The sequence below is a fragment of the Arthrobacter arabinosi genome, from assembly GCF_054511115.1.
Genome location: NZ_JBTNDF010000003.1, coordinates 165,468 through 388,741 on the forward strand (window position 1 = coordinate 165,468; position 223,274 = coordinate 388,741).

Genomic DNA, 223,274 nt, shown 5'->3' on the forward strand with positions numbered 1-223,274 from the left:
GACGTGATCGACTACCAGCACCACCCCACGATCAAGGCGCCGGTGGCCGTATGAGCGCAGCACCTCCACACCGTTCCCTGAGCGTGCCCGACGCCGTCGGATCCCGTCCCGTCATCGGCGTGATCTGGGCGCAGACGGAGGACGGCGTGATCGGGAAGGACGGCGGCATCCCCTGGCACGTGCCGGAGGACATGGCGCACTTCAGGGCCACGACCACGGGCCACCCCGTGATCATGGGGCGGCGCACCTGGGAGTCCTTCCCCTCGACGTTCCGTCCCCTGCCGGACCGCACGAACATCGTCGTGTCCGGGTCCCGTGCGGACCTGCCCGGCGCCGTCGTCGTCGGTTCCCTCGACGCCGCCTTCGAGGTTGCACGCGCCAGTCCCGGTGCGGAGGAGATCTGGGTCATCGGGGGTGGTCGCGTGTACGCCGACGCCCTGCCGCGCGCCAACGCGGCCCTCGTCACCGTCGTGGAATCCGCGGCGGAGGGCGACACCCTGGCGCCGATCCTTGGCACGGACTGGTCGCTGGCGGCCCTGACGCCCGAAGCGGGATGGCTGGAGTCCACGAACGGCACCCGTTACCGCATCAGCCTGTGGACCAAGCAGGACTGACACGGCACCGAAGGATACGGACATGACTGACGCAGGCACCTCCCCGTCGGGCCCGGCGCGGGGCACCGCCTCTCCCATGGCCGTGGGACTCGGCTACGCCGAACTCGCGGCCCTGCTCGCGATGAGGCCCGGCGAACCGTCGACGGCGAGCGCGGCCGCGCTGCGCATCGCGACGGAGGCAGCCGACGGGCAGATCATTCGTGCAGGCGCTTCGTCCCTCGTGGCGCACGGCCTCGCGACCGTGGGCCCCAAGCACGAGTTGAGGGTCCGCGGGGCCGTGGCGGCCATCCTCACCGCGCTGTCCGGCGCCCGGTGTCGCGTCGACATCGGGCTGCTGGCGCCCGACCGGACCACGGAGACCCTGCTCCAGGTGGAGTCGGCCGAGTTCTCCATCCTGCTGCAGCCCCGCTCCTACCTCTCCTGGTTCGCCATGGCGCAGGACCCGGCACTGTCGGGGGCGCAGGCCCTCCTCACCCTGGTCACCTCGCACCTCGCGTCCCATCCCGACGGCGGAGCCACCGTGTACCGCCGTGAGACCCCGGGGAAGGGCCGGCTCCTCATCAGGGGCGACGCAGCGGGCTGGACGGTGGGCCACCAATACGAGGGCCGGGAGGATGTCCCGCAGCGGACCGGGCTCGACGACGACGCCCTGCTGGCCGAACTCCGGAACGTGAGGGGAGACTGACAGGTGCCTCCCCGCCCGCTGGCGGCGCTCGTCGCCGACGGCGGTCCGCGCTCGTCGGTGACGGCGGTCCGCATTCGTCGGCGGCGGCGGTCCGCAGGAGGCATCGGTCACAAATCAGCGTGTGCGGGAAGCCTCCGCCTAAACTGGAGGGCATGACTTCAGCACCCGAGAGCTCCGCCCTGCCCTCCGTCGGATTCGTGGGCTGGCGCGGCATGGTGGGGTCGGTCCTCATGCAGCGCCTCCAGGACGAGGGCGACTTCGCCAGGATCAACCCCGTGTTCTTCTCGACCTCGGCGGCCGGGGGTGCCGCACCCGGCTTCGCGGAGGGCACCGGGACCCTGCAGGACGCCTACGACGTCGAGACGCTCGCCAAGCTGCCGATCATCGTCACCGCGCAGGGTGGCGGTTACACCGCCGAGGTCCACCCCAAGCTGCGCGACGCCGGGTGGCAGGGCCTCTGGCTCGACGCCGCCTCCACGCTGCGGATGGAGCAGGACAGCATCATCGTCCTCGACCCGATCAACCGCGACGCCATCGACGCCGGACTCGTGCGTGGCGTCCGCGACTTCATCGGCGGCAACTGCACGGTCTCGTGCATGCTCATGGGCCTGGGTGGGCTGTTCCGGAACGGCCTCGTCGAGTGGGGCACGTCGATGACCTACCAGGCCGCCTCGGGTGGCGGCGCACGTCACATGCGGGAGCTGCTCAACCAGTTCGGTGCCCTCCATGGCACCGTGGCCGCCAACCTCGACGACCCCGCCGCGGCGATCCTCGACATCGACCGTGCGATCCTCGCGAAGCAGCGGCACCCGAGCCTGGAAGCGAGCCAGTTCGGTGTACCACTGGCCGGGTCCGTCATCCCCTGGATCGACAGCGATCTCGGCAACGGCGTGTCCCGGGAGGAGTGGAAGGCCGGGGAGGAGACCAACAAGATCCTCGGCACCGACACGCGTATCCCCTTCGACGGACTCTGTGTCCGTGTGGGCGCCATGCGCTCGCATTCGCAGGCGCTGACCCTGAAGCTGACGCAGGACCTGCCGGTCAGCGAGATCGAGTCGCTCATCGCGGCCGACAACGAGTGGGTGCGCGTCATCCCGAACACGAAGGTGGACACGGTCGCCGGTCTGACGCCGGTAGCCGCCACCGGCTCGCTGGAGGTCCCCGTCGGCCGGATCCGGAAGCTCGAGATGGGCCCGGAGTACATCAGCGCGTTCACGGTGGGCGACCAACTGCTCTGGGGTGCGGCCGAGCCGCTCCGCCGGATGCTGATGATCGCCACCGGCAACCTCTAGGGCACACCGTCCGGTCCGTCGTCGCGGGTACGACGACGGGTGGCTGCGCCCGGTGGAGTCACCGCCACGAGGGACCTCGCCCACCGCGGTGGACGGGACGCTACTGGCGCCATGGGCATCGACCGGGTCCTCGAGCAGACCAGGGCCTTCGACGGGGTGCTGGAGCCGGCGCCCCGCGAGGGCGATGGAGCACCGGAGATCGCCCGGGGTGATCACTTCCGGGCGAGGCGGGTTCGACGGGTGAACGGGGCTGGGCGTGCCAGTATCTGTTGCGCCGGGCTGCGGCTCCGTGCCGAGCGAGATGCGGGGGCGGGGTGAACCAGGGGATGCCGTCGTGGGATTCCACTCCCCACTGACCGAGGTGGATGACGTGGTGGTGATGCGAACACAGCAGGACCCCGTTGTCGATGCTCGTCACCCCTCCATGCGACCACGGCGTCATGTGGTGGGCCTCGCACCAACTCGCCGGGATGGTGCAGTCGGGGAACGCGCATCCCCTGTCGCGGGCGACCAGGGCCCGGCGCAGGGGTGGTGGGAACAGCCGACCGGCACGGCCGATGTCGAGTACCTGTCCCTCGCCGCCGAGCACGAGCGGGATGATGTCCGCCTCGCAGGCGATCCGACGGATACTGCGAGCGCTCAGCAGTTCGGCGAGCAGGCTCTGCGCCCTGGTCGGGGCGTCCAGTGAGTGCACCACCGACGAGACCCCGTCTCCGCCGTCATGCCTCGATCCGGGATGTGAGAAGAGGTGGGGATCCGCGCAGTCGTTCGGCACTGCGGAAGTCTTTGAAGGTCCTGTGACACCAGGAGCGCCGGCGGTTCCGGCGATTCCGGCGGTGCGCGGATTGGTGGCTGTGTTCATGACCATGGCCGGCTGCTCGAACTGCTCGTCGGTGGCCCCGATCTCGAGCATGTGCACTCCATTGCGCCGACCGCGGAAGAACACTCCCTGCCGCGCCCGCAGGAGCTTCTCCGTGGGCTCCTGGCCATCCTGATCGAGCACCGTCTCCCAGCGCCGGGCGAGAACGCGCAGGACGTCCTCGTCGGCCTCCAGCGCCTGCCGGGTGAGCTGATGCTCCATCGACACGAGCTGCTCGGGAACGGCCAGGCAACGCACCCGGTCCACCGCGGAGCAGATGGCGGTCGCCGCCTGCCCGCTCAGGGTGCCCGCGGCGGAGGCGGCGCCGACGGCACCCGCCCTGGGCTCGACGACCGCACCCGGAGGAGAGACACCGGGCAGTACCCGGTGCGCGAGATCCAGCCTGCGCTTCGCCTCGGCCCGGCTGATCCCCAACCTGGCACGCAGGTAGTCCGCACGGTTCCGGAACCGGTCCCCGCACGGAGAACCGGCATCCTCACCGGCGCGACCACCGGCAGCTCCCCCGGCGGCACTGCCGGCGACGTCGGCTCCGTCCGACTCAGCGAGGAGATGTTCCGCTCGCACCTGGAGGGAGATGAAGCCCGGAGACGTCTCGCCCGACGCGAGGTCCATGTCCTCCGCCGAACCTGCGGCGAGTGCCTGGAGGTGATCGACGATCCGGGAGATATCCTCGATGTCGACGAGAGTCCGGACCACCTCGCTGTCGGGGAGGTTCTGCCCGGAAGCGACAGTCGCTCAGCGGCCTCTGCGAGATCGCCACGGATGGACTCCAGGTGTGGCTCGGTGTCCCTCCGGTGCTCTGTGGGTGCGATGGCCGTACCTGATTTCACAGAACACGTACTATCCTCGAGCGCGGTCATCCACTGTGGAGGACAAGTGCCCGAGCACTTTTCCACCTACCGCTGATCCGCCGGCGCAGTGACGCAGCATGGATGCAACAGCACACCCGCGGGCCCAAAAGGTCGGAGGCCGCGGGCAGGATGAGCGCATGGACCCCGTGAACGCAGACACCATCCTCAGGCGCTTCTTCGCAGCGAGCGGTCACGTGCGCCATCCCGAGAGCCTCCTGCGGTACGAGCGCGTCCAGGACCACCTCCGCGACTACCTCGAGCACGTCGCCACGGCCGGGCTGACGGACGCCGAACAGGAGTTGCTCGCCCTCGAACGGCAGTTCGGGACGGAGGACCCCTACGTCCGGATCCTGGGCGCCCGGGAGCTGCTGCACGCCCTGCCCGACTTCCTCGCCGTGCCCCAGCTCCTCCCGGACTTCCATGACCGGCTCGCGCAGATCAGTGTGGCCTCGCGCCTCGCCCAGTGGCTCTGCTCTCGGCAGCTGGTGCAGCGCGAGGACAGCTGGAACGACGTCGTCCTCACCCGCGCCGCCGCGGAACAGGCCCGCCGCTCCCCTGCCCTGTAACGTCGCCTGAGCGGGCCGGGCTACAGGGCGCAGTTGATGAGCAGCGGCTCGGGCTCCAGTCGGATACCGAAGGCTCGTTCCACCCCGTCCCGTACCAGCCGGGCGACGGACAGCAGGTCCGACGCCGACGCGCCGCCCCTGTTGGTCAGCGCGAGCGTGTGCTTCGTGGACAGCGACGCCCGGCCGCCGGCCGCGGCGTGCCCGGCGTCGTCGGCGAGGCCGAACCCCTTCGAGAACCCCGCGCGCTCGATGAGCCAGGCCGCACTCAGCTTCACCCGGCCGTCCTCCCCCGACGGGTAGCGGGGCGCGTCGGCCGGCAGCCGCTCGGCGACCTCGGCAGGGACGATGGGGTTGGTGAAGAACGATCCCGTGCTCCAGGTGTCCGGATCCGGTGCGTCCAGCACCATGCCCTTGCCCGCACGCAGCCTGAGCACCTCGCGGCGCACGTCGTTGGCGTAGGCGCGCGCCCCCACGTCGACGCCGAGAGCGCGGGCGAGCTCCGCGTACCGGATCGGGGTGCTCATGCGGCCGAGTCCGAGCTGGAACTCGACGGTGAGCACCACGTAGCGCGGAGACCCGTTGACAGTACTGCGCTTGAGCAGGGAGTCGCGGTAGCCGAACGTCAGCTCGAAATTGGTGAAGCTCTTGATGCTGTCGGTCTCGCGATCGAAGGTCCGCACGGTGGCGATGGTGTGGGACACGTCCGAGCCGTAGGCCCCGACGTTCTGGACCGGGGTCGCGCCCGTGGATCCCGGGATCCCCGAGAGGGCCTCCAGGCCCGTGAACGCGTGCAGCACCGTGTACTTCACGAGGTCGTCCCAGTCGTGGCCGGCCTGCACCCTCACCATGACGCCGCCGCAGGTGGCGTCGTCGTCGTCGACGGTGAAACCGCTCGAGGTGATGCGCAGGACCGTGCCCGCGAAACCGTCGTCACCGATCAGCAGGTTCGAACCGCCGCTGACAATGAGCAGCGGATCACCGGCGGCGTCGGCGGTCCGGACCGCCTCCACGATCTCCTGCTCGGTGGAGGCCTCGACCAGTGTGCGTGCCGGCCCTCCGACACGCGTCGTCGTGAGGTCGGCCAGGAGCGTGCCGGTCAGGGGTGCCGTCACGGGAGCTTCACCACGGCCTGCGCCTTCACGAGCACCTTCTGCCCCGCGAACGTCACGGTGAGATCGATGCGAGCGGTCGACCGCTCGACGTCGATCGCACCCACGACCCCCGTCACCTCCACCACGGCTCCGGGCTCCCCCGGCCGCGCGGTGGTGTCCTCGACGAGGACCGGCTTGGTGAAGCGCGTCTGGTAGTCGATGACGGCTGCAGGGTCGCCGGCCCAGTCGGTGACGAGCTGGACGGCCGCGCCCATGGTGAACATGCCGTGGGCGATCACGCCGGGGAGCCCGACGCCCTCCGCGAACGCCTGATTCCAGTGGATCGGGTTGAAGTCTCCCGAGGCGCCCGCGTACCGCACGAGGTCCAGGCGGGTGATGTCGATGGTGGTGGAGCCGATCTGCCGGCCCACCTCGAGCGTGCTGATGGTTGCTGCCATGGCTACTGGTCCTCTCCGCGGACGAGGATGGACGACGTCGAGGTGGCCGTCGGCTCGCCGTCGACGGTCGAGATCTCCGCACGCGTGGTGATCATCGCGCCCCCGCCCATGGCTCGCACCTGGTCCACGTGGAGCTCGGCGACGAGCTGGTCGCCCGCGACGATCGGGCGGTGGTGGATGAACCGCTGGTCCGCGTGGACCACGCGCGTGAAGTCGATCCCCGCGGTGGGATCGTCGATGAGCTGCGCGTCGGCGCGCTGGGCGACGATGATCGCGAAGGTGGGCGGGGCCACCAGGTCGCGGTGACCGAGTGCTGCCGCGGCGTCGACGTCGTAGTGCGCCGGGTGCGTCGCCTTGACGGCCCGGGCGAAGTCGCGGATCGCCTCACGGCCCACGGAGTAGGTCTCTCCTGCGGGGTAGCTGCGCCCCTGCAGGGCTGGGTCGATGGTCATGGTTCCTCCGATGGAAGCGGCGTGGGGCAGGCAGGGATTCCCGGCTGAAGGCGCGGGAGGGCGACGGCGTGCGCCGTCGGGCCGGACGGGCTCAGCGCGTCTCCCGGAGACGGCGCCGGGTATCGCGCGAGCGGACCGCCAGGCCCGCGAGGTGGCACACCATCCCGGCCACGATGACCGGTATGCCCGTGAACACGAGAGCCGTCTGGTTCGTGATGGCTCCGATCACGGCGATGAGGACGCCGAGCCCCGTGGTCACGAGTGCGGAGACCACCAGCCGGCGGTACAGGTCCGAGCCGGTCTCCCAGGGCGTATTCAGCATGCACCGATTCTACTGCCGTCCGTCCGACGGTGATCAGAAGAGCGTCTCCTGGACGGCGGGCACCGGCGTCGTGAAGTCCCCGGGCCGCAGCCGTCGGCCCTTGAGCTGGGAGAGGTCCGCGACGAACACGAGGTCCGAGCCGTCGATCGAGACCAGGGCGGACGGGCCGAGGACCTCACGGACGGTGACCCCGTGCCTGCCGCGGCCCAGCGGCTCCGGGTAGGGCTGCAGTCCGCTCCGCCCGAGCACGGCGGACCACGACGACGGCGGCTGGAACTCCTCGTGCACCACCTCGAACCCCTCGATCCCCATGCCGCCGCCCAGCAGTCCCCGGGCCGCCAGGGCGAAGCCGTCGTTGACGTGCTCGAGGCGTGTCGGGGGCAGCGGCGCGCAGAGGGACGCGGCCTTCGTGGCGGACCGCACGGCCTGCGGCAGGCCGACCGCGCGGGTTACCTCGTCCTCGAGGATCCGGACGACCCGCCCGTCCCGGGCGTGCGCGACGAACTGCGCGACGACGGCTCCCTGCTCCACGAGGCGCGCCCGCTTCCGCAGGTCCGACGCCGTCCCGACCTTCGTCGAACCGTCCGCGAAGGTCGCGACGTACAGCCAGTGTGGCTGGTCGAGGTAGCGCTTCAGGCCGGCCGGCGCGATGCCCGAGCGATGGATGTCGTGCATGAACCGGAGGTCGTCCTGCGTGAAGCACCGCCCGCACTGGTAGCCTCGCTCCGCCGGGGACTGCTCGGCGCACCGCATCCACGTGCGATCGTCGCGGCCGTGGACGCGGTAGAAGCCCAGACAGTATCTCTCCTCCGCGGTGACCTCGAAGGCCAGCCTCCTGCCGGGCGTGAGCGGGAGGTCGAGCTCGCCGCCGTCCTGCTCACCGGAGTCCCGGGCGGGCGGGGACACCTCGCACAGCGCCAGGGCGGGCACGGCAGCGCGCCACGTCACACCGCTGCACAGATACGTCGGTTCCATGGACCCAGCGTAGGGGCGGGCACCGACAACGGGGGCGGCCGTGTGCCGCGCCGACCGGCCCCCGTCGTCCCCGGGCAGAGGGGCCTCCCGACTCTGGTGCACGTAGCGGAGGTCGGGGACACTGGTGCCGCACCACGCGCGTCCGCCAGGCCGGACGACCCTATGCCCAGGAGGAGAACACCATGGAAAGTGACGAACGACCCGGAACGGTCCTGTCCGAGGCCGAAGCATGGGACATGCTGAAACGCTCCGAGTACGGCCGCCTCGCCGTGAGTGTGATGGGCGAGCCGGACATCTACCCGCTCAACTTCGTCGCGCACAACGGCACGCTGTTCATGCGGACGAATCCGGGCACGAAGCTGGCCGAACTCACGGTGAACGAGCGCGTCGCCTTCGAGGTGGACGAGGTCGACGGCGACGAGGCCTGGAGCGTGGTGCTCAAGGGCACCGCCCGGGTGATCGTGTCGCAGTCCGAGGTGGACGAGGCGGACACGCTACCGCTGAAGCCCTGGATCCCGACGCGGAAGTACACCTATGTCGAGATCACGCCCACCCACATCCACGGCCGCCACTTCGAACTGGGCGAGGAACCCGAGCGGTACTGAGACTCCGGGATCGCGACACCGGGATCACTCCCGCGTCGCGGCCCGGCCCGCGAGCACGCGGCTGAGGTCGTAGGCCGCCGGGAGGTCGAGCTGGTCGAACGTGCACGAGCGGGCCTCCCGGTCCGGCCGCCACCGTTCGAACTGGGCGGTGTGGCGGAAGCGGTCGCCCTCCATCTGGTCGTACCGCACCTCGACCACGCGGCGCGGGTGGAGCCGGATGTAGGACACATCCTTCGCGGAGGCGAAGCGGCTCCGCTCGGTCGCGCCCAGCTCCGCCACGCCGCCGTCGTCGCGCACGACATCCCGCTCCAGCTCGTCGACCAGCTCCAGCCGGCGCCTGTCAGGGAACGCGGAGATGCCGCCGACGTTCCGCAGGTCGCCGTGGTCGTCGTACAGGCCGAGCAGCAGCGATCCCACGCCCTGCCCCGACTTGTGGATGCGGTAGCCGAGCACCACGGCGTCGGCGCTCCGGTGGTGCTTGACCTTGAGCATGCGCCGCCGGTTGGGTTCGTACCCGGCCGCCAACGGCTTGGCGACGACGCCGTCGAGCCCGGCACCCTCGAATTCCACGAGCCAGCGGCGCGCGAGCCCGACGTCGCCGGTGACCTGGGACAGATGGACCGGCGCCGCGAAGGACTCCCCCACACCCTCGAGGGCTTTCCGGCGCTCGCCGAAGGGGATGCCGGTGAGGTCGTCGCCGTCCAGCGCGAGGAGGTCGAAGGCGACGAACGACGACGGCGTCTCCGCGGCCAGGAGCCGCACCCTGCTGTCCGCGGGGTGGATCCGCTGCGACAGGGCGTCCCAGTCGAGCCGCTCGGCACCGGGCGCTCCCCGGCGCACCACGATCTCCCCGTCGACGACGCAGCGCGCGGGAAGGTTCTCGAGCAGCGCGTCGACGAGTTCGGGGAAGTACCGGGTGAGCATCTTCGAGCCCCGGCTGCCGATCTCGCAGGTGCCGTCCGCGATCCGCACGATCGCCCGGAAGCCGTCCCACTTGGGCTCGTACACGAGGCCGCCGGGCACGCTGTCCGGCTCCGGGACGGCGGAGACGGCCTTGGCGAGCATGGGCTGGATGGGAAACGGGAGGTCGGTCATCCACTGATCCTGTCGTATGAGCCCGGGCTGCGCCATGCTGCCGCCGTGGTGTCAGGGCCGCTTCGGCCGGGCGCGGACGTGCATCCGCTCGCCCTGCTGCCCGAAGAGGCTGATGAGCTCGACCGGCTTCCCGTCGGCACTGGCGAACCAGTGGGGGGTGCGCGTGTCGAACTCGGCGGCCTCGCCGGGCCCGAGCACGAAGTCGTTGTCGCCGAGCACGAGGCGGAGGGAGCCGCTGAGGATGTAGAGCCACTCGTACCCCTCGTGGACCTGCGGATCCGGTTCGGTGCGGCGCGCATCGCCGGCGAGCACCAGCTTGAACGCCTGCATGCCGCCTGGGCGGCGCGTGAGGGGGATGGCGGTGGTCCCGTGGTACGTGACGGGGCGGAGGTGGATGCGGGGGTCCCCGGTGGGCGGGGCTCCGACGAGATCGTCGAGCGGTACCCCGTACACCTGGGCGATGGGCAGCAGGATCTCGAGGTTCGGGCGCCGCCTGCCGGATTCCAGCCGCGACAGGGTGCTCACGGAGATGCCCGACGCCGAGGACACGTCTCCGAGCGTGAGGTTGCGCTGTGTCCTCAGGCCGCGGAGGCGGGGGCCGACGGCGTCGAGCACGGCGTCGAGGTCTGCAGTCATGGACCGAGTTTGCCATACCGGCAAGAATGTTTGCATCTTCTGGCTGCCCCGCTCGATGCTGGAGGTATTCCGGACCAGAAGGAGAGCCACCATGTCACCCATCGATCGGATCCCGCAGGAGCGGTACGACGTCGTCGTCATCGGCGGCGGACCAGCGGGCCTGAGCGCGGCCGTCACCCTGGGCCGCGCCCTCCGCTCGGTCCTCGTGCTCGACGCCGGGCAACCGCGCAACGCCCCCGCCCGGGGAGTGCACGGCTTCCTGACCCGCGACGGGGTGAGCCCCGGGGCACTGCTCGACGCCGCCCGCGACGAGGCCTCGTCCTACGGAGCGACGCTCGTCCGCGCCGATGCCGTCCGCCTCCAGCGCGGGGCGGACGGATTCGCCGTCGTGCTGGCCGACGGACGCAGCGTCCTCGGGCGGCGCGTGCTCCTCGCCACGGGCCTCACCGACGGGCTGCCCGACATCCCCGGCCTGCGGGACCAGTGGGGTGCCGGCGTGGTGCACTGCCCGTACTGCCACGGGTACGAGATCCGCGGGCAGCGCATCGGGGTCCTCGGGACAGGCCCGATGTCGATCCACCAGGCGCTCCTGTTCCGGCAATGGTCGGCGCACATCACGCTGTTCCTCAACGACACCGTGACACCGACGGACGAGGAGTGGGACACGCTGGCCGCCCGGTCGGTCCGCGTGGTGGACGGCGCCGTCGCCTCCGTCGACCAGGCGGACGGTGTCCTGGCCGGGGTGACCCTGCGCAGCGGGACGGGCTTCGCCCTGCAGGCCCTCGCGGTGGGGACCCGGATGGAAGCCCGCGGGAGCCTGCTCGGACCGCTGGGACTCGCCCCGGAGGAGCACCCGTCCGGCATGGGCCACGCCATCGTGCCCGGCCCGACGGGCTCCACCCCGGTGCCCGGGGTCTTCGTCGCCGGCAACGTCTCGAATCTCTCGGCGCAGGTGGTGGTCGCGGCGGCGGAGGGCACCATGGCGGGCGCGGCGATCAACGCCGACCTGATCCAGGAGGAGACGGCCTGGGCCCTCGACGGGTACCGCGGACCCTTCTCTGCGCCGTCCGAGGCCCAGGTCTCGGCGCGTGTCCTCGGCCTGCGCCGCCATGGGCTGGATGACGGGCCGGCGACGGGTGCCTCCGCACCGGCCGGTGCGAACCGTCGGGCAGAGGTGCGCCATGCCGGCTGAGTACACGCAGGAGTTCTGGGACGACCGCTACCGGCAGCATGCCTCGAGGATCTGGAGCGGCAACCCGAACCGGCAGCTTGTCACCGCGGCGGAGGACCTGCCGCCCGGCCGGGCGCTCGACGTCGGCTGCGGGGAGGGAGCCGACGCCGTCTGGCTCGCCTCCCAGGGGTGGACCGTCCTCGGCATCGACGTCTCCGAGGTGGCCCTCTCGCGTGCCCGGGCCCACGCCGGGGAGCGTGAGGATGCGATCGCCGCCCGCATCGAATGGCGGCACGTCGACCTGCTGGCCTCACCGGAACTCCCGGGCGAACAGGACCTCGTGTCCGTCCAGTTCATGCAGCTCCCCGACCCGGACCGTTCGCGGATCTTCCGGCAGCTTGCCGGGCTCGTCGGTATCGGCGGCACCCTCCTGATCGTAGGCCACGACCCCTCGGACCTGCATGCGGGGGTGGGACGGCCGCCGCACGCCGAGGTGTTCTACACCCCGCAGCAGATCGCCGCGCTGCTCGACGGCTCCTGGGATATCCGGGCCTGCGACTCCCGGCCGAGGACGCAGCGCACACCGGACGGCCGTGACGTGCCCATCCGGGACGCCGTCCTGCAGGCGGTACGGCTCGGCTGAGGCGGGCGCAAGGACCGGCCCGGACGGCTCGGGGCGCACCCTGTCGCCGGACTCCTCGGTAGCCTCGGGGAATGGAGTGGATCAGCGACTCTTACGTCAATTTCGCCAGCATCATCGACGACGGAACCCTGGCACAGACCAGGATGACCAGTTCCATGCCGTTCGTGTATCCGCATGTCGCCTCGATGCCCGACGCCCACCTGGGGAAGGGCTGCGCCGTCGGTTCGGTCCTGCCCACGCTCGGGGCGATCATCCCGGCCGCTGTCGGCGTGGACATCGGCTGCGGGATGGTGGCGGTGCGGGCCGACCTCACCGCCGGGGATGTCGCGCACCTGGACCGCCGTCGCCTGCGTGAGGCCATCGAACGGGCCGTCCCCCTCTCGGCGGGCAACAACAACAGGCGGGTGGCCGCCTCGGCCCAGCCCCGCATCGACGCCCTCGAGAGCGAGGCCCGGTCCGCCGGGTTCGACCCGGGGAGCTACGTGAGGGACTGGCGGCTGCAGCTCGGCACGCTCGGTTCGGGCAACCACTTCATCGAGGTGTCCCTCGACGAGCGGGACGACGTCTGGCTCTTCCTGCACTCCGGGTCCCGCGGTATCGGAAACCGCATCGCCCAGCGCCACATCCGCGCCGCGCAGGACTACTGTGCGCGGCGGTCCGTCGGGCTACCGCACCAGGACCTGGCGTACCTCGAGGAAGGCACGCGGGAGTTCGACCGCTACATCGGTGAACTGCTGTGGGCGCAGAGGTTCGCCCTGCTGAACCGCGAGGAGATGATGGACCGCGTGGTGGACAGGTTCACGGCCTGGGTCGGCAGGCCGGTGCAGGAGCGGGAGCGCATCAACTGTCACCACAACTACACGCAGCGGGAGACGCACTACGGCAAGGAGGTGTGGCTCTCACGCAAGGGGGCGATCGCCGCGGACCCCGGGCGGCCAGGACTCATTCCGGGCTCGATGGGCACGCGCTCCTACGTGGTGGCTGGCAGGGGCCACCGGGAGGCGATGGACTCGGCGCCGCACGGCGCCGGCCGCGCCTACTCCCGCAACGCAGCCCGCCGGACGTTCAGCCAGGACCAGCTCCGGGCGGCGATGCGCGGCATCGAGTACCGCGACACCCCGGCGTTCCTGGACGAGATCCCGGCCGCGTACAAGGACATCGACGTGGTCATGGAGGACGCCCGCGAGCTGGTGGACATCCGCCACACGCTCCGGCAGATCATCAACGTGAAGGGCGACTGATAGTCGGCTTCAGCCACCATCCGGTCGCCAGTACCGCAGCCCGCCGCTGGTGGTGCCGTCGCGGGCGACGTCGACCACCGCGTGGGGGAACACCCGACGATCGTACTGGTCCGGTCCGCGACCACGGACGTCCGAGCACCACGTGCCGGTGTTGACGTACCGGGTGGGGCCTGCCTCGATGGCTGATTCGAGGGCCCGGTGGGTGTGGCCCGAGACGTACCAGGCCACTGCAGCACCGTGCGCCTCGAGGGTACGTACGAACCGGCCCGCCGCGGCTGGAGCAGCGTCGCTGACGACGTCGTGTCCGGCGGCCGCGAGCACCATGCGCGTGGCGGTGACGGGGAGCACCGACACCGTCCGGAACCGGGACAGCCGCGCCAGGTCCCGGACGGCCACCCCGTCGAGCGAGAGCCGCAGCGACTCGTTCTGCAACAGCTCGTCGTACGCGTGCTCCCTGACGCGGAGTTCCGCCCGCTCGGACGCCAGGCACGCTCGCGCGACCGCCCCGGCACGGCTGAGGCGGGACCTCGACGGCTGCGCGTTCCATGCGGCGAGCGGTGGCAGATCCAGGTCGTCCGTGCCGTTCACCCCCGCACGGAGCACCTCGGGTATCCGGTGCAGTGCGTGGTGCTGGTGCCCGTGCTCGGCCACGAGCACGTGCGGCACATGGAGGAACCACGGGTGCACCCGTACCAGCGAGGGCTGGACCGGTGACAGCAGAGTCGCCAAACGGGCGGCGACCGCGGGCCGGGCGAGCTCCACGTCGTGGTTGCCGCACACGAAGTGCAGCTGTACGCCGCGTGCGGCGCACGCCTTCAACGCGCGGAACGTGTCGAGGTGGCCGGACAGGATGGACCGGAGCCGCGTCAGGCTCTCGTCCTCGCTCAGCCCGGCCAGCTCGAAGGTGTCACCGACGAAGACGACGTGCTGCTGCTGACCGGAGGCTGCGAGCACTTCGCGGCGCAGGAACCCGGACAGCACCCTGCCGGGGTGCCGGGAATCGTCGTCCGACACGCCCAGGTGGAGGTCGCTGAGGAGCCACCACCGGGCTGCGCCGCTCATAGGAGCAGCCCCATCACGCGGGGAAGAACGAGGAGCAGGAACATGGTCCACATGACGGCGACGCCCCTGCGACTCACGGTCCCGGCCAGGTCGACCAGCACACCGCCCGTCGTGCGCGTACGCACGACGGGGCGCTGGTGACGACCGTCCTGGCGACGCATACCCGCAGCTGCGGCGACGCGGGGAAGGACATCGGCGGGGGCGAGGCGTGACAGGACACCGGGACGCGCGACGTGCCGGGCGGGTCGCCTGTCACCTGCGGAACGCGGAACGCTGTCCGGTCCGACGCGCCGGAACTCCAGCCCGACGAGGGTGAAGAGCAGGATCGCGGTCGCGAGCAGTCCCACCACATCGATGATCATGCTGCCGCCTCCTGCCGTGCACGTGCCACGCACGCGAGGATGGTGATGACGCCCATCATGACGACGCACCCCTGCCACGACCAGAGCGCGAGGTAGAACATCGCCGTGGACACCGCCGTGAGCGTCGCCAGGCCCAGCGCCAGGACGAGCAGCGCGCCGAGGGCGACGTCCTTCACCTGCATGAGCCGTACCAGTGCCTGGCCCGGGAGCAGGATCAGCACGGCGATCGCGGCGACCGCCTGCAGCAAGGCCGGCAGCCCGATGAGCGTCGCCAGTGAGAGCACGACGGCCGAGAGACCGAGCACCACGGTGTCCCGGCTGACGCCGCTCATGGGGCCACCTCGTACGCGCGAGCATCGGCGTTGCTGAACACGAGCGTGACGCCGTCCTGCACGCTCAACCACTCCTCCAGCTCCTCGAACTGGCCCGGGGTGGTATGGCCCTGGACCTCGAGGCTCGCTTCCGCCGAGCGCATGAGCAGCACGACGCCGCCGGCGGGATTGTGCCGTATGTAGTCGTAGACGGCCGGGCCGCAGGTCACCGCTGACAGGTCGTTCAGGCACAGGTCGTCGATCGTGCGGTACCGGTGGTCGAGGTAGCCCTCACTGCGCCATGGCGTGGGATTGGCAGCCGCGACGACCGCCGAGCCGGGTCGCGCGATGCGTTGCGCGGCGTTGACGGCGCTCATCTCGTCGTCGGTGAAGACGTCATAGCGGGCGTTCCCGAACCGGCCGGTCACGGTCAGAACGGCGAGCAGGAAGCAGGTGAGCACAAGGACCGCCGCGGACCGGGAGGAGGGACGTGTGCCGTCTCGGGTGGGCAGCAGGGCCGAACACGCCTGCAGGGCGACGAAGGGCAGGGCGAACAGCGAGACACGGATCAGCATCTCCCCGCCGTACGCCTGCGCGGGGAAGAGCATCAGTGGGGTGACGGCGAGGAGGACCACCCGGATGTCGAGACGCCCCCTGCGCCAGTCCCGTAGCGCACCCACCACGGCGAGCCCCCACAGCACGACGGTGAGAACGACCCGCAACTGCACCACGAGCATATGCCCGGGTGTCCCTGCGACACGGTCGATGACGTTCGCCTCGGTCGCGGTCTGCAGTCCCGCGTCCTCCAGAGGCGGGTGGCCGACGAGATAGGCGCTCGCGGGGTAGAGAAGCCACAGCATCAGGATGATCGCCGTGATCAGCGGCAGCCGGCTGGGCCAGACGTGTCCGGTGAGGGTGAGGGCGGTGAGGGCGATCAGGAGCATGAACGGTGTCAGCTGATGGCTCGCGCAGATCACCGTGACGAGCAGGAGGGTCACCGCGAGGGCGCTCACCCGGCGTCCCGGCCGGAGCTCGGCGGGTGACCGCCCGTGCCACCACGCCCTCAGGTCGGCGAACCCGAGACCGCGGATCCTGGGGGGACGCGCGGCCAGTGGACCGACGACCAGCGCGATGACGACGAGATGCAGGAAGAAGCCGAAGGCCTGGGGTGACAGGTAGTCCTGGTCCTGCCAGTTGCCGAGGCAGAAGAGCCAGAGCGCGAGCCAGCGCCGGCGCCGATCGCGTGTCAGGTGGCCCGTCAGCACACCCATCGCGACGAGCCACAGGCCCACGTTGAGCACCGGCGCCCACAGGGCGAGGGTCACGGGGTCGAGTCCTGTCGCTCCGAGCACCGTCGCCAGGAGAGCGAAGAACCCCGGCCAGTTGAAGTACGCGTCGATGGCGGGGTCGATCCCCTCCGTGCGCGAGAGGGCGTCGGCTATGCCGAGATGGCGGAACGCGACCTCACCGCGCGGCACGTCCGTCACGAACGCTGCGGTCCCGAAGAGCACGAGCACGAGGACCACGATGAGCCAGATCATGACCGGGCGGCGCGCCGGGCCCGAGGCATCCCCCCGCAGGGCCACGACGAACGCGACGTTCAGGAGCAGGACCCCCACCCAGAACGGATAGGGCAGCAGGGCTGCGAGCCCTATGTCGCTGTTGACGGGGACGGACACCGTGGAAGCGGCCCCCGCGGCGAGCGCCAGCGCCGCGACGCCTGCCAGGGCGCACAACGCGTCACGGGACTTCCAGCGTCTCTCAGTGCGGCTACGTGTCACATCGAGCGTGCTGGTCATCGCACCTCCCGCGGCAGGCGCCGGAGGATGACGACCAGTCGGATGCCGACCGCCACCGCCCCGATGACCAGCGCCACCAGGAACGCCAGGGCCATGGCACCGGCACCCCCATCGGCGGCCAACAGGGCTGCGGCGCAGACGGCGATGCCGACGGCCACGCCGACGGTGATCGCCTCCACGTAACGGCCTCGCACCCGGCATACGGCGTTGTAGGTCTGGAGCACCGCGTACGGGATCACTCCGACCGCCAGCAACCGCAGGGCGACGGTCGACGAGTCGGCGTAGTTCTCCCCGAGCAGACGGAGCAGCGGGTGGGCGAACACGATGAGGACAGCGGCAGCCAGACTTCCTACGGCGAGAGACCAGCGGAAACTCGCCAGGAGGGTCGACACGAGGCGGTCCGGATCGCGGACGCCTTCGGAGAACTGGACGATGCCCATCAGCATGGGCGCGGTGTAGGCGGCCCACGCCATCATCCACGCGGGGTACCAGTACGCAGCAGCCTCCGGCGAGACCAGGTGGGCGAGCAGGAGCGGCAGCACCAGCCCGGGGGTGCGCTCGGTGAGCGTGATCAGCTGGTTGGGGATCCCGACCACCAGCAGCGACCGGCCGCGCGCCAGATGCAGGGACGGCCGCGGCCGGTAACCGATCAGGCGTCGCAGTTGGACCGTGCCGATGAGGAACGCCACCACCGCCCCGAGGGTCCAGCAGGCCATCAGCACGTCGGCGCCGGCGCCGCTCCTCCACCAGGCGACGAGCGCTGCAGCCCCGAAGGAGACCACGCCGCTCACCGTGTACCGCAGGGTGGCGCTGGCACCGCGGCCCAGGGCCACGAGTGCCTGATCCACGACGATGCACAGGGTCCCCGCGACGACGGCTACGAGGAACATGAGCCAGAACAGGATCGACGTCGAGGCCGTCTCCGGCGAGGCGGTCATCAGCTGCAGCACGAGGAAGCCCAGGGCGAGCACCGTGCCGGTCACTCCCACGAGCCCGTACGCCGCGTTCAGCACCCGCGCGGGTGACTCCCCCCGTCCCACCGAGACGATCACGGCCGACCCGGTGCCCAGTGCCGCGAACTGCGTGCAGATCATCACCGCCGAGACAGCGGCCGTGGTGAGCCCGACCTCGTAGTCGGTCGTCGCACGTGCGGCCACGATCCAGAAGGCGAACCCCGTACCCGTCGCGGCCACCTTGGCCACGACGAGGCCGATCGAGCTGTGCAGGGGGGACCGTCGGACGACGGTCGAGGAGTCCCGCACGGCGGAGGGCCTCTCACCCCGCACGACCGAGACCTTTCGCCATGCCCGCGTAGTTGTACCAGCAGAAGGCGGCGTAGTAGCGCAGCCACCGGGGCTGGCCTCCGGCCAGGCTCAGGGCGCTGCCGCGGACCGCCGCGGCGGCGGGCAGCAGAGCCAGCCGCGCACCCCGCCAGCCGTGCTTGCGGATCATCCGTCCCAGCCCCGTTCCGTCCATCAGGAACTGGTCGAGCGCGAAGCCGAAATCGTCCGCGGCGAACCGATGTTCGACGACCACGCGGCGTGATACTCCCGTCCGCATCCCTGACTGCCGCATGCGCCAGCGCAGCTCGATGTCCTCCCCCGACTTGAACGAGTCGTCGAAGCCCACGCCCAGCATCAGCTCCCGGTCGATGACCGTCGCCACGAGCCCGAACCAGTTGCGGCTCCGGCCGGTGCGATGGTGCTGCGCCAGCGCCTGCCCCCAGTAGCCCGGTCCGGCGACACTCTCCAGACCGGCCTGAAGTGCGTCGTAGCCGTCCTCCACCAGCTCCGTGAGCAGGTCGGCGACGCCCGTGGGCCCGAAGACGACGTCGGAGTCGACGAGCAGGACCCAGCGGGTTCCACTGCTCCTCACACCGAGCGTTCGCGCCCACGGCAGACCGCGGCCCTCGTCGCTCAGGACCCGGGCACCGGCCGCGAGGGCGATGTCGACGGTGCGGTCCGTGGAGCATCCGTCCACCACGATGATCTCGGCGACCCCGGACCGGCTCAGTGCCTCGAGGCAGCGCGGGAGCATCAGCTCCGCGTTGCGGGCCGGAACGACCGCGGTGACCTCGGCAGTGCTGTGAGCCACGGTGTCCTCCCTCAGACCCGCTCGTCGAGGACGGAAGGGAGCAGTTCCTCGAGATACCGGACGATGTCGTCCGACGCCTCATCGGCCGTGTACGCCGCGGGAACCTGCAGCAGGTGGCAGGGTTGTCCCTCGAGCGCCTTGCTCAGCACGTCTCCCTTGGCCGTGAAGTGCTCACGCCATGGAACGACGGAGGTGGCCGCCAGGCCGGTGACGACCTGCTGGGAGAAGCCCGCCATCTCGATGTGGAAGTTGCCGATCATGCGGTCGACCATCCACTCCTTCGACCGCTCGACGATCCGGGACTGGCTGCCCTCGAAGCGCTCGATGTAGATGACGGCGGCGAGAGGGGCCGAGGTGGTCACCTGCCGGCCAGGGAACGCTGCCGCCGGCTCGACCATGCGGTGCTCGGGCGACCATCTCCGGGAGAAGTCCGCGACGCGCGGGTATCGGATGACGTACGGATGCACCACTGTGGTGAGACGGCCGACGCTCTGCGAGAGCCGCGACGGGACGAGGGGCTTGCGGGCACCTTCGAACAGATGCGGGTAGATGGCCCGGTGATGCGGCTTGATGAACATCGGCTTCGCGTAGCCGAGCAGCATCGAGTCCTCGGCGAGGAAGGCCCAGTCATCGCCTATGAACGACCATCCCTCCCGCCGCATCAGCTTGGCGGCGGTGCTCGTCTTGCCGGTCCCTCCGGCGGCGGGAAGCGCGATCGCGTGGCCCCGGTACGCCATGGTGGCCGCGTGGATCATCCCCGCTCCCCGGCTGACCATCGCGGCATCGAGAACGGGGACCACGGAGGTCAGCAGCTCACCCGGCCCGTGGATGCGCCACTGCTCTGTGTCCTTCACGACCTGGACCCGATCATCCTGGAAACGCACGCTGTTCTCCGTATACGCGAGCTCGTGCTCGAGCAGACCCGCGTCCGGCATCGGCTCCGGCCGGTCGTCGACGACGATGTCGGCCGGCCGTTCGGTGTCGGTGTCGGTGGCGAAACATGCCAGCATGCTCCGGAGCTGCAGCGCTGCCGGCGCCTCTGCGTCGACGCGGATCCTCACACGGCCGTGGATGTCGAAGTTCAGTGCCTTTGTCTGCTGCGTACGCATGGTCGTCGCCTGTCTGGGGGATGTCGGTCGGATGGTGTTGCTGGTGCTGACACTCGGGGAGGGAACGTCTGTCACGTCACGCCACGCTCACTGCGGGCACGCCCGGAACGGGGAGGATGCTTTCCGGGTCGGTGGGCGTTCGGGGGAAGCTCACGCTGGCGTAGGCGTACTTCACGCGGCGCAGCGACTCGGGGCGTGCGCCGGCGGTGGGGGCCTCCCACAGGAGGCACTCATGGGCCATCGTCCGCAGCACCCGCCAGCCGTCCCGGAATGTCTGGAGATTCGAGGCCCCGGAGATGCGGTCCAGTTCCAGGCTGGGGACCTCGGCGATCCGGAGGCCCGCTGTCGCAGCCCGGACGATCAGCTCCGTCTCGATCTCGAATCCGTCGGATTCCAACTGCAGGACCTCCAGGCACTCACGCCGGAAAGCGATGTAGCCGTAGCAGAGGTCCGAGTAGTTGCTGTGCAGAACCGCGTTGGCCAGCCCGGTCAGTGCACGGTTTCCGCTGCGGCGCAGCCACGTCAGGTCTTCCGAGCCCCCGCCCGTGACGTATCGGGATCCTTTGACGAAGTCGAAGTCGTGCTGGAGCGGGGAGACGAACCAGCCGATCTCCCGGGGATCCATGCTCCCGTCAGCGTCCAGCATGACGATGATGTCGCCCGTTGCTGCAGCGAATCCTGACCGTAGCGCGACACCCTTGCCCTTACGCCGCTCGTCCACCACGACGATGTCGTCGCGGAGCGCCCGCGCCACCCCGACGGTATCGTCCGTGGAACGACCATCGACGAGCACGACCTCGTCGACGTAGGCCGGCATTCGCCGGAGGACCCACGGGATGTTCCTCGCCTCGTTCAAGGTCGGGATCACGACGCTGATGGATGCTCTTCCCTGCGCTGCCGCGGGCTCGGAGGATGACATCGGAAGCTGAACCGAATCGGACAATTGCCTCACCACTTCCTGGCGTGTCGGGACGTCCTGCTGCAGAGCGCACCCCACCTGCGCTCGCCAGACGGGGATCCGTTCCCAGCCCCGGCGACCAACCCAGTCAGCGCCCAGAGCGGAACTCCGCCCCTCCGAGGGGTGCTACGCGTGGATGGAGCCTATGACGGCCCGCTCGGGTGGGCACCAGTAATGGATACTCGCTTTGATGTCGCGCCATACCTAGGTGGTCGTGGCCGACGGCCCGCGAGGTCCCTCCTGCTGTCGACCGCACGACGACCCTGCCACCCTGGAGCGTCGACTCCAGGACACCCAGAGCCTCCGGCTGGGGGTCGCTCGGGTCCCTGCCCTGATCTGTCGGCATCAACGCGCGATCGAGCGTGGTGAACGGACTCCCTTGCTGATTCGTCCGTCCGGAGTGGCCCGGACAGGAGGTCCGTCGCTGTCCGGGGCCCAAGGTACCCGGTGCACCGGCAGCCTGCGGGCATCGTCGCCGGGCAGGCGCTGGGCACGGAAAAGGCCCCGGAACCTGGGTTCCGGGGCCTTGATCCTGTAGCGGTGGTGGGACTCGATCCCACGACCTCACGATTATGAGTCGTGCGCTCTAACCAGCTGAGCTACACCGCCCTAAATGAGGCTGCCCGCACCGATCCTAGGATCGTCACGGGCCCCTCATTCATGAGCCCCCCACCGGAATCGATCCGGTGACCTCGTTCTTACCAAGAACGCGCTCTACCACTGAGCTAGGGGGGCAACAGCAAGAAACTTTACCAGTTCCCGGCCGCTGGTGCGAAATCGACGGCCGCCCTGCTGGGCGGCCCCCGGATTCCGCGCCGGACCCGCGCAGGGCATGGATCCGGCGGGGTGGCTCAGTCGGGTGCTACCACTGCTCGGACTGTGCGCTGGGGCGTCCTGCACCGGCGCCGGCGCCCTTGGCCTGCCGCGGCTTGCGGGTGGTGTCGCCCGAGAAGCGGGTGTCGCCGTCGCGCTTGGGGAAGTCCTTCTTGAAGGGCTTCTTGAACTCGCCCGCACCACGGTTGCCCGCGGGCTTGCGGCCCTTGTCGAGCTCCAGGTGGATCAGCTCGCCGCCGATGCGCGTCTTGGAGAGCGCCCGCAGCTGGTCCTTGGAGAGGTCGGCCGGCAGCTCCACGAGGCTGTGGTCCGCGCGGATGTCGATGCCGCCGATCTGCGAGGAGGACAGGCCGCCCTCGTTCGCGATGGCCCCGACGATCGAGCCGGGCATCACGCGCTGGCGACGGCCCACCGCGATGCGGTAGGTGGCGTTGCCCTCGGTGAGCGTGCGCGTCGGGCCGCGGGACCCGAAGGCATCCTTGCGGCCGTCGGCGCGCTCACGCTGTCCGGCAGGAGCCACGGGGATGTCCTTGACCAGGACGGGCTGGCCGCCCTGCGCCATCACGGCCAGGGCAGCAGCGATCTCGGCCGCCGGCACGTCGTGCTCGCGCTCGTAGTTCGCGATCAGGTCGCGGAACAGCGAGACGTCCTCGGTGGCCAGCGTGGTGGTGATCTTGTCCGCGAACTTGCCGAGGCGCAGCTCGTTGATCTTCTCCGTGGAGGGCAGCTGCATCTGCTCGACCGGCTGGCGCGTGGCCTTCTCGATCGACCGGAGCAGGTACTTCTCGCGGGGGGTGATGAAGAGGATGGCGTCACCCGACCGGCCCGCGCGGCCGGTACGGCCGATGCGGTGCACGTAGGACTCGGTGTCGTGCGGGATGTCGTAGTTGACGACGAGCGAGATGCGCTCCACGTCGAGGCCGCGGGCGGCGACGTCCGTGGCGACGAGGATGTCGATCTTGCCCTCTCGCAGCGCCTCGACGGTGCGCTCACGCTGCTGCTGGGGGATGTCTCCGTTGATGGCTGCAGCCGAGAAGCCCCGTGAACGCAACTTGTCCGCCAGGTCTTCGGTCGCCATCTTGGTGCGGACGAAGGCGATGATGCCGTCGTAGTCCTCCACCTCGAGGATGCGGGTCATCGCGTCCAGCTTGTGCGGGCCCATGACCTGCAGGTAGCGCTGACGCGTGTTGGTGCCCGTCGTCGTCTTGCCCTTGACCGAGATCTCGGCGGGATCGTTCAGGTACTTCTTGGCGATGCGGCGGATGGCCGGGGGCATCGTCGCGGAGAACAGGGCAACCTGCTTCTCCGCCGGCGTCGAGGCGAGGATCTGCTCGACGTCCTCGGCGAAGCCCATGCGCAGCATCTCGTCGGCCTCGTCGAGCACCACGTACTCGAGGTTGGACAGATCGAGGGAACCCTTGGAGATGTGGTCGATCACGCGGCCCGGGGTTCCGACGACGACCTGCGCGCCGCGGCGGAGCCCGGCGAGCTGGGGGCCATAGGGCGATCCGCCGTAGACGGGGAGGACGGTGAAGCCCTCCATGTGCTTGGCGTAGGAGGTGAAGGCCTCCGCCACCTGCAGCGCGAGCTCGCGGGTCGGTGCGAGGACCAGGACCTGCGTGTTCTTGCTGGGTCCGCCGTTGACGTCGGCGAGCTCGGCCATCTTCGACAGCGCGGGGATGGCGAACGCGGCGGTCTTGCCGGTGCCGGTCTGGGCGAGGCCGACGACGTCGCGGCCCTCGAGCAGCGCGGGGATGGTCGCTGCCTGGATGGGTGAGGGCTTCTCGTACCCGACATCGGTCAGGGCGGCCAGCACGCGGCCGTCGAGGTTCAGGTCGGTGAAGCGGATCTCCACGGCGTCGTCGTCCGCCGGTGCGGCGGTGACCGTCGAGGTCCCGTCGGTGATGGTCGTGGAGTCGGTGATCTGCTCGGACAGGTTTTCAGGCACGGGGAATAGTCCTCCAGGTAGGTGCCGGACGGCCCTGGCAGGATGGAGCCCGCAGTGCCGAATGAACGTAGGAATCCGGCACTGTTTCAATCCCGGCGCCGAACTCCAGGCCACACGATGGTCTCTGCTCTCTCAGCAGTGGCGTGTGACGTTTCTTCTAGCCGGCGCTCCCTGATGAATCTGCTCGCGAGTCTGTGCTCCGAGCCCCAACACAACCAATCCGGCCCGTAAAGGCGGAAATAAAGGGAATACCGGTGTGGGGGATGTTCCCAGTCTACGGCACGCGCGCACCGGCCCGCTCCAGGAGGGCGACGGCGCCCGGGTGACGTTGGGCACGTCAGGCCGGGGCGGCGGCCCTCAGGGCCTTCAGCGCAGCCTTGCGCACCTGCGGGGTGAGTGCCGGCGTGCCCTCCGACGCGGCGTCGAGGAGTGCCAGGGCCCGTACCTCGTCGAGGCCCGCATAGACCTGGGCGGCCGTGACCCCGTGCTCCGGCACGCTGCCGACCCTGATCGGATCCCCGGCCTGGATGCTGCCCTTCACGACCACGCTCAGGTAGGTTCCCACGCGGTTGGCCTCGCTGAAGCGCCTCACCCAGGCCTTCTCCCCCAGATAGCGTGCGAAGTTCACGCACGGCGTCCTCGGCATGGTGACCTCCAGGACCACCTGCCCCCCCACGTGCCAGCGCTCCCCGATGACCGCGTTGGACGCATCGATCCCGGCGACACGGAGGTTCTCGCCGAAGAGACCCGGAGGGACGTCGCGCCCCAGCTGCGCCGCCCAGAAGTCGGCGTCCTCCTGCGAGTAGGCGTAGACGGCCTTCGCGGGCCCGCCGTGGTGCTTGCGGCTGGCCTGGAGGTCGCCCGTGAGCCCCAAGGGGTGGACGTCCACGGGCCCGGTGACGGCCCGCTTGTCGATCGCGGTGACGCCGGTGGAGTCCCGCGTGGGCAGCAGCTGGTGCACGCGGCATGCCGCGAGGAGGGTGCCGGAGGTCATGGGCCCCATCCTAGGGGGCGCCCCGGGTGCCTCGGCGGATCCCGGGCTCAGGGCTCGAATCTGTAGCCCATGCCGCTCTCCGTGACGAAGTAGCGGGGCGCGCCCGGGTCCGGCTCGAGCTTCTTGCGGAGCTGCGCCATGTACACGCGGAGATACTGCACGTCCTTCGCGTAGGCCGGCCCCCAGACGTCCAGCAGCAGCTGCTGCTGCGAGACGAGCCGTCCGGGGTGGGCGATCAGCCGGTCGATGATCTTCCACTCGGTGGGTGTCATCCGGATGTCCTGTCCGCCCCTGACCACGCGCCGCGCCCCGGCGTCCAGGACGAAGTCGGGGGTCTCGATGACGGGTGCGTCCGCCGCGATCGCCGACCGGCGCGCCGCCACGCGCAGCCGGGCCAGCAGTTCGTCCAGGCCGAAGGGCTTCGTCACGTAGTCGTCCGCCCCGGCGTCGAGCGCTTCCACCTTCACCTCCGACCCGTGGCGTGCGGACAGCACGATGATGTGGACCTGCGACCACCCGCGGATCCGCCGGATCACGTCCACGCCGTCGATGTCCGGCAGGCCCAGGTCCAGCACGATGACGTCCGGGTGGTGCTCGGCGGCAGCGGCGAGCGCGGTCTCGCCGTCGACCGCCGTCACGCACTGGTAGCCGTAGGCACGCAGGTTGATCTCGAGGGCACGGAGGAGCTGCGGTTCGTCGTCGACCACCAGCACGCGCGTCACAGCTCCGTCGCCCCCGTCGAGATGGGCAGGCGGATCACGAGCGTCAGTCCGCCGCCCGGTGTCTGTTCGGCGTCGAGCACGCCGCCCATCACCTCGGTGAAGCCCTTCGCCACGGCGAGCCCGAGACCGACGCCGGCGCCCGACGGGGCGTCGTCGAGGCGCTGGAAGGGGCGGAACATGGCGGCGACGTCCTCCCGCGACACGCCACGCCCGTGGTCGATGACGCGCAGCTCGCTGGCGGGGAAGCCGTCGATGAGCGCCCTGCCCGTCCCGCCGACGGACGCCACGACCTCGATGGGCGATCCGGGGGCGTACTTCACGGCGTTCTCCACGATGTTCGCCAGGACGCGCTCCAGCAGGCCGGGATCCGCCTCGACCGCGGGGAGGTTCGGTGGCATCGTGACGTGCACGCGGTCCGCGGGGATGTTCGCGAGGGCGGGCCCGACGACGTCGGGCCAGCGGAGCGGGCGCAGCAGCGCGTTCACGGCGTCACCGGTGATGCGTGACATGTCGAGGAGGTTGTTCACGAGCGCCTCGAGCCGGTCGGAACAGTCCTCGATCGTCTCGAGCAGCTCGTCCTCCTCCTCCCGGGAGAAGGTCACCTCGGAGTGGCGGAGGCTGCTGACGGCCAGTTTGATGCCGGCCAGGGGGGTGCGGAGGTCGTGCGACACCGAGCGCAGGATCGCCGTGCGCATGACGTTTCCCTCCACCAGCCGCCTGTTGGCCCGCGTGCTGCGGATGAGTTCCTGCCGTTGGAGCATGGACCGCAACTGGCCGGCGAACGCGGTCAGGAGGCCCCGCTCCCGCGCCGACAGCTGGTGGCCGTAGAGGGCCAGTGAGACGTCGCCGTCCACGGGCTCGACGGCGGTCGCGGCGTCCGGCGTCCAGTCACCGACGTCACCGACGTCACCGACGCGCCCGTCCCGCCCGTCCCGGGCTGCGCCGCGCTGGTCCGGCTCGCGGTCGGGGGCGTCGCGCACCGCCAGTGCCGTCCGTTCCATGCCGTCACCCCCCGCCCGGGCCCCGTCGTGCTGGGCATCCGTCCGGGACGTCCGGCTGAAGAGGGCGACGGCGTCGACGTCGAACTGGGCCTGGACGTGCCGGAGGAAGCCCTGCAGCGTGTCCTCCTCCGCGAGCGCGCCGCGCGCCAGTTCCCCGAGCAACGCCGCCTCCTGCTGGGCGAGCACCGCCTCCCGGGACCGCCGCGCCGACAACCCGACCACGAGGGACACGGTCACCGCGACCGCGATGAAGATCAGCACCGTGGCGAGGTTCTCGGCATCCGAGATCTCGAGGGACCCGAACGGCTCGGTGGACGTGTAGTTCAGGATGATGCTGCTCCACAGTGCGCCCAGGAGGGCCGGCCACAGGCCGCCGATCAGGGCGACGGCGATGACGCAGGAGAGCTGGAAGAGGACGTCCACCGCGAGCAGCGAACCGCCTGCCCTGTACACGGCCACCTCGAGCAGCGGGGGCAGGACCAGCGCGACGGCGCAGGCGGCGGCCACACGCGGGCGCCCGACGGGAGCCGCGAGGGTGCGCCGCGCCGCTGATGCCATCAGCGGGGCGGCGTGCCGGGGAGGGCGGCGGCGGGCGCTGCTCCCGGACCGGCGCCGGGCGCGGGGCGTTCCGGCCCGGCGTACTCGGCCCCGGCGTCGTGGGTGCGCGGTTGGTGGTCGGATGCCTGCAGCGTCCCGCGTGTCCGGCACAGCAGGACCCAGAAGACGGTGATCGCGAGGGCGCAGAACACGCCGGCGCTGGAGGCCATCAGCCACCCCGTGGTGAGCTGGGAATCGAGGTCCTCGGCTCCGAAGAGCAGGCCGATCGTCTTCGGCGAGTAGATGAAGACCACCAGGGTCGCGACGAAGAGGACTGCCGCCGCAGTCCGGTAGGACGCGAGGCCGGGGGGCAGCCCGGCGGCCTGACCGGCGAGGACCGCGAGGACCACGACGATCCAGACCCAGTGGTGCGACCACGAGATGGGCGAGATGAGGAGCATGAGCAGCGAGGTCGCCGCGATGGGCAGGAAACGGTCGCCGTCGCGCTTCGAGGCGCGGAGGACGTACGCGGTCGCGGCGACGAGCAGGAGGGAGATGACCAGCCACGGGACGGTGGAGGGGAAGTCCGGCCCCAGGAAGTGGAGGATGGCCCCGCGGATCGAGAGGTTGTCCACGTACCCCTCGCCGCCGATGCGCCCGGTGTCCCGCAGCATCTGCAGCCAGTAGGTCGTGGACTCACCGGGCAGGAGGAGGAACCCGAGGGCGATGGTGCCGAAGAAGCCGCCCGCCATGGTGAACAGCTGCTTCCATTCGCCGCGGACGAGGAAGTACAGGCCGAAGACCAGGGGCGTCAGCTTGATGCCGGCCGCGATGCCGGTGAGCAGGCCGGTCGGCATGCGGCGGTGCGGCCCGGAGAGGAGGTCGACGGCGATCATGGCGAAGAGCACGATGTTGACCTGCGAGAACGCCATGGTCTCCCGCCACGGCCCGAGCAGGCACACCAGGCCGGTCCCGGCGATCGCAAGCGGCAGGGCGGTCGGGTGCCGGAGGACGGCGCGGGCGGAGCGGAAGCCCCCGAGATACCGGGTGGCGAGCAGCGACGTCGCGGCCGCGATGGCGACGGACAGCGCGACGAAGAGGGCCGCGCCCGTCTCGGCGCTCACCAGCGTCAGCACGGTGAAGGCGAGCGCGGCGAACGGCGGGTAGGTGAAGAGCAGGGAACCCTCGCCCTCGCCGAAGGAGCGCGAGTACAGGGAGCCGTCGCCGTCGACCACGGACTGCCCACCCATGCGGTACACCCGGAAGTCCAGGCCGATGACGTCCGCCCACGCGAACGCCCAGGCGGCCAGGGCTGCGGCGACCCCCACCGCGGCCACCAGGCCGAGCACCCGGGTGCTCACCGACACTGGAGCACTGCGCTGGCTCATGCTGTCCTTCCGAGGGATCGGGTGCTGGAACCGGTCCGGGAGGCCCGACGAACGGCTCATCCAGTGTAGGCACGCCCCGGAGGGCCGCCCGCGTGCCGATAGGGTGGAAATCACCCGGTCCCTGTGAAAGGTCTCCCCCCGATGTCGCACTCCAGCGGAAACACCGCCTCCCTCACCGCCATCACCAACGCGCACGTCGTCCCGATCGACGGCGAGCCCTTCGACGGCACGGTCGTCGTCGAGGGCGGCCGCATCACGGCTCTCGGTGCGTCCGTCCCCGTGCCCGACGGCGCGACCGTCCTCGACGCGGGCGGCAAGTGGCTGCTGCCCGGCTTCGTCGACGCCCACGTGCACCTGGGGACGCATGAGGAGGGCGAGGGCTCCGCGGGCGACGACACCAACGAGATGACCAACCCGAACACCGCGGGCGTCCGTGCGATCGACGCGATCAACCCCTTCGACCCGGGGTTCGACGACGCCCTCGCCGGCGGCGTGACGACCGTGAACGTGAACCCGGGGTCCGGCAACCCGATCGGCGGGCTCGCCGTGGCCCTCCACACGCACGGCCGGTACCTCGAGGAGATGGTGCTGCGCTCCCCCAGCGGCCTGAAGTCGGCGCTCGGCGAGAACCCCAAGCGCGTGTACGGGGGCAAGGACAAGACACCGTCGACGCGGCTCGGGACCGCGCTCGTCATCCGCGAGGCGTTCATGAAGGCCCAGAACTACATGGGCAAGGCCGACGAGAACGCACGCGACCCGCACATGGAGGCGCTCGCCATGGTGCTGCGCCGCGAGATCCCGTGGCGCCAGCACGCCCACCGGGCCGACGACATCGCCACCGCGCTCCGGATCGCCGACGAGTTCGGGTACGACCTCGTCCTGGACCACGGGACCGAGGCGCACCTGCTCGGCGACGTCCTGGCCGAGCGCGGCACCCCCGTGCTGATCGGCCCGCTGTTCACCACGAAGTCCAAGGTGGAGCTGCGCGGCCGGTCGATCGCCAACCCCGGCAAGCTCGCGAGGGCCGGCGTCGAGATCTCGATCATCACCGACCACCCGGTCATCCCGATCAACTTCCTCGTGCACCAGGCGACGCTGGCCGTCAAGGAGGGCCTCGACCGCGAGACGGCCCTGCGCTCCATCACCATCAACCCGGCGAAGGTCCTGGGGCTGGCCGACCGCCTCGGCTCGCTCGCCGTGGGCAAGGACGCCGACCTCGTGCTGTGGAGCGGCGACCCGCTCGACGTCATGCAGCGCGCGCTGCAGGTCTGGATCGGCGGCACCGAGGTCTACTCCTACGACACCGGGACCTTCACCGGCACCGTCGCCCCGCGGGGCTAGGACCCCCGTGGGGAAGCCGCTGCCGCCCCGGCCGTTGACCCTGCGCGCCGCCGTCGTGCTGTGGCTCGTGATCGCGGTCCTGCTCCTCGTCGCCGCCGGCACCTTCATCACGTCGGCGGCGGTACAGGGTCTCGACCGGGCCGGGTTCATCGGGCTCGGCGCGCTCTTCGGGGCGATCGCCGTCCTGCAGCTGCTCCTCCTGCTCCCGCTGCTCCGGGGCAGGAGGAGCGCACGCGAACTGCTGAGCACCCTCGGGATCATCGCGGGCCTGCCGATCGTGGTCCGCGGGACACCGGGACTGTCGCTCGTCGCCGGGGCGATGCTCGTCGCGGTGCTGCTCATGTGGCTGCCGCAGAGCAGCGACTACTTCCAGCTGACGCAGCCGAAGAAGCGCCGGTTCCCGGGCGCCCGGTAGGTCGGGGGATGCGAGGCGGCCGCGCGCCCGTGCACGGGTCTCCGTGCCGAAGTGCGCGGCCTTGTGCGACACGCCGCAGTCCGGCCTCGGCCGGAGGGGAACGCGTGCGCGAAGCCACCCCGCCGGACGGCAGCCCGCGGTCGGAGCACAGGAATCCCCTGAACGGTCCCTCAACCCCGCGTGAACAGATGTTGAACGCGCAGCGTGAGGGTACTAGGATTCTCTGGACCCGAGAACGGGTGCGATGTCAAGGGTGTGCGGCGAAGACGCGGGCATCTGGAACGCGAGGTAGTGCATGTCCGACCCGATCCTTCACGTGGCCCGACGGGTCGGCGTCGTCATGGGCCGCGTCCTGTCCTACGCGCTGCTCTGGGCCGGGCTGGCACTGCTCATCGCCGGCGTCGGCATCCGCTTCCAGTGGGGCGAGATCTCCGTCAACCAGATGCTCCTCAACCTCGTCTCGGTGGAGACCGACGGCGGGGGCGGCTCACTGGTCTGGACGGGCATCGTCACCGTCGGCGTCCTGCCCCTGCTCATCACTGTCGGGATCGCCCTGTGGCGGCACTCCCGGCGCCGCACGCGCCTCCGTGCGGGGGGCGCAGCTCATGCCCGGCTCTCCCCGTGGGTCGGCCGTACCGTCTCCGCGGTCCTGGTGGCCGCAGTGGCTGTCGGCGGCGCCACCGCGTTCAGCAGCGCCGTGGGCATGGGCGACTACATCAAGGCCGCGAACTCCGAGTACGACCTCGGTGACTACCACGTGGACCCGGTCGTCACCGGCGACGGGCAGAAGCGCAACCTGGTGCTGATCTACCTGGAGTCGGGCGAGGCCACCCTCGAGGACGACCGGCTCTTCGAGAAGGACGCCTTCAGCGACTTGAAGGAAGCGACGAAGGCCGCCGACGGCTGGCGGAGTATCGACGACCTCCAGCAGTACCGGGGCGGGGGCTGGACCATGGCCGGTCTGGTCTCGACCCAGTGCGGCATCCCCCTGAAGGGCGGCAGCCCTGCCTCGGACAGCAGCTCCCCCAACGAGCTCGGCGACGGCGCCGACACCTACCTGGGCGGGACCCCCTGCCTCGGCGACGTCCTGGAGGATCACGGCTACACCAGCGTGTTCCTGGGCGGCGCCAATGCGGCCTTCGCGGCGAAGGAGACGTTCCTCCGCGACCACGGCTACTCCGAGGTGAAGGACCTCGCCGACTGGCGCGCCGCCGGCGAAGCAGCCACGAGCTTCCGCAGCGACTGGGGCCTGGGAGACCAGCGCCTTCTGGCCCATGCCAGGGAGGAGGTCGACGCCCTGCACGCGGACGCGGAGCGGACCGGTGAGCCGTTCAACCTGACCGTCCTGACGCTGGACACCCACGAGCCCGTGCACGTCTTCGACTACTGCCCCGTGGACACCCAGAACGAGCTCACCTCGGTGTTCTCCTGCTCCATGACCGAGGTGGCCGGATTCGTGGACCACATGGCGGAGAAGGGCTACCTCGACGACACCGCGGTGGTGATCATGGGCGACCACCTCAAGCACATGAACGCCAACGACGACTTCCACGCGCAGCTGGACGACCACCCGGACCGGACCATCTTCAACCGGATCCGGGTGCCGGGCGACGACGGCGACAACGCACTCCGTCCCCGGGTGGACCAGCTGAACCTCTTCCCGACGATCCTCGAGGCTGCGGGCCTGACCCTGGCGGACCGGCAGGCCGGGCTCGGTGTGTCCGCCTTCGCCCCGACGGTGCCGGACGGTTCGGCGCAGGCCATCGAGCCGGGTTCCTACGTCGAACTGCTGGACTCGCGCTCCGCGGCGTTCTACGAGAAGGCGTGGTGGGCGGACGACGCCGCCCCGTAGCAGGACCGCCTGGACCGCGCACCGGACACACGAAAGGCCCCTCCCGAGGGAGGGGCCTTTCGCGTCAGGTCCTAGCGCAGGACCGAGATGGCCTGCCCGAGGTCGCCGATGAGGTCCTCGAGATCCTCGATGCCGACCGACAGCCGGATGAGGTTCTCGGGCACGGCGAGTTCGGTTCCCTTGACGGAGGCGTGCGTCATGTCGCTCGGGTAGTTCATGAGCGACTCGATGCCGCCGAGGGACTCCGCGAGCGTGAACACGTGCGTGGACTCGGCCACCTTCTTCGCGGCGTCCGCCCCGCCCCTGAAGGTCACGGAGATCATGCCGCCGAAGTCCTTCATCTGGGCCGCGGCGAGGTCGTGACCGGCGTGCTCCGGCAGCCCGGGATAGAACACGCGCTCCACCTCGTCCTGCTCCTGCAGCCAGCGCGCGATCGCCATGGCGTTCGAGGAGTGGCGGTCCATCCGGACGCCGAGGGTCTTGAGGCCGCGCGTGGTCAGCCAGGCCTCCATCGGCGCGGAGACCGCGCCGACGGCGAACTGCACGAAGCCGACCTTCTCGGCGAGTGCGTCGTCGTTGACGACGACGGCCCCGCCGCTGGCATCGGAGTGCCCGCCGATGTACTTGGTGGTCGAATGCACGACGACGTCGGCGCCGAACGTGAGCGGCTGCTGCAGGTAGGGCGAGGCGAACGTGTTGTCGACGACGAGCAGGGCACCGGCCCCGTGCGCGAGCTGCGCCGTCGCGGCGATGTCGGTGATCTTCATCATCGGGTTCGACGGCGTCTCGACCCACACCATCTTCGTGTTGTTCGCGGCGATCGCTGCCTGGACCGCAGCACCGTCAGCCATGTCCACGGCCGTGTTGGTGATGCCCCACTGGGACAGGACGCGGTCGATCAAACGGTAGGTGCCGCCGTAGGCGTCGTTGCCGAGCACGATGTGGTCGCCCGGGCGCAGCGCGGCGCGGATCAGGGCGTCCTCGGCGGCGAGGCCGGAGGAGAAGCTGAAGGCGTGCCTGCCCCCTTCCAGGGCCGCGAGCTGGACCTGCAGCGAGTCCCGCGTGGGGTTGGTGCCGCGGCCGTACTCGTAGCCGTTGCGCAGCTTGCCGATGCCGTCCTGCGCGAACGTGGTGGTCTGGTACAGGGGCGGGATCACCGCTCCGGTGGTCGGGTCGGGGGTCTGGCCCGCGTGGATGGCCCGGGTGTTGAAGCCCTGGGCGTCAGAGTGCGTCACGATGCTCCTGGAGTTCGGGGGTTACTTGCTCATGTATGTCAGCAAGTCGTGCCGCGTAAGAATTCCCACCGGCGACCCGACGAAGGTCACCATCAGCGTGTCGCTGTCCTGGAGCCTCTCGCGGGCCGTCCCGACGGATTCGAGGGACCCGATGAGCGGCAGCTTCGCGTCCATGTGCTGCGCGATGTCGTCCGTCAGCTTCGCCTCGCCGTGGAAGATCTTCGCCGTCAGGGACCGCTCGTCCACGGAGCCGAGGACCTCGCCCATCTTGACGGGCGGCTCCTGCGACAGCACGGGCATGCTGGACACGCCGTACTCGTCCATGATGGCGATGACGTCACGGACCGTCTCGGCGGGGTGCGTGTGCACGAGGTCCGGCATGGCGCCGCTCTTGGCGCGCAGCACCTCCCCGACGCTCGCGCCCTCGCCGCTGTCCATGAAGCCGTAGGACTTCATCCAGTCGTCGTTGAAGATCTTGCCGAGGTAACCGCGGCCGCCGTCGGGCAGGAGGACCACGACGACGTCGTCCTCCGTCAGGTCCTTCGCGACGCGCAGTGCCGCGACGACGGCCATGCCGCACGAGCCGCCCACGAGCAGGCCCTCCTCGCGGGCGAGGCGCCGGGTCATCTCGAAGCTCTCGGCGTCGGTGACGCCGTGGATCTCGTCCGGCACGGACGGATCGTAGGAGTCCGGCCACATGTCCTCGCCGACGCCCTCGACGAAGTAGGGACGGCCCGTGCCGCCGGAGTAGATGGAGCCGTCCGGGTCGGCGCCGATGATGCGGACGGGCCCGCCCTCGCGGTCGGCGGAGACCTCCTTGAGGTACCGGCCGGTGCCGGTGATGGTCCCGCCGGTGCCGACGCCGGTGACGAAGTGCGTCAGTCTGCCGTCGGTGTCGTTCCAGATCTCGGGGCCGGTGGTCTCGTAGTGGCTGAGCGGACCGTTGGGGTTGGAGAACTGGTCGGGCTTGTACGCGCCCGGGATCTCGCGGACGAGGCGGTCGGAGACGCCGTAGTAGGACTGCGGGCTGTCGGGGGCCACCGCGGTGGGAGTGACCACGACCTCCGCGCCGTACGCCTTCAGGACGTTGCGCTTGTCCTCGCCCACCTTGTCGGGGACGACGAACACGCACTTGTAGCCGCGCTGCTGGGCGACGAGCGCAAGACCGACGCCGGTGTTGCCGGAGGTCGGCTCGACGATGGTGCCGCCGGGCTTGATCCTGCCCTCGGCCTCCGCGGCGTCGATGATCTTCGCCGCGATGCGGTCCTTCACCGACCCTCCGGGATTGAGGTATTCGACCTTCGCGAGGACGGTGGCCTTGATGCCGTGGGTGACGGAATTGAGCCTGACCAGCGGGGTGTTGCCGATCAGGTCGACGATGGAATTGGCGTACTTCATGACGACAACGCTACCGGCTGACTCGGCCAACCCTCGCGCGGCTGTTACGCCGCGGGACGCCGCGGGGACGTCCTAACGCCCCGCGCCCTCGGCGGAGAGTTCCCACCGGCGGGCTCCGTCCTCGGCTGCGCCGAGGGATTCGACCACGCTCCGGGTGCGTTCCCGGACGGCTTCCTCGTGCTCGCGGGACGAGCAGGCGCCGACGGGCCGGTCGGTTGCGAGGGAACACCAGCGATAGGGTTCGGCGACGATCAGGGACGGCAGCCAGTCGAGCCCGGAGACCGACCAGCTGCCGCCGTCGTCGCGGCTGAAGCGGGCCCGGACCATGAGCCCCTCGTTGTTGACCTCGTGGACCGGTGACAGCTCGGTCACCCCGTTCCCCAGCCCGTAGACGATCCATGTGCCGTTGTACTTCTCGATGGGCAGGACCGAGTGGGTGTGGTGTCCGTAGATGAGGTCCACCTGGCCGCTGTCGGCGAGCGCGTGCGCGACCTCCGTCTGCTGGGCGTTCGGGACCGAGGCGTATTCGTCGCCGGCGTGCAGTGCCGCGACCACGATGTCGGCTCCCACGGCCCTGGCGGCCCTGGCCTTGGCGATCATCGTCGGCGCGTCGAGCAGGTCCACCCGCCACGGCCGGTCCTGCACGAGCCCGTTCAGGCCATAGGTGGCTTCGATGACCGCCACCTTCGCCTCCGGTCCCTCGAGGATCAGGATCTCCCCCGCGTCCGCAGCGCTGGCGTAGGAACCGGTATGGTCGAGGCCCGCCGCATCCAGGGCCGCCAGCGTCCGCTCGACGCCCTCCGGGCTCCCGTCCAGGGAGTGGTTGCTGGCAGTGGTGCAGGCATCGTAGCCGACGTCCTTCGCTGCGGTGACGATCTGCGGCGGGACGTTGAACTGCGGGTAGCCCGAGAACGGTCCATCCGCATCGGCGACCGGCGTCTCGAGATGGCAGATCCCCAGCGTGGCGTCCGCAAGGTAGGGGCGCTGGCCCTCGAGGAGCGGCTCGAAATCGAGGGGAGGACTGCCCGTCACCGCGGCATCCTCCGCGGCCTGCTCCCACAGCTGGGGATGCACCAACAGGTCCCCCGTCAGGACGATCCTCTCGCAGTCCTCGCAGGCTGCGGGAGGCGACGAGGGCGACGACGATGGCAGGGGCGTCGTCGACGCGCGGTCCGAAGCCGTCGGTTGCGGCGCCCCCGCCACGTTCCCGGATCCGCCCACCGTGCACCCGCCGCACAGCAGGACCACCCACAGGAGGACGACGAGGCGCACCAGGGTGCCCGTCGCGCGGCGCGCGCCGGGCACGCGCGGGGAGGTCATCCTCGCCCGATCCCTCCGCGCCTCAGTCATCCGCTGTTCCTCACGACGATTCCACCGAATGCCGATGCTACTCCCGCAGGATGTGGGCACGACTTGGACGGCCTGACACGGGGTCGGGGCGCCGGACGGTGCGGGTACGTGACACCATGGATGCATGACAATCGCCCCCGCCGTCGTGCCGTCCGGCGCGGAGGCGACGGAGTGGGTGCCGGACGGCCCGTACAACCTGGCGCGGACGATCGGACCCCTGCAGTGCGGTCCGCACGACCCGTCGTTCATCGTGCAGGGCGCCGACCACTGGCTCGCGTTCCGGACCGCCGACGGACCGGTCACGCTGGCCCTGCGCCAGCGCGGGTCCCTGAACGACAGCCGTATCCAGGCCACGGCGTGGGGGCCCGGGGCTGCCCGTGCGCTCGCGTCCGTCCCCAGCCTGCTCGGCGCCGACGACGACTGGAGCGCATTCGACGCCGCCGAGTTCCGCGCCACCCTGCCCCATCTCGCCCGCAAGGGCCGGTACCTGAACCCCGGGCTGCGCCTGCCGTCGTCGGGACGCATGCTCGACACGGTCGCGCGGGCCGTCCTCGAGCAGAGGGTGACCGGCATGGAGGCCAAGCGCGCCTGGCGCTACCTGCTCGTCCGGTACGGGGACGCCGCACCGGGAGCCGGCGACGCCGCGCCGGCCGCTCTCCGCCTCCCCCCGACCGCCGAGCAGTGGCGCCGCGTCCCGTCCTGGGACTGGCACAAGGCCGGCGTCGACGCCCAGCGTTCGTCCACCGTCCTCAAGGTGGCCCTCGTCGCGACCGGACTGGAGCGCCTGGCGTCCCTGCCGGGAGGCGACGCCGTCCGCACAGGGCTCCGGTCCATCTCCGGGATCGGTGTGTGGACGGCTGCCGAGGTGGTGCAGCGGACGCACGGGTGCCCCGATTCCATCTCGGTGGGCGACTTCCACCTGGCCGCCTATGTGGGCGCGGCGCTCACCGGCCGGCGCACGGACGACGCCGGCATGATCGAACTCCTCAGGCCGTGGAAGGGCCAGCGCCAGCGCGTGGTCCGCTCGCTCTACGCCAGCGGGTTCCGCAAACCGACCTTCGGCCCGCGGCTCTCCCCCGAGGACCACCGCCGGCGCTGAGCGCGGAACGGGCGGCCGCCGCGCCACGATGCGGCGGACGGGCGGGCCGCCGCTAGGGTTGGAGGATGACCCAGCCTGTAGATGTCACCGCAGTATTCACCCCGCTCGACGGCGAGTCCTTCCGCGTGAAGCTCGCCCTCGGTATCGCCATCGAACAGGTGGTGGAGGAACCCGGCTGCATCCGCTACGAGATCACGGAGTCCGGAGAGGACCGCATCGTCCTCACGGAGCAGTGGGAGTCCACCGAGCTCCTCGACCAGCACCTGCGCGGTCCCGCGATCCAGGACCTCGGCGAATCACTGAGCGCGCTGCTGGCCCGGCCGCCGGAGGTCGTCCGCTCGGACCGGGCCTGATCCGGTCGTTGCACCGGAGCACGGGAAAGCCCCGCACTCGAAGGAATGCGGGGCTTTCCTGGTTCCGGGGTCGCCTACTCGGCGTCGGCCGCCGGGGTCCCTGCAGCCTGCTGCTGGGCGATCTGCTCGTGCACGGCCTTCATGTCCAGGCCCTTCACGGCGTCGACGAGCTCGCCGAACTGGGTCGCGTTCAGGGCTCCCGGCTGGGAGAAGACGAGCACCTTGTCGCGGAACGCCATCAGCGTGGGGATGGAGGTGATACCGGCGGCGGCGGCGAGCGACTGCTCGGCCTCGGTGTCCACCTTCGCGAAGGTGACGTCCTCGTGCTGCTGCGACACGGCGTCGTACACGGGGGCGAACTGCTTGCACGGGCCGCACCAGTCCGCCCAGAAGTCAACGAACACGATGTCGTTGCCCTCGATGGTTTCGGGGAAGCTTGCCTCGGTGATATTGATTGTCGACATCCTTCAACGCTAGCGACCACGGGCAGCCGTGTCAGGTGTGTTCGCTACCGATGAAGAATCCGCAGTCCCGATCGATGGAGGCACGAGTGACCGACGACCCCTATGACCTGGCCCGCTTCGTGGAGGCGCAGGACGCCCAGGGCACCTATGCGCAGGCCCTGGCCGAGCTGACCCGGGGCCGGAAGGCGAGCCACTGGATGTGGTTCGTCTTCCCGCAGATCGCGGGGCTCGGGAGCAGCCCGACGGCGGTCCGGTACGCCATCGCGTCCCTCGACGAGGCCGAGGCGTACCTGTCGCATCCCGTGCTCGGACCCCGGCTGATGGAGAGCGTCCACGCCCTCCTCGGACTCGACGGCAGCGACCCCGTCGCGGTCTTCGGCGGGATCGATGCCCGCAAGCTGCAGTCCTCGATGACGCTCTTCGACCTGGCCGCGCCGCAGGAGCCCTGGTTCAGGGCTGTGCTGGACCGCTACTACGGCGGGGTCGAGGATCAGGGGACGACGTCGATCCTCCGCGGCTGACGCCGCCGGGCCCTGCTGCTAGAGGGTGTGGTTGATCCTCCGGATGATGGGCAGGGCGGCTGCGAGGGTGGCCCGTTCGTCGTCGTCGAGCCCGCCGAGCAGGGCTGCGACCCGCGCGTTGCGGCGCCGGCTGGCCTCCTCCCAGGCTGCGCGGCCCTGCTCGGTGAGCTGCACCAGGACGGCGCGCGAGTCGGTCGGGTCCGGCTGACGGCTGACGAGGCCCGCCTGTTCGAGCTTGATGATCTGCTCGGTCGCCGACGGGACGCGGATGCCGAGGTTGGCGGCGACCCGGCTCACGCGGAGCGGGGCGTCGGCCGCCATGCCGAGGGTGCTCATCTGCATCGCCGAGATGTCGCTGTCGCTGTCCATGGAGCGGCTCAGGTAGACGGTGTGGCGCAGCGTTGTGCGGAAGGACTGCGCGAGGGCCAGCAGTTGCGGGTCCGGCTGTTCGGGGCTCATAGTTAGGCAGCCTAACATTCATTCGTTGCCAGGACCAAGATGCGCGCCGGCCGGTGCCGCACTAGCGTGTGTCGGAGCAGAGGCCGATCGGAGGGGGACCATGCAGCAGGATGCGCAGTGTCCCGTGTCCCCTGCCGCCGGCCTGACCGGCGTCGACGATCCCGTCGCCTTCCTCGCCGGAGCGTGGACGACACAGCGGACCGTGCTGGACCGCGCCGGCGGCACGACGGGCACCTTCACCGGCACCACGACCTTCACGCCCGACGGCGGGGGCCTGCGCTGGGACGAGGAGGGCACGTTCAGCTGGGCCTCCTACCATGGGCCGGCGTCCCGCTCCTACCGCATCGACCCCGACGACGCCGGGATGGTCATCACGTTCCCGGACGGACGCGTGCTGTGCCGCCTCGACCTGACCCACGGGCATGCGCGCGATGAGCACCCCTGCTCCCCCGACACCTACCGGGTGGACTTCACGGTGCCCTCGGTGGACACCGTGCGCTATGCGTGGGACGTGACCGGGCCCGCGAAGGACCTCCTGCTGACCACCACGCTCACGCGTCGGGACTGAGCGCGGTCTTCGCTCGGGAGCGTCGTCCGCCGGACGCCGCCTCGCCCGGGCGCCGCTTGAGGGCAGGCAGCTCGAACAGCAGGTTCACCGATGCGTGCTTCCTCGTCGAGTACATCCATGCCAGGCCCAGCGGCGCCCCGACGCCGGCCGCGAGCAGGAGCGGCAGCAGCCAGGTCCCGGCGAGCCCGACGGCGTCGGCGAGGGCGAGGATGCCCATGATGGGTCCGAGGTGCACCACGTAGAACACGATCGAGTAGCGCCCGACGAATTCGAGGGCCGCCGTCGCGCGAGTGCCGCCGAGTCGGGGGAACAGCCAGCACACGACCCCGAGCGCCCCCACCACGCCCCACGCGAACTCCCCCCGGTAGAGCACGTCCCTGCCGGCCGCGTTCAGGACGCCCACGGTGAGCGCCGAGGCGGCCGCCAGCACCAGCACCCAGGGCCTGCCGACGGCCCGCTCGACCATCCGCGCGTGCTGCGCGCACCAGGCGCCGAAGAAGAAGAACGCCCCGAGGAACGCCATCGTCCCCGGGCGGCCACCGTCGGGCATCACGACGGAAGCGGCCACGCATGCCCCGGCGACGGCGAGCGGCGGGAGGCGACGCAGGGGGTACGCCACGGCGTAGAAGACGAGGATGAACCACAGGTACCAGAGGTAGGTCGGCGAGAGGTAGGCGATCTCCGCGACGGCACCGGCGCTGAGGCCCCCGGTCGCGGTGAGGATGATCAGCGACCACAGCAGGTAAGGCCACGCCACGAGGGACACCTTGCCGGCGAAGTAGGCGCGGGCCGGCTTGGCCACCGACCGCGGCAGCAGGATCCCGGAGAGGAACATCAGCACGGGCATGCGGAACGGCTCGAGGAAGAGGTTGAGCTGGTCCACTCCCGGCGTCGGACCGACCGCCATCCTGAGAGCCTCACCCGCGTGGAGCAGGACGACGAGGAGGATGGCGGCGCCGCGCAGGCTGTCCAGCCATCCGATCCGGGCCTGGGTGCTGATGGTGATCCTCCGCCGTCGGGTTCCCACTGTAGGCATGTGTACGGGGAGTTCGTCGACCGCCGCGGGAGGGATTGCCCGGCCCGTCGATGTGTTAGATCAGCGCCTCGTGAAAGCGCTTCTCGAACTCAGGCAACGTCGTCTTGGTATAGGTGGTCGTCAAGTGATTGTCGTCCAGGTAGACGTAGACATTACCGATGATCGGGTTGCAGAGACCTTCTGGGCAGATGAGGTCCGTCATGTCCATGATCCGCAGGGCTCCGCCTGCCTCGTCCGTCATGGGCACCGGCGCCGTCTCGGCAAGCTTCTCGCTCAGCGGCACGCTGCACTCCGGCCCTTCCTCCCCGTGCTCTTCGAGGCAGCGCATCATGTTGTAGGGGAACCTCGGATTGTCACGGATACCGACGACGCGGATACCTGCCTCGCCGAGTATCGAACTCGCTGCGGCGAGGCCCTCGACGGCGCGTTCATCGTTGCTTTGCTTGTCCGATTTGGTTGCCATCGTGAAGACGACGTCAGGGTTCATCTTCAGGGCGTAGGCCGTCGCGGCCTCATTGAAGCTATTGCACCCCGCCGAGCGGGACTCACTGGTCGTGCCGTAATTGCAGCCACCGAGCAGCAAGGAAGTCACCTGATAACCGTTGCCCTCGGCCATCAGCTCGATGGGCTCCAACCACTGCTCCGCGTGCGAGTCACCGATGACGAGGATCGTCTTTGTCGGGTCGCCGTCCGGCGCGGCTTTGAAAGAACACCCCTTAACCAGCGCTTCGGAGAATTCAGGAGCATGCGCCCCCTCGCACTTCTCCGGCAGACTTCCCCACTCCTTACCGAGGCTCCCCGGATCTGGAAGAGGAGGCGAGTCGCCCGTGGAACGGTCCCTGAAGCCGGCCATGAGGGAGTAGGCGCCAGGATTCTGGGTATCCGACTGCGCGACGAGCGCCAGGGCCTGTGCCCGCATGACCTGCTGTACACCAGCAACGGAGGTAGCCACGAGTGTGATGCAGACCGTGATCACCGCCAGGCTGCGTCCTCGACTGTTCTCGATCTTCGGCGAGTCGCGTATGGGACGTTCGAGGAAGCGGGTGGTGATGTAGGCGAGCATGACGGAGAGCACGATGATTGCGAGGCCGCCGACCGGTCCGACGGCGTCGCGTCCGCGATAAGCCAGGTAGATGACGAGAACGGGCCAGTGCCAGAGATAAAGGGCGTACGAGAGGTCACCCGTTTTCACCAGGGGACCCCAGGACAGGAACCGGTCCACTGCGATGCGACTCCTCGTCCGCCCGGCGGCAATGATCAGGGCGGCGGAGGCAAGTGGCCAAAGGGCAACGAAGCCGGGGAATTCCCCCTCGACGTCCAGAACATACCCAGCGCTCAGCATGCCGACCAGCCCGATCCATCCCGCCAGAACGGCTGCGCCCCGAGGGAGTCGCAGATATGGCAGCAGCAGGGCCAGCAACGTACCGAGCGCGAACTCCCACAGTCGTGTGCGAGTGTCGAAGTAGGCGTAGCCCTGGTTCGCGCCCGTCTCGTAGATGGAGAAAGCGAGTGAGAAGACGAAGATGCACCCGAAGACGAGGCCTGCCACCAGACGGAATTGGAGGTGCAGTGCTTTCGCAGCAAGATTCGCGGCCAGGAAGAGCAGTGGCCAAAGTACGAAGACCTGACCCTGGATCGACAGCGACCAGAAGTGTTGAAGCGGACTGGCGAAGCTTGTTTCTGCATAGTAGTCAACGGACTGGGCTGCCAGCAGCCAGTTCTGGAAGTAGAACAACGATGCCCAGGACTGCTCGAGCACTGCACCCCACCGGGCTCTTGGCAGTAGGAGGAGGGTCGCCATGATGGTGCCGAGAAGTACCACGGCGACGGCAGGAAGCAGACGCTTGAACAGGTGCACCCAATGCCGGAGCAGATCGAAGGGTGTACCGCTGTCCGCCTTCCGCACGAACGTCGACGTCATGAGGAATGCTGAGATCAACAGGAAGATGTCGACGCCACCTGACACCCGGTCGAACCAGATGTGGTAGGTGACGACCATGAGCACTGCAAGCGCACGAAGTCCCTGGACTTCCGGCCGGAATCGTTCCTTCCGACCGCTCGACGAGGGTGGGTGGTTCGGGGCTTCGAACGGGGCGTGACGACGATGCTCGACCACAGGTGAGCCTGCCCCGATTCCCCCGCCTCGCATGCTGGTTGAATCCAGAACGTCGTCCCTCACTTGTGTCCTCTCATAGCCCTGCAACGGCGTGCATCTCATAGCCCTGCAACGGCGTGCATCGCGCCCTCCTGGACGCTGCGCTCCGACCGCCGAACATCTTGTCACAAGCGGAACTGCCAGCAGTGCAGGCGTGACACTTCGCGCGCTCGCGCCGTGATGCGCGCTCATCACTCACGCCAGAAGCTGGGACTACCCCATGATTTGCCGCATCGGCCGATGCTTCCGAGAAGATCCTCGGAGCCGGCCGGTCCCGGAACGGAGATGAGATGTCACCCTGGAGCGCGCGGACCCAGGACCAAGAAAGCCGGCACTTCCGCTATTTCTAGCGGAAGTACCGGCCTCTCCTTGCTGTGGCAGATGAGGGATTCGAACCCCCGTAGGCGTTGCCAGCTGATTTACAGTCAGCCCCCTTTGGCCGCTCGGGTAATCTGCCGAACGTCTTCGCAGGAAGACCGCCCGCAGCAAGCGCGGGCAAGACAACTTTACCCACAAACGGCCCGGGTGACGAATCGGCTCCGGACGCTAGAGACCCGCCGCCACGCGGCGCTCGATCTGCGCGTAGAAACCGCCGGCCTGCTCCGGCGTGACGAGGCGCAGCAGGACGGCGTTGTCGAGGTCTGCCCGGACTCCCGCTAGGCGCTCCTGGGCGGACGTGGGGGCGACCACCGATGCCGGGGCGGCGAGCGCCGGCGCGGCCCCCACCCCTGTGAGCGCCCCCGCCGTGGCCGCGGCGAGGAAGGACCCTGCCATGGCCCTGCGGAGTCGGACACGGTAGCGACGGCGAGGTGTCTCGGTCATGGCGGTGCTCCTTCGGGTGCGGTAGCCCGTGCCCACGCTGCCAGCCGAGCGTGTGCCCGCCCCCTGCGAGGCCTGGGCGCCCGCTGTGAGGCGCCGCCCGGCAGGGTTGCGGATAGGCTTTAGGGCAAGGAACCCAACCACCCCGAGGAGGCATCGTGGCGAGTGAATCCACGTTCGACGTCGTAAGCAAAGTGGACAAGCAGGAGGTCGCCAACGCGCTGAACCAGGCGCAGAAGGAGATCGCGCAGCGGTACGACTTCAAGGGGGTCGGCGCGGAGGTGGACTTCAGCGGCGAGAAGATCCTCATGAAGGCGAACTCGGAGGAACGCGTCCTCGCGGTGCTCGATGTCCTGCAGTCCAAGATGATCAAGCGCGGCATCTCCCTGAAGTCCCTCGACACCGGCGAGCCCTTCCCCTCGGGCAAGGAGTTCCGCCTCGAGACCTCCATCAAGGAGGGCATCGCCCAGGACATCGCAAAGAAGATCAACAAGCTGATCCGCGACGAGGGACCCAAGGGCGTCAAGTCGCAGATCCAGGGTGACGAACTGCGCGTCAGCTCCAAGTCCCGCGACGACCTGCAGGCCACCATGGCCCTCCTGAAGAACTTCGACGAGGCCGACCTGCAGTTCGTGAACATGCGCTGACCTGAGGCATAAGGACTAGTCAGAGCGGGTCTATAAGGCCTCAGTCCGCACAGAGTCCGCAGGATTGCCGAGGACTAGGGACATCAACCCCGCAGCCGCGGTTCTTGTCTTGTCCTCGGCAGTCGGCCACAGGTGGCCGTAGGTGTTCAACGTGATAGAGGCCTGCGCATGCCCCAGGGCCCGCTGCACCGTGACGACGTCGCATCCAGTCGCGATGAGGGCCGAACGCCGTGGACTTACAAGGGCAGCGACAAGCGCGACGCTTGGCAGATTCTGCGCGACACCGAAGCCGCAGCGAAGCGTACCGCCTGGCAGGAACAGATCGTTTTGCCCACTGGGGTCTCCCGCAGCGCGGGGACGATTCTGGGCTACGTCGACACGAACGTGAACAACGGGTTCGCGGCGCCGAACGCGAAGGTCGATGGGCTGGTCGGCGCACTCGCAGCCGTCGCCGGCGGGGAGTCCTTCGATCAGGCGAAACTACTGGCCAGCATCGAGGAAGCAACCCGGCGCGGCGTCCTCGCCGCGGTCGGCAGTGTCACCGAAGAGAAAGTCACCGTCGTGACCATGAAGGACGAGGCGGAGGGCTGACCATGGAAACGACTCAGGTCTCCCACCCCTGGCGGGCCACCGCCCGCACCGGTTTCGCCGCGGCCGTCGCCCTCTTTCCGCTCCTCAACGGCATCCTCGCTACCTGCATGGGCTGGCTGACCGAGAACACGGCGATCGTCCCCGAGTGGCTGTACGTGGCCCTCAACGGGATCCTGATCGCGGCGATCGCACTCACCGCACTGGTCACCCGGATCCTCGCGGTCCCCGGGGTCGTCGAATGGACACGCAAGCACCTCGCGTTCCTGTCCCCCGACGGGAACCCACCCGGACGCCACGAGCTCACATAGAGAAGCGCCCCACCCTTCTCTCGCGAGGGTGGGGCGCCTTCTGCGTTGCTAGCGCAGGAGTCGAGAAAGCGACTAGCCGTTCCCGGGCATTACCGAAGGGTCGTAGGTCCCGTCACCTCGCTTCATGGGCACGGCCGCCAATACGAACGTGTCCCACGATCCGTTGCCGTCGGGCAGCCGAGGCTGCAGAGAACTAAAGCCCAGTTTGAAGCCTGCCTCATCCTGTTGCTCGTATAGCGATGTGGCAAGAATCTTCTGCAATGCACTGAGGATCGCCCGTTCCCCGGGTTGCGCGGTGAACAACACTTCGGTGCCATCCTCGCGGAGACCAAGAGCCATCGTGTAGGCCTGGGCGGTGGTGCGGTCAGTTATTTCTACCTCGAATTCATGCACGACACGGAGGAATTGACGATTGTTTTCGGAAGTCATACCGGAAATCATTGCACTCCTATCCCCCGTTCGGGTGCTGGGTCGTCGGTGCTGCGGAGCACCATTCCGAACATGCCTGTCAGGGTGGGATGCCGTGCCAGCCAGGGCGGGACGGTCTGAGAGCTCGTGCGGGTGCAGTAGGTCGAGTACTCGATGGCCCGACACGCGTGGATCCGCGCCGACGTCGTCCGCCGGCGAAAGCTCGACGACCGGCTCCCCCACCGGTATAAGGATCGGCTTAGCGCAGTTACTCGCTGGTAATATAGGCGCGCCGAGTGTTGGGCGCCTCGTTCCCCGACTTGTGCCCGACGAGTGGTGTTGGCTCCCCGGCCAACGAGACAAGAGAGCGCCCCGTCATCTTCGGATGGCGGGGCGTTTCGTTGTCAGCCACGCCTAGGCATATAGGGCTGCGCGTTCCTCAGGTTTTCCCGACAGTTTCTTCAAGAACAGCTAATCAGCGTTGCCGGCTGACAGACTCCCTTTGGCGTCCATGGGGGACGCACATCACTTTCGGGGTACACATGAAAATCACATCGGGGCTCATCGCTGTCCTGACCGCCGGGCTCCTCTTCACCGGCATTGCCGCTCCGGCTGAAGCCGGCGTCACCTATACAACCAATCTCCGGGCCGCAGCACGCGCTCTGCCTGTCGCCGTCGAGAACAACGTCGGCTACGACCGTTATCGCTATTTCGGTGATTGGAAGGACTTTGACGGGGACTGCCAGAACACCCGGGCCGAGGTCCTCGTCACCGAGACGAAGGCCGCTCTGACCTACACCACGACCCGCCGATGCACCGTCGCGTCGGGTCGCTGGATCACCTCCTGGGACAACAAGATCCACACCTCCGCGTCCACTGTGCAGATCGACCACACCGTTCCCGTCGCCGAGGTCTGGGGGTCAGGGGGAAGGGCTTGGACGCAGGCCCGTCGTGTCGCGTTCTTCAACGACATCGGGTATGCCGGCACCCTCAATGCCCAGACCACCCTGCTGAACCAGCAGAAGCAGGCAAAGGGCCCCGAGGACTGGCTGCCACCCCTTAACCGTTGCTCCTATGTCGCTCAGTGGGTCACGGTGAAAGCGCGGTGGGGGATGACCGTCGATTCGCGCGAGAAGGCAGCCCTGGTGCGTCTCGCTGATTCGTGCCCGGCAGTCAATCTGACAATCACCAAATACTGACCGAAATCGACTATGTATCGGCGCCTGGTGGGGTGCCTTCCTAGTGAGGAAGTTATGATTTTTTCGACCGGCGAAGGTGCTGAAACTGCGGGGGATCCCGACCGGTTAACTGCGCCACAAAGCCGTGGCCTACCTTCGCGGACGAGAGGGGCGTCTTGGCGAATCACAGCAGGAATGGGCGCCCTGATTCTCGCCGCGAGCACTTTTCCAGCACCAGCACTCGCGAATTCCCAGACGGTAAGCGATGAAACTGCGACCGTCGGAACAGAAGATGACGCGTACAGGTCATCCATCCCGGTCATCGAGGGTAAGAATCAGGTGGGCCACACCCTCACGGTCGACCCCGGCCTCTGGGAGCCTTCGCCGGTCGCGCTGTCCTATCAGTGGACCTTCAACACGACATCGCAGTGGGACGAAGTTGCGGTGCCCATCGACGGTGCCACTTCTCCCACGTACAGTCCCGACCGTTCTTTCTCGAACGACGAATTGCGGGTTGAGGTTACTGGCACATGGCCTGACGGAACCACGCGGACCCGGGTGTCGGAACCTACCACTACGGTCTGGCCCGGCGACTTCGGGCCGCGGACGGTGACCGTGACGGGCACAGCGGCAGCACACGGAATTCTGACTGTCTCGGTATCGGGCAGCTGGCCTGCGGGTACACGGATCTCATACTTCTGGTACGCCGACGGGGTTCTCATCTCCCGGTCGGCGTCGTTCGAGCTGACCGCGGCGCACTACGGGAAGAACGTCACAGCGCAGGTCACCGCGGTACTCGAGGGCTACTTCAATAGCGACTACCGGATCGACGGCCCTTACCGGTCCGCGCCCGTCCTTATCGGCAAGGCCAGCGTCCCACCGAGCTACAACCTCAGTCTCAACACAATCCCAGAAGTCGGAAAGCCAGTCAGCGCAACCGTCGACATCCAGACACCTTGGAATTACACCTACCAGTGGTTCATCGGCGCAACTGCGATTCCCGGAGCGACAACGACGACCTACACCCCCACCCCCGGGGATGTCGGGAAAAAGCTGACCATGCAGGTCACGCAGACGCATCCGAGCGGTGCCTACCATCCCATCCTGCTGTCCTACGGTCCCGGTGACTATCCTGTCCTCCGAACAGTGTGGACCGTCAGGACACGCCCAGCGATCACTGGCACCGTTCGTGTTGGTTCCACCCTGACCGCATCAAACGGGTCATGGCCCTCCGGGACCTCCGTCGCCTACCAGTGGTATCGGGGAACAGCCGCGATCACAGGTGCCACAGCGAAGACCTACAAACCAGTGGCCGCGGACCTCGGCAAAAACCTCAGGGTGCGCGTGGCCGGCTCCCATCCGGCCTACTTCCCGACGAGTGCCTACAGCGCTTTCACCTCCGCCACCGCCCCTGGTGCAATCGCCCTCGGCACTCCGGTGATCAAGGGAACCACCACCGTCGGTTCAACGCTTTCATCATCCGTATCCGGGTACGTATCTGGCATGACCCTGAAAAGGCAGTGGTACCGCTCAGGGACGGTGATTTCCGGAGCCACCGGAAGCAGCTACCGACTAACAGCTGCGGACCGGGGCAAGCAGCTCACTATCCGCGTAACGGCCAGCCGGCCGGGATATACAACAGTTACCAAAGCTTCTGCTGCAACTTACCCGATTAGGTAGCTGAACCGAATGACGTGATGGGATAAAGGGCGATAAGGGCTGAAAAATTCATCAGCGGCAATACGAGCAAAGGGCAGGACCGCCAATCGCGATCCTGCCCTTCGTCACTTCCGGCGTGCGTGAGCGTTAGTTGTTCGCTTCGTTGTAAGCGTCGATGATCGTCTGGGTGATGCGTCCCCGGGAGTTAGGGTTGTACCCGTTGCCCTGAGCCCACTGACGGATCTGCTGAGTGTCCTCACGCTTGTTGCGGCTCGACGACTTCGCGCCACCCTGGCTGCGCTTCCCGCCGCTAACCTTCCGGCCCTTCTCCGCGTACTCAGCCAAGACCGATCGCAGCTTCTCAGCGTTCTCCGTCGTCAGGTCTATCTCATACTTCGTGCCCTCAAAGCCGAATCGAACGGTCTCCTGAGCTTCCTCGTCATTGAGGTCATCAACCAACTGCACCTGTACACGCTGCACCAAAACAAACTCCTAAGTCATCGGGTTTCTAAGCCCCCATTCCCGTCGACGTTACAGGCTGACGGTAGATAGGCACAAAGTCAGGTCGACCGGTTGAAGATTGCATCGGCTATTTCGGCCATTCTGCGGTGTTCTTCCGGCATGAGGTGCCCGTAGACGTTGACAGTCATTTTGATGTCTTTATGGCCCAGCCTGCGGGACAGTGAGTGCATGTCAGCGCCAGCCTGGAGGAACATGCTCGAGCTGGTGTGCCGGATGTCGTGAATCCTTGGCTTGTTGGCCTCCGTGAACCCGGCAGCTAGACATGCTGGGCCCCAGTGTTTGTGGATGGCGGACGACTGAATTGGGCGCTCGACCTTGTTGAGGAACACAAGGCTCTCACCGGCTGCCCCGACAAGTGGAGCCATTTTTCCTGCCATTGATGAGTTTAAGGCGACTTTCCTTTTTGAACTGGCAGTCTTGGGAGGACCGACCACCCGACCGCCTTGCCCGTCGCGCTTCCATGCCTTTGACACGTTCACCAAAACAGTCTCGCCGGCATACTCGAAGTCGCTTCCGCGGAGGGCCGTCGCCTCCCCAAGCCGCATACCGGTCACCCTAAGGAACTCGAAGAACAGCAGGTAGTGAGGATCTATGTGGCCGACGATCCGGCCCCACTCATCCCTACTGATGATACGGACAGGCGCTTCGATGCTACTTGAACCTGGAAGTCGTACCCCATGGCAGGGGTTATCCCTTCGCCATCCCAAACGGATCGCTGTCTTGAACGCAGCGGACAGGAAGCCGAAGTAGTTCCGCACGGTTTTGGGGGCAAGGCCCTTGGCGCTCATGGAGTGGATCCAGGTCACAACCCACTCGAAGTCGATGTCCTTCACTCGAGTCCTACCGGCGTCCCCGTCGAAGTGCAGGTCCAGGCTTTGGGCGTAACGGGTGAGGCTGTATCCACCAACCGCAGTGCGTAGCTCGATGTGCTTCTCCAGCAGGTCCCTGAGGGTCGCCGTCTTGTTCTTTTTCATGCTTCCTCAATGTATCGAATGAGGGAGCATCGTCTCGCTGACGACGGGGAGTCACACCACTGGCTAACCCGCATTACGCCTGGCCTTCGAGGCAACGCTGCAGGTTGCACTTCACACATTCGCGATGAAACTGCACATCTCTGGGCAGTCCGTTTCCCAGAGGCCCGCTCAGCCGTATGAGAACCTGCACCAGCGGTGCACACCGCCACAAAGCTCCTAGCTTTGCTTTGTTACGCGGCAAGCCTCGGCTACTCCGGCAACCTCCTAGTGCGCGTAAAGTCCGCAAGACGTCCGCAAACCGCCTACTGCTGCCACCCACCACCAACCACGAATTGCTTAGATTCCGCGGCAGCCAGGAGTGTCCGACACTCCTCAACCACCCCTCAGGTGTTCGAGCTCTACTACGGCGCCTACGGAGTCATCACTGGTAATAAATCCGCTGAAAGCGGTGGAAACGACGCAACCGGCATCGATCACCGCTGGTAGTCCAGTGGATGCGGAGACGACAGCGCACCAACTGTGACTGGCGGGTCAAGTGAATCCAGGGTTGGCTGCCCAATAGAACCGCCCCTAAAGCGCTATAAACCGAGTCTACTTGTCATCCGGGAATGATCAATTGAAAAAAGGCCCCACCCCTAAAGGGTGAGGCCTCCTATTAATTCTTATGCGGCAGTTAGCCAGCGATCGCCCGACTTCAATGTACTGTCGGTACCAGACGTCACAGAAAGGAAGCCGGAAATGCTCGGTTGAATTCTACGCAGTTCTTCTAGAACTTCAGACCGCACATGATATTCCGTGCTCAGTTGGCTGAACGGTATCTGCGCAGCGAGACGAATCACCTCGATACCGACGACTACGCGATACTCATCAAGATCGAGCATTATGTGCTCAGCGATTTCCACAGTATTCGCGACAACTCCGTCGCTAAGCGCAATGTAAGCCGCATCTGCATCGTGGTCGACCTCGACCCTGATCCGAAAATCCTTCATCGTTTCTCCTCTTGCCACTGCTACCTGAAAAAGGCAGTTACAACCTGTATGGTGCCCGGCGTTCCTAGCGTGTCAGACAAACATACCTGCAGCTGACGCCCGTCCTGCAGGGTTCCGATGTAACAAATTGGAGCCGACTGACCTGGTTGTGATGTGTGATAGTTCGCTAGCGCTTCGCGAATGTCGTCTTCTGAGATGCCTCGCTGACGCATGCGGTTGCGTGCGTGGTAGCTGATGAACAGGTCCACTAGCCATCTTCGCCTTGTACAACAGTAAACGCTAGATGACGCACATCTGTTCCATCCAGCTGGATGTACACGTTGTGAAGCCCCTCCGCCGAGAGCGGCACCCCGAAGCCCATGGCGAAGGTGAGCCCGATCCTGCCAGCGTATGGGCGAGCATGCTCGACCGTTAGCGATGCCTCGAGAGCTATCTCTACTGCCTCGTCTGCTGACACGTAGCGGATAGTCACTTGAGGGGCGTCACTTCCCTCGGGTGCCCGGATGCGCCCGGCGACGTATACAAGATGCTGCGAAGGAAGGCTCGGCACTTGGACATGGGTGTAGCTTGCCCCCACTGCCGTCAACTTATTGCCCTCCACCTTCGCGAACTCGGCAAGGAACGCGTAGTCAAGATCTGCCATACCCGAAGCTTACAGTGAGCCTCCGCGCGGACCTCAAGGGCGCAGGCACGAGGGCCCACTCGCAGTACTCGCCAAGCATGCTGCCGCCAGCGTTGAAGGCTGGCGGGCTCAAGTGCCGCCCACAACTTGCCCACAACTTGCCCACACATGGTGTGATATCAGCTGACTTCGAGTGACCTCAAATGCCGTGATTTCAATGCTGACCGCTGTGACCTGCAGCGCCAAGAGGTTTCAAATCCCACCGTCACCGCGTTCAGAGTCATAGCTGCGGAGCTGTGCCCAAGCATCCGCTCTACCGCTTTCACATTCGCGCCAGCCGAGACCGCGAAGCTCGCCGCGGTGTGCCGCACCGAAGGCGCAATCGAGAGCGTAAGGAAGCGCAACCGGTGGCTGCGGGCACTCAGCTCGAGCAAGATCGCTCGTGCAACTCCTAGTCCGCAGAAAGTCCGCAAGAGTCCCGAAACGGGACCCCATCCGCCAACGTCGCACATCTCCTACTTCCCTCTGCTGGCAGTGTTTTCAACAGCGGTCGACGCCCAACAATCAGTGGTCAGAGGTTCGTGAACATGCGCTAGCCCACGGGAGCAGGTGGCGCCCGAGGCAGGTAGCGCCGGGACCGGACGGGCCGCCCCTGTGCGCAGGCACCCTGGCAGAGCGTCAGGGTGCCTGCCCGAGCCCCGGGGACTTCCGGTCGGGCAGGCAGGAGAGGGCAGCACGCGAGTAGAGGGAACCCGCTCACCCAGTAAATCGGCTGGAACCCAAGTACCCGCTGGGCGATGCGGGTAGCGGTTCCCCCGCAACTCGGGTGGGGGCGGACGGCGACACCCCGAGGAGAACGATTTAGGCTGACGTTCACCAGGCAGCACCTGCGGTTCTCCCTCCGTTCATCCGGAGGCAAGGGCGGTTCCGCTTGGAGGACGGACTCTCGAACGGCGTTCCAGCCGGTATCGGGGGTGGGAGGACCGCCGTCCGTCAGGCGTGTTCGGGGACGTCGCCTGGCTCCTGGCAGTTGCTGCTCTTGGCTGCCACGCCCTTCGATCTGCAAAGTGGTGAGCCCCCTTGTCTGTTACCTATCCCGGTCCGCGAACGTCCTCCAGCAGCGACGAGCCGGCTCCACGCGCGTCCGTGAGCGTCGTCATCCCCACACTCAACGAGGCGATGAACCTGCCGTGGGTCCTTCGTCGGATGCCCTCCTACGTGGACGAGGTCGTCATCGTCGACGGCCGGTCGGTCGATTACACCGTCGAGGTCGCCAAGGCGCTGCGGGTCGACGTCGTGGTGGTGGCGGAACCACGTGCAGGGAAGGGGATCGCCGTCCGCGCCGGACTGGCGGCGTGCTCGGGGGACATCATCGTCATGCTCGACGCGGATGGCAGCATGGACCCGCAGGAGATCGGGTGGTTCGTCTCCCCGCTCCTGCACGACTTCGATTTCGTCAAGGGTTCGCGCTACGTCACCGGGGGCGGTTCCGAAGACCTCACCCTGCTCCGTCATTTCGGCAATCGCGCGCTGACCGAACTGGCCAACGCAGTGCTGCGCAGCAACTACTCCGACCTGTGCTACGGCTACATCGCCCTGCGCAGGGAGTGTGTCGCCGTCCTCGAACTCGAGTCGGACGGGTTCGAGATCGAGACCGAACTGATCACCAGGGCAGCGCGTGCAGGTCTGCGCATCGCCGAGGTGCCCAGCATGGAACTCAACCGGATCTCGGGAGCGTCGAACCTCCAGACCTTTCGCGATGGATGGCGGGTCCTTCGCACACTCGCCCGCGAATGCAGCACCTGGGAGCCTCCCACCGGCGGGGCACGGCCGGAATCCCTCCGTCGGGTGAAATACACCTGCCCGAACGTCCGTCTCCCCCACACGCCAACCGATCCGCAATCCGTTCTCGTCGTACCGAGTGAGGTGGAAAGTTCCTATGCACAGTGAAATTCCGACCATATCCGTGGTGATCTGCACCTACACGGAGAATCGCCTGGACCTCCTGACGAAGGTCGTCGAGTCCGTGCGGGTCCAGTCCCTCGTGCCGGATCAGATCATCGTCGTCGTCGACCACAACGAGGACCTGTACAAGCGTCTCCTCATGGATGTCCGCGATGTGGTCCTGGTGGAGAGCCAGGCACAGGCCGGGCTCGCCGGCGCCCGCAACACCGGGGTCAGCGTGGCGACGTCGGAGATCGTCGCCTTTCTCGACGACGATGCCGAAGCTGCTCCGGACTGGCTCGAACGCCTCTCTGCCTTCTACGACGACCCCGACGTGCTCGCCGTCGGCGGGCGGGCCGATCCCGTGTGGGAGGCCGGCCGTCCATCCTACTTCAGCGAGGAACTCGACTGGATCGTCGGGTGCAGCTACCGGGGCATGCCGCGCATGGCGGCGGAGGTCCGGAACCTGATCGGCGCGAACATGTCCTTCCGCCGCGAGGTGCTGGAGAATGTCGGCGGCTTCAATGAAGATCTCGGCCGACAGGCAGCGAAACCCCTCGGTTGTGAGGAGACGGAGATCTGCATCCGCTCATCCCTCGCCTCGCCGGGCTCCCGCATCGTCTACGATCCTGCAGCCGTGGTCCATCACCATGTGCCCCCCGCCAGAGGCACGCTGAGCTACATGCTGGCGCGCGCCTGGTCCGAGGGACTGTCGAAGGCGCATGTGAGCCACCTCGTGGGGCACAAGCGGGCGCTTGGGTCGGAGCGCCGCTACGTGCGGAGGATCCTCCCCCGCGCGGTCCTGTCCGGGGTCCGGAACTGGGGAACGAGGAGGGACAGCGCCGGGCTCGGCCAGGCCGGAGCCGTCATCGCTGTCCTGGCGTGCACAACCGGAGGGTATCTCCGGGGACGACAGCTCGCCCACTCCACCAAGTCCCGGGCTGCAGACGCGACACCGGGCGAGCCGTGGCGGACCGTCACCTGAGCTGAGCGGTCAGCTCAGCGGACGCCCGGCCATCCCCTCGAGCCGCGCGATGCGCTGGTCCATCGGCGGGTGGGTCGCGAACAGCCTGCCCACGCCCGCGCCCTTGAAGGGGTTGGCGATCATCAGGTGCGAGGTGTTGACGAGGCGCTGGTCCTGCGGCAGCGGCGCCCGCTGGGTGCCGCTCTCGAGCTTGCACAGCGCCGACGCGAGGGCCAGGGGGTCGTCGGTCAGGGCGGCGCCGTCCTCGTCGGCGTCATACTCCCGGGTACGGCCGATCGCGGTCTGGATGAGCCCCGCGGCCAGCGGGGCGAGGACGGCGAGCAGCAGCGCCGCGATGGGGTTGCCGCCCGAGTTGCGGTTGCCGCCCATCATGCCGGTGAACGCGAACATCTGCGCCACGGACGTGATGACACCGGCCACGGCGGCGGCGATGGAGCCGGTGAGGATGTCGCGGTTGTAGACGTGCATGAGTTCGTGTCCGAGGACGCCGCGCAGCTCACGCTCGTTCAGCAGCTGCAGGATCCCCTGCGTACAGCACACCGCCGCGTTCTCCGGGTTACGGCCCGTCGCGAAGGCGTTGGGCGCCATGGTCGGCGAGACATAGAGCCGCGGCATGGGCTTGTTCGCCCGCGTGCTCAGCTCCCGGACGATCCGGTACATGGCGGGCTCCTGCTGCTCCGTGACCTCGACGGCGCGCATGCTGCGGATCGCGATCTTGTCGCTGTTCCAGTAGCTGTAGGCGATCGAGCCGACGCCCAGCAGGGCGAACAGCCAGATGAACATGGAGCTGCCGGTGGCGCCGGCGATGACCGCGCCGAACACGAGGAAGATCCCCATCAGGGCGCCGAACAGCAGCGCCGTCTTGGCACCGTTGAAGTGGTTGTGCACTGCTCTCTCCTTGCGCCGTGGAGGCCGTGGCGGCCCATCACTACAACGGCGACGCCGGGCGGCCTGTTCCGCTCATCGTACCGGCCGTCCTTGCGGGAGGGCGGGGAGGAGGATTCGTCAGGGCTCCGGGTGCCGCGCGTCGTACTGCGCGAAGCCGGGCTGCCAGCGGGCGACGGCGAGCACCAGCACGATGCACGCGGCTCCCCCGACGACGGCGGTCCAGCCCTCCCCCAGCCACGCCGCCTGCCCGCCGGCCACCATGTCCCCGAGGCGCGGCCCACCTGCGACGACGACGATGAACACGCCCTGGAGGCGCCCGCGCATCGCATCGGGCGTCGCGGACTGGAGGATGGTGTTGCGGAATACGCTGCTGACGGAGTCGGCGATGCCGGCCAGCACCAGGCAGGCGGCCGCGGGAAGAACCCAGACGGAGATCTCGCCCTCCCCCGCCGCGGGTGCGGCACTCGCGGTGGCCAGGACGACGACGAATCCGAAGCCCATGACGGACGCGCCCCACCCGACGATCGACCAGATGACCGCCTGGCCCTGCCGGTGGATGTGCCCGAGCGGGCCGGAGAACAGTCCGGCCAGCACCGATCCGAAGGCGGCGGACGCCAGCAGGACACCGACGGTCAGCTCACCCCCGCCGATCAGCACGGCACCCACGGCGGGCAGGAGAGCCCGCGGCTGCGACGTGATCATGGCGATGAGATCGAGGATGAACGTCATGCGGATGTTCGGCCGCGTACCGAGGAAGCGGAACCCCTCGAGCACCGTCGTGAGGCCGGCCCTCCGTGTGGGGCCCTCGGGCGGCAGAGGCGGGAGCCGGTAGACGGCCCACAGCGCGAAGGTGAAGGTGACGACGTCGACCGTGTACGTCCAGGCGTAGCCCACCTGCGCCACGAGGAGCCCTGCGAGCAGCGGGCCGACGGTGAAGGCGAGGCCGAAGGTGATCATGCTCAGCGCGTTCGCGGCGGGCAGCAGCGCGGGCCGCACCAGCCGCGGGATGATCGAGCTCCGCGTGGGCTGGTTGATGCCGGCGGCACCGGACTGGACGGCGATCAAGCCGTAGAGCAGCCACACGCTGTCGAGGCCGATCCATGCCTGCAGCGCGATCGCCGTGGTGGTGGCCCACAGCACCAGCCCCGAGACCAGCGCGATGGTGCGGCGGTCCTGCACGTCGGCGATCGCACCGCCGTAGAGGCCCGCCACCACCAGGGGCACGAGGGCGAACAGGCTGAGCAGTCCGACGCTCAGGGTGGACTGCGTGAGGGAGTATATCTGCAGGCTCACGGCCACGATGGTGAGCTGGGTTCCGATGGCCGAGAGCGCGGTGCCGATGTACAGCCGCCGGAAGGCCGGACTCTCCTTCAGCGGGGTGATGTCGGCGAGGAGTCTGGGCACGGGGAAAGTCTAGCCGCGCATTGATTCGCTGCGGCAACGGTTATCGTGCGCCGTACTCCTCAGGCGGTCTCGCCGTCGCGCGCCGCGATCGCCCGCTCGATCTCGTCCAGGACGCGCCCGTCCGCGATGGGCCGGAAATGGCCCATCGTATCGAGCTGCACGTTGCGGGCGCCCTCCACGAAGCTGCCGCCGGGGATGTGCGGATCGAACCGCCCGTAGATGGAGGTGATGCGCGCATTCAGCGCGAGGTTCGCGCGGAGCATCTGCAGCGTCCGGTTGTACGGGGAGAACGCCCTGATGCTCGGCACCAGGAAAAAGGCCGCGTAGATGGACCCGGAGAACGGGGTGTTGACCGCCACGAGCCGGTTGACGCGCGGCGCCGCACTCGACATCGTCAGGAGGAACTTGCCGATCAGGCCACCCTTGCTGTGCGCGACGATGACGACGTCCTCGAGGTCGTGCTCCGTCAGGTGGGCGGCGGCGAGGTGTGCCATCGCCTCCACGGTGCCGCGGTTGTAGCCGAGCTTCTGCACCACGTGGACCGGGTGGCCGGCCCGGTGCAGGTGGTGGGCGATGGGCCGCATGAACTGCCAGGTCTCATAGATGCCGGGAAGGAGCAGGACGGGCGCCTTCCCCTCGGGCGCGCCCGGAGCCGGTGTCAGGTAGTGCGCGGGATCCGTCCGAACGAGGAAGCCGTGGACCTGCCAGAACCCCACATAGGCGTAGTCCAGCACCCAGGCCCAGCCACGCACGAAGAGGTTCACTCTCTCAACGGTACCGACCGGACGGCCCGCGTGGGGCAGAAATAATCCGTCCTATTATGAATTACTCAGATTTACTGGTTCACTGAAGCAATGATGCAGACGACCGGCACGACCCGCGAGGCCCGGTGGTCCGCTGCCCTGCACGCGCACCAGCGTCGCGTGACGCGCCAGCGCCTCGCCGTCCTCGCCGCCCTCGAGCAGTCGCCGCACGCCACCGCCGACGACGTCTCGACGGCGGTCCGCGCCGAGCTGCCCCAGATCACCGTCCAGTCGGTCTACGTGATCCTGGCCGATCTCACGGAGATCGGCCTCTTGCGCCGCATCGAGACACCGCACTCCCCCGCCCGCTACGAGACGCGCGTGGACGACAACCACCACCACGCGATCTGCACCGGCTGCGGACGGATCGAGGACGTCGACTGCGCCGTCGGGCACGCCCCGTGCCTCACACCCGAATGGTCCCCCGGCGCGTCGCGCATGACCATCCAGATCGCCGAGGTCCTCTACCAGGGCCTGTGCGACGACTGCCGTCCGGCAGCACCAGACCACCACCGATCCCCCCACCAGGAATAGGAGCACTATGTCCGCGAACTTCAGCACCACCCAGTCCGGCGCCCCCGTCATCGACGACAGCAACTCGTCCGCCCTCGGCCGCGACGGCGCCATCCCGCTGACCGACCATTACCTCATCGAGAAGCTGGCCCAGTTCAACCGCGAGCGCGTCCCCGAGCGTGTGGTCCACGCCAAGGGCGGCGGGGCGTTCGGTGTCTTCGAGACCACCGAGGACGTCAGCATGTACACGCGCGCCGCACTCTTCCAGAAGGGCGCGACGACCGAGACCCTCCTGCGCTTCTCCTCCGTGGCCGGCGAGCAGGGCTCACCGGACACCTGGCGGGACCCGCGCGGCTTCGCCCTGAAGTTCTACACCTCCGAGGGCAACTACGACCTCGTGGGCAACAACACCCCGGTGTTCTTCATCCGCGACGGCATCAAGTTCCCCGACTTCATCCACTCGCAGAAGCGCCTGCCCGGCACCAACCTGCGCGACGCCGACATGCAGTGGGACTTCTGGACCCTCAGCCCCGAATCAGCGCACCAGGTGACCTGGCTGATGGGCGATCGCGGCCTGCCGAACTCGTGGCGCACCATGAACGGTTACGGCTCGCACACCTACATGTGGATCAACGAGCTGAACGAGAAGTTCTGGGTCAAGTACCACTTCAAGTCCAATCAGGGCCACGAGGTGCTGAGCGTCGACGAGGCCGAGGCGCTCGCCGGGTCGGACGCCGACCACCACCTGCGCGACCTCTCGGAGAACATCGCCAGGGGCAACCACCCGAGCTGGGACCTCAAGGTCCAGATCATGCCGTACGACGACGCCAAGACGTACCGCTTCAACCCCTTCGACCTCACGAAGGTGTGGCCGCAGGGTGACTACCCCCTGATCCCGGTCGGCAGGCTCACGCTGAACCGCAACCCGGAGAACTACTTCGCGCAGATCGAGCAGGCCACGTTCGCGCCGTCGAACTTCGTGCCCGGCATCGCCGCGAGCCCGGACCGCATGCTGCAGGCGCGCATCTTCTCCTACGCCGACGCGCACCGCTACCGCGTGGGCACCAACCACGCGCAGCTGCCCGTGAACATGCCGAAGAACGAGGTGCGCAACTACTCGAAGGACGGCGCGGCGCGCTACCACTTCAACACGGCCTCCACCCCGGTCTACGCACCGAACTCGGTCGGGGGGCCCGCCGCCGATCCGGCGCAGTACGGTGCGCACGGCGGCTGGGAGAACGACGGCGACCTCGTCCGCGCAGCACACTCGCTGCACGCCGAGGACGACGACTTCGGCCAGGCCGGGACGCTCTACCGCGAGGTGTTCGACGACGCCCAGCGCGCCCGCTTCCTGGAAACCATCACCGGGGCCGTCGGCGGCGTCCAGAGCGACGAGATCCGCGCGCGGGCCGTCCAGTACTGGGCCAACGTCGACGCCGAGCTCGGGGCGAAGCTCGCCGCGAACCTCGGCAGCGGCGAGACGCCCGCCACCGAGTCGGAAGCCGCGCTCTACTAGGCACTCCGGCAGGACCCGAGGAGGGCGGACCCATACGGGTCCGCCCTCCTTCTGCGTTCCCGGGGTCACGCACGGGCCAGGAGCCCGAGCGAGACCTCCCACAGCCTCCGGACTGGCCGTAGGCCTGCCCGGCGTCGTACGGGCGGCGGTCGAAGAACAGGTCGTCGTAGACGATGTCGGAGTTCCCGTGACCACCCGAGCTCACGGACACGACGCGCACCGCCGGCTGCCGCGAGGGCGGGGTGGAGTCCCGCGGCGAGGGCGAGGTGGCCCGGGTGGTTCGTGGCGAACTGCAGCTCCCACCCGTGCGGCGTCCCGGCGCTGGTCCTCGGCCGGCGCGGTGACGTGCTGGCCACCAACGCACTGCTCGCTGCGGTGCTCACCGGCCTGCGGCCGTCCTCGTCCTCCCCCCGGTTCATGGTCTTCGACCCGCTGGCCCGTGAGCGCATCGCCAACTGGGAGCGGGCCTCCGCCGCGTGGTCGAACGCGTCCTCCCATGATGATCACCCGGGCCGTCCGAGCACGCTCCCGTCTGGCCGCCCGCCGTCGTTCTCTCCTAGGCTGGGACGATGCCGCCACTGCCCTGCGCCGAACTGCACCTGCACATCGAGGGGACCCTCGAACCCGAGCTCATCTTCGCGCTCGCCGCACGGAACGGGATCACCCTCCCCTACTCCGACCCCGCTGACCTCGCCGCGCGGTACGCGTTCACGGACCTGCAGTCCTTCCTCGACCTCTACTACGCGAACATGGACGTGCTCCGCACGGAGGAGGACTTCGCGGACATGACGCGGGCGTACCTGCGGCGGGCCGCCGCAGCCGGAGTCCGCCACGCCGAGATCATGATGGATCCGCAGGCGCACCTGGCGCGCGGCGTGCCCCTCGAGACGTGCATCAACGGGGTGGTGGCCGCCCTGTCCACGAGCGAGGCCGACGCCGGCATCAGCACCTCCCTCATCGCCGCCTTCCTGAGGGACCGTCCCCCGGCGGAGGCGCTCGCCGTCCTGCACGATCTCCTCGCGATGGACGCCCCGATCATCGGGATCGGCCTGGACTCGGCGGAGGTGGGCTACCCGCCGTCGCTCTTCCGCGAGGTGTACGACGTCGCGCGGGCCGCAGGCCTGAAGTGCGTCGCGCACGCCGGCGAGGAGGGCCCACCCGCCTACGTCTGGGAGGCGCTCGACCTGCTCGGGGCCGACCGGATCGACCACGGGATCCGGTGCCTGGAGGACGCGGCGCTCGTCGAGCGGCTCGTCGCGGACCAGGTCCCGCTGACGGTCTGCCCGCTCTCGAACGTCCGGCTGCGGGCCGTCGACGCCATCGGCGACCATCCACTGCCCCACATGCTGGCCCGGGGCCTGAACGTCTCCGTGCATTCGGACGACCCCGCATACTTCGGCGGCTACCTCGATGACAACGTGGCGGCCCTCGTGGACGCGTTCGGCCTAAGCGTCGACGACCGCGCGCGGCTGGCGGCGAATTCGGTCCGGTCGGCGTTCGTCGGGGAGGGACGGCGCCGGCAGCTGCTGGCGGAGATCGAGGACTGGCGGATCGCCGCGGCGTCCTAGGGCTCCGCGCACGGCGTCCAGGAGACGACGCACCGGCCCGCCCCGGCCGCTAGGGCCGAGAGATGAAGCCGTTGTCCACCATGAAGTCGAAGGCGACGTCGGCGGGTTCCTCACCCTCGACGTCGACGCGGAGGTTCATGGTGCGCAGCGCCTCGTCCGTGAGGGCCGGCGTGATCGCCGCGAACACGTCCCGGAGCTCCGGGAACTGCTCGAGCGTCTCCGCGTAGTAGACGGGCGCGGCGTTGTAGGCCGGGAAGAAGCCGAGATCGTCCTCGAGGAGGGTCAGGTCCAGGGCCTCGATGCGCCCGTCCGTCGCGAAGACCTCCCCGAAATTGCAGGCGCCGGTGTCGGTCGCCCCGTAGATGGCGCCGGTGTCGTAGATGCCGATGTTCGCGTCGGGGACACCGGTTGCCGCTCCGCGTTCCAGACCGTAGTGCTGCAGCATGAGCGTCATCCCGTCGGCGCGCGAGTTGAACTCCGCCTCCACGCAGAACGTCCGCTCCTCGGGGGGCAACTGGGCCAGTCCCGACATGGTGGTGATGCCGCCCAGCTCCGGGATCGCCTCCGTCCGCACGGCCATGGCGTACGTGTTGTTCAGGGGTGCCGGCTCCCCCCACACGAGCCCGTTGGGCAGGTCGGCGTCCCGGACCGCCGTCCACTGCTCCTGCTGGTCCGCGATACCGGCGTCCCTGCCCAGGAACGCGAGCCACGCCGTCCCGGTGTACTCCCAGGTGAGGTCGGCCTCGCCCGAGACGATGAGGTCGCGGACGGGCTGCGAGCCCGGAGCGTTGGTCAGGTCCGTCACGTCGAATCCTGCGGCGTCGGCCGCCAGGACGGAGATCTTCCCGAGGATCAGCTGCTCGGTGAAGTTCTTGGACGTCACGGTGAGAGGTGCGCCGTCGGCGCCGTCGACGGGCTGGATGGAGCCCGGGCCGGCGTCCGGCACGTAGGAGGTGGCAGGCTGCAGCCCGCACCCGGCCAGGAGGAGCCCCACGGCGGCGACGCCGGTGAGCGCGACGGCGGTGCGGGCCCGACGGCCCGGCGTACCGGGATGCCGGCTCATGAGAGTCCCTTCGGGCGGGCGAGGAGTTCGACGACGCGCCCCACCCAGTCCACGAGCAGCGCCAGGAGGGCCACGATCACGGCACCGGCGATCAGGACCCGCGACAGGTTGAGGTTGACGCCCGTGGTGATGAGGATCCCGAGACCGCCACCGTTGATGAAGGTGGACAGCGCGGCTGTCCCGACGAGCAGCACCAGCGCCGTCCGGATACCCGCGAGCATGATGGGCACCGCGAGGGGGAGCTCGACGCGGAGGAGGACCGCTGCGGCGCTCATGCCCATCCCGCGGCCCGCCTCGACGAGCCGGGCGTCCACCTGGCCGATGCCGACCATGGTGTTCCGCAGGACCGGCAGGAGCGCGTACACCACGAGGGCCGTCACGGCGGCACGGAAGCCGAAGCCGAGCCAGGCGGCGAGCAGCACCACGAGGCCGATGGCGGGCGCCGACTGACCGACGTTCACCACCGCGAGGACGGGCCCGGCCAGCCGCCGGAACGGCTTCCGGGTCAGCAGGACGCCGAGCGGGATGGCGATCACGAGCACGATCGCCGCGGACAGCAGCGTCAGCGCGAGGTGCTCCCGCGTGTAGACGAGGAGTGCGGCCGGATTGAGGGTGGTCCGTTCCGTCTCCGTGAGCTCTGCGGTGAGGAGCCAGGCGGCCAGCAGGCCGCCGGCGAGAAGGATTCCGGCCAGCTGGAGGATCAGCGGACGCCAGCCGCGGGCAGTACTGACGGTCAGGGGGTCGGCCGCCCCCTGCGGGACGAGGGCCGTGGCGGCACCCGCCGTCGGACCGGCGAGGGCCGTGCCGACGCCGGCGTGCTCACTCACCCGCGGTACCCCTGCCCGCGGATCGCAGTGCGGCGGGCTCGTCGCGGGACCCGTCACCGGTTCCGGGGAGGGCGGTGAGCGCTCCGGTGTTGATGCCGACCGGTCTGCCCTCGGCGTGGGAGGTGCGTGCCCGGGCGTGCGCCTGGCTCATGGCCACCATGATCGTCTCGACGTCGACGACCCCGCTGAAGCTGTCCCGTCCGCCGGTGACCAGCGCCGCCCCGACGCTGGAGACGAGCATGATGTCCAACGCGTCGTTCAGGGTGGCGCGCTCGCCGATGACGGGCAGTCGGGGATCGGAGTCCCCGCCGATCCGCTCGAGCCGGGCGAGCTGCCGGCGTGACAGCCACTGCAGTGGCCGGTTGCGGCCGTCGATGATGACCGCGTGGTCGTGGCCCTCCTGGTCGAGACGCGAGAGGACGTCGGACGCGAGATCGCCCGGCGACGCCGTCACGGCGGACTGCAGGGCTACCTCGTTCACACGCGTCAGGGTCAGCTGCTTCAGGCCGGCACCCGCGCCGATGAAGTTCTCGACGAATTCGTTGGCGGGCTCGGCAAGGATCCGCTCCGGGGTGTCGTACTGCACCAGCTGCGCACCCTCCGTGAAGATGGCGATCCAGTCCCCGAGCTTCACCGCTTCGTCGAAGTCGTGGGTGACGCAGACGATCGTCTTCTGGAGCTCCTTCTGGATGCTGATGAGCTCGTCCTGCAGTCGCACCCGGGTGATGGGGTCCACGGCGCCGAAGGGCTCGTCCATGAGCAGCACGGGCGGGTCCGCCGCGAGCGCCCGTGCGACGCCCACCCGCTGCTGCTGCCCGCCGGAGAGCTCCCGCGGGAACCTGTTCCGGTACTGCTCCGGGTCGAGGGAGACGAGTTCGAGGAGTTCGTCGACGCGGGCGGCGACGCGCTCCTTGCTCCAGCCGAGCATCTTCGGGACGATCGCGATGTTCGTCGCGACGGTCATGTGCGGGAAGAGGCCGCCGGCCTGGATGACGTAACCGATGCGGCGGCGCAGGGCATCGCCGTCGATCGCGGTGACGTCGTCGCCGTCGAGCACGATCCGGCCCTCCGACGGCTCGATGAGGCGGTTGATCATCTTCAGGGTGGTGGTCTTGCCGCACCCGGAGGGCCCGACGAGCATGACGATCCTGCCGGCGGGGATCTCCATGGTGAGGCCGTCGACGGCCGCCTTCGCCTGCCCGGGATAGCGCTTGCTGACCTTGTCCAGCAGGATGCTCGCACCGGTGACGTCGGCCCTGCGGCCCGGGGCCGCCTGGGAGGCGGGGATGTTGTCAGACACGGATACCTCGCGGGATCGTGAGCCGGCCGAGGCCGACCAGAAGGAGATCGAGCACCACGGCCAGGATGATCACGGCGATGATCCCGGTGGCGACGGATTCGAGGGCGTTGGCCCCGCCGAGCCGGGCGAGGCCCGTGAAGATGAAGCCGCCGAGGCCCGGCCCGAGCACGTACGCGGTGATCGCGGCGATGCCCATGATCATCTGCGCCGACACCCGGACGCCGGCCAGGATGACGGGCCACGCCATGGGCAGCTCGATCCGGCGGAAGGTCTGGAGGCGGCTGAGGCCCACTCCCCTGGCTGATTCGACGATGGAGCGGTCCACGCTGGTCAGGCCGACGACGGCGTTGCGCAGGATCGGCAGGACCGCGAAGAACACCACCACGATGACGGCCGGCAGGACGCCGAAGCCGAACGGGGCGATGAGGAGGCCCACGAGGGCGAAGGCCGGGACGGTCAGGCCGATCGCGGAGACGCTGTTCGCGACGGCGGTGAGACCCGGGCTGCGGTAGACGAGCGCCGCGATGGCGATGGCCAGGACGGTCGCGATCAGCAGGCACTGGACCACGAGTGAGAAGTGCTGCCAGCCGGCGAACAGGATCTGGTCGAGCCTGCTGCCCACGTAGTCGACCATGCCCATCTCCTACCCGCGGCGTGGCCGCATCCGGGTCCAGCGCATAGCGCACCCCGAAGGTGGAACCACAAGCCAGCTGTTTTTCAACCGTACCGGAGATCGGGAGCCGAGGGTGAGGAACTTCGACGCCCGGTCGGGCGCCGAGTATGACGCGGCATCCCTGTGCTTTCGTTCACATCAGGGGCCGCCCCTGCCTCCGGCCTCGAATGCCGGTGATAGCTTGCCGCCATGGACACCACAGCAACCCGCGCCCCGACCCGCGCCCCGGACACTGCCGATGCCATCGTCCGGCACTCGGTGGCGGAGGACATCCTGGGGATGGTCACGGGCACCTTCACGGTGTCCCTCGGCCTGTTCCTGCTCACGACGAGCGGCGCCGTCACCGGCGGGACGGCGGGCCTCGCCCTCCTGCTGAGCTATGCGGGCGGATTGTCCTTCGGCGTCCTGTTCTTCGCCGTGAACGTCCCGTTCTTCGCCCTCGCCGTGTGGAAGAAGGGCTGGGACTTCACGTTACGCACCATCGTGGCCGTCGCCCTCGTCGCGGGCCTGTCCGCCCTGCACCCGCTGGCGCTCGGCGGCCTCACCCCCCATCCCCTGTACGCGGCGCTCGGCGGCAACCTGCTGGCGGGCGTGGGACTGCTGATCCTCTTCCGCCACAGGGCGAGCCTCGGCGGCTTCAACATCCTCGCCCTCATCCTGCAGGAACGCCTCGGCTGGCGCGCCGGGTACGTGCAGATGGCCCTCGACACCACCGTCATCCTCGCCGCGTTCACCGTCGTCGAACCTCCGAGCGTCCTGCTGTCCGCCGTCGGCGCCGTGGTGCTGAACCTCGTCGTGGCGCTGAACCACAGGCCCGGGCGCTACCTCGGCGCCTGACGCAACCTCAGACGGAGACCGGCACGGCCTCCTTCTCCTTCTCGTCGCGCAGGAGCCGGGCCCCTTCGACGTCGACGTCGGGGAGGATCCTCCCCAGCCACGCGGGGAGCCACCAGGCACGGCGGCCCAGCAGGTACATGGCCGCCGGCACCAGGGTCATGCGGACCACGAAGGCGTCCAGCAGCACGCCGAAGGCGAGGCCGAAACCGATCGGGCGCACCATCGCCAGGTGGGAGAACACGAAGCCGGCGAACACGGAGACCATGATGATCGCCGCGGCCGTCACCACCCGGGCGCCGTGGCTGAAGCCGATCCGCACCGCGGCCTTCGGGTCGTCCCCATGGACGTAGGCCTCCCGCATCCCGGACACCAGGAACATCTGGTAGTCCATCGCGAGGCCGAAGAGCACGCCGATGAGGATGATGGGCAGGAAGCTCAGGATCGGCCCGGGGTTCGTGACGCCGAAGACGTCACCCAGCCAGCCCCACTGGTAGATGGCCACCGTGGCGCCGAAGCTGGCCAGCAGGGAGAGCAGGAAGCCGGCCGTCGCGATGATGGGCACGAGGATGGAGCGGAAGACGAGCAGGAGCAGGAGCAGGGACAATCCGACCACGATGGCGAGGTAGACCGGCAGGGCCTCCATGAGCTTGGCGGAGACGTCGATGTTCGCGGCGGTCTGACCGGTCACGGCGATCGGGACGCCTGTCTGCTCCTCGAACTCGTCGGTCGCGGCGCGAAGATCGCGGACGAGGTTCTCGGTGGCCTCGCTGGCCGGCCCTTCCTCGGGGATGACCTGGAAGATCGCGGTGCGGCCGTCCTCGCTGACCGTCGCGGGAACGGACGCGGCGACGCCGGGTACGTCCCGCAGGCGGTCGTTGACGTCGAGCCGGAGGGCGGTGAGTCCCGCTTCGTCGGCGGTCTCGGGGAGGGAGCCGACGACGATGAGCGGACCGTTGGTCCCGGCGCCGAACCTGTCGCCGATGGTGCTGTACGCCTTGAACGCCGTGGAATCGGCGGGCTCCGTGCCGCCGTCGGGAAGCCCGACGCGCAGCTGGGCCGCAGGGACGGCGATCACGCCCAGCAGGACCACTCCGGCGAGGACCGTCAGGACGGGCTTCCGCGTGACGAGGCCGCCCCAGCCCGCGCCCCTCGCCGCGCGCTGGTCCGCCAGGGCGGTGCTGTCCTCGGAGTCCAGCGGGGCGGCGGCGGAGTGCTTGTGGCCGGCGGCCTTCGCCCAGCGGCGCTTCGAGATCACGCGGCGCCCCATCAGCGCGAGGAGCGCCGGGGTGAGCGTGAGGGCCACGAGGACGGACACCGCGACAGTGCCCGCGGCGGAGAGACCCATGACGGTCAGGAACGGCAGCCCCGGGACGGCGAGCGCGGCGAGGGCCACGATGACGGTGATGCCCGCGAAGAGGACGGCGTTCCCGGCGGTGCCGGTGGCCCGCGCGATGGATTCCTGCACGTCCATGCCGTGGAGCAGCTGCGTCCGGTGCCGGTTCACGATGAAGAGGCAGTAGTCGATGCCGACGGCGAGGCCGAGCATGAGGGCGAGGACCGGGGAGATGCTGTTCATCTCGACGATCCCCGACAGTGCGAACGTGATCCCCACACCCACGCCGACACCGACGATGGCCATGAGGAGCGGAAGTCCGGCGGCGATCAGGGTGCCCAGCATCAGGATGAGGACGACGGCGGCCACGGCCAGGCCGAGGGCCTCCGTGGCCCCGACGATGCCGGAGACGTCCTCGACGATCTCCTTGCTGTACTCGACCGTCACTCCCGCCGACTCCGCCTCGGCAGCCTTCTCCTGCACCATCGAGCGCAGTTCCGGGGAGACCGCGTTGATCTGCTGGTCGAACTGCACGCTGGCGACGCCCGTGGAGCCGTCCTCGGACACCAGCCTCACCCCGGAGGTGGCGTCGAGTTGCCGCTGCGCGAGCTCGAGTTCGGCGCGCCCGGAGTCGAGCTGCTCCCGCCCGGATTCCAGTTCGGTGCGGCTCGCGTCCAGCTTCGCCTGGCCCTGCTCGAGCTGCTGGGCGGTGGCCGTGGCCTGCGCTGCCGGGAGCTGCGCCCGGGCCTGCTCGAACTGGGCGCGCTGCTGGTCGAGCTGCTGCTGGCCCTGCGCGAGCTGGTCCTCTCCGGAGTCCAGCTGCTGCTCGCTGGCGTCGAGCTTCGCGCGGCCCGCCTCGAGCTCCTCGCCGCCGGACGCCACCTGGTCGGCGACGTCGAAGGGATCGATGACACTGCGCACGCCGTCGAGCGCCGCGATGTCGGCCAGGGCCGACTGCACGCCCGCCCGCTGCTCGGGCGAGAACGCCGCGCCGCCGTCGGCGGTGAAGACCACGGTGCCCGTGCCGCCGACCGCCTCCGGCAGTTCCTCCCGCAGCCGGTCGGAGATCCGCTGGGACTCCGTCCCGGGGATCGTGAAGTTGTTCGTGAGCGTCCCGGAGAACGCGACGGCGGCCCCGCCGACCGCGAGCATGATGGCGAGCCACGCGGAGACGACCCACCACCGCCTCCGGAACGCGAACGAGCCGAGCCGGTACAGGAGAAAAGCCATGGAGGAGTCCTAGCAGGAAGGGAGCGGACGGGGGAAGGACACGGATCAGGACCCGGGGACGGACACAGGAGGGTGGATGGCGCCGGGGGAGAACCCGTCGCGCAGCATGGTCAGGGCCGCGAGGATGCGCCCCTCGAGCTCCTGCCCCGGTTCGCCGGCGGACTCGGGCGTCATGGCGGCCCAGTCGCGCATTGCGGCCTTGGTGCAGGAGAGCACGCTTCCGACGAGTGCCGTGAGGTAGAGCTCGGAGGCATCCGCGCCGAGGCGTGAACGCAGTCCCTCGACGATCCGCACCTCCGCCCGCTCCCAGGAGTGCAACTGCGCCCGCAGGAGATCAGGGTTGGTGTCCGCCATGCGGAAAAGGGCGCCGTGCTGGGAGAGGCCCTCCATGCGGGTGGTCTCCGTGAACGCGCGGATGATGGAGTCGAAGAGGGGTTCGTCCTGCGGCATGCGCCCGAACACTTCCAGCGCCAGTTCGAGGAAGCCGTCGGTGCGGACGGTCAGGGCGTCCTCGGCGCTGTGGAAGTAGTTGAAGAACGTGCGGCGGGAGACACCGGCGCGACCGGCGATCTGGTCCACGGTGAACGAGCCCGGCCCTACGGACAGCGCGAGGTCGAAGGCCGCATCCGCGATCGCCCGGCGTGTGTCGATCTTGTTCTGCTCGCGGCGGCCAACGGGCGCTGCGGTCTCGGTGGGGTCCAGCACGCCCCCAGCGTAGGCGAATTGTTGCACAGCGTGCAACAAGGCGTCAGGAGGGGGTTCCGCGCGCCCGGGCGCACCCTGACCGAAGCGCCCCGAGGGTTCACCGGGCGATGTACTATCGGGGCATGGGCCACCACCACTCCCCCACGAGCACCGACAGGCGCGGCCCACTGGCCGGCGCCCTTTCGATCACGCTCGGCGTCTTCGTCCTCCAGCTCGTCGGGGCGCTGTGGACCGGGAGCCTGGCGCTCCTCTTCGACTCCGTGCACGTCCTGACGGACGCCGCCGGCCTGGCCATGGCGCTCGGCGCCGCCACGCTCTCGGTGCGGCCGACGTCGGCGCGCCGCTCGTGGGGCTTCCGCCGGGCGGAGGTCATCGCGGCCCTGCTGCAGGCCGCGTTCCTGCTCGCCGTCGGCGCCTACGTCCTGGTCGAGGGGGTTCGGCGCCTCATCACGCCGGAGGATGTCGCAGCCCCGCAGATGGTCGTCTTCGGCGTCGTCGGCCTCATCGGCAATCTCGCCGCTCTCGGGCTGCTGGCACGCCACCGGACCGCCAGCTTCAACCTCCGGGCCGCGTTCCTCGAGGTGCTCAATGACGCCCTGGGGTCGGTGGCCGTCATCACGGCGGCCATCGTCATCACGCTGACGGGGTGGATGCGGGCGGACGCCGTCGTGGCCCTGCTCATCGGCGCGCTGATCATCCCGCGGACCCTTAAACTGCTGCGCGAGACGATCGACGTCCTGCTCGAGTCGACCCCCGCGGGCATCGACCTCGAGGAGGTCCGCACGCACATCGCGCGCCTGCCCCATGTCCGCGACGTCCACGACCTGCACATCACGCAGATCGCCACGGGCCTGCCCGTCCTCACCGCGCACATCGCGGTCGACGACGACTGCTACCGGGACGGCTCCGCGCACGCCGTGCTCGACCAGCTCCAGGAGTGCGTGGGCCAGCACTTCGACGTCAGCATCGACCACTGCACCTTCCAGATCGAGCCGCTCGGGCACATGCGCCATGAGACGGAGCTGATGCACTGATGCTGAAGACCCTGACGTCGACGTCGGTCCTGGAGCGCGTCGGCACTGCCCTGTCCGATCCGACGCGCGTGCGGATCCTCGTGGCGCTCCGCGATGCTCCCGCCTACCCCAGCGAACTGGCCGGGCTGCTCGGTGTCAGCCGCCAGAGCCTCTCCAACCACCTCTCGTGCCTGCGGGGCTGCGGCCTGGTCGTGTCGGTGCCGGAGGGTCGGCGCTCCCGCTACGAACTCGTGGACCCGAAGCTCGGGCACGCACTCACGGATCTCCTCGGGATCGTCCTCGCCGTGGACCCCGGTCACGACGGCCACCCCTGACGCAGGACACCGTGGGGCACGGAGAGGGCCCGGCGCACCGCGCCGGGCCCTGTCCGTCAGCTCTGGCTCATCAGCCGGGAACGGATGAGGAACCTCTTGCCCTCGGGGGCCTCCACGGAGAAGCCGCTCCCCCGGCCCTGGACCACGTCGACCGTCAGGTGCGTGTGGCGCCAGTACTCGAACTGCTCCCGCGACATCCAGAAATCGATGGGTCGCGGCTCGCCGCCCTCCGGATGGCCCCCCGTCGAGATGTCCAGGACCCCGAGGAGCACGTCCGCCTCGGCCGTGATGAACTCGCCTGCCGGGTAGCACATCGGCGAGGAGCCGTCGCAGCATCCGCCGGACTGATGGAACATCAGCGGACCGTGGATGAGCCAGAGCTTGTCCAGCAGTTCGACGGCGGCATCGGTCAGCGCCACCCGGGACGTGGTCTCGCCGGGGATGGTCACCGAGGCCTCGACGGTCACGGCATCTCCTAGAAGAATCCGAGCTTGGACTCGGAGTAGCTGACCAGCAGGTTCTTCGTCTGCTGGTAGTGATCCAGCATCATGGCGTGGTTCTCGCGGCCGATGCCGGAGGACTTGTAGCCCCCGAAAGCCGCTCCTGCCGGGTAGGCATGGTAGTTGTTCACCCACACGCGCCCGGCCTGGATCTCGCGCCCGGCACGGTAGGCAACGTTCCCGTTCCGCGACCAGACGCCCGCACCGAGGCCGTAGAGGGTGTCGTTGGCGATCTCCAGTGCCTCCGCGTAGTCGTTGAAACGCGTCACCGAGACCACGGGGCCGAAGATCTCCTCCTGGAACACCCGCATGCTGTTGGAGCCCTCGAACACGGTGGGCTTCACGTAGTACCCCTCGGCGAGGTCGCCGTCGAGCATGTTCCGTTCGCCGCCGGTGAGGATCTTCGCGCCCTCCTGGCGGCCGATGTCCATGTAGGAGAGGATCTTCTCGAGCTGGTCGTTGGAGGCCTGGGCTCCCACCTGGGTGTCGGTGTCCAACGGGTTGCCCTGCACCATCTTCTCCACGCGGGCGATCGCGTCCGCCATGAAGGAGTCGTAGATGGAGCCCTGCACGAGGGCGCGGGAGGGACAGGTGCAGACCTCGCCCTGGTTCAGGGCGAAGAGCGCGAAGCCCTCGAGCGCCTTGTCGTAGAACGCGTCGTTGCTGTCCGCGACGTCCGCGAAGAAGATGTTCGGACTCTTGCCGCCGAGCTCGAGCGTGACCGGGATCAGGTTCTGGCTCGCGTACTGGCTGATCAGTCGGCCCGTGGTCGTCTCACCGGTGAACGCGATCTTGCGGATGCGCTTGCTGGACGCGAGCGGCTTCCCGGCCTCCACGCCGAACCCGTTCACGACGTTGATGACGCCGGCCGGGAGGATGTCGCTGATCAGCTCCATCAGCACGAGGATCGACGACGGCGTCTGCTCGGCGGGCTTGAGCACGACGGCGTTGCCTGCGGCGATGGCGGGGGCGAGCTTCCAGGTGGCCATGAGGATCGGGAAGTTCCACGGGATGATCTGCCCGACGACGCCGAGCGGCTCGCGGAAGTGGTAGGCCGTCATGTCCTCGTCCAGCTGGGACAGGGCGCCCTCCTGCGCGCGGACGGCGGCGGCGAAGTACCGGAAGTGGTCGATCGCGAGGGGGATGTCTGCGGCGAGGGTCTCCCGCACGGGCTTGCCGTTGTCCCAGGTGTCCGCGACCGCGAGCATCTCGAGATTCTGCTCCATGCGGTCCGCGATGCGGTTCAGCACCTGCGCGCGGTCCGCCGCGGAGGTCCTGCCCCAGGAGGGGGCGGCCTTGTGGGCTGCGTCCAGCGCCAGTTCGATGTCCTCGGCGGTGCCACGCGCCACCTCGCAGAAGGCCTTGCCCGTCACCGGCGAGATGTTCTCGAAATACTGGCCCTTGATGGGGGGAACCCACTCACCACCGATCCAGTTCTCGTACCTCGGCTTGAAACTGACCTTCGATCCGTCCTGGCCAGGCTGGGCGTAAACAGTCATCGTCGAACTCCTTGAACTCCTTGGGTGGAGGACGTCGTCGTCCCCGATCCACAGCGTAGGAGCCCGAAGGTTGCATCAACGTTGCATGCTCGTGCCATGCGCCGCGGGTCTCCGGGCCGCGGCGTCAGCCCTCCCCGTCGGCGGGCACCGCCTCGCCCTCGGGCCGGGCGGGCGCCGGCGCAGCAGGCTCGGTTCCGGCCGGCGACGACGCAGGGTCGGGATCGGCGGGAGCGTCCGGATCGATTGGTGCGTCCGGATCGGTAGGTGCCTCCGGGTCGTCGCACGACGTAGGGGCGGGCTCGGATCCGTCACCAGGCGTCGGCTCCGTGTCCGCTCCTGTACTCGTCCCCGCTCCGTCCTTCGGGGCCTCCTCCGCCGTCGGCTGCCCTGCTGGCCGGGCTGCCGGCTGCGCAGCTGGTTCAGCAGCCGGCGGGGCCGGTGCGGCGGGCTGCGTTGCCGGATCGGCGCCGTCGCTGGTCTGCGTCGACTCCGGGTCCTCGGGTGCCGACGGATCCGTGTCGCACGAGGGATCCGGTGTCGTGGGATCAGGGGTCGGGGCGGGGGCCGGAGCAGGGACGGGCGCAGGGGTCGGTGCTGGCTTCGGTGCCGGCGCGGGAGTCGGTGCAGGCTTCGGTGCCGGCGCGGGAGTCGGTGCAGGCTTCGGTGCCGGCGCGGGAGTCGGTGCAGGCGCGGGAGTCGGTGCAGGCTTCGGCGTCGGTGCAGGCGCGGGAGTCGGCGCAGGCTTCGGCGTCGGCGCAGGCGTCGGTGCGGGCGTCGGTGCCGGCGCGGGCTTGGAATCCGACGCCGGGCCGGATGTCACGTCTCCGGGGGCGGGAGTCGAGGACGGGTTGCCTGCCGGAGGAGCCGTGTCGGGCCGATCCGTGCCGGACGGACCCGTGGAAGGAGGAGCAGGATCCGACGTGGTCGAGGACCCGGGCTTGGTGGCCGTCTTGTCGGCAACCTTGGTGACCGTCGTGGTGGCCGTCTTGTCCTTTAGCTTCGCGGAGGGCGCGGGCGTGCCCTCCGCGCCCTTCGGCGCACCCGGTGCGGCCGTCGAAGACCTGCCGGCCGACGACGCCGCGGGAATAGTGGGTCGCTTCTCCGGCGTCGGCAGCTCGCGGCCCTGTGCCGCAGCACCCGGCGATCCGGCGTCGCCGGCATCGGCGACGACACTGCCGCCCGACGGAGCGGCGTCCAGCGGGTGGTGGCCGTGCACCGGTCGGTCCGACCCCGTGGAGGACTGAGCCCACGCCGGGATGTCGGTGGCATCACTGCCACCGGGGCTGTAGTCCTTGAGGGCCCCCGGACGCTTTCCATGCGTGGTGGGCACCATCGCCCACTTCAGGGGGTCCGCGTGCTCGCCGTCGAGGATCGTCTCGAAGTGCAGGTGGCAGCCCGTCGACGATCCGGTGCTTCCGACCTCGGCGATCGGGTCGCCGCCGTTGACGGAGTCGCCCTTCTGCACGGAGATGCCCTGCAGGTGGTTGTAGCTCGTGATCAGCCCGTTCCCGTGATCGACCTCGACGCGATTGCCGCCGCCCCATGGATGCCAGCCCACGGCGCGCACGGTGCCGGCGTCCGCGGCGTACACAGGGGTGCCGCAGGCAGCAGCATAGTCCTGGCCCGCGTGGAATTCGCCCTCCTCCCCTGAGATAGGGCTGGTCCGGGTACCGAACGGAGAGCTGGGCACGAGCCCGTCGAGGGGTGCGAAGAGCGTGCCCGCCGTCGGTCGTCGCGTGGCGGTGGAGGTGACCGAGAGCTCGGAGCCGGAGTGCCCGGCACTACGGAGGGGAGACTCGCCGAGGGGCAGCCGCCCGGGAGCAGGGATGTCCAGCGGATCGATGGCGTCGAGGGGCAGCAGCAGCGACGGACCCACGATGCCCGTCGGGGACAGCCCATCGGCGCCCGACCTGACGACGGTCGAAGCCGACACCCGCCCGGGTGGCACCGAGGAGGTGGCCTCCCACGACTGCGGAACGATGCCCTGGAAGCCCGCGAAGCAGACGACGATCGCCAGGCTGGCATTCATCGTGGTCCGGGAGGTTCGCGCACTCCCGCCACGCACGACCGCGTGTCGTCCGATGTGCGCCATGAGAATCCCCCCTTAACCGTCCGCTGCGTCATGCCCGTGTGCTACGTCAGTACGCCAAGCCGGCAGGGAACGGCGCCCCCACACTCATCAGCCACCACGCCCAACGTTAACCCGGCCTCCCTCCCTTCGACGACGGATCATTGCGATTCGCTAACAAACTTTAGGAGAACTTGAGGGGGTCGCCGACGGCACCCCCAATTCGGCGTCGAGCCATTCCGCATGGGCCACGACCGCTGCCCGCCGCGGGGAGCGCGGCGGCAGCACGCGCAGGGCGAGCTGCCATGCTTCGGCGTCGTACTCCGCCTCCGCGAGCGCGAGGTACTGCAGCACGGTTTCGGGGGCGCCGTCGTTGAGGACGGCGTCGCGCAGGAGGACCGACACCTCGTCGCGCAGTCTCACGATCGCAGGGGCCTGCGACCGCGGAAGAACCGGCCCGCGATAGATGCCGAGGGCCATGCGGTGGGCGCCGCGATGCAGGTAGCTCAGCACCTGCACCGCGTCGACGACCAGCTGTCCCGGCAACCGGTAAGGACGGGACTGCGGCACCGTCGCATCCCCGTACGGCGCCAGGACCTTCCGCAGCCGCAGGATCTCCGCCCGGACGGTGGTCCCGGACGCGTCCTCCGGGTAGGCCATGGTCGCCAGCTGGTCCGCGGTGAGCCCCTCCGGGTGGAGGGCCAGGATCGTCAGCAGCTCCGCATGGCGGAGGCTCAGTTCGAGCGACGCCCCGCCCGTGTGGACCACCCCGTGGTCCATGCCCAAGATCTGCAGGCTGTTCCGGTAGAGGGCTGTCTGGGTGCGCCCCGGCCTGCGCCGCTTCGCTCGCGGCAGCCGGTCCTGCAGCCGGTGGATGCTCAGTTGTGCCTCGGCTGCGGCCACCGCGGCTTCGACGAGCGCGAGCGTGTGGGTGGCGACGGCGTCGGCGGTCCCGGTGATGTCCACGACGCCGAGCACCGTCCGGGAGTCGGGATCATGCACAGGCACCGCCGTGCAGCTCCAGGGATGGGCCTTGTGGCTGAAATGCTCGGCCCCGGCGATCTGCACGCTGCGGTCGAGGGCGAGCGACGTGCCGGGGGCGCTCGTACCGACGGTCGCTTCCGACCAGTCGGCACCGGGGACGAAGAGCATGCCCTCCGCCCGGCGCCGTAGCTCGCGGTCGCCGTCGACCCAGAGGAGCCGGCCGTTCTCGTCGCCCACCGCGACGAGCATGCCCGCTTCCAGGCTCGGCTGGACCAGGAGGCGGTCGATCACGGGCATGACGGCGGCCAGCGGGTGCCGCTGCCGGTAGGACTCGAGTTCCTCCTCCGAGCAGAACAGGCGGGCTTCCGCCTCGGCGGGATCGCGGAGGAAACCCAGCGACCTGCGCCACGATTCCCGGACGACCCCGCGGAGGTCGCCGTCGACTCCTGCACCCTGCCCCAGTGCCTCGTGCGCTGCGAAAGCTCTTCGCTGCAACGCGTCGAAGGAGAACTCGGCCTCGACAAGTGAACGGGACGGCGACATCGGCACTCCGCTTCATGACCTGTCCCGGTGGATGGCGCGGGACAGGTCACAGTGTAGCCGCCCTACTCACCGCGCGAAATGGCCACCATGTCCTCGCGCGGGACGAGCTTCACGCGCTCCCTCACGAGCTCGGCGTTACCCGAGGTGTTGACGAAGTTCGCACCCGATTTCATCTCATGCGCGTCCAGTTTGAGCCACCCCTCCCACGTGGTGTACCGGACCCCGCGCTCCTCCAGGAGCCTGATGATGGCCCCCTCCGACGGGTCCTCGGCGGGGGGGAGGTTCAGCCGGTCCTCCAGGAGGTATCCGATGGTCTCGAGCGCGTCCCCCTTGGTGTGGCCGATCAGCCCCACCGGCCCACGCTTGATCCAGCCGGTGGCGTAGATGCCGGGTACGGGCATGCCGTCCTCGTCGATGACGCGTCCCCCCTCGTTGGGGATGACGCCGCGCTTCTCGTCGAAGCCCACCTCGGGCAGCTCCGACCCGAAGTACCCGATGGCCCGGTACACGGCCTGGACGGGGTAGTCGACGATCTCGCCGGTCCCGCGGACACTGCCGTCCCCGGTCAGTTCGGTGCGCTCGAACCGCATCCCGGCGACCCTGCCCGGAGTCTCCGGCGAATCGTGGACCTCCAGGGGCGAATGGAGGAAATGGAGGTGGAGGCGGCGCGAGGCCCCCGTCGGCTCGTCCTCGACCAGCCAGTTGGTGAGCGTCTTCACCATGGTCTTGGTCTGGTTGTTGGACGCGATCTGCGCCTCGGAGCCGGCGTCGAAGTCGAAGTCCTCGGGGTAGAGGACGATGTCGACGTCGCGCGAGTGCGACAGCTCCCGCAGCTCCAGGGGCGTGAACTTCACCTGCGCGGGTCCTCGCCGGCCGAAGACGTGGACGTCGGTCACGGGTGAGGCCTTGAGCCCCTGGTAGACGTTGTCCGGGATCTCCGTGGACAGGAGGTCATCGGCGTGCTTCGACAGGATGCGTGCGACGTCGAGGGCTACGTTCCCGTTGCCGATCACGGCGATCTCGCGGGCCTCGAGCGGCCAGTCCCGGGTCACGTCGGGATGCCCGTCGTACCAGGACACGAAGTCGGCACCTCCGAAGGAACCCTGGAGCCCGATGCCCGGGATGTCCAGGTCTGCATCCTTGATGGCGCCGGTCGCGAAGATCACGGCGTCGTAGAAACGCCGGAAGTCCGAGAGCGTGAGGTCCCGGCCGTAGTTCACGTTGCCGAGGAAACGGATGTCGCCGCGGTCCAGCACCTTGTGCAACGCGTTCACGATGCCCTTGATACGCGGGTGGTCGGGGGCGACCCCGTAGCGGATCAGGCCGTAAGGTGCGGGGTACTGGTCGAAGAGATCAATGCTGACGGCGAAGTCGCCCCCCTGGACCTCGTTGGACTTCGTCAGGATGTCGGCGGCGTAGACGCCTGCCGGACCGGCGCCGATGATCGCGACCCGCAGCGGTCGTGCCGCAGCTGAGGTAGACACTGATTGTCCTTCTTCCCGGTGGAATGCTCCCGATGGTTACCGCGGTGCGAATAAGCGCACAGTTCCTTATTCTAAATGGCCCAAGGCAGCGCCGACGAAAACAGTGGCGCGCATCTCCCCCGGTATTCGTTCCCGGCCGGGTGCCGGATCGGCCGGCCGGGGGAATAAAGACCCTCAGCGCCCTGTTCCCGCCGTCGTGATCTCTTCAGTCGGCACGACAGCGCGTCCGGCGCGGAGCGAGAACTCCACGGGCATCCTCTTCGGCATCGGCGCGTACGGCCTGTGGGGCCTGCTGCCGCTGTACTTCCTGATCCTCGCACCCGCCGGTCCCGTCGAGATCGTGGCCAATCGCGTGCTGTGGTCCCTGATCTTCTGCGCCCTGCTCCTCACGATCCTGCGCTCATGGCGGCCCGTCCTGACAGCCCTGCGGACGCCGCGGATCGTGGGAACCCTGACGGTGGCCGCGCTGCTCATCGCCGTGAACTGGCTCGTCTACACGTACGGCGTCACCACGGGGCAGGCCATCGAGGCCGCGCTCGGGTACTTCATCAATCCCATCGTCTCGGTCCTCCTGGGTGTGGTGGTGCTTCGTGAGAAGCTGCGCCCGCTGCAGTGGACGGCCATCGGTATGGGCATCCTCGCGGTGATCGTGCTGGCCGCCGGGCACGGCGGGGTCCCCTGGATCGCCCTGACCCTCGCCTTCTCCTTCGGGCTCTACGGCTTCGCGAAGAAGAAGGTCGGCTCCCGCGTGGACGCGATCACCAGCCTCAGCATCGAGACGGTGGTCCTGGCTCCGATCGCCCTCGCCGTCATGGTGTGGCTCGGGTCCACCAACGCCGCGACCCTGACGACCGAAGGGGCCGGGCATTTCTGGATCATGGCGGCCTCTGGCGTCATCACGGCCGTCCCGCTCATCTTCTTCGGTGCAGCGGCCCGCCGCCTGCCCCTGACCACGATCGGGCTGCTCCAGTACCTCGCGCCCGTGCTCCAGTTCCTGCTCGCGCTCCTCGTCCTCCACGAGGAGATGCCGTTCGAGCGGTGGGTCGGGTTCGGCCTCGTCTGGGTGGGCCTCATCCTCCTCACCGTGGACATGCTCATCACCGTGCGCCGCCAGCCGCGGCCCGTGCGGGTGCAGGAAGCGGCCCCTACGGCCGTCTGACCAGGTCCCGTCTCCGGTACGGGTCAGCGTTCCTGTATCCCCCACGGGGATCCGTAGCCCCTGGGTGCGTCCGCGCCGAGCAGGTCCAGGAAGGGCCGTGCGTCGAAGGCCTCGGGGCCGAGGACCCCTGAACCCTGCCATGTGCCTGCGGCCAGCAGTTCGAGGGCGATCACCGGGTTGACCGCGGTCTGCCACACCACCGCCTGGGAGTCGTACTGCGCCATGGACCACTGGTTGTCCACCACGTGGTAGAGGTACACCGATCGGGGTTCGCCGTCCCTGCCCATGCCCGTGACGAGGAGCCCCGCGCAGGTCTTACCGGTCATGCGGTCCCCCAGCGTGGCGGGATCAGGCAGCACGGCTGCCACGACGTCCCGGGGCGCCACGGCCACCCCTTTCACGGACACCGGGTCCGTGGAGTCCAGGCCCAGCCTGTGCAGGGTCCGCAGGACTCCGATGAACTCCTCGCCGAGCCCGTACTTGAAGGTCACCTTCCTCGCGTTGGTCCAGCGGGGCATGAGGATCACCTCCTCGTGCTCCACGTTCACGCATTCCACGGGACCGATGCCCTCGGGGAAATCGAACACCTCGGGCTCGCTGAAGGGCTCGGTCGTGTACCAGCCGCGGTCCCGTTCGAAGACCACGGGCGGGTTCAGGCACTCCTCGATGGTGGTCCAGATGGAGAACGACGGCGCGAAGTCGTAGCCCTCCACGGTCAGGTCGGCGCCGTCGCGGACGCCGAGCTCGTCGATGGAGGAGAACAGCTCGTCCTCGGCGTACCGGGCGAAGACGTCGGACAGTCCCGGTTCCACGCCGATGCCCACCAGCGCGAGCCGTCCCGCATCCGACCAGCGCCCGGCCGCCTCGAACTGCAGGTCGCCGAGCATGACCCCGGTCTTCTCGTACGGGTGGTCGGGATGCCGGGAGGAGAGGCTCATCGCCATGTCGAGGTAGGTGGCGCCGGCGTCGAAGCAGCCGGTGAAGATGGGCATCACGAACCGTGGGTCGACGGCGTTCAGCACGTGGGTGATCCCGTGCGCGCGCACGACGGCGGCGACGGCGTCCGCGGACGAGGCGTCGACCTGCGCGGCGAGCAGCCGGGGGTCCCGCAGTTCCTCGACGAGGCGCTGGGGACGCGTGGGGTCGTAGTCGGCGATCACGAGCAGTTCGAAGAAGGACCGGCGGACCGCGATCCGGGCGGCGGCGGAGCCGACTCCACCGGCCCCGACGATGAGGATGCGCATCACAAGAGCCCTCCGTCGATCGAACGCCTGGAGGTGACGGGCGCGTCCGGGACCAGGACCGGGGTGTCCTCGTTCAGGCTCCGGCCGCGAAAGAAGGGCAACGAGCCCGTGCGGGTCCGCCAGAGCACCATAAGCACGAGCCCCAGCGCGAGCGAGCCGATGCCGGTCACGAAGGTACCGCCGATGCCCAGCAGCACGCTGTAGCCGTAGTCGACGTCGGCCATGTCGACGGCGGATCTGATGAACGCCGCCGTGAGCATCACCGCGCCGAGCAGCGGCAGCAGGAACCGGAAGACCACGTTGTGGCGTGAAGTGAACAGTTCGCGCCGGAAGTACCAGACGCAGGCATAGCCGGTGATGGCGTAGTAGAAGGCGATGGCCAGGCCGAGCGAGAGGATGGAGTCCGCCAGGATGTTCTCGCTGATGACGGTCATGACCACGTAGTAGGCGATCGCGGAGATCCCCATCACCAGGGTCGAGAACGAAGGGGTCCTGAAGCGGGGGTGCACCACGCCGAAGCGGGCCGGGAGCGCCTGGTAGACGGCCATGGAGAGCGTGCCGCGCGCGGTGGGGAGGATGGTCGTCTGGGTGGAGGAGACGGCGGAGACGAGGACAGCGACAACCAGCAGCCACGCCCACGGGCCCAGCACGGCGTCCTTCAGTGCCAGGAAGACGTCCTCGGAGTTCGCCTCGTTCCCGAGGCCGATACCCTCGTCCCCCACGCCGGCGTACATCATCGCCGCGACGCTCACGCCCACGTACGTGATGAGGAGCAGGACCGTCGACACGAGGGCCGCGCGCCCCGGGGTGCGCCGCGGGTCCTTCGTCTCCTCGTTCAGGGCCAGGCACGCATCCCAGCCCCAGTAGATGAACAGGGCCAGGAGGATCGACTCGGTGAAGCCCTCGACACTCTCGAAGGCGAAGGGGTTGAACCAGGCGAGGGACACGGGGGTGGCGTTCTCCGCCGTCCCCGTCGCCACCGAGACGAGGGCGGCGACCACGAACAGGGCCAGCGCCAGGTACTGGATGCCGAGCAGCACGTTCTGCAGCCTGGCGCCGATCTCGACCCCGCGGTAGCTGACGAGGGTCATGAGGGCGATGAAGACGACACCAGTGATCGTGACCAGCAGCGGATTCCCGGCGAGGGATCCGTCGCCCACGAGCAGCCAGAGGTAGAGACCGCTGATCTGCGCGAGATTCGCCAGGACGATGATGCCGGCGACGGCGACCCCCCAGCCGGCCATCCAGCCCACCCAGGGGCCGAACGCCTTGGTGGCCCAGGTGAAGGAGGTCCCGCAGTCGGGGACGGCCTGGTTCAGTTCACGGTAGGCGAAGGCGATGAACAGCATGGGGATGAACGCGAGGATGAACGCGATCGGTGTCTGGGCCCCCACGGCGAGGACCACGAAGCCGAGGGTCGCCACCAGCGAATAGACGGGGGCGGTCGACGCCATGCCGATCACCACGGATGCCCACAGCCCCAGCGTGCCGGCCGCGAGGCCTTTGCCGGGACCCGCCGCGCCGTCGCCGGAAGCGGTTGTCCGGGACGGGATCGCGTTCATGGGGTGCCTCATCTCTGACAGGGACCGGGTCCACCACGCCACGTGGCACGCGTCACTATACCGACCAGTCGGTATGACCTGAAGGTCCCGGGCTGCGGGATCATGGCCACCCTCCGACGACCGTGCAGCGCCTGATCGACGCCCACGAGGACATCCTCCCCACGGAGGGGCGGGGCGCGACCCTCGACGCGATCGCGCTCCGGGCGGGTGTCCGAGGGCGGCCGCCTACTACGTCACGAGCCCGCTCGACGTCCGCAGCCCCTGGAGCGGTGCAACCCGGCGGTGAGGCGGCTGGCACCGGGCTCCCACCCCGAAGCGAACGAACTGCTGGCGCGGTGCCGCACGCGGCGGTTCGGAGTCCTGATGGACGCCATGGGCCATGAGGACATGGTGCACCTCGTGCTGCTGCCGGGCGACGGGATCTACTTCGACGCCGCCCCGACGGGCACGGGCGCGATGCCCGCGGGGACCGACCCCGCGACGATCGACCGCGTCATCGCCCTGGTCCGGACGATCCGGTCCTGAGGCCGCCCGCGTCCGGGGCGGCGCGGCCCTCGGGCCAGGGCCCGTCCGCACCCCCGAGGTAGGCCGCATTGAAGCGTGTCAGCAGACCTGCCAGGTCGACGACGTCGGTCCGGTTCCAGCCCTCGAGCTGCCGCCGGAAGCTCCGCCGCCGGCGGGCGCGTGCCTCGTCGATGCGCCGGAGCCCCTCGGGCGTCAGGGACACCGGATGCGACCGTTCGTCGTCTCGGGCGGCACCGCGCTCCACGAGCCCGAGCCGCTGAAGTGCCGTGACGTGCCCGCTCACGGCCGAAGCGCTCATGCCGAGGTTGGCCGCGAGGTCCGTGACCCGGCAGGAGCCGGCGATGCGGACGGCGCACAGGACGCTGTAGGCCGCCGGTTCCATCGCCGGGTCGATGGCCCGTGCAAGCGCCCAGCAGACCCGCTGCTCGCTACGGCACATCGAGGCGGCCCCGTCCTCCACGACGTCGAGCGCCGCGCCACGCCCGCCCTCGCGGGGAACGGGTGTGATCGGATCCCGAGCGGGGACGTCGTGGTGTCCTTCCATCGCCGCATCGTAGGCCGGACAGGAGCCGATCCGACCCTGATTCACCAGCATTACGCGTCATGACGCATCGCCGGGGGCAACGACCCGGGCGCCGGAACGGTCGGGCCGGGACGGTGCCGGGGCGCGCGGGGATCAGAGCGGTGAGCGCACCCAGTCCCGCGGGACCACGACCATGGGCACCGGCAGTGCCCGGAGCATCTGGTTGGCGGTGGCGCCGAGGAAGATCCGGTGGCGCTCCGCGAGACGGCTCGACCCCACGATGACGAGCTCCCCGGGATCCCATTCGATCTCGTCGATGGCCTGCTCGATGGTCCGGCCGTGGGCCACGGCGATCGAGGCTTCGTGGCCCGGGGGCAGCTGCTCGACGGCGCGTGCCAGCACCGAGTGTGCGTGCCGGTGGGCCTTGTTGATGGCCTCGCCGGAGTCGGACGCCTCATGGACGTCCAGAGCGACGAGGGAGATCAGCCGCAGCGGGAGGCCCCGCCGTGCCGCGGACTCGACGGCGACGTCGAGCACGCCCTCCGCCCCGGCCCGCGTGCCGACAGCCGCGGTCATCCGGGTGAATGCGGCGCGGTGCCGGTACCCACGCGGCGCGAGCGCCACCGGGACGCCGGAGCTGTGGAGGACGGCGTTGGCGACGCTGCCGACGGTGAACCGCCGGAGGAGGCCGTTGCTGGACGCCCCGACGACGATCAGCCCGGCACGGACCTCGGCCGCCACCTCGAGGAGCCCCTGCGCGAACGAGTCGGCGAGCCGCACGTGCGTGGTGACCTCGACGCCGCCGGTAACCGTGGCGGCCGCGCGGTCGAGGGCGTCCTGGACGCGCTGGCGGCCCGGTGCGACGCTGCCGTCCTGGGGCCAGTCGAGGACGGTGACGAGGTCGATGGCCGCCGACTGCGTGAGGGCGAGCGACGTCGCCAGCTCCAGGGCGTCCTGCCCGCGGTCGTTCCCGGTGTAACCCACGACGTAACGCACGGTGGTTCCTCTTCCTCGAAGGCGGCGCGGCCTTCGGGAGCGCCGCGGAGTCGGTTCACTCTAGCGCAGCGCCCCCGGCGGTCCCGCTATCGCCTCGGGGCCGAGCCCTGCGTGATCACTTCCTGGCGGAAGAACGACGGGTTGATGCGCCACCAGACGAGCATGAGCACGGCGCCGAGCAGGATCACGCCGACTCCGAGGATGAACACCATGCCGATGCCGAACAGTTCGGAGCCGGAGCCGTACTCGGGATCCATGGAGTCGACGGCGGTCTTGAAGAACATGACCAGCAGGATGACCCCGCCGAGCAGCGGCGCGAGGAAGCGGAACATGGTGTTCCTGGTGCTGCTGAACGCCTGGGCCCGGAAGTACCAGACGCACGCGAGGGCGGTGATGCCGTAGTAGAAGCAGATCATCAGGCCGAGCGCCGTGATGGTGTCCCAGAGCGCGTTCTCGGACACCAGGCGCGTGAACACGTAGAAGGCAGCGGCAGCGATCGCCGCGGCGATGGTGGCGTAGCTCGGCGACTTGTACTGCGGGCTGATGCGTCCGTATCCCTTCGGCAGGGCCCTGTAGTGGCCCATGGCGAGCAGGGTGCGGGCCGGGGAGACGAACGTGGACTGCAGCGACGCTGCGGAGGAGCTGAGGACGGCGATCGACATCAGGATGGCGAACGGGCCCATGACAGGACCTGCCAGCACGGCGAACATGCTCTCCTGGTTGTCCGGGTTGCCGGCGCCGAGTTCCCCCTCGCCCACGCCCGCGAAGGAGAGGGTCGCGAGCGCGATGGTCAGGTAGATGACCACGATGACGACGACGGTCAGCGCGCCCGCACGGCCCGGGGTCTTCTCCGGGTTCCGGGTCTCCTCGTTCATCGTGAGCGTCACGTCCCAGCCCCAGTAGATGAAGATGGACAGCGAGACCCCCGCCGCGAAGGCGGAGAAGGACCCGACCGCGAACGGGTTGAACCACTCGGCGCTGATCGGCGTGGCATCGAAGGCCGTGCCGTTGGCCACGTGGATGAACGCGGCGATCGCGAACCAGGCGAGGACGACGACCTGGAACGTCACCAGCACGTACTGGACGGCCTTGGTGGCCTCCATGCCGCGGTAGGAGACGTAACAGGCGAGCGCGATGAAGACGAGGGTCGTCGCGATGTTCACGGGCAGGTTGAGCGTGAGGTCGGCGATCCCCGGGTTGTTGAACACCTGGGCGAGCATCAGGTAGAAGAAGTCGACGGCGACGGCGGCCAGGTTGGAGAGCACGATCACGGTGGCGGCGATGAGCCCCCACCCGCCCATCCAGCCGACCCACGGCCCGAAGGCGCGGGTGGCCCACGTGAAGGTGGTGCCGGAGTCCGGCATCGAACTGTTGAGCTCCCGGTAGCCGAGGGCCACCAGGAGCATGGGGATGAAGCCCACCAGGAAGATGGCCGGGAGGTTCACCCCGACCTCGGCGACCGTGGGCCCGAGGGCCGCGGTCAGGGTGTACGCGGGGGCCACGCAGGACACCCCGATGACGACGGCACCCATCAGGCCGACGGTTCCGGCATCAAGGCCCTTCCTGCTGAGCCCTGTCCCTTTCTGTGTTGTCTCCTCGATACTCATGCGTCCGCCTCCACGGTTGGGGCGCCCGGGCCGGTGGTGCCGGGCGTTGCGTACGTACGCGGGACGACGACCATGGGGATGGTCAGCGTACGCAGGATCTTGTTCGCCGTGGAGCCGAGGAAGATGCGCATGTGCTGCGCGAGGCGGCTGGACCCCACCAGCAGCACCTCTCCCTCGTCCCAGGCCAGGGCCTCGATGGCGTCCTCGATGGAGGAGCCGTGCGCCGTCTCGACGCTCACCCGCCCGCCGGCGGCGAGGGCCGAGGCTGCCTCGGCGAGCCGCCGGTTGGCCTCGTCCTCCGCACCCTCGGCGTCCGCGTGCCCGGCGTCGAGCGCGACGAGGGACACGAGGCGCAGCGGGAGTCCGCGGCGCTGCGCGGAGGCGACGGCGACGGCGACGACGTCGTCCGCACCGGCCCGGTTGCCGACCGCGCAGGTCAGGCGCGTGACGGGATCGGTGCGGCGGTAGGACTTGGGCGCGAGCGCCACGGGGACGGGAGAGGCGTGCAGGAGGCTCCGGGCCACGTTGCCGATGTTGAACCGGTTGGCGAGGCCGCGGGAGCTGGCGCCGATCACGATCAGGGACGCCTCGGTGTCCTCGGCCGCCCGGATGAGGCCCTCCGCATTGGATTCGGCACGCACCACCACGCCGCGCGCGGGGACGTCCTCGGGGACCAGGGCGAGGCCCTGGTCCATCCACTCCTGCAGCTGCTCCGTCAGGAGGCTCTCGAAACCCTTGCCCCGCTGATGGATCCCCGCGTAGGGGGAATGCTGGGGTGTGACGAGGACGAGGTCGAGGCTCGCCCCCTGGCGGCGCGCGAGCGCGACGGCGAGGCAGACGGCGTCGTGCCCGCGCTCGTCAGCGGTGTATCCGACGACGTAGCGCATGCTCACGCCCCCCGACCGGTCGCGGCGGGCTGCACCCCGGCGGACAGTGCGCGGTGGATCTCGACCGCGGTCCGCTGCCCCATCCGGATGGCGCCGTCGACGTGCTGGTAGCCCTCGGCCGCGATATCGGAGCAGGACCAGTGGATGGGCCCCACCGGCGTGCGCTGGTCGCGGCCGTAGCGGTGCAGCCCGCCGAGGTCGTAGCTCGAGGCGTACGCGCCACGCGTCCACTCCTCCGACGCCCAGTCCGACTCGTAGTACACCTCCGGCTCCAGCGCCTGCGGACCGAGGAAGTTCGCGATCGACGAGAGGATGCGCTCGCGGCGCTCGTGCGGAGCCAACTCGAACATGGCGTCGGCCTTCTCGTCGGAGACGAATGCCACCAGGGTGCCGCGGGGGTCCTCGAAGTTCGTGTTGTCGTAGACCTCCTGGACGATCGAGCCTGCGCTGAAGCCGGTCCCCGAGAGCCCGTCCTCGCGCCAGAACGGCGTGGCGTAGACGGCGTGGACCTTGATCACGAGGCCCAGCGACTGGTGCTGGTGCATCTGGTGCTGGCGGCGCGGCAGCGGCGGGTCGTAGCTGATGCGGGAGTAGAGGTTCGGCGGGACGGCGACGACGGCGTACCGCGCCTGCACCGTCGTCGTATCGGAGACGACCGTGACCCCCTCGGCGTCCGGGCCGTCCAGGCCGCTCCAGCGGAGCGTGCGGACCGGACTCGAGAGGATGACGTCCTCCCCCAGGTCCGCCGCCATGCGCTCCGACACCGACTGCATGCCCCCGACCACGCGCTTGTCGAGGATGAAGTCCTCGTCCACGAGGTTCGAGAAGGATCCGGCGGTCGCGGCCATGAGGATGGCCTGCAGCGTCGAGAACGAGTGCGCAGGCTTCGTCAGCATGCCGCCCGCGATGAACAGGCCGATGTTGTCGCAGGCCTCCTCGTCGTCGGACTGCTGCCGGAGCCAGTGGTGGAAGGAGATGGTGTCCAGGGCGCGGGCGTCGGGGTGGTTCCACGGCGCTTCGGGCCCGGCCTCGTCGACGAGGCGGTCGAGGATCACGATGAGGCGCTCCATCTCCTCGCGCGTGTAGTCGCTGACGGGGAACATCTCGCCGCTGTAGCGGATGGGCTCACCGTCGGGCCCGATGTACACGGAGTCGCCCTCCCGGTACCGGGAGAACGTCTGCATGCCCAGTTCGTGGAGGAGGCCGATGAGCGCGGTCTGGTCCGGCGACACCCATTGTCCGCCGACCTCGAAGACGGCGCCGTCGATGACGTCCGTGTGGGTGCGTCCGCCGACGCGGTCACGCGCCTCGAGCACGGCGACCGAGTGGCCTGCCCTCCTCAGCTCGCGGGCGGCCGTGAGGCCGGACGGGCCGGCTCCGATGATGACGACGTCGCGTTCGATGATGTTCACGTGATCCTCCTAGGCTGCATGACGCAGGCCACAAAATGAATGGTATTCATTATTGGGCCTACTATAGCCACGGGCGCCCGGAGAGGGAAGGGCCGCCCGTAGGGTTAACGCCATCGCAACAGGGAGCAGGATCGATGACTTCAGCAACGCCGACCCCGCGGCGCGCCGGCCGCCCACCGCGCAGCGTCCTGTCCAGGGACCGCATCACGGCGGCAGCGCTCGACCTCATCGCCGCCGAAGGTTACGCGGGACTGACGATGTCCGCCCTCGCCCGCCGCCTCCGGGTGGCACCCTCCGCCCTGTACAACCACGCCGCCTCCAAGCAGGAGGTGCTCCGGTGGGTCCAGGACCACGTCATGACGATGGTCGACTTCAGCGGGTTCGCCGTCGAGCCGTGGGACGAGGCGGTACGGCAGTGGGCCTGGTCCTACCGCGAGGTCTTCGCACGGCATGCACCCCTGGTCCCGATCATCGCCGTCCTTCCCGTGACCGACGCCGCCGAGACGCTGCGCATGTACGAGGAGGTGGCCCGCGGCTTCGCCGCAGCGGGCTGGCCCGAGGAACGCATCGTCCCCGCGATCGTCGCACTCGAGTCCTTCATCTACGGATCGGCGCTCGACGTCGCTGCACCGGGCGACATCTTCGACTCCGGCACGCTCGCGGGCCAGTTCCCGGTCTTCACGGCCGCGGTGCAGAGCGCTTCCGCGGCGGCAGGCGCCGGGCGGGCCGCGGATGCCGCCTTCCGGGCCGGGCTCGACGGCATGATCGCGGGCCTCCGCGAGCAACTCGCCGCCTACTCCCCGTGACACCCGGTCCTCAGAGAGCTGATTGCTAAACAGCCTAGCTTTACGGATCCCGAAGTTGCTGCTACGGTACGTGAAAGGTCAAGCAACGGCCTCCATCACTCCCGATAGTTCTGAGGCATGCCATGTCCGTTGCCCCTCTTCCCCCGACCTCCGGCTCCTACCGCGGGGCGGATGCCGACGCCTTCGACGCCCCGGACTCCCCCGCCGGGTCCGGGACCCCCGACGTCCCCCGCGACCTGTCGGTCGTCTCCACCCGCGAGCTGCGCATCCTGTCCAATGAGCTCTACCGGGCACTGGACACCGACTTCCCGGTCTACGGCGTGCTGGACGATTACGAGGCGGTCGTCGCGGCCATCGTCGACCGCGAGTCCCGTGCCGCCGACCGCTCGGAGACCGAACAGCTCCGCGAGAAGTTCCGCGACAACCCGGTAGCCTCGCGCTTCGAGCTGTTCCACGACGGCACCATGGTCGGCTACGTGAAGTACGACCTGCGCGCCGGTCGGCTCCGCCTGCTGCAGACCGTCGTCGGGCCCGAGCACCGTCGCCTGGGACTGGAACCGGTCCTCGTCCGCGCCGCACTCCTGAACGCGCACCGCCGCCGCCTCGCGCCCGTCCCCGACTGCGGGCACGCGCGGGCCTTCCTGGCGGAGAACCCCCAGTTCCGGGCCCTCATCCCGGTCGGCTGATCACCCGAGCGCACGGAAGAGGCCCTGCAGCAGTGCTGCAGGGCCTCTTCCGTGCGCGGAGGATCAGCCGGCGTTGGCCGCCCTGATCGCGGCCTCGAGGACGTCGAGGCCGTCCGCGAGCAGTTCGTCCGTGATCACGAGCGGCGGGAGCAGGCGGACCACGTTGCCGTAGGTGCCGCAGGTGAGGATGATGACGCCCTCGCGCAGGCACTGAGCGGCGATCGCCTTCGTCGCCTCGGCGTTGGGCTTCCTGCCGCCCGGCTCCACGAACTCGAGGGCCAGCATGGCGCCACGGCCACGGAGCTCACCGATGATGCCGTGCTCACCGAGCTCGGCCTGGAGCGCGGCGAAGCGTTCGGTGACGACCGCCTCGATGTGGCGGGCACGACCGGCGAGGTCCTGCTCCTTCATGGTGCGGATCGCCGCGAGCGCCGCAGCACAGGCCACCGGGTTGCCACCGTAGGTGCCGCCGAGCCCGCCGCCGTGCACCGCGTCGAGCAGGTCCGCCCGGCCCGTGATGGCCGAGAGCGGCATGCCGCCGGCGATGCCCTTGGCCATGGTGATGATGTCCGGCACGACGCCCTCGTGGTTCACGGCGAACCACTCGCCGGTCCGGCAGAAACCGGACTGAACCTCGTCCGCGATGAACACCACGCCGTTGGCCGTGGCCCACTCCGCGAGCGCGGGGAGGAAGCCGTCGGCAGGCACGATGAAGCCGCCCTCACCCTGGACGGGTTCGATGATGATCGCCGCAACCGACTGGGCGCCGATCTGCTTCTCGATCATGGTGATGGCGCGCTGCGCTGCCTCGGGGCCCGTGATCGACGGGTTCTCCTCGCGGAACGGGTAGCTCATGGGCACGCGGTAGATCTCCGGCGCGAAGGGACCGAAGTTCGTCTTGTACGGCATCGACTTCGCGGTCAGCGCCATGGTCAGGTTGGTGCGGCCGTGGTAGGCGTGGTCGAACGCGACGACGGCGTCCCTGCCCGTGGCCAGCCGCGCCACCTTGACCGCGTTCTCGACCGCTTCGGCGCCCGAGTTGAACAGGACCGTCCGCTTCTCGAAATCTCCCGGCGTCAGTTCGGCGAGCTGCTCCGCGACGGCGATGTAGCCCTCGTAGGGCGTCACCATGAAGCACGTGTGGGTGAAGTGGCCCACCTGCTCCCTGACCGCGGCGACCACGGCGGGATCCGACGCACCGACGCTCGTCACGGCGATGCCTGAGCCGAGGTCGATGAAGGAGTTGCCGTCGACGTCCTGGATGATCCCGCCGTCAGCGTCCGCCGCGTAGACGGGTACGCCCGAGGCGACGCCCTTGGCGACGACGGCGGCGCGCCGCGCGGCGAGCTCGGTGGACTTGGGTCCGGGGAACTCGCCGGTGATGCGGCGCTTCTGCTCGAGCCGGAAACCCGGCGCGACGGCACCGGGGGTGGTTGCGATGGTGGTCATCAGGGGTTCCTATCCAGAAGGGGACTGTCAGACGTCCAGCACGCTCATGACGTGCTTGATGCGGGTGTAATCCTCCACGCCGTACATGGAGAGGTCCTTGCCGTAGCCGGAGTGCTTGAAGCCGCCGTGCGGCATCTCGGCGGTCAGCATGATGTGCGTGTTGATCCAGACCGCCCCGAAATCGAGGTCGCGGGACACGCGCATCGCGGTGCCGTGGTTCGAGGTCCAGACACTGGACGCCAGGGCGTACTCCACGCCGTTGGCCAATTCGATCGCCTCCTCCTCGGTGGCGAACGTCTGCACCGTGAGGACCGGCCCGAACGTCTCCTGCTGCACCACGGAGTCGTCCTGCCGGGCGCCGGTGATGATGGTCGGCTCGAAGAAGTAGCCCTTGTCCCCGGCGCGCTTGCCGCCGGTCGCGATGCTGCAGTGGGCGGGCAGCGCGTCGATGACGGCGTTGACGGCGTTGAAGTGGTTGATGTTGTTCAGCGGCCCGAAGTAGTTCTCGGAGTCGTCGGCGCTGCCGGTCTTCAAGGTGGCGGTGTGGGCGACCATCGCGGCGACGAACTCGTCGTGCGCCTGCTCCTGCACGAGCACGCGGGTGATGGCGGTGCAGTCCTGGCCGGCATTGAAGAACGCGAACTCGGCGATGGCCTGGGCGCTCTTCGTGAGGTCGGCGTCCGCGAAGACGACGGCGGGGGCCTTGCCGCCGAGTTCGAGGTGGGCCCGCTTGAGGCCCTTCGCGGCGCTGGTCGCGACGGCGATGCCGGCGCGCACGGATCCCGTGATGGAGACCAGCCCGGGCACGGGGTGCTCCGTCATCGCGGCACCGGTCTCGCCCGTGCCGAGCACGACGTTCAGGACGCCGTCCGGCAGGATGCCCTGGGTGAGGCGCGCGAGGACGAGGGTGGATTCGGGGGTGGTGTCGCTCGGCTTCAGGACCACGGTGTTGCCTGCGGCGAGGGCGGGGCCGATCTTCCAGATGGCCATGAGGAGCGGGTAGTTCCACGGCGCCACCTGGGCGACGACGCCGATGGGCTCGCGGCGGATGTAGGAGGTGTGGCCCTCCATGTACTCGCCCGCGGACTTGCCCTCCATGAGGCGCGCGGCGCCGGCGAAGAACCGGAGCTGGTCGGCACCGACGGCGACCTCCTCGGCGGCGATCATCTCGCGTACCTGGCCCGTGTTGCGGTGCTGCGCCTCGACGAGCTCGTCGCTGGCGGCCTCGACGGCGTCGGCCAGCTTCAGCAGCATGAGCTGGCGCTGGCTCGGGGTGGTCCGCTTCCAGGTGGTGAAGGCACGGGCTGCGGCGCGCATGGCGTCGTCGACGTCCGCCCGGGTGGAGACGGGTGACTGCGCGACCACCTCTCCGTTCGTCGGGTTGACGATGTCCAGGAGCTCGGTGCCGACGGGCGTCACGAACGCCCCGTCGATGTAGTTCTGAAGGGTCTCAGCCACGCTGCAGTGCCTTTCACGAGGATGGAGTCCGCGCGTCCGGGGGATCCGGCCATAGGGTATCGACACGACGGTACCGGGGGTCAGAGCGGCATGCCACAGCTCTCTGCACAACGATTCGAGGTCTCACCCGTGCACCAGCACAGCAACGCCTACAGTTGGTCCATGGCCATCACACTCGCCGACCTGCTGTCCGATCCTGCCCTGGGGCTGGTCGCGGAGGGCCGGTCGAATCCTGCCGGCCAGACCATCCAGTGGGTGGCCGTGACCGAACTCGAGGATCCCCGACCGTTCCTCAACGGGGCGGAGGTGGTCCTCACGACGGGCGTCCGTTTGAAGACGGGCGCCGCCCAGCGGGCGTTCGTCCGGCGGGCGCACGACGCCGGGGCCCTTGCCATCGGCTTCGGGGTCGGGCTCACCCACCGGCGGATCCCTGCGGCCCTGCTCGCGGAAGCGGACGCCGTCGGCCTCCCCGCGTTCCGGGTCCCGTACGAGGTGCCCTTCATCGCCATCGGGAAGAAGGTGGCCGATGCCCTCTCGGCCGATCATTACGCCGGGCTCGAGGAACTCCTCGAGGGCCACGCCGTGCTGGCGTCGGCGCTGCTGGGTGCGGGAGGCCTTGCAGCGCTCCTCGGCGAGCTCGCCCGCATGCTCGGCACCGACGTCGCGCTGTTCCAGTACGGCGCGTGCATCGCACGCGCCCCCGGCACGGCCACCGGTACGTCGGCCACCGGTACGCCCACCACCGACGCTTCGGCGACCGGCGCGGGGGAACCGGGGCCGACGGCGTGGCACCGGCTGCCCGTGCCCACGGGCCTGAAGGACCGCTGCACGCTGGCCATCGCCGAGCCCTACGGCCGGACCGCCGTCGTCGACTACGCGCAGAGCCTGATCTCCGTCGAACTCACCAACCAGGCCCGGAACCGGACCGGTGCCCGCACCGCGGCGGGCCAGCTGTTCGAGGACGTGGTGCGCGGCACGCTCGCCGGCGCCGAAGGAGCGGCCCGGCTCGCCAGTTCGGGCATCGACACGACCCTCCGGCACACCGTGCTGATCGTCGACGTCGCCTCGGGCCAGCGACGCGCGCTGCGGACGCTGCCCCTGCCGGACGGGTGGAACGGCGGCGCCACCGGGCTCGTCGACGACCGGCTCGTGCTCGTGCTCCCGGCCGGTGCCCCCGATCCCGCCGCGCTGAGCCGGTACCTGCACGGCGCGGGGCTCACGGCGCGCATCGGCATCGGCGGCTCCTACGCCCAGCCGAACGGCCTGCGGTGGAGCTACTTCGAGGCACGCGAGGCCCTCCAGCGCGGGCAGGCCCTCAACTTCGCGGACCGCCTGAGCCTGACGTCGCTGCTGATGTCCAGTGCGGACGTGCCACTCGCCGACCTCGCCACGGAGACCCTGCACCCCCTCGAGGCCTTCGACGGCACCCATGGCTCGGGGCTGCTGACCACGCTGCAGCGCTACCTCGACCTCGACGGTTCCGTGGCCGCCGTCGCCGCGGACCTCGACCTGCACCGCAACACCATCCGCTACCGGCTCCAGCAGGTCGTGGCGCTGACGGGCTACGACCCGGCGGTCACCGCGGACCGCGTGCACCTGTACCTCGCCCTGCGCGTCCGGGCCCTCGGCTGACGCGGTCCGCCCTGCCGTGCCCCGACCGGCGGGCGTGGGATAGTGGACGCACCTACACCGGTCTCATACTGCTTCGGGGGTCAACGTGTCTCTGCTCTCTACCGGCCGTCCCACAGGACGCCCTGCCGGGCCTCCCTCCGACGGGCCGGAACTCCGGGAACTCGCCCGCCAGGCGGTCCTGCAGGAGTACCGGCTCCCCTACGGCGAGGCCGACGGCGTCCCGGTGGAGAAGCCCGACTACGCGACGCCGCCGGAACTGCTCAACCTCGTGAAACTCGCGGTGCGGGTGAGCGGCATGGAGGCCGGCGTCATCAACATCATCACGGCGGACCAGCAGCACCAGATCGCAGCCGTCGGGGTGGACGCGGCGGTGTGCTCCCGCGACGACTCGATGTGCTCGAAGGTCTTCACCAGCGGCGCGATCACCGCCCTCGCGGACGCCTCCCTCGACCCGCGGTTCGCCGACAACCCCTTCGTCAACGGTGGCATCGCCGAGGTGCGCTCCTACGCGTCCGTCCCGCTCGTGACGGAGCACGGCGCCGCCCTCGGCTCCCTCTGCGTGTTCTCCCCGCGGGTCCGGGCGTTCGACGCAGAGCAGCGCGAAGGGCTCGAGATCCTCGCACGGCAGGTCGTGGAGGTCCTCGACCTGCAGTTCAAGACCCGCCAGCTCGTCGAGGCCCTCGAGGTGGTGCGGCGCAGCAACGAGGACCTGGCGGGGTTCGCGGCCCGCGTGAGCCACGACCTCAAGAACCCGCTGACGGCCATCCTCGGTTACGCCGAGCTCAGCGAACAGGACGACGACGTCGCGGCTGCCGGGCCGGCGGCGCGCTACTTCAGCATCATCCGGGGCAGCGCCAGCCGCATGCTGGCCACCGTGGAGGAGGTCCTCGAGTTCTCCCGCATCGGCGGGTCGATCACGCGCCGGACGGTCCGCCTGAACACCCTGATGAACGCCGTGCTGCAGGACGTCCTGCCGCTCAGCAGTGCCTGCGACGCCGTGGTGACGGTGCAGGACGCCGAGCTGAGCGTCGACCAGGCGCAGGTCACCGCGCTGCTGCAGAACCTGGTGGCGAACGCGCTGAGGTACTCGGTCCCGGGCAGCCCCCCTCGCGTCGAGGTGATCGCGAGCGTCGGCGAGACGCAGGTGCTGCGCGTCATCGACCACGGCAAGGGCATCGCCCCGGCGGACCGGCAGCGCGTCCTGGAACCCCTCGTGCGGCTGCATCGGGACGGCGATCCGGCCGGGAGCGGGATCGGCCTGGCAACGTGCGCGCGCATCGCCGCGGCGCACGGCGGGTCCATCGGCCTCACGGAGACGCCGGGCGGCGGCCTGACGGCCACCGTGGACCTCGGCCCCGCCTGACGGACGTCCGCGGCCGCGCCGGGCGGCGGAGGACCGGCCGCCCGGGCAGGACGGCTAGTGGTCCTGGGGCTGCAGTTCCTGGACCTGCTCCGCGCGGGCGAGCGGCAGGAGGAACGTGAAGGTCGAGCCCTCGCCGACCGCGCTCCGGCAGGTGATCATCCCACCGTGCCGCTCGACGATCGCCTTGGAGATGGCCAGGCCGAGCCCCACCCCGGGGATCGCCGCGTTGCGGGCCCCCACGGTGCGGAAGAACTTGGAGAAGACGCCCTTCTGCTCCTCCGCCGTCATGCCGCTGCCCTGGTCGGTCACGCTGCACTCCACCTCGCCGTCGACCTCGCGGGCGCGGACGGTCACGCGTCCGCCGGCAGGCGAGTACTTGATCGCGTTCGAGAGCAGGTTGTCCAGGACCTGTCCGATCCGGGAGGCGTCACACAGCGCGACGAGCCCCGGATCGGTGAGGTCCTCGAACCGCACCAGCGGGTTGGTGTTGCCCTGCTCGGCCGTGGCGACGCGTCGGCCCACGAGACGGGAGAAGTCGGTGGGTACCGGCGTGATCTCCGGCGACCCCTCCGCGGTGGACAGCAGGTCCACCACGAGCTTGTGGAGCCGCTCGGAGTTCCGGGACACCACCTCCAGGCCGGAGGCGACCTCCGGGTCGAGGCCCGGCGTCCCGAGGAGCAGTTCGAGGTAGCCCCGGATCGCGGTCAACGGGGTCCGCAGCTCGTGCGAGACGGTCGCGACGAACTCGTCCTTGGCGTTCAGTGCGGTGACGAGCTCCGTGACGTCGTTGAAGGTCACCACGGACCCCTCGCGGTCCCCGGCCTGGTTGGTCATCAGCCGGGAGGACGTCGAGAGCACCCGCTGGTCGGGTCGCTCGCCCCACCAGAGGAGGTAGTCGGAGAACACGTGGCCCTCCGCGGCACGCCGGGTGGGCCGCCGGGACGCCGGGACGGCCGTCGCGCCGTCCTGCTGGAAGATGGAGAGGGACGCCTCGTCGGTGTCGCGGGCGCCGCCGGCGAGGGCACGGAACTGTTCGAGCTTGCGGTTCGCGAGGACCGTCCGCCCGGCCTCGTCCACGGCGGTCACACCGATGTTCACGCTGTTGACCACGGTGTCGAGGAGCCGTTCGCGGCGGGCGCTCTCCTCCAGCAGCAGCCGGAGGGCATGGTCCTTCTCCTCCACGACGGCCTGCTGCGCCATCATGCTCGCCGTCATCACGCGGATCGTCACGCCGATCGCGAGCATGATGAAGGGCAGGAGGAAGGACTGCGTCAGCGACTGCGAGGTGACGTCGGTGTCCGTCACGAACACCGGCACCCAGACGATGGCGAGCGACGCGAGGAAACCCGCGGCGAGGAGGACCCGCGGGTACAGGCCCGACGCGGCGAGCCAGATGATCGGGAACACGGCGAGCAGGCCCACGCCGGTGATGATGGTGCCCGCACCATGGCGCATGAACCCGATCGGGACGAAGTCGAGCAGCGGGATGACCAGGAAGCTCGCATGCGGCAGCCGGTCCCACGGGACGAGGACGCAGAGCGCCAGCAGCACGCCCTGCATCCAGACACCGATCAGGAAGGACGGGGCGGTGAAGAGGTCCTGGTGGAAGAGCAGGCCTCCGACGACGATCAGCGCGACGGTGAGCGCCAGCGGCAGCTGGCTGAGGACCACGCGCGACCGCAGGGTCAGCTCATGGAACTGCCTCGTGTTGAGCGTCAGGTAGGAGAGCACCCTGTCCATGCTGCCAGCGCACCCCCTCATGGTCGTCGAACTCGTCCGTGCCGGATCCGAGAACTGACGGGGCGATCCCCGCCAGCCACACACTAACGCGGCAGCCCCGCGATTCCGGGTCCTGAAAGTCGGCCGACCCCTCAAGATCGGATCAAGTTCACCGCAACAATCCGGCGATTCGCGTGAAGCCGGGTGCCGCGTCCTGAAGACGCCGCGCCGTAGCGTTTAATGAGCATCATGACTGTCGCCCCGGAGATCCGCCGTGCCCTCGTTGTCGAGGACGACGTCGACATCCGGGGCCTGCTCGTGCAGATCCTGAAGCGCGAGGGCTTCGAGGTCACCGAAGCCGCGACCGCGAGTGAGGGCCTCCGGCTGGCCCGAGCCGGCGCGGACCTCATCACCCTCGACCTCAACCTCCCCGACGGCGACGGCGTGGAGATCTGCCGCGAGGTCCGCACCTTCTCCGACGCCTACATCCTCATGATCACGGCCCGCACCGACGAGATCGAACGCCTCACGGGCCTGGAGACGGGGGCGGACGAGTACATCAGCAAGCCCTTCAGCCCCCGTGAACTCGTGGCGCGCATCAATTCGCTGTTCCGGCGCCAGAGCCGGCAGGCCGCCGTGGACGTCGCGAACGCGGACGAGCGCCAGCGCGCCGCTGAGGTGCAGCAGAACCTGCTCCCGCGCCGGGAACTCACCCTCGACCACTTCCAGCTGGCGGGGCGCTTCAGGCCGTCGAGGAGCGTGGGCGGCGACGTCTACGACTGGTACCCGACGCCCGACGGCCTGCACTTCACCGTCGCCGACGCCATGGGCAAGGGCATGGGCGCGGCACTCATCGCGGCGACCGTCCGGGCGACCATGCGCTCCGTCGCCTCCCAGCCGAGCCTCGAGACCGCGTTCGCGACGGCGGCGCGGGCCACGGAGGCGGATCTGGAACACACCAGCTCCTTCGTCACGCTGTTCCACGGCCGCCTCGATGCCGGCACCGGCGTGGTCGGCTATGTCGACGCCGGGCACGGCCTCGCGCTGCACGTCGCAGCCGACGGCGGCGTGACCCGCCTGCCCTCCGCCGGCCCGCCCGTGGGCGCCTGGCCGGACCAGGCCTGGCCGGAAGCCTCCCTGCGCCTTGAGCCGGGCGATTCCCTCGCGATCGTGAGCGACGGCCTGCTCGACATCTACGAGACGGTCGACCAGTTCACGGAGGCGGTGGCGGGCGTGGTCTCGGCGGCGGCGAGCGCCGCGGAGGCCTGCGCGGTGCTGCTGGACCTGGCCGACGTCCCGGAGGTCGCCGACGACGTCACCGTCGTCATCCTGCGGCGCGCGCGGGACTGACCCGCGGCCGGCACCGGACCGGCAGGACACGGCGCGCAGGGGCGCCACGATTCAGGAAACAGCCGGCACACGCCGACAGGCAGCGGAAGAGGAGCAGATGGAATTCACGGTCCAGGACAAAGGGCGGTACACCGAGGTCTCGGCGAACGGGCGCCTGAACATGGTGGCGGCACCGAAGCTGCGCGAGGTCGTCAACGAGGTCGTGAACGGGGGCGGGAAGCGGATCGTCGTGAACCTCGCGGACACCAGCTTCATGGACTCCTCGGGCCTCGGCGCGCTGATCGGCTGCCTGAAGCTGGCGCGGCAGTCCGGCGGCGACCTGCGGATCGCGGCCGTCCAGCCGCAGGTCACCATGGTGCTCGAACTCACCAGCATGCACCGGGTGCTCACCCCGCACGCCACGCCCGACGAAGCCTTCCGCAATGACTGACGTCCTGGCGCGGCGCACCCTCGAGGAGCCCGCCGCGGAGCAGGCCATCGAGGATCTGCACGTCCTCCTGGAGCAGTTGTGGCTGGACGCCGCCTTCGTGCCGGCGCCCGACCAGATGGCCTTCACCACGGCGGTGATCGAGGCAGCGAGCAACGTGGTGCAGCACGGCGTCCCCGCGGAGGGCGCCACGCTCCTCCTGGGCGTCGAGCTCACCGTCGCCGTCGAGCGGCTGCGCGCCGTCATCAGCGAGATCGGTGCCGCCCCGCTGGACCCCGTCCCCGATCTCGCGGGACCCGTCGTCGTCCCCGGTCCCGACGACGACGCGCTGCTGGAGGACTACGACGAGTCCGGGCGCGGTCTGTCCATGATCCGGGCGCTCGTCACCACCGTGACGGTCGAGCGCGAGGGCGACACCAACGTCTGGGTGCTGTCGAGGGACTCCGCCCGGGGCTGACGGGCGGGTCCGTCCCCGGGTCCGCTACGGGAGGGCCGGCCTGCCGAGGAACGCGGTGAGGTCCGTGAAGACCTCCCTGGATTCCGGGAGGCGGGGGAACGCCGGGAACACGTGGAAGCCGCCCGGGTAGACCTTCATCTCCACGGCGGCACCGGCCGCGACGGCGCGGTCGCGGAAGACCGTCGCGTCCGCCATGCAGACATCGCGCGTGCCCTGGTAGATCCGCGTGGGCGGCAGCAGCGCCAGCATCTCCGCGGGCGCACAGGCCGGGCTGACCAGCGGCGTCCGGGGGTCGTCGCCGCCCGCCCACCACAGCCCCGCCTGCACCCCGCCTCCCACGGAGAGCATCGGGTCCACGGCGTCGTACCGCGGGATGTCCGGGTTGGTCGCTGTGACGTCGAGCCACGGCGAGAACGCGACGACGCGGCCGGGCGCGGGAAGCCCGGCGTCCCGGAACGCCCAGGGCTGCGCGACGGCGAGCCCGCCGCCTGCCGAGTCCCCCATCAGTGTGACGTCCCCGGGCTCCGCCGTCCTGAGGACCTCGCGGTACACCGACACGAGGTAGGGGAAGGCCTCGCGGTAGGTGCTCTCCGGCGCCAGCCGGTACAGGGGCACCGTGACGGCGGCGCCGGTGCGCTTCGTCAGCTCCGCGATGATCCACCAGTGCGGCCTGCCGAGCTCGTTGATGTAGATCCCGCCGTGCGTGTAGATGATGTGCGAGCGGGTCGCGCCGAGCAGCGGGCGGACGGTGATGGTCCTGATGCCGTCGATCCGCTTTTCCTGGATGGTGTGCGTCTGCTTGAGTGTCCAGGGGATGGCGGCCGTCGGCGGGTAGCTGCGGCCCGGGTATCTCGCGTTGACCCAGTCGGTGCCGGTCAGGTTCCGCTTCGTGGGCAGGAAGCCGATCAGCCGGGCCGCCAGGCGCATCGCGCGCGACCCGTCCGTCGCACTCGGCTCCACCGTCTCCGTGCTGTCCGCGTCTCTGCTCGTCATGGGCCCAGCCTAGCGCCGGCGTCCCCGTCCCCGTCTGTCATGCTGGATTGGCCCTCCCTCCCTCCGCCGACCCTGCGGATCCCCCTGGGCACCCCGCCGGCCCGCCGAAGGAAGACATGGACACCGCTTCACACATCGCCCTGGGCGCAGACCTCCTCGGCGTCTTCTTCTTCGCCGTCTCCGGGTCCCTGCTGGCGGCCCGCAAGGGCTTCGACCTGGTCGGGTCGCTCCTGCTGGCGTCCCTCGCGTCGCTCGGAGGTGGGGTGGCGCGGGACCTCATCCTCACCGTCCCGCCCGCCGCCTTCACCAATCCCGCCTACCTGCTGCCACCGCTGCTCGCCACCGTGCTGGTGTACTTCGTGTCCGCCGGCGTGGAACGCGGCATGCGCGTGCTGGTCGTCTTCGACGCCGGCGGGCTCGCCCTGTTCTGCATCACCGGCACCCTCAAGGCCCTCGACGCCGGGCTCCACCCCGTCTCCGCCGCGCTGCTCGGCGTCACCACGGCCGTGGGCGGCGGCCTGCTGCGCGACGTCGTCGCGAACGAGATCCCGCAGCTCTTCGACCCGCGGGACATCTATGCGCTCCCCGCGATGCTGGGCGCCGTCGTCGTCACCGTGCTCTACCTGACCGGGACCTTCTCCCTCGTCACGGGGACGCTCGCCGCGTCCCTGGTGTTCTCCCTGCGGGTCCTCGCCTGGCGCCACGGCTGGCACGCACCGCTCGCCGCGCGGACGTGGAAGGCGCGGAGGTAGAGCGGGCGTCGGAAGCGGCGGCTAGGATGGAGGTCTCCCCCCACCCCACTCCTGGAGTACCTGTGACCGACCTGTTTTCCGACAAATTCCGCGCCCTCGTGCCCCAGTACTTCGAGGACGAGTGGGCCGAGGAAGACGGCCTGTCCGACGACGAGCTGGCGGAGATGCTCGAGGGCAAGGACTTCGACCTGCCCCTGGCCCTGCGCGACTTCTACCGGGCCGTGGGAGCCACCGAGGACATCATGGAGGCGTTCCACTTCTTCTGGGACCCCGACGAGCTCGAGATCGAGGACGGCTTCCTCCTGTTCCTCGAGGACGAGGACGAGCAGTACACGTGGGGCATGCGGGCGGATCAGCTGGACGTCCCCGATCCGATCGTCTGGCGGCGCAACAACGTGCGCGGCGAGTGGCAGAGCGAGGAGGGCACCTTCAGCGAGTACGTGCTCGACCTCTTCGAATGGGTCTTCGCGGAGGACGACGAGGACTGATGCCGTTCGCCCACCACGCGCCGGACGGGTACCGGTGCCCGTTCTGCGACCTCGCGCGGTCGGATTTCAGCAACCCCGGGAACCTCTGCCGCCCGGGGGACGTCATCCACGAGGACGACCTCGCACTCGCGTTCATCGCCTCGCACGGTTTCGACCCGAACCCCGGCCACGTCCTGATCACCCCGCGGGAGCACGTGGAACTGCTGTACGAACTGCCCGACGACGCCGCGGCCCGCATCATGACGCTCACGCGTGACATCGCGATCGCGATCAAGCTCGCCTGGGAGCCCGACGGCGTCTCGACCCGGCAGCACAACGAGCCGGCCGGGAGCCAGCACGTGTGGCACTACCACCAGCACGTCCTGCCGCGCTGGCACGACGACGGTTTCTACTTCACGCCGAAGCGGCCCATCGTGGACCCGGCGATCAGGGCGCGGAAGGCCGCCGAGCTGAGGTCCTTCCTCCCCCGGTAGCCCGCCGTCCTGGCTTCGCTGCGGGATCGTGCACGCGGTCGGTCCGGTGAGCCCGTGGCGTCCCGCCCGTCCGCCCCGCCGACGCAGGTGAGCCTTTGCTCCGGCCGCGACGAGGTCGTCCGGTGCATCAGGACGAGCCGGGACGAGCCGGGACGCCACGACCTACGCGGACGGTGGGCTAGACGTCCCTGCTGACGACGGCCTGCGCGAAGCTCGCCAGCGCCTGCTTGACGACGCTGTCCGGGAGGGGGTCGAGGGCCGCCACGGCGTCGTCCGCCCACTGCTGGGCCACCGCCCACGCCGCCTGCGTCTGTTCGTGCTCGCGGACGGCGGCGACGGCGTCGGCGAGGGCAGCGTCGGAGGACAGGTCGCCGTCGACGAGCGCGACGACATCGGCCGCCGACCGGTCGCCGGCGGCCGCGGCACGGCGCAGCAGGATGACCGGCAGCGTGGGCACGCCCTCGCGGAGGTCGGTCCCGGGGGCCTTGCCGGACTTCACCGTGCGGCCGGTGACATCGATGACGTCGTCGGCCAGCTGGAACGCGACGCCGACCTTCTCGCCGTAGGCGACCATGACGTCGATGACCTCCTGCGGGGTGTCCGCGAAGAGGGCCCCGAGCTGCCCGGAGGCGGCCACGAGGGAGCCGGTCTTGTCCGCGATGACCGACAGGTAGTGCTCGAGGTCGTCCTCGCCGTCGCGCGGGCCCACGGTCTCGTGGAGTTGGCCGAGGCAGAGCCGCTCGAAGGTGCGCGCCTGGATGCCGAGGGCCTCGCCGCCGAGTTCGGACACGAGGATCGACGCCCGGGCGAAGATCAGGTCCCCGGTCAGGATGGCGACGGAGTTGCCCCACACCTCGTGCGCGGTCGGTGCGCCGCGGCGGTAGGGGGCCGAGTCCATCACGTCGTCGTGGTACAGCGTGGCAAGATGCGTCAGTTCGACGACGACGGCGGCCTGGACCACCTTGGCGCGCGTCGGGTTGCCGAGGTGCGAGGCGAGGATCGTCAGGAGCGGCCGGATGCGCTTGCCGCCGGCTTCCACGAGGTGGCGGCTCGTCGCGTCGGCCAGCGGGTCGGAGTTGGCGATGGCGCTGCGGAGCTGCTTCTCCACCTCGGCCAGGCAGGACGAGACGGACGGTCCGAGCTCCGGGTCCTCGGCGATGAGGGCGAAGCCGGGAGGCAGACGCAGGGCGTCGCCGGGGGTGTCCGCCGTATCCAGCGCGCTGTTCAGGCCCGCGCTGGTCCACCCGGAGTCGAAGGATTGTGTCACGGTCTAAGACTAACGAAGTGGGGCGGCGCTTTGCGCACGCAGGTGGCCGGCCAGGGAGGGCTGGTTGGAGGTGGGCGGCACGAGCGACTCCAGCAGGTGGATGACGCGGTCCTCGAAGCCCCGGCCGCCGGAGTCCGTGAGGTTGGCGAGCATGCGCACCACGAAGCGCATGAGGATCGGGACGGGCATGCCCGTGCGGAGGGCCAGCGACATGACGGCGGGCCTGCCGATCAGCTGCGCGAAGATGCGGCCGAGGGTGAAGTGGCTGCCCCACTGCTCCCGCACGTAGGGCGCGTACCCCGACATCACCTGGTCGCGTCCGAGCAGCGAGCCCACGCCCTGCGCCCGCTCGATGAACTCCGCCGCGTACCGGGCGGACTCCATCGCGTAGGAGATGCCCTCGCCGTTGAACGGCGACACCATGCCGCCGGCGTCCCCGAGGAGCAGGAGCCCGGGGCTGTAGTGGGGTGTCCGGTTGAAGCCCATGGGCAGCGCGGCGCCGCGGATCTCCCCCACCATGTTCGACGGCGTGAACCCCCACTCGGCGGGCATGCCCGCGGTCCAGTCCCGCAGCACCTGCTTGTAGTCCAGCCGGCCGAACTCGGCGGACGAGTTGAGGATCCCGAGGCCCACGTTGGAGGTGCCGTCGCCGACCCCGAACACCCAGCCGTACCCGGGCAGGGGCCTGCCCGTGGCGTCCGGCAGTTCGAGCCAGCCCTCCATCCAGTCGTCGTCCGTGCGGGGGCTGGTGAAGTAGGTGCGGACGGCGACGCCGAGCGGGCGGTCGTCCCGCTTCTGCATCCCGAGGCTGACGGCGGTGCGCGTCGAGTTGCCGTCGGCGGCGAGGACGACGTCGGCCGTGAACGTGCGGGTCCCGCCCGTCTTGCGGCCGTCGGCGTCGAGCAGGTTCACGGTGACGCCGGTGACGCGTCCGGCGTCGTCGCGGACGGCGGAGGACACGGAGTGGCCTTCGAGGATCGTGGCACCGGCGGCGCGGGCGTGCTGCGCGAGGGCTTCGTCGAAGCCGAGGCGCGTGCGGACCAGGCCGTAGTCGGGGAAGTCGCTGAGCTCGGGCCAGGGCACCTCGACGGTGCGCTTGCCGGCGATGAGGCGGAGACCCTTGTTGCGGCGCCAGCCCTCGCTCTCGTCGTGGGGCAGGCTGAGCAGCTGCAGTTCGCGGGTGGCGCGGGGCGTGAGGCCGTCGCCGCAGACCTTCTCGCGGGGGAAGAAGGTCTTCTCGAGGACCGTCACCTCGATGCCGGCGCGCGCGAGGTAGTAGGCCGCGGTGGACCCGGCGGGGCCGGCCCCGACGATGAGGACCGACACCTAGTCGACCGCCGTCGTCAGCCGGCGCAGGCGTACCTGGCCCGGCAGGAGGGGTTCCTCGCCCGGCGCCGCGGGCGCCTTAGCGGCGCGGTGCACGGCGACGATACCGCCGTTGAGGTTCCGGTACTCGACCTCGCCCCAGCCGCTGTCACGGATCCAGGCGGCGAGCTGGTCCTGGTTCGGCCAGGCGCGGATGGACTCGGCGAGGTAGACATAGGCGTCGGGGTTGGAGCTGACCCGGCGGGCGATCGCGGGGAGCGCGCGCATGAGGTACTCGGTGTAGGTGGTGCGCCAGAGCGCGACGGTGGGCTGGGAGAACTCGGCGATGACCAGCCGTCCGCCCGGCCGCGTCACGCGCAGCATCTCGGCGAGCGCCTTCTTCGGCTCGTCCACGTTGCGCAGGCCGAAGGAGATGGTGCAGGCGTCGAAGGAGTTGTCCGCGAAGGGGAGGTTGGTGGCGTCCCCCGCCACGAAGGCGATGTCAGGGCGGCGTCGCTTGCCCACCTTCAGCATGCCGAGCGAGAAGTCGCAGGCGACGACGTCGATGCCCGCGTCCGCGTAGGGCTCGCTCGACGTACCGGTGCCGGCCGCGAGGTCCAGGACGCGCTGTCCCGGCTCCGCGCCGACCGCGTCCACGACGATGCGGCGCCACCGGCGCGTCTGCCCCATCGACAGGACGTCGTTGACGACGTCGTACTTGGGCGCCACGTCGTCGAACATGGCTGCCACTTCGTCGGGCCGTTTCTCCAGCGATGCACGATTCACTCGATCATTGTCTCAAACAAACTCCGCGAGCCCACCCGCCGTGCCCAACCTCACGGGACCGCTCGAATGCGGCCCCGTGCCGCGGAGTACGCTTGAGGCATCATGAGCATTCCGTCCCTCACCGCGCTGACCCCTGCGCGCGGACAGTCCCGCGGACTCCGCAGCATCACGGTGGCACGGACGGACATGGACCCGCAGGCCGGGATCCTCGACTACGTGGTCCGCAACGACGCCCACACCTGGATCCGCCACGGGGGCGGCCTCGTGGCCTACGGCGAGACCGCCCGCTTCACCGTCACCGGACCGGACCGTTTCACGCGTGCCCAGGAGTGGTGGCGCCGCGAACTCGCCGGCGCGGAGGTGCTGGACGAGCTCGGCGTCCCCGGGACGGGCCTCATCGCCTTCGGCTCCTTCGCCTTCTCCAAGACCTCGGCGCACGAGTCGCGCCTGATCGTCCCCGAGGTAGTGGTGGGCTGCAGCGAGGGCCGGACGTGGCTGACCCTGATCACCGACGACGCCGAGGCCGAGTTGAGCGCGGAGGCGGCGGAGGCGGCGCTCGCCGCCTACCTCGCGGAACCCGACCGCGGCCGCTCCCCCCACCCGGACGACCGCCTCGGTCCGGGCGTCCTCAGCGAGGACCAGTACGAACGCGCGGTCGCCGAGGGCGTGAAGCACGTCCGGGCCGGCGAGCTGAGCAAGCTCGTGCTGGCCCGCGACGTCGTCGCCCACCTCGGGACGCCCGTCGCGACGGCCCAGGTGCTGCGCGACCTCGCGGTGCGGTACGAGGACTGCTGGACGTACGCCGTGGACGGCCTGATCGGTTCGACGCCGGAGATGCTCATCAAGGTGGAGAACAGCACGGCCCGGGCCCGCGTGCTCGCCGGGACCCTCGACCGGGCCAATGCACCGGCCGGGGACCCCGGGTACGCCGACCGCGTCCTCGCCGGGTCGGAGAAGCAGCTCCACGAGCACCAGATCGCGATCGACTCGCTCACCGACACCCTCCAGCCCTTCACGAGTTCCATGACCTCGCACAGCGAGCCGTTCGTGCTGCAACTGCCCAATGTGTGGCACCTCGCCTCGGACGTCACGGCCCAGTTGGCGGTGGACGACGACGGCCAGGTGCCGACGTCGCTGGCCCTCGTCCAGGCGCTCCACCCCACCGCCGCGGTCTGCGGCACCCCCACGAGGGTCGCGGGCGCGCTCATCCGCGAACTCGAGCACCTGCAGCGCGGCCCGTACGCCGGACCGGTGGGCTGGATCGACGCGGGCGGGAACGGCGAATGGGGCATCGCCCTGCGCGGCGCCGTCGTCGAGACCCCCACCCGGGTGCGGCTGTACGCGGGGTGCGGGATCGTCGAGGGCTCGCAGCCCGAGGCGGAGCTCGCGGAGACCTGGAGCAAGTTCCGGCCCATGATCGAGGCCCTCGGCCTGACTCGATGATTCCCACCTTGGTTACCAATAGGCAATCCCTGTAGCCTGTGATGCACATCTCGCTGTCGTTAGAATCAGCAGGACCGTCCCCGTTCCACCCCGTCCGCACAAGTGAGGTACCCATGCTTTCCAAGAAGACCGCAATGCTGGCCGCCATGGCCGCCGGCGCACTCGCGCTGAGCGCCTGCGGCGGAGGCTCCGACGACGCCGCCTCGGAGGAGGCCGGCGGCCTCGGCCTCGTCGCCGACGGCGCGCTGACCGTCTGCTCGGACATCCCCTACCCGCCCTTCGAGTTCGAGAAGGACGGCGAGTACACAGGCTTCGACATGGACCTGATGAAGGAGATCGCCTCCGGCATGGACCTCGAGCTCGCCGTCCAGGACGTCGAGTTCAACGGCCTCCAGAGCGGCGCGGTGATCGCGGCCGGCCAGTGCGACATCGGCGCCAGCGCCGTCACGATCACCGAGGAACGCAAGGCGAACCTCACGTTCTCCGATCCGTACTACGACTCCCTGCAGTCGCTCCTGGTCCCCGCGGACTCCGACATCGCCTCGATCGACGATCTCGCCGGCAAGAAGGTCGGCGTGCAGCAGGGCACCACCGGCGAGACCTACGCCACGGAGAACGCACCCGAGGCCGAGATCGTCCAGTTCCCGTCCGACGCCGAGATGTACGCGGCCATCCAGGCCGGCAACGTGGACGCGCTGCTGCAGGATCTCCCGGTCAACATCGGCCACACCGAGGACGGCTCCTTCACCATCGCCGAGGAGTACCCCACCGACGAGCAGTACGGCTTCATCATGGCCAAGGACGCCAGTGAGGAACTCGTGACCGCCGTGAACGAGCAGCTGAGCACGCTGCGCGACAACGGCACGTACCAGGAAATCTACGACTCCTACTTCGCGGAGTAGACCAGCCCTACCCGTGCGGCGCCGACGGTCCAGGACCCCGGCGCCGTACGGGTGCCACCTCCCGAAGGAAGGTAATCCCCCCGCGTGAAACGTTCAACACGCAGACGCCTCATCCAGGGCGTCCTCTACGCGGTCTTCGCCGTCGTCGTCCTGCTCATCATCCTCGCGGCCGACTGGGGCAGAATCCGGACGAACTTCCTCGATCTCGAGGTCGCCGCCGCGACCTTCCCCGAGGTCGTCACGATCGCGGCGAGGAACACGATCGTCTACACGGCCATCGCGTTCGCCGGCGGCATGCTGCTCGGCCTCCTGCTGGCGCTCATGAAGCTCTCCCCGGTGCTCCCCTACCGCTGGGTCGCGACGGGTTACATCGAACTGTTCCGGGGGCTCCCGGCACTGCTGGTGATCTTCGGGTTCGCCTACGCCGTCCCCATCGCGTTCGAGTGGCGTCCTCCGGGAGGCAATGCGGGCGCGGGCCTCATCGGCCTGATCGTCGTGTCCGCCGCCTACATCGCCGAGACCATCCGCGCCGGGATCGAGGCCGTCCCCAAGGGGCAGGTCGAGGCCGCACGGTCCCTCGGCATGAACTCGGTATGGACCATGCTGACCGTCGTCCTCCCGCAGGCCTTCCGGATCATCACGCCCCCGCTGACCAACGAGCTCGTGATCCTCATCAAGGACACGTCCCTGCTCTTCGTCGCCGGTATGGCCATCGCGGACCGGGAACTGACGACCTTCGCCCGGGACGCCCTCACCAGCCAGGCCAACGCGACCCCGCTCGTCGTGGCCGCCCTGATGTACCTTGTCATCACGCTGCCGCTCACCCAGCTCGTGGCGAAGCTCGAACGACACAACAAGAGAGGCCGGTGATCCCCGTGGCTCACGCAGCAGCGAATGCGGCGCGGTCGACGGGCGCCCCCGCCATCGAGGTCCGCGCCCTGTGCAAGAACTTCGGCAGCAACGAGGTGCTCAAGGGCATCGACTTCCATGTGGACCACGGCGAGGTGGTGTGCGTCATCGGACCCTCCGGATCCGGCAAGTCCACGCTGCTCCGCTGCGTCAACCGGCTCGAGGAGCCCACGAGCGGCACGGTGATGGTGGAAGGCGTCGACATCACGGACAGCGAGACGGACCTCGACGGCGTGCGTACGCGCATCGGCATGGTCTTCCAGCAGTTCAACCTCTTCCCGCACCTGAGCGTCCTGAAGAACCTGACGCTCGCGCAGCAGCGTGCCAAGAAGCGCGGCAGGGCCGAGGCGATCGAGGTCGCCCACCGGAATCTCGCCAAGGTGGGCCTCGCGGAGAAGGCCGACGCCTTCCCCGCCCAGCTCTCCGGCGGCCAGCAGCAGCGCGTGGCCATCGCCCGCGCCCTGTCCATGGACCCGGACATGATGCTGTTCGACGAGCCCACCAGCGCCCTGGACCCCGAGCTCGTGGGCGACGTCCTCGAGGTCATGAAGCAGCTGGCCCGGGAGGGCATGACCATGATGGTGGTCACGCACGAGATGGGCTTCGCCCGCGAGGTCGGCGACCGCGTCGTCTTCATGGACGGCGGTGTGGTCGTGGAGCAGGGCAAACCCGAGGACGTCCTCGGGAACCCGCAGAACGAGCGGACGAAGCTCTTCCTCTCGAAGGTGCTCTAGGCAGGACGCGCCGCGGACGCCACCGCCCGGCGGACGCGCGCGTGGAGGTCCCGGAGCGTCGAGCGCTCCGCCCGGACCTCGAGGATGGAGCGGCCCGTGACGGGCCGCTCCATCGCCGTATCCAGCTCCTCCAGCGTCGTCGCCCGCTCGTAGCGCAGCCCGTAGGCGGCGGCGAGGGCCGCGATGTCCACGGTGTGCGGCGTCCCGAACAGCCGCTCGACGGCGGGCCCGTAGCGCGCCGTCGTGCTCTCCTCCCCGTGCTCGAGCAGCCCGAAGATCCCGCCCCCGCCGTCGTTGAGGACCACGAGGTGCAGGTCCGGCTGCGGTTCGCCTGTACCGAGCAGCAGGCCCCCGACGTCGTGGAGGAACGTGAGGTCCCCCAGGAGCGCGCGCGTCGGGATGCCCGCCGCGAGGGCCACGCCGGTGGCCGTCGAGATGGTGCCGTCGATCCCGGCGAGCCCCCGGTTGGCGAAGACCTCGAGCGGATGCCAGCCCGTCGCGGCGACGAGATCCACGTCCCGGATGGGATTGGAGGAGCCGAGCACCAGGTTCCCGTCCGTGTGCTCCCAGGCGGCGTCGGCGACGTGCATCCCGGTGATACGCGGTTCGTCGGCCAGCAGCGACTGGATCGCCGCCTCCGCCGCCGCCCCCGCCGCCCGCCACGACCGCAGCCAGCCCTCCTCGCCGCGCCCGGCGAACGCGAGCAGCTCGGGCAGGGTGTCGATGATGTGCTCGGGGCGGCGCCCCTCCTCGAACCAGGCGACGGGTGCCGGCAGGTACAGGGCGTGCTCGACGTCGGGCCGGGCCAGCAGTGCGGTGACCGGGCGGGACAGCGTGGGGCGCCCGAACGTCACCACGCGCGTGATCGCGGGGCCGAGGTGCTCCAGGAGCAGCCGGTACGGAGCGATGGCGCTGCTGCCGAACCGCGCGTTGGAGGACGGCTCGGCGAGCAGCGGGAGGTCGAGGTGCGCGGCGAACACCGCGGCGAGCTCCCCCGCCCCATGGCCGGCGACGACGACGGTCCTGCCGCCGGGCTGCGCCGGACCGGCCGCACGGGTCGCCGCGCCCGGCTCCTGCCCCGGAACCACCGGCGGTACCGCGTTCCATGGGGTGGCGGGCCGGATGTCTGAGGGGAGCTCGTCCGATCCCTCGCCGGCGGGCACGAGAGGGTCACGGAAGGCCAGGTTGAGGTGCACGGGACCGGCCGGCTGCGGGGGCACGCCGTCCGCGGGGTGGCCGAGGGCGGCGCGCAGGGCGTCCCCGATCACGCCCGTCGGGTCCTCCCCCGCGCCGAGGTCCACGCCCGCCCGCACGTGCACCCCGAACAGGCCCGGCTGCACGGTGGTCTGGTTCGCTCCGGTGCCCCGCAGTTCCGCGGGCCGATCGGCCGACACGACCACCAGCGGCACCGCGGCGTGGTTCGCCTCCATGACCGCGGGCAGGAGCTCACCCACCGCGGTGCCCGACGTCGTCACGATCGCCGCCGGACGCTGGGCGCCCAGCGCCAGCCCCAGGGCGGTGAAGGCGCCGGACCGCTCGTCGATCCGGACGTGCAGCCGGACGTGGCCGGCGTCCTCCGCCGCGGACAGGGCATAGGCGAGGGGCGCGCTGCGCGAGCCGGGGGCGACGACGACGTCCCTCACGCCGCCTGCCACGAGGGCCCGGACGGCGCGTGCGGCGGTGGTCGCGGAGTCGAGGGGGGCTGGCGGGGGAAGGGCTGCATCGGTCACGGTTCCATCCTTCCACCCCGACCGGGGTGCACCCCCTCCCGGAGGAGGGGGCACCCCTGCCGTCGTCCGGTGGGCGTCCTGCGAGGCCGGCCTACGCGCGGAAGACCTGCACCACGGACGGGCGCGGGATCGCCGCCTGGCCGGGGCGCGGGGCGGTGCCCGCGGGTACGTAGTCCGGGAAGTAGGAGACCTGGGCCGCCCATGTGCCGTCCTCGCCGGGGTGCTGCACCGCGACGAACACGGTGCCGTCCTGGTCGTGGATGACCGGCCCGCAGGTCTCGGCGTCGCGCGGGACGGCGAGGAACTGCTGCACCCGGCCGCGCTCGGCGCCCTCCAGCCCCACCTTGAACAGGCCGTCGTTGAAGCCGACGGTGCCCGGCTGGCCGTCCGTGGAGATCCACAGGTTGCCCTCGGAATCGAATGCGACGTTGTCGGGGCACGAGATCGGCGAGACCTGGTCCTTCGGGTAGCCGCCGAAGTAGGTGGACTGGTTGCGGGCCGGATCGCCGCAGACGAGGAGCAGGTTCCAGGTGAAGCGGGTGCCCGTGGCGTTGCCGCCCGCCTCGGTCAGTTCGACGACGTGGCCGTCGCGGTTCTGGGCGCGGGGGTTGGCCTCGTCGGCGGGGGCGTTCGAGCCCACGGCGCGGTTGGTGTTGTTGGTGCAGGCGACGTAGACCTTCCCCGTGGCCGGGTTGGGCTCGACGTCCTCGCAGCGGTCCATCTTCGTGGCGCCCATCCTGTCCGCCGCGAGGCGGGTGAAGACGCACACCTCGGCGGCCGTCATGCCCGGCACCACGGACCTGTTGTCGATGAGCAGCGGGAGCCACTCGCCCACGCCGTCGAAGGCGCCGTCGGACGGAAGCGTCCCGGTGCCGTCGATCTCGGCCACCGAGTTGCCCTGGAAGCGCGCCACGTACAAGGATCCCTCGCTCAGCAGACTCATGTTGGCCTTGCGGGCAGCGGGGTCGGTGCCCTGCTGGACCGTGTTCGTGGAGACGAACTTGTAGAGGTAGTCGAAGCGCTCGTCGTCGCCCATGTAGGCGACGACGCGCCCGTCGGGAGCGACGGTGACGTTGGCGCCCTCGTGCTTGAAGCGTCCCAGCGCCGAGTGCTTCCTCGGGGTGGAGGTCGGGTCGAACGGATCGACCTCCACGATGTACCCGAAGCGGTGCTTCTCGTTCTCGTACCCGGCGTTGCGGGTGTCCCAGCGCGGCTCGTCGATCTCCCAGCCGCGCGCCGTCGGCTTGCTCGTGATGCCGTAGCGGCGGTCACCGGCGCTCGTCCCGGCGGCCACGAAGTAGCCGTTGAAGTTCTCCTCGCCGGAGAGGATGGTGCCCCACGGGGTGGTGCCACCGGCGCAGTTGCCGAGGGTGCCGAGGATGGTGCGTCCTGCGGGATCGTCCTTCGTCGTCAGGAGGCCGGAGCCGGCGGCGGGGCCGGTCACCTCGTAGGGGGTGGTGGTCAGATAGCGGCGGTTGAGGGGCGCACCCTGCACGTACGACCACGGCTTGTTCCTGTTCCTGCGCTCGAGCTCGACGACGGACAGCCCGTGGGCTGCCTTCCCGATGCCGCGGACCTCGGCGGCCGGGGTGGTCGGTGGCACCATGATCGTCTCGTTCGTGTACTCGTGGTTGGCGAACAGCACCGCACGGCGGCCCTTGCTGCCCTCGATCTCCAGGACATCCGTGTAGTCGCAGTTGTAGCCGAACTGCTGGGCCTGGGCGGCGGCGGTCTGGTGGTTCGGGTCGAACACGGGCGAGGTGCGGAAGAGGGGGTCCCCCCAGCGGACCACGGGCTTCCAGTCGTATCCCTGGGGCACGGTCATGGCGTCGACCTTCGCGTCGACGGGCGCGATCGGCTGGAACGGCAGGTTGCTCCTGAGGTAGCCCTTGCCGGGCGGGGGTGCGGCGACGGCGGACCCGGCCCCGGTCTGCGAGGCGACCAGGAGCGTCAGCGCCCCGGCGGCCCCGGCACCGAGGGCGCTGCGGCGGGAGAACTCGCGCGAGACGATGTCACGGAAGTAGTCGTTGCCCGACGTGTTGCACACGGCGTCGGAGCACGCGTTGTCGCACTTCAGCGCGCACGTGACGGCACTGCGCTTTCCCTTGGTGTGGCCGAGCATGGGCAGCAGGCGGCGCGTGGTGTCAGTCATGGCGTGGTACCTCTCGACAGGATGAACAGCGTTCCTCCCCACCCTGCCGAGGGCACCTGAACAACCGCAGTGCGCACCGGTGAACCCCGCGTGAACGGGATCACAACAGGAGTCAGCGCTCCCGCGCCGCGGCCAGCACCGCGTAGCAGCGTGCCAGGCGGTCCAGCCACCACTGCCGCCGCTCCTCGGCTGCCGCATGGCGTTCCAGCAGCGCCTCCACGACGTCGACGTCCCGCACCGGGAGGTACCCGTGCTCGGGTACGAGGGACTCACGAGCGACGTCGCCGGCCATGAGCGAGACCGTGGCGAGCCCGCACGCGTACGGCAGCGCGGGCAGCGCCGCGGCGAGGGCGACCCCGGCACGGATGCCCACGGACGTGTCGAGGGCGGAGCTGACGACGGCGGGGAGCCCGGCACGGCCGATGATGTCCAACGCCCGCCGCACGCCCCCGAGCGGCGGGGCCTTGATGACGAGGAGATCGGCCGCGTCCTCGCGGGCCACCCGCAGCGGGTCGTCCTGGCGCCGCACGCTCTCGTCGGCCGCGACGAGGATCTCCTCCCCGCGGCGGCGCAGTTCGACGCGGACGGCGCGGAGGCCGGGGATGTCCGCCACCGGCTGCTCCACGTACTGCAGGCCGAACCGGCCGAGGGCGTCGAGGGCCCGGAGTGCCTCCTCCACCTCCCAGCCGCCGTTGGCGTCGACCTTGATGCCGGCGTCGGGCAGGAGGCGGCGCACTTCGGCGACCCGGGCGACGTCGTCCGCGAGCGACTGCCCCCGCTCGGCCACCTTCACCTTGACGGCGCCCACGGCGCCGAAGCGGGACAGCACCCCCTCGACGTCAGCGGCATCCACGGCCGGGACCGTTGCGTTGACCGGGATCGCGGACCGGACCGGGTCGGGGAAGCCGTGCCAGGCCGCCTCGATGGCGCCTGCGAGCCACGCGGCGGATTCGGTGTCGTCGTACTCGAGGAACGGGCAGAACTCGCCCCAGCCGGCAGGCCCCCGGACCAGCAGGGCCTCACGGACGAGGACGCCCCGGAACTTCACGCGCATCGGCACCGAGACGACCCGCGCGGCCGCCGCCACCTCCTCGAGGGTCGGCAGCGGAAGGGCGTCCGGCAAGGGCGGGTCCGAGGTGTGCACGCCCTCAGGCTACGGGAGCGGCGGGACCCGGCAGAGGTCGCGGGGCGGGGAACGCGGCGGTTCGTGTGGAACCATGGAGAGGATGACGTCCCAGCGAACCTCCACCGGACGGGCCCGGGCCGCACGCTCGCCGCTGCTGTTCGTGCTGGCCGCCGTCTTCTGCGCCACGGCGCTCGGCTGGACGTACTGGGCCTTCGTCCGGACCACGCGGGGGCAGTTCGCTGACGAGTCCGCCTGGCGGGAGGCCGATGTCGCGGCCCCCGACACCCAGCTCCCGTTCCTGCGGTTCCTCGACACCCTGCCGCTCGTCTCGGTGGTCGTCGCGGCAGCCGCGATCCTGTTCGTGGCGGTGGTCCGCCGGCGGATCGCGGCCGCGGCGACCGCCGTCGCCGTCATCCTCGCCTCGAACCTGAGCACGCAGCTGCTCAAGAACGTCGTGTTCGACCGCCCGGACCGAGGCGTGGAGACACTGGCCTTCAATTCATTACCCTCCGGGCATACGACGTTGGCGGCCTCCGCGGCCGCCGCCGTCTTCATCATCGTGACGCCGCGCTGGAGACCCTTCGCCGCGGCCGCCGGTGGGGCCTACTCCGTCCTCGCGGGGGCGGCGACGTTCATCAATCTCTGGCACCGCCCCGCGGATGTCGTCGCCGCGCTCCTCGCCGTCGGGACCTGGACCCTCATCGGCGGGCTCATCATCATGCGGACCGGCGACCACTGGAACACCTGGCACGGCTTCGGCGCGTTCTGGGCGTCCTCACGCGCCTGGCTGACGGCGTGCTGGCTGCTGGGGATCGGCGGCCTGCTGCTGTCCATGGTGCTCTACCTCTCCGTGCTGGCCCTCGGGCCGGCCCCCGAACCCGGCACCGCGGACGTCCCGCTGTTCTTCTGGTGGGGGCTGACCTGGATCATCGGCGTCGGCTTCACCCTCGCCGCCGCCGCCGGCTGGCTCTTCTCCTCGCAGGCCCGCGTGTCCCTTCCGCCGACCGCCCGGTAGCACCCACTAACACCCCCACTGCCGCCGCGCACGTCCTTTTTCCGTGCGCCCGGTCCCGTTGTCCCACCGCAGGGCTGGTGGAACGCTGGCCGGACCAGCGACGAGGGAGACGATCGATGAAAGCCATGGTGTACCGCGGCCCGTACAAGGTCCGGGTCGAGGAGAAACCGATGCCGACGATCCAGCACCCCAACGACGCCATCATCCGGGTGACCACCGCCGCGATCTGCGGCTCCGACCTGCACCTGTACCACGGCCTCATGCCGGACACGCGGATCGGCCACACCTTCGGCCACGAGTTCATCGGCGTCGTCGAGGAGGTGGGGCCGTCCGTGCGGAACCTCACGCGGGGCGACCGCGTGATGGTGCCCTTCAACGTCTACTGCGGGTCCTGCTACTTCTGTGCCCGTGGGCTGTTCTCCAACTGCCACAACGTCAACCCGAACGCCACGGCGGTGGGCGGTATCTACGGCTACTCGCACACCACGGGCGGGTACGACGGCGGGCAGGCCGAGTTCGTGCGCGTGCCCTTCGCCGATGTCGGGCCCACCATCATCCCCGACTGGATGGACAGCGAGGACGCGGTGCTGCTCACGGACGCCCTGGCCACGGGGTACTTCGGGGCGCAGCTCGGCGACATCGTCGAGGGCGACACCGTGGTGGTGTTCGGCGCCGGGCCCGTCGGGCTGTTCGCGGCCAAGTCCGCGTGGCTCATGGGCGCGGGGAGGGTCATCGTCATCGACCACCTCGAATACCGGCTGGAGAAGGCACGCGTCTTCGCCCAGGCGGAGACCTTCAACTTCGCCGAGTACGACGACATCATCATGGAGATGAAGAAGACCACCGACTACCTCGGCGCCGACGTCGTCATCGACGCGGTGGGCGCGGAGGCGGACGGGAGCTTCCTCCAGCAGGTGACGGGGACCAAGCTCAAGCTGCAGGGCGGCTCCCCCGTGGCCCTGAACTGGGCCATCGACTCCGTGCGCAAGGGGGGTACGGTGTCCGTGGTCGGAGCCTACGGCCCGATCTTCAGCGCCGTGAAGTTCGGCGACGCACTGAACAAGGGCCTGACCCTGCGCATGAACCAGACGCCCGTGAAGCGGCAGTGGCCGCGCCTGTTCGAGCACATCCGGAACGGCTACCTCAAACCCAACGACATCGTCACGCACCGGATCCCCCTGGAGCACATCGCCGAGGGATACCACATGTTCTCGGCGAAGCTCGACGGCTGCATCAAGACGCTCATCATCGCGGACCCCAGCTAGGAGACCATCATGTCCTCACCCACGCCGCCCACTCCCTACATCGCGAACAAGCCCAGGGACATCCCGAGCGCCGAGGCGCTCCGGGCGAGGATCGCGGGCTGGGGTGCGGACCTCGACCCGAAGGACCGGCCCTCCTATCCGCGCGAGGTCTTCGATCCGGCTGCAACGGGTGCCCACTGGGACTACCCGGAGGAGCAGCAGGGCCGTGAGGGCCGTGAACGGTCGATCGAGCACGGACGGCTGACGCCGGTCTTCGGGACCAGCGCGCCGCTGCACGGCGTCTCCGGCAGCATCCGGCGCTACGCCTACCGGTACGGCGAGGGCCGGGCCGCCCACTGGCTCATCCTCCTGGCCGGCGACCGCGTGGACGCCTGGGGCGCACACCTGCGGTCGCTCGCCTCGCTGCGCCCGGACAATCCGATCACCGAGACGGGCATCCTCTCGGAGGGACGGAGGCACGGGATCGCGTCGCGCGTCGGCAGGAAGCGCGTGGACGTCAACCATCTGTGGATCGACCCGATCGTCGTGGCCGGCCCCTGGGTGGCTGCGACGGCGGGAGCGGCGCTCGCGGCGCGGGCGATCGCCCGCAGGGCCCGGGACTGACGCCCGGGATCACACGACGTGCCCGGTCGACGGCTTCCCTCGGTGGGCATGTCCGGGGATGCCCACTCCACGCCCCTGTGCACTGGGCAGAACCGACCGGCGCCCAGGAACGGGACCGGCCGACGCGGCGTGGCCCGTGCGTCAGCCCAGGGCACGGACCGGTTCGGCCGACCCAGGGGCAGCCCGCGGGATCCAGTACCAGAGGACACCGGCCCCGAGGAAGCCGAGGACCGCCGTCGCCCAGATACCGGCGGACAGGGTGGTCAGGGTGGTCACGAGGGCGAGCAGCCCGGGGCCTCCCATGGTCCCGACGTCGGTGAACAGGCGCCAGATCCCGAGGAACTGCGGCCGGCCGGGCGACGGCGAGAAGTCCGCCCCGAGCGTCATGACGATGCCCGAGCCGATGCCGTTGCCGAACCCGATGAGCAGGGCGACCAGGAGCAGTCCCGTCGCATCCCCGGTGAGGGGCAGGAGCGTGAGCGCGACGCCCATGACGAGCATGCACGGGACCGCGACCCACCGGCGCCCGCGGACGTCCATGACCTTGCCGGACGGGTAGAAGACCAGCATGTCGATGGCGCCCGACAGCCCGTAGATCAGCGCGGTGGCCGACGCATCGAGGCCGATCGCCTCGGCCCACAGCGGCAGGACTGCCTGCCGGGTGGCCCGCACCGCGGCGATCAGCAGGACCCCGATCCCGACGGTGAGGAAGATCCGGCGATGGCTGCGCATCACGGAGCGCACGGTCGGTGAGGATGCCGGCGGTGCGCTGCCCGGGGCCGTCGTCGCCCGCCGATGCGGCGCCTCGAGGTCGGGCACGCGCCAGCTGAGGGCGGCGGCGGCGAGGCTTGCGACTCCGCCCACCCAGTAGGCGCCGTCGAGCCCGAGCGCGCTCATGGCGAGGGCTGCCGCGAAGGGCCCCGCGAAGACCCCGATGCGCGTCACGCCGCCGAGCGTGGACAGCGCCCGGGCCCGGACATGCGGGGGTACGGCCTCGGTGAGGTAGCTCTGGCGCGCGAGACCGAACACAGCGCCCGCGATGCCCACCATGAGGACGGCGACGGCGAAGACGGGCAGGGTGGGGGCCGCGAGGGCGAGGAACATCGCCGCCGCACACCACAGCGCAGCGCCCACGAGGGCCTTGCGTTCCCCGAACCGCGTGGCGATCAGCGTCGCCGGGACATTGGCCGCGAGGGAACCGATGCCCGAGAGCGTCAGGACGAGTGCCGCCGTCGCAACGTCCGCCCCGAGGTCGCGCGCGGTGAGCGCGATGACGGGCAGGATGGCGCCGGTGGCCACCCCGTACAGCAGCGACGGGCCATAGGCTCCCACCGCGATCGCACGGACGTCGAAGGTTTCCTCGGGCACTCTTCGACCTTAGCCCGGGGACCTCGGGCTGCGCGGGCGGCAGGGCCGGTCTACTCCCCGGTGTCGCCGCCGGTGGTCCCGTGCTCGGAGTCGGTCGGGTAGGCGTCCCCGCGGATCGGCCCGAGCTCTTCGAAGAGGGTCAGCTGGAGCCCCGCCGGGCCGTCGAGCGAGCGCCAGGGCGTCTCCGCCGGCATCGAGGATCGTCACCAGAGCACCGTCCCCGCCCTCGAACGCCGCCTCTTCGGGCAGACCGAGGACGTCGCGGTAGAAGACGACGGCGGCGTCGTAGTCCTCGGCCTCGACGACGAGCCGCAGCTGACGGACGGGCGGCACGGGGCCGGTGGGATCACTCACCGCTGCAGGCTAGGCGAGCAGCAGCCCCGCGGACAGCCCCAGTGCCGCCGCGGCGAGCGCCGCCAGCGCCGTTCCCGCACCCGACAGCACGGCGGCCCCGATGCGGTCCGCCTGCAGCAGGCGCACCGTCTCGCTGCTCGCCGTGCTGAAGGTGGTGTAGCCGCCGAGGAAGCCCGTACCGCAGATCAGCACCCACTCGGACGGGAGGACCGCCGCGACGCCCAGCGCGGTGACGAGACCGACCAGGAACGAGCCGGTGATGTTGACGGTCATCGTGCCGATGGGGACCACCCCCCGCAGGACGCTGCGGATGACGCCGTCGAGCACGAAGCGCACCACGGCACCCAGCCCGCCGGCCGCGCCGAGCGCGAGGACCAGGGCGAGGCTCACCGCCGTCCTCCCGCGAGGGTCGGCGTGCGACGGCGGACCAGACGTCCCGCGGCGATGCCGAGCGCCGTCGCCCCGAGGCCCATCAGGACGGACACCACGAGGTAGCCGAGGCCCGCCGCGGCCGCGCCCCCGCCCAGGAGGAGTGCGGAGTCGACGGCGAGCGCACTGTAGGTCGTGAATCCACCGAGGAAGCCGGTGCCGAGCAGGAGGCGCAGCGCGCGGCGCCGGCCGATGTCGGGACCCCGCCTGGCCAGGGCCTCGAGGAGCAGGCCGAGGGCGAAAGCCCCCGCGATGTTGATGAGGAAGATGCCCAGGGGAACGCCCGACGGCGTCGGGAGGACCTCGGACAGTCCGAACCGCGCGAGGGTCCCTCCCATCCCGCCGACGAACACCAGTGCGAGGTAGCCGGCCCGGAGGTGCGGCGGCGCCTCACCCCGCGGGGGTCGGCGTGGGCCGTGCAGCTCAGGCAACGTGGCGTGCGAGGAAGGTCAGGGTGCGGGTCCAGGCGTCCTCGGCGGCCTCGGCGCGGTAGGCGAAGCGGTTGGAGTCGTTGAAGAACGCATGGCCGGCCCCCTCGTACGCAACGGCCGTGAAATCGACGCCCGCCTCGGCCATCGCCTTCTCGAGCGCGGGCAGGCCGGCGATCAGGGCGGCGTCCTCCTCCCCGTAGAAGGCGAGGATGGGAGCGGTGATCCGCGCGAGCTCCTCGTCCGGGACGTCGGCATGGCCGTAGAACGGCACGCAGGCGAGCAGGCGCGGCTCGTGGACGGCGAGCGAGAAGCTGTAGGTCCCGCCGAAGCAGAAGCCGGTGATGCCCACGCGTCCCCTGACCTCGGCGTCGTCGTGCAGGAAGGTGAAGCAGGCCCTGACCCGCTCGGTGGTGAGCGCGCCGACCTCCGGGTTCCGCAGGGGCGCGAGGAGCGCCCGGAGCTTCGGCTGGGCCTCGTTGCGCGCCGCCTCGTCCGGCCCGAAGAGGGCCTCGCCGAGTCCGGCGGTGGACTCCTCGGTGATGCCCCGGTCGGCGAGGAGATCGGGCGCGACGACGACGTAGCCCTCGCGCGCGAAGCGGTCCGCGACGTCGCGGGTGTGGGCGACCAGACCCCACACCTCATGGAGGAGGACGAGCCCGCCACGTACCGGTCCCTCGGGCCGTGCGACGTAGGCGGAGAGGGGACCGGTGGCGGTCGGGATGTCCTGGCGGGAACTCACCCGCCTAGGTTGGCACGCTTCGCGATGGTGCGCCAACCGCCGGCACGGTTGTCGGCGATGACGGCGCGGAAGATCTCCCGGAGCGCGTCCTGGTCCACCGGACGATCCTCGTAGACGGCGATCGTGCGTCCGGTCGAGTTGCCGTGGCCGCCCGTGATGATCCCGTGGGGATCGGGGGCCAGTCCGCCGTCGTAGAGGAAGACGTTGACGTGGTCCCGGGTGGCGAGCAGCGCGCACACGTTGCCGTGGAGCACGAAGTAGGGCTGGCGGGTGCGCTTGATCGTCTCCTCGACCTCGGGGTCGGCCTCGTGCACCACGCGGCGGACGGTGCGGCAGATGTCCTGCTGCCATGCGGGCAGCGCGGCGATGTAGTCGTCGATGCGCGGATCGGGGGCTCCTGCCATGGGCACAGTCTGGCAGGAGGGAGGACGGTGCGGAAGAGCGGCCGGGATCCTCCGGGCTACAGTTGCCGGGTGCTCCTCCCTACCCTGCCATCCGGCACGACCATGCGTCTGTTGGCCGCGGCCGACGCGCCCGCCCTCGCCCGGGCGTACAGCGACAACCGGGGGCACCTCGCGCCGTGGGAGCCACTGCGGGAGGAGTCGTTCTTCACCGAGTCGGGCCAGGCGGAGCAGATCGCGCGGCGGCTCGGGGGCGCGGCGGCCGGCACCGACGTGCCGTGGGTCCTGGAGGCGGAGGAGCGGATCGTCGGCACCATGACGCTGTCAGGCATCGTGCACGGGCCGTTCCTCAGCGCCCATGTGGGCTACTGGGTGGACGGGCGCCTGCAGGGTCGAGGCGTCGGCTCGGCGGCCCTGCGCGCGGCGCTGCAGCACGCCCGGGACGAGCTGGGACTGCACCGGGTCCAGGCGTCCGTGCTGCCGCGGAACACGGCATCGACGGCGGTCCTGCACCGGGCCGGGTTCACGCTCATCGGGACGGCGCCGTCGTATCTCCGCATCGCCGGGACCTGGCAGGACCATCTGCTGTACCAGCGCATCCTGCACTGATCGCCGGCGGCCCCGGAGACCCCGACCCTGGTGTCAGAGCCCGCCGAGTGCCTGTGCGATCGGCACGGCGGAGGCGGCGGCCCAGGCCTGCGGACGGCACGACGCCGGGTACGCCCTGGCGCGTATCCCGTTCCGCGGGCGGGGTCTGGTCTTCGCGCTGCACGCAGTACCCGCTGAAGCTCGCGGCGGCGGCCCTGATGACCGTCCCGGTGGCCGTCGTGTTCTTCGTCTTCCAGAAGAGGATCCTGAATACGTCGGCCGGCGCCGTGAAGGAATAGGAGTACAGGACGCCCGGGCGGGCGACGCTCCCCCTGGTTCGGTGCGCCGGCCCGGGGTACCATCGGTGCCACACCACCAGTCAACGACGACGGACGTGTGATGACCACCAGGCTGTTCCTTCCCCTCGCTACCCTCGGCATCTCCCTCGGGATCCTCGCGCTCACCGCGGGCTGGCGCGACTACCCCCTCCTCGTGATCATTCCGAGCGCGCTCTTCCTCGCCCGTCTGTGCTTCCGACCCGGAGGAGCCGACGGCGTCCGGCGGGCTGCGAAGGACCCCGGCACCGCCGACCCGGCACGGTTCACCATGCCCCCGGTCGACACCTGCCCGCCGGAGCGCCTGCAGGAGGCGCGCGACCTGGCGGCGAGGGTCCTCGATGCGGCGGGGCCGCGGCAGCACCGACCCTGACGGCGCCACCTACCCGGGGACCAAAGCCTCTGCCCCTCCACTCCGCCACGGCCGACCATGACCTGACACGGGCGCCCACGGCGGGAGACCCGGATGCGGGGCCGCCGCCCCGTGACGCCGTCCGGGGGAGGAACCATGACGCAGACACCAGCGCGGACCGGCCGGGGGCGCTGGGGCGCCGTCCTGCTCATGCTCATCCTTCTGGCGACCGTGGTGGTCGCCGTGGTGATCGCGAACCCCGCAGGCGGTCCACCGCCGTCGGCCGCCCCTACGGAGTCCTCGCCCGGAACTGTTCCGGCGTCCCCGACGGCGACACCACCTCCCACCCCGTCTCCTGAACCCGTCCCACCGCCGGTCGTCGTGCCCCCGGCACCCGAGCCGGAGCCCGTACCGGAACCCGCACCGGAACCGGGGCCCGTGCCAGTACCGGCGCCCACGACCCCGCCGCCCTCCGCGCCGTTCCCGCCATCCCTCCGCGGCCAGGACCTCTCGGTCGTTCCCGGCGCAGGAAACGTGGTGGTGCTGACCTTCGATGCCGGTGCCGATTCCGCGGGACTTCCGAAGATCCTGTCGACGCTGTCCGCCGAGGGTGTTCCCGGCACCTTCTTCCTGACCGGGGACTGGGCAGCCTCGAATCCCGGCGGCGTGGCCCGGATCATTGCCGCCGGCCATCGCGTCGCGAACCATTCCATGACGCACCCCGGCTTCACGGGTCTCTCGGATCAGCTCATCGCCGACGAGGTCCTCGCGGCCGAGCAGACCATCCTGGCAGCCGGCGGCGATCCCCGCCCGTTCTTCCGCTTCCCCTTCGGCGAACGGGATGCGCGGACCATCACCGCGGTGAACGACCTCGGCTACGTGGCCGTCCGGTGGACCGTGGACACGCTGGGCTGGAAGGGCACCAGCGGGGGCATCAGTACGCAGACGGTGACGGACCGGGTGCTCGACGGACTCCAGCCCGGCGAGATCGTGCTCATGCACATCGGGTCCAACCCCGACGACGGCAGCACCCTCGACGCCGACGCCCTGGCCCAGGTCATCGACGGGATCAGCCAGGCCGGCTACGGCTTCGTCACCCTCGACCAGCTCGGGGGCTGAGGCCTCCTGCCGCGCCGCAGCCCTAGGAGCGGCCCCTCGACCGGGGCCAGTAGCCCTCCACCTGGCTGACCGGGCGGACGGACGCCGCATCGGGGTTCTCGCCGTACTCCTTCTTGGCCCTGCGCTGCCGCAGCAGGTCCCAGCACTGGTCCAGGCTCTCCTCGATGCGGCGCAGGCGTCCCTCGTTCTCGTGGCCTCGGACGCTGCCCGCGGCGTTCTGCCGGAGCCGGTGCTCCTCCTCAACGAGGGAGCGGATGGTGGACAGGATGTCCTGGTCGTCCATGCCGGCCTCCTCACCGTGTCTGGAGGTACCGTACCCGCGAACGACAGGCGGAACCAGAGTCCCCCGCGACCGCGGGAGTGCACAGGAGACCAGGGTGGAAGGATGCGGGAGTGCTTCCCTGTCCTCCCGGCCGAGGCCGGTCCGCCCGGGACCCGGCCGGGCCTACAGGGCCGAGATGGTCCAGCCGGTCCGGTGCGTCTCCCCCGGCTCGAGGACGATCAGGTCCTCGCCCGAGTTGAAGGCATCCGGCGGGCAGGTCATGGGTTCGACGGCGAGGCCCAAGCGCGTGCTCTCGGGCTTCAGCGGGAGGTCGGCGGTGTGGATCTGGACCCACGGGCAGCTCCCGTCCCACGCCATGGCCGTCCCTGTGCCGTGGGCCGGGTCGGTGACCCGCACCATGGCCCGGCCGGCGTCGTCGCGCTCCAGTTCGGTGAACGCGTGGTCGATCTGCACGTCGCCGAGCGCGTGGGCCGTTCGGAAGTCGAACGGCGTCCCGGCGACGGGCTCCTTCGCCACGGGCAGCAGGCGGTCGGGCGTGACCGTCAGGACCGTGGCGGCGGGGAGTTCGAGCACCCATTCGTCCAGCGGCGACGGCCCTGCCACGAGGTACGGGTGGGGGCAGACGCCGTAGGGGGCGCGCCGGTCGCCGGTGTTGACGGCCGTGACGGACGTCCGGAGGCCCTGCGCGTCGACGGCGAAGTGCGCCTCGAGGGCCACCTCGAAGGGGTAGGCCGTGACCGGCAGGATGGTGCACGCGAGCGTGACGGAGGACCCGGTGTGCTCCACGAGCGTCCAGGGGACATCGAAGACCAGCCCGTGGAGGGCCGCACCGCGCTCGGGTTCGTTGACCGGCAGCTCGTAGTCGACGCCGTCGAACGAATAGCGGCCGTCCTCGATCCGGTTGGGCCAGGGGGCCACGAAGGCACCGCGGAAGTTGGGCATCTCCTCGTCGGCGCCGAAACCGACCACGAGCGGCCGCCCTTCGTAGGCCAGTTCGCGGACCGCTGCGCCGAGGCCGAGGACGACGGCCGTGTACCCGCCGCCCTCGATCCGGAATTCGATGGGAGCTGGACGGTTCATGCGAGGGCTACGGCAGTCCAGGAGACGGGCGGCAGCGTGACGGTGACGGCGCCGCCGTCGAGCGTCGCCGAGGTGTTGGGCTTCATGGTCACGCGCTCCGGCTCCTCGAGGGTGTTCTTCGCATACACGTCCGTATCGTACAGGGACTGTGCATCCACCGAACTGAAACCGCTGAGCGCCGCGATGTCGATGGTCACGGTAATCTCCTCGGTCTGCGAGCGGTTGACGAGGAACACGGCTGCGGCGCCGGTGGCGTCGTCGTGCGTGGCCACGGCATCGACGAGCGACACCTCGCCGTACTCGCCGGTCTCGTAGGTGCCGGCGTCGAGCTTGAGTTCGAGCACCGAGCCTTGCGCGAGCTTGGAGGTGATGGCGAAGGGGAAGAAGGTGGTCTGCCGCCAGGCCGGTCCTCCCGGCTCCGTCATGATGGGGGCGATGACGTTGACCAGCTGTGCGAGCGACGCCGAGGTGACGCGGTCGGCGTGCTTGAGCAGCGAGATCATGAGGTTGCCGAACACGACGGCGTCCGCCACCGAGTAGCAGTCCTCGAGCAGGCGCGGGGCCACGGGCCAGTTGTCGAGCCCCTGGATCTTGTCCACGTTCTCGAAGCGGCTGATGTACCAGACGTTCCACTCGTCGAAGGAGATGTTGATGGTCTTCGTACTGCCCCGGACGGCCTTCACGTGGTCGGCGGTGGCGACGACGGACTCGATGAAGTGGTCCATGTCGACGGCGGAGGCGAGGAAGGAGCCGAGGTCGCCGTTCTTCTCCTCGTAGTAGGCGTGGCAGGAGATGTAGTCGACGTCGTCGTAGGTGTGCGAGAGGACCACGCGCTCCCACTCCCCGAAGGTCGGCATGTGGGCACTGGAGGAACCGCATGCGACGAGCTCGATGGACGGGTCGAGCTGGCGCATGGCCTTCGCCGTGCGGGACGCGATCTTGCCGTAGTCCTCGGCGGAGCGGTGCCCGAGCTGCCAGGGTCCGTCCATCTCGTTGCCGAGGCACCAGATCTTCACGGCGAACGGATCGGGCCGCCCGTTGGCCATGCGCTGCTCCGACAGGGCCGTGCCCTTGGGCAGGTTCGAGTACTCCAGGAGCTCGAGCGCTTCGGAGGTGCCGCGGGTGCCGAGGTTCACGGCGAGCATGAGCTCGCTGTCGACCTTCTGCAGCCAGGAGGCGAACTCGTGCAGGCCCACCTGGTTGGTCTCGGTGGAGTGCCAGGCGAGGTCCAGCCGTGTGGGGCGCTCCTCGCGCGGGCCCACGCTGTCCTCCCAGCGGAAGCCCGAGACGAAGTTGCCGCCGGGGTAGCGGATGGTGGAGACGCCCATCTCCTTCACGAGCTCGATGACGTCCTGGCGGAAGCCCTCGTCGTCGGCGGTCGCGTGGCCGGGCTCGTAGATGCCGTCGTACACGTGGCGGCCGAGGTGCTCGACGAAGCCGCCGAAGACGTTGCGGTTGATCGGGCCTACGGTGAAGGAGGGGTCGAGGGTGAGGCGTGCGTTCTGCATCAAACTACTTTCTCTGCGTGGTGACATGGCTCGGGGACGGAGTGTGCGCTATTTGAGCGAGCCCAGCGACAGACCGCCCTGCCAGTACTTCTGGAGGGAGAGGAACGCGATGATCAGCGGGATGATCGAGATGAAGGCGCCCGTGGTGATGAGGTTCCACAGGGCCTCGCCGCCGCTGCCGGCGTTCGAGAGGGCCTGCCAGCCGTTGAGGCCCACGGTGACCGGGAGCAGCAGCGGATCGCTGAGGACCGCCAGCGGCAGGAAGAAGTTGTTCCAGGTCCCGACGACGGAGAGGAGCAGCACCGTGACGATGGCCGGGCGCAGCAGCGGCAGGGCGATCTGGAAGAAGGTGCGGATCTCGCCCGCTCCGTCGATCCGGGCGGCATCGAGCAGCTCGTCCGGCACCGCCTCCTGGGCGAACACCCTCATGAGGTACACGCCGAAGGGGCTGAGGAGCGAGGGCAGGATGACGGCCCAGATGGTGTTGACCAGGCCCACCGAGCTGAGCAGGACGAAGGTGGGGATGACCAGGGCCGTCAGCGGGACCATGACCGCGCCGAGCAGGATGCCGAAGAAGGCGGTCCGGCCGCGGAAGTCGTACTTCGCGAAGCCGTACCCGGCGAGGACGGCGAGGATGGTCGCACCCACTCCGCCGGAGATCGCGTACAAAAACGAGTTCCCGAGCCAGCGCCAGTAGATCCCGTCCTGGCGTTCGAACAGTCCCTGCACGTTGCTGAAGAAGTGGAACTCGTCGTCGAACCAGAGCGGTCCGCCGGAGCCACCGAAGAGTCCGGCGGTGTCCTTCGTGCTCGCGACGGTCAGCCACCAGAGAGGGGTGACGAAGTAGATGACGAGGATGAGCAGGAAGATGTGGGACCCGATGCGCGGGCCTCCGTTGCGGGCGCGATTGCGTGCGCCGGAACCGCGGACCTTCCGGCCACTGTCGCGCTGCTTCGGGGTGTCTGTGACGAGTGCCATGGCTTATTTCAGTCCGCTCTGCTTGCGGGTCAGGAAGAGGAAGAAGAACGAGAACACGAAGACCACGATGCCGAGCGCGAAGGAGATCGCGGAGGCGTAGTTGAACTGGCTGTAGGAGAACGCAAGGGAGAAGGCGTACATGTTGGGCGTGTACGACGTCGGTATGGCGCCCTGGGCGACGGCCCTCAGCACCTGTGGTTCTGTGAAGAACTGCAGTGTCCCGATCAGGGCGAAGATCACCACCATGACGAGCGAGGACGAGATCATGGGGATCTTGATGCGCGTCGCGATCTGCCGGTCGGACGCTCCGTCGAGGACGGCCGCCTCGTAGATGCCCGGGTCGATGCCCCTGAGCGCCGCGTAGATGATGATCATGTAGTAGCCGGCCCACTGCCAGGTCACGATGTTCACGAGGCTGCCGAAGATGTTGCTCTGCGCCAGGAACTCTGGCGCCGCCAGGCCGACGATCGCGAAGATGTCACTCGCCGGGCCGAAGCGGGGGCTGTAGAGGAACCCCCACATGAGTGCTCCGATGACCACCGGTACGGCGTACGGGATGAAGATCATCAGGCGCGAGAACTTGGACGCCCAGGTGGCGAGGTTGTCGAGGACCAGGGCCGCGACCAGTGCCACGATCATCTGCGCCGGGATCATGATGAGTGCGAATTTCGCGACGGTCCCGAGCCCCTCGAGGAAGATCGGGTCCGTGAACGCCTTGACGTAGTTGTCGGCACCCACGAACTTGTTCCCCGTGGCCAGCGTGCTCGTGAAGAGGCTCATCCTGAAGGCGTAGATCAGGGGCAGGATGAGGAAGGTCAGGAAGATGAGGGCGAAGGGCGCCACGAACAGCCAGCCCCAGCGCTGCCTGCGCCGGTAGCTTCTGTCCGGTCGGTGCTTGACCTGCTGGGATGCCTCGGCGCTGTGTGACGACGTCGGCGCGGTGGTCGTGGCCATGGTGTCTTTCCTCGAGCTGTGGGACGGATGTGCGGTGGACGGGGTCCACGGGACCGGTCCGGGTGGGCGCCCGCGCTGTGGCGGACGCCCCACCCCGGACGGTTACTTGATGGTGAAGCCCTGCTCGGTCGCGTACTGCTCGAGCGATGCCTGGAGGTCGTCGAGCGCCTGGCTCGCGTCCTTCTCACCCTGGACCATCGCGTAGATCTGGACGGTCAGCTGGTCGTAGGCGTAGTTCTGGAAGGGGCTGAACGTGGCGCCCTCGTAGCCGGCGGCCGCCTCGAGGAACACGTCCTTGTTGATCTGCTGTCCGCCGAAGAACTCGTACTCCTTGTCGGCGAACTCGGGCGAATCCAGGACCGGCGCATAGGACGGGAAGAGTGCTCCCTTGTCGACGCCGAGGTTCATGCCTTCCTCGTTACCGAAGATGCCCATCGCGACCTTCGCGGCGAGCTCCTTGTCCTTCGCCTGTTCCGTCACGGCGAACGTGGAGCCGCCCCAGTTCACCTGGACCGGGTTGGCGGCGTCCCACTGCGGGAGCGGAGCCGCACGCCAGACGGCATCCGGATCGGCGTCGGACAGACCCTGCAGGTAACCGGGGCCCCAGGCGGCGGCGAGGTAGACGGCGTAGGAGCCGTCGACGAGCTTGGTGTTGTAGTCCGCGGTGAAGGCGTCGTCCGTCGCGACGAGTCCGTCCTTCACGAGGCCGTCCCAGTACTCCAGGACCTTCTTGGCGCCCTCGTCGTTGACCTCGATGCCGATCTCCTGCGGGTTCGCGGAGTCGTAGTCGAAGGGGACGGAGCCTGCCTGCGCGAAGAGGGCCTGGTTGAAGGCGCGTCCGTTGGTCGGGAAGTCGGCGATCACCGCGCCGTTGCCCGATGCCTTCAGCTTCTCGGCTGCGGCCTGGAACTCCTCCCAGGTGGTGGGCACGGTGATACCCGCGGCGTCGAAGATGTCCTGGCGGTAGAGCATGCCCATGGGCCCGCCGTCGACGGGGATCGCGTACACGGCGTCGCCGCTCGAGGCGTCCTCCCATGCACCCTCGGCGTAGTCGGCCTTGACATCGTTGGCACCGAACTCCGTCAGGTCCACGAGCGCGTCACGGATCGTGAAGCTGGAGAGGACCTCGGACTCGAGCTGGATGACGTCGGGAGCGCCCGAACCGGACTCGATGGACGTCGAGAACTTCGTGTACTCGTCGTTGCCCTGGCCGGCGTTCGTCCAGCAGATCTGGACGTCGTCGTTGGCGTTGTTGAACTGGTCGACCACCTCGTCGAACGCCGGGTACCAGGCCCACACGGTCACCTGGGGGGCCTCGGCGTTGACGATGGTGTTGGTGCAGGACGCGGCCTCCGAGCCGCCTCCCCCGCCACTTCCGTTTCCTCCGGAGCAGCCGGTCAGTGCTACGGCAGTGGCGGCGACGATGCCGGCCGATGCCAGGAACTTGGCTTTCATATCTCTTGCTTCCTCTCGCGGTGGCATTCCACCGTGGTCCGTCCGGGGCGGCCGGTCCGGGTGATGCAGGGAGGAGGATCGCCGGGGCACGAGGTGCCGAGCCCGCTCGAATCTTCCTTGATCCGGGTCCTTCCTCCTGCCGATCCGCCCGATCGGGCGGGCATCTGCGAGAGTCGGTTCCGTCATTTACATCGTTGTAGGTAAACGATGTAGAAACTATGCAGAGTAGCTCGGGCCGGTGTCAAGCATTCGAGGAAAATGGCGCACGGGCCTCACTGCGACCGGGACAGTGCGGAGGACTCCCGCTCGATGACCTGGAAGCGCGCCTCGAACTCGCGGGGCGGGACGCCGCCGCCACGTCCCGAGATGCGCTCCTGCAGCACCCGCACCGCGGTGTCCGCGATCTCGGCCCTGCCCGGATCGATCGTGGACAGCGTCGGGAGCGAGTACCTGCCCTCGTCCAGGTCGTCGAAGCCGATCACGGCCACGTCGTCGGGGATCCGCAGCCCCGCTTCCTGCAGCACGCGCATCGCACCGAGCGCGAGGGTGTCGTTCATGCCGAACAGCGCATCGAACTCGACGCCGGAGGCGAGCAGTTCCCGCATGGAGGTGGCGCCGTTGGCCCGGTGCCAGAGGGTCGTGTACGCGACGAGGTCGGGATCGAACGGGATGCCTGCTGCGTCGAGAGCCTGGCGGTAGCCGCGCAGGCGCAGCCCGGCCGATCCGATCACCTCGCCCTCGTGGCCTCCGACGACGGCGATACGGCGCCGGCCCCGCGAGATCAGGTGCTCGGTCGCGGCGCGGGCGGAGTCGACGTTGCTCATGGTCACGTGGTCGGTGGGCCCGCCGAAGATCCGCTCCCCGAGCAGCACGAGCGGGAAGTTGACGTTCAGGTGGTCGGCGTCCTCGTTGGACATGCCGAGCGGGCTGAACAGCAGTCCGTCCGTCATCTGCAGCCGCGGACTGGACAGGATCTCGAGCTCGCGGGAGCGGTCGCCGCCGGTCTGCTCGATGAGCACCTTCAGCCCGCGCCGCTCCGCAGCCTTGATGGTCGAATCGGCCAGTTCCGCGAAATAGCTGAGCGACAGCTCGGGGACGGCGAGCCCGATCACCCCGGTGCGGCCCGAGCGCAGGCTCCGCGCGGAGAGGTTGGGGCTGTAGCCGAGGTCGGCGATGGCGTCCATGACGCGCTGCTTCGTGTCGGCGCGGATGTGCTCGTAGTCGTTGATGACGTTGGAGACGGTCTTGATCGAAACGCCGGCTGCAAGAGCGACGTCCTTCAGTGTGGCCGCCATGCCGCTCCCTCGGATCCTGTCGTGATGCCCTGCACGTCACGCGTGTGGTGATTCTACAACGTTGTAGGATAGGCGGGCACGCCTCTCGACGTGCCGCTGCGGCCCCGACGCCGGCCGCCGCGACACCGGCCGGACAAGGACCATCATGCTCGAGGAACAGGTACGGGACAGGCTCAACTGGGCGGGCAACTACGAGTACCGTGCCCGGACGATCCTGCACCCCACCTCGCTCGCCGATCTCCAGCGAGCGGTCGCGGGGGCCACCCGCATCCGCTCGCTCGGCTCGCGGCACTCCTTCAACGACATCGCGGACAGCCCCGGCACCCTCGTCTGCCTGGACGTGCTCGATCCCGGGGTGCAGGTCGACGAGGACGCACTCACCGTCACGGTGGGCGCGGGCGTGCGCTACGGGGTCCTCGCCGAGCATCTGCAGCGGCGCGGCTTCGCTCTGCACAACCTGGCCTCCCTGCCCCACATCTCGGTCGGAGGCGCCATCGCCACCGCCACCCACGGCTCCGGGGACGCCAACGGCAACCTGGCCACCGCCGTCGTCGGGATCGAGCTGGTGACCGCGTCCGGCGACGTCCTGGCCCTGGCCGCGGGCGACGAGGACTTCGACGGCGCCGTCGTGGGCCTGGGCGCCCTCGGCGTCGTCCACCGCGTGAGGCTGCGCATCGAGCCCTCGTTCGACGTGCGCCAGGACGTGTTCACCGACGTCCCGTGGGACGCGGTGCTCGCGGACTACGACGCCGCCACGTCCGCGGCGTACAGCGTCAGCCTGTTCACGGACTGGGCCGGTGACACCATCGGCCAGGCATGGCTGAAGAGCCGCGTCGACGGCTCCGGCCCCGTCCCCGTCCCCGTCCCCGATGCCTTCTACGGCGGTTCACCGGCGGACCGCGCCTACCACCCGGTGCCGGGGGTGGCCGCGGACCACTGCACGCAGCAGCTCGGCGTCCCGGGACCGTGGTCGGACCGGCTGGCCCACTTCCGGCTCGCGTTCACCCCCAGCAACGGGCAGGAGCTGCAGACCGAGTACCTCGTGGGCCGCGAGCACGCGGTCGAGGCGATCCAGGCGGTGCGCGCCCTCGCGCCGAGGATCGCGCCGCTGCTGCTGGTCTCGGAGGTGCGCTCCATGGCCGCGGACGAGCTGTGGCTCAGCAGCAACTACCGGCGCGACGGGATCGGCCTGCACTTCACCTGGAAGCCGCTGCAGGACGAGGTCGAAGCACTGCTGCCGGAGCTCGAGGCGGCCCTGCTCCCCCTGGGTGCGCGCCCGCACTGGGGGAAGCTGTTCGCGGCGGACGCCGCCCAGCTGGCCCCCCTCTATCCCCGCTTCGAGGACTTCCGGCGCCTCGCCCGGCGCCTGGACCCCGAGGGCACGTTCCGCAACGCCTTCCTCGACCGCACCATCTTCGGAGCCTAGGAGGACGCCGGCCTCAGTGCTTGCGCCAGCCAGTTCCAGTGCGCGAGGGTGCGCAGGCGGATGAGCAGTGCACGGGACTGCTCGGGGCCGTACGGCAGGAGCGGGATGGCCTTGGTCATGTCCACCGACGCCTCGTCCATGGCCACCCGGGTCACCCGGACGGCGCTGCGCATCGTGTTCATCTGCGTGACGACGTCCTCGACGCCCACGGGCCGGCCGTGGCCGGGCACGAACACGTCGTAGAGGTCCTCGAGGGCCGCCATCTTGCCGAGCGTCCGCACCCAGTCCACGGGGAACGAGTCCTCGAAGACCGGATCGGCGCCCTCCTCCACGAGATCCCCCGCGAAGAGGACGTTGCCGGCGCCCACCAGCAGGTCGTGGTCGGTGTGACCGCGTCCGAGGTGGAACAGGGTCACGGACTGGCCTCCCAGGTCGAGGTCCACCGGCGTGCCCTCCACCAGCCGGTCGGCGGGGAGGATGCGGGTGTGCTCGCCGGCGCCCGCTCCCATGGCGGGCTCGACGGCGGCGACCGTCGCCCGCCGGTCCTCGCCGTTCTCGGCCTGCACGGCGCTGCACCGGGACGTCGCCCAGAAGTCCTCGACGCCGTGCGCGGCGAAGTAGTCGTTGCCGAAGAAATGGTCCGCATGGGCGTGGGTGTTCACGACCACGAGCGGCAGGCCGGTGACGGACCGCACCTGCGCATACAGCTCCGCCGCGCCGAGCGGCCCTGGCCCCGTGTCGACGACCAGCGCCTGCTCGGAGCCGACGACGAGCCCGGCATTCGTCCGGGAACCTGCGGTGCGCAGCACATGGATGCCCGGACCGAGCTCCCGCCACGGGCCGTGGGTCTCGCTGGGGACGTCGGTAGTCATGGGGTCCTCTCTGACGGCAGGAGCTCCAGTCTAGGTCGGCGGGCACCGGAGCCGGACGCCCCGGCGCGCCGCTCGTCCGCTCGTCCGCTCGTCCGGGGTCAGGCTGTGACGGCTGCGGGCACGGTGCCGTGGCGTCGTTCCGGCATGCGGAAGATCGGCAGCGCGACGTTGATCATCGGTCCGATGAGCAGGGCGAAGGCGACGGTGCCGAGGCCGACCGACCCGCCGAGCATCCAGCCGAGCAGCAGCACGGTCCCCTCGATGGCCGTGCGGACGAACCAGATCGGCAGCCCGAAGCGGGCATGGAGACCCGTCATGAGCCCGTCGCGCGGGCCCGGCCCGAGACGGGCGCCGATGTAGAGGCCGCTGGCCACCGCCAGCAGCACCAGTCCGCCGGTGAACAGCAGGATCCTCGCCCACAGCCGATCGGGCTCCCCGAGCAGCGCGAGCCCGATCTCCGCGCTGGGCCCCACGAGCAGGACGTTCAGGACGGTCCCGATGCCCGGGCGCTGCCGGAGCGGGATCCAGAGCAGCAGCACGATCACGCCGATGATGTTGGTCATGAAGCCGAAGGGGATGCCGGTCCGCAGCGAACCGCCCTGCCCGAGGACGTCCCAGGGGGAGACGCCGAGCGTGGCGCGGATCATCATCGCGAGCGAGAACCCGTAGAGGAAGAGGCCGATCAGGAGCTGCAGCCCGCGCCGGGCGCCGAGAAACGTCATCGTCCCAGTAGAACCGCGAATTGGACTGACATCAAGATGCCAATTGTGTCATCGTGGCTCCATGATGGTTCTTCCCGCGCGCCGCCTTGCGATCGACCTCGGGACCTGGCGCACCACCGGTCCGGCCTACGGTGCACTCGCCGACCGCATCCGACTGCTCACCCTCGACGGGCGAATCCCGCTGGGCACGCGCCTGCCGGCCGAGCGCGAGCTCGCCGCGCAGCTCGGCGTCAGCAGGACGCTCGTGGCGGCCGCCTACGCGCGCCTGCGATCGGCCGGCTATGTGGAGAGCACGCGCGGTTCGGGCAGCGTCGTCGCCATGCCGGGCCGCGACGTCCCGGTGCACGACGACGGCGGGACCGGCGTCGTCCTCGACCTCAGCAAGGCGACCCTCCCCGCCGCCCCGCAGGTCGGCGAGGCCGCGGCGCGGGCGGCACAGGAGCTTCCCGCCTACCTGAACGGGAGCGGCTACGATCCGCTCGGCCTGCCCCGGCTGCGGCAGGCACTCGCCGACCGCTACACGGCGCGGGGCGTACCCACCACGTCCGGGCAGATCATGGTGACCCTCGGAGCGCAGCACGCCATCTCGCTCCTCGCGGGGGCCCTGCTCGGCCGCACCGATACCGCGCTCGTCGAGGCGCCGAGCTACCCCCACGCCTACGAGGCGCTGCGGGCGGTGGGCCGGCGCCTCCTGCCCGTGTCCGTCGACGTCCGTCACGGCTGGGACGACGACGGCCTCGAGCAGGCGTTCCGGCGCGGACGGCCGGCGCTGGCGTACGTCATGCCGGATTTCCACAACCCCACCGGCGCGGTCATGCCCGCCGAGCAGCGTGACCGGCTGATGGCGGCGGCCGCCCGGCAGGACACCGTCGTCGTCGCGGACGAGACGATGGCGGAGCTGCACATCGACGGCGGTCCCCTCCCACCGCTCGCGGCCTTCGGCCCGGCCGTGCTGGTCGGGTCCATGGGCAAGACCGTGTGGGGCGGACTGCGCATCGGATGGATCCGCGCGGACGAGGGGCTCATCCACCGCCTGCTCCAGTCCCGCTATGCGCAGGACCTCGGCACGCCGATCCTCGAGCAGCTCATCGCCCTCGAGATGCTGGGCACGTACGACGAGCTGCTGCTCCTGCGGTCCCGACAGCTCGCCGAGGGCCGCGACCACCTCGAGGTTCTCCTCAGGGAGGCCCTGCCCGCCTGGGAGGTGCCGCAGGTGGCGGGCGGACTCTGCACCTGGGTGAATCTGGGCGCACCGGTCAGCTCGCAGCTCGCGCTCGCTGCCCGGGACCGGGGCCTGTTGCTCGGGGCGGGCCCCCGCTTCGGGATGGACGGGGTGTTCGAGCGGTTCCTCCGCATCCCGTTCAGCTACCCGCCCGAGGACACGCGCCGGGCGGTGGGGATCCTCTCCTCGGCCTGGCGGTCCCTGGATGCCCGGGTCCCGGTCAGGGACGACTTCGCCCCCGCGCTGGTGTAGCGAGGGACGGGCCAGGCAGGCAGGCTGCCCGGAACGCCGGTCAGGCCCCGATCCTGGCCCCGAGCTGCGCTGCGAGGTACGGTGCCGTCACGCTCACGTCCGGTCCGAGTCCCGCGATCTGCTCCGGGGTCCCGGCGGCGACGATCCCGCCGCCGGCGGAACCTCCTCCCGGGCCGAGGTCGATCACCCAGTCGGCCGCCGCGATGACGGCCATGGTGTGTTCCACGACGACGACCGTGTTGCCGGTCGCGACCAGCTTCCGCAGCTGCGCGAGGAGCAGCACCACATCTGCGGGGTGCAGCCCCGTGGTCGGCTCGTCCAGCAGGTAGAGGGTATGGCCACGGCGGGCCCGCTGCAGTTCGGTGGCCAGCTTGATGCGCTGGGCCTCTCCCCCGGAGAGCTCGGTGGCCGGCTGTCCCAGCCGCAGGTAGCCCAGGCCCACCTCCTGCAGCGTGGCGAGCGAACGGACCGCGGCCGGGATGTCCCGGAGGGCTGAGGCCGCGTCGTCGACGGTCAGGCCGAGGACATCCGCGATGGTGCGGCCGTCCAGCGTCACCTCCAGGGTCTCCTCGTTGTAGCGGGAACCTCCGCAGGCCGGACAGGGGCCGTAGCTCCCGGGCAGGAACAGGAGTTCGACCGCCACGAATCCCTCGCCCTGGCAGGTCTCGCAGCGTCCGCCCTGCACGTTGAAGGAGAACCGGCCGGCGCCGAAACCCTTCGCCCTCGCCGCGGGTGTCGCCGCGAACGCCTTCCGGACGGCGTCGAACAATCCGGTGTAGGTCGCGAGATTGGAGCGCGGTGTCCGCCCGATGGGCTTCTGGTCCACGCTGACGAGGCGGTCGAAGGCGTCGAGTCCGCTGATGCCCGCCACCGCCGGGCCGGCATCGGCCTCGGGGGCCGCGTCCTGGGCCGTGCCGTCGTCGACCGGCTCGGCAGGGGTGTCGTCCCGGACATGCGCCCCGACGGCCTCCGCGAGGACCGTGCTGACGAGTGTCGACTTCCCCGATCCGGACACGCCGGTCACGGCCGTCAGCACGCCCACGGGAATGGCGGCGTCGAGCCCCTGGAGGTTGTGGCGGCGGATGCCCTCGAGGCGCAGCCACGCCTCGGGTTCCCGCCGGGTGTCGTCAGCGGGTGCGGCCGCCGCGGTCCGGGCGAGGAACGGCGCCGTGAGGGAGGCCTGGACGTCGACGAGCCCGTCGGCGGGGCCGCTGTAGATGATGCTGCCCCCGCCCTCCCCGGCCCGGGGTCCGACGTCGACGATCCAGGCCGCACGCCGGACGACGTCCATGTTGTGTTCGACGACGAACACCGAGTTCCCGGCGTCCTTCAGCGCTTCGAGGACGGCGAGGAGCGGCTCGACGTCCGCGGGGTGCAGCCCGGCGGACGGCTCGTCGAGCACGTAGACGACGCCGAACAGGCCGGACCGCAGCTGCGTGGCGATGCGCAGGCGCTGCATCTCGCCCGGGGAGAGCGTGGGGGTGGAGCGGCTCAGGCTCAGGTAGCCGAGGCCGAGGTCCACGAGCACGCCGAGCCGCTCGACGAGGTCGCGGCTGATGGTGACCGACACCTCCGTCCCCTCCCCCGAGGTCCACGACCCGTGCGCGGCGACCGGGTGCTCGAGCGTCGCGGCCGGGCCGAGGTGGACGGCGAGGTCCGCGAGCGGCAGCGCGTTCGCCTGCGCGATGGACAGCCCGGCGAAGGTCACGGCCAGGGCCTCCGGGCGCAGGCCGCTCCCCCCGCACACGCCGCACGGTCCGGACTCCATGAAGGGCAGCACGCGGTCGCGCATCTGCTGGCTCTTCGAGTCGCGGAGGGTGTGCATGACGTAGCTCTTCGCGCTCCAGAACCGCCCCTTGTACGGCTTGGCCACCCGGTCCCGCTGGGGGGTGACCTCGACGACGGGTTGCTCCTCGGTGAACAGCAGCCAGTCCCGCGCCTGCTGGGGCAGCGTCCGCCAGGGGACGTCGATGTCGTGGCCGAGTTCGCTGACGATGTCGCGGAGGTTCTTGCCCTGCCAGGCGCCCGGCCACGCGGCGATGGCACCCTCGCGGATGGTCAGGTGCGGGTCGGGGACGAGCGTCTCCTCGGTGACGTCCCGCGCGATACCGAGCCCGTGGCACCGCGGGCACGCCCCCGCGGCGGTGTTCGGCGAGAAGGCATCGGATTCCAGCCGTCCGGCGGCGTCCGGCGGGTACGTGCCGGCCCGGGAGTAGAGCATCCGGAGCGAGTTGGAGAGGGTGGTGAGCGTCCCGACCGTCGAGCGCACGCTCGGCGTGCCGCGCCGTTGCTGGAGCGCCACCGCGGGTGGGAGCCCGGTGATCGAGCCGACGTGCGGGGAGTGCCCCTGCTGGATGAGCCGCCGCGCGTAGGGGGCGACGGATTCGAGGTAACGGCGCTGCGCTTCGGCGTAGATGGTCCCGAACGCGAGCGAGGACTTGCCCGAACCCGAGACGCCAGTGAAGGCGACGACGGCGTCACGGGGCACGTCGACGTCGACGCCCCGCAGGTTGTTCTCGCTCGCCCCGCGGACGCTGACGAAGCCGTCCCTGGTCGTGGCGGGGTGGGGAGGGGTGTTGTTCGGGGACTCGATCACCAACCCACCCTACGGTTCCCCGCGGGGCGCGCAGACCAGCCCTCAGGGCGTCCCGGGTGCGCGCGGATCCCTTGACACCCCGGGATCGTCAGCCGGTGCGGGCGGCACGGGGTGCGTCCGGACCGCGTAGTGGTGGCCGAGGGAATCCGTGTGGATCTCGATGGACCGAAGCGTGCTGTCGGAGAGGTCCTCGGCGGCATCATGACGATGCACCACCGGCGTGCCCCCGTCGCTGCGCGCGGCCGGTCCGAAGATGGTCCGAGCTGCGGTGTCGAGTCCGTCGAAGAACGACCGGTGGGCATGGGACCCCGCGTGCGGCAGGTCCTGGGCAGGCTTCTCGCCGGCCGTCGACGCAGGGGCGGGGACGGACTGCTGGTCGTGCTTCCTGTGATTCCGGCGGATTCTCATCATGCACCTGATTCATCGTGGGACCGCCATTCTACTCCGCAGAACCCTGGAAGGACCCGGCGGGATCCCCTCCTACAGGTCCGCGAGCATGCCGCCCGGGTTCTCGATCGCATCCGCGACGAACCGCAGGAAGCCCCCCGCGGTGCCGCCGTCGCAGACGCGGTGGTCGAACGCGAGGGTCAGCTCGGTCACCTTGCGCACCGCGAGCGCACCGTCCACGACCCACGGCCGGTCGATGATCCGTCCCATCCCGAGGATCGCCGATTCCGGGTGGTTGATGATGGCCGCACTGCCGTCGACGCCGAACACCCCGTAGTTGTTCAGGGTGAAGGTGCCGGAGGACAGGTCCGACGGCGTGGCCCTGCCCTCGCGGGCCAGGGCGGCCAGGCGGCGGATCTCGGTGTCGAGCCCACGCGCGGACAGGGTGTCGGCGCGGCGGACGCTCGGCACCACGAGACCGCGATCGGTCTGCGCCGCGATCCCGAGGTTCACGCCGTCCACCCGCACGATCTCCAGGGTGCCGTCGTCTCCCGTCGTGATCCGGCTGTTCAGTCCCGGGTAGCGGGCCAGGCCCGCCACGACGAACCGCGCCACGAAGGCGAGGAGGCCCGGCACCGCGTCCGGGGTCCTGCGCTTCATCGCCGCCCGCAGCTCCACGAGGGCGGTGGCGTCGACGTCCACCCAGACCGTGGCCTCGGGGATCTCGCGCCGGCTGCGCGTCATCGCCTCGGCGATCGTCCGCCGGACGCCCCTCAGCGGGGTGCGCTCGAGGACCGCGAGCCCGGAGCGGGAATCGAGCGGGGCGCCGGACGGCGCATCACGGTCACTCGGCGCGCGGCCTGTCAGTGCACCGGGGGTGTCCGGTGCCGTCTCCGGGGCTGCCACGGCCGTTTCTTCGGTGGCCTCGATGGCCGTCGCCGTCCCCGCAGCGATCGCCTGCTCCACGTCGCGGCGGAGGATCAACCCGTGCTCCCCCGATCCGCGGAGGTCGCCGAGCCGCACACCGTTGTCCCGCGCGAGTTTCCGCACCAGCGGCGACACGCACATCGGGGCCGTCGAGGCTGCCGGAGTGGAAGCGGGCGGAACGGGCGCGGCCTGCGCGGCGGGCGGAACGGAGACAGTCGCCGGTGAGGCAGGTCCCCCAGCCGGGCCCTTGCGCGGTCGGGTGCGACCACCCGCGAGGCCGCCCGGAGTGCCGTAGCCGATCAGCACGTTGCCCGAGCCCTCGCCGGCCGCCGGGGCGTCGCCACCATCCCGGGTGGCGGCCGCAGGGACACCGGATTCCTCGCGGAGGTCCGCCGCAGCGGTTCGGACGACCGGGCTGGTGGCCGCAGCAGCGCTCCGCACCGCTTCCGGAGGGACGCCGTCGGCCCGGACGGAGAGGAACGGGGCGCCGACGTCGAGCATCTCACCGGGCCTGCCGTGCAGCACGGCGACGGTCCCGGCGAAGGGCGAGGGGACCTCGACGACCGACTTGGCGGTCTCGACCTCGGCGATGGGCTGGTCGACGGCCACGGGGTCGCCCTCGGCGACGAGCCAGGACACCAGTTCGGCCTCGGTCAGCCCCTCTCCGAGGTCGGGGAGGGTGAAGACCTGGAGGCCGGAATCGACGGTGGGCGTGCTCATGTCAGTCCTCCCACTGCAGGGCGTCCACGGCGTCGAGGATGCGGTCGACGCTCGGCAGGTAGAAGTGCTCCAGCTTGGGTGAGGGGTACGGGATGTCGAACCCGGTGACGCGGAGCACGGGGGCCGCGAGGGAATGGAAGCAGCGTTCCTGCACGCGAGCCACGATCTCCGAGGCCACGGACGCGAAGCCCGGCGCTTCCGCGACGACGACGGCGCGGCCGGTCCGGCGGACGCTGGCACAGACGGTCTCGTCGTCGAACGGCACGATGGAGCGGAGGTCGATGACCTCGATGGACCGGCCCTCCTCGGCGGCCGCGGCAGCCGCGGCGAGCGCCGTCGGCACCGACGGGCCGTAGCTGATGAGGGTCGCGTCGCTCCCGGGGCGGGCGACGACGGCCTTGCCGATCCGCCGGGGCGCCTCTCCGGCCTCGAAGGTCCTGCGCAGTTCCGCGAGGTCCACCTCCTCCTTGGACCAGTACAGCTTCTTCGGTTCCAGGAACACCACGGGGTCCGGGGACGTGATGGCCTCGCGGAGCATGAAGTACGCGTCCCGGACGCTCGCGGGAGCCAGGACCGTCAGGCCGGGGGTGTGCGCGTAGTACGCCTCGGAGGAGTCGCAGTGGTGTTCCACGCCGCCGATGCCGCCGGCGTACGGGATCCGGATGACGAGGGGCAGGCGGACCTTGCCCCTGGTGCGGTTGGGCATCTTCGCGACGTGGCTGACCACCTGCTCGAAGGCCGGGTAGGCGAAGGCGTCGAACTGCATCTCGACGACGGGCTTCATGCCGTTCATCGCCATGCCGATGGCCATGCCCATGATGCCGGCCTCCGCGAGCGGGGTGTCGAAGCAGCGCTCATCGCCGAAGCGGGCCGTCAGGCCGTCCGTGATGCGGAAGACGCCGCCGAGCGTCCCCACGTCCTCGCCGAACATCAGCACGGACGCGTCGGCCGCCATGGAGTCCGCGAGCGCGGCGTTGAGTGCCTTGGCGAACGTGGACATCACGCGTCCTCCCGGCGCCGGCACGGGGTCGGGCCTCGTCGCGGCGCCTCCGGTGGGCGCCTCCGTGGTCTGCGTCATCGTCCGTCCGCCTTCGTGTCACCCGTGGTGGTCCCGCTGCCGGCGGCGTCCCGCGCCAGTTCCTCGCGCAGCTGCTCGGCCTGTTCGCGCAGCTGGCTCGTCTTCTCCGTGTACACGTACTCGAACAGCTCGGCAGGGTTCACCGTGACCTCCGTGTTGAGTCCCTTCCGGATGGCGGCGGCGATCGCATCCGCCGCCTCGGCCAGGGACTGCTCCACCTCGGCCGTCAGCAGGTCCAGGCCCCGCAGGTAGGTGCGCATGCGGAGGATCGGGTCCTTCGGCACCCAGCGCTCGACGTCGTCGGCCGAGCGGTAGCGGGTCGCGTCGTCCGCGTTGGTGTGCGCCTGCATGCGGTAGGTGTGGGCTTCGACGAGCGTCGGGCCGCCGCCGTCGCGGGCCCGCTGCACGGCGCGGCCGAGGACCGCCAGGAGCGCGGCGAGGTCGTTGCCGTCCACGCGCTCCCCCGGCATGCCGTACCCGATCGCCTTGTGCGCGAGGGACGGTGCGACGCTCTGGTTCCGGAGGGGCACGGAGATCGCGAACTCGTTGTTCTGCACGAAGAACACGACGGGCACGTGGAACACGGCGGCGAAGTTCAGGGCCTCGTGGAAGTCACCCTCGCTCGTCGCGCCGTCACCGCACATGGCCAGGACCACCGTGGACTCGCCGCGGAGCTTCGCCGCGTGGGCGACGCCGACGGCGTGGAGCAGCTGCGTGGCCAGCGGTGTGGCCTGGGTAGCGACACGGTGCTCGTGCGGGTCGTACCCGCCGTGCCAGTCCCCGCGGAGGAGCGTGAGGACCTGGAGCGGGTCGACGCCGCGCGTGATGACAGCGACGGTGTCCCGGTAGGTCGGGAAGAGCCAGTCCTCGTCGCCGAGGACGACGGCGGCGGCGACCTGGCAGGCCTCCTGGCCGTGGGAGGAGGGGTACACGGCCATGCGGCCCTGGCGGACGAGCGCGTTGGCCTGGTCGTTGATGCGACGCCCGGCCACGAGTCGGCCGTAGGCGCCGAGCAGCAGATCGCCGTCGGGAAGCGGGTACCGCTCGTCGGCACGATGATGTCCGTCCGGACCGACCAGCTGCACGGGCTCCGCGGACGGGAGCAGGGCGCTGCCCGCCGTCGGCGTCGTGCCGCCGTCGTGCATCCCTCCGCGGGGGGCACCGCCCGTCATGCTGCCGCGGCCGTCGTTCGTTGCCGTACTCATTCCGCCTCCATCACCAGCCGCTGCAGCGGCAGTTCGTTCCCGGCGCGGAGCGGTAGCCCCGACACTGGATGCTGTGTGAGACCAGTATGGCCAGCGGGCATCTTTTGTATCCACGGAGTCCCTGAAGTGTGGATCTTCGCGCTTGAAGGGCTGTATTCTTTGGACGAATCGGCAGTGTGACCTGCATTACGCGAAGGAGCGTGGACACGTGGTGGACGGAGTGCTCGACGACGTCGATCGGAAGATCCTCGCCGAACTCACGCGGGACGGCCGGCAATCGGTGACGTCGGTGGCGGAGCGCGTGCACATCTCGCGGGCGCACGCCTACTCCCGCATCGCGAAGCTCACCGAGGACGGCGTGCTGACGCGCTTCACGGCCATCATCGACCCTGCGAAGGCAGGCCTCCGGTCCTCCGCCTACGTCACCCTCAAGGTACGGCAGCACTCGTGGCGGGAGCTCCGCGACAGGCTGCGCAGCGTCCCGGAGATCCACCACATCGCGCTCGTCGGCGGGGACTTCGACGTCATCCTCCTAGTGCGGGCGGAGGACAACGTGGGGCTACGGCGGGTGATCTTCGACCAGCTGCAGTCGATGCCCGGCGTCCTCGATACGCAGACCTTCCTCGTCTTCGAGGATCTCGACACGCGCTGAGCACCTGCAGTTTGGACTGGGGTCCTTGGTATTGGCGCTGATCGTGCACATTTCCGGCAGGCCGAACATTGTTGAATCACAGCCCAGGAATCCCGCGCAGACGATAGACACACATGACATTCCATGAAGTCTCACGTTCAGGTCATCACACAGTGAAGGGGCCCCCAAATGGGAGCCCCTTCAGTTTGGCGGCTTCTAGCTCAGGTTTTGAATCGCGTAGTCGGCTTCCTCGGGCGTGAACTTCTCACCGAACTCCGACGTCAGCTGCTCGCGGATGCCTTCGGGAGACATGGACATAGTCTCCTGGTAGTCCTTGGCCTTCTCGAGGGCGTTTGCGTTGTAGTCCGCTTTGAGGTTATCAACCGCGTATTGCGCTGCCTCAGGCGAGAACTTCTCACCAAATTCCGATGTGAGTTGCTCGTAGATGCCAGCTTTGCTCATGTACATAGTCTCGGAGTAGGACTCCGCCTTATTCAGTGCAGACTTGTACTCGGTAGGGATTTCGGGTGCCGCAGCTTCTGCGGGGGGAGCCGTCTCTGCAGGGGAAGCCGTCTCTGCAGGGGAAGCCGCAGCAGATGCCACTACCGATGTATCGGCGCTAGGAGCGACGGCGGTTGAAGTGTCGTCCTGACCACCGTTGATAAGCCCCGAGATGATCATGATTCCCACAATGATCAGAGGTAGCAGGAAGCGCTTCTTCTTGTACCAGGGCCGCGTGGCCTTGCGGTAGGCCTTGTCCGCTGCTGCTTCGGCTTTGCCGTTACGCGGAGCGCTCGGCACGGTTGAATTCTCTGTCATTGCTGATCCTGTCTAACTACTTTGGCTGATGTCTCTGGGTGGCGTCTCTGCCGCTGCATCACTGAGATATAGCCCTGCGTCAGACCAAATGACAGGTCAGTCCCCCGGACGAACTATAGCAACAAGCTCAGCAAGGGCTACCAACACTAGTGTGGCGAGCCCTAGGCCTCAGCTTCCCTGAAAGGCGATCCTCCCTCGTGCGGTGCATCTGTGTGCGCAGAAATGTAGATACAACGTGCGAGAACGACGGCGAGAATTCGGTGCGCCCTATAGCTCGACAGACCCAACCTGTACACGGTTCATGCAGTCATGGCACGACGACGTGCTTGGCGCTGGCGACAATGCCGGCGGATGGGACGGAAGGCCAGGCGCCAAACCGCGGCGCCCACTTGCGCCGGAACGTCTCGCAACCTTCCAAGAGTCGTCCGAGAACCCAGGCACGCCCTGGATGTCGGTCTTGCTGCTGACGAGCTGACAGGGGCGACCTCCGTGACCAACCCATGGCCTCTCGTCCCGTGAACGGCCGGCTTCTTCCGAAGTCCAACGCCAGCCGAGGTCGTCGAGGCTTCCCGCCGAACGATGCCATGTACATCCTGGGTCGGGTTCTCTACAGTCGGTCGTCACTCGCAGCGTTCGATCATCGTGACCATCAAGAAGGAGACCCCATGTCCCTCGTCCGCGTCCACAACTTCTCGGTCTCCCTCGACGGCTTCGCCACCGGCGAGGGCCAGAGCCTCGACGCCCCGTTCGGCCATGCCGGCTCACGGCTCATGGAGTGGGCGATCGGGACGCGTACCTTCCGCGCGATGGGTCTTCACGGGGAAGGTACGGGTTCCTTTGGCGTCGACGACGCGTTCGCCGCCGCCTGGGGTCCCGGGATCGGCGTGGAGATCATGGGGCGCAACAAGTTTGGCCCGCAGCGCGGCCCGTGGGAGGACGAGGAGTGGAAGGGCTGGTGGGGTGAGAACCCCGTCTTCCACACCCCCGTCGTCGTGCTGACGCACCACCCCCGGCCGGTCCTCGAGATGGAGGGCGGGACGACGTTCCACTTCGTCGACGCGGACCCCGCCACGGCGCTGGAGCGGGCCCGCGCCCTGGCCGGCGGCCTCGACGTGCGGATTGGCGGCGGCGCCATCACGGTGCGCCAGTTCCTCGAAGCCGACCTGATCGACCACCTGCACGTGGTCCTCGTCCCGATCGTGCTGGCCCGGGGCGAACGGTTGTGGGCCGGACTCGAAGGGCTCGAGGAGCGCTTCGAGATCGAGGCGACCCCCTCACCGACGGGCATCGTGCACCTGGTCTTCACGCGCCGTTCCGCCGGGTAGGTCCGTGTACCCCGCGCCGGGCGTCAGGCGCCGAAGCGCGGCGGCCGCTTCTCCCGGAACGCCTCGAGGCCCTCGCGGTAGTCGTCGGAGGCCCCGAGCACACCCTGGACGTCGTTCTCGCCGCTGACGGCCTGCCACAGGCCCAGCCGCTCGTCGCGGATCCGCGCGACGAGGCGCTTCGAGGCGACGAGCGCCTGCAGCGGACCGCCGGCCGCCCGCGCGGCCTTCGACCGCGTGAACTCGAGCAGCTCCCCGGCGGGCACGGCGCGGCTGAAGAGTCCGCCGGCCACCGCCTCCGCTCCGGTCATGAGGTCGCCCGTGTACATCAGGTCCAGGGCCCGGTGCGGGCCGAGCCGCTCCGTGAACAGCCAGTGCCCCCCGGAGTCCAGCGCCAGTCCGAGGGCGGCGAACGGGGATCCGATCTTCGCGTTCTCCGCGACGTAGACGACGTCCGTCGCGAGCAGCAGGCCCAGTCCGACGCCGAGGCAGGCGCCCTGCGCCGCCGCGAAGGTCGGTGCGGGGAAGTCCGCCATCTTCTTCAGCAGCGGTGTGAGCGTGGCGTCCAGGAACGCGAAGGCGTCGTCGGCCCCGGGTTCGATCGAGCCGAGGTCCCGGCCCGCGCAGAACGCGCGCCCCTCCCCCCGCAGGACGAGCGCGCGCACGGAACCGTCCCGCACCCCGGCGGCGGCGGCGTCGTAGGCGTCCGAGAGCTCGGTGAGCGCCGGCTCGTCCACGGCGTTGAGACGGTACGGCGCGTCCAGCACCACCTCGGCGATCCCGCCATCGATGCTGAGCCGGATCATGCCGGCGTGAGGTTCACTGCCTGACGGGGTGGTCGTGGAGGGGGCGGTCATGGCTGCCTCTCAGGCGTCGTAGTCGACGGCGACGGCGTCGCTCGTGGGGTGGGCCTGGCACGTGAGGACGTACCCGGCGGCCAGTTCGTCGGGTTCGAGCGCGTAGTTCTCCTCCATGCTCACGGTGCCCGTGACGAGCTTCGCCCGGCACGTCCCGCACACCCCGCCGGCGCACGCGAAGGGCACGTCGGGGCGCACCCTGAGGGCCGCGTTGAGGATCGACTCGCGGGCGTGGGTGGGGCTCTGCACGGAGCCCTGCAGGCCGTCGAGGTTGAAGGAGATGGTGTAGTTCTCGCCGGCGTCCGCCGGCGCCACCGGGTGTCCGTGGCTGCCCTCCGGCCGGGTGGGCTCGCCGGTCGTGAAGAGTTCGAAGCGCACCTTCTCCGCGGGCACGCCGCGTGCTGAGAGGAAGTCCCGGCACAGCTGCACGAGTTCGAACGGCCCGCAGAGGAACCACTCGTCCACGTGATCGGCGTCGATGACCGTGCCGAGCAACTGCTCCAGCTTGTCGGCGTCGATCCTGCCCGAGAGCAGGGGCGAGATGCGCTGCTCGCGGGACAGGACGTGGTGCAGTGCGAAGCGGGCGGGGTAGCGGTCCTTCAGGTCCGCGAGTTCCTCGAGGAACATGACGTCCATCGCGGCCCGGTTCGCGTAGACGAGGTCGAAGCGCACGTTCGGGCCGCCGGCGAGCATGGATCGGGCGATCGCGATCACCGGGGTGATGCCGGAACCGGCCGCGACGGCGACGAACGAGACCGCCTCCTGGCCGGGCGTCGTGCGCGGGGTGAACTGCCCGAGCGGGCTCATGACCTCGAGGGTGTCCCCCGCCTGCAGGGACTCGTTCACCCAGGTGGAGAAGACGCCGCCGAGGTCGCGTTTCACGGCGACGCGCAGCTCACCCGGGCGGGGGTCGGCGCAGATCGAGTAGCTGCGGCGGACCTCCCGCGGCTCGCCGTCGACGTCGAGCGTGGTGCGCAGCGCGACGTACTGCCCGGGCAGGTACCCGAACGCGTCGTGCAGGTGCGGAGGGACGTCGAGGGTCACCTCGACGGCGTCCTCCGTGAGCCGGCGGACGCCGCGCACGGTGAGCGTGTGGAAGGCACTCCGCCGCTTGGTGGAGGGGGCGAGGACAACGGCCATCAATGCACCTTGAAGTAGTCGAAGGGTTCCCTGCAGTCGTTGCACACGTACAGCGCCTTGCAGGAGGTGGACCCGAAGCGGGTGAGCTCGCGGGTGTTCAGGGACGAGCACTGGGGGCACTTGACGCTCAGGCCGATGCGCACCGGCCCGACGGCGGCCTTCCCCGTGGGGGGCGCGATGCCGTACTGCGCGAGCTTCGCCTTGCCGTCATCGCTGAGCCAGTCCGTGGTCCAGGCCGGCGCGAGCACCAGCCGCACGGTGACGTCGTCGTACCCCGCCGCACGGAGCGCCGACGTGACGTCGTCACGGATGGCGTCCATCGCCGGGCAGCCCGAGTAGGTGGGGGTGATCGTCACCTCGACCCGGCCCGACGGCGCCACGTGCGCCTCGCGCAGGACCCCGAGGTCCTCGATGGTGAGGACCGGGATCTCCGGGTCGCAGACCGACGCCGCGACGTCCCACACCGCGGCGTCGGGCGCCGCAGAGGGCCGCATCTGCGTCCCGGTCACCATCAGGACCTCACCATGGCGCGCTCACCAGGACGCGCCGGGATGCTCGCGGGCCAGGACCTGCAGCTCGGCGATGATGTAGCCGAGGTGCTCGCTGTGGCGACCGAGGCGTCCACCACCGGTGGCGCCGGGTACTGCGGGGACCTCGAGTTCCGCTTCGGCGAGGACGGCGCCCACAGCGCTGTCGAAGGGGTCGCGGAGGTCGCTCGGGCGCACCCCGGCGTCGCCCACCTCGTCGATGGGCGGGTAGTCGGTGAACAGCTCCTCCACGTAGGGCCAGGTCAGCCGGAGGCCCGCGATCATGCGTCGGCGTGACTCCTCGGTGCCGAGCGCGAGGCGCAGGACCCACTGGGTGGCGTGGTCGCGGTGGTAGTCGACCTCCTTGACGGCCTTCGCGGCGATCGCGGCGAGGGTCGGATCGCTCGAGTGGACGAGGCGGGAGTAGAGCTCCCACTGGTAGAGCGCGACGACGAACTGCCGGGCGATAGTGCGGGCGAAGTCACCGTTGGGCTGCTCCACGAGGTGCACCGAGCGGAACTCGGGCTCGCGGCGGAAGTAGGCGAGGTCGTCCTCGGTCCTGTCCCAGGCGCGGCCCGCGTAGGTCAGGAAGGACCGGGCGTGACCGATCTGGTCCAGCGCGATGTTCGCCAGCGCCACGTCCTCCTCGAGTTCCGGCGCCCGGGAGATCCACCAGCCGAGGCGCTGCGCGAGGATCAGGGCGTCGTCGCCGAGCCCCAGCGCGTACCGGGCGACGGCGTCGCCGGGCGTCGTGTCCTGGAGCGCGATGTCCTCGGGCCGCAGCGCGTTGCCCGGGGTGATGCGGGTGGCACTGGCGTTCGCCTCGCTCACAGGTGCTTCACCCCCTCGCTCTTCGTGTAGTACGTTGCGTGGCGGTAGTCCTTGCCCTGCGGGGACTCGAAGAACGCGCCCTTCGCGTCCGGATCGCTGGTGATGATCGACGACGCCGGGACCACCCAGAGGCTCACACCCTCGTTGCGGCGCGTGTACAGGTCGCGCGCGTTGCGGAGGGCCATCGCGGCGTCGGGCGCGTGCAGCGACCCGGCGTGCACGTGCGAGAGCCCGCGCGAGGACCGCACGAAGACCTCCCAGAGCGGCCAGGCCGCGCGGTCCTCGTGGAGACCCGACGACGGAGCCGTCGCGCCGTCGTCGCCCGTGGTCGATCCGCCGGTCATCTAGGCCACCTTCGCCGTCGTGTGCTTCGCTGCTTGGCGGGCCGCGTAGGCCGACGCGGCCTCGCGGACCCAGGCGCCGTCCTCATGGGCCTCGCGGCGCCGTTCCATGCGCTGCGCGTTGCAGGGGCCGCGGCCTGCGAGGACTTCCTTGAACTCGTTCCAGTCGAGGGGTCCGTACTGCCACCGGCCGGTCTCCTCGTCGAAGCGGACGTCCCTGTCCGGCAGCTCGAGACCGAGGACCTTGATCTGCTCGACCATCATGCCGACGAAGCGGGACCGCAGTTCGTCGTTGGAGAAGCGCTTGATCTTCCACTCCATCGACTTCTGCGAGTTGGGTGAGTCGTCGTCCGGCGGACCGAACATCATGAGCGACGGCGCGTACCAGCGGTCGACGGCGTCCTGGGCCATGGCGCGCTGCTCGGGAGTGCCGTTGGCGAGTTCGAGCAGGATCTCGAAGCCCTGCCGCTGGTGGAAGGACTCCTCCTTGCAGATGCGGACCATCGCTCGTCCGTACGGACCGTAGGAGGCGCGGCAGAGGGGCACCTGGTTGCAGATGGCCGCCCCGTCGACGAGCCACCCGATGGCCCCGATGTCCGCCCAGGTCAGGACGGGATAGTTGAAGATGCTCGAGTAGCGTGCCTTGCCGGCGATCAGGTCCTCGGTCATCTGCTCCCGCGGGGTGCCGAGGGTCTCCGCGGCGGAGTACAGGTAGAGCCCGTGCCCGGCCTCGTCCTGGACCTTCGCCATGAGCACGGCCTTGCGCTTGAGGGACGGCGCACGCGTGATCCAGTTCGCCTCCGGCTGCATGCCGATGATCTCGGAGTGCGCGTGCTGGGAGATCTGGCGGGTCAGGGACTTGCGGTAGTCCGCGGGCATCCAGTCGCGCGGCTCGATCCGGGAGTCCTGGGCGATGAGGTCGTTGAAGATCCTCTCGCCGGCGGCGTCGTGGTCCGCGCGGGTCTCGATCGCTGTAGCCGTCATGGTGCCTGCCTCGCTCGTCCGGACGTCCGGTTTATTTACCGACCGTTCGTTCAGTATAGGGAGGGCGGGCGAGGGCAGTCAACGGTCGAGGAGGCATGCGGGGGGCGGCGCCGGTGCGTGCAGCGTGAGGGGTGTTACGGGGGGGCGACGAGGTGCCGGGAGATGTCACTGATCCACGGATCGTGGACGGGGGGCGCATGGGGGCGGCGGTCAGCCGGCGTGGGCCAGCGGCGCGTCCCGGCTGTCCTGGCTCCCGGCCAGGAGCTCCCGCAGCGCTCGGACGGGTCCGTTGTCCACGGCCCGCGAGGAGAGCTGGGCATTCATCCAGGCAGCGAGACGCTTCTCCCCGACCGATGCGGGGGACGAGAGCGAGGGCAGCCGGCCCTCGTCCTCGAGGAACTCGGAGATGCTGTCGACCTTCAGCCAGGCGGCTCCGGTGCGCTCGCGCTCGACGGGCTCCTCGGAGAGCACCCCCGCGGCGCAGAGCTTCGCACGATGCGCGACCGTCAGGCGCCCGGCGCGGGCGGCTTTGCGCTGTTCGTCGAGCCACATCGCCAGGCGGTGCTCGCCCGGGGTGGATGCCCTGAAATGCGGGTCGCGGCCCTCGGTGGCACGGAAGACGATGAGCGCCCGCAGGCGGAGATCCCAGGAGGTCGTTTGCACGGGAGCGCCCTTTCGACGTGGAGCAGGTGACAGTGATAAGGGTACTACTTACTAGGCAAGCTAACTATCACCCGTCGAGAGTGAGATGACGGGAGTCCGCACACCAGCGGCCGACCGAACGGTCGTGCAAAAATGAGCGCATGACCGTCGACGGAGCCCGCCCTGCCGCCACCGCACGGCGGGGACGCCCCGGGTACGACCAGCGGTCGGTCCTCGCCGTCGCCGTCACGGCCTTCAACCGGTACGGGTACGAGGCCACGTCGATGGGGATGCTCGCCGAGGAGCTCGGCATCAGCAAGTCCGCGATCTACCACCACGTGCCTTCCAAGGGCGACCTCCTCCGGCTGGCCCTCGACCATGCCCTCGGCGGTCTGGAAGCCGTGCTGCAGGAGCCGGGAGCGCACTCCGGTCCCGCGGACGCCCGGCTCGAGTTCGTGCTGCGGGGCACCGTCGCCGTCCTGACCGAGCGGCTCCCGTTCGTCACGCTGCTGCTGCGGCTCCGCGGCAACACGGAGATCGAGCGTGAGGCGCTGGAGCGGCGTCGGGCCTTCGACCGCGAGGTGGCGGGTCTCGTCGACGCGGCGCGGCACGAGGGGTCCATCCGCAAGGACATCGACCCGAGGACAACCACCCGGCTGATCTTCGGGACCATCAACTCGATCGTCGAGTGGTACAAGCCGGGAGGGCCCCTGACGGCGGAGAAACTCTCCGACGACGTCATCCACATGGTGTTCGACGGCCTGCACCGGCGCTGAGCGTCCGGCCGGTCCTGATCCCGCCGCGGATTCCTCTCCAGCCCACCGAGGTGCGGCGTTCGGTGGGCACCATGCGTCATGCCCACCGACTCCCGGGGTCCAGTGGGCACGACGGCGAACGCTCGATCGCCCGGGGCCCGTCCCGGTGGGGCACGACGGCGAACGCTCCGCACTCGTCCACATAGGCCGTCGTCGTGCGCCCGCGCGGCGATGGTGCTGGCAGGGTCCCCTCATGGACCCTCGCGCAGCACTGGAGACCTTCGGCGGAGTAGCCCGCAGCAAGAAGCTCCTCCGGGCCGGCGTCACCCCCTATCGGCTCCGGCTGGCGGTGGATCGCGGGGAGGTGCTGCGCCCGGTCCGCGGCGTGTATTGCCTGCCCGGTGATGCCGGCGATCTCCTGGCGGCGACCTGCGAGCACGCCGACCTCGCCTGCATCAGCGCTGCGCGGCGTCTCGGACTGTGGGTCCTTCAGGAGCCGTCACTGATCCACGCGAGCGTCAACCACGGCCGCCCCCTCGACGCCAGGTTCCGCGTGCACCGGACGGAGGGTCCGCTCACGCCCCTGCGGATCTGCCTCCAGGCCATGCGCTGCGTCCCGGAGCTCGACGCCCTCTGCGTCGTCGAATCCGCCGTCGTGCTCGGCCACGTGCCGCTCGGCCGGCTACGGGGTGCGGTGGGAGGACGGAGGGATGCCCCGCTCCGGCGGATCGTCGATCTCGTCGATCCGCAGTCGCAGTCCCTCATCGAGACCGTGGCTCGCTATCATCTCCGGTCCGCAGGGTTCAGCACGCAGTCGCAGGTGTACGTGCCGGGGGTCGGCCGGCTCGATCTGTACGTCGACGGCGTCCTCGGTATCGAGGCGGACGGGCGGGAGTACCACAGCGACCGCCGGGAGTTCGAGGAGGACCGGCGCCGCTGGAATCTGCTCACCACCCGGGGCATCCCGGTCCTCCGCGTGACCCATGCCCTGCTGACCCGGCAGCCGGATCACTTCCTGACGCTCGTGCGCGCCGCGGTGGCCACACGGCAGCCCAGTGGCTGACCGGTTTCGGTGGGCATGAATGCTGCTGCCCACGGGGACCGGCGGGTCGGTGGGCAGCAGCAGTGGCGAAGGGGCCAGGAGAGGGGCGGGCTACTTCCGGACGAGGGTCAGGACGTCGTACGTCGCCACGATCTCGTCGTCCTGGTTGTGCAGGACGGCGTCCCATGCGACCTCACCGTACTCGTCCGTCTCCCGCGGCGTGATGCGCTTCGCCGTCAGGGTCACGCGGATGGAGTCCCCTGCAGCGACGGGCGTGATGAACCGGAGGTTCTCCAGGCCGTAGTTCGCGAGCACGGGCCCGGGCGCGGGGTCCACGAACAGGCCCGCTGCCCAGGACAGCAGCAGGTACCCGTGCGCCACGATCCCCGGGAAGAACGGGTTCGCCGCCGCCGCCTCCTCGTCGGTGTGCGCGTAGAAGGTGTCGCCCGTGGTCTCGGCGAAGGACGCGATGTCCTCCAGCGCCACCCGCCGCAGCTCCGAGCGGACGGCGTCCCCGATGCGCAGCGTCGCCAGGTCCTTCCGGAACGGGTGCACGTCGTCGAACCGGCGGTCGGCGCCCGTGTGCCACTCCCCCGTGATGCTCGTGAGCATGTTGGGCGAGCCCTGCACGGCGGTGCGCTGCATGTGGTGCAGCACGGAACGCATCCCTCCGAGCTCCTCGCCGCCGCCCGCGCGCCCCGGACCGCCGTGCACGAGGTGCGGGACCGGCGACCCGTGGCCCGTGGAACTGCGCGCGTCCTCGCGGTTGAGGACGAGGACGCGGCCGTGGTGTGCGGCGATCCCGAGGACGAGTTCCTGCGCCACCGCCGGGTCATTGGTGCACACGGTGGCGACGAGGGAACCCGAGCCCAGGGCGGCGAGGTGGACGGCGTGCGCGAGGTCCTCGTAGCCGATGACGGAAGCGACCGGGCCGAATGCCTCCACGGAGTGCAGGGCGCCGGCCTCGACGTCCTTCCAGGTGAGCAGCACCGGCGCCATGAACGCGCCGTCGGGCGCCTTGCCCGTCGTGCTGTCGGCGAGCACGACGTCGGGCGCGTCCAGGGAGCCGTAGGCCAGGGAGGCCCCGCCGTCGAGGAGTTCGCGGACGGCGTCCTGCACGCCCTCGAGCTGGGCGAGCGATGCGAGGGCACCCATGGTGACGCCGTCGGCCCGCGGGTCGCCCAGCGTCACACGCGCACGGATCCGTTCGCCCGCGGCGCGCACGACGTCGTCGACCAGCGCCTCCGGGACGATGGACCGGCGGATGCTCGTGCACTTCTGCCCGGCCTTGACCGTCATCTCCGTGACCAGGGACTTGATGAAGGCCTCGAACTCGGGGGTACCCGGCACAGCGTCAGGTCCGAGGATGGCGGCGTTCAGGGAATCGGTCTCGCACGTGAAGCGGACGCCGCCGCGCTCGACGGACGGGTGGGACTTCAGGTGGTTGGCGGTGGATGCCGAGCCGGTGAAGGACACGAGGTCGCGGTAGTCGAGGTGGTCGAGGATGTCGCGGGCCGGACCGGAGATGAGCTGCAGGGACCCCTCGGGGAGGATCGCGGAGCCGATGATGAGCTTCACGACGGCGGCCGTCAGGAAGCCGGTCGGCGTTGCCGGCTTCACGATCGTGGGCACCCCGGCGAGGAACGCGGGAGCGAGCTTCTCGAGCATGCCCCACACCGGGAAGTTGAACGCGTTGATCTGCACTGCGACGCCGGGGATGCGCGTGTGAATGTGCGTGCCGAGGAAGGAGCCGTCCTTGGACAACACCTCGGGCGGGCCGTCCACGATGACGTGGGAGTTCGGCAGCTCGCGGCGCCCCTTGGACCCGAAGGTGAACAGCACGCCGATGCCGCCGTCGATGTCCACCATCGAGTCGATCCTCGTGGCGCCGGTCTTCGCCGACAGTTCGTACAGCGGCTCGCGCTGCGCGTTGAGGTACTGCGCGAGCTCCTTGAGCTTCAGCGCGCGTTCGTGGAACGTGAACCGGCCGAGCGCCGCCTGGCCCGTGGTCCGCGCGAAGCGGACGGCGGCGGCGGTGTCGATGCCGGCGGTGCTGACGAGGGCGAGGTCCTCGCCGGTGCTGGCGTCCCGCACCACCGTCCCGTCGCCCGCCGCGGCCGTCCGCTCGGGCGCCCACCAGGCGTCCTCGAGGAAGCTGGGGACGACGTCGATCTGTACTCGTTCCGGGGCGGTTGTCATGGTCCGCTCGCCTTTCACTGGTGCTGCCGGGATGGGCGCTGGGGGTTCTGGTCGGCGGCGGGCGACGGCGGGGCGTCGTCCCAGTCGAAGAAGCCTCGGCCGCTCTTGCGCCCGAGCTCGCCGCGCGCCACCTTCTCCCGGAGGATCGCGGGCGGACTGAAGCGGGCCCCGAGGGTTGCCTCGAGGTATTCGGCGATGCCGAGGCGGATGTCGAGGCCCACGAGGTCGGTGGTGCGCAGCGGGCCGACGGGGTGCCGGTAGCCGAGCACCATGGCGGCGTCGATGTCCTCCGCCGTGGCGACGCCCTCCTCGAGCATGCGCATCGCCTCCAGGGCGATGGCCACGCCGAGCCGCGAGCTCGCGAACCCGGGGGTGTCGCGGACGACGACGGACGTCTTGCCGAGCGCGGCCACCCAGGACCGGGCCGCCTCCTCGAGCTCGGCGGACGTCTGCGTGCCGAGGACCACCTCGACCAGGGCCGACGCCGGCACGGGGTTGAAGAAGTGGAGTCCGCAGAACCGGGAGGGGCGCCGCAGGGCGCCGGCGAGCGCGTCGACGGACAGGGACGAGGTGTTCGTCGCCAGCCAGGCGTCGTCGTCGAGCACGTCCTCGACGGCCCGCAGCGCCTGCCGCTTCAGGGCCGGATCCTCAGGCACGGCCTCCACCACCAGGCCGCATCCCGCGAATGAGGCGTAGTCCGTGGACACGGAGATCCGGGCCTCGAGGTCCGCGAGCGGCGCCGTCGTCGTCCCGCGCTCGACGCTGCCGGCGAGGGCCCGGGTCACGCGTCCGAGGCCGGCCTCGGCGGCGGCGCCGTCCCGTTCGACGACGAGGACGCCCGACCCGGCGAGGCAGAACGCGTGGGCGATGCCGGCCCCCATGCGGCCGCCGCCGAGGACACCGATGCGCGCGGGGACACCGGCGGGAGTGCTCGCGGTGCTGCCGGCGGGGTTGCTGGTCATGCGTCCTTCTTCCGGTCGAGGAACCGCTGCATGCGGTCGAACTTCGCGTCGGACTCGAAGAGGACGGACTGCGCCAGCTGGTCGATCACCGGGTGCGCGTCCCGGGGCGCGTGGAAGACGCTCTTGGTGATGCGGACGGCGAGCGGGTCCTGCCGTCCGATGCGGTCGGCGAGCGCGTGGGCCGCCGGCAGGAGGTCCTCGGGCGCGTGGATCGCCGTGACGAGGCGTGCGTCCAGGGCCTCCTCCGCGGAGAGGATGCGCCCGGTGAGGAGGATCTCCAGGGCGAGGGGTTCCCCCACGAGCTCCTTGAGCCGCCAGGTGGCGCCGGCGGCGGGCAGGATGCCGAGGCCGGTCTCCGGGTTGCCTATTCTGAGGCGGGGCGTCCCCAGGCGGAAGTCGGCGGCGAAGGCGAGTTCCGCGCCGCCGCCGAGCGCGAACCCGTCGAGGGCCGCGATGACGGGCATGGGCAGCGCGGCGATGCGCGCGAAGAGCGTCGAGTTGATTCCGGCGAGGGCGTCGTCGCGCCGGCGTTCGCGCAGCTCGGCGATGTCGGCGCCCGAGGCGAAGACGCCGTCGGACCCGGTGAGGATGAGCGTGCGCGGCGTCCCTTCGAGGTCCTGGCATACCGCGTGCAGCTCGTCGACCATCTGCCGGTCGATGGCGTTGCGGACCTGGGGCCGGTGCAGTTCGACGACGAGCCGGTCCGGTGCGTCGGTGAGCTTCAGCGCGGACGGCATCAGACGGCCTCGATGAGCATGGCGGTGCCCTGGCCGACACCGACGCACATGGTGGCGAGGCCGAGGGGCCGGCCCGGGCCGGAGAGTTCCCGTTCGAGCCGGCCCAGCAGGGTGACGGCGATCCGGGCGCCGGAGGATCCGAGGGGGTGGCCGAGGGCGATCGCCCCGCCGTCGCGGTTCACCATCCCCTCGTCGAGCCCGAGCCGGCGGATGCACGCGAGGGACTGCGTCGCGAAGGCCTCGTTGAGTTCGACGGCGCCGAGGTCCGCGACGGTGAGCCCGGTGCGGTCGAGGACCTTCTGCGTTGCCGGGACCGGACCGATGCCCATGATCTCCGGCGGGACGCCCGCGGACGCACCGTCGAGGATGCGGGCGCGCGGCGTCAGCCCGTACCGTCCGATGGCCGCCTCGGAGGCGACGATGACGGCGGACGCGCCGTCGTTCAGGGAGCTCGAGTTGCCGGCGGTGACGACGCCGTCGGGACGGACCACGGGACGGAGCTTCGCGAGCGCCTCGAGGGTGGTGTCGGCGCGCGGCCCCTCGTCGGTGTCCACGGAGAAGGACGTCCTGCCGCGGTTCACCTGCACGGGGACGATCTCGTCCGCGAAGCGCCCGGCCTCGATGGCCGCGAGGGCCCGCTGGTGGGAGCGGAGCGCGAACGCGTCGGCGTCGTCACGCGTGATGCCGTCCACCGCCGCAAGTTCCTCCGCTGTCTCCGGCATCGAGTACGTGGCCTTGTCTCGGGCGGAGAGCAGCGGGTTGGTGAAGCGCCACCCGATGGAGGTGTCGAACACCGCTCCCGGCCTGGCGAACGCCTTGTCCGGCTTCTCCATGACCCAGGGCGCACGGCTCATGGACTCGACACCACCCGCGACGACGATGTCCGCAGCTCCCGCCCTGACCATGTGGGACGCCATGATGATGGCCGAGAGGCCGGAGGCGCAGAGCCGGTTGACGGTGATGCCCGGGACGCTGTCCGGGAAGCCCGCGAGGAGGGACGCGAGCCGCGCCACGTTGCGGTTCTCCTCACCCGCACCGTTGGCGTTACCGAGGATCACCTCGTCGACGGTGGCCGGGTCCACGCCCGCGCGCTGCACGACGGCGGAGAGCACGAGGGCTGCGAGGTCGTCCGGTCGGACGCTCGAGAGTGCCCCGCCGTAGCGGCCCACGGGGGTGCGGACGCCACCCACCAGGAAAGCCTCGGCCATGTTCGTCTCCCTCGTCGTCGTGGGCCCGCTCCGGTCGAACGAATTACTGAACGTTCGTTCTGTAAAAGCCTGCTCCAGAATTGCACGACCGCCCAGCACGGTCAACCGCCGCGGCAGCGGGGCTGCTGCGGGGCAGCGTGTCAGCGGCGGGGCAGCGGCGCAGTGGCAAGATGGGACCCATGACCGCTGACGCCGCTCGTGTACCTGTCCCTGTGCCTGCTCCCGCCCGGAAGGTGCCCCACCTGCGCACCCATCACGGGGACTCGTTCGTCGACAACTACGAGTGGATGCGCGACAAGGAGAGCCCGGAACTCGTCGAGCACCTGAAGCGCGAGAACGCCTACACCGAGGCCGTCACCCGCTCCCAGGAGCCGCTGCGCGAGGCCATCTTCGCCGAGATCAAGGACCGCACGCAGGAGACCGATCTGTCCGTCCCCGCCCGGAAGAAGGGGTGGTGGTACTACTCCCGCACCGAGGAGGGCAAGCAGTACGGCATCCAGTGCCGGGTCGCCGCCGAGGACACCGGCGACCTCCGCCGCGACTGGACGCCGCCCGTGGTGGTCCCCGGACAGCCCGTCCCGGGCGAGCAGATCATGCTCGACGGCAACGAACTCGCCGAGGGCAAGCCGTTCTTCTCCCTGGGCGGCCTGTCCGTCACCGAGGACGGCGCGCTGCTGGCCTACAGCGAGGACAACGCCGGCGACGAGCGCTTCACGCTGCGCGTCAAGGACCTCGCGACCGGTGAGCTGCTGCCGGACACCGTGCCGAACGTCTTCTACGGCCTGGCCTTCTCCCCGGACGGCACCCGCGTCTACTACACCGTCGTCGACGACTCCTGGCGCCCCTACCAGGTGCGCGTGCACACCCTGGGGACTCCCGTCGAGGACGACGTCGTCGTCTTCCAGGAGGACGACGTCGCCCTCTGGACCGGCTTCGAGGTCTCGGCCGACCGGACGCAGCTGCTCATCAGCATCGGCTGCTCCGAGTACAGCGAGTACCGCGTCCTGGACCTCGCCGCGCCGGAGCGGGGCCTCACCACGCTGCTGTCCCGCGACGAGCGCATCCTGTACGACGCCGAGCCGGTCACCATCGACGGCGTGCCGCACTACCTGCTGACCCACGACCGCGACGCGAAGAACTCGATGGTGAGCCTGGTGGCCGCGGGCGAGTTCGAGAAGCCCCTCGCCGAGCAGGCATGGACGACCGTGATCCCGCACGACGACGCCGTCCGCGTCGAAGGGGCCTCCGTCACCCGCACCCACCTCGTCCTGTCCGTGCGCAAGGACACCATCCAGCGCGTGCAGGTCCTGCCCCTGGCGGGGCTCGGGACGCCCGCGCAGGGTGTACCGGCCGAACCGGACTTCGCCGAGGAGCTGTTCACGAGCAACCTCGCCAACGCCGAGTTCGACTCCCCGGTCATCCGCCTCTCCTTCACCTCCTACCTCACACCGCCGCGCGTCTACGACTACGTGCTCGAGGACGGGTCGCTGGAGCTGCGCAAGGAGACCGAGGTGCGCGGCGGCTACGACCCGGCGGACTACGTCGCAGAGCGGCACTGGGCGCCGGCCACGGACGGGACGCTGATCCCGCTGTCCGTCATCCGCCGCGCGGACCTCGCCCAGGACGGGTCCAACCCGGGCCTGATCTACGCGTACGGCAGCTACGAGGTCAGCATGGATCCGGCGTTCTCGATCGCCCGGCTCTCCCTGCTGGACCGGGGCGTCGTGTTCGTCGTCGCTCACATCCGCGGTGGCGGCGAGATGGGCCGCAGCTGGTACGAGCAGGGCAAGAAGCTGGCGAAGAAGAACACGTTCACGGACTTCGTGGATGCCACGACGTACCTCGGCACCACGGGGTGGGTGGACGCCGACAGGATCGCGGCGATGGGCGGGTCCGCGGGAGGTCTGCTCATGGGTGCCGTGGCGAACCTGGCGCCGGAGAAGTACCGGGCGATCGTGGCGCAGGTGCCGTTCGTGGACGCCCTCACGACGATCCTCGACCCGGACCTGCCGCTCTCGGCCCTGGAGTGGGAGGAGTGGGGCAACCCGATCACGGACCCGCAGGTGTACCGCTACATGAAGGAGTACACGCCCTACGAGACCGTGCGTCCCGTCGCCTACCCGCGCATCGCTGCGGTGACGAGCTTCAATGACACGCGCGTGCTCTACGTGGAGCCCGCGAAGTGGGTGGCGCAGCTGCGCGAGACGACCACGGGTGACGAACCGATCGTCCTGAAGACCGAGATGGACGGCGGCCACGGCGGGGCCAGCGGCCGTTATTCACGCTGGCGCGACATCGCCTGGGACTATGCCTTCGCAGCCGACGCGGTAGGTGCGACGGCTGTGCTGGCCCGCTCGACGAGTTCGGTCGCGTAGATGACGGGCTCCGGGTGCGAGCCCGGGGCCTCGATCTCCTCGAGGAGCATCATCCCCGCCCGGACGGCCATCCCCACCATGGGCTGCGTGATCGTGGTGAGGGGCGTGGGCGCCGTCTCGGCGACCGCGTGGTTGTCGTAGCCCATCACCGCGACGTCCCCGGGGACCGTTTTGCCCGCGGCGTGGAGGGCCTCCATCACGCCGAGCGCCATGAGGTCGGAGGCCGCGAAGATGCCGTCGATGTCCGGGTGCTCCGCGAGCAGCCTGCGGGCCGCGGAGGCCCCGCCCTCCGTGGTGAAGTCGCCGTGCACCACGGGCGACGCGGGGAGCCCCGCCGCGGCGAGCCCCTCGTTCCAGCCGCGGAGGCGGTCGACGGCGGCCGTCATGTCGGCGGGCCCCGCGACGGTCGCGAGGCGGCGTCGTCCGAGGCCCGCGAGGTGCCGCGCCGCGAGCCGGCCACCGCCCACGTTGTCGGAATCCACATACGTGACGTCGAAGGTCGTGTCCCACGGCCGGCCGATGAAGATGGTGGGAAGGCCCGTCTGGGCGAGCGACCTCGCCCAGGAATCGGCCTGATGGTGCGAGACCACGATGGCGCCGTCCACGTGCCCGCCACGCAGGTAGCGCAGGGTGCGGGACGAGTCGTCGTCCGTCCGCGACATCAGCAGCACCAACTGCACGTCGGTCTCCCGGAGGGCCTCGGTGATGCCGGTGATGACGACGGCGAAGAAGGGATCCATCATGACGCGGACGTCGGGCTCCGGGATCACGAGGGCGATCGAGGACGTCCGTCGGGTCACGAGGCTGCGGGCGGCCCGGTTGGGGATGTACCCGAGGGCGACGACGGCGCGGTCCACGGCGGCCTGCGCCTCCGGGCTGACGCGGTCCCCGCCGTTGATGGCGCGGGACGCCGTGGACCGCGACACCCCGGCCGCCAGCGCGAGATCCTCGAGCGTGGGGCTCGGGCGGCTCGCGGTCCGGCGCAGCGACCGGGGTGGGGACGTGTTCATCATCCCGACAATACGACACCCGCCGTCCCGGCGTCCTGCGTGGACGCGATGCCCGGCACGGTGTTGGAGGCGGCGAGGCGCGCGTACCAGAGGGCGCTCGCCTTCGGGATGCGCTCCTGGGTCGCGTAGTCCACGCGTACCAGGCCGAAGCGCTGGTGGTAGCCCCACGCCCACTCGAAGTTGTCCATGAGGGACCATGCGAGGAAGCCGCGGAGGTCCACGCCGTCGTCGATGGCGTCCTTCATGGCCCGGACGTGGGCGTCGAAGAAGCCGAGGCGGTCCTGGTCGTCCACGAAACCGTGGTCGTCGGGGACGTCGTCGTAGGCGGCGCCGTTCTCCGTGATGTAGAGCGGGATGCCCGCGGGGCCGGTGTACTCGTCCTGCAGCCGGTTGAGCAGGCGGCGGAGCCCGTCGGGCTGCACCTCCCAGTCCATCGCCGTCACGGGCAGCCCGCGCGGGACCGAGCGGACGCCGGGCGCGGCGACGTAGGGCGAGGAGACCGGGCGTCCGAGCGGGGCGTGGCCGTCCTGCGGTGCGGCCTGACCCGACGGCGTCGTCGTCACGGCCTCGCCGTGGTAGTAGTTCACGCCCAGCACGTCGATGGGAGTGCCGATGATCTCGAGGTCGCCCTCGCGGATGTGGTCGGTCATGTTCAGGTGCTCGACATCGCGGAGGACGTCCTCCGGGTACGCGCCGCGCAGCACGGGGTCGAGGAAGATGCGGTTGAACTGCCCGTCGATCCGGCGGGCGGCGTCGCGGTCCTCCTCGCTGGCCGGGTCCAGGGGATCGGGCACCGTGAGGTTGAGGGTGATACCGAGGGTCGCGTCCGCGTCCCTGCGGCGCAGCTCCTGCGTCGCCAGACCGTGCCCGAGGAGGAGGTGGTGTGCGGCGGCGAGGGCCGCCGCCGGCTCCTGCCGGCCGGGCGCGTGGACGCCGGCGGCGTAGCCGAGGAAGGCCGCGCACCAAGGCTCGTTGAGGGTGGTCCAGATGCGGACGCGGTCGCCGAGGGCCTCGTGCATCACCGCGGCGTACTCGGCGAAGCGGTGGGCCGTGTCGCGGTTTGTCCAACCGCCGGCGTCCTCGAGGGCCTGCGGGAGGTCCCAGTGGTACAGGGTGAGCCACGGCTTGATACCGGCCTCGAGGAGCTGGTCCACGAGCCGGGAGTAGAAGCCGATGCCCTCGCTGTTGGGGGTGACGCCGTCGGGCATGCAGCGCGACCACGACGTCGAGAAGCGGTACGCCTGCAGGTTGAGGCTCTTCATCAGCGCGACGTCGTCTGCCGAGCGGTGGTAGTGGTCGCAGGCGACGTCGCCGTTGTGGGCGTCCGCGACGGCCCCGGGGACACGGGAGAACGTGTCCCAGATGGACGGTCCCCTGCCCCCCTCACGGGCCGCGCCCTCGATCTGGTAGGCGGCGGTCGCCGCGCCCCACAGGAAACCCTCGGGGAAGGTGATCTCGGTGCTGCTCATCCTTTGACTGCTCCTTGCATGATTCCTGAAACGAGTTGGCGTCCTGCGACTGCGAAGAGGAGCAGCAGGGGGATGGTGGAGAGCACGGCCCCGGCGAGCACGATCGAGTAGTCGACGAAGTGCGCGGCCTGGAGCAGCTGCAGTGCCACCGGGAGGGTGGGGTTGGACGGATCCAGCACGATGAACGGCCAGAAGAAGTTGGTCCAGGTGGCGACGAAGGTGAACAGGGCGAGCATGGCCGCCGCCGGGCGCGCCGCGGGCAGTCCGACGTACCAGAACGCCTGGATCATCGAGGCGCCGTCGATGCGGACGGCCTCGATGAGTTCGTCGGGCAGCGCGTCGCGGAGGTACTGCGTCATCCAGAACACCCCGAAGGCCGTGACCACGCCGGGCACGATCACGGCCCACAGCGATCCGGTCCAGCCGAGCTTCGCCATGACGATGAACAGCGGCACCACGCCCAGCTGGGTGGGGACGGCCATGGTGGCGATCACGAACACCAGGAGGCCCTTGCTGCCCCGGAAGCGGAGCTTGGCGAAGGCGAACCCTGCGAGGGTCGAGAACAGGACCACGGAGAGCGCCGTGACGGTGGAGACGATGATGCTGTTGCCGAGCGCCTTCCAGAACGGGATGGTGTCGAGCACGCTCGCCGCGTTGGCGAGGAAGTTGCCACCCGGCACCAGGGGGACGCCCTTGCTGATGACCGAGCTGTCATGGCTTCCGACCAGGAAGGACCACCAGAGCGGGAACACCGAACCGAGGATCACCGCCACCAGGAACCCGTAGGTCAGGAACCCCGGCCGGCGCATGGTGCCGCCCGGTGCGCCCCGGCGTCGTGTACCGAGGCCCCGCTGCGCGGCGCGGGCCGCGCCCTTGCCCGCCGTCTGCTCGATCATGGGGATGGAACTCATCGTCGGCCTCCCTGGCTTGCGATGCGACGGGTGATGAGGAAGTTGGCCATCGCGATGACCACGATGATCAGGAACAGCAGCCAGGCGACGGCCGAGGCCCTGCCGAAGTTGCGTTGCCCCCAGCCGAGCTCCCAGATGTACATGGTGAGCGTCTGCCACTGGCGGTCCGCGCCGCCGAGGCCCGCCTGGTCGAACACGCGTGCCTCGTCGAAGATCTGGAGGCCGCCGATCGTCGCGGTGATGACCACGAAGATGATGGTGGGGCGGAGCATCGGGACGGTGACCGAGAAGAACTGGCGCAGCCGTCCGGCGCCGTCGATCGTCGCCGCCTCGTAGACGTCCCGGGGGATGGCCTGCATGGCGGCGAGGAAGATCAGGGCGTTGTAGCCCGTCCAGCGGAAGTTCACCATGGTGGCGATCGCCGCGTGACTCGCGAGCGAGTCGGAGTGCCAGCGGACCGGGTCCAGCCCCATTCCCGTCAACAGCTCGTTGAACAGGCCGGCCTGATCAGCGAAGAGGTTGTTGAAGATCAACCCGACGGCCACGGGGGCCACCACGAACGGTACGAGGACGCCCATCCTCCAGAACGTCCTGGCACGGAGGTTGGCGTCCAGGACCGCCGCGATGGCGATGGCGAGGACGACCTGCGGGACGGACGAGAGGAGGAAGATGCTGAACGTATTGCCCACCGCGTTCCAGAAGAACGGCTGCGCGAGGACGAACTCGTAGTTCTCCAGCCCCGTGAACTCGCCCCGGCCTCCGATGAGGTTCCAGGTGTGGAGCGAGACCCATGCCGTGTACAGCAGGGGGAACAGGCCCGTGATCGCGAAGAGGAGGAAGAACGGCGAGATGTAGAGATACGGCGACAGCTTGACGTCCCACTTCGACACCTTCTGGGAGAAGGCCAGCCGCTTCACGCTCTTGTCGTACGGCTGCTGGTTCGTGTGGGGAGGTGGGGGTTGGACCCGGTCCGTGACGGCCACCGGCTACAGAGCGCCTACAGCCGTGACGAACTTCTCCCAGGAGGAAGCGGGGTCATCGGTCTTGTCGACGTCGACGCGGGTCAGTGCCTGCTGCATGGCGTCGTTGATGGCGAAGTACTTGGGACCCTTGAAGGGCGTGACCTCGACGGCGGTGGCCCGGCTGGCGAGGATCTCACCGGTCGGGGCGTCGTTGAAGAACGCGTTGGTCTGGCCCAGGAGCGCGTCGCTCTCGAGCGCCTCGACCTGGCTGGGGAAGGTGCCCTTCGATTCGAAGGCCTTGATCTGCTGCTCCGGGGCGGTGAGCCACTGGGCGAGCTTCTTGGCCTCGGCCTGGTGGGCGCCCTGGGTGGGGACGGTCAGGTAGGACCCGCCCCAGTTGCCGCCGCCGCCGGGGAAGACGTCGGCGATGTCCCAGCCCTCGACGCCCTCGGCGTTGCCCTCGATCACTCCGAGCATCCAGCCCGGGCAGAGCTTCGTCGCGAATGCATCGGACTGGAAGCTGGCCACCCAGTCGTCCTCCCACTGCGTGAGATGCGCCGAGAGACCGTCCGTGACGGAAGCCTGGAGGACCTGCTCGTAGATGTCCTTGACCTCGGGGTTCTCGGCGGCGATGACCGTGCCGTCGTTGTCCTCGTAGGCATTCTGGACCTGGTTGACCATGCCCTGGTAGGTGGCTCCGGCGGAATCGAACCAGGCCGCGCCGTCGCTCGCAGCGACGAACTTCTTGCCGGCGTCGAAGTAGTCCTGCCAGGAGCCGTCGAGCATCTTGGCGACCGACTCGCGGTCGCTGGGGAGCCCCGCCTTCTCGAACAGGTCTGCGCGGTAACACACGGCCTGGGGTCCGACGTCGGTACCGTACCCGATCAGTTGCCCGTCCTCCGTCGTGGCAGCGGCGGTCTTCCAGTCGAGCCAGCGTCCTTCGACGGCCGGGTCGCTGAGGTCGGCGAACTGGTCGGGATATTCGAGCAGCTCGGGCAGCCAGTCGACCTCGATGCCTTCGATGTCCGAGAGACCGGATCCTGCGGCGAGTCTCGTCGTCAGGTTGTCGCGGGCCTCGTTCGAGGTCGCGGCCTTCTTGTGCTCGATGGTGACGTTGGGGTTGAGCTCCTCGTATTCGGTGAAGAGGTCCTCGTACCCGAATTCGTTGAAGGTGCCGACGGACAGGGTGACGTCCTCGGTGCCGGTCTCCCCTTCGACGCCGGCGTTGTCCGAACCGCCGGATCCGCAGGCGGTGAGGGCCAGGGCGAGGCATGCCGCCGCGGCCGAGAGGGCGGTGTTTCGTGCTCGGTTCTGCACGGGTGACTCCTTTGTCAGCTCGGATCCGCTGCGTCTGCAGCGGATTCTGGGTGGAACGTCCTGCCGGCACCTGCGTCCGCAGGGGGACGCAGGCGGAAACGACGCGCCCCGGGTGGCGAGGCGCCCATGGGCACGGGGGACACGGGTGAGCCCTCCGCGCGGATGCGGGTGGTGGTGCCGACGACGAGCGCACCCCGTTCCGCGGTATCAACGGTGGGAGCGCTCTCACGCTGAGTCCCCATCCTGACTGTGACGTAGGACACTGTCAAGTGGGAGCGCTTCCACGGGCGGCTCGAAGGCCCTCGTTCCAGCATCGTCGCAGGTCAGAGCGGGGTGCGCGCCGCCCCCCGTGACCGGATCGTTATGGAAGCGGCCCGGCCGCATCGGGGGCGTCCGGCGCTAGAGTGGCGGACGACCCGCGAACCCGGCCTTCAGGAGCAGCACCACGTGACCCACGAATCCCTTACCCCCTGGACGATCACCCTCGGCGAGCTCGACGAGCGGATGGGCGTCGCCATCGTGGAGCAGTCGGTCGAGCGGGTGGTGGCGACCATGCCCGTGGAAGGGAACCGCCAGTCCTTCGGCCTCCTCCACGGCGGTGCGTCCCTCGCCGTCGGTGAAGCCGTGGGGTCCTGGGCGGCCGTGATCCACGCGTCCACCCTCGGCAAGACGGCGGTGGGCGTCGATGTGTCCGCGACCCATCACCGGAGCGTGAGGGACGGCATGGTCACGGTCACGGCCACCCCGATCCACCTCGGCCGCAGCCTCACGACCCACGAGGTGCTGCTCACCGACGATGCCGGACGGCGCCTGTGCACGCTGCGGATCACGAACCTGCTGCTCGACCGGCCCGTCCCGGGTACGGTGAGCGCATGACTACCAGGAAGAACGCCCCCCGCCGCCGGACCACCAGGCTCACCGCTCTTGCAGCCGCCGCCACGGCAGCCCTGCTCGGCGGTGCCGCCGGCCCCGTTGCAGCCGCCCCGCCCGCCCCGCTGTCCTATGTGGCGCTCGGGGACTCGTACGCCTCGGGGTTCGGTGCCGGCTCCTACGTGAACGGCTGCGGCCAGAGCCCCCTGGGGCTGCCGGGCATCCTCGACTCGAAGAAGCAGGTGGCCCTGGTGGCCGACGCCACGTGTGCCGGCGCCAAGGCGGCGACCGAGGCGGGAGGCGCCCTGGACCTGCCCGAGCAGGTGGCCCGCGTCGTCGCAGCCGGAGCCCTCTCCCCGTCCACGGACCTCGTGACGATCTCCGCGGGCGGCAACGATGCCGGCTTCGGGCAGGTCGCCGGAGTGTGCGCCACGCGTCCCACCGCCGACTGCACGCAGTTCATCGCCCTCCAGAACGCGACGGCCCTGCCCGTGCTGGAGCGCACCCTCGACGCCCTGTATGCCACCATCGATGCGGCGGCACCTGGCGCGACCGTCGTCGTGACGGGCTATCCGCACCTGTTCTCCCCCGAGGCGGGCACGCCCGTCGTCCTGCCCGTGGCGTCGCAGACGGCGTTCAACGCGGGCACGGATGCCGTGAACGCCGTGATCAGGAGCCGGGCCGAGGCACACGGGTTCGTGTTCGTCGACCTCGTGCAGAAGTTCGAGGGGCACGGGCTCGGGTCCGCATCGCCGTGGATCACCTTCCGGCCCGGCGCGGTGGACAACCTGCACCCCACGGCCGAGGGCTACCGCTCCGGCTACTTCCCTGCCGTCCGCAGCTCGGTGAACATCGCCCAGCTCCAGCGCTGAAGGGAAGGCGGGCCCCCGCCAGGCGGTGCCCGCCCTTCCCTTCCCGCGCCGGAGGTCCTAGCCTTCCGTCATGCCTTTCGCCATCCAGGTCTCGATCGACTGCTCGGATCCGCATGCCCAGGCCGACTGGTGGGCGGAGACGCTCGACTGGGTCGTCGAACCGACCGACGAGGCGTTCATCGACCGCATGATCGCGGAGGGTTACGCGCGGGAGTCGGACGTCATCACACGCCACGGCCGCCGCGTCTGGAAGGACGGCACCGCCATCTGTCGGGCGGACGACGTCGGCCGGCGGGGCCGGGAGCGCATCCTCTTCCAGCCCGTGCCGGAACCCAAGGTGACCAAGAACCGCGTGCACATCGACGTCGACCTCGGGGGCGAGGACCGCGACGCGCAGCGGGCGCGGCTCGAGGCGCGGGGCGCGCGGTACGTGGAGCAGCACTCCCAGGGCCCGCACGCCTGGTACGTCATGCTCGACCCCGAGGGCAACGAGTTCTGCATCGCCTGACCGGTCCGGGCGACGGCATCCGGCCCGGCCCGCGCCGCTAGACTCGACGGGTGACTTCAGAGCTCCCCACCCCGGTATCCGACATCTTCGACCCCACCCGCTGGCGGGTCGTCGCGGGCTTCGAGGATCTCACGGACCTGACGTACCACCGCCAGGTGGAGCGCGACGCCGGCGGCGCCGTCGTCCGTGACCTGCCCACCGTCCGGATCGCCTTCGACCGCCCCGAGGTGCGCAACGCCTTCCGGCCCGGGACCGTGGACGAGCTGTACCGCGCCCTGGACCACGCGCGCATGACGCCCGATGTCGCCACCGTCCTGCTCACCGGCAACGGACCCAGCCCCCGCGACGGTGGCCACTCCTTCTGCTCGGGCGGCGACCAGCGGATCCGGGGCCGGGACGGCTACCGGTACGCGGAGGGCGAGACGAGGGAGACGATCGACCCGGCACGAGCCGGCCGCCTCCACATCCTCGAGGTGCAGCGGTTGATCCGCACCATGCCGAAGGTCGTCATCGCCGTCGTCAACGGCTGGGCGGCGGGTGGCGGGCACAGCCTGCACGTCGTCGCCGACCTGACGATCGCCTCGGCGCAGCACGGCCGGTTCAAGCAGACGGATGCCACCGTGGGCAGCTTCGACGCCGGCTACGGCTCCGCCCTCCTGGCCCGGCAGATCGGCCAGAAGAAGGCGCGGGAGATCTTCTTCCTGGCCCGCGAATATTCCGCACAGGACATGGTGGAGATGGGGGCGGTGAACGAGGCCGTGGACCACGAGGAGCTCGAGGTGACCGCGCTCGCGTACGCCGCCGACATCGCCCGGCAGAGCCCGCAGGCCCTCCGCATGCTCAAGTTCGCCTTCAACCTGGCCGACGACGGCCTGGCGGGCCAGCAGGTCTTCGCGGGCGAGGCGACCCGTCTCGCCTACATGACGGACGAAGCGGTGGAGGGCAAGGAGGCGTTCCTCGAGAAGCGCGCCCCGGACTGGTCCTCGTTCCCCTACTACTTCTAGGAGCGGCGTGGAACTCCTTCCCGTACACACCCCCGAGGGCTTCGACGCCCTCGGACTGCTCAAGCCCCTCGCCGCAGCCCTCGCCGGTGAGGGACCCGCCGTCGCCCCGCATGTGAGACCGGACCAGGTGTTCGGCGGCGAGCTGCCCAACGACGAGATCGCCGCGGTGATCAGCACGTCGGGATCGACGGGGACCCCCAAGCAGACCATGCTCAGCGTCGACGCGCTGGCGGCGTCCGCCATGGGCACCGCGTTCGCCCTCGGTGCGGAGGGCCAGTGGCTCCTCACGCTCCCGGTGCACTACGTCGCGGGCTTCCAGGTCCTCGTCCGGTCCCTGTACGCGGGGACGCAGCCCTGGGTCATGGACACCACTGCGGGCTTCACGCCGCAGGCCTTCACCGACGCCGCGGCGGAGCTGACGGACCGCGTCCGGTTCACCTCGCTCGTCCCGACGCAGCTCCACCGGCTGCTGGTCGACCCCTCCCCCGAGACGCTCCGCCTGCTGCGCCGCTTCGACGCGATTCTCCTCGGCGGGGCGCCGGCCGGAGCCTCCCTGCGGTCTCTCGCCCGCAGCCAGGACCTGAAGATCGTCGAGACCTACGGGATGAGCGAGACCTGCGGAGGGTGCGTCTACGACGGCGCGCCGCTGGATGGCGTCGAGCTCCTCTCGGTGGAGGGCCGCCTGCGCATCAGCGGCCCGGTCCTCGCCGAGGGCTACCTCGACGCGCCCGAACTCACCGCGGAGAGGTTCGTCTTCAACTCCGGCCGGCGCTGGTTCGTGACGGACGACGCCGGGGAGGTGGCGACGGACGGTTCCGTCGCCGTGCACGGCCGGCTCGACGACGTCATCATCACCGGCGCCTTGAAGGTCTCGGCGACCCGGGTCGCCGATGTCATCCAGGCGCTCCCCGGCGTCGACCGGGCCATGGTGCTCGGCATCCGCAGCGAGGAGTGGGGCACCGCGGTCGCTGCGGCGGTCGTCGGCGACGTCGACGCCGATGTCATCCGGCAGGCCGTCCACGTCGAACTGGGAGCGCACGCCGTCCCCAAGGCGATCGTGACGCTCGACGCCTTCCCCCTGCTGCCGGGCGGCAAGCCGGACCGCCTGACCATCCACCAGCTCCTCGAACGCGCCTAGGCGTCCGACGGACACCCTGCACCACCCACCCGACCTGAAGGACTGATCCGTGGCGACTGCCGCCCAGTGGCTCGAAGGAGCCCGCCCCCGCACCCTGCCGATGGCGTTCGCCCCCGTGATCGTGGGAAGCGCCGCCGCCGCCGGGCTCGGATCCTTCCAGCCGCTCCACGCGGCGCTCGCACTGATCGTCTCCGTGCTGCTGCAGATCGGTGTGAACTATGCGAACGACTACTCGGACGGCATCCGCGGCACGGACGACGTCCGGGTGGGCCCGCTGCGCCTGACCGGGTCGGGTGCCGCGCAACCCCGCCAGGTGAAACTCGCCGCCTTCGCCTGCTTCGGCCTCGCCATGCTCGCCGGGCTGGCGCTGATCCTGCTCTCGCAGGCATCGTGGATCCTGCTGCTCGTCGGCGTGGGCTGCATCGCGGCCGCGTGGGGCTACACGGGCGGCAAGAACCCGTACGGGTACCTCGGGCTCGGCGACGTCTTCGTGTTCGTGTTCTTCGGGCTCGTCGCGACCCTCGGGACCACGTTCACGCAGGCGGACCGGCTCAGTGCGGCCGCGTGGATCGGTGCGGTGAGCACGGGGCTGATCGCCACGGCCCTGCTGATGGCCAACAACGTCCGGGACATCCCGACCGACACCGTCGCGGGGAAGAAGACCCTGGCCGTGCGGCTCGGGGACACCGCCGCGCGGATCAGCTACGTCGTGATGCTCGCCGTGGCCGTCCTGCTGCCGCTCCTCCTGGCCGGCGACTACCCGTGGATGCTGCTCGTGCTGCTGCTCGTCCCGGCCTGCCTGATGCCGAGCCGGCTCATGCTCACCGGCAGCCGGCGCGAGAGCCTGATCCCCGTGCTCAAGCAGACGGGTCTGATCAGCCTGGCGTTCAGCATCCTCTTCGCGGCCGGCGTCGTGATCACGCGGGCCCTCGCCTAGCGGGCTCGCGGCCGCCCCCGCGCTGCTCGTGCATCGCGTGGCTCCTGCAGCGAGCCGCTCCTACGACGTCAGGCGCTCCCCCGGCGGCGGCCGCTCCCGTGCCGGGTCGCTGCTGCGCCCGGCCCGTCCGCAGCCCCACGCGCTCCGGCGGCCGCTCCGGCGTCGGGACGTGGATCAGGCGGCGTTGCGGCGGGGCTTCCGGTCCGCGTTCACGCGGGTGTTGGGATCGAGTGCGTCCTCCGCTGCGGCGTCGTCGAGCTCGACGGCCGAGCGGACCGGGGGGGCGCCGGGTGTCATGCGGCGCTGCAGGGTGGCCGCGGCGGCATCCCGGAGATCCCGTGCGAACAGGTAGGTCACGCACCAGGCCAGCACAGCGGCCACGATCGCGGAGAGGACGAGTCCGAGCCCCAGCAGCACGCACGCCACGTAGAACACGACGATCAGGAGCAGTCGGACGGCGGTGAATTTGAGGAAGGCCACGCTCCAAGTTTACTCGCCTACAATTGGCGCATGCCCCGCCTCCTGCTCTTCGCCGCGATCCTCGGAGTCGCCGTCGTCATCTACGCGCTGATCGATTGCGTCATGAGCCGTAAACATGAAGTGCGGAGCATCTCGAAGACCGCGTGGTTCATCACCATCCTGCTCCTGCCTCTCATCGGAGCGGGTATGTGGTTCCTGTTCGGCCGTCCGCGCAGCGAAGGACCCCCCGGTCCGCGCCGCCCGGCCCCCCGCCAGCCCACGGCCCCCGACGACGATCCCGCCTTCCTCCAGAATCTCGAGACGCAGCGGTGGCAGCAGGCCCGCGAACAGGAGAGACGCCGCCGCGAGCAGGAGCAGAAGGAGCGCGAAGCCAAGGAACGCGGCACGGGTCTCGACAAGCCGTCGAAGGACGGCAAGCACGATGGTGAGGGCAACGACGATGCCGGGTCGGGCCCCACGGGCGCACACCACCCCTGACCGGGCCGCACCCGGCGCCGCGGACGAAGGCGAAGACGATTTGAGCCTGGAAAGCTGGCAGCGCGAATACCGCCGCTAATGGACGCGCGTCTCGGCCGCGCAAGGACGTCAATGGTCCGAAGACGACGAGATCGTCCTCGGACCATTCGCGGTTGTGTGGCCTTTGGAACACTCCGACTGACAGACACGGATCGGCTGCTTGCCCGCTTCATTGAGCTGTCCCACGGCCGGTGTGCTGGCAGTGTCCGCGGAATGAGGCGTGACCAAACGAGGCATATATGCATGGACCTCACTAATCCCACCCGGGGGCGGCTGCTCGGCTGCGACGATACGACGAGCAGTCTTGGCAGCATGCGTTATCTCACATTCGCCGGAGGATTCCCGTTTGGCGAAGAGGACAGACTCGTGGCGGTCAAAGTAGTCAATCCACTACGACGACATCCCGCCGTTCGCCTGGGCGTCCAGCCACTGCTCACACAGTCCCCGGAACCTGTCGACGGCTTCGGGATGGTTGCACCATTGCGAGCACCAATACTGGTTTTGCGACCGTTCCATGGATTCGAGCATCGCCACCAAACACCCACACCGATCAGCGCCGCAAGATTGCAGTGCACGAAGAAGATCAGGCGCGGTCTCCCGAGCGTCTGCTTCTTAGCAGCAATTGGGTGACGAAGCGGGAGGGGGCCGTCGCCAACACCAGCAGACGCAAGACAGGTTATCGGCGCATACGATAACGAGTTCCCGTGGAAGCTTTTCCGAGCGACCGCACACCCGCCGGTCGCCGGGCGGCGTGGTCGCTGCCGCGCACGGTCAAGACGTTGACGGAACGACCTCCGATAGTTGACGCCTGCCGCCAGACACACCTGGCGTGTCACGCTTACTGCGTGGATCTCGAAGTGACATCGGACTTGATCATTCCGGCGACCGAATTGCAGTGGAAGTTCTCCAGGTCGTCCGGGCCCGGCGGGCAGCACGTCAACACTTCTGACAGTCGGGTGCAACTCACCTGGGTGGCGTCGGAGTCGTCGGCGCTAAGCGATGAGCAACGGATGCGAATCGTTCACCAGCTCGCCCGAAGCCATGTCTCGGGCGCGATCACGGTAACGGTGTCGGAGCAGCGGTCCCAGTTGCGTAACCGCGAAATCGCTCTCAAGACGCTCCGCGAAATTGTGGCCGCCGCACTTACCCCTTCGCACCCTCTGCGCCGCGCGACGCGTCCCACGCGCGGCTCCGAACGTCGCCGTTTGGCGTACAAGCAGCAGCGATCCGCGACCAAGCGGCAACGCCGACCGCCCACCAGCGAGTAACGGCCCGGGGGACTGCACGCCCTCCGCGGCCGCGCACCACGGAGATGCCCACCGACTGAGCTACGTCGGTGGGCGTCTCTGTTCATGCCCACCGAACCGCCCCGATCGCTGGGCACGGTCGACGCCGGACCCGCACCCGCACGCTCGACCCCGGACCCGCCCCCACGCATACGAGAGCCCCGCGGCGTACGCCACGGGGCTCTCGGGTACAGGGGCTCGGGGGCGTCAGACGCCCGCGTAGCTGTGGAGGCCCGAGAAGTAGATGTTCACGATGGTGAAGTTGAAGACGATGCAGAGGTAGCCGACGATCGAGAGCCACGCCGCGCGCGTGCCGGTCCAGCCACGCGTCGCGCGGGCGTGCAGGTACCCGGCGTACACGGTCCAGATCACGAAGGTCCAGACCTCCTTGGTGTCCCAGCCCCAGTACCGCCCCCAGGCCTGCTCGGCCCAGATCGCGCCGGCCATGAGGGTGAAGGTCCAGCCCACGAACGCGATGGCGTTGAGGCGGTACGCCAGGTTCTCCAGGCTCAACGCCGACGGCACGAGCCGCAGGAACCGCGCCCTGTCCGCCTTGCCCGCCAGGAGCTTGGCCTCGCGGGAGGTCTGGAGGAGTTGCAGTACCGACATCGCGAACGTGATGGTGAACAGGGCCGAGGACGCGACGGCAATGGAGACGTGGACGATCAGCCAGTAGCTCTGCAGGGCCGGGATCAGCCGGGCGACGGGCGTGGGGAAGCCGACGGTGGCCGCGCACAGCATGACGACGACGAGTCCGACCACGAAGGACCCGACGAAGCGGAGGTCCTTGCGGGTGAGGGTGATCAGGAAGATCGCGGTCACGAGGAAGGCCCCCGTGGTGCAGAACTCGTACATGTTGCCCCAGGGCACGCGGTGGCCAGCGAGGCCGCGGGTGAGGACGGCGGCACCGTGGATGACGGCGGCGAGCACGGTCAGCGAGACGGCGATGCGCGCGACCCCGCGCCGCGGCCCCGAACCGTAGTCCATCGAGTCGTCGGCGGTCGCAGGACCGGCGGGCACGGCGGTCGACGTCGACCCGGCACCGCGTGCACCGACACCCGCGAGGGCCGGCGCCGCCTTCTCCTGCGCGAGGCGCGTCTCGAGCGAACCGATGGTCGCGCTGGACCTCACGAGGTCCAGCACGAAGAAGATCAGGGCCACCACGTACGCGATGGAGGCCAGCAGCATGAGGAGCTCACTGAGCTGCCCGAGCTCTGCGTTGACTGGTTGTGGCATCAGTTGTCCTTTGAGTTGTGGTGCGGCTGCCCCGTGCCTGCCGCCGACGACGCGGCCTCCGGCACCTTATTTTCTCCCGTGCTGCCCTCGCGGACCAACCAGCGATCCGCCAGCAGCTTCCCGACGGCCTCGCCCTCCGCGGGCAGCCGGTGGTCCTCGCCGCGGGCGAGGAGCCCGTACTCGACCATGAGGCGGCCGTCGGGGTGCTCTCCGGTGCGGATCCAGAGCCTTCGGCGCCCGATGAACAGGGACGCCATCAGGCCGAGCAGTGCGAGGGTCGAGAAGACGAGCGCCCCGGCCTGCCCCGGATCGTGGTGGATGTCGAGGGCGACATAGCGCTTGAGGCCGTCGAACGTCACCGAGCCCTTGCCCTCAGGGAGGTCGTAGGTCTGGCCGACGCCGAGCACGATCCCGCCGTTGTCGTTGGTGCGGCTGTTCAGCTCGGTCAGGTCCTCGGTGTCCAGGACGTACACGTTCTCGGGGGTGCCGTCGTCGAGCCCCAGGTCCCCGTAGTACGCGTTGAGGTTGAGCTGGGGGTTGAACGGGTCCGGATCCCGGGAGAAGGACACACCCTTCTCGTCCACGAAGGCCGTGGGGAGGAAGAATCCTACGAACCCGAGCTGATCCGGCTTGGCATCCGGGGCCTTGAGGACGAAGAGCGACGTGTAGAGGCCGTCGGACGGTACAGAGACCACCGGGCCCTGGGAGGCGATGTTGCCCTCGCCGTCGCGCACCGTGACGACCGGCGCGTAGCCGTTCCCCACGAGATAGACGTTCGTCCCGCCGAGGGTGAGGGGCGCGTTGACCTTGAGGACCTGGGATTCCTCGGCCCCGCCCGGGCCGTCCTGCGTGGTGACGTTGGCGGTGAAGTCCAGCGGCTGCCCGTAATGGCTCTCCTGCTCACGGTCGAAACGGACGTCGAAGGAGTCCAGCCGGATGGAGTACGGCTCGAGCCGGTCGTCGGAGAAGTTGGAGCCCGGGCTGAAGGAGTCGTAGCCGATCAGGGTGTTGACGAAGCTGTCACCCTCCACGATGACCTTCTGCCCGTTGTAGCCGAACAGCCCCCCGACGGCCACCGACACCAGGACGCCGATGAGGGAGGTGTGGAACACGAGGTTGCCGAGTTCCTTGGCGAGGCCGCGCTCGGCCCCGACCGACGGGCGGGCGGTCCCGGCATCCCGCACGTCCACGCGGTAGCCGCGCTTCCGGAGGACGGCCGCGGCCTGCTCGGCGGCGGTGGCAGGCGTGAGGCCGGCGGTGCGGGCGTGCTCCGCCGGGACCTCGAGCGTGCCGTAGACGGGCAGGCGGGAGAGCCGGGTCGGCGTGCGCGGCGGCTTGGAGCGCACCGCCCGGAAGTGCGCGATCGCCCGCGGGACCACGCAGCCGATGAGGGAGATGAAGAGCAGGAGGTAGATGGCCGAGAACCAGACCGACGAATAGACGTCGAAGAGCTGGAACCAGTCGAGGACGGGCCCCGTGTCCGGGTTGTCCTGCAGGTACTGCGTGACGACGGCGGGATTGGCGGGGCGCTGCGGGAACAGGGAACCCGGGACCGCGGCGACGGCGAGCAGCAGGAGCAGGAACAGCGCGGTGCGCATGCTCGTCAGCTGCGTCCAGGCCCACCGGAGGGTCCCGAGGAACCCGAGGGAGGGCAGGACGACGTCGGATCCGGCGGCTGAGGAGCCCCCGTCTCTCGTGTCCTGCGGAACGTCCTGCTTCACTGTTGCCTTTCCATCGATTCGTGCCATGGCGTCCTGGGCTGCGCTGTTCCGTACCCGCCGATCAGATCGGGAGCACGACGTTGCCGATCAGGAGATCCTGCAGCCGGGTGATCCAGAGGTTCCACACTCCCGTGACCATGAGGACGCCCACGAGGACGAGGAGCCCTCCCCCGGCACGCTGCAGCAGGAGCCGGTGCTGCCGGAAGAACGCGAGCGCACCCATGCCGCGCCGCACGCCGAGGGCGATCAGCAGGAACGGCAGGCCGAGGCCGAGGCAGTACACGAACGTGAGGACCGCACCCTTCAGGGCGGTGGCATCGTTGCCGGAGATGGCGAGCAGCTGCACCGCGCCCAGGGTCGGCCCGATGCACGGCGCCCAGCCGAGCCCGAAGGTCACCCCGAGCAGCGGCGCACCCAGCAGCCCGGCCGGGACCCTCGCATGGATGCGGCTCTCCCGCTGGAACCAGGACAGCCCGCCCATGAAGACGATGCCCAGGAGGATCACGACGACGCCGAACACCTGGAGGAGCCACCCCTGGGAGACCCGGAGGAAGGACCCGAGCTGGCCGAAGAGGGTCCCGTAGGCCATGAAGACCACCGAGAAGCCGACGACGAACAGCCCGATCCCGGCAAGCATCCTGCCCTTCTTCTGCTTCTCGAGATCGACGCCTGTCAGTCCCGTGACGTACCCGAGGTAGCCGGGCACCAGCGGCAGGACGCAGGGAGAGGCGAAGGAGACGAGTCCCGCCAGCAGGGCGACGGGCAGCGCCAGGAGCATCGAGCCGTTGAGGACGGCATCGGCGAAGGCGTTGCCCACGGCGAGGGGCATCGACGAGGCCTGCGGCCCCGTCATCGGCATGCCCGGACCGGCGCGCTATTCGGCGAGGGCATCGGAGATCAGGGCCTTGAGCGTGCTGCGGTCGGCGAGTCCGAGGATCCGAGCTGCGACACGCCCCTCGCGATCCAGCACGATGGTGGTGGGGACCGCCTGCGGCGGGACGTACTGGGTCATGTCCAGCAGGACGCCGCCGTCCTTGTCGTCGAAGCTCTGGTACGGGATGCCGAAGCTGCGCTCGAACGCCTCGGCGGTAGCCCGCTCGTCGCGGATGTTCACCCCGTAGAAGGCAGCACCCTGCGGCGCGTAGTCGTCGTGCAGCGAGACCAGGTCGGGGGCTTCCTCACGGCAGGGGGCGCAGGAGGCGTACCAGAAGTTGAGCACCGTGACCTGGCCGTCCCACTCCGTACTCGACACGGAGGTGCCGTCGAACAGGGTGCCGGAGACCTCGACGGGCTCTCCCCTGTCGGTCGCGGCATACTCGGTGACCGAGCCGTCGCCCGCGATGTAGTTCTTGCCGTCACCCGCGGCGGCCTGCTGCGCGAGTGGGTCCTCGGCCGCGCAGGACGTCAGCGCGAGCGACACCGGCACGGCAAGCGCCAGCGCCATGCGCAGCGTGATCAGGCGGCGCGATGCGGGACGGGCGGGTGTGGTCACGGCTTCTTCCGTCGATTTCTACAAGGTGTAGTAATTCTATTACGCGCCGGGGACATTCGCCGCACCGGGCAGCAGGTCCGCGCACGGCTCGGCGTACCGCACGCTCCGGATGGAATCGCCGTCGAAGTCGAGGGAGGTGATGGAGGTGAGCGTGCATTCGCGCTCGCGCGGGTCGTGCCAGAGGCGACGGTGCTCGGCCGCGAGCCTCGTCACCCAGATCGGCAGCTGGTGGCTGACGAGAATGGCCTCGGCGGGGCGATCCGACCCGTGGTCCGCGCTGAGTGCGAGGGCCCGGCGCCGTGCGTCCTCGACTCCTTCCATCACGCGGCCCACCTGCAGCCGGTAGGGCTCACCCCAGGAGGGGCGGAACGGATTGACGAGGAGCGGCCAGTAGCGGGGCTGCCGGAGCCTGCTCTTGATCCTCGACATCCCCTCGAACCGGTTCTCCGCCTCGATGATGCGCTCGTCGGTGGTGACGGAGAGCCCGAGAGCATCCGCGAGCGGCTGCGCGGTCTCCTGGGCCCGGACCAGCGGCGAGGCCACGAGGTGCACGATCTCGGCGCCGTCGTCCCGCCGTTCCTGGAAGTACCCGGCCATCTGGTCGGCCATCCGGCGGCCCAGTTCGGAGAGGTGGAACTCGGGGAGCCGCCCGTAGAGGACCCCCTCGGGGTTGTGGACCTCACCGTGGCGCACCAGGTGGACAGTTGATCGCTGCATCCCTCCAGTTTCGCGCATGCTCGGCCGTGACGGCCAATCGGGCTCGACCGCTCCGCGTGAGTTGCCCGACGATTAGTTGAAGATTCCACCGAATCGCGGAATAAACCATGCATATGCATGCTTCTACTCCGTGTAAGCATCCCCCGACCCTTCCCAGGAGTTCTTCATGACCGTCCCCTCAGGCCTCACTTCCGGCACCTGGTCCTTCGACCCCTCCCACAGCGAGGTCGGCTTCAGCGTCCGCCACGCCGGCATCAGCAAGGTCCGCGGCTCGTTCACGGACGTCGACGCCGCCCTCACCGTCGGCTCGTCCCTCGAGGATTCGAGCATCTCCGCGACCATCAGGACCGCCTCCTTCACCTCCGGCGACGAGAACCGCGACGGCCACGTCAAGGGCGCCGACTTCTTCGACGTCGAGCAGTTCCCCGAGATGACCTTCGTGTCCACCTCCCATGAGGGCTCAGGCGAGACGTACCGCATCAACGGCGACCTCACCATCCGCGGCATCACCAAGGCCGTGGTCCTCGACGCCGAGTTCAACGGCGTCGCCGTGGACCCCTTCGGCGCCACCCGCGCCGGGGTCTCCGCCTCCACGACCATCTCGCGCAAGGACTTCGGCCTCACCTGGAACGCAGCCCTGGAAGCGGGCGGTGTCCTGGTCGGCGACAAGGTGACCATCACCATCGAGGCTGCCTTCGTGGCTCCCGCGGCCGTCACGGTCTGATCCGCCCCGCCGGTCCGCCCGCCTGCGCCGACGGCCGGCGTCGTCCTCCCGACGACGCCGGCCGTCGGCGTTCCCTGTTGCCTCGGGAAGGGCACACACTAGGCTGACGGTGACCACATCCACGAGGGGCGCGTCCATGGGGGCACCCGCGACGGGATGACCACCTGATCAGCGAAGGACGCGACGATGAGCACACCGCAGGACACCCCGAACGGGCACAACGACGGCGGGCAGTACGGCTACCGGCCCGCAGGGCCCTCGAACTATGCCTACCCGACGTCCGGCGTGCCCGGACCCGCCGAGAAGGGCGCGGCACCCCAGGAGGTCCACCGGGCGTACTACCTCATCCTCGCGGCCGGCGTCGTCTATCTGCTGTCGTCCATCGTCACCACGCTGGTGACCGACCTGCCCGATGTGCCGGGTGCCACGGTCGGAGCAGGGATCGGCCTCGTCGTCGCGCTCATCATCGCCTCCCTCTACGTCGTCCTTGCGGTCTTCATCCGCAGGGGCCGGAACTGGGCGCGCATCACCGCGACGGTCCTCGCCGCACTCAATGTGCTGGCCGTCCTCGCCACCCTCCTGCTGATGCCCGTGCTCACCGCCGCCGCGGCGTCGGCGGGTCAGCCGGTGGTCGAGACCTCCGCGCTGTCGACGGGTTCCAGCGTGCTGGTCATGCTGCTGGGCGTGGCCGGCGTCGTCCTGACCTACCTCAAGCCCGCGCGGCCGTACTTCGCACCGCAGAAGCTCGGGTACTGACCGCGGAGCAGCCCGCCGGCGGCTACTGGGCGCGGGAGATCGGACCGAGGTCCGGCTCCTGCGCCCTTTGCGCGTGATAGGCGAGGATCTGCAGCTCGGTGGACAGATCCACCTTCCGCAGCTGGACGTGCGGCGGCACCTGCAGGACCACGGGCGCGAAACTGAGGATGCTGCAGATCCCGGCTGCGACGAGGCGATCACAGAGTTCCTGGGCGACCGCCGCGGGAACAGCGAGCACAGCCATGTTGGTGCGCGTGCGATCCAGCACCGCCTCGAGGTCGTCGACGGCGCCGACCCGGAGGTAGCCGACCTCGGACCCCACGACCAGCTGGTCGGCGTCGAGGAGGGCGACGATCTCGAAGCCCCGCGAGACGAACCCCGAATAGCCGGCGAGGGCACGGCCGAGGTTGCCCGCCCCGATGATGGCGACGCGCCAGTCCAGCGTCAGCCCGAGCGCGACCGAGATCTGCCGGTTCAGGTACTGCACGTCGTACCCGACGCCCCGGGTGCCGTAGGACCCGAGGTAGGAGAGGTCCTTGCGGAGCATCGGGGAGTTCACGCCGGCGGCGTCCGCCAGTTCCTCGGAGGACACGCGTTCGATGCCCTCGGCGAGCAGGGAGTTCAGGGCCCGCAGATAGATGGTCAGACGGGCCACCGACGCGGGAGGGATGTGGCGCGCCGCGTCGCCGACGGGGTGAAGACCTGGCATGTCCGGCGTTGTCACTGTCATCGGCTCCGTAGCTCGCACCGCGGTGCCCGGGTCCGGGGCCGCGGTTCCGTTACCCTCGGCGTCGGGGGCGGAAGTATCACCACTGTATGCCGACGGCGCAGGGCCTCCAAGCCGGGCGGAGGGCAGCCCCGGGCGGAGGACCACGCCGGTCGGGTCCCGTCAGGCGCCGGCCAGCAGCCGCCTCAGCCTCGACTCGTCGATCGACCAGAAATCGCGCTGGACCCCGTCGATGAACAGGACCGGCAGCTCCTCCGCGAACCGGGCACCGAGGGCGGGTGCCTCGGCCACCGTCACCTCCTGCCAGCCCAGTCCCAGCTCGGCCGTCACGCGCCGCACGACCGCACGGGCGTCCTCGCACAGGTGGCACTCGGATCGGGTGAGGAGCACGACGCCGGCACCGGGCATCTCCGCGGGGGTTTGCATCCCTCCACGGTACTGCGGTGCACGGGCGCCGGTGGAGGAAACGGGCCCGGCGGAGAAGCCGTCGAAGCGGGCAGCCCACGAACTAGACTCTGAGCATGCCGGATGCCGCTCGGGTCAGGAACCCCACCCTCCAGCCTCCGGCGACGATCGCGGGCGAAGCCGCCTTCTTCGACGTGGACAACACGCTGATGCGCGGTGCGAGCCTCTTCCACGTCGGCCGGAAGATGTACCAGCGCAGGGCCTTCACGCTGCGCTTCGCCGCGGGCCTGGCCTGGAAGCAGGCCCGCTTCATCATGCGCGGCGAGACGATGACGGACGTGAACTCCGTGCGCGACGCCGCCCTCGCGTTCGCGATCGGGATCGCCCACGAGGACATCCTGGCCCTCGGCGAGGAGGTCTACGACGAGATGATCGCGTCGAAGATCTGGCCCGGCGCCCGCGCACTCGCCGAGCAGCATCTGACCGCGAACCGGCAGGTCTGGCTGGTCACCGGATCCCCCGTGGAGGTGGCCGGCGTGATCGCGAGCCGCCTCGGCCTCACCGGGGCTCTCGGAACCGTGGGGGAGGTCGCCGACGGCCTCTACACCGGCAGGCTGGTCGGGGAGTTCCTCCACGGACCGGCCAAGGCGGCCGCGGTGCTGGCCCTGGCCCGGCAGGAGGGTTTCGACCTCGCACGCTGCTGGGGCTACAGCGACTCCTTCAACGACATCCCGCTGCTGAGCGCCGTCGGTCATCCCGTGGCGATCAACCCGGACCGCCGGCTGCGCCGCCACGCCCGCGCGAACAACTGGCCCGTGTACGACTTCCGCAGCGGACGGCGGGCCGCGACCCTCGCCCTGCAGGCAGCCACCGTGGTCGGATCCGTGTACGGGCTGTGGCGCGGGTACTCCCGCTTCAGGAGTCCCTGACCCCCGACGGGGCGGGCCCGCAAGGAACCCCGCAGACGACGACGGCCCGGCTTCCACGCCGTAGGGCGGGAATCCGGGCCGGTCTGCACACTCCGGCTCGCGGCCGGGCGCCTCGCTACTTCTTGTTGCGGCGCTGGTGACGGGTCTTGCGAAGCAGCTTGCGGTGCTTCTTCTTTGCCATACGCTTGCGGCGCTTCTTGATTACTGAACCCATAGAGTCCTCACAAACTGTTGTGTTGCCAGGGCGGACGACGGCGACGTGCCCCGAGATCTGCCCTGGTGGTGACGAAAGGCGCATGCCTGGTGGCAGTTGCCCGTTTGATGCACTAAGTCGAGCGGGCCCGAAGCCCGCCCCAAACGCTCCTTAATAGGGTACATCCGTTTGGAGACCCCACCGACGAGCCGGCGCTCAGGCGCTCTCCGACTGCCCGTCGATCTGGGCGTGGTGCAGGAAAGCCCCCACCGCGGACTCGGGGATGCGGTACGAGCGGCCGAACTGCACCGCGGGCAGCTCTCCTGCGTGCACGAGCCGGTACACCGTCATCTTCGATACGCGCATGAGCCCGGCCACTTCCGCGACCGTCAGAAACTGCACATCCGAGAAGTTGCTCCCGTCTGCCATCTCACCACTATTCCTTTGCATGGAGCCTGCGCCTCGCCCTGAGACCGGCGTCGGGCAAGCTACCCGGCCCGACTGATCGGCGCGTCGCCCTGCCCCCGAAGGTTAAGCCGCCTAAGGATCCACTCTAATGGCTGATGGATCTGGAGTGAAAGATGGGATTCGAGCCTACGACGACGGGTCGCGTCGCCGTCGCAGCTGGGACAGCAGGTCCGCGGCCCGCTCCGCCGCGCGGCCCATGGTCCGGCCGATCGGGGGACGCGGCGCGTCCGGCCCTCCCGACGCCGCAGGCGCGGCCAGGACCGCGGCGGACAGCGCCGTGGCTTCGGCCGTGCTCGCGGCGTCCGCCGCGTCGGTCGTCTCGGGCTCGAGAGCCGCGACGACGTCCTCCACCGTCGTCAGGTCGGAGGACGGCCCGTCCCGGAGGGAGTCCTCCGAGGCCGCGATGGACACGAGGTCCGCCGTCGGCTCGAACCCGGCGAGCCAGTCCCGCATGAGGCCCAGCGGGGCGGTGTCGAGGGAGTAGTAGCGCTTCTGCCCCTGTGCCCGCATGCTCACCAGGCCGGCCTCCCGCAGCACCTTCAGGTGCTTCGACACCGTCGGCTGACTGACCTGCAGCTCGATCACGAGCTCCCCCACCGCCATGTCGCCGTCGCGCAGCGTCTCGAGGATCTGCCTGCGTGTGCCTTCGGCGATGACGGCGAATACATCATCGATTCCCATCCGCCCACCCTAACGATATATACGCCGGACGGCATCCTGACACGGTCCACCGGACCCTGTCAGTCGAACCAGGGGTCCAGTCCATGGAGGGGGAAGAGTGCCTTGCGGGTCGCCATCACCGTCCGGTCGAGGTCGTCGTCCGGGTCGTAGCCGATCTCCCACGAGCGCCACCAGATGTCCGCGCCGTCGCCCATCAGCCGGGGTGCTTCGACGCCGTGGCGCTCGCGTACGTACTGCCGCCAGGCGTCGGGGACGGGCGTCGTGGGGCCCATCGGCGCATCGGCAGCCACCGCCACGAGCAGCGACCAGGACCGCGGCACCACGCTCGCGAGGGCGTAGCCGCCGCCCCCGGTCGCGATCCACCGCCCCTCGCACAGGCGATCCGCCAGTTCGCGGACACCCACCATCAGTGCGTGCTGGGCATCGACGCTGACCCGCAGGTTCGTGAGGGGATCCTCGCGGTGGGAGTCGCAGCCGTGCTGGCTCACGATGACCTCGGGCGCGAAGGCCCCGGCGAGCTGCGGCACGACGGCGTGGAAGGCCCGCAGCACCGCGGCGTCCCCGGCGACGGTCGGCAGGGCCACGTTCACCGCGTACCCCTCGGCCGCCGGTCCCCCGATCTCGCTGGCGAAGCCGGTTCCCGGGAAGAGGCTCATGCCCGTCTCGTGCAGGGAGATCGTCATGACGCGGGGATCGTCCCAGAAGATGCTCTGCGTCCCGTCGCCGTGGTGCGCATCGACGTCGATGTACAGGACGCGCTGGGCGCCGCGGTCGAGCAACCGCTGGATGGAGGCCGCGGCGTCGTTGTAGATGCAGAAACCGCTGGCGCGGGAGCGGGCCGCATGGTGCATGCCGCCGCCGAAGTTCACCGCCCGGACGGCCGAGCCCCGGACGATCGCGTCGGCCGCGTCGAGCGATCCTCCGGCGAGCCGGGCACTGGCCTCGTGCATCCCCGCGAACGCGGGGGTGTCCTCGGTGCCGAGGCCCCGGGCGGCGTCCGACGTGTCGGGGTTGCTGCTGACCTGGCGGACCGCCCTGATGTAGTCAGGGCTGTGGACGGTCGCCAGCTCGTCGTCCGAGGCCACGGAGGGCGCCGCGACGGTCACGCCGTCGAGGTCCAGCAGCCCGCAGTCCCGGGCGAGCCGGGCCGTCAGGTGCAGCCTCTCCGGGTTCATGGGGTGCTGCCCGCCGAAGTTGTACGCCAGCATGGACTCGTCCCAGACGACCTGGAGAGGCACCGCCGACCTTGAATGCGTAGACATCCCTGCAAGGCTACGCGATGCCGAATATCCCGACGGCGCCCAGCGGTGAGATGCTTTACTACTGCAAGGGACAATCAGGCATGGTTATGCGCCGGTTCGGCGGAAGGACCAGCGGACAGGGCAGAGCGGACGCCAATGTTAGGTCAACAGCCACGATGGCTGACGGACGATCGCCGTGGATACGTCAGGCTGCTGGCCTCGGTCCGCGACTTCGTCGACTCCTTCGCGAACAGCTCGCCCGCGCGCCTCGCCCTGTTCATCTTCAGCGCCGTGATCCTGCTGTTCACCGCCCTGCTGAGCCTGCCGATGTCCGCCAGCAGCGGTACCGTGACACCCTTGTACGACGCCTTCTTCACGGCGGTGTCCGCCGTATGCGTCACGGGCCTCACCGTGGTGTCCACGGCCACCCACTGGTCCTTCTTCGGCCAGCTGGTGATCCTGCTCGGCATCTTCATCGGGGGCCTCGGCACGCTCACGCTGGCCTCGCTGCTCGCGCTGATCGTGAGCAAGCGGCTCGGGGTGCGCGGCAAGCTGCTGGCCCAGGAAGCACTCAACAACGCGAGCCGCCTCGGCGAGATCGGCACGCTCCTGCGGATCGTCATCACGACGTCCGTGCTCATCGAGATCGTCCTCGCCGTCGTCCTGATCCCCCGGTTCATGGTCCTGGGGGAGCCGTGGTGGCAGGCCCTCTGGCATGGCATCTTCTACTCCATCTCCGCCTTCAACAACGCCGGCTTCACCCCGCACAGCGACGGCCTGGTCCCCTACGAGACGGACCTGTGGATCCTGATCCCGCTCATGGTCGGCGTTTTCCTCGGGAGCCTCGGCTTCCCGGTCATCATGGTCCTCGTGCAGGTGCGCCACCGCTTCAGCAAGTGGACGCTGCACGCCAAGCTCACGGTGTCCGTGTCGCTGATCCTGCTCGTCGCCGGGACGTTCGCCTGGGGCGCGCTCGAATGGGAGAACTCCGACACCATCGGCACCCTCGGCGTGGCCGACCGCGTGATCCACGCGGTGTTCGCCTCGGTCATGACCCGCTCCGGCGGGTTCAACCTCGTGGACCAGAACGACATGACGTCGACGACGATGCTCCTGACCGACGCCCTGATGTTCGCCGGCGGGGGTTCCGCGTCCACGGCCGGCGGCATCAAGGTGACCACCATCGCCGTCATGTTCCTCGCGATCGTCGCCGAGGCGCGCGGCGACTCCGACGTCCGCGCGTGGGGCCGCACCATCCCCCACGGCGCGATGCGTGTCGCGATCTCCGTGATCTTCATGGGCGCCACCGTCGTCCTGATCGGCAGCGCCCTGCTCCTCAGCATGACGGACGAGCCGCTCGACAAGGTGGTGTTCGAGGTCATCTCCGCCTTCGCGACGTGCGGCCTCAGCACCAACCTCAGCGCCGAGGTCCCGCCCGAAGGCAAATACGTCCTGTCCGCCCTGATGTTCGCCGGGCGCATGGGCACCATCACCCTGGCCTCGGCGCTCGCGCTGAGGCAACGCAGCACGCTGTACCGCTACCCCGACGAGAGGCCGATCATTGGCTGAGAGACCCGCCCACAACGCACCCGTCCTCGTGATCGGCCTCGGCCGGTTCGGTGCGGCGACCGCAGAGCAGCTCGTCCGCCAGGGCCGGGAGGTCCTGGCCATCGAACGGGACCCCCAACTCGTACAGAAGTTCTCGGGCATCCTCACGCACGTGGTCGAAGCCGACGCCACGAACCTCGACGCCCTCCGCCAGCTCGGCGCCCAGGAGTTCTCGGCCGCCGTCGTGGGGGTGGGCACCTCGATCGAATCGAGCGTGTTGATCACCGCGAACCTCGTGGACCTCGGCATCGACCACCTGTGGGTCAAGGCCATCACGCCCTCGCACGGCAAGATCCTCAAGCGCATCGGCGCCAACCACGTGATCTACCCCGAGGCCGACGCCGGCCAGCGCGCCGCGCACCTCGTCGGCGGCCGCATGCTGGACTTCATCGAGTTCGACGACGGCTTCGCGATCGTGAAGATGTACCCGCCGAAGGAGACGCAGGGCTTCACGCTCGCGGAGTCCTCCGTGCGGTCGAAGTACGGCGTCACCGTGGTGGGCGTGAAGTCGCCGGGCGAGGACTTCACCTACGCGCGGCCGGACACGAAGGTGTCCGGCCGGGACATGCTGATCGTCTCGGGGCACGTCGACCTGCTCGAGCGATTCGCGGGCCGGCCCTAGCCACATGCAGGATTCCCCCGGGACGGCGGGGCCCGTGCGCAGCTCCGGCGGGTCGCGTCATCGAACACCCGCCACCACTGCACGTCCGGCCGCCGGTCGACGGTGGGCTGCCGGCCCGGGCGCCGTCGTCGTGCTCGCGGTCGTCGTGCTCGCCGCCCAGATCCACGGCCTCGATCTCGCGGTGTACCGCGAGGGCGCCCTCGCCCTGCTGGGCCGCGCCGGCGACACGGAGCTGTACGACGACGCCCTCATCCGGACCGACACGCGCGGCCTGCCCTTCACGTACCCGCCCTTCGCCGCCCTCCTCTTCGTGTCTTTCGCGCTGGTCCCGGAGTCCGTCGCCCTCGGGATCGTGACCGCCCTGACCTGCGCGTGCTTGGTGGGCGTCGCCGTCGTCGTCGTGCGGTACCTGCGCACGTCCGGGGTGATCGGGGCGGGGACCACCCGCTGGGGCCCTCCCGCCGTCCCGGCCGCCATGCTGCTCATCGGCGTGAGCGGGCCGTGGCGTGAGGGCCTCGGGTTCGGACAGGTCAACGCCCTCCTGATGGTGCTGATCCTCGCCGACCTGCTGCGCTCCACGAGGCTTCCCTCGGGCGTCCTCATCGGGATCGCCGCAGGGATCAAGCTGACACCCCTCGCCTTCGGCCTGGTGTTCCTGGCGCGCCGTGACTGGCGCTCACTGGCCTGGCTGGCGGCGTCCTTCGCCGGGACGGTGGCCGTCGGCTGGTCCCTGGCGCCCCGCGAGTCCGCGATCTTCTGGCTCGACGCGCTGTTCGACCCGTCCCGGGTGGGCGCTACGGCCGATCTCTACAACGTGTCCCTGAACTCGATCGTGGCGCAATCGGGCATGCCCGAGGCCCTGCAGCGGCCCCTCTGGGCCCTCGCGTCGCTGGCGGTCGTCGTCGTCGGCTACCTGGCGATCCGCCGGGCCGACGACGACGGCGACGCCGTGCGGGCGATCGCGGCCAACGCCGTCGTCATGCTGGCGATCTCCCCCATCTCGTGGTTCCACCACTGGGTGTGGATCGCCCTCGTGTTCCCCGCCGGATGGGTCCTCACCCGGCAGCAGGAGGGACGCCTGCGCACGACCGGCCGGGCACTGCTGGCGCTCCTGGCGCCCGTGATGATGTTCTCCTCGATCACCGTCACCCTGACGCTCACCGGCATGGTCTCCGGGGAGGGTCCGCTGCCGCTCCGGCTCTTCACCGGCCTCGGCGTGGTCCTGCCGGTGGCCCTGCTGATCCTCTGGTCGCTTCCGCCCGTCAGGCGGCAGGGGATGCCAGTTCGCGGGTGATCTCCGCCGCGCGTGCCACGGCGGCGCGGGCCCCGTCCGCGACGATGCCCGGGAGACCCCGCTCCCCGAAGGTCTCGATGGCGCTCTGCGTGGTGCCGTTGGGGCTGGTGACGGCGCGGCGGAGGGCCGCGGCGTCGGCGCCCTCCTCGGCGAGCATGAAGCCTGCGCCCGCGACGGTCTCCCGCGCGATCAGCGCGGCGAGGTCGGCGTCGAGGCCCAGGTCGACGCCGGCGGCCGCCATCGCCTCCGCGAGGTAGAAGGCGTACGCCGGTCCGGACCCGCTGACGGCGGAGAGGGCGTCCACCTGGTCCTCGGGGATCTCGACGACGGTCCCGGCCGGCCGCAGGAGGTCGCGGGCGAGCGCCATCGGTTCCGGCCCGGCGGCCGTCCCGGCCGAGATGGACAGCACTCCCCTGCCGAGCCGTGACGGGGTGTTCGGCATCGAGCGGATGACAGGCTGACCGTCGGGAAGGGCCGCCTCGATCATCGCGATGGTCACGGCGGCGGCGACGCTGAGGACCACGGCGGCGGGCTTCAGGGACGGCCCGATCTCGCGGGCGAGGGGGACGACGCCCACGGGTTTCACGCCCAGGACGACGACGTCGGCGTCCTGCACGGCCGTCGCGTTCGCGGCGTCGTCGTCGGCCGTGGCGAGCGCTGTGACGCCGTGCCGCTGCCGGAGCTCCGCGGCGCGCTCGGCGCGCCGGACCGTCGCCGTGACCCGCCCGGGCGGGAGGCCGGCGGCGAGGAGGCCGGCGAGGATGGACTCGTTCATGGATCCGCAGCCGAGGAAGGCGATGCGCGGTGCGCCCGGGGTCGTCATGCTCCCATCCTGCCACGGAGCCTCACAGGCTACTCCCAGTCCGCTCGGGGGTGCAGCACAAGGAGGCGTCCTAGTGTTGCGGGTACCTCATAAGGGTGCGAGTGATGAGGGCCGGAACTTCCTGATCCGGCCCGGCGTCGGTGGCATCGGATGGATCCCCCAACCATCCGGACCGTCCACCGGCGCCTTCCCCCGTTAAGGGGCGCTCAGTGGCCCAGGTGCTCGCGGGCGAACCGCAGGGTCTCCGCGAGCCAGTCCTCGCGCTCCCCCGCGCCACGGGCGCGGCGCGTGCTCACCTCGACGGCGACCACCCCGTCCCACGCCGACCCGGCGAGGTGTCCCAGCGCCTCCGCGCACCGCTGCTGCCCCTGGCCGGGGAGAAGATGCTCGTCCTTGCCGTTCGGCGTGCCGTCGGTCAGGTGCACGTGCGCGAGCCGCGCACCGAGCGTGCGGATCTCCTCGTAGGAGTCCATGCCGGCGATGGCCGCGTGCGAGAAGTCCCAGGTGATGCGCTCGTACGGCTCGGGGATCGGGTTCCAGTGCGGCAGGTAGGCTTTCGCCTCCCGGCCGCGCACCTTCCACGGGTACATGTTCTCCACGGCGATGTCGACGCCGTACTCCGTCGAGATCCGCGCGATCCCCTCGGAGAACTCCTCGGCGTACCCGATCTGCCACCGGAACGGCGGATGCGTGACGACGGTCGGGGCCCCCACCTCCGCGGCCATCGCCGCGGACATCTCGATCTTCGTCCAGGCCTTGCCCCAGACCTGCTGGGTCAGCAGGAGGGTCGGGGCGTGGATGGCGAGGATCGGCAGTTCGTAGCGTTCGCTCAGCGTCGACAGCTGGTTCGGGTCCTGGCTCACCGAGTTGTTGGTGACCATCACCTCGACGCCGTCGTACCCGAGGTCCTGGGCGAGCGCGAACGCGTCGTGGACCGCGAGGGGGTAGACCGACGCGCTGGAGAGCGCGACGGGGATGGCGGGCAGGCTGCCGTCGCGTGACACCTCAGGCTCCCCGCGCGACGGGGGTGCGCGATGTCGCGTCGAGCTGGGCGTGGCCCACCCCGGTGCCGGGGAGGGGCTCGTCGGCGTCGAACATCTTCGTGTCGAAGCGCCGCAGCAGCAGCCCCTCGCGCAGCGCCCACGGGCAGATGCTGATCGAGGGGACGCCGAACAGCTCGAGCGCGGACTCGGCCACGAGTGCGCCCGCGAGGACCTGCGGTGCCCGCAGCTCCGAGACGCCGTCGAGGTGGGTGCGGTCCTCCACCGTCATGGCCGCCAGCCGTTTCCGCCACAGGGTCAGGTCCTCGAGGCGCAGTTCACGGCGGACGAAGGGCCCGGCGGCCGACGGCGCGGCACCCGCCATCCGCGCGAGGGAGCGGAAGGTCTTGGACGTGCCGGCGACGAGGTGCGGCGTCCCGAGATGGGCGAACCGGGGGACGGCCTCGCGCAGGGTCGCGCGGATGTACCGGCGCAGCTCCTTGACGCTCTTGGCCGAGGGCGGGTCCTCGCCCAGCCAGTCGCGCGTGAGCCTGCCCGCGCCGAGCGGGACGGAGAGTGCCACCTCGGGCAGCTCGTCCGTGCCCATCGCCATCTCGAAGGAGCCGCCGCCGATGTCCAGGTTGAGGATGGACTCGGAGCCCCAGCCGTACCAGCGCCGGACGGCCTGGAAGGTCACCGCGGCCTCCTGGTCGCCGGACAGCTCCTGGAGATCCACGCCGGTCTCCCGGCGCACGCGGTCGAGGACCGCCCTGCCGTTGGCGGCCTCCCTGATCGCAGAGGTGCAGAACGCGAGGAGGTCCTCGGCGTCGTGCCGTGCGGCGAACGCGCGGGCCTCGCGGACGAAGCCCACGAGCTCGTCCTGCCCCCGCCGCGAGATGCTGCCGTCCTTCTCGAGGTAGGCCACGAGCTGGAGGGGCTTCTTGTGGGACGCGAACGGCACGGGCCGCCCGCCGGGATGGGCATCCACGAGGAGCAGGTGGACCGTGTTCGACCCGATATCCAGTACGCCTAGCCGCATTGTTCCCGCGCTTCCAGCTCATCCCCCGCCAACGTGTGTCCGTCCTGCCCCGCCGGCTACTTGCCGGCGGCGACCTTGCGCTTCGCGGGCGCCCGGCGCGTCGTCTTCTTCGGCGCCGGGCCCTTGGCGCGCTTCTCGGCGAGCATGTCGATCGCCTGCTCGCGCGTCAGTTCCTCGATCGCCATCGATCCGGGCACCGTGATGTTCGTGTCGCCGTCGGTGATGTAGGGGCCGAAGCGGCCGTCCTTCACCACGATGGGCTTCTCGCTCACGGGATCGTCGCCGAACTCGGCCAGCGGCGGCGTGACGGTCCGGCCTCCGCGCTGCTTGGGCTGCTTGTAGATCTCCAAGGCCTGCTCGAGGGTGATCGTGAAGATCTCCTCCTCCGAGCCGATGGAGCGCGAGTCGCTGCCCTTCTTCAGGTACGGGCCGAACCGGCCGTTCTGCACCGTGACCTCCTTGCCCTCCTCGTCCGTGCCGAGGACCCGCGGCAGGTTCATGAGCTTGAGGGCCTCCTCGAGGGTCACGGTGTCCACGGACATGGACTTGAAGAGGGAGCCGGTGCGCGGCTTGACCTTCGCGGGCTTCTTGGGGGGCTTGGGCTTGCCGTTCTTGTAGTACTCGACCGGCTGGCTGGCGAGTTCCTCCGGCGTCGGCTCCGTGATCAGCTCGATCACGTACGGCCCGTAGCGGCCGTCGCGCGCCACGACGCTCCGGCCCGTCTCCGGGTCGGTGCCGAGGACGCGCTCCTGCGACGTCGGGGCCTCCATCAGCTCGATGGCCTTCTCCGCCGTCAGTTCGTCCGGCGCGAGGTCCTCCGGGACGTTGGCGCGCTGCGGCTCCGTGCCCTCCGGGGCGTCCTCCGGCAGGGGCTTCTCCAGGTACGGCCCGAACTTGCCGACCCGCAGCGTGATGCCCTCGGCGATCTCCACCGAGTTGATGCTCCGCGCGTCGATCTCGCCGAGGTCGTTGACGATGGTGTGCAGCCCGGTGTCCTTGCGGTCGCCGTAGTAGAAACGGTTCAGCCACTCCACCCGGCCGGCCTCGCCGCGGGAGATGCGGTCGAGGTCCTCCTCGAGCTCCGCGGTGAAGTCGTAGTCGACGTAGTCGTTGAAGTGCTCCTCGAGCAGGCGCACCACGGAGAACGCGATCCAGCTCGGCACCAGGGCCTGGCCACGGGTGCGGACGTAGCCGCGGTCCATGATGGTGGACATCGTCGCGGCGTACGTCGACGGGCGGCCGATGCCGCGCTCGTCCAGCACCTTGACGAGAGAGGCCTCCGTGTACCGCGGTGGCGGCGACGTCTCGTGGCCGAGAGCCTCGATCGCCGTCGCGCCGAGCGCGTCGCCCGTGGCGACGTTCGGCAGGCGCGTGCCCTGCGCGTCGTCGTCCGCGGCGTCCTCGTTGCGTCCCGCGTCGCGACCCTCCTCGTACGCGGCCATGAAGCCGCGGAAGGTGATGACGGTGCCGGAGGCCGCGAACTCGGCGTCCCGGCCGTCCGCGCTCGTCGCGCCGAGGCGCAGCGACGCCGTCGAACCCTTGGCGTCGGCCATCTGCGAGGCGACGGTGCGCTTCCAGACCAGTTCGTACAGGCGGAACTCGTCCCCGCGCAGGGACTGGGCCACCTGGGCGGGAGTGCGGAAGGAATCGCCTGCGGGACGGATGGCCTCGTGCGCCTCCTGGGCGTTCTTGGCCTTGCCCTTGTAGACCCGCGGCGACTCGGGCACGTATTCGGGGCCGTACAGCTCGGAGGCCTGGCGGCGGGCGGCGTTGATGGCCTGGTCCGAGAGCGCGGACGAGTCGGTACGCATGTACGTGATGTAGCCGTTCTCGTACAGGCGCTGCGCCACCTGCATGGTGACCTTGGAGCTGAAGCGCAGCTTGCGCGCCGCTTCCTGCTGCAGGGTCGACGTCGTGAACGGTGCGGCGGGACGGCGCGTGTAGGGCTTGGTCTCGACGGAGCGCACCGCGAAGGCGGCGCTCTCGAGTCCGACGACGAGGGAGCGGGCGGCGTCCTCGTCGAGGCGGACGGCGTTGGACGCCTTCAGTTCGCCGCGGTCGGAGAAGTCCTTGCCGGAGGCGATCCGGCTGCCGTCGACGGCGACGAGCTTGGCGGGGAAGGCGCTGCCCTTGCCCGTGTCCTCGGGCGTGAAGGTTCCGGTGAGGTCCCAGTACGACGCCGCGCGGAACGCCATGCGCTCCCGCTCCCGCTCCACGACGAGGCGGGTCGCGACGGACTGCACGCGGCCCGCGGACAGGCCCCGGGCCACCTTGCGCCACAGCACCGGCGAGATCTCGTAGCCGTACAGGCGGTCGAGGATGCGGCGGGTCTCCTGGGCGTCGACCATGGGGATGTCGACGTCGCGCAGCTCACCCATGGCGCGCGTCACCGCTTCCTTGGTGATCTCGCCGAACGTCAGCCGGTAGACGGGCACCTTCGGCTTCAGGACCTGCAGCAGGTGCCAGGCGATGGCCTCGCCCTCGCGGTCGTTATCAGTGGCCAGGTAGAGCTCGTCGGCGTCCTTCAGGGCGGCCTTCAGCTCGGCGACGGTCTTCCGCTTGTCCGGGGAGACCACGTAGTAGGGCTCGAAATCCTTGTCGAGGTCCACCGCGAACTTGCCCACCGAGGACTTCTTCAGCTCGGCAGGGAGGTCGGACGGCTGGGGGAGATCGCGGATGTGCCCCATGGACGCGGCGACCTGGAAACCTTCGCCGAGGTAGCCCGAGATGCTCTTGATCTTGCTGGGGGACTCAACGATGACGAGTTTCTTGCCGTGCTTCTTGTCCGTGGCCTTGGTCGGCACGTCTCTCCTATATATACGGGTGAATGCCGCGGCAGATCCTGGGTCTCCGGTCCGGATCCCGCTGCCGCGCTCACCTCACAGTATGCGTCATGGGTACCTGCACAAGCGTAATGGCAGGTTTCAGGGGGCCGGAATGAGGAAGCCCTCGCGCACGAGCTGCTCGACATCGAGCAGCAGTTCGGAGATGAACGCCGCGTCGGGCCTGTCCAGCAGCAGGGCGAGCGCGCCGGCGATCTGCCCCGCGGTGAGATCCCCGTCGCACGCGGAAGCGAACCCGGCCAGTTCCGTGCTGAGCAGGCTCGTCCGCCGGAGGCCCGCACCCTGCCGCAGCAGGATGACCCCGGGGTGCTCGGCGCCGGGGCGCTGGTGGCGTTCCTCGGTGACGTCCTCCGCGACGAGCAGGTACTCGTCGGCGATGCCGATCCCCGACGCGGCCTGCTCGGTGTGGGCGGCGAGCCAGTCGCTGCGTCCGATCGCTGCGGCGAGGTGCGGGCCGACGGGCTGTTCGATCTCGTGGGTGATCTCCTCGAGCGTCACCCGGACGAGGTCGCTCGGGGTGCGGGGGCGCCGCAGCCAGACGGAACCGAAGCCGATGCCCTCGACGTCCCGGGCGGCGAAGTCGGCGAGGTAGGCGGCGAAGCTCTCCACGTAGGCTGCGCGGTCGCGGTTCTCGGCGGCGTCCCGCAGCCACGTCTCGGCGTACTGCACCGGCGTCAGCTGTTCGCGCTGGATGACCCAGGCGTCGGCGCCGGGAGGGATGAAGCCCCGGATGCGGCGGTCCCACGGCGTCCCGTCGGTGATCTCCCAGTTGCCGAGCAGCTGCGCCGCCCCGCCCGGGGCGAGGACGCCCGGTAGTTCCCGCACGAGCGTGCTGACGATCGCGTCGCCCGCGAGGCCGCCGTCCCGGTAGGTGTACGCAGGGCCGGGTTCCCCCGTGCGGGGCGTGATCACGAAGGGAGGGTTGGACACCACGAGGTCGAACTCCTCCCCCCGGACCGGGTCGAGGAGGCTGCCGCACCGGAAGCTGACGCGTCCTTCGGGCTGCCGGGCGTCGATGTGCAGTGCGGGCGCGTTCAGGAGGAGGTTGAAGCGGGCGAAGGCGAGGGCCCGGTCCGAGATGTCCGTCAGCGTCACGTGGCCGGCGTGCGCCAGCAGGTGGAAGGCCTGGATGCCGCAGCCCGTCCCCAGGTCCAGCGCCCGATCGACCGGGGTCCTCATGACGGTCTGGGCGAGGGTCAGCGAGGCTCCCCCGATCCCGAGGACGTGGTCGTGGCGCAGGGGCCCGGGGCGCTGCTCCGCACCGAGGTCGCTCGCGACCCAGAGGTTCCCTCCCACGTCGGATCCGTAGGGGCGGAGTTCGACCGCGGCACGCCACAGGCGGTCGGCTGCCGGCCGGGCCTCTGCCGGAACCGCGGCGGAGGTCCCGGCCCGGTCCGCGGCGCTGGTCCCGGTGGTCCCTTCGGTGCTTCCTGCGCTGTCTCCACCGGCGTTCGCCGCGATGTCTCCCCCGTCGCGTCCCGGGTCGCGCTCGATGAGTCTCAGCTGTTCGAGGCCCGTCACACCGCACGAGGGGAAGGCACGTCGGAGCTCCTGCTCGGGCACGGTCTCGCCCAGCAGCCACAGCAGGACGGGGACCGCGCGAACGGCGTCACCGGATCCGGGGAGGCGACGGCATTCCAGCAGGGCCGGGACCAGCTGGCCCCGGCCGAGGGCCGCGTACGCCGCTGCCCCGAGGAGGCCTTCGACGCCGTCGACCGTGTAGTCGAGGGCCGTCAGGTCCTCGGCCAGCGCCGCCAGCGCGGCGAGGTCCCGGCTCGACGGCGCGGAGGGGACGTCGTCGTCGAACTCCGGGCGGGCCTTGGCATCCGCCGGCATCAAGCGGCACCCGCGGCCGTCGCCTCGGCCTCGTCGGACTCGCAGCCCTGCGGGCAGCGCAGTGTCGAGGGGTCGGCCGCGCAGCCGGCGCAGTACAGGGTGAGGTTGCGGCAGGACTGGTTGGAACAGTTCTCGAACGTGTTGGTGGGCGCCTGGCAGCGCACGCACTTGCCGATCGTGACGGCGTCATCGCTGAATTCGAGGTGCATCCGCTTGTCGAAGACGTACAGCGAGCCCTCCCACAGTCCGGCGTCGCGGTATCTCTCGCCGTAGCGGACGATCCCGCCGTCGAGCTGGTAGACCTCCTGGAAGCCCCGGTTGACCATCAGGCTGGACAGCACCTCGCAGCGGATGCCGCCCGTGCAGTAGGTGACCACGGGCTTGTCCTTCAGGTCGTCGTACTTGCCCGAGTCGAGTTCGCGGACGAAGTCGTGCGTCGTCCGGACGTCGGGGACCACGGCGTTCCGGAACCGGCCGATCTGCGCCTCGAGCGCGTTCCGCCCGTCGAAGAAGACGACCTCCTCCCCCGCCTCGCGTTTCGCGTCGACCAGCGCGTGCAGTTCCTCGGGGGCGAGGTGCGTGCCGCCGCCCACGACCCCGTTCTCGTCGACCGTCAGCTCGCCGGGGGCGCCGAAGGAGACGATCTCGTCGCGTACCCTGACGCTGAGCCTCGGGAAGTCGTCCGCGCCGCCGTCGGACCACTTGATCTCCATACCCTTGAAGGCCGGGTATTCGCGTGTGGTCCTCACGTACTGCTTCACGGCGGTGATCTCGCCGCCCACGGTCCCGTTGATGCCGTCCTTCGAGATCAGGATCCTGCCGCGCAGGCCCCACTTCTCACAGAGCGCCCGCTGCCACAGCCTGATGGCTTCGGGATCGGGGAGGGGGGCAAAGGCGTAGTACAGGGCAATACGGTTCATCGACACGTTTTAAAGCCTACTTCGCGTCTCAAAACCGTCACCTCGCGCCCGTCTATACCATCGGCGGCGCCGGAGAACTATCGTCAGCACATGAACGCTCATGCAGACAATCAACTCCTCCAGACCTGGATCACGGGATGGTCCCAATGCCGGGGTTACGAGCGTCATGTTGACGGACGCAGCACCTCCGTACTGCTCACGGACCAGCAGAACGAGACAGAGCATTTCCTCTTCGAGCCGACCGCGGACCAGTTCCTCGAGCTGGCCGCCGAGACGAAACAGGACCCCGCGCGGGTCCTGACGGTCGTCACCAATCGGATGTACGAGCTGATCGACGCGGCGCACCCGCTCGGCATGCGGGTGACGGACCGGCAGCAGGCGCTGATGGGGGTGGACATGAGCGGCCAGGACGTCGAGGACCCACGTCCTCCCGGCGACGACTACACACTGGAGCGTGCACGCGACGGCAGATGCCGCCGCGTCGTGGTGCGCGCCCACGGGGAACTCGCGGCGCGCGGGTCCGTGTCGGTCGTGGACGACTACGCGGTCTACGACCGCATCATCACGGAAGAGGCGTTCCGGCGGCGGGGGCTGGCCAGCTTCGTCATGCGATCGCTCACCGCCGGTGTCCTGGAGGACGACGTCACGAACGGTCTGCTCATGGCGTCGGCCGACGGCCGGGCCCTCTACGAGTTCCTCGGCTGGGAGCATCTCGCGGACGTGTTCGTCATCAGAGGATAAGGCGGGTTCACGCGGTCCGGAGCCGGGGCCGATGGGACAATGGCGGAGTGGCTGCGCATGATTCCCTCATCCCCCTGCTCGGGGGTGGACCCGATCCTGAGCAGCTGCTGCATGTCCGCGAGATCCCCGCCCGGGACGCGGAGCATGCGCCGTGGCCCGCGTGGGCGCACCCCGACGTCGTCGAGGCGTTCACCCGGCGCGGCGTGCACCAGCCGTGGCGCCACCAGGTGGAGGGTGCTACGTCCGCCCACGACGGCGCGCACACGATCGTCGCGACCGGCACGGCGTCGGGGAAGTCCCTCTGCTACCAGCTGCCCGTGCTCGACGAGATCCACCGCAGCGAGTTGCTGGACCGCGCCACGCTGGCACCCACCGGGTCCGTGGCCCTGTACCTGGCACCGACGAAGGCGCTGGCCGCCGACCAGCTCTCGGCCATCAACGCACTGGGTCTGCCGACCGTCCGCGCCGAGACCTACGACGGCGACACGGAGTCGGGTGCTCGGCGGTGGATCCGCGACCACGCCAACCTGGTCCTCGCGAACCCCGACATGCTCCACTACGGCATCCTGCCCAACCACACCTGGTGGGCGCGCTTCTTCCGCCGCCTGAAGTACGTGATCATCGACGAGGCGCACAGCTACCGGGGGGTGTTCGGGTCCCACGTCGCGAATCTCCTGCGGCGCCTGCGGCGGGTCTGCGCGAGCTACGGCGCGCACCCCGTGTTCATCGGGGCGTCGGCGACGTCGGCGGAGCCCTCTGCGTCCTTCGGGAAGCTGATCGGCGCCCCGGCGCGCGCCGTCGACCGCGACAGTTCGCCGCACGGCTCCACCACGGTCGCGTTCTGGGAGCCGCAGCTGACCGGCCTGAAGGGCGAGAACGGGGCCGCCACCCGGCGTACCGTGATCGCCGAGACGTCCGACCTCCTCGCCAACCTCGTCTCCTCCTCCGTGCGGACCATCGCCTTCATCAAGTCCCGGCGGGGCGCGGAGAGCATCGCGCAGACCACGCGCCGGATGCTCGAGGACGTGCATCCGGGCCTGCCGCACCGCATCGCCGCCTACCGGTCGGGGTATCTGCCGGAGGAACGGCGCACCCTCGAGGCATCACTGCGCAGCGGTGAGCTCCTGGGCGTCGCGAGCACCTCGGCCCTGGAGCTGGGGATCGACATCTCCGGCCTCGACGCCGTCCTCGTGGCGGGGTGGCCGGGGACCCGTGCGTCGCTGATGCAGCAGATCGGCAGGGCGGGCCGCTCGGGCCAGGACGCCATCGCGGCGTTCGTGGCGAGCGACGACCCGCTGGACACCTATCTCGTCCACCACCCGGAGGCGGTGTTCGACCTCGCCGTCGAAGCGACCGTCTTCGATCCGTCGAACCCGTACGTGCTCGGCCCGCATCTCTGCGCCGCCGCGGCGGAGTTGCCGCTGACGGAGGCGGACCTGCCCATGTTCGGCCCCACCTCGCAGGACCTGCTGGGCACGTTGTGCGAGCAGGGCTTCCTCCGGCGCCGCCCCGCCGGCTGGTTTTGGACGCACCCCCAGAGTGCCGCCGGGATGGTGAATCTCCGGGCTGACGGCGGCGGCCCGATCAACATCGTGGAGGCCGAGTCCGGCGCCCTGCTCGGGACGATGGACTCCCCGCAGAGCCATTACCAGGCACACCCCGGCGCCGTGTACGTGCACCAGGGCCGGACCTACGTCGTCCAGGACCTCAACGAGCGGGACCACTGCGCCGTGGTGGCCAGGGCCCATCCGGATTACTACACGCAGGCCCGGGACGTCACGCAGATCGAGGTCATCGACCGGGACGTGAGCGTCCTGTGGGGTGGCGTCCTCGCGAGCTTCGGTGACGTGAAGGTGACGACCCAGGTGGTGTCCTTCCAGCGCAAGGCCTTCTCCTCGAACGAGATCCTCGGCGAGGAGCCGCTCGACCTGGAAGCACGTGACCTCTTCACGAAGAGCGTGTGGTTCGAGATCAGCCCGGAGCTGCTCGAGGCGGAAGGCATCCTCGCCGAGGAACTCCCCGGGGCGCTCCACGCCGCCGAGCACGCCGCGATCGGGCTGCTGCCGCTCGTCGCGTCGAGTGACCGCTGGGACATCGGCGGTGTGTCGACGGCCCTGCACGCTGACACCGGCCTGCCGACCATCTTCGTGTACGACGGCCACCCCGGCGGCGCGGGGTTCGCCGAGCGTGGGTTCGAGGCCGCCCGCACCTGGCTGTCGGCGACCCGCGACGCCATCGAGGCGTGCGAGTGCGAGTCCGGCTGCCCCTCCTGCGTCCAGTCCCCGAAATGCGGCAATCGGAACAACCCGTTGAGCAAGGGCGGTGCGGTGGCGGTGCTCTCCCTGATCCTGCAGCAGGCCGCCGGCAGCGTCGCTCCCGTCGGCGCCGTCGCTACCCCCTCCGGACCGGACGGGCCGTCGGACGCGAACACCGGAGCCGGGGCGGGCGGGGACTGACAACCGGATCGGGGGCGGGCATCTCCGCGAGACCCTCAGGGCGGCGGTCCTGCCCGTGCCGTGCCGACGGCGTCGGGAATCAGTCCCGGTGTCCCCACGGAAACCCGGATGACGGCTGTCCCCGGCCCGGTTGCGCCGATCTCGCAGTCCTCGACCGTGGCGCCGTGCTGATCCGCCACGGTCTCCGCCGCTGCGCACGGGTCCTCCGGGGACAGCCCCCGGGCCGCGTCCGCTGCGGCGAGGGCCGCGAGGTCTGCCGCGGTCGCCGCCCTCGAGGCCGCCGACGCAGCCTGGAGCAGGACTGCCGTCGACCCGACCAGCAGCAACGCCAGAAGTGCGAGCGCCCCCATCAGGATCGTGCCTGCACCGCGTTGGGCGTCGACGTGTCTCCGCCGCAGGGCGTCGTCCCGTGAATCACCCATCGTGTTCCTTCCTTCCCGACGCGGACGCGTGCAGTTCCAGGTCCATGAGCCCGACGAGGGGACCCTCCACCCGCGCCCGCACGTCGATGGTCGTCCAGGTCCCGGCGGACGTGACCCGTGCCGTGGCGCTGTCCCCGGCAAGGCGCTGCGCTGTCTGCTGCACGCTCGCGCGGCTCTCGCCCCGCACCGCCTCGCGGGCACCGGCCCGCGCGGCCTCCTCCAGACGCAACTGCACGGCGCCGACCTGGGCCGTCGTGAGCAGGAGCGCGAGGAGGACGACCAGGGCGGGGAGCACCACGGCGACCTCGGCGGTGACGGATCCGCGCTGGGAACCCTCCTCGCTCTCCCTCCGTGCATGCCACGCGGCGGGTGCACCGGGCAGCACCCGGATGCGCGACCTGGAGGAGTGCGTGCGCTTCCAGGGCACTGTCGCGCGCTCGTCCCCATCGCGCGTCGCCCCGCCCTGGCCGCTCCGCATCAGCCGAAGCTCAGCGCCGAGGTGATGAGGGACATCAGGAGTCCCTTGATCTCGCCGCTGGACAGGACGGCGACGAGGAGCGCAGCGAACCCGACGGCCGCGAGAGTGGCGATCGCGTACTCCGCGGTTGCCATGCCCGCCTCCCGGTCCGTGATCCGGCCCTGCCCGATGACTCGATCTTCGGCCCGACGCCGTCGCGCTTCGGCACGGCGCGCGGCCCGGTCCGCGAGACCGGTCGGTTCACCGCCACGGGACCTGTCCGTCCCGGATCGGGCACGCGGGAGGTCACCCACGGTCCGCTTGAACAGGATGAACGACACGGACGCCGGCGCGCGTCCTTCCGCGGGCGAAGGCTGCTGCCGATCGGGCGCGGAGAGTCCCGGTTCCCGCTCACGCGGATCGCTCCCCGCCGACCCGTCCTTCGGACTGTCCGCGGTGGCTTCCGTGGACGTGCTGCCCCGACCGGGACAGGAACCTCCGTCGTCGTTCCGGGAAGCCTGGAACGCGAGGCCCTTGCCCTCCGTGCGTTGTGTCTGTATCGACATGGCGTGCCCTTCCATCGGTGTGGGGGTCCTGCCCCACGTGCTGTGTGCGGCGAGCGCCGCTGGACCAACTCTGCCGATCCGGGTGTCCGCCGCGGGGCGGAGGAAGCGCTAAGTGGATAACCCGGTGTTCCTCCGGCCCGGAACGCCGACCTGCTGGACTAGAGGACGGGCAGGAGGCCGAGGACCACCGGTACCACTCCCAGGCAGATGAATGCTGGCAGGGAACACAGGCCGAGTGGCAGGACGAGCCGGACTCCCAGCGCAGCCGCTTCCCTGTCGACCGCACGGTTGCGCCGCCGTCGGAGCTGGGCGGCGTGGGCGTGCAGGAGCGCTGCGGACGGCGCCCCCGTTGCCGTGCCGAACCGCAGGCCCTGCCTGACTTCCTCGATGATCGGCAGCGGGTCGGGTCGCTGGGGCGCCGGCCACCGGAACGCTGACCGGCCCGATGGGCCGAGGTCCGTAGGCGCGTGATCGGGCGCCACCCCGGCGTCCCACGCTGCGTCCCAGGGGGCGCCGAGGAGCCGGGCCGCGTGGACCCGGGTCAGCACCGAGCCGACGCGTGGATCGCAGGCTTCGCCGACGATGAGCAGGGCACGTTCGACGGATGCTCCCGCCGACAGCACGGCGGCCAGCAGGTCGAGGATGAGGGGGCCGTCCAGGATGCCCCCGAGCAGCGCCCCATGCACGGGGGCGCCCGTGGCGCGCTGCAGGCGACCCGACGGTGCCGTCAGGACCACGGCGCCCGCGCCGAGGAGGAAGGACACGACGAGTCCCGTCACCGGGGAAGGCCGTCCGCTCGCCCGACCAGGTGCCGGGACCAGACGCGGGCCGCGAGCATGAGCAGGACCCCGCAGGCAAGGGCCAGCCGGCCGGGCGTCGACCCCAGCAGCACCTCCAGCGGGTTCACGCCGAGGGCGAAGGCCAGCACGAGTCCCACGGCCGGGAGCCAGGCCAGGAGCACCACCGTGGCACGTGGTCCGGCCAGCGCCGTCTCACGCGCGGACAGACCGTCGAGTTCGGCGTCGAGCTGCGCGGCGTACTGCTCGAGGATCGCGGCGAGTGGCGCACCGCTGCGCTCCGCGACGACCAGGCACCCGGCGAGGTCGACCCACAACCGGTCGATGCGGGGACCCTGCCTGCCCCGCGCGGACGGCCCGGGGCCTGCGTCGAGGGCGTGGCGGAGCGCATCCGGGACGCTCAGCCCGAGCTCCGCGGCCCGCCGGGCCGCGGCGATCACGGGCAACGCCGTCACCGCGAAGGCGGTGCTCCCGCCCGCGTGGACACGCTCCATGTCCTCCCACAGCACCTGCGGAGGCCGCCCTGCGCGGAGGAGCCCTGCGAGTTGATGCACGAACAGCGGGAGTTCGTGCAGATCGACGGCTCGGCGCGCGCTCGACCGACCAGGACCGGGGCCGACGTCGTCGTCTCGGGGTCTCCCTGGTCGCCGTGCCGGGCCGGTCCCCGTCCCCGTCCCCGTGCCCGTGCCCCTGCCTCTGCCCCTGCCCCTGGTGGGTGTCCCGACACCAAAGCCGCTCGCGCGCGGTAGGGCGAGGACGGCGCTGGCCGCGGTCAGGAGGAGTGCCACGGCGATCCCGGTCACGGTCCCCGCCGTCCGGGGCCCGGTCCTGATCTCGGTCCCGGTCCGGACCCGGCCCCGAACACGGAGTCGTCGGGAAGCCGCACGTGAGCCGCCGAGGCGTCGGCCCGGGCCCCGGGTTGGGCCGCGGGTTGGGCCGCGGACCGAGCCACAGGACCAGCATCGCGACCGTCGTCAGGCCACCCCACGCGGCGCGCGAAGCCCTCCCATCCCGCAGCACGCCGGCACCCCGCCCCGGAATCGATGAGTACGGGGGTGACGGTGAGTTCCCCCGCGGCACGCTCCAGGGTACCGATGCTCTCCACCCGCCGCCCGCGCGCATCGCGTACGAGGTGCACCACCGCATCGAGGGCGCTCGCCGCCTGCAGGGCGACCCCTTCCGGAGTGAGCGCGGCGAGCGCCGCGAGTGCGCCCAATCGCGCCGGTACCGCCTCGGCGGAGTTGGCGTGGATGGTCGCTCCTCCGCCGTCGTGTCCCGTGTTCATCGCAGCGAGCAGCTCGCGGACCTCGGCACCCCGGCACTCCCCCACCACGAGCCGGTCCGGTCGCATCCGCAGCGCCTGCCGGACGAGTTCCGTGAGATCCAGGACGCCCGCCCCCTCGAGGTTGCCGTGCCGTGCCTGCAACCCGACCGTGTGCGGGTGCTCGGGGTTCAGCTCGGCGGCATCCTCGACCAGCACCAACCGCTCGTGGGGTGCGGCCAGGCCGAGCAGGGTGGCCAGAAGAGTGGTCTTGCCGGTTCCTGTCGCACCGCTGACGAGGAAATTCAGGCGGTGCCGCACGATCAGCCGGAGCGCGTCGGCCATCATCGGCGCGACGGCCCCGTCGGCCACGAGATCCTCGAGCGAGAACACCCGTGCACGCCGGATCCTGATGGACAGCAGGGTGCCGGCCGTCGAGATCGGCGGGAGGACAGCGTGCACCCGAAGGCCTGCCAGCCGGACGTCGACGGCAGGACAGCCGTCGTCGAGGCGCCTGCCCCCCGCTGCGACCAGACGGACCGCCAACGCCCTCACCTCCGCGTCCGATCCGAAGACACCCCCGATCCGACGCAGCCCCGTCGCAGCGTCGACCCACACGTCGTCCGGCCCGTTGACGAGGATGTCCGTGATGGAGTCCTCGGCAAGGAGGGGCTCGAGCGGACCCAATCCCTGGAGTTCGGCGTGCACGCGGTCGAGCGCGGACAGCGTGCCCTCCGAGCCGAGCAGCCTGCCGCTCGCGCCGACGGCGTCGGCGAATGCCGCTCCCGTCGTCCGGACGCCACCGGACAGGACGGCCCTGCGGACCGACTCGACCATCGAGGCACCACCCGGACCGGCGCCCGCGGCTGCGTCCGCCGACCGGGGGGCGGAGGCAGGGAGGGTCGGCACCCGGCCACTCGCCCGCAACTGGCGCCGGGTGGTTGCGGTGGCATTCCCGCCGTGCCGAGGTCTGTCCGCGATCCGGCCCTCCCCCGAGTCGTCCTCGCCCGGTCCGGTCATGCCGCCCGCTCCAGACCGGCCACGACCGAACCGACGAGCTTCCGGGCCCTCCGCGGCAACGGGAAGTCCAGCATCCTTCCGCTGGCTTCCGCCACGGACGAGCCCCTGACGAAGGGGAGATACGGCAGTGGGCCGGGGCGACCGGCGAGATCCGCGACCACCCAGGCATCGAGTCCGTCGAGCACCGGTCCGCGCAGGACGACCGTGGTGGGCAGGGAGCTGTACGCCTCGAGGATGCGGGTCACCGCCGCGGCGCTCCGCGGCCTGGAGGGGACGAGGAGGACGAGCTGATCGCACATCGGCACCAGGGAATGGATCGTCGAACTGCCGGCGCTGCCGAGGTCGACGACGCTGAGGTCGTAGGCGCCGCGCGCCGCGTCCAGGACGGCCCCGACGGACTCCATCCCGTGGCCGGGGTGGCCGTCGGCGGTCTCGGGACGCGCGGCATGGGACAGGACCGCGAGGCGTCCGGTCCCGGGCAGAGCCGCCGCCAGCTGCTCCGCGTTGAGGGTTCCCCGGAGATCACGGAGATCATCCCAGCGCACACCGGGGTGGTCCTCGATCCCGAGCGCCAGATCCAGGCCTCCGCCCAGGGGATGCCCGTCCACCAGGAGCGTGGACGTCCCGAGACCTGCGGCATGCCGCGCACACCAGAAGGCGAAGGTGCTCACCCCGGCCCCTCCGGCGGCCCCCAGGAAGCCGACCACGGCCCCCGAGGCGGCCGGGTTGAGGCGTCGGCCGAGGTGCTCCGCGAGCCACCCCGCACCCTGCGGGAGGATGACCACCCGGGAGGATGCCAGGTTCGCCGCGGCGGCCCACGCCCTCGACTCGTCGTCGGCCGCGCCCACGACGATGACGTCGCGGTGCCCTGGCAGTCCGTCGGCCGACTGCTCGGCGCCCAGGAGCAGCACGGTGGGCTCCAGGGGGAGGGCCCGGGCAAGGTCCACGGCGAAGTGCGGGCTGACCCCCGCCGCCGCGCAGGCCCGCGCCACCTGGTCCTGGACGTACTGCGAACCCCCGGCGAGGACCACCGCCCGTCGTCGTCCCTCCGGTGTCCATGTCTGCTGGGTCATGCGGAAAGCATCCCGGGCCGGGAACCGCGCACCACACGCGGATCCCCCTATGTGGACAACAGTCCTGGATTGCAGGAATGACACCGGTGCGCCCGATGATATGGACATGTACATTGCCGTGGCGCCCGGGCCGTCGACCCGCGACAGCTCCGGCGGCGTGGCACTGCAGCCCCTGGACGCCGCCGGCGGGCGCAGCGGCGAGCCGCTGCTGGTGGACCGGGACCGGTTCCACGCCGCCGTCGCGCAGGCCGGGGATCGGCAGCCGGTCTGGGTCTGGGCGGGCACGAGACTCTGGTATCCGGACCTGCTGTCGGCGGGGGTCGACGTCGACCGCTGCCGCGACCTCGGCCTCACGCGCACCATCCTCGCGAACTCCCCGTCCTGCGCGCCCTCGCCCTACCTTGCGTCCATCCGGGCCGCGGCGCTCTCGGCGGACGGCACCGAACCGCCGCGGACCCTGCTGCCGCCCCCGCCGCCGCCGAACCAGCACTCCCTGTTCGACGAGCCGCAGGACACGTCGGGCCCCCTCCTCGACGACGTCGTCGAGGAATTCGCACAGCAGCTCTCCACCATCGCCGGCGCCTCCGAACCAGGGCGCCTGAACCTCCTCGTCGCCGCCGAGTCCGCCGGCGCGCTGATAGCGTCCGAGATGGAGCACTGGGGACTCCCCTGGCGCAGGGACGTCCACGAGGACCTCCTCGAGCGGACCCTGGGACCGCGCCCCGTGGACGGCGTCCGGCCGGCGAGGCTCGAGCAGCTCGCCGGCGCACTGCGCCAGACGCTGGGCAGTCCCACGCTCAACCCCGATTCCCCCCAGGATGTGCTGCGGGCCCTGCACCGGGCCGGCATCGAGGTGAGGACGACGCGGTCGTGGGAGCTCGAGCAGCACCGGCATCCGGCCATCGAACCCCTGCTCGCGTACAAGAAACTGTCACGGCTCCTGACGGCGAACGGCTGGAACTGGCTCGACGCCTGGATCCGGGACGGTCGCTTCCGGCCCGAGTACGTGGTCGGCGGCAGCGTCTCCGGACGATGGGCGTCCCGCGGCGGGGGTGCCCTGCAGATCCCGCGGCAGGTGCGCGATGCCGTCCGCCCCGACGAGGGCCACGTCCTCGTCGTCGCCGACGCCGCGCAACTCGAGCCGCGGGTCCTCGCCGCCCTCGGACAGGACTCCGCGCTCGCCGCGGCGGCCAAGGGCAGGGACCTCTACCAGGGCATCGCGGACCAGGGCTTCGGCGGGGACCGTTCGCAGGCGAAACTCGCCATGCTCGGTGCCATGTACGGCGCGACGAGCGGTGAGTCGGGCCGCCTGATGCCCCAGCTGATGCGGGCGTACCCGAGGGCGATCGGCGTCGTCGAGGCAGCCGCACGCTCCGGAGAATCGGGGGACGGAGTGTCGAGCCACCTCGGCCGGGGCTGCCCTCCCGCGTCGGAGGAGTGGCGGGCACGGCAGCGCACGACGACGGCGGAGGAACAGCGCCGCGCGGACGGCGCCGCACGGGCCCGCGGACGCTTCACCCGGAACTTCGTCGTCCAGTCGACCGCGGCGGAGTGGGCCCTGTGCTGGCTCGCGGAGATCAGGCGGCGACTCGCCGCGAGTGCCATCCCGGAGCCCCGCAGCCGGATCGCGTTCTTCCTGCACGACGAAGTGGTCCTGCACGTCCCCGAGGACCAGGCGACCGAGGCCGTGGCGATCCTCTCCGACGCCGCGCGCGCCGCGACCCGGCTGCTCTTCGGGGAGATCCCGATCGAGTTCTCGATCTCGACGGTCACCGTCACCTCCTACGCCGACGCCAAGTAGCCGCCCCACCGGGTTGTCCACACAGTCATCCCTCGGCTCCCACCCCGGCCGCGGTGGCCCTACCGTGGCATCACCGATGGGAGAGAGGTGGACTGCGTGGGCGTGCTGCGGATCGATACGGACCGGTACACCGAGGCATCAGGGCTGGCGGCGTCGGCGGGTCGCCGGCTCGTCGACGCCGGGGACGCAGCAGGCGCTGCGCTGCGGCAGACCGGCGGCATGGCCGGTTGGGATGCGATGGGCGCGGAGTGGGCGGCCGCCTACGACCCGGCAGCACACGATGTGCTCGCCGCGTCCCGTGACCTTGCGCTGGCGACGTCCGACACGGCGCGAGCCCTGGCCCTCGCCGCCGGCAACTACATCACCGCCGAGCATGCCGCCTCGATGGGCCTGTCCGCGCTGACCGGTCCGCTGATCCCGCCGGCCGCCCCGGATCCGACGGCTCCCTTCCTCCCGTCCGCCTGCGGTGCCGACGCCGGTTTCCCACCGCTGCACTGGGACCTCGTCGCGGGCATCGCCGGGGTCGTGTGGCCGGCCGGCGACCCCGCGCGCCTGCGTGCGGCGAGCGCGACGTGGACCGGCTTCGCGGACGGGATCGCGGCGGCCGTCGGCGGTCCGTCGGCCCACGCGCGCCACTCACTCGACGGTTTCATCGCCGAGGACCTGACGCTCTTCCGGGAACGCAGCGCCGTCGTCGACGCATCCGGCCGTCTGGTCGCGCAGGCATCGAGGGACCTCGCCGAAGGGTGTCGGGGACTTGCGGACGCCGTCGAGGCGGCGCACCAGGAACTGGAGGACGAGGCGCGGTCCTTCGCCCTCGAATGCCTGGCCATGGTTGCCGTCGGGACCGCGCTCAGCCTCGTCACCCTCGGGGGTTCCGCAGCGGTCACCGCCCTGGTCGGCGCTGCCCGCACGGCCCAGATGGTGGCCCGGGTCCATCAGGTCCTGTCGCGCCTCGGCGTGCTCGCGCGCACGGCCTCGGTCGTCGCGGCGAGGATGCCGGGAGCGGCCAGGCTCACCTCGGGGCTGCGGTCTCCGGACAGGACATCCGCGTCCACCCGCGCCGCTCTCCACGCCGGCGGTAGGACCCCCGGTCCGGCGTCGGGGGCGGGAGGATCCCCGGCCCGGCTGTCGCGTCTCGCCCCGGCGGTGCGCGTCCTCCGGCCCGTCGGGGCGGCAGGGCTCCGCGTCCTCGACTCCCGGGCGGTCTCGGTCGCCCTGTCCAGTCCCGCGGCCCTCGCCCGGGAGCAGGTCTCGCGTCAGGTCCGACGGCGTCTCGCCCCGGATGCAGCCCCCGGCGGCATAACCGAACAGGTGCTCGCAGCACTGCGCACCCGGACCGGGGCGTCACCTGTCGTGCCCGCGGTGGAATGCGCGCTCAGGACGAAGGAGCGCGTCGACACCGCCGTCGGGCTGGTGGCACTCCCCCGCACCCTCAGGGACCGCTATGCGCCGGGCCGGACCCCCGGCCTTCCTCCGAGCGCCGCGGGACCGGGGCGGCTCACAGCGGTGCAGGGATCTCCAGCGACCGGTCCCACGGCGTCGTCCAGCCGAGCCCGTCGAAGATCGCATCCAGGAGCATCGCCGTGAACCCCCAGATCACGGCGTCCGGGGTGAGGAAGGCAGGGGTCCTGCTCACGAACCCGTCCCGGCGGACCACGGCGGTCCTCCGTCGTGACGGGTCGAGGAGCGTGCTCACGGCACAGCGGAAGACCAGCTCGGACTCCGCCGTGTCCACCGCATGGACCGGGGACTGCTCCGCCCACCACGCGAGGACGGGCGTGACCAGGAAGTTGCTGACGGGAAGCCCTACTTCGGGCAGCGTCCCGAGGATCTCGATGCCTGCGGAGTCCACCCCGGTCTCCTCGCGCGCCTCGCGGAGCGCTGCGGCGCCCTCGTCCAGGTCGCCGGCGTCGATGGTCCCGCCGGGAAACGCCACCTGCCCGGGATGGTGGGCGAGGGAACTGGCGCGCATCACGAAGAGGAGGTCGACGCCGTCGGGGGCGGGACGCGGCGAGGAAGCGGGCGGCACGTCCTCGCTCTCCCCGAAGAGGATGAGCACAGCCGCGCGTCGGCTCTTCGCCGGGTCGAGTGTCGCGAACTGCCAGCCGTCCGGCCGCAGGAGCGACGTCCTCGACACCTGCATCGAACCGACCCAGCGGGCGAGTTCGTCCCGGGCGGTCATCCCCGGGTGCCGGCGGGCCGCGCGATGACGGCGCCCCGGGGAAGCCGGGGTCCGTCCGACCGTGGTCGCGCGGCCCGGAGGGAGCCGGCCCTAGGCACCCAGGCCGTGCCCTGCCGCGCGGAGTTCGGACCGGGTCCGCCCGGCGCGCATCGACTCGAGCAGGTCCTCCCGGCCCGGAGCGAGTTCGTACTTCAGCAGCTTGGCGGCCTTCATCGGGTCCGTCTCCCCGTCCCCGTAGGACGGGCACAGCGCCGCCACCGGGCACACACCGCAGGCGGGTTTCTTGGCGTGGCAGATCCGGCGCCCGTGGAAGACGACGTGGTGCGAGAGCATCGTCCAGTCCTTGCGGTCGAAGAGGCCCGCCACCTCCTGCTCGACCTTCACCGGGTCCTCGGACGTCGTCCACCGGAACCGGCGGGCCAGTCGGCCGAAGTGCGTGTCCACCGTGATCCCGGGGATGCCGAAGGCGTTCCCCAGGACGACGTTCGCCGTCTTGCGGCCGACCCCGGGGAGGGTGACGAGATCGTCCAGGGTCCCCGGCACCTCGCCGTCGAACTCGTCGACCAGTCGACGGGACAGTGCGAGCAGGCTGTTGGCCTTCGCCCGGTAGAAGCCCGTGGGCCGGATGAGTTCCTGCAGTTCGGTCTCCTCGGCCTCGGCCAGCGCGCGCGGATCGGGGTAGCGCTCGAACAGCGCCGGCGTCGTGAGGTTGACGCGCACGTCCGTGGTCTGGGCGGAGAGCACGGTCGCCACCAGGAGTTCGAACGCGTTCCGGAAGTCGAGTTCGGCCACCGCGTACGGGTAGGTCTCGCCCAGGATCCTGTTGATCTTCCGGGCGCGCCGCTTCAGGGCGACCGGCGACTCCTCGTCGCCCCGTACTCTGCTGCCTGCCACTCGCGTGTCTCCTTACGGTGCTGCTGCCCCGGGCTTCCCAGCCGCAGGACTCGGGGCTCAGTCCTGGGGGGCTCGTTCGATGTTGCGGAGATCCCTGAGGATGCCGACGGCACCGGTGCGCTTGTCCTGGACGAGGAACTCGTGGCCGCGGTCCTCGATGCCGACCTCCCAGTCCCCGGGCTGCAGCATGAAGACCTCCTGGTCCGTCTGCTCGTCGAAGACCGGACGGGAGGATCCGACGGCGAACCAGAACGCCTCGACGACCGGCTCCTCGTCGGCCGAGCGGGTTGCCGTGATCGGTTCCTGGCGGCTCCGCTGCTCGGAGGGATCCGTGGCGTCGGCCCGGGTCGGTTCGTCGCGGACGACCTCGTGCACCCGGGTTTCCCCGGCGGACGACGGGGCGGTCGTGGAGGAGTCCTCATCCGTGCCGCGCGTGCCTCCGTCGTGACCGTCGACGGCGTGAGCGCCGCCCTGGGACGCGCCGGCCGAGGAGTGGGCCGAGCCGTGCGCCGAGCCATGATCGGACCCGTGATCGGACGTCGCGGATGCGTGACCGACCGTCGCCGCGCCACGCTCCAGGCCGGACTGGCCCGAGGCGGCTGGACCGGCACCCACGACACCGGCTCCCCCGGCCCCGTACAGACCGGCACCGTTCTGCAGGACCGGTGCAGCTGCGGGGTTCACCCCGGACTTGTCCTTCCGGCCGAACCGGGAAGCCCATCCGGCAGTGTCCTTCGCCGGGGCGTCCAGCGCGCTAGCGTCCGTCGCGGCGGGGGCGGGCTCGGCCGGCTTGGCGGGGCGGGGCCGTGCCGCGGTGATCGCACGCGCCGCCGGGTGGGCGGGGACCTCGGGGCGATCGGCGAAATCATCCTTGAGGACGGGCAGGACCGGCGCGAGGACGGTGGACGCCAGCATGGCGAGCGCACCGATCAGCGCCACGAGGGGCCCGACGTGGAACATCGTCACGGTCTGCAGGAAGAAGTAGATGGTGGCCAGCACCGCGGACACCGACGCGAACTGGTCGACCGACAGGGAGCCGACGCGCAGCCCGGAGCTTCCCAGCCGGCGTCCGGCGACGAGTGCCAGCGCGACCACGGGCAGCAGGATCCCGATCCCGATGAAGAAGAGCGGAGCGGTGTTCCAGAAGTTCTGGTAGCGCACGACCCCGTCGATGAAGGGCAGCAGGGTGCCGACGAAGACGAGCACCACGCCACCGCCGAACAGCACTTCACGCAGCGTGAACGGTCCTGCGAGGGCCTGGCTCCGGCCGACGGGGCGGCTCTCCGTGGACGCAACGGCGGACCCTGCCGACCGCCCGGACGTCGTGGACGCGGATGACTGCTCCATGGCGCCCGCCGGCCCCTCGTGCCTGCCGTGATGTTCCTCGGATGCTTCGGTCATGGTGTACTCCCGTTCATGGCGCTGGTCTCCGGCGGAGCACCAGCGGCCCCCGACGTCGATTGCCTTCCTCCACCCTAGCCACCGGCCCGCACCTTCTCCAGCAAGCACGGGCACCGGCGCCCCGCCGCTCACCGCACAATCGCGGCGGTTCGGCTAGGGACTGTGACCCGGGGCACACACCCCCGGGGAGAACTCGGTAGGGTTCCACTGGAGCACGTGGTGGTGCGTCGCACCCCGCTTCTTCTGTCCGTTACCGACCACGTCACAAAGGGGTAGATCATGACCGCCGAACGACAAGGCGACGCCTTCGAGAACCTGCTGCACGAGGAGCGCCGCTTCCCGCCGAGCGAGGAGTTCGCGGCGCAGGCGGTCGCCCAGCCGTCGCTCTACGACGAGGCCCGTGAGGAGGGCACCGAGTTCTGGGCCAGGCAGGCTCGCGAACTGCTCACGTGGGACCAGGATTTCACCCAGACCCTCGACTGGTCGGACGCGCCGTTCGCCAAGTGGTTCGTCGGCGGGACCGTGAACGCCGCCTACAACGCCCTGGACCGGCACGTGGAGGCAGGCCTCGGCGACCGCGTGGCCATCCACTTCGAGGGCGAGCCCGGGGACACCCGCACCATCACCTACGCGGAGCTGACCCGCGAGGTGAAGAAGGCCGCCAACGCGTTCGAGTCGCTCGGCGTGGAGAAGGGCGACCGCGTGGCCGTGTACCTGCCCATGATCCCCGAGGCCGTCGTCACCATGCTCGCCTGCGCCCGGATCGGCGCGGTCCACTCCGTGGTCTTCGGCGGTTTCTCCGCGGAGGCGCTCCGCAGCCGCATCGACGACGCCGAGGCCAAGCTCGTAGTCACCGCCGACGGCACGTACCGCCGGGGCAAGCCGAGCGCCCTCAAGCCCGCCGTGGACGGTGCCCTCGAGAAGGAGGGCCACACCGTCTCGCACGTCGTCGTGGTCCGCCGCAACAACGAGCCCGTCACCTGGACGGAAGGCCGCGACCTCTGGTGGGACGACGTCGTCGGGGGCGCCTCGGACGAGCACACGGCGGTGCCGCACGACGCCGAGCACCCCCTGTTCATCCTCTACACCTCGGGGACCACGGGGAAGCCGAAGGGCATCCTCCACACGACCGGCGGCTACCTCACCCAGACCGCGTTCACGCACCGCAACACCTTCGACCTGCGCCCGGAGACCGACGTCTTCTGGTGCACCGCGGACATCGGGTGGGTCACCGGGCACAGCTACGTCACGTACGCGCCGCTCGTGAACGGCGCCACCCAGCTCATGTACGAGGGGACGCCGGACACCCCGCACCAGGGCCGCTGGTGGGAACTCATCGAGAAGTACAAGGTGAGCATCCTCTACACGGCGCCCACGGCCATCCGCACCTTCATGAAGTGGGGCCGGGACATCCCGCAGAAGTACGACCTCTCCTCGATCCGCGTGCTCGGCTCCGTCGGTGAGCCCATCAACCCCGAGGCCTGGATGTGGTACCGCGACGTGATCGGCGGGGGCAAGGCGCCGATCGTGGACACCTGGTGGCAGACCGAGACCGGGGCGCACATGATCGCCCCCATGCCGGGGGTGACCGCGACCAAGCCCGGCTCGGCGCAGGTCGCCGTGCCCGGCATCGCGATCGACGTCGTCGACGAGATGGGTGAGTCCGTCCCGGACGGCGCCGGCGGCTACCTCGTCATCCGCGAGCCCTGGCCCGCGATGCTGCGCGGCATCTGGGGCGATCCCCAGCGGTTCAAGGACACCTACTGGTCGCGCTTCGACGACATGTACTTCGCCGGCGACGGCGCGAAGAAGGACGACGACGGGGACATCTGGCTCCTCGGCCGGGTGGACGACGTCATGAACATCTCGGGCCACCGCCTCTCGACCACGGAGATCGAGTCGGCCCTCGTCAGCCACCCCTCGGTGGCGGAGGCCGCCGTCGTCGGGGCGAGCGACGAGACCACGGGCGAGGCGATCGTCGCGTTCGTCATCCTGCGCGGCTCGGCGAAGGACGACGACGACATCGTCACCACCCTGCGCAACCACGTGGGCAAGGAGATCGGCCCGATCGCGAAGCCGCGGAACATCCTGGTGGTCCCCGAACTGCCGAAGACCCGCAGCGGGAAGATCATGCGGCGCCTGCTCAAGGACGTCGCGGAGGGCCGGGAGGTCGGCGACGCCACGACGCTGTCCGACCCGACGATCATGCAGCAGATCGCCTCGTCGCTGCGGAAGTAGCGGCCCGGGCCGGACGCGAGAGGCCCCCGCACCGGCGGGGGCCTCTCGCGTCTGCGGGACGGGTCAGCCGATCGTGGCGTCGACCGTGACCTCGATGTTGCCGCGCGTGGCGTTCGAGTAGGGGCACACCTGGTGCGCCTGCTCGACGAGCCGGTCCGCGGTCTCCTGGTCCACCCCGCCGATCTCGGCGTGCAGGGCCACGGTGAGCTGGAACCCGCCGCCGTCGACCGGGCCGATGCCGACCTCCGCCGTGACCGCCGTCTCGCTGATCGTGGCCCTGCTGCGGGACGCGACGAGCTTGAGGGCGCTGTGGAAGCAGGCCGCATAGCCGAGGGCGAAGAGCTGCTCGGGGTTGGTCGCGCCGCCCGGGCCGCCCATCTCCGTGGGGACCGCGAGATCGACGACGAGTTGTCCGTCGTCGGTCCGCGCCTTGCCGTTGCGGCCGTCACCGGTCGCCGTCGCCACTGCCGTGTAGAGAGCGCTCATGGTGTCGATCCTTTCGTCGTGGGGGCCGGATGCCCTTGCCGACTATGTAGACTAACTAGTAACTCTACTTCGAGCAAACCACGACGGCCGCAGAACGGAGCACGATGACCACCCCTCCCGTCCGCGAGCGCATCCTCGCCTCGGCGACCCGCCTGTTCGACGCCACGAGCATCCGCTCGGTCAGCGCCGACCGGGTCATCGCCGACGCCGGCACCACGAAGGTGACCTTCTACCGGCACTTCCCGACCAAGGACCACCTCGTCGTCGCCTACCTCGAGGACCAGCTGCGCCGGCTGCAGGCGGCCGTCGACCGCGAGCGGACCGAGGGGGCCGACGCCTGCGAGGTCCTGCTCCGGCTGGCCGCCGCGAACGGCGACGCGGCGTGCCGGCCGGGCTTCCGCGGGTGCACGTTCATCAACGCGGCCGCCGAGTACCCCGCGGACGGCTCCCTGGTGCGGGACGCCGTCGAGCAGTACCGGGGCTGGCTGCACGGCGTGGTGACCGGGCTGCTGACCGAACTCGCGGTGGAGGGACCCGACGTCGTCGCGGACCAGCTCATCATGCTGCGCGACGGCGCCATGGTGCACGGCTTCATGGGAGACCCCGCGGCGGTGACCGGATCCCTCACCACGGCTGGACGGGCGATCATCGACGCGCGCCGCCGCGCACCCCTGCCCGCCGGACCGGGACGGGTGTGACGTTCGTCCTGAAAGGTGGCTGATGCCCCGGGGCGAGAGGATGATTTCAGCGTGTCCACAACCCTGCAGCAGCCTCCCGCCACGACTCCACGCATGGCCCGCCGCGTCGCCGGCGCCTCCTTCGTGGGGACGGCCCTCGAGTCCTACGACTTCTACGTGTTCGGCACGGCGGCGGCGCTCGTCTTCAACACGGTCTTCTTCACCGAGCAGGACCCCCTGGCCGGGACCCTCTCGGCGTTCCTGGTCTTCGCGATGGGATTCGTCGCCCGCCCGCTCGGCGCGATCCTCTTCGGCCACCTCGGGGACAGGATCGGCCGCAAGCGTACGCTGATCTGGACCATCACGCTGATGGGCCTGGCGACCGGCTCGGTGGGACTCCTGCCGGACTACACCACCATCGGCGTCTGGGCCCCGATCATCCTGACCGTGCTCCGCCTCCTGCAGGGGCTCTCGCTCGGCGGCGAGTGGGGCGGCTCCATCCTCATCGCCACCGAGCACGCCGAGCCGCGCAAACGGGCGCTCTACGCCTCCATCCCCCAGCTCGGCTCGCCCGTGGGCACCATGCTGATCTCCGCCATCTTCCTGGCCCTCGCCGTTCTCGCACCGGAGGTCATGACCACCTGGGGCTGGCGCATCCCGTTCCTGCTCGCATTCCCGTTCCTCGCCGTCGCGATCTACCTGCGGCTCGCGATCGACGAGACGCCCGTCTTCCGGGAGACGAGCCGGGAGCACGCGCTCCCCCGCGCCCCCTTCCTCGAGGTCCTCAGGTCCCAGCCCGCCGCCATCATGGTCGCCATCGCCTCCGCCGTGCTGGGCATCGGCTCCTACTTCCTGATGGTCACCTACACGCAGGCGTACGGCACCGGGACCCTGGGCCTGTCCCAGGAGACGGTCCTGAACGCCGCGCTCGTCGGTTCCGTCCTGCAGCTCGTGACCATCCCCGCGTTCGGCTACCTGGCGATGCGCGTCGGCTCGGCGAAGGTCGTCGCCGGTGGCGCGCTGGGGACGGCTCTGATCGCCTTCCCGCTGTACTGGGTCATCAGCATCGCCACCGAACCGGTGTACGTCGCGGCGATCATCCTCGGCGGCATCCTCCCCACCGCCAGCTGGGCGGCGCTCGGCGGGCTGATGGCGGACATCTTCAAGCCGGCGACGGCGTTCACCGCGCTGTCCTTCGCCTACAGCATCGCCGCGATCGTCGCCGGCTTCGCGCCGTCCATCACGCAGCGGTTCGGCATCGCCACCGACGGCGCGTGGTGGCACCCCGGCGTCGTCCTCGCCGCGATGAGCCTGGTCACGGTGGCGGGTGCGCTCGGCGCGGTCCGCCTGCGGTCGCGGCTCGCGGATCCGGTCGGGTCCGACGCCGCCGCAGGTGCGGCATAGTTAGGGCATGACCCCGCGCACGCCCAGCATCCTCGTGATCAACGGCCCCAACCTGAACCTGCTCGGTACGCGGGAACCGGACGTCTACGGCACGGCGACACTCGACGACGTCGTCCGCCTCGCCTCGGACACCGCGCGGGACCGCGGCTGCACCATCAGCGCCCTGCAGTCCAACCACGAGGGCGGGATCATCGACGCCATCCACGCCGCCCGCGGGACGGCGGACGGCATCGTCATCAACGCCGGGGCGTACACGCACACCTCGATCGCCATCCGCGACGCGCTCGCGGGCGTCGGCCTGCCCGTGGTCGAGGTCCACATCAGCAACGTGCACCGCCGCGAGGACTTCCGGCACCACTCGCACATCTCCGGCGTGGCCGACGCCGTGATCGTCGGCGCGGGCATCGACGGCTACCGGCTCGCCGTCGACCACCTCGCCGGACGGCTCACCGCGGTGACCCCAGACGCCCCGCACACACCAGAAACTTAGGGCGGACCCGTCCCGCCACGCCCCCGATCGCCCGGCCCATAGGGCACGATGGTCCTATGACGGACATCACTCCCGCCGCAAGCACGGCCGCGCAGCCCGAGAACCCCGATGCACCCCTGCTCGAGGTGAGGAACCTGGCGGTGACCTTCCGCACGACCCACGGCGAGGTCCACGCGGTGGAGGACGCCAGCTTCACCCTCAAGCGCGGCAGTGCCCTGGCGATCGTCGGTGAGTCAGGGTCGGGCAAGTCCACCACCGCGATGGCCTGCATCGGCCTGCTCCCGGCCAACGGCCGGGTGGCCTCCGGCAGCATCCTGTTCGAGGGCCAGGACCTCGTGGCCCTGCCCGAGGCGAAGATGCGCTCGATCCGCGGCCGGGCGATCGGGCTCGTCCCGCAGGACCCGATGTCGAACCTGAACCCGGTCACGAAGATCGGCACGCAGGTCGCGGAGACCCTCCTCGTCCACGGGATGGCGACCAAGCAGAACGTCAAGCAGCGCGTGATCGAGGTCCTCACCGCTGCCGGGCTGCCCGACGCCGGCGAGCGCGCCAAGCAGTACCCGCACGAGTTCTCGGGCGGCATGCGCCAGCGGGCGCTCATCGCGATCGGCCTCGCCTGCCGGCCACGCCTGCTCATCGCGGACGAGCCGACATCGGCCCTGGACGTGACCGTCCAGCGCACCATCCTCGACCAGATCGAGACCATGACCGAGCAGCTGGGCACGTCGGTGCTGCTCATCACCCACGACCTCGGACTCGCAGCCGAGCGCGCCTCGCAGCTCGTCGTCATGCACCGCGGCCGGGTCGTCGAGACCGGGCCGGCCGAGCAGCTGCTCAACGACCCCCGGCACCCGTACACGCAGTCACTCGTACGCGCCGCCCCCAGCGTCGCCGCCGTCCGCCTGAGCCCGGGCGCCTACACCGCGGATCCAACGGTCCGGCGGAAGCTCGCCGAGGCTGTCTTCGCGGAGCACGACGGCGCCGAGCCCACCTCCGAGAGTCCCGACGCATCCCGACCGGCTGCTGCCGCCGCGGGAGGCGCCCACGCGGCGACGTCGTCATCGGACCGGCCCGCACCGCCCTCGAGCGGCGGGGCGCCCGCCGCTCCCGCAAACATCGTCGAGATCCGGGACCTCACGAAGGTGTACAAGAGGCGCGGCAGCAAGGAGGACTTCTTCGCGGCGAAGAACGTCACCCTCGACGTGCCCCGCGGGCAGACCGTCGCCATCGTGGGCGAGTCCGGCTCGGGCAAGACCACGACGGCGCGCATGCTGCTGAAGCTGATCGAACCGACGTCGGGCACCATGACGTTCGACGGCATGGACGTCGCGACCCTCGACAAGGCGCAGCTGGGCGACTTCCGGCAGCGCGTGCAGCCGATCTTCCAGGACCCCTACTCGTCGCTGAACCCCATGTTCACGATCGAGCGCATCGTCGAGGAGCCCCTCAACGCGTACAAGCGCGGGTCGAAGCAGGAGCGCGCCGCCCGGGTCCGCGAACTGATGGACCAGGTCTCGCTGCCGCAGAACGCCCTGCGCCGCTACCCCGCGGAACTCTCCGGCGGGCAGCGGCAGCGCGTCGCGATCGCCCGGGCGCTCGCCCTGAAGCCGGAGCTCATCGTGTGCGACGAGCCGGTGTCCGCGCTCGACGTGCTGGTGCAGGCGCAGATCCTGAAGCTCCTGGGCGACCTGCAGTCCGAGCTCGGCCTCAGCTACCTGTTCATCTCCCACGACCTCGCAGTGGTGCGCCTCATCTCGGACTACGTCTGCGTCATGAAGGACGGCGAACTGGTCGAGGCGGCCAGTTCGGAGGAGGTCTTCCAGAACCCACGCCACCCCTACACGCGGAAGCTGCTCGCGTCCATCCCGGGCAACGAGCTCGACATCGACGAGTTGGCCTCCTAGCTGTATCCACCGCGGACGCCGGGGCCTCGGCCCCTGACGGACCCGAGGCGACCGGACCTGCGCGCCCGCTCCCCGTCCCGGACGGGCTACTTACTGCGGGTCTTCGGGTCGAGGGCCTCGCGCAGCGACTCGCCCAGCAGGGTGAAACCCAGCGCCGTGATGACGATGCACGCACCCGGGAGGAAGGCGAGCTGCGGTGCGACCGCCAGCTCCACCTGTGCGTAGGTGAGCATGCGCCCCCACTCGGCGGTCTGCGGCAGCCCGCCACCGAGGCCGAGGTAGGCCAGCGCGGCGGCGTCGATCACGGCGGTCGCGAGGCTGAGGGTGGCCTGCACGATCACGGGACCCATGCTGTTCGGCAGCAGGTGGCTCATCGTGATCGTCCGGCGGCTGAGGCCCAGGGTCCGCGCCGCGAGGATGTAGTCCGCGCCCCGCTGCGACAGCATCGTGGAGCGCAGGAGCCGCGCGAAGATGGGGATCTGCGAGACGCCGATGGCGATCATGATCGCGTAGGTGCTCTGGCCCAGCATCGCGGCGATGCTGACGGCGAGCAGGAGGCTGGGGACGGACAGCAGGATGTCCACGAACCGCATGATCACGCTGTCCACCCAGCCGCCGAGGCCCCCGGCCAGGACGCCGAGCAGCATCCCGCCCGCGAGGCCGAGGGCCGTCGAGACGACGCCGATCAGCAGCGACGCCCGGGCACCCCAGATGAGCTTGCTGAGGACGTCCCCGCCGAAGCGGTCGAGTCCCAGCGGGAATCCGTCGATCTCGCCGGGACCGGGAATGGTGGTGGGGGTGATCGATGTGCGTCCCGGGAGCTCGTCGCCGCCGTAGGGCGCGAGGACCGGCGCAAGGATGGCTACGAGCAGGAAGAGCCCGATGATGACGGCGCCGACGATCGCCTGCGGGTTCCTGCGCAGCCGCAGGTAGGCGTCCTTCCACAGGCCGGTGCCGCGTCCGGTGTCGATCGCGGGATCGTTCGGGGCCACGGAGCCGCCGGCGGCGGGAGGCAGGATGGTACTCATTGCACACGCACCCTCGGGTCGATGACGGAGTAGGAGAGGTCGACGATCAGGTTGATCAGCGCGTAGAGGACGGCGATGAAGATGATGAAGCCCTGCAGGACCGGGTAGTCCAGCCCGAAGATGGCGTCCCGCAGGAACCGGCCGATGCCGTTGAAGGCGAAGACCGTCTCGGTCAGCACCGCACCGGAGATGAGCAGGCCCAGCTGGAGGCCGATCGTCGTGACGACGGGGAGCATCGCGTTCCGCAGGATGAAGCTGCCGCGGATGGTGCTCTCCTTGAGTCCCTTCGCCCGGGCGGTGCGTACGTAGTCCGCGTTCTGCACCTCGAGGACCGAGGCGCGCGTGATGCGGACGATGATCGCCAGCGGGATGGTGCCGAGGGCGAGCCCGGGCAGGATCAGGTGCAGGAAAGCGTCCCAGGCGGCGTCGTACTCGCCGGTCAGCAGGCCGTCCAGTACGTAGAACTGCGTGTAGTGGGTGGCATCCATCCGCGGGTCCTGCCGGCCGTCCGGGGGCAGGAGCGACCACTGGATCGCGAACAGGTACTTGAGGATGAACGCGAGGAAGAAGACCGGCACCGTGATGCCGATGAGGCTGAGGACCACCGAGCTGTGGTCGATGAACCGTCCGTTGTGTCGCGCAGCGAGGTACCCGAGGGGTATCCCCACGCCGACGGCGAAGATCAGGGCGACGATCGTCAGTTCGACGGTGGCCGGGAACCGGGTGGCGAATTCCTCCAGCACGGGGCGCCCGGTGTTGATCGAGACCCCGAAGTCCCCCTGGAGCAGCTTGCCCATGTAGGTCAGGTACTGGGTGATCAGCGGGCGGTCGAACCCGTACAGCTCGTTGATCCGGGCGATGGCCTCCGGTGTGGCCTTCTCACCGAGCAGGGCGGTGGCCGGGCCGCCGGGAAGATTGCGCACCCACAGGAACAGCAGGATGGACAGGCCGAACAGGGTGGGGATGAGCAGGGCTAGCCGCTTACCGATGACGCGTAACACTGGGGATCCTTCCGGGTGAACCGGGATGCCGGGCGGGGGTGTCGCAGCGCGGGCCGGCCACCGGGATCAGTGGCCGGCCCGCGCTGCGTGGTACTGCTACTCGCTCAGCTCGATGTCCGTGAAGACCTCGTCGTTGACGGGGCTCGCCGGGTAGGAGGTGACGCGCGGCGCGAAGGCCAGCGACGGAGCGGGGTGGGCGAGCGGGATGGCCGGGTTGAACTCGGCGATCTGCTCGTTGATCTCCTTGTACTTCTCGGTCTGCTCGTCACGGTCGCTCATCCCGCGGGCCTCGTCGAGGGCCGCGAAGAGCTCGGGGTTGTCGAAGCCGAATTCCTGCTTCTCCTGACCGAAGAAGACGCCGATGAAGTTGTCGGTGTCGTTGTAGTCGCCGGTCCAGCCGAGCAGGTGCAGACCATGGTCGGCTGTCGCCTGGACCTGGTTCAGGTAGTCGGGAGACCAGGCGGCGGGAGCGGGCTCGACCGTGATGCCGACGTCCGCGAGCTGGGCCTGCAGGTTGGTGAAGACCTGCTCCGGCGTCGGCATGTACGGACGGGAGACGTTCGTCGGGTAGTTGAACGTGACCTCGAAGCCGTCGGGGTAGCCCGCCTCAGCGAGCAGTTCCTTGGCGCGATCGGGGTCGAAGTCGTAGGTGGTGACGTCCTCGTTGTACCCGTCGACGACGTGGGGGATGAACTGCGTGGCGACCTTCGTGCCCTCGGGCAGGGTCTGCGCCACGAGGGCGTCCTTGTCGATCGCGTGGGCGATCGCCTCGCGGACCTTCGGGTCCTTGAGCTCGGGGACGGCCTGGTTCATGCCCAGGTAGAGGATCGTGAAGGGGTCACGGGCGGTGATGTTGTAGCCGGCGTCCTTGAGGGACTGCGTATCGGCGGGAGCGACGAGGTCGTAGCCGTCGATGTCGCCGGCCTCGAGGGCCTGGCGGCGCGCCTGCGGATCGTCGATGATCCGGAAGATGGTCTTGGTGATCTGACCCTTGTCGCCCCAGTAGTCGTCGTAGATCGAGATCTCGAGCTGCTGGCCGACGTTCCACGAATCGAACTTGAAGGGGCCCGTGCCCACGGGGTGTCCGAGGGCGTATTCGCTCAGCGACGGGGCTTCGGCGGTTCCGCCGATCTCGTCGGCCGCGTACTTCTCGAGCGCCGTCGGGCTCTGCATGGCGAAGGCCGGAAGCGAGAGGGCGGGGACGAACCCGGCGAACGGCTTGGCGAGGTTGATGGTGACCTCATTGTCTCCATTGGCCTCACACGACTTGTAGACGGCCTTCTCGGGGCTGTCGGCGAAGCCGCGGAACAGCGACCCGTAGTAGTACGACGTCGACTCGGCCTGCTGGATGCCGGTCCAGTTGTACCAGCGGTCGAAGTTGAAGCAGACCGCCTCGGCGTCGAAGGGCGTGCCATCGTGGAAGGTGACGCCTTCCTTGAGCTGGAAGACCGTGGACAGGCCGTCCTCGGCGGTCTCCCAGGACTCCGCGAGCAGCGGGGCGGGGTCGGCGGTGCCGGGTTCGACGCCGATGAGGCCTTCGAAGATCTGGCGGCTGACGCGGAAGGACTCGCCGTCGCTCGCGAAGGCGGGGTCGAGCGACTTCGGGTCCGACGACGCGCCGAAGACGAAGGTGGAGTCGACGGCGGAGTCGCCCTCGGCGCCGGTGTTCTCCTCGCGCTGGCTCTGGACGCAGCCGGTGAGGAGGAGTGCGGCGATGGAGATTCCGGCGGTGAGCGCAGCGCGTTTCCTCGCGAAACCTGCGCCGCGCACGGATGTGCCTCGGTTAGACATGTATTGCTCCCTGGTGACGAGTGAATCCTGGCGGGTGCCGGTATCCCTGGGGATCACGACGACGAACCCGCCGATCGGTGTGATGAGCCTAACTTCAAGAAGGGGCACCGGCGGTATTTCGGGGCTCTCGGCGGTTACGATTTGGCATCGCAGTCGGCGCGCCGCGCCGATCCCGTCCGCAGGACATGTGACGCACCGGGAGGACCGATGACGGAGCCGGAAGCGACCACCGCCGAGCGTTACCGGCGCTTCGCCGAGGTGGAGGCGCGGGACTACTCGCCGACCTACGACGCCTGGTGCACGGGGATCAGCGGCGACGGCGAACTCCTCGCCCTCCTCGACACCCTCCCGGCCCATCGCCGCCAGCCGGTCCTCTTCCTCGGGGCGGCGCGCTTCGTCGGGGTGCCCCTCGGCGACTACGCCGCGTTCCGCGCCTTCGTCCTCGGCGAATGGGCCGCCGTCCGGGACGTCATGGAGAGCCGGACCACCCAGACCAACGAGGCCGGACGGTGCGCCGTCCTGCTGCCGCTCCTCGCCTCCATCAGTGCCGGGGAGGGACGGCCGCTCGCCCTCATCGAGGTCGGTGCCTCCGCCGGCGCCTGCCTCTACCCCGATCGGTACGCGTACGCCTACACGCCCGGGCCCCGGCTCGAGCCGCCCGGCGGGTCCCCCGTCCCGGTGCTCGAATGCGCGGTGTCCGGGGACGGCGCGCTGCCCACGCGCCTGCCCGATGTGACCTGGCGGGCGGGGATCGACCTGAATCCGCTCGACGCGCGGGACGAGGACGACGTCCGCTGGCTCGAGGCACTCGTCTGGCCCGAGCACGGATTCCGCGCCGACCGGCTGCGCGCTGCCCTCGGCGTGGTCCGTGCCGATCCGCCGCTCCTCGTGCGCGGTGACCTGAACGAGCACATCGAGGCGCTCGTGGAGCGCGCCCCACGGGACGCCGTCGTCGTCGTGTTCCACAGCGCGGTGCTCGCCTACCTCGACCAGGCCGGCCGGGACCGCTTCGCGGGCACCATGCTGAGGCTGGCGGCGGACCGGAGCCGTCCCGTGCACTGGCTGTCCCACGAGGGCCACCGGACGCTCACCGGCGTGCCCGGGGCCATGCAGCCTGCTCCGGGCGAGCGGGAGGGCCTGTTCGTCCTGCAGCACGACGGGAGGACGGTGGCGCGGACGGGTCCGCACGGGCAGTCGATCGAATGGCTGCGGGACGAGGCCGTGTGAGGCTGTCACCACCCGATCGGTGACTCGGCATGCGGGCATCCGCGGTCCCTCCCGGATGGCCCGGCGCCACAGGACGAGGCTGCTGATACTCT

218 protein-coding genes, 3 tRNA genes and 3 pseudogenes (1 of these 224 only partly in view) are annotated in these 223,274 nt (G+C 70.1%); 84 read left to right on the forward strand and 140 right to left on the reverse strand.

Going from position 1 to position 223,274, the window contains the following annotated elements:
• The 4 genes from ACX80P_RS08660 to asd form a co-directional block, all read left to right on the forward strand.
• Positions 1 to 54, forward strand: the 3' portion of a protein-coding gene (locus ACX80P_RS08660) for a thymidylate synthase (protein ID WP_459278182.1). 726 nt of this gene lie to the left of the window's left edge; 54 of the gene's 780 nt are visible here — the last part of the coding sequence; the start codon falls outside the window, past its left edge; its stop codon occupies positions 52 to 54.
• On the forward strand, positions 51 to 614 hold the full coding sequence (locus ACX80P_RS08665) for a dihydrofolate reductase (RefSeq protein ID WP_459277672.1): 564 nt from the start codon (positions 51 to 53) through the stop codon (positions 612 to 614). The genes ACX80P_RS08660 and ACX80P_RS08665 overlap by 4 nt, the downstream gene beginning before the upstream one ends.
• Before the next feature lie 22 nt (positions 615 to 636).
• Entirely contained in the window at positions 637 to 1,299 is a 663-nt protein-coding gene (locus ACX80P_RS08670; RefSeq protein WP_459277673.1) for a hypothetical protein, read from the forward strand.
• A 152-nt stretch (positions 1,300 to 1,451) separates the two neighbouring features.
• A complete protein-coding gene (gene asd, locus ACX80P_RS08675; RefSeq protein ID WP_459277674.1) occupies positions 1,452 to 2,591 on the forward strand; it encodes an aspartate-semialdehyde dehydrogenase in 1,140 nt (379 codons plus the stop codon).
• A gap of 100 nt (positions 2,592 to 2,691) precedes the next feature.
• Here asd and ACX80P_RS08680 read toward each other — a convergent pair whose 3' ends face one another.
• Positions 2,692 to 4,167 carry an HNH endonuclease signature motif containing protein gene (locus ACX80P_RS08680; protein ID WP_459277675.1) on the reverse strand — a complete coding sequence of 492 codons (1,476 nt, stop codon included), beginning with the start codon at positions 4,165 to 4,167 and terminating at the stop codon, positions 2,692 to 2,694.
• A 292-nt stretch (positions 4,168 to 4,459) separates the two neighbouring features.
• On the opposite strand from ACX80P_RS08680, the gene ACX80P_RS08685 reads away from it, so the two are divergent.
• Positions 4,460 to 4,888 (forward strand): hypothetical protein, encoded by a 429-nt coding sequence (locus ACX80P_RS08685; RefSeq protein ID WP_459277676.1) that lies wholly within the window; start codon positions 4,460 to 4,462, stop codon positions 4,886 to 4,888.
• Positions 4,889 to 4,908: 20 nt separating this feature from the next.
• On the opposite strand, the gene ACX80P_RS08690 is transcribed toward ACX80P_RS08685, so the two are convergent.
• The 5 genes from ACX80P_RS08690 to ACX80P_RS08710 form a co-directional block, all read right to left on the reverse strand.
• Complete coding sequence (locus ACX80P_RS08690; protein ID WP_459278183.1) at positions 4,909 to 5,988, reverse strand: UDP-N-acetylmuramate dehydrogenase; 1,080 nt, start codon at positions 5,986 to 5,988, stop codon at positions 4,909 to 4,911.
• Between the two features lie 8 nt (positions 5,989 to 5,996).
• Positions 5,997 to 6,437, reverse strand: coding sequence for a MaoC family dehydratase (locus ACX80P_RS08695; RefSeq protein WP_459277677.1), 441 nt, complete (start codon positions 6,435 to 6,437; stop codon positions 5,997 to 5,999).
• A 2-nt stretch (positions 6,438 to 6,439) separates the two neighbouring features.
• Entirely contained in the window at positions 6,440 to 6,889 is a 450-nt protein-coding gene (locus ACX80P_RS08700) for an FAS1-like dehydratase domain-containing protein (protein WP_459277678.1), read from the reverse strand.
• Positions 6,890 to 6,980: 91 nt separating this feature from the next.
• Positions 6,981 to 7,211, reverse strand: a complete 231-nt coding sequence (locus ACX80P_RS08705; RefSeq protein WP_459277679.1) for a hypothetical protein — start codon at positions 7,209 to 7,211, stop codon at positions 6,981 to 6,983.
• A 33-nt stretch (positions 7,212 to 7,244) separates the two neighbouring features.
• Positions 7,245 to 8,186 carry a DUF2797 domain-containing protein gene (locus ACX80P_RS08710; protein WP_459277680.1) on the reverse strand — a complete coding sequence of 314 codons (942 nt, stop codon included), beginning with the start codon at positions 8,184 to 8,186 and terminating at the stop codon, positions 7,245 to 7,247.
• A gap of 182 nt (positions 8,187 to 8,368) precedes the next feature.
• Between ACX80P_RS08710 and ACX80P_RS08715 the strand changes: the two genes are divergently transcribed.
• Entirely contained in the window at positions 8,369 to 8,791 is a 423-nt protein-coding gene (locus ACX80P_RS08715; RefSeq protein WP_459277681.1) for a pyridoxamine 5'-phosphate oxidase family protein, read from the forward strand.
• Positions 8,792 to 8,815: 24 nt separating this feature from the next.
• On the opposite strand, the gene ACX80P_RS08720 is transcribed toward ACX80P_RS08715, so the two are convergent.
• Both ACX80P_RS08720 and ACX80P_RS08725 read right to left on the reverse strand, forming a co-directional pair.
• Positions 8,816 to 9,886 (reverse strand): ATP-dependent DNA ligase, encoded by a 1,071-nt coding sequence (locus ACX80P_RS08720; protein WP_459277682.1) that lies wholly within the window; start codon positions 9,884 to 9,886, stop codon positions 8,816 to 8,818.
• 51 nt (positions 9,887 to 9,937) lie between these two features.
• Positions 9,938 to 10,522, reverse strand: a complete 585-nt coding sequence (locus ACX80P_RS08725) for a helix-turn-helix domain-containing protein (RefSeq protein ID WP_459277683.1) — start codon at positions 10,520 to 10,522, stop codon at positions 9,938 to 9,940.
• Between the two features lie 91 nt (positions 10,523 to 10,613).
• On the opposite strand from ACX80P_RS08725, the gene ACX80P_RS08730 reads away from it, so the two are divergent.
• The 3 genes from ACX80P_RS08730 (at position 10,614) to ACX80P_RS08740 (ending at position 13,577) form a co-directional block, all read left to right on the forward strand.
• Entirely contained in the window at positions 10,614 to 11,714 is a 1,101-nt protein-coding gene (locus ACX80P_RS08730; RefSeq protein ID WP_459277684.1) for an NAD(P)/FAD-dependent oxidoreductase, read from the forward strand.
• Positions 11,704 to 12,336 carry a class I SAM-dependent methyltransferase gene (locus ACX80P_RS08735; protein ID WP_459277685.1) on the forward strand — a complete coding sequence of 211 codons (633 nt, stop codon included), beginning with the start codon at positions 11,704 to 11,706 and terminating at the stop codon, positions 12,334 to 12,336. The genes ACX80P_RS08730 and ACX80P_RS08735 overlap by 11 nt, the downstream gene beginning before the upstream one ends.
• A 71-nt stretch (positions 12,337 to 12,407) precedes the next feature.
• Positions 12,408 to 13,577 carry an RtcB family protein gene (locus ACX80P_RS08740; RefSeq protein WP_459277686.1) on the forward strand — a complete coding sequence of 390 codons (1,170 nt, stop codon included), beginning with the start codon at positions 12,408 to 12,410 and terminating at the stop codon, positions 13,575 to 13,577.
• A 9-nt stretch (positions 13,578 to 13,586) separates the two neighbouring features.
• On the opposite strand, the gene ACX80P_RS08745 is transcribed toward ACX80P_RS08740, so the two are convergent.
• The 15 genes from ACX80P_RS08745 to ACX80P_RS08815 form a co-directional block, all read right to left on the reverse strand.
• On the reverse strand, positions 13,587 to 14,639 hold the full coding sequence (locus tag ACX80P_RS08745) for a hypothetical protein (RefSeq protein ID WP_459277687.1): 1,053 nt from the start codon (positions 14,637 to 14,639) through the stop codon (positions 13,587 to 13,589).
• Positions 14,636 to 15,001, reverse strand: a complete 366-nt coding sequence (locus ACX80P_RS08750) for a hypothetical protein (RefSeq protein ID WP_459277688.1) — start codon at positions 14,999 to 15,001, stop codon at positions 14,636 to 14,638. The genes ACX80P_RS08745 and ACX80P_RS08750 overlap by 4 nt, the downstream gene beginning before the upstream one ends.
• A complete protein-coding gene (locus ACX80P_RS08755; RefSeq protein WP_459277689.1) occupies positions 14,998 to 15,333 on the reverse strand; it encodes a hypothetical protein in 336 nt (111 codons plus the stop codon). The genes ACX80P_RS08750 and ACX80P_RS08755 overlap by 4 nt, the downstream gene beginning before the upstream one ends.
• Positions 15,330 to 17,111 carry a glycosyltransferase gene (locus ACX80P_RS08760; protein ID WP_459277690.1) on the reverse strand — a complete coding sequence of 594 codons (1,782 nt, stop codon included), beginning with the start codon at positions 17,109 to 17,111 and terminating at the stop codon, positions 15,330 to 15,332. The genes ACX80P_RS08755 and ACX80P_RS08760 overlap by 4 nt, the downstream gene beginning before the upstream one ends.
• On the reverse strand, positions 17,108 to 18,397 hold the full coding sequence (locus ACX80P_RS08765; RefSeq protein ID WP_459277691.1) for a lipopolysaccharide biosynthesis protein: 1,290 nt from the start codon (positions 18,395 to 18,397) through the stop codon (positions 17,108 to 17,110). Before ACX80P_RS08765 ends, ACX80P_RS08760 begins: the two co-directional genes overlap by 4 nt.
• Positions 18,387 to 19,205, reverse strand: a complete 819-nt coding sequence (locus ACX80P_RS08770) for a glycosyltransferase (RefSeq protein WP_459277692.1) — start codon at positions 19,203 to 19,205, stop codon at positions 18,387 to 18,389. Before ACX80P_RS08770 ends, ACX80P_RS08765 begins: the two co-directional genes overlap by 11 nt.
• An 11-nt stretch (positions 19,206 to 19,216) precedes the next feature.
• On the reverse strand, positions 19,217 to 20,314 hold the full coding sequence (locus ACX80P_RS08775; protein WP_459277693.1) for a hypothetical protein: 1,098 nt from the start codon (positions 20,312 to 20,314) through the stop codon (positions 19,217 to 19,219).
• Positions 20,315 to 20,390: 76 nt separating this feature from the next.
• Positions 20,391 to 21,182 carry a glycosyltransferase family 2 protein gene (locus ACX80P_RS08780; protein WP_459277694.1) on the reverse strand — a complete coding sequence of 264 codons (792 nt, stop codon included), beginning with the start codon at positions 21,180 to 21,182 and terminating at the stop codon, positions 20,391 to 20,393.
• Between the two features lie 625 nt (positions 21,183 to 21,807).
• Positions 21,808 to 21,881, reverse strand: a tRNA-Met gene (locus ACX80P_RS08785).
• 54 nt (positions 21,882 to 21,935) lie between these two features.
• Positions 21,936 to 22,007, reverse strand: a tRNA-Thr gene (locus ACX80P_RS08790).
• Between the two features lie 127 nt (positions 22,008 to 22,134).
• The gene (locus ACX80P_RS08795; RefSeq protein WP_459278184.1) at positions 22,135 to 24,012 is read right to left on the reverse strand and encodes a DEAD/DEAH box helicase; all 1,878 of its coding nucleotides are present in this window, start codon (positions 24,010 to 24,012) and stop codon (positions 22,135 to 22,137) included.
• Between the two features lie 379 nt (positions 24,013 to 24,391).
• Positions 24,392 to 25,048: an MOSC domain-containing protein gene (locus ACX80P_RS08800; protein ID WP_459277695.1), complete on the reverse strand. Its 657-nt coding sequence runs from the start codon at positions 25,046 to 25,048 to the stop codon at positions 24,392 to 24,394.
• Between the two features lie 47 nt (positions 25,049 to 25,095).
• Positions 25,096 to 25,770: a response regulator gene (locus tag ACX80P_RS08805; RefSeq protein WP_459277696.1), complete on the reverse strand. Its 675-nt coding sequence runs from the start codon at positions 25,768 to 25,770 to the stop codon at positions 25,096 to 25,098.
• Positions 25,767 to 27,329: a sensor histidine kinase gene (locus ACX80P_RS08810; protein ID WP_459277697.1), complete on the reverse strand. Its 1,563-nt coding sequence runs from the start codon at positions 27,327 to 27,329 to the stop codon at positions 25,767 to 25,769. Before ACX80P_RS08810 ends, ACX80P_RS08805 begins: the two co-directional genes overlap by 4 nt.
• A complete protein-coding gene (locus ACX80P_RS08815; protein WP_459277698.1) occupies positions 27,329 to 28,696 on the reverse strand; it encodes a glycosyltransferase 87 family protein in 1,368 nt (455 codons plus the stop codon). The genes ACX80P_RS08810 and ACX80P_RS08815 overlap by 1 nt, the downstream gene beginning before the upstream one ends.
• A 141-nt stretch (positions 28,697 to 28,837) precedes the next feature.
• Between ACX80P_RS08815 and ACX80P_RS08820 the strand changes: the two genes are divergently transcribed.
• From ACX80P_RS08820 to ACX80P_RS08830, 3 genes are all read left to right on the forward strand, one after another.
• On the forward strand, positions 28,838 to 30,037 hold the full coding sequence (locus ACX80P_RS08820) for an amidohydrolase (RefSeq protein WP_459277699.1): 1,200 nt from the start codon (positions 28,838 to 28,840) through the stop codon (positions 30,035 to 30,037).
• Between the two features lie 7 nt (positions 30,038 to 30,044).
• Positions 30,045 to 30,452 carry a hypothetical protein gene (locus ACX80P_RS08825; protein WP_459277700.1) on the forward strand — a complete coding sequence of 136 codons (408 nt, stop codon included), beginning with the start codon at positions 30,045 to 30,047 and terminating at the stop codon, positions 30,450 to 30,452.
• 295 nt (positions 30,453 to 30,747) lie between these two features.
• Positions 30,748 to 32,304 carry a sulfatase-like hydrolase/transferase gene (locus ACX80P_RS08830; protein ID WP_459277701.1) on the forward strand — a complete coding sequence of 519 codons (1,557 nt, stop codon included), beginning with the start codon at positions 30,748 to 30,750 and terminating at the stop codon, positions 32,302 to 32,304.
• A 71-nt stretch (positions 32,305 to 32,375) separates the two neighbouring features.
• Here ACX80P_RS08830 and ACX80P_RS08835 read toward each other — a convergent pair whose 3' ends face one another.
• The 3 genes from ACX80P_RS08835 to ACX80P_RS08845 all read right to left on the reverse strand — a co-directional run bounded on the left by ACX80P_RS08835 (position 32,376) and on the right by ACX80P_RS08845 (position 36,287).
• Positions 32,376 to 33,539, reverse strand: coding sequence for a cystathionine gamma-synthase (locus tag ACX80P_RS08835; RefSeq protein WP_459277702.1), 1,164 nt, complete (start codon positions 33,537 to 33,539; stop codon positions 32,376 to 32,378).
• Positions 33,540 to 33,560: 21 nt separating this feature from the next.
• Positions 33,561 to 34,937, reverse strand: a complete 1,377-nt coding sequence (locus ACX80P_RS08840) for a cystathionine beta-synthase (protein WP_459277703.1) — start codon at positions 34,935 to 34,937, stop codon at positions 33,561 to 33,563.
• Positions 34,938 to 35,009: 72 nt separating this feature from the next.
• Positions 35,010 to 36,287: a CapA family protein gene (locus tag ACX80P_RS08845; RefSeq protein ID WP_459277704.1), complete on the reverse strand. Its 1,278-nt coding sequence runs from the start codon at positions 36,285 to 36,287 to the stop codon at positions 35,010 to 35,012.
• 124 nt (positions 36,288 to 36,411) lie between these two features.
• Here ACX80P_RS08845 and ACX80P_RS08850 point away from each other — a divergent pair, with 124 nt between their 5' ends.
• Together ACX80P_RS08850 and ACX80P_RS08855 are read left to right on the forward strand one after the other, a co-directional pair.
• Positions 36,412 to 37,386 carry a DNA-3-methyladenine glycosylase family protein gene (locus ACX80P_RS08850; protein WP_459277705.1) on the forward strand — a complete coding sequence of 325 codons (975 nt, stop codon included), beginning with the start codon at positions 36,412 to 36,414 and terminating at the stop codon, positions 37,384 to 37,386.
• A gap of 65 nt (positions 37,387 to 37,451) precedes the next feature.
• Positions 37,452 to 37,739: a putative quinol monooxygenase gene (locus ACX80P_RS08855; protein ID WP_459277706.1), complete on the forward strand. Its 288-nt coding sequence runs from the start codon at positions 37,452 to 37,454 to the stop codon at positions 37,737 to 37,739.
• Positions 37,740 to 37,813: 74 nt separating this feature from the next.
• On the opposite strand, the gene trxA is transcribed toward ACX80P_RS08855, so the two are convergent.
• Complete coding sequence (gene trxA, locus ACX80P_RS08860; protein ID WP_459277707.1) at positions 37,814 to 38,203, reverse strand: thioredoxin; 390 nt, start codon at positions 38,201 to 38,203, stop codon at positions 37,814 to 37,816.
• Positions 38,204 to 38,289: 86 nt separating this feature from the next.
• Between trxA and ACX80P_RS08865 the strand changes: the two genes are divergently transcribed.
• Positions 38,290 to 38,724, forward strand: a complete 435-nt coding sequence (locus tag ACX80P_RS08865) for a DUF1810 domain-containing protein (RefSeq protein ID WP_459277708.1) — start codon at positions 38,290 to 38,292, stop codon at positions 38,722 to 38,724.
• An 18-nt stretch (positions 38,725 to 38,742) separates the two neighbouring features.
• Here ACX80P_RS08865 and ACX80P_RS08870 read toward each other — a convergent pair whose 3' ends face one another.
• On the reverse strand, positions 38,743 to 39,183 hold the full coding sequence (locus ACX80P_RS08870; RefSeq protein WP_459277709.1) for a MarR family winged helix-turn-helix transcriptional regulator: 441 nt from the start codon (positions 39,181 to 39,183) through the stop codon (positions 38,743 to 38,745).
• A gap of 100 nt (positions 39,184 to 39,283) precedes the next feature.
• Here ACX80P_RS08870 and ACX80P_RS08875 point away from each other — a divergent pair, with 100 nt between their 5' ends.
• Positions 39,284 to 39,751 (forward strand): DUF6314 family protein, encoded by a 468-nt coding sequence (locus ACX80P_RS08875; protein ID WP_459277710.1) that lies wholly within the window; start codon positions 39,284 to 39,286, stop codon positions 39,749 to 39,751.
• On the opposite strand, the gene ACX80P_RS08880 is transcribed toward ACX80P_RS08875, so the two are convergent.
• From ACX80P_RS08880 to ACX80P_RS08895, 4 genes are all read right to left on the reverse strand, one after another.
• Complete coding sequence (locus tag ACX80P_RS08880; RefSeq protein ID WP_459277711.1) at positions 39,735 to 40,787, reverse strand: acyltransferase family protein; 1,053 nt, start codon at positions 40,785 to 40,787, stop codon at positions 39,735 to 39,737. The genes ACX80P_RS08875 and ACX80P_RS08880 overlap by 17 nt on opposite strands.
• Positions 40,788 to 40,842: 55 nt before the next feature.
• Complete coding sequence (locus tag ACX80P_RS08885) at positions 40,843 to 42,936, reverse strand: acyltransferase family protein (RefSeq protein ID WP_459278185.1); 2,094 nt, start codon at positions 42,934 to 42,936, stop codon at positions 40,843 to 40,845.
• A gap of 381 nt (positions 42,937 to 43,317) precedes the next feature.
• Positions 43,318 to 43,399: transfer RNA gene (locus ACX80P_RS08890), tRNA-Tyr, on the reverse strand.
• 89 nt (positions 43,400 to 43,488) lie between these two features.
• The gene (locus ACX80P_RS08895; protein WP_459277712.1) at positions 43,489 to 43,764 is read right to left on the reverse strand and encodes a hypothetical protein; all 276 of its coding nucleotides are present in this window, start codon (positions 43,762 to 43,764) and stop codon (positions 43,489 to 43,491) included.
• A gap of 155 nt (positions 43,765 to 43,919) precedes the next feature.
• Here ACX80P_RS08895 and ACX80P_RS08900 point away from each other — a divergent pair, with 155 nt between their 5' ends.
• From ACX80P_RS08900 to ACX80P_RS08910, 3 genes are all read left to right on the forward strand, one after another.
• Complete coding sequence (locus tag ACX80P_RS08900) at positions 43,920 to 44,408, forward strand: YajQ family cyclic di-GMP-binding protein (protein WP_104051037.1); 489 nt, start codon at positions 43,920 to 43,922, stop codon at positions 44,406 to 44,408.
• Between the two features lie 168 nt (positions 44,409 to 44,576).
• The gene (locus ACX80P_RS08905) at positions 44,577 to 44,999 is read left to right on the forward strand and encodes a hypothetical protein (protein ID WP_459277713.1); all 423 of its coding nucleotides are present in this window, start codon (positions 44,577 to 44,579) and stop codon (positions 44,997 to 44,999) included.
• A 2-nt stretch (positions 45,000 to 45,001) separates the two neighbouring features.
• On the forward strand, positions 45,002 to 45,307 hold the full coding sequence (locus tag ACX80P_RS08910; protein ID WP_459277714.1) for a hypothetical protein: 306 nt from the start codon (positions 45,002 to 45,004) through the stop codon (positions 45,305 to 45,307).
• A 72-nt stretch (positions 45,308 to 45,379) separates the two neighbouring features.
• Here the strand turns inward: ACX80P_RS08910 and ACX80P_RS08915 are convergent, their stop codons facing one another.
• Positions 45,380 to 45,748, reverse strand: a complete 369-nt coding sequence (locus tag ACX80P_RS08915) for a hypothetical protein (RefSeq protein ID WP_459277715.1) — start codon at positions 45,746 to 45,748, stop codon at positions 45,380 to 45,382.
• A gap of 509 nt (positions 45,749 to 46,257) precedes the next feature.
• On the opposite strand from ACX80P_RS08915, the gene ACX80P_RS08920 reads away from it, so the two are divergent.
• Positions 46,258 to 46,914, forward strand: a complete 657-nt coding sequence (locus ACX80P_RS08920; protein ID WP_459277716.1) for an HNH endonuclease family protein — start codon at positions 46,258 to 46,260, stop codon at positions 46,912 to 46,914.
• Positions 46,915 to 47,088: 174 nt separating this feature from the next.
• Entirely contained in the window at positions 47,089 to 48,573 is a 1,485-nt protein-coding gene (locus tag ACX80P_RS08925) for a hypothetical protein (RefSeq protein ID WP_459277717.1), read from the forward strand.
• 126 nt (positions 48,574 to 48,699) lie between these two features.
• Here ACX80P_RS08925 and ACX80P_RS08930 read toward each other — a convergent pair whose 3' ends face one another.
• From ACX80P_RS08930 to ACX80P_RS08955, 6 genes and pseudogenes are all read right to left on the reverse strand, one after another.
• Positions 48,700 to 49,032 (reverse strand): histone-like nucleoid-structuring protein Lsr2, encoded by a 333-nt coding sequence (locus ACX80P_RS08930; protein ID WP_459278186.1) that lies wholly within the window; start codon positions 49,030 to 49,032, stop codon positions 48,700 to 48,702.
• Between the two features lie 80 nt (positions 49,033 to 49,112).
• Positions 49,113 to 50,048 carry a tyrosine-type recombinase/integrase gene (locus tag ACX80P_RS08935; protein ID WP_459277718.1) on the reverse strand — a complete coding sequence of 312 codons (936 nt, stop codon included), beginning with the start codon at positions 50,046 to 50,048 and terminating at the stop codon, positions 49,113 to 49,115.
• A 662-nt stretch (positions 50,049 to 50,710) separates the two neighbouring features.
• The gene (locus ACX80P_RS08940) at positions 50,711 to 51,037 is read right to left on the reverse strand and encodes a DUF2283 domain-containing protein (RefSeq protein WP_459277719.1); all 327 of its coding nucleotides are present in this window, start codon (positions 51,035 to 51,037) and stop codon (positions 50,711 to 50,713) included.
• A 20-nt stretch (positions 51,038 to 51,057) separates the two neighbouring features.
• Positions 51,058 to 51,285, reverse strand: a complete 228-nt coding sequence (locus tag ACX80P_RS08945) for a DUF4258 domain-containing protein (protein ID WP_459277720.1) — start codon at positions 51,283 to 51,285, stop codon at positions 51,058 to 51,060.
• A complete protein-coding gene (locus ACX80P_RS08950) occupies positions 51,285 to 51,680 on the reverse strand; it encodes a DUF6941 family protein (RefSeq protein WP_459277721.1) in 396 nt (131 codons plus the stop codon). Before ACX80P_RS08950 ends, ACX80P_RS08945 begins: the two co-directional genes overlap by 1 nt.
• A gap of 158 nt (positions 51,681 to 51,838) precedes the next feature.
• Positions 51,839 to 52,030, reverse strand: a pseudogene (locus ACX80P_RS08955) (site-specific integrase); the annotation flags it as partial.
• 775 nt (positions 52,031 to 52,805) lie between these two features.
• Here ACX80P_RS08955 and ACX80P_RS08960 point away from each other — a divergent pair.
• Both ACX80P_RS08960 and ACX80P_RS08965 read left to right on the forward strand, forming a co-directional pair.
• Positions 52,806 to 53,609 carry a glycosyltransferase family 2 protein gene (locus tag ACX80P_RS08960; RefSeq protein ID WP_459277722.1) on the forward strand — a complete coding sequence of 268 codons (804 nt, stop codon included), beginning with the start codon at positions 52,806 to 52,808 and terminating at the stop codon, positions 53,607 to 53,609.
• Complete coding sequence (locus ACX80P_RS08965) at positions 53,599 to 54,588, forward strand: glycosyltransferase family 2 protein (RefSeq protein ID WP_459277723.1); 990 nt, start codon at positions 53,599 to 53,601, stop codon at positions 54,586 to 54,588. Before ACX80P_RS08960 ends, ACX80P_RS08965 begins: the two co-directional genes overlap by 11 nt.
• Positions 54,589 to 54,597: 9 nt before the next feature.
• On the opposite strand, the gene htpX is transcribed toward ACX80P_RS08965, so the two are convergent.
• From htpX to ACX80P_RS08980, 3 genes are all read right to left on the reverse strand, one after another.
• Positions 54,598 to 55,476 (reverse strand): zinc metalloprotease HtpX, encoded by an 879-nt coding sequence (gene htpX, locus ACX80P_RS08970; RefSeq protein ID WP_459277724.1) that lies wholly within the window; start codon positions 55,474 to 55,476, stop codon positions 54,598 to 54,600.
• Between the two features lie 117 nt (positions 55,477 to 55,593).
• Complete coding sequence (locus tag ACX80P_RS08975) at positions 55,594 to 56,880, reverse strand: MFS transporter (protein ID WP_459277725.1); 1,287 nt, start codon at positions 56,878 to 56,880, stop codon at positions 55,594 to 55,596.
• 59 nt (positions 56,881 to 56,939) lie between these two features.
• On the reverse strand, positions 56,940 to 57,644 hold the full coding sequence (locus ACX80P_RS08980) for an esterase/lipase family protein (protein ID WP_459277726.1): 705 nt from the start codon (positions 57,642 to 57,644) through the stop codon (positions 56,940 to 56,942).
• A gap of 90 nt (positions 57,645 to 57,734) precedes the next feature.
• On the opposite strand from ACX80P_RS08980, the gene ACX80P_RS08985 reads away from it, so the two are divergent.
• From ACX80P_RS08985 to ACX80P_RS09000, 4 genes and pseudogenes are all read left to right on the forward strand, one after another.
• Positions 57,735 to 58,217: a Fur family transcriptional regulator gene (locus tag ACX80P_RS08985; RefSeq protein ID WP_459277727.1), complete on the forward strand. Its 483-nt coding sequence runs from the start codon at positions 57,735 to 57,737 to the stop codon at positions 58,215 to 58,217.
• 7 nt (positions 58,218 to 58,224) lie between these two features.
• On the forward strand, positions 58,225 to 59,712 hold the full coding sequence (locus ACX80P_RS08990; RefSeq protein ID WP_459277728.1) for a catalase: 1,488 nt from the start codon (positions 58,225 to 58,227) through the stop codon (positions 59,710 to 59,712).
• Positions 59,713 to 59,994: 282 nt separating this feature from the next.
• A pseudogene (locus tag ACX80P_RS08995) lies at positions 59,995 to 60,177 on the forward strand (MmyB family transcriptional regulator); the annotation flags it as partial.
• Between the two features lie 104 nt (positions 60,178 to 60,281).
• On the forward strand, positions 60,282 to 61,280 hold the full coding sequence (locus ACX80P_RS09000; protein ID WP_459277729.1) for an adenosine deaminase: 999 nt from the start codon (positions 60,282 to 60,284) through the stop codon (positions 61,278 to 61,280).
• Positions 61,281 to 61,329: 49 nt separating this feature from the next.
• On the opposite strand, the gene ACX80P_RS09005 is transcribed toward ACX80P_RS09000, so the two are convergent.
• The 4 genes from ACX80P_RS09005 to ACX80P_RS09020 all read right to left on the reverse strand — a co-directional run bounded on the left by ACX80P_RS09005 (position 61,330) and on the right by ACX80P_RS09020 (position 65,104).
• Positions 61,330 to 62,343: a glycine betaine ABC transporter substrate-binding protein gene (locus ACX80P_RS09005; protein ID WP_459277730.1), complete on the reverse strand. Its 1,014-nt coding sequence runs from the start codon at positions 62,341 to 62,343 to the stop codon at positions 61,330 to 61,332.
• The gene (locus tag ACX80P_RS09010) at positions 62,340 to 63,080 is read right to left on the reverse strand and encodes an ABC transporter permease (protein WP_459278187.1); all 741 of its coding nucleotides are present in this window, start codon (positions 63,078 to 63,080) and stop codon (positions 62,340 to 62,342) included. Before ACX80P_RS09010 ends, ACX80P_RS09005 begins: the two co-directional genes overlap by 4 nt.
• 82 nt (positions 63,081 to 63,162) lie before the next feature.
• The gene (locus ACX80P_RS09015) at positions 63,163 to 64,470 is read right to left on the reverse strand and encodes an ATP-binding cassette domain-containing protein (RefSeq protein ID WP_459277731.1); all 1,308 of its coding nucleotides are present in this window, start codon (positions 64,468 to 64,470) and stop codon (positions 63,163 to 63,165) included.
• The gene (locus ACX80P_RS09020) at positions 64,463 to 65,104 is read right to left on the reverse strand and encodes an ABC transporter permease (RefSeq protein ID WP_459277732.1); all 642 of its coding nucleotides are present in this window, start codon (positions 65,102 to 65,104) and stop codon (positions 64,463 to 64,465) included. The genes ACX80P_RS09015 and ACX80P_RS09020 overlap by 8 nt, the downstream gene beginning before the upstream one ends.
• A gap of 228 nt (positions 65,105 to 65,332) precedes the next feature.
• Between ACX80P_RS09020 and ACX80P_RS09025 the strand changes: the two genes are divergently transcribed.
• The gene (locus ACX80P_RS09025) at positions 65,333 to 65,980 is read left to right on the forward strand and encodes a YitT family protein (protein WP_459277733.1); all 648 of its coding nucleotides are present in this window, start codon (positions 65,333 to 65,335) and stop codon (positions 65,978 to 65,980) included.
• Positions 65,981 to 65,987: 7 nt separating this feature from the next.
• Here ACX80P_RS09025 and ACX80P_RS09030 read toward each other — a convergent pair whose 3' ends face one another.
• Both ACX80P_RS09030 and ACX80P_RS09035 read right to left on the reverse strand, forming a co-directional pair.
• Positions 65,988 to 68,543 carry an MMPL family transporter gene (locus ACX80P_RS09030; protein ID WP_459277734.1) on the reverse strand — a complete coding sequence of 852 codons (2,556 nt, stop codon included), beginning with the start codon at positions 68,541 to 68,543 and terminating at the stop codon, positions 65,988 to 65,990.
• A 45-nt stretch (positions 68,544 to 68,588) separates the two neighbouring features.
• Positions 68,589 to 69,248, reverse strand: coding sequence for a TetR/AcrR family transcriptional regulator (locus tag ACX80P_RS09035; protein ID WP_459277735.1), 660 nt, complete (start codon positions 69,246 to 69,248; stop codon positions 68,589 to 68,591).
• Positions 69,249 to 69,370: 122 nt separating this feature from the next.
• Between ACX80P_RS09035 and ACX80P_RS09040 the strand changes: the two genes are divergently transcribed.
• Positions 69,371 to 70,282, forward strand: coding sequence for a cation diffusion facilitator family transporter (locus ACX80P_RS09040; RefSeq protein WP_459277736.1), 912 nt, complete (start codon positions 69,371 to 69,373; stop codon positions 70,280 to 70,282).
• Between the two features lie 2 nt (positions 70,283 to 70,284).
• Entirely contained in the window at positions 70,285 to 70,596 is a 312-nt protein-coding gene (locus ACX80P_RS09045) for an ArsR/SmtB family transcription factor (protein WP_459278188.1), read from the forward strand.
• A gap of 56 nt (positions 70,597 to 70,652) precedes the next feature.
• Here the strand turns inward: ACX80P_RS09045 and ACX80P_RS09050 are convergent, their stop codons facing one another.
• From ACX80P_RS09050 to ACX80P_RS09070, 5 genes are all read right to left on the reverse strand, one after another.
• Entirely contained in the window at positions 70,653 to 71,063 is a 411-nt protein-coding gene (locus tag ACX80P_RS09050; protein WP_459277737.1) for a DUF779 domain-containing protein, read from the reverse strand.
• A gap of 8 nt (positions 71,064 to 71,071) precedes the next feature.
• Positions 71,072 to 72,595: an acetaldehyde dehydrogenase ExaC gene (gene exaC / locus ACX80P_RS09055; protein WP_459277738.1), complete on the reverse strand. Its 1,524-nt coding sequence runs from the start codon at positions 72,593 to 72,595 to the stop codon at positions 71,072 to 71,074.
• 124 nt (positions 72,596 to 72,719) lie between these two features.
• Positions 72,720 to 74,624 (reverse strand): M23 family metallopeptidase, encoded by a 1,905-nt coding sequence (locus ACX80P_RS09060; RefSeq protein WP_459277739.1) that lies wholly within the window; start codon positions 74,622 to 74,624, stop codon positions 72,720 to 72,722.
• A gap of 213 nt (positions 74,625 to 74,837) precedes the next feature.
• Positions 74,838 to 76,190, reverse strand: a complete 1,353-nt coding sequence (locus tag ACX80P_RS09065; RefSeq protein ID WP_459277740.1) for an AfsR/SARP family transcriptional regulator — start codon at positions 76,188 to 76,190, stop codon at positions 74,838 to 74,840.
• Between the two features lie 62 nt (positions 76,191 to 76,252).
• A complete protein-coding gene (locus ACX80P_RS09070; RefSeq protein ID WP_459277741.1) occupies positions 76,253 to 77,674 on the reverse strand; it encodes an FAD-dependent oxidoreductase in 1,422 nt (473 codons plus the stop codon).
• 196 nt (positions 77,675 to 77,870) lie between these two features.
• Between ACX80P_RS09070 and rarD the strand changes: the two genes are divergently transcribed.
• On the forward strand, positions 77,871 to 78,833 hold the full coding sequence (rarD, locus tag ACX80P_RS09075) for an EamA family transporter RarD (protein ID WP_459277742.1): 963 nt from the start codon (positions 77,871 to 77,873) through the stop codon (positions 78,831 to 78,833).
• A 23-nt stretch (positions 78,834 to 78,856) separates the two neighbouring features.
• On the opposite strand, the gene ACX80P_RS09080 is transcribed toward rarD, so the two are convergent.
• Both ACX80P_RS09080 and ACX80P_RS09085 read right to left on the reverse strand, forming a co-directional pair.
• Positions 78,857 to 80,077, reverse strand: coding sequence for a saccharopine dehydrogenase family protein (locus ACX80P_RS09080; RefSeq protein WP_459277743.1), 1,221 nt, complete (start codon positions 80,075 to 80,077; stop codon positions 78,857 to 78,859).
• Positions 80,077 to 81,639 (reverse strand): APC family permease, encoded by a 1,563-nt coding sequence (locus ACX80P_RS09085; protein ID WP_459277744.1) that lies wholly within the window; start codon positions 81,637 to 81,639, stop codon positions 80,077 to 80,079. The genes ACX80P_RS09080 and ACX80P_RS09085 overlap by 1 nt, the downstream gene beginning before the upstream one ends.
• Before the next feature lie 282 nt (positions 81,640 to 81,921).
• On the opposite strand from ACX80P_RS09085, the gene ACX80P_RS09090 reads away from it, so the two are divergent.
• Complete coding sequence (locus tag ACX80P_RS09090; protein ID WP_459277745.1) at positions 81,922 to 82,164, forward strand: hypothetical protein; 243 nt, start codon at positions 81,922 to 81,924, stop codon at positions 82,162 to 82,164.
• Here ACX80P_RS09090 and ACX80P_RS09095 read toward each other — a convergent pair.
• The 5 genes from ACX80P_RS09095 to ACX80P_RS09115 all read right to left on the reverse strand — a co-directional run bounded on the left by ACX80P_RS09095 (position 82,133) and on the right by ACX80P_RS09115 (position 87,589).
• Positions 82,133 to 82,708, reverse strand: coding sequence for a MarR family winged helix-turn-helix transcriptional regulator (locus tag ACX80P_RS09095; protein WP_459277747.1), 576 nt, complete (start codon positions 82,706 to 82,708; stop codon positions 82,133 to 82,135). The two genes, ACX80P_RS09090 and ACX80P_RS09095, sit on opposite strands and share 32 nt — an antisense overlap.
• A gap of 132 nt (positions 82,709 to 82,840) precedes the next feature.
• Positions 82,841 to 83,683 (reverse strand): universal stress protein, encoded by an 843-nt coding sequence (locus tag ACX80P_RS09100; RefSeq protein WP_459277748.1) that lies wholly within the window; start codon positions 83,681 to 83,683, stop codon positions 82,841 to 82,843.
• A gap of 86 nt (positions 83,684 to 83,769) precedes the next feature.
• Positions 83,770 to 85,290 (reverse strand): APC family permease, encoded by a 1,521-nt coding sequence (locus ACX80P_RS09105; RefSeq protein ID WP_459277749.1) that lies wholly within the window; start codon positions 85,288 to 85,290, stop codon positions 83,770 to 83,772.
• Positions 85,287 to 86,177: a universal stress protein gene (locus ACX80P_RS09110; protein WP_459278189.1), complete on the reverse strand. Its 891-nt coding sequence runs from the start codon at positions 86,175 to 86,177 to the stop codon at positions 85,287 to 85,289. Before ACX80P_RS09110 ends, ACX80P_RS09105 begins: the two co-directional genes overlap by 4 nt.
• Before the next feature lie 2 nt (positions 86,178 to 86,179).
• The gene (locus ACX80P_RS09115; RefSeq protein ID WP_459277750.1) at positions 86,180 to 87,589 is read right to left on the reverse strand and encodes a flavin monoamine oxidase family protein; all 1,410 of its coding nucleotides are present in this window, start codon (positions 87,587 to 87,589) and stop codon (positions 86,180 to 86,182) included.
• A 134-nt stretch (positions 87,590 to 87,723) separates the two neighbouring features.
• On the opposite strand from ACX80P_RS09115, the gene ACX80P_RS09120 reads away from it, so the two are divergent.
• Positions 87,724 to 88,395, forward strand: coding sequence for a TetR/AcrR family transcriptional regulator (locus tag ACX80P_RS09120; RefSeq protein WP_459277751.1), 672 nt, complete (start codon positions 87,724 to 87,726; stop codon positions 88,393 to 88,395).
• A 122-nt stretch (positions 88,396 to 88,517) separates the two neighbouring features.
• The gene (locus ACX80P_RS09125; protein WP_459277752.1) at positions 88,518 to 89,081 is read left to right on the forward strand and encodes a GNAT family N-acetyltransferase; all 564 of its coding nucleotides are present in this window, start codon (positions 88,518 to 88,520) and stop codon (positions 89,079 to 89,081) included.
• A gap of 63 nt (positions 89,082 to 89,144) precedes the next feature.
• On the opposite strand, the gene gabT is transcribed toward ACX80P_RS09125, so the two are convergent.
• Entirely contained in the window at positions 89,145 to 90,530 is a 1,386-nt protein-coding gene (gene gabT / locus ACX80P_RS09130) for a 4-aminobutyrate--2-oxoglutarate transaminase (RefSeq protein ID WP_459277753.1), read from the reverse strand.
• A gap of 27 nt (positions 90,531 to 90,557) precedes the next feature.
• A complete protein-coding gene (locus tag ACX80P_RS09135) occupies positions 90,558 to 91,988 on the reverse strand; it encodes a gamma-aminobutyraldehyde dehydrogenase (protein WP_459277754.1) in 1,431 nt (476 codons plus the stop codon).
• 162 nt (positions 91,989 to 92,150) lie between these two features.
• Between ACX80P_RS09135 and ACX80P_RS09140 the strand changes: the two genes are divergently transcribed.
• Both ACX80P_RS09140 and ACX80P_RS09145 read left to right on the forward strand, forming a co-directional pair.
• Complete coding sequence (locus tag ACX80P_RS09140) at positions 92,151 to 93,620, forward strand: PucR family transcriptional regulator (RefSeq protein ID WP_459277756.1); 1,470 nt, start codon at positions 92,151 to 92,153, stop codon at positions 93,618 to 93,620.
• 85 nt (positions 93,621 to 93,705) lie between these two features.
• Complete coding sequence (locus tag ACX80P_RS09145) at positions 93,706 to 94,983, forward strand: sensor histidine kinase (protein ID WP_459277757.1); 1,278 nt, start codon at positions 93,706 to 93,708, stop codon at positions 94,981 to 94,983.
• A gap of 54 nt (positions 94,984 to 95,037) precedes the next feature.
• Here ACX80P_RS09145 and ACX80P_RS09150 read toward each other — a convergent pair whose 3' ends face one another.
• Entirely contained in the window at positions 95,038 to 96,723 is a 1,686-nt protein-coding gene (locus tag ACX80P_RS09150) for a sensor histidine kinase (RefSeq protein WP_459277758.1), read from the reverse strand.
• A 228-nt stretch (positions 96,724 to 96,951) separates the two neighbouring features.
• Here ACX80P_RS09150 and ACX80P_RS09155 point away from each other — a divergent pair, with 228 nt between their 5' ends.
• The 3 genes from ACX80P_RS09155 to ACX80P_RS09165 all read left to right on the forward strand — a co-directional run bounded on the left by ACX80P_RS09155 (position 96,952) and on the right by ACX80P_RS09165 (position 98,936).
• Positions 96,952 to 98,052: a SpoIIE family protein phosphatase gene (locus tag ACX80P_RS09155; protein ID WP_459277759.1), complete on the forward strand. Its 1,101-nt coding sequence runs from the start codon at positions 96,952 to 96,954 to the stop codon at positions 98,050 to 98,052.
• Positions 98,053 to 98,149: 97 nt separating this feature from the next.
• A complete protein-coding gene (locus tag ACX80P_RS09160) occupies positions 98,150 to 98,482 on the forward strand; it encodes an STAS domain-containing protein (RefSeq protein ID WP_459277760.1) in 333 nt (110 codons plus the stop codon).
• Positions 98,475 to 98,936 (forward strand): ATP-binding protein, encoded by a 462-nt coding sequence (locus ACX80P_RS09165; RefSeq protein WP_459277761.1) that lies wholly within the window; start codon positions 98,475 to 98,477, stop codon positions 98,934 to 98,936. The genes ACX80P_RS09160 and ACX80P_RS09165 overlap by 8 nt, the downstream gene beginning before the upstream one ends.
• 24 nt (positions 98,937 to 98,960) lie before the next feature.
• Here the strand turns inward: ACX80P_RS09165 and ACX80P_RS09170 are convergent, their stop codons facing one another.
• Complete coding sequence (locus tag ACX80P_RS09170) at positions 98,961 to 99,929, reverse strand: alpha/beta hydrolase (protein ID WP_459277763.1); 969 nt, start codon at positions 99,927 to 99,929, stop codon at positions 98,961 to 98,963.
• A gap of 116 nt (positions 99,930 to 100,045) precedes the next feature.
• Between ACX80P_RS09170 and ACX80P_RS09175 the strand changes: the two genes are divergently transcribed.
• The 3 genes from ACX80P_RS09175 (at position 100,046) to ACX80P_RS09185 (ending at position 101,642) form a co-directional block, all read left to right on the forward strand.
• Positions 100,046 to 100,681 carry a trimeric intracellular cation channel family protein gene (locus ACX80P_RS09175; protein WP_459277764.1) on the forward strand — a complete coding sequence of 212 codons (636 nt, stop codon included), beginning with the start codon at positions 100,046 to 100,048 and terminating at the stop codon, positions 100,679 to 100,681.
• A gap of 62 nt (positions 100,682 to 100,743) precedes the next feature.
• Positions 100,744 to 101,169, forward strand: coding sequence for a hypothetical protein (locus ACX80P_RS09180; protein ID WP_459277766.1), 426 nt, complete (start codon positions 100,744 to 100,746; stop codon positions 101,167 to 101,169).
• The gene (locus ACX80P_RS09185) at positions 101,169 to 101,642 is read left to right on the forward strand and encodes an HIT family protein (protein WP_459277767.1); all 474 of its coding nucleotides are present in this window, start codon (positions 101,169 to 101,171) and stop codon (positions 101,640 to 101,642) included. Before ACX80P_RS09180 ends, ACX80P_RS09185 begins: the two co-directional genes overlap by 1 nt.
• Positions 101,643 to 101,820: 178 nt before the next feature.
• On the opposite strand, the gene ACX80P_RS09190 is transcribed toward ACX80P_RS09185, so the two are convergent.
• The 3 genes from ACX80P_RS09190 to ACX80P_RS09200 are packed head-to-tail and all read right to left on the reverse strand — an operon-like array spanning position 101,821 to position 105,000.
• Positions 101,821 to 102,909, reverse strand: coding sequence for a polyprenyl synthetase family protein (locus tag ACX80P_RS09190; protein WP_459277768.1), 1,089 nt, complete (start codon positions 102,907 to 102,909; stop codon positions 101,821 to 101,823).
• Between the two features lie 9 nt (positions 102,910 to 102,918).
• Positions 102,919 to 104,235 carry a geranylgeranyl reductase family protein gene (locus tag ACX80P_RS09195; RefSeq protein WP_459277769.1) on the reverse strand — a complete coding sequence of 439 codons (1,317 nt, stop codon included), beginning with the start codon at positions 104,233 to 104,235 and terminating at the stop codon, positions 102,919 to 102,921.
• Entirely contained in the window at positions 104,236 to 105,000 is a 765-nt protein-coding gene (locus tag ACX80P_RS09200) for a demethylmenaquinone methyltransferase (RefSeq protein WP_459277770.1), read from the reverse strand.
• 102 nt (positions 105,001 to 105,102) lie between these two features.
• On the opposite strand from ACX80P_RS09200, the gene ACX80P_RS09205 reads away from it, so the two are divergent.
• From ACX80P_RS09205 to ACX80P_RS09220, 4 genes are all read left to right on the forward strand, one after another.
• The gene (locus tag ACX80P_RS09205; RefSeq protein WP_459277771.1) at positions 105,103 to 106,443 is read left to right on the forward strand and encodes an isochorismate synthase; all 1,341 of its coding nucleotides are present in this window, start codon (positions 105,103 to 105,105) and stop codon (positions 106,441 to 106,443) included.
• Positions 106,444 to 106,556: 113 nt separating this feature from the next.
• Positions 106,557 to 107,345: a transporter substrate-binding domain-containing protein gene (locus ACX80P_RS09210; RefSeq protein WP_459277772.1), complete on the forward strand. Its 789-nt coding sequence runs from the start codon at positions 106,557 to 106,559 to the stop codon at positions 107,343 to 107,345.
• Positions 107,346 to 107,429: 84 nt separating this feature from the next.
• Positions 107,430 to 108,215 (forward strand): amino acid ABC transporter permease, encoded by a 786-nt coding sequence (locus ACX80P_RS09215; RefSeq protein WP_459277774.1) that lies wholly within the window; start codon positions 107,430 to 107,432, stop codon positions 108,213 to 108,215.
• A 5-nt stretch (positions 108,216 to 108,220) separates the two neighbouring features.
• Positions 108,221 to 108,988, forward strand: a complete 768-nt coding sequence (locus ACX80P_RS09220) for an amino acid ABC transporter ATP-binding protein (protein ID WP_459277775.1) — start codon at positions 108,221 to 108,223, stop codon at positions 108,986 to 108,988.
• On the opposite strand, the gene menD is transcribed toward ACX80P_RS09220, so the two are convergent.
• The 3 genes from menD to ACX80P_RS09235 all read right to left on the reverse strand — a co-directional run bounded on the left by menD (position 108,985) and on the right by ACX80P_RS09235 (position 114,014).
• Positions 108,985 to 110,718, reverse strand: a complete 1,734-nt coding sequence (gene menD / locus ACX80P_RS09225; protein ID WP_459277776.1) for a 2-succinyl-5-enolpyruvyl-6-hydroxy-3-cyclohexene-1-carboxylic-acid synthase — start codon at positions 110,716 to 110,718, stop codon at positions 108,985 to 108,987. The genes ACX80P_RS09220 and menD overlap by 4 nt on opposite strands.
• Before the next feature lie 91 nt (positions 110,719 to 110,809).
• Positions 110,810 to 112,870, reverse strand: coding sequence for a PhoX family protein (locus ACX80P_RS09230; protein WP_459277777.1), 2,061 nt, complete (start codon positions 112,868 to 112,870; stop codon positions 110,810 to 110,812).
• Positions 112,871 to 112,982: 112 nt separating this feature from the next.
• Positions 112,983 to 114,014 carry an o-succinylbenzoate synthase gene (locus ACX80P_RS09235; RefSeq protein ID WP_459277778.1) on the reverse strand — a complete coding sequence of 344 codons (1,032 nt, stop codon included), beginning with the start codon at positions 114,012 to 114,014 and terminating at the stop codon, positions 112,983 to 112,985.
• 82 nt (positions 114,015 to 114,096) lie between these two features.
• On the opposite strand from ACX80P_RS09235, the gene ACX80P_RS09240 reads away from it, so the two are divergent.
• From ACX80P_RS09240 to ACX80P_RS09250, 3 genes are all read left to right on the forward strand, one after another.
• On the forward strand, positions 114,097 to 115,011 hold the full coding sequence (locus tag ACX80P_RS09240) for a phosphatase PAP2 family protein (RefSeq protein ID WP_459277780.1): 915 nt from the start codon (positions 114,097 to 114,099) through the stop codon (positions 115,009 to 115,011).
• A gap of 116 nt (positions 115,012 to 115,127) precedes the next feature.
• The gene (locus tag ACX80P_RS09245; RefSeq protein WP_459277781.1) at positions 115,128 to 116,276 is read left to right on the forward strand and encodes a zinc-dependent alcohol dehydrogenase; all 1,149 of its coding nucleotides are present in this window, start codon (positions 115,128 to 115,130) and stop codon (positions 116,274 to 116,276) included.
• Positions 116,277 to 116,285: 9 nt separating this feature from the next.
• Positions 116,286 to 116,879 carry a hypothetical protein gene (locus tag ACX80P_RS09250; RefSeq protein ID WP_459277782.1) on the forward strand — a complete coding sequence of 198 codons (594 nt, stop codon included), beginning with the start codon at positions 116,286 to 116,288 and terminating at the stop codon, positions 116,877 to 116,879.
• A 141-nt stretch (positions 116,880 to 117,020) separates the two neighbouring features.
• Here ACX80P_RS09250 and ACX80P_RS09255 read toward each other — a convergent pair whose 3' ends face one another.
• From ACX80P_RS09255 to ACX80P_RS09280, 6 genes are read right to left on the reverse strand one after another with little or no spacing between them, the layout of a single operon-like run.
• On the reverse strand, positions 117,021 to 118,247 hold the full coding sequence (locus ACX80P_RS09255) for an MFS transporter (protein WP_459277783.1): 1,227 nt from the start codon (positions 118,245 to 118,247) through the stop codon (positions 117,021 to 117,023).
• Positions 118,248 to 118,256: 9 nt separating this feature from the next.
• Positions 118,257 to 118,601, reverse strand: a complete 345-nt coding sequence (locus ACX80P_RS09260) for a VOC family protein (RefSeq protein ID WP_459277784.1) — start codon at positions 118,599 to 118,601, stop codon at positions 118,257 to 118,259.
• A 9-nt stretch (positions 118,602 to 118,610) separates the two neighbouring features.
• Entirely contained in the window at positions 118,611 to 118,991 is a 381-nt protein-coding gene (crcB, locus tag ACX80P_RS09265) for a fluoride efflux transporter CrcB (RefSeq protein WP_459277785.1), read from the reverse strand.
• On the reverse strand, positions 118,988 to 119,461 hold the full coding sequence (locus ACX80P_RS09270; protein ID WP_459277786.1) for a CrcB family protein: 474 nt from the start codon (positions 119,459 to 119,461) through the stop codon (positions 118,988 to 118,990). Before ACX80P_RS09270 ends, crcB begins: the two co-directional genes overlap by 4 nt.
• Positions 119,454 to 120,200 carry a dienelactone hydrolase family protein gene (locus tag ACX80P_RS09275; RefSeq protein ID WP_459277788.1) on the reverse strand — a complete coding sequence of 249 codons (747 nt, stop codon included), beginning with the start codon at positions 120,198 to 120,200 and terminating at the stop codon, positions 119,454 to 119,456. Before ACX80P_RS09275 ends, ACX80P_RS09270 begins: the two co-directional genes overlap by 8 nt.
• A complete protein-coding gene (locus ACX80P_RS09280) occupies positions 120,197 to 120,604 on the reverse strand; it encodes a DUF1801 domain-containing protein (RefSeq protein ID WP_459277789.1) in 408 nt (135 codons plus the stop codon). The genes ACX80P_RS09275 and ACX80P_RS09280 overlap by 4 nt, the downstream gene beginning before the upstream one ends.
• A gap of 102 nt (positions 120,605 to 120,706) precedes the next feature.
• Here ACX80P_RS09280 and ACX80P_RS09285 point away from each other — a divergent pair, with 102 nt between their 5' ends.
• The 4 genes and pseudogenes from ACX80P_RS09285 to ACX80P_RS09300 all read left to right on the forward strand — a co-directional run bounded on the left by ACX80P_RS09285 (position 120,707) and on the right by ACX80P_RS09300 (position 122,995).
• Positions 120,707 to 121,210, forward strand: coding sequence for a GNAT family N-acetyltransferase (locus ACX80P_RS09285; protein WP_459278190.1), 504 nt, complete (start codon positions 120,707 to 120,709; stop codon positions 121,208 to 121,210).
• Between the two features lie 152 nt (positions 121,211 to 121,362).
• A pseudogene (locus tag ACX80P_RS09290) lies at positions 121,363 to 121,488 on the forward strand (carbohydrate ABC transporter permease); the annotation flags it as partial.
• 100 nt (positions 121,489 to 121,588) lie between these two features.
• Positions 121,589 to 121,897 (forward strand): hypothetical protein, encoded by a 309-nt coding sequence (locus tag ACX80P_RS09295; RefSeq protein WP_459277790.1) that lies wholly within the window; start codon positions 121,589 to 121,591, stop codon positions 121,895 to 121,897.
• A gap of 135 nt (positions 121,898 to 122,032) precedes the next feature.
• On the forward strand, positions 122,033 to 122,995 hold the full coding sequence (locus ACX80P_RS09300) for a polysaccharide deacetylase family protein (protein ID WP_459277791.1): 963 nt from the start codon (positions 122,033 to 122,035) through the stop codon (positions 122,993 to 122,995).
• 22 nt (positions 122,996 to 123,017) lie between these two features.
• On the opposite strand, the gene ACX80P_RS09305 is transcribed toward ACX80P_RS09300, so the two are convergent.
• The 7 genes from ACX80P_RS09305 to ACX80P_RS09335 form a co-directional block, all read right to left on the reverse strand.
• Positions 123,018 to 123,278: a DUF2630 family protein gene (locus ACX80P_RS09305; RefSeq protein WP_459277792.1), complete on the reverse strand. Its 261-nt coding sequence runs from the start codon at positions 123,276 to 123,278 to the stop codon at positions 123,018 to 123,020.
• Positions 123,279 to 123,440: 162 nt separating this feature from the next.
• Positions 123,441 to 124,358 carry an aldose 1-epimerase family protein gene (locus ACX80P_RS09310; RefSeq protein WP_459277794.1) on the reverse strand — a complete coding sequence of 306 codons (918 nt, stop codon included), beginning with the start codon at positions 124,356 to 124,358 and terminating at the stop codon, positions 123,441 to 123,443.
• Positions 124,355 to 125,866, reverse strand: a complete 1,512-nt coding sequence (gene arfA / locus ACX80P_RS09315; RefSeq protein ID WP_459277795.1) for an arabinosylfuranosidase ArfA — start codon at positions 125,864 to 125,866, stop codon at positions 124,355 to 124,357. The genes ACX80P_RS09310 and arfA overlap by 4 nt, the downstream gene beginning before the upstream one ends.
• A gap of 48 nt (positions 125,867 to 125,914) precedes the next feature.
• Complete coding sequence (locus ACX80P_RS09320; RefSeq protein ID WP_459277797.1) at positions 125,915 to 126,844, reverse strand: carbohydrate ABC transporter permease; 930 nt, start codon at positions 126,842 to 126,844, stop codon at positions 125,915 to 125,917.
• A 3-nt stretch (positions 126,845 to 126,847) separates the two neighbouring features.
• The gene (locus ACX80P_RS09325; RefSeq protein WP_459277799.1) at positions 126,848 to 127,798 is read right to left on the reverse strand and encodes a carbohydrate ABC transporter permease; all 951 of its coding nucleotides are present in this window, start codon (positions 127,796 to 127,798) and stop codon (positions 126,848 to 126,850) included.
• A 102-nt stretch (positions 127,799 to 127,900) separates the two neighbouring features.
• Positions 127,901 to 129,253, reverse strand: coding sequence for an ABC transporter substrate-binding protein (locus ACX80P_RS09330; protein WP_459277800.1), 1,353 nt, complete (start codon positions 129,251 to 129,253; stop codon positions 127,901 to 127,903).
• A 272-nt stretch (positions 129,254 to 129,525) separates the two neighbouring features.
• On the reverse strand, positions 129,526 to 130,548 hold the full coding sequence (locus ACX80P_RS09335; protein ID WP_459277801.1) for a LacI family DNA-binding transcriptional regulator: 1,023 nt from the start codon (positions 130,546 to 130,548) through the stop codon (positions 129,526 to 129,528).
• 145 nt (positions 130,549 to 130,693) lie between these two features.
• On the opposite strand from ACX80P_RS09335, the gene ACX80P_RS09340 reads away from it, so the two are divergent.
• Complete coding sequence (locus ACX80P_RS09340; protein ID WP_459277802.1) at positions 130,694 to 131,974, forward strand: FAD-binding protein; 1,281 nt, start codon at positions 130,694 to 130,696, stop codon at positions 131,972 to 131,974.
• On the opposite strand, the gene ACX80P_RS09345 is transcribed toward ACX80P_RS09340, so the two are convergent.
• Together ACX80P_RS09345 and yczE are read right to left on the reverse strand one after the other, a co-directional pair.
• Complete coding sequence (locus ACX80P_RS09345) at positions 131,971 to 132,846, reverse strand: MBL fold metallo-hydrolase (RefSeq protein WP_459277803.1); 876 nt, start codon at positions 132,844 to 132,846, stop codon at positions 131,971 to 131,973. The two genes, ACX80P_RS09340 and ACX80P_RS09345, sit on opposite strands and share 4 nt — an antisense overlap.
• A gap of 98 nt (positions 132,847 to 132,944) precedes the next feature.
• A complete protein-coding gene (gene yczE, locus ACX80P_RS09350; RefSeq protein ID WP_459277804.1) occupies positions 132,945 to 133,568 on the reverse strand; it encodes a membrane protein YczE in 624 nt (207 codons plus the stop codon).
• Between the two features lie 61 nt (positions 133,569 to 133,629).
• Between yczE and yczR the strand changes: the two genes are divergently transcribed.
• The gene (gene yczR, locus ACX80P_RS09355) at positions 133,630 to 135,042 is read left to right on the forward strand and encodes a MocR-like transcription factor YczR (RefSeq protein WP_459277805.1); all 1,413 of its coding nucleotides are present in this window, start codon (positions 133,630 to 133,632) and stop codon (positions 135,040 to 135,042) included.
• A 40-nt stretch (positions 135,043 to 135,082) separates the two neighbouring features.
• Here the strand turns inward: yczR and ACX80P_RS09360 are convergent, their stop codons facing one another.
• From ACX80P_RS09360 to pdhA, 5 genes are all read right to left on the reverse strand, one after another.
• A complete protein-coding gene (locus ACX80P_RS09360) occupies positions 135,083 to 137,638 on the reverse strand; it encodes an excinuclease ABC subunit UvrA (protein ID WP_459277806.1) in 2,556 nt (851 codons plus the stop codon).
• A 42-nt stretch (positions 137,639 to 137,680) separates the two neighbouring features.
• Complete coding sequence (locus ACX80P_RS09365) at positions 137,681 to 138,049, reverse strand: hypothetical protein (RefSeq protein ID WP_459277807.1); 369 nt, start codon at positions 138,047 to 138,049, stop codon at positions 137,681 to 137,683.
• Between the two features lie 69 nt (positions 138,050 to 138,118).
• Positions 138,119 to 139,672: a dihydrolipoamide acetyltransferase family protein gene (locus ACX80P_RS09370; RefSeq protein WP_459277808.1), complete on the reverse strand. Its 1,554-nt coding sequence runs from the start codon at positions 139,670 to 139,672 to the stop codon at positions 138,119 to 138,121.
• A 1-nt stretch (position 139,673) separates the two neighbouring features.
• Positions 139,674 to 140,750 (reverse strand): alpha-ketoacid dehydrogenase subunit beta, encoded by a 1,077-nt coding sequence (locus ACX80P_RS09375; RefSeq protein WP_459277809.1) that lies wholly within the window; start codon positions 140,748 to 140,750, stop codon positions 139,674 to 139,676.
• Complete coding sequence (gene pdhA / locus ACX80P_RS09380; RefSeq protein WP_459278191.1) at positions 140,747 to 141,895, reverse strand: pyruvate dehydrogenase (acetyl-transferring) E1 component subunit alpha; 1,149 nt, start codon at positions 141,893 to 141,895, stop codon at positions 140,747 to 140,749. Before pdhA ends, ACX80P_RS09375 begins: the two co-directional genes overlap by 4 nt.
• A 268-nt stretch (positions 141,896 to 142,163) precedes the next feature.
• Between pdhA and ACX80P_RS09385 the strand changes: the two genes are divergently transcribed.
• Complete coding sequence (locus tag ACX80P_RS09385) at positions 142,164 to 142,607, forward strand: Lrp/AsnC family transcriptional regulator (RefSeq protein ID WP_043441957.1); 444 nt, start codon at positions 142,164 to 142,166, stop codon at positions 142,605 to 142,607.
• Between the two features lie 195 nt (positions 142,608 to 142,802).
• On the opposite strand, the gene ACX80P_RS09390 is transcribed toward ACX80P_RS09385, so the two are convergent.
• A complete protein-coding gene (locus ACX80P_RS09390) occupies positions 142,803 to 143,405 on the reverse strand; it encodes an Ltp family lipoprotein (RefSeq protein ID WP_459277810.1) in 603 nt (200 codons plus the stop codon).
• 665 nt (positions 143,406 to 144,070) lie between these two features.
• Here ACX80P_RS09390 and ACX80P_RS09395 point away from each other — a divergent pair.
• Complete coding sequence (locus tag ACX80P_RS09395; protein ID WP_459277811.1) at positions 144,071 to 144,730, forward strand: dihydrofolate reductase family protein; 660 nt, start codon at positions 144,071 to 144,073, stop codon at positions 144,728 to 144,730.
• Positions 144,731 to 144,753: 23 nt separating this feature from the next.
• Here the strand turns inward: ACX80P_RS09395 and ACX80P_RS09400 are convergent, their stop codons facing one another.
• The 7 genes from ACX80P_RS09400 to ACX80P_RS09430 all read right to left on the reverse strand — a co-directional run bounded on the left by ACX80P_RS09400 (position 144,754) and on the right by ACX80P_RS09430 (position 150,070).
• Positions 144,754 to 145,533, reverse strand: coding sequence for an enoyl-CoA hydratase/isomerase family protein (locus ACX80P_RS09400; protein WP_459278192.1), 780 nt, complete (start codon positions 145,531 to 145,533; stop codon positions 144,754 to 144,756).
• 60 nt (positions 145,534 to 145,593) lie between these two features.
• The gene (paaE, locus tag ACX80P_RS09405) at positions 145,594 to 146,724 is read right to left on the reverse strand and encodes a 1,2-phenylacetyl-CoA epoxidase subunit PaaE (protein ID WP_459277812.1); all 1,131 of its coding nucleotides are present in this window, start codon (positions 146,722 to 146,724) and stop codon (positions 145,594 to 145,596) included.
• On the reverse strand, positions 146,724 to 147,236 hold the full coding sequence (gene paaD, locus ACX80P_RS09410) for a 1,2-phenylacetyl-CoA epoxidase subunit PaaD (RefSeq protein ID WP_459277813.1): 513 nt from the start codon (positions 147,234 to 147,236) through the stop codon (positions 146,724 to 146,726). The genes paaE and paaD overlap by 1 nt, the downstream gene beginning before the upstream one ends.
• A 21-nt stretch (positions 147,237 to 147,257) precedes the next feature.
• Positions 147,258 to 148,082 carry a 1,2-phenylacetyl-CoA epoxidase subunit PaaC gene (gene paaC, locus ACX80P_RS09415; RefSeq protein WP_459277814.1) on the reverse strand — a complete coding sequence of 275 codons (825 nt, stop codon included), beginning with the start codon at positions 148,080 to 148,082 and terminating at the stop codon, positions 147,258 to 147,260.
• On the reverse strand, positions 148,079 to 148,426 hold the full coding sequence (gene paaB / locus ACX80P_RS09420; protein ID WP_459277815.1) for a 1,2-phenylacetyl-CoA epoxidase subunit PaaB: 348 nt from the start codon (positions 148,424 to 148,426) through the stop codon (positions 148,079 to 148,081). Before paaB ends, paaC begins: the two co-directional genes overlap by 4 nt.
• Entirely contained in the window at positions 148,427 to 149,407 is a 981-nt protein-coding gene (gene paaA, locus ACX80P_RS09425) for a 1,2-phenylacetyl-CoA epoxidase subunit PaaA (protein WP_459277816.1), read from the reverse strand. It abuts the gene before it with no gap.
• A gap of 210 nt (positions 149,408 to 149,617) precedes the next feature.
• Positions 149,618 to 150,070, reverse strand: a complete 453-nt coding sequence (locus ACX80P_RS09430) for a helicase associated domain-containing protein (RefSeq protein WP_459277817.1) — start codon at positions 150,068 to 150,070, stop codon at positions 149,618 to 149,620.
• Between the two features lie 140 nt (positions 150,071 to 150,210).
• Here ACX80P_RS09430 and ACX80P_RS09435 point away from each other — a divergent pair, with 140 nt between their 5' ends.
• Together ACX80P_RS09435 and ACX80P_RS09440 are read left to right on the forward strand one after the other, a co-directional pair.
• Positions 150,211 to 150,825 (forward strand): TetR/AcrR family transcriptional regulator, encoded by a 615-nt coding sequence (locus ACX80P_RS09435; RefSeq protein ID WP_459277818.1) that lies wholly within the window; start codon positions 150,211 to 150,213, stop codon positions 150,823 to 150,825.
• 232 nt (positions 150,826 to 151,057) lie between these two features.
• The gene (locus ACX80P_RS09440; RefSeq protein ID WP_459277819.1) at positions 151,058 to 151,867 is read left to right on the forward strand and encodes a type IV toxin-antitoxin system AbiEi family antitoxin domain-containing protein; all 810 of its coding nucleotides are present in this window, start codon (positions 151,058 to 151,060) and stop codon (positions 151,865 to 151,867) included.
• Between the two features lie 90 nt (positions 151,868 to 151,957).
• Here the strand turns inward: ACX80P_RS09440 and paaZ are convergent, their stop codons facing one another.
• Genes paaZ through ACX80P_RS09460 form a run of 4 tightly spaced genes read right to left on the reverse strand, consistent with a single transcriptional unit; the run spans position 151,958 to position 156,952 of the window.
• Entirely contained in the window at positions 151,958 to 154,045 is a 2,088-nt protein-coding gene (gene paaZ / locus ACX80P_RS09445) for a phenylacetic acid degradation bifunctional protein PaaZ (protein ID WP_459277820.1), read from the reverse strand.
• A 14-nt stretch (positions 154,046 to 154,059) separates the two neighbouring features.
• Positions 154,060 to 155,007, reverse strand: a complete 948-nt coding sequence (locus ACX80P_RS09450) for a 3-hydroxyacyl-CoA dehydrogenase family protein (protein WP_459277821.1) — start codon at positions 155,005 to 155,007, stop codon at positions 154,060 to 154,062.
• Positions 155,004 to 155,744: an enoyl-CoA hydratase/isomerase family protein gene (locus tag ACX80P_RS09455; RefSeq protein WP_459277822.1), complete on the reverse strand. Its 741-nt coding sequence runs from the start codon at positions 155,742 to 155,744 to the stop codon at positions 155,004 to 155,006. The genes ACX80P_RS09450 and ACX80P_RS09455 overlap by 4 nt, the downstream gene beginning before the upstream one ends.
• Positions 155,744 to 156,952, reverse strand: coding sequence for an acetyl-CoA C-acyltransferase (locus ACX80P_RS09460; RefSeq protein ID WP_459277823.1), 1,209 nt, complete (start codon positions 156,950 to 156,952; stop codon positions 155,744 to 155,746). The genes ACX80P_RS09455 and ACX80P_RS09460 overlap by 1 nt, the downstream gene beginning before the upstream one ends.
• A gap of 179 nt (positions 156,953 to 157,131) precedes the next feature.
• Here ACX80P_RS09460 and ACX80P_RS09465 point away from each other — a divergent pair, with 179 nt between their 5' ends.
• Positions 157,132 to 159,327 (forward strand): S9 family peptidase, encoded by a 2,196-nt coding sequence (locus tag ACX80P_RS09465; RefSeq protein ID WP_459277824.1) that lies wholly within the window; start codon positions 157,132 to 157,134, stop codon positions 159,325 to 159,327.
• Here ACX80P_RS09465 and ACX80P_RS09470 read toward each other — a convergent pair.
• The 5 genes from ACX80P_RS09470 to ACX80P_RS09490 are packed head-to-tail and all read right to left on the reverse strand — an operon-like array spanning position 159,258 to position 164,996.
• Positions 159,258 to 160,337 carry a LacI family DNA-binding transcriptional regulator gene (locus tag ACX80P_RS09470; protein ID WP_459278193.1) on the reverse strand — a complete coding sequence of 360 codons (1,080 nt, stop codon included), beginning with the start codon at positions 160,335 to 160,337 and terminating at the stop codon, positions 159,258 to 159,260. The genes ACX80P_RS09465 and ACX80P_RS09470 overlap by 70 nt on opposite strands.
• Positions 160,337 to 161,806: a GH1 family beta-glucosidase gene (locus ACX80P_RS09475; protein ID WP_459277825.1), complete on the reverse strand. Its 1,470-nt coding sequence runs from the start codon at positions 161,804 to 161,806 to the stop codon at positions 160,337 to 160,339. Before ACX80P_RS09475 ends, ACX80P_RS09470 begins: the two co-directional genes overlap by 1 nt.
• Entirely contained in the window at positions 161,803 to 162,717 is a 915-nt protein-coding gene (locus ACX80P_RS09480; RefSeq protein ID WP_459277826.1) for a carbohydrate ABC transporter permease, read from the reverse strand. Before ACX80P_RS09480 ends, ACX80P_RS09475 begins: the two co-directional genes overlap by 4 nt.
• The gene (locus ACX80P_RS09485; protein ID WP_459277827.1) at positions 162,714 to 163,700 is read right to left on the reverse strand and encodes a carbohydrate ABC transporter permease; all 987 of its coding nucleotides are present in this window, start codon (positions 163,698 to 163,700) and stop codon (positions 162,714 to 162,716) included. Before ACX80P_RS09485 ends, ACX80P_RS09480 begins: the two co-directional genes overlap by 4 nt.
• 3 nt (positions 163,701 to 163,703) lie before the next feature.
• On the reverse strand, positions 163,704 to 164,996 hold the full coding sequence (locus tag ACX80P_RS09490; protein ID WP_459277828.1) for an ABC transporter substrate-binding protein: 1,293 nt from the start codon (positions 164,994 to 164,996) through the stop codon (positions 163,704 to 163,706).
• Between the two features lie 504 nt (positions 164,997 to 165,500).
• Here ACX80P_RS09490 and ACX80P_RS09495 point away from each other — a divergent pair.
• The 6 genes from ACX80P_RS09495 to ACX80P_RS09520 all read left to right on the forward strand — a co-directional run bounded on the left by ACX80P_RS09495 (position 165,501) and on the right by ACX80P_RS09520 (position 170,325).
• Positions 165,501 to 165,872: a hotdog fold thioesterase gene (locus ACX80P_RS09495; protein ID WP_459278194.1), complete on the forward strand. Its 372-nt coding sequence runs from the start codon at positions 165,501 to 165,503 to the stop codon at positions 165,870 to 165,872.
• Positions 165,869 to 166,738, forward strand: coding sequence for an SGNH/GDSL hydrolase family protein (locus ACX80P_RS09500; protein WP_459277829.1), 870 nt, complete (start codon positions 165,869 to 165,871; stop codon positions 166,736 to 166,738). Before ACX80P_RS09495 ends, ACX80P_RS09500 begins: the two co-directional genes overlap by 4 nt.
• A 70-nt stretch (positions 166,739 to 166,808) precedes the next feature.
• The gene (locus ACX80P_RS09505) at positions 166,809 to 167,246 is read left to right on the forward strand and encodes a VOC family protein (protein ID WP_459277830.1); all 438 of its coding nucleotides are present in this window, start codon (positions 166,809 to 166,811) and stop codon (positions 167,244 to 167,246) included.
• Positions 167,247 to 167,296: 50 nt separating this feature from the next.
• The gene (locus tag ACX80P_RS09510) at positions 167,297 to 168,250 is read left to right on the forward strand and encodes a 1,4-dihydroxy-2-naphthoyl-CoA synthase (RefSeq protein ID WP_459277831.1); all 954 of its coding nucleotides are present in this window, start codon (positions 167,297 to 167,299) and stop codon (positions 168,248 to 168,250) included.
• A gap of 7 nt (positions 168,251 to 168,257) precedes the next feature.
• On the forward strand, positions 168,258 to 169,388 hold the full coding sequence (locus ACX80P_RS09515) for an AMP-binding protein (RefSeq protein WP_459277832.1): 1,131 nt from the start codon (positions 168,258 to 168,260) through the stop codon (positions 169,386 to 169,388).
• A 49-nt stretch (positions 169,389 to 169,437) separates the two neighbouring features.
• Positions 169,438 to 170,325 (forward strand): 1,4-dihydroxy-2-naphthoate polyprenyltransferase, encoded by an 888-nt coding sequence (locus ACX80P_RS09520; RefSeq protein ID WP_459277833.1) that lies wholly within the window; start codon positions 169,438 to 169,440, stop codon positions 170,323 to 170,325.
• Positions 170,326 to 170,499: 174 nt separating this feature from the next.
• Here the strand turns inward: ACX80P_RS09520 and ACX80P_RS09525 are convergent, their stop codons facing one another.
• Entirely contained in the window at positions 170,500 to 170,805 is a 306-nt protein-coding gene (locus ACX80P_RS09525) for a DUF4229 domain-containing protein (RefSeq protein ID WP_459277834.1), read from the reverse strand.
• Positions 170,806 to 170,835: 30 nt separating this feature from the next.
• Here ACX80P_RS09525 and ACX80P_RS09530 point away from each other — a divergent pair, with 30 nt between their 5' ends.
• Positions 170,836 to 171,282 carry a PLD nuclease N-terminal domain-containing protein gene (locus ACX80P_RS09530; RefSeq protein WP_459277835.1) on the forward strand — a complete coding sequence of 149 codons (447 nt, stop codon included), beginning with the start codon at positions 170,836 to 170,838 and terminating at the stop codon, positions 171,280 to 171,282.
• 429 nt (positions 171,283 to 171,711) lie between these two features.
• On the opposite strand, the gene ACX80P_RS09535 is transcribed toward ACX80P_RS09530, so the two are convergent.
• Complete coding sequence (locus ACX80P_RS09535; RefSeq protein WP_459278195.1) at positions 171,712 to 171,849, reverse strand: DUF4913 domain-containing protein; 138 nt, start codon at positions 171,847 to 171,849, stop codon at positions 171,712 to 171,714.
• A 317-nt stretch (positions 171,850 to 172,166) separates the two neighbouring features.
• Here ACX80P_RS09535 and arfB point away from each other — a divergent pair, with 317 nt between their 5' ends.
• Positions 172,167 to 172,589, forward strand: a complete 423-nt coding sequence (gene arfB, locus ACX80P_RS09540; protein ID WP_459277836.1) for an alternative ribosome rescue aminoacyl-tRNA hydrolase ArfB — start codon at positions 172,167 to 172,169, stop codon at positions 172,587 to 172,589.
• Between the two features lie 225 nt (positions 172,590 to 172,814).
• On the opposite strand, the gene ccsB is transcribed toward arfB, so the two are convergent.
• From ccsB to ACX80P_RS09565, 5 genes are all read right to left on the reverse strand, one after another.
• Positions 172,815 to 173,843 (reverse strand): c-type cytochrome biogenesis protein CcsB, encoded by a 1,029-nt coding sequence (gene ccsB / locus ACX80P_RS09545; RefSeq protein ID WP_459277837.1) that lies wholly within the window; start codon positions 173,841 to 173,843, stop codon positions 172,815 to 172,817.
• Positions 173,843 to 175,591, reverse strand: coding sequence for a cytochrome c biogenesis protein ResB (gene resB, locus ACX80P_RS09550; protein WP_459277838.1), 1,749 nt, complete (start codon positions 175,589 to 175,591; stop codon positions 173,843 to 173,845). Before resB ends, ccsB begins: the two co-directional genes overlap by 1 nt.
• A 34-nt stretch (positions 175,592 to 175,625) precedes the next feature.
• Complete coding sequence (locus tag ACX80P_RS09555) at positions 175,626 to 176,381, reverse strand: cytochrome c biogenesis CcdA family protein (protein ID WP_459278196.1); 756 nt, start codon at positions 176,379 to 176,381, stop codon at positions 175,626 to 175,628.
• Positions 176,382 to 176,438: 57 nt separating this feature from the next.
• On the reverse strand, positions 176,439 to 177,008 hold the full coding sequence (locus ACX80P_RS09560) for a TlpA family protein disulfide reductase (RefSeq protein ID WP_459278197.1): 570 nt from the start codon (positions 177,006 to 177,008) through the stop codon (positions 176,439 to 176,441).
• A gap of 87 nt (positions 177,009 to 177,095) precedes the next feature.
• A complete protein-coding gene (locus ACX80P_RS09565; RefSeq protein ID WP_459277839.1) occupies positions 177,096 to 177,773 on the reverse strand; it encodes a histidine phosphatase family protein in 678 nt (225 codons plus the stop codon).
• A 166-nt stretch (positions 177,774 to 177,939) separates the two neighbouring features.
• On the opposite strand from ACX80P_RS09565, the gene ACX80P_RS09570 reads away from it, so the two are divergent.
• Both ACX80P_RS09570 and ACX80P_RS09575 read left to right on the forward strand, forming a co-directional pair.
• The gene (locus ACX80P_RS09570) at positions 177,940 to 178,497 is read left to right on the forward strand and encodes a YceI family protein (protein WP_459277840.1); all 558 of its coding nucleotides are present in this window, start codon (positions 177,940 to 177,942) and stop codon (positions 178,495 to 178,497) included.
• 186 nt (positions 178,498 to 178,683) lie between these two features.
• Positions 178,684 to 179,253 (forward strand): hypothetical protein, encoded by a 570-nt coding sequence (locus tag ACX80P_RS09575; protein WP_459277841.1) that lies wholly within the window; start codon positions 178,684 to 178,686, stop codon positions 179,251 to 179,253.
• A gap of 22 nt (positions 179,254 to 179,275) precedes the next feature.
• Here ACX80P_RS09575 and ACX80P_RS09580 read toward each other — a convergent pair whose 3' ends face one another.
• Both ACX80P_RS09580 and ACX80P_RS09585 read right to left on the reverse strand, forming a co-directional pair.
• Complete coding sequence (locus ACX80P_RS09580; RefSeq protein WP_459277842.1) at positions 179,276 to 179,962, reverse strand: redox-sensing transcriptional repressor Rex; 687 nt, start codon at positions 179,960 to 179,962, stop codon at positions 179,276 to 179,278.
• A gap of 180 nt (positions 179,963 to 180,142) precedes the next feature.
• Positions 180,143 to 180,406, reverse strand: coding sequence for a glutaredoxin family protein (locus tag ACX80P_RS09585; RefSeq protein WP_459277843.1), 264 nt, complete (start codon positions 180,404 to 180,406; stop codon positions 180,143 to 180,145).
• Between the two features lie 95 nt (positions 180,407 to 180,501).
• On the opposite strand from ACX80P_RS09585, the gene ACX80P_RS09590 reads away from it, so the two are divergent.
• Positions 180,502 to 181,314: an HAD family hydrolase gene (locus ACX80P_RS09590; protein ID WP_459277844.1), complete on the forward strand. Its 813-nt coding sequence runs from the start codon at positions 180,502 to 180,504 to the stop codon at positions 181,312 to 181,314.
• A 115-nt stretch (positions 181,315 to 181,429) separates the two neighbouring features.
• Here the strand turns inward: ACX80P_RS09590 and ACX80P_RS09595 are convergent, their stop codons facing one another.
• The 4 genes from ACX80P_RS09595 to ACX80P_RS09610 all read right to left on the reverse strand — a co-directional run bounded on the left by ACX80P_RS09595 (position 181,430) and on the right by ACX80P_RS09610 (position 183,918).
• Positions 181,430 to 181,528, reverse strand: a complete 99-nt coding sequence (locus ACX80P_RS09595) for a 30S ribosomal protein bS22 (RefSeq protein WP_003792170.1) — start codon at positions 181,526 to 181,528, stop codon at positions 181,430 to 181,432.
• Positions 181,529 to 181,723: 195 nt separating this feature from the next.
• Positions 181,724 to 181,936, reverse strand: coding sequence for a helix-turn-helix domain-containing protein (locus ACX80P_RS09600; RefSeq protein ID WP_459277845.1), 213 nt, complete (start codon positions 181,934 to 181,936; stop codon positions 181,724 to 181,726).
• A 165-nt stretch (positions 181,937 to 182,101) separates the two neighbouring features.
• Positions 182,102 to 182,656: an ArsR/SmtB family transcription factor gene (locus ACX80P_RS09605; protein WP_459277846.1), complete on the reverse strand. Its 555-nt coding sequence runs from the start codon at positions 182,654 to 182,656 to the stop codon at positions 182,102 to 182,104.
• Positions 182,657 to 182,715: 59 nt separating this feature from the next.
• The gene (locus tag ACX80P_RS09610; RefSeq protein WP_459277847.1) at positions 182,716 to 183,918 is read right to left on the reverse strand and encodes an acetoin utilization protein AcuC; all 1,203 of its coding nucleotides are present in this window, start codon (positions 183,916 to 183,918) and stop codon (positions 182,716 to 182,718) included.
• Between the two features lie 135 nt (positions 183,919 to 184,053).
• On the opposite strand from ACX80P_RS09610, the gene ACX80P_RS09615 reads away from it, so the two are divergent.
• The 3 genes from ACX80P_RS09615 to ACX80P_RS09625 are packed head-to-tail and all read left to right on the forward strand — an operon-like array spanning position 184,054 to position 187,421.
• The gene (locus tag ACX80P_RS09615) at positions 184,054 to 185,466 is read left to right on the forward strand and encodes a TrkH family potassium uptake protein (protein WP_459277848.1); all 1,413 of its coding nucleotides are present in this window, start codon (positions 184,054 to 184,056) and stop codon (positions 185,464 to 185,466) included.
• A complete protein-coding gene (locus ACX80P_RS09620) occupies positions 185,459 to 186,127 on the forward strand; it encodes a potassium channel family protein (protein ID WP_199277098.1) in 669 nt (222 codons plus the stop codon). Before ACX80P_RS09615 ends, ACX80P_RS09620 begins: the two co-directional genes overlap by 8 nt.
• A 4-nt stretch (positions 186,128 to 186,131) precedes the next feature.
• Positions 186,132 to 187,421: a glycosyltransferase 87 family protein gene (locus ACX80P_RS09625; RefSeq protein ID WP_459277849.1), complete on the forward strand. Its 1,290-nt coding sequence runs from the start codon at positions 186,132 to 186,134 to the stop codon at positions 187,419 to 187,421.
• Here ACX80P_RS09625 and proC read toward each other — a convergent pair.
• The 6 genes from proC to trhO form a co-directional block, all read right to left on the reverse strand.
• Positions 187,390 to 188,244 carry a pyrroline-5-carboxylate reductase gene (proC, locus tag ACX80P_RS09630; RefSeq protein ID WP_459277850.1) on the reverse strand — a complete coding sequence of 285 codons (855 nt, stop codon included), beginning with the start codon at positions 188,242 to 188,244 and terminating at the stop codon, positions 187,390 to 187,392. The genes ACX80P_RS09625 and proC overlap by 32 nt on opposite strands.
• A 206-nt stretch (positions 188,245 to 188,450) precedes the next feature.
• The gene (locus ACX80P_RS09635; protein WP_459277851.1) at positions 188,451 to 189,248 is read right to left on the reverse strand and encodes a sugar phosphate isomerase/epimerase family protein; all 798 of its coding nucleotides are present in this window, start codon (positions 189,246 to 189,248) and stop codon (positions 188,451 to 188,453) included.
• A 1-nt stretch (position 189,249) separates the two neighbouring features.
• Entirely contained in the window at positions 189,250 to 190,263 is a 1,014-nt protein-coding gene (locus tag ACX80P_RS09640; RefSeq protein WP_459277852.1) for a Ppx/GppA phosphatase family protein, read from the reverse strand.
• A 56-nt stretch (positions 190,264 to 190,319) separates the two neighbouring features.
• Positions 190,320 to 193,067: a type I DNA topoisomerase gene (gene topA / locus ACX80P_RS09645; RefSeq protein WP_459277853.1), complete on the reverse strand. Its 2,748-nt coding sequence runs from the start codon at positions 193,065 to 193,067 to the stop codon at positions 190,320 to 190,322.
• A gap of 120 nt (positions 193,068 to 193,187) precedes the next feature.
• Positions 193,188 to 194,942 carry a DUF7059 domain-containing protein gene (locus tag ACX80P_RS09650; protein ID WP_459277854.1) on the reverse strand — a complete coding sequence of 585 codons (1,755 nt, stop codon included), beginning with the start codon at positions 194,940 to 194,942 and terminating at the stop codon, positions 193,188 to 193,190.
• Positions 194,942 to 195,868, reverse strand: coding sequence for an oxygen-dependent tRNA uridine(34) hydroxylase TrhO (gene trhO / locus ACX80P_RS09655; RefSeq protein WP_459277855.1), 927 nt, complete (start codon positions 195,866 to 195,868; stop codon positions 194,942 to 194,944). Before trhO ends, ACX80P_RS09650 begins: the two co-directional genes overlap by 1 nt.
• 84 nt (positions 195,869 to 195,952) lie before the next feature.
• Here trhO and ACX80P_RS09660 point away from each other — a divergent pair, with 84 nt between their 5' ends.
• Both ACX80P_RS09660 and sftH read left to right on the forward strand, forming a co-directional pair.
• On the forward strand, positions 195,953 to 196,603 hold the full coding sequence (locus ACX80P_RS09660) for a GNAT family N-acetyltransferase (RefSeq protein WP_459277856.1): 651 nt from the start codon (positions 195,953 to 195,955) through the stop codon (positions 196,601 to 196,603).
• 47 nt (positions 196,604 to 196,650) lie between these two features.
• Positions 196,651 to 199,059: a DNA 3'-5' helicase SftH gene (sftH, locus tag ACX80P_RS09665; RefSeq protein WP_459277857.1), complete on the forward strand. Its 2,409-nt coding sequence runs from the start codon at positions 196,651 to 196,653 to the stop codon at positions 199,057 to 199,059.
• A gap of 35 nt (positions 199,060 to 199,094) precedes the next feature.
• Here sftH and ACX80P_RS09670 read toward each other — a convergent pair whose 3' ends face one another.
• From ACX80P_RS09670 to ssd, 7 genes are all read right to left on the reverse strand, one after another.
• Positions 199,095 to 199,481, reverse strand: coding sequence for an Rv3654c family TadE-like protein (locus ACX80P_RS09670; protein ID WP_459277858.1), 387 nt, complete (start codon positions 199,479 to 199,481; stop codon positions 199,095 to 199,097).
• The gene (locus ACX80P_RS09675) at positions 199,474 to 199,959 is read right to left on the reverse strand and encodes a TadE family type IV pilus minor pilin (RefSeq protein WP_459277859.1); all 486 of its coding nucleotides are present in this window, start codon (positions 199,957 to 199,959) and stop codon (positions 199,474 to 199,476) included. Before ACX80P_RS09675 ends, ACX80P_RS09670 begins: the two co-directional genes overlap by 8 nt.
• Positions 199,959 to 200,504 carry a DUF4244 domain-containing protein gene (locus ACX80P_RS09680; RefSeq protein WP_459277860.1) on the reverse strand — a complete coding sequence of 182 codons (546 nt, stop codon included), beginning with the start codon at positions 200,502 to 200,504 and terminating at the stop codon, positions 199,959 to 199,961. Before ACX80P_RS09680 ends, ACX80P_RS09675 begins: the two co-directional genes overlap by 1 nt.
• 158 nt (positions 200,505 to 200,662) lie before the next feature.
• Complete coding sequence (locus ACX80P_RS09685) at positions 200,663 to 201,283, reverse strand: type II secretion system F family protein (RefSeq protein WP_459277861.1); 621 nt, start codon at positions 201,281 to 201,283, stop codon at positions 200,663 to 200,665.
• Positions 201,280 to 201,855 (reverse strand): type II secretion system F family protein, encoded by a 576-nt coding sequence (locus ACX80P_RS09690; protein ID WP_459277862.1) that lies wholly within the window; start codon positions 201,853 to 201,855, stop codon positions 201,280 to 201,282. Before ACX80P_RS09690 ends, ACX80P_RS09685 begins: the two co-directional genes overlap by 4 nt.
• 245 nt (positions 201,856 to 202,100) lie before the next feature.
• The gene (locus ACX80P_RS09695; RefSeq protein WP_459277863.1) at positions 202,101 to 203,582 is read right to left on the reverse strand and encodes a TadA family conjugal transfer-associated ATPase; all 1,482 of its coding nucleotides are present in this window, start codon (positions 203,580 to 203,582) and stop codon (positions 202,101 to 202,103) included.
• Complete coding sequence (gene ssd / locus ACX80P_RS09700) at positions 203,579 to 204,655, reverse strand: septum site-determining protein Ssd (protein WP_459277864.1); 1,077 nt, start codon at positions 204,653 to 204,655, stop codon at positions 203,579 to 203,581. Before ssd ends, ACX80P_RS09695 begins: the two co-directional genes overlap by 4 nt.
• Before the next feature lie 106 nt (positions 204,656 to 204,761).
• Here ssd and ACX80P_RS09705 point away from each other — a divergent pair, with 106 nt between their 5' ends.
• Entirely contained in the window at positions 204,762 to 206,456 is a 1,695-nt protein-coding gene (locus ACX80P_RS09705; protein ID WP_459277865.1) for a bifunctional 3'-5' exonuclease/DNA polymerase, read from the forward strand.
• A 96-nt stretch (positions 206,457 to 206,552) separates the two neighbouring features.
• Positions 206,553 to 208,046 (forward strand): WXG100-like domain-containing protein, encoded by a 1,494-nt coding sequence (locus ACX80P_RS09710; protein ID WP_459277866.1) that lies wholly within the window; start codon positions 206,553 to 206,555, stop codon positions 208,044 to 208,046.
• Here the strand turns inward: ACX80P_RS09710 and ACX80P_RS09715 are convergent.
• From ACX80P_RS09715 to ACX80P_RS09725, 3 genes are all read right to left on the reverse strand, one after another.
• On the reverse strand, positions 207,958 to 208,641 hold the full coding sequence (locus tag ACX80P_RS09715) for an NUDIX hydrolase (protein WP_459277867.1): 684 nt from the start codon (positions 208,639 to 208,641) through the stop codon (positions 207,958 to 207,960). The two genes, ACX80P_RS09710 and ACX80P_RS09715, sit on opposite strands and share 89 nt — an antisense overlap.
• 90 nt (positions 208,642 to 208,731) lie before the next feature.
• Positions 208,732 to 209,535: an endonuclease III gene (gene nth / locus ACX80P_RS09720; protein ID WP_459277868.1), complete on the reverse strand. Its 804-nt coding sequence runs from the start codon at positions 209,533 to 209,535 to the stop codon at positions 208,732 to 208,734.
• 57 nt (positions 209,536 to 209,592) lie between these two features.
• Positions 209,593 to 210,936: a hypothetical protein gene (locus ACX80P_RS09725; protein ID WP_459277869.1), complete on the reverse strand. Its 1,344-nt coding sequence runs from the start codon at positions 210,934 to 210,936 to the stop codon at positions 209,593 to 209,595.
• Between the two features lie 279 nt (positions 210,937 to 211,215).
• On the opposite strand from ACX80P_RS09725, the gene acs reads away from it, so the two are divergent.
• Positions 211,216 to 213,174, forward strand: a complete 1,959-nt coding sequence (gene acs, locus ACX80P_RS09730) for an acetate--CoA ligase (protein ID WP_459277870.1) — start codon at positions 211,216 to 211,218, stop codon at positions 213,172 to 213,174.
• A gap of 63 nt (positions 213,175 to 213,237) precedes the next feature.
• Here acs and ACX80P_RS09735 read toward each other — a convergent pair whose 3' ends face one another.
• Positions 213,238 to 213,660, reverse strand: coding sequence for an organic hydroperoxide resistance protein (locus tag ACX80P_RS09735; protein ID WP_459277871.1), 423 nt, complete (start codon positions 213,658 to 213,660; stop codon positions 213,238 to 213,240).
• A 104-nt stretch (positions 213,661 to 213,764) separates the two neighbouring features.
• Between ACX80P_RS09735 and ACX80P_RS09740 the strand changes: the two genes are divergently transcribed.
• Genes ACX80P_RS09740 through ACX80P_RS09755 form a run of 4 tightly spaced genes read left to right on the forward strand, consistent with a single transcriptional unit; the run spans position 213,765 to position 218,135 of the window.
• Positions 213,765 to 214,358: a TetR/AcrR family transcriptional regulator gene (locus tag ACX80P_RS09740; RefSeq protein WP_459277872.1), complete on the forward strand. Its 594-nt coding sequence runs from the start codon at positions 213,765 to 213,767 to the stop codon at positions 214,356 to 214,358.
• 51 nt (positions 214,359 to 214,409) lie between these two features.
• Positions 214,410 to 215,741, forward strand: a complete 1,332-nt coding sequence (locus ACX80P_RS09745; RefSeq protein ID WP_459277873.1) for an MFS transporter — start codon at positions 214,410 to 214,412, stop codon at positions 215,739 to 215,741.
• Between the two features lie 7 nt (positions 215,742 to 215,748).
• Positions 215,749 to 216,231 (forward strand): type II 3-dehydroquinate dehydratase, encoded by a 483-nt coding sequence (gene aroQ / locus ACX80P_RS09750; RefSeq protein WP_459277874.1) that lies wholly within the window; start codon positions 215,749 to 215,751, stop codon positions 216,229 to 216,231.
• Between the two features lie 56 nt (positions 216,232 to 216,287).
• On the forward strand, positions 216,288 to 218,135 hold the full coding sequence (locus ACX80P_RS09755; protein ID WP_459277875.1) for a dipeptide ABC transporter ATP-binding protein: 1,848 nt from the start codon (positions 216,288 to 216,290) through the stop codon (positions 218,133 to 218,135).
• A gap of 86 nt (positions 218,136 to 218,221) precedes the next feature.
• Here the strand turns inward: ACX80P_RS09755 and ACX80P_RS09760 are convergent, their stop codons facing one another.
• From ACX80P_RS09760 to ACX80P_RS09770, 3 genes are all read right to left on the reverse strand, one after another.
• A complete protein-coding gene (locus tag ACX80P_RS09760) occupies positions 218,222 to 219,163 on the reverse strand; it encodes an ABC transporter permease (protein WP_459277876.1) in 942 nt (313 codons plus the stop codon).
• On the reverse strand, positions 219,160 to 220,164 hold the full coding sequence (locus tag ACX80P_RS09765) for an ABC transporter permease (protein ID WP_459277877.1): 1,005 nt from the start codon (positions 220,162 to 220,164) through the stop codon (positions 219,160 to 219,162). Before ACX80P_RS09765 ends, ACX80P_RS09760 begins: the two co-directional genes overlap by 4 nt.
• 96 nt (positions 220,165 to 220,260) lie before the next feature.
• Positions 220,261 to 221,955, reverse strand: a complete 1,695-nt coding sequence (locus ACX80P_RS09770) for an ABC transporter substrate-binding protein (RefSeq protein ID WP_459277878.1) — start codon at positions 221,953 to 221,955, stop codon at positions 220,261 to 220,263.
• 207 nt (positions 221,956 to 222,162) lie between these two features.
• On the opposite strand from ACX80P_RS09770, the gene ACX80P_RS09775 reads away from it, so the two are divergent.
• A complete protein-coding gene (locus ACX80P_RS09775) occupies positions 222,163 to 223,182 on the forward strand; it encodes a DUF2332 domain-containing protein (protein ID WP_459277879.1) in 1,020 nt (339 codons plus the stop codon).
• The last annotated feature ends 92 nt before the right edge of the window (positions 223,183 to 223,274 follow it).

Coding starts and splice junctions, on each gene's coding strand:
- ACX80P_RS09625 (WP_459277849.1), top strand. CDS start 186,132: ATGCAGGATTCCCCCGGGACGGCGGGGCCCGTGCGCAGCTCCGGCGGG.
- ACX80P_RS09595 (WP_003792170.1), bottom strand. CDS start 181,528: ATGGGTTCAGTAATCAAGAAGCGCCGCAAGCGTATGGCAAAGAAGAAG.
- acs (WP_459277870.1), top strand. CDS start 211,216: ATGACCGCCGAACGACAAGGCGACGCCTTCGAGAACCTGCTGCACGAG.
- ACX80P_RS09715 (WP_459277867.1), bottom strand. CDS start 208,641: ATGACCGCCCGGGACGAACTCGCCCGCTGGGTCGGTTCGATGCAGGTG.
- ACX80P_RS09345 (WP_459277803.1), bottom strand. CDS start 132,846: ATGACTACCGACGTCCCCAGCGAGACCCACGGCCCGTGGCGGGAGCTC.
- ACX80P_RS08810 (WP_459277697.1), bottom strand. CDS start 27,329: ATGGCATCAGCGGCGCGGCGCACCCTCGCGGCTCCCGTCGGGCGCCCG.
- ACX80P_RS09285 (WP_459278190.1), top strand. CDS start 120,707: ATGCGTCTGTTGGCCGCGGCCGACGCGCCCGCCCTCGCCCGGGCGTAC.
- ACX80P_RS08820 (WP_459277699.1), top strand. CDS start 28,838: ATGTCGCACTCCAGCGGAAACACCGCCTCCCTCACCGCCATCACCAAC.
- paaB (WP_459277815.1), bottom strand. CDS start 148,426: ATGACCGGCGGATCGACCACGGGCGACGACGGCGCGACGGCTCCGTCG.
- ACX80P_RS08905 (WP_459277713.1), top strand. CDS start 44,577: ATGCCCCAGGGCCCGCTGCACCGTGACGACGTCGCATCCAGTCGCGAT.
- ACX80P_RS09320 (WP_459277797.1), bottom strand. CDS start 126,844: ATGGCACTCGTCACAGACACCCCGAAGCAGCGCGACAGTGGCCGGAAG.
- ACX80P_RS08940 (WP_459277719.1), bottom strand. CDS start 51,037: ATGAAGGATTTTCGGATCAGGGTCGAGGTCGACCACGATGCAGATGCG.
- ACX80P_RS09465 (WP_459277824.1), top strand. CDS start 157,132: ATGACCGCTGACGCCGCTCGTGTACCTGTCCCTGTGCCTGCTCCCGCC.
- arfA (WP_459277795.1), bottom strand. CDS start 125,866: ATGCAGAACGCACGCCTCACCCTCGACCCCTCCTTCACCGTAGGCCCG.
- ACX80P_RS09535 (WP_459278195.1), bottom strand. CDS start 171,849: ATGCTCGAATCCATGGAACGGTCGCAAAACCAGTATTGGTGCTCGCAA.
- ACX80P_RS09400 (WP_459278192.1), bottom strand. CDS start 145,533: ATGATCCGGCTCAGCATCGATGGCGGGATCGCCGAGGTGGTGCTGGAC.
- ACX80P_RS09245 (WP_459277781.1), top strand. CDS start 115,128: ATGAAAGCCATGGTGTACCGCGGCCCGTACAAGGTCCGGGTCGAGGAG.
- ACX80P_RS09155 (WP_459277759.1), top strand. CDS start 96,952: ATGACTGTCGCCCCGGAGATCCGCCGTGCCCTCGTTGTCGAGGACGAC.
- ACX80P_RS08760 (WP_459277690.1), bottom strand. CDS start 17,111: ATGACCAGCACGCTCGATGTGACACGTAGCCGCACTGAGAGACGCTGG.
- ACX80P_RS09590 (WP_459277844.1), top strand. CDS start 180,502: ATGCCGGATGCCGCTCGGGTCAGGAACCCCACCCTCCAGCCTCCGGCG.
- ACX80P_RS09770 (WP_459277878.1), bottom strand. CDS start 221,955: ATGTCTAACCGAGGCACATCCGTGCGCGGCGCAGGTTTCGCGAGGAAA.
- ACX80P_RS08705 (WP_459277679.1), bottom strand. CDS start 7,211: ATGCTGAATACGCCCTGGGAGACCGGCTCGGACCTGTACCGCCGGCTG.
- ACX80P_RS09570 (WP_459277840.1), top strand. CDS start 177,940: ATGACCGTCCCCTCAGGCCTCACTTCCGGCACCTGGTCCTTCGACCCC.
- ACX80P_RS08800 (WP_459277695.1), bottom strand. CDS start 25,048: ATGACCTCCGGCACCCTCCTCGCGGCATGCCGCGTGCACCAGCTGCTG.
- ACX80P_RS08885 (WP_459278185.1), bottom strand. CDS start 42,936: ATGCGAGGCGGGGGAATCGGGGCAGGCTCACCTGTGGTCGAGCATCGT.
- ACX80P_RS09755 (WP_459277875.1), top strand. CDS start 216,288: ATGACGGACATCACTCCCGCCGCAAGCACGGCCGCGCAGCCCGAGAAC.
- ACX80P_RS08845 (WP_459277704.1), bottom strand. CDS start 36,287: ATGACTGAGGCGCGGAGGGATCGGGCGAGGATGACCTCCCCGCGCGTG.
- ACX80P_RS09760 (WP_459277876.1), bottom strand. CDS start 219,163: ATGAGTACCATCCTGCCTCCCGCCGCCGGCGGCTCCGTGGCCCCGAAC.
- ACX80P_RS09500 (WP_459277829.1), top strand. CDS start 165,869: ATGACTACCAGGAAGAACGCCCCCCGCCGCCGGACCACCAGGCTCACC.
- ACX80P_RS08685 (WP_459277676.1), top strand. CDS start 4,460: ATGGACCCCGTGAACGCAGACACCATCCTCAGGCGCTTCTTCGCAGCG.
- ACX80P_RS09575 (WP_459277841.1), top strand. CDS start 178,684: ATGAGCACACCGCAGGACACCCCGAACGGGCACAACGACGGCGGGCAG.
- ACX80P_RS08670 (WP_459277673.1), top strand. CDS start 637: ATGACTGACGCAGGCACCTCCCCGTCGGGCCCGGCGCGGGGCACCGCC.
- ACX80P_RS09240 (WP_459277780.1), top strand. CDS start 114,097: ATGACGTCCCAGCGAACCTCCACCGGACGGGCCCGGGCCGCACGCTCG.
- ACX80P_RS09505 (WP_459277830.1), top strand. CDS start 166,809: ATGCCTTTCGCCATCCAGGTCTCGATCGACTGCTCGGATCCGCATGCC.
- ACX80P_RS09680 (WP_459277860.1), bottom strand. CDS start 200,504: ATGTCGATACAGACACAACGCACGGAGGGCAAGGGCCTCGCGTTCCAG.
- ACX80P_RS08950 (WP_459277721.1), bottom strand. CDS start 51,680: ATGGCAGATCTTGACTACGCGTTCCTTGCCGAGTTCGCGAAGGTGGAG.
- ACX80P_RS08935 (WP_459277718.1), bottom strand. CDS start 50,048: ATGAAAAAGAACAAGACGGCGACCCTCAGGGACCTGCTGGAGAAGCAC.
- ACX80P_RS08830 (WP_459277701.1), top strand. CDS start 30,748: ATGTCCGACCCGATCCTTCACGTGGCCCGACGGGTCGGCGTCGTCATG.
- ACX80P_RS08775 (WP_459277693.1), bottom strand. CDS start 20,314: ATGCGTACGCAGCAGACAAAGGCACTGAACTTCGACATCCACGGCCGT.
- ACX80P_RS09000 (WP_459277729.1), top strand. CDS start 60,282: ATGCCGCCACTGCCCTGCGCCGAACTGCACCTGCACATCGAGGGGACC.
- ACX80P_RS08915 (WP_459277715.1), bottom strand. CDS start 45,748: ATGATTTCCGGTATGACTTCCGAAAACAATCGTCAATTCCTCCGTGTC.
- ACX80P_RS08755 (WP_459277689.1), bottom strand. CDS start 15,333: ATGAGCGGCGTCAGCCGGGACACCGTGGTGCTCGGTCTCTCGGCCGTC.
- ACX80P_RS09640 (WP_459277852.1), bottom strand. CDS start 190,263: ATGCGGCTAGGCGTACTGGATATCGGGTCGAACACGGTCCACCTGCTC.
- ACX80P_RS09340 (WP_459277802.1), top strand. CDS start 130,694: ATGCTCGAGGAACAGGTACGGGACAGGCTCAACTGGGCGGGCAACTAC.
- ACX80P_RS09450 (WP_459277821.1), bottom strand. CDS start 155,007: ATGACCAGCAACCCCGCCGGCAGCACCGCGAGCACTCCCGCCGGTGTC.
- ccsB (WP_459277837.1), bottom strand. CDS start 173,843: ATGCCACAACCAGTCAACGCAGAGCTCGGGCAGCTCAGTGAGCTCCTC.
- ACX80P_RS08870 (WP_459277709.1), bottom strand. CDS start 39,183: ATGAGCCCCGAACAGCCGGACCCGCAACTGCTGGCCCTCGCGCAGTCC.
- ACX80P_RS09160 (WP_459277760.1), top strand. CDS start 98,150: ATGGAATTCACGGTCCAGGACAAAGGGCGGTACACCGAGGTCTCGGCG.
- exaC (WP_459277738.1), bottom strand. CDS start 72,595: ATGACTGTTTACGCCCAGCCTGGCCAGGACGGATCGAAGGTCAGTTTC.
- ACX80P_RS09020 (WP_459277732.1), bottom strand. CDS start 65,104: ATGGTCGACTACGTGGGCAGCAGGCTCGACCAGATCCTGTTCGCCGGC.
- ACX80P_RS08815 (WP_459277698.1), bottom strand. CDS start 28,696: ATGAGCCAGCGCAGTGCTCCAGTGTCGGTGAGCACCCGGGTGCTCGGC.
- ACX80P_RS09250 (WP_459277782.1), top strand. CDS start 116,286: ATGTCCTCACCCACGCCGCCCACTCCCTACATCGCGAACAAGCCCAGG.
- ACX80P_RS08895 (WP_459277712.1), bottom strand. CDS start 43,764: ATGACCGAGACACCTCGCCGTCGCTACCGTGTCCGACTCCGCAGGGCC.
- ACX80P_RS09580 (WP_459277842.1), bottom strand. CDS start 179,962: ATGCCAGGTCTTCACCCCGTCGGCGACGCGGCGCGCCACATCCCTCCC.
- ACX80P_RS09040 (WP_459277736.1), top strand. CDS start 69,371: ATGGGCCACCACCACTCCCCCACGAGCACCGACAGGCGCGGCCCACTG.
- ACX80P_RS09150 (WP_459277758.1), bottom strand. CDS start 96,723: ATGGACAGGGTGCTCTCCTACCTGACGCTCAACACGAGGCAGTTCCAT.
- ACX80P_RS09335 (WP_459277801.1), bottom strand. CDS start 130,548: ATGGCGGCCACACTGAAGGACGTCGCTCTTGCAGCCGGCGTTTCGATC.
- ACX80P_RS08695 (WP_459277677.1), bottom strand. CDS start 6,437: ATGGCAGCAACCATCAGCACGCTCGAGGTGGGCCGGCAGATCGGCTCC.
- yczE (WP_459277804.1), bottom strand. CDS start 133,568: ATGACGTTTCTCGGCGCCCGGCGCGGGCTGCAGCTCCTGATCGGCCTC.
- ACX80P_RS09170 (WP_459277763.1), bottom strand. CDS start 99,929: ATGACGAGCAGAGACGCGGACAGCACGGAGACGGTGGAGCCGAGTGCG.
- paaD (WP_459277813.1), bottom strand. CDS start 147,236: ATGGTGACCGGGACGCAGATGCGGCCCTCTGCGGCGCCCGACGCCGCG.
- ACX80P_RS09725 (WP_459277869.1), bottom strand. CDS start 210,936: ATGACCGAAGCATCCGAGGAACATCACGGCAGGCACGAGGGGCCGGCG.
- ACX80P_RS08730 (WP_459277684.1), top strand. CDS start 10,614: ATGTCACCCATCGATCGGATCCCGCAGGAGCGGTACGACGTCGTCGTC.
- ACX80P_RS09735 (WP_459277871.1), bottom strand. CDS start 213,660: ATGAGCGCTCTCTACACGGCAGTGGCGACGGCGACCGGTGACGGCCGC.
- ACX80P_RS09005 (WP_459277730.1), bottom strand. CDS start 62,343: ATGAGCCGGCATCCCGGTACGCCGGGCCGTCGGGCCCGCACCGCCGTC.
- ACX80P_RS09435 (WP_459277818.1), top strand. CDS start 150,211: ATGACCGTCGACGGAGCCCGCCCTGCCGCCACCGCACGGCGGGGACGC.
- ACX80P_RS08740 (WP_459277686.1), top strand. CDS start 12,408: ATGGAGTGGATCAGCGACTCTTACGTCAATTTCGCCAGCATCATCGAC.
- ACX80P_RS09030 (WP_459277734.1), bottom strand. CDS start 68,543: ATGGCTTTTCTCCTGTACCGGCTCGGCTCGTTCGCGTTCCGGAGGCGG.
- ACX80P_RS09305 (WP_459277792.1), bottom strand. CDS start 123,278: ATGGACGACCAGGACATCCTGTCCACCATCCGCTCCCTCGTTGAGGAG.
- ACX80P_RS08720 (WP_459277682.1), bottom strand. CDS start 9,886: ATGACCGACCTCCCGTTTCCCATCCAGCCCATGCTCGCCAAGGCCGTC.
- ACX80P_RS09695 (WP_459277863.1), bottom strand. CDS start 203,582: ATGACCGGACCGGGCGAGGACGACTCGGGGGAGGGCCGGATCGCGGAC.
- ACX80P_RS09705 (WP_459277865.1), top strand. CDS start 204,762: ATGTACATTGCCGTGGCGCCCGGGCCGTCGACCCGCGACAGCTCCGGC.
- ACX80P_RS09300 (WP_459277791.1), top strand. CDS start 122,033: ATGACGCAGACACCAGCGCGGACCGGCCGGGGGCGCTGGGGCGCCGTC.
- ACX80P_RS09280 (WP_459277789.1), bottom strand. CDS start 120,604: ATGGCAGGAGCCCCCGATCCGCGCATCGACGACTACATCGCCGCGCTG.
- ACX80P_RS09650 (WP_459277854.1), bottom strand. CDS start 194,942: ATGCCGGCGGATGCCAAGGCCCGCCCGGAGTTCGACGACGACGTCCCC.
- ACX80P_RS09740 (WP_459277872.1), top strand. CDS start 213,765: ATGACCACCCCTCCCGTCCGCGAGCGCATCCTCGCCTCGGCGACCCGC.
- paaA (WP_459277816.1), bottom strand. CDS start 149,407: ATGACGGCTACAGCGATCGAGACCCGCGCGGACCACGACGCCGCCGGC.
- ACX80P_RS08910 (WP_459277714.1), top strand. CDS start 45,002: ATGGAAACGACTCAGGTCTCCCACCCCTGGCGGGCCACCGCCCGCACC.
- ACX80P_RS08855 (WP_459277706.1), top strand. CDS start 37,452: ATGACCCAGCCTGTAGATGTCACCGCAGTATTCACCCCGCTCGACGGC.
- ACX80P_RS09610 (WP_459277847.1), bottom strand. CDS start 183,918: ATGTCTACGCATTCAAGGTCGGCGGTGCCTCTCCAGGTCGTCTGGGAC.
- ACX80P_RS08750 (WP_459277688.1), bottom strand. CDS start 15,001: ATGATCATCGATGTGGTGGGACTGCTCGCGACCGCGATCCTGCTCTTC.
- ACX80P_RS08880 (WP_459277711.1), bottom strand. CDS start 40,787: ATGCCTACAGTGGGAACCCGACGGCGGAGGATCACCATCAGCACCCAG.
- ACX80P_RS09480 (WP_459277826.1), bottom strand. CDS start 162,717: ATGAGTTCCATCCCCATGATCGAGCAGACGGCGGGCAAGGGCGCGGCC.
- ACX80P_RS09105 (WP_459277749.1), bottom strand. CDS start 85,290: ATGAGTATCGAGGAGACAACACAGAAAGGGACAGGGCTCAGCAGGAAG.
- ACX80P_RS09375 (WP_459277809.1), bottom strand. CDS start 140,750: ATGACGCAGACCACGGAGGCGCCCACCGGAGGCGCCGCGACGAGGCCC.
- ACX80P_RS09095 (WP_459277747.1), bottom strand. CDS start 82,708: ATGGAAGGACACCACGACGTCCCCGCTCGGGATCCGATCACACCCGTT.
- pdhA (WP_459278191.1), bottom strand. CDS start 141,895: ATGCACGACGGCGGCACGACGCCGACGGCGGGCAGCGCCCTGCTCCCG.
- ACX80P_RS09585 (WP_459277843.1), bottom strand. CDS start 180,406: ATGCAAACCCCCGCGGAGATGCCCGGTGCCGGCGTCGTGCTCCTCACC.
- ACX80P_RS09455 (WP_459277822.1), bottom strand. CDS start 155,744: ATGCCGTCCGCGCTGAAGCTCACCGACGCACCGGACCGGCTCGTCGTC.
- ACX80P_RS09330 (WP_459277800.1), bottom strand. CDS start 129,253: ATGAAAGCCAAGTTCCTGGCATCGGCCGGCATCGTCGCCGCCACTGCC.
- ACX80P_RS09185 (WP_459277767.1), top strand. CDS start 101,169: ATGCCGTTCGCCCACCACGCGCCGGACGGGTACCGGTGCCCGTTCTGC.
- ACX80P_RS09390 (WP_459277810.1), bottom strand. CDS start 143,405: ATGACAGAGAATTCAACCGTGCCGAGCGCTCCGCGTAACGGCAAAGCC.
- ACX80P_RS08875 (WP_459277710.1), top strand. CDS start 39,284: ATGCAGCAGGATGCGCAGTGTCCCGTGTCCCCTGCCGCCGGCCTGACC.
- aroQ (WP_459277874.1), top strand. CDS start 215,749: ATGACCCCGCGCACGCCCAGCATCCTCGTGATCAACGGCCCCAACCTG.
- ACX80P_RS08850 (WP_459277705.1), top strand. CDS start 36,412: ATGACAATCGCCCCCGCCGTCGTGCCGTCCGGCGCGGAGGCGACGGAG.
- ACX80P_RS09615 (WP_459277848.1), top strand. CDS start 184,054: ATGTTAGGTCAACAGCCACGATGGCTGACGGACGATCGCCGTGGATAC.
- ACX80P_RS09440 (WP_459277819.1), top strand. CDS start 151,058: ATGGACCCTCGCGCAGCACTGGAGACCTTCGGCGGAGTAGCCCGCAGC.
- resB (WP_459277838.1), bottom strand. CDS start 175,591: ATGGCACGAATCGATGGAAAGGCAACAGTGAAGCAGGACGTTCCGCAG.
- ACX80P_RS09395 (WP_459277811.1), top strand. CDS start 144,071: ATGTCCCTCGTCCGCGTCCACAACTTCTCGGTCTCCCTCGACGGCTTC.
- ACX80P_RS08965 (WP_459277723.1), top strand. CDS start 53,599: ATGCACAGTGAAATTCCGACCATATCCGTGGTGATCTGCACCTACACG.
- ACX80P_RS09140 (WP_459277756.1), top strand. CDS start 92,151: ATGGCCATCACACTCGCCGACCTGCTGTCCGATCCTGCCCTGGGGCTG.
- ACX80P_RS09120 (WP_459277751.1), top strand. CDS start 87,724: ATGACTTCAGCAACGCCGACCCCGCGGCGCGCCGGCCGCCCACCGCGC.
- ACX80P_RS09670 (WP_459277858.1), bottom strand. CDS start 199,481: ATGGGTGATTCACGGGACGACGCCCTGCGGCGGAGACACGTCGACGCC.
- ACX80P_RS09365 (WP_459277807.1), bottom strand. CDS start 138,049: ATGATGAGAATCCGCCGGAATCACAGGAAGCACGACCAGCAGTCCGTC.
- ACX80P_RS08735 (WP_459277685.1), top strand. CDS start 11,704: ATGCCGGCTGAGTACACGCAGGAGTTCTGGGACGACCGCTACCGGCAG.
- ACX80P_RS09060 (WP_459277739.1), bottom strand. CDS start 74,624: ATGAATGCCAGCCTGGCGATCGTCGTCTGCTTCGCGGGCTTCCAGGGC.
- ACX80P_RS09205 (WP_459277771.1), top strand. CDS start 105,103: ATGAGCATTCCGTCCCTCACCGCGCTGACCCCTGCGCGCGGACAGTCC.
- ACX80P_RS09065 (WP_459277740.1), bottom strand. CDS start 76,190: ATGTCGCCGTCCCGTTCACTTGTCGAGGCCGAGTTCTCCTTCGACGCG.
- ACX80P_RS08840 (WP_459277703.1), bottom strand. CDS start 34,937: ATGAAGTACGCCAATTCCATCGTCGACCTGATCGGCAACACCCCGCTG.
- ACX80P_RS09565 (WP_459277839.1), bottom strand. CDS start 177,773: ATGCAGCGATCAACTGTCCACCTGGTGCGCCACGGTGAGGTCCACAAC.
- ACX80P_RS08745 (WP_459277687.1), bottom strand. CDS start 14,639: ATGAGCGGCGCAGCCCGGTGGTGGCTCCTCAGCGACCTCCACCTGGGC.
- ssd (WP_459277864.1), bottom strand. CDS start 204,655: ATGACCCAGCAGACATGGACACCGGAGGGACGACGACGGGCGGTGGTC.
- paaZ (WP_459277820.1), bottom strand. CDS start 154,045: ATGACAACCGCCCCGGAACGAGTACAGATCGACGTCGTCCCCAGCTTC.
- ACX80P_RS09295 (WP_459277790.1), top strand. CDS start 121,589: ATGACCACCAGGCTGTTCCTTCCCCTCGCTACCCTCGGCATCTCCCTC.
- ACX80P_RS09775 (WP_459277879.1), top strand. CDS start 222,163: ATGACGGAGCCGGAAGCGACCACCGCCGAGCGTTACCGGCGCTTCGCC.
- ACX80P_RS08715 (WP_459277681.1), top strand. CDS start 8,369: ATGGAAAGTGACGAACGACCCGGAACGGTCCTGTCCGAGGCCGAAGCA.
- ACX80P_RS09210 (WP_459277772.1), top strand. CDS start 106,557: ATGCTTTCCAAGAAGACCGCAATGCTGGCCGCCATGGCCGCCGGCGCA.
- asd (WP_459277674.1), top strand. CDS start 1,452: ATGACTTCAGCACCCGAGAGCTCCGCCCTGCCCTCCGTCGGATTCGTG.
- gabT (WP_459277753.1), bottom strand. CDS start 90,530: ATGACCACCATCGCAACCACCCCCGGTGCCGTCGCGCCGGGTTTCCGG.
- yczR (WP_459277805.1), top strand. CDS start 133,630: ATGATGGTTCTTCCCGCGCGCCGCCTTGCGATCGACCTCGGGACCTGG.
- ACX80P_RS09660 (WP_459277856.1), top strand. CDS start 195,953: ATGAACGCTCATGCAGACAATCAACTCCTCCAGACCTGGATCACGGGA.
- ACX80P_RS09085 (WP_459277744.1), bottom strand. CDS start 81,639: ATGAACGCGATCCCGTCCCGGACAACCGCTTCCGGCGACGGCGCGGCG.
- ACX80P_RS09370 (WP_459277808.1), bottom strand. CDS start 139,672: ATGAGCACGCCCACCGTCGATTCCGGCCTCCAGGTCTTCACCCTCCCC.
- ACX80P_RS08985 (WP_459277727.1), top strand. CDS start 57,735: ATGATGCAGACGACCGGCACGACCCGCGAGGCCCGGTGGTCCGCTGCC.
- ACX80P_RS08920 (WP_459277716.1), top strand. CDS start 46,258: ATGAAAATCACATCGGGGCTCATCGCTGTCCTGACCGCCGGGCTCCTC.
- ACX80P_RS09460 (WP_459277823.1), bottom strand. CDS start 156,952: ATGGCCGAGGCTTTCCTGGTGGGTGGCGTCCGCACCCCCGTGGGCCGC.
- ACX80P_RS09310 (WP_459277794.1), bottom strand. CDS start 124,358: ATGAACCGTCCAGCTCCCATCGAATTCCGGATCGAGGGCGGCGGGTAC.
- ACX80P_RS09230 (WP_459277777.1), bottom strand. CDS start 112,870: ATGACTGACACCACGCGCCGCCTGCTGCCCATGCTCGGCCACACCAAG.
- ACX80P_RS09470 (WP_459278193.1), bottom strand. CDS start 160,337: ATGAACACGTCCCCACCCCGGTCGCTGCGCCGGACCGCGAGCCGCCCG.
- ACX80P_RS09325 (WP_459277799.1), bottom strand. CDS start 127,798: ATGGCCACGACCACCGCGCCGACGTCGTCACACAGCGCCGAGGCATCC.
- ACX80P_RS08710 (WP_459277680.1), bottom strand. CDS start 8,186: ATGGAACCGACGTATCTGTGCAGCGGTGTGACGTGGCGCGCTGCCGTG.
- proC (WP_459277850.1), bottom strand. CDS start 188,244: ATGACGACCCCGGGCGCACCGCGCATCGCCTTCCTCGGCTGCGGATCC.
- ACX80P_RS08725 (WP_459277683.1), bottom strand. CDS start 10,522: ATGACTGCAGACCTCGACGCCGTGCTCGACGCCGTCGGCCCCCGCCTC.
- ACX80P_RS08925 (WP_459277717.1), top strand. CDS start 47,089: ATGGGCGCCCTGATTCTCGCCGCGAGCACTTTTCCAGCACCAGCACTC.
- ACX80P_RS09495 (WP_459278194.1), top strand. CDS start 165,501: ATGGGCGTCGCCATCGTGGAGCAGTCGGTCGAGCGGGTGGTGGCGACC.
- paaE (WP_459277812.1), bottom strand. CDS start 146,724: ATGGCCGTTGTCCTCGCCCCCTCCACCAAGCGGCGGAGTGCCTTCCAC.
- ACX80P_RS08700 (WP_459277678.1), bottom strand. CDS start 6,889: ATGACCATCGACCCAGCCCTGCAGGGGCGCAGCTACCCCGCAGGAGAG.
- ACX80P_RS09080 (WP_459277743.1), bottom strand. CDS start 80,077: ATGCGCATCCTCATCGTCGGGGCCGGTGGAGTCGGCTCCGCCGCCGCC.
- ACX80P_RS09600 (WP_459277845.1), bottom strand. CDS start 181,936: ATGGCAGACGGGAGCAACTTCTCGGATGTGCAGTTTCTGACGGTCGCG.
- ACX80P_RS09125 (WP_459277752.1), top strand. CDS start 88,518: ATGTCCGTTGCCCCTCTTCCCCCGACCTCCGGCTCCTACCGCGGGGCG.
- ACX80P_RS09165 (WP_459277761.1), top strand. CDS start 98,475: ATGACTGACGTCCTGGCGCGGCGCACCCTCGAGGAGCCCGCCGCGGAG.
- trxA (WP_459277707.1), bottom strand. CDS start 38,203: ATGTCGACAATCAATATCACCGAGGCAAGCTTCCCCGAAACCATCGAG.
- ACX80P_RS09675 (WP_459277859.1), bottom strand. CDS start 199,959: ATGCGGAGCGGCCAGGGCGGGGCGACGCGCGATGGGGACGAGCGCGCG.
- ACX80P_RS08990 (WP_459277728.1), top strand. CDS start 58,225: ATGTCCGCGAACTTCAGCACCACCCAGTCCGGCGCCCCCGTCATCGAC.
- ACX80P_RS09475 (WP_459277825.1), bottom strand. CDS start 161,806: ATGAGCAGCACCGAGATCACCTTCCCCGAGGGTTTCCTGTGGGGCGCG.
- ACX80P_RS09110 (WP_459278189.1), bottom strand. CDS start 86,177: ATGCGCTACGTCGTCGGATACACCGCTGACGAGCGCGGGCACGACGCC.
- ACX80P_RS09605 (WP_459277846.1), bottom strand. CDS start 182,656: ATGGGAATCGATGATGTATTCGCCGTCATCGCCGAAGGCACACGCAGG.
- ACX80P_RS09530 (WP_459277835.1), top strand. CDS start 170,836: ATGCCCCGCCTCCTGCTCTTCGCCGCGATCCTCGGAGTCGCCGTCGTC.
- ACX80P_RS09560 (WP_459278197.1), bottom strand. CDS start 177,008: ATGGCGCTGGCGCTTGCCGTGCCGGTGTCGCTCGCGCTGACGTCCTGC.
- ACX80P_RS09175 (WP_459277764.1), top strand. CDS start 100,046: ATGGACACCGCTTCACACATCGCCCTGGGCGCAGACCTCCTCGGCGTC.
- ACX80P_RS08665 (WP_459277672.1), top strand. CDS start 51: ATGAGCGCAGCACCTCCACACCGTTCCCTGAGCGTGCCCGACGCCGTC.
- ACX80P_RS09025 (WP_459277733.1), top strand. CDS start 65,333: ATGGACACCACAGCAACCCGCGCCCCGACCCGCGCCCCGGACACTGCC.